The sequence below is a fragment of the Emticicia soli genome (genome assembly GCF_037860775.1).
Classification (GTDB): domain Bacteria; phylum Bacteroidota; class Bacteroidia; order Cytophagales; family Spirosomataceae; genus Emticicia; species Emticicia soli.
Genome location: NZ_JBBEWC010000009.1, coordinates 115344 through 315430, shown reverse-complemented (window position 1 = coordinate 315430; position 200087 = coordinate 115344). Strand labels below are relative to the sequence as shown.

General features: G+C 38.7%; 152 protein-coding genes, 4 tRNA genes and 1 pseudogene. 73 read left to right on the top strand and 84 right to left on the bottom strand.

Features of this window, described 5'->3' with window-relative positions; translation table 11 throughout:
• Nucleotides 1-236: 236 nt before the first annotated feature.
• Nucleotides 237-752 carry a low affinity iron permease family protein gene (locus tag WAE64_RS16675; protein WP_340238511.1) on the top strand — a complete coding sequence of 172 codons (516 nt, stop codon included), beginning with the start codon at nt 237-239 and terminating at the stop codon, nt 750-752.
• Between the two features lie 27 nt (nt 753-779).
• Here the strand turns inward: WAE64_RS16675 and WAE64_RS16670 are convergent, their stop codons facing one another.
• From WAE64_RS16670 to WAE64_RS16660, 3 genes are all read right to left on the bottom strand, one after another.
• A complete protein-coding gene (locus WAE64_RS16670; RefSeq protein WP_340238509.1) occupies nt 780-1505 on the bottom strand; it encodes a hypothetical protein in 726 nt (241 codons plus the stop codon).
• 73 nt (nt 1506-1578) lie between these two features.
• Nucleotides 1579-3141, bottom strand: a complete 1563-nt coding sequence (locus WAE64_RS16665) for an ADP-ribosylglycohydrolase family protein (protein WP_340238507.1) — start codon at nt 3139-3141, stop codon at nt 1579-1581.
• Between the two features lie 44 nt (nt 3142-3185).
• Nucleotides 3186-4421, bottom strand: a complete 1236-nt coding sequence (locus WAE64_RS16660) for an NAD(P)/FAD-dependent oxidoreductase (RefSeq protein WP_340238505.1) — start codon at nt 4419-4421, stop codon at nt 3186-3188.
• 159 nt (nt 4422-4580) lie between these two features.
• On the opposite strand from WAE64_RS16660, the gene WAE64_RS16655 reads away from it, so the two are divergent.
• Both WAE64_RS16655 and WAE64_RS16650 read left to right on the top strand, forming a co-directional pair.
• Nucleotides 4581-5354 (top strand): alpha/beta fold hydrolase, encoded by a 774-nt coding sequence (locus tag WAE64_RS16655; protein WP_340238503.1) that lies wholly within the window; start codon nt 4581-4583, stop codon nt 5352-5354.
• 60 nt (nt 5355-5414) lie between these two features.
• Nucleotides 5415-6080, top strand: a complete 666-nt coding sequence (locus WAE64_RS16650) for a CBS domain-containing protein (RefSeq protein WP_340238500.1) — start codon at nt 5415-5417, stop codon at nt 6078-6080.
• Here WAE64_RS16650 and WAE64_RS16645 read toward each other — a convergent pair.
• The 12 genes from WAE64_RS16645 to WAE64_RS16590 form a co-directional block, all read right to left on the bottom strand.
• Nucleotides 6058-7314 (bottom strand): TCR/Tet family MFS transporter, encoded by a 1257-nt coding sequence (locus WAE64_RS16645; protein WP_340238498.1) that lies wholly within the window; start codon nt 7312-7314, stop codon nt 6058-6060. The two genes, WAE64_RS16650 and WAE64_RS16645, sit on opposite strands and share 23 nt — an antisense overlap.
• A 149-nt stretch (nt 7315-7463) precedes the next feature.
• Nucleotides 7464-9920, bottom strand: coding sequence for a YfhO family protein (locus WAE64_RS16640; RefSeq protein ID WP_340238495.1), 2457 nt, complete (start codon nt 9918-9920; stop codon nt 7464-7466).
• 211 nt (nt 9921-10131) lie between these two features.
• On the bottom strand, nt 10132-10797 hold the full coding sequence (locus WAE64_RS16635) for a hypothetical protein (RefSeq protein WP_340238493.1): 666 nt from the start codon (nt 10795-10797) through the stop codon (nt 10132-10134).
• A gap of 1 nt (nt 10798) precedes the next feature.
• Nucleotides 10799-11791: an alpha/beta fold hydrolase gene (locus WAE64_RS16630; protein WP_340238491.1), complete on the bottom strand. Its 993-nt coding sequence runs from the start codon at nt 11789-11791 to the stop codon at nt 10799-10801.
• 78 nt (nt 11792-11869) lie between these two features.
• Nucleotides 11870-13027, bottom strand: a complete 1158-nt coding sequence (locus WAE64_RS16625; RefSeq protein WP_340238488.1) for a helix-turn-helix domain-containing protein — start codon at nt 13025-13027, stop codon at nt 11870-11872.
• Between the two features lie 141 nt (nt 13028-13168).
• Nucleotides 13169-14356 (bottom strand): elongation factor Tu, encoded by a 1188-nt coding sequence (gene tuf, locus WAE64_RS16620; protein WP_340238485.1) that lies wholly within the window; start codon nt 14354-14356, stop codon nt 13169-13171.
• A 252-nt stretch (nt 14357-14608) separates the two neighbouring features.
• Nucleotides 14609-14680: transfer RNA gene (locus WAE64_RS16615), tRNA-Thr, on the bottom strand.
• A 72-nt stretch (nt 14681-14752) separates the two neighbouring features.
• A tRNA-Gly gene (locus WAE64_RS16610) sits at nt 14753-14825 on the bottom strand.
• Nucleotides 14826-14841: 16 nt separating this feature from the next.
• Nucleotides 14842-14924: transfer RNA gene (locus WAE64_RS16605), tRNA-Tyr, on the bottom strand.
• Nucleotides 14925-15127: 203 nt separating this feature from the next.
• The gene (locus tag WAE64_RS16600; protein WP_340238483.1) at nt 15128-16177 is read right to left on the bottom strand and encodes a porin family protein; all 1050 of its coding nucleotides are present in this window, start codon (nt 16175-16177) and stop codon (nt 15128-15130) included.
• A gap of 61 nt (nt 16178-16238) precedes the next feature.
• On the bottom strand, nt 16239-17129 hold the full coding sequence (locus tag WAE64_RS16595) for a hypothetical protein (RefSeq protein WP_340238481.1): 891 nt from the start codon (nt 17127-17129) through the stop codon (nt 16239-16241).
• 62 nt (nt 17130-17191) lie between these two features.
• On the bottom strand, nt 17192-17746 hold the full coding sequence (locus tag WAE64_RS16590; protein WP_340238479.1) for an RNA polymerase sigma factor: 555 nt from the start codon (nt 17744-17746) through the stop codon (nt 17192-17194).
• Nucleotides 17747-18067: 321 nt separating this feature from the next.
• Between WAE64_RS16590 and WAE64_RS16585 the strand changes: the two genes are divergently transcribed.
• A tRNA-Cys gene (locus WAE64_RS16585) sits at nt 18068-18138 on the top strand.
• 206 nt (nt 18139-18344) lie between these two features.
• Nucleotides 18345-19331: a PDDEXK nuclease domain-containing protein gene (locus WAE64_RS16580; protein ID WP_340238478.1), complete on the top strand. Its 987-nt coding sequence runs from the start codon at nt 18345-18347 to the stop codon at nt 19329-19331.
• Between the two features lie 58 nt (nt 19332-19389).
• Here the strand turns inward: WAE64_RS16580 and WAE64_RS16575 are convergent, their stop codons facing one another.
• Nucleotides 19390-20349: a hypothetical protein gene (locus WAE64_RS16575; RefSeq protein WP_340238477.1), complete on the bottom strand. Its 960-nt coding sequence runs from the start codon at nt 20347-20349 to the stop codon at nt 19390-19392.
• 277 nt (nt 20350-20626) lie between these two features.
• Here WAE64_RS16575 and WAE64_RS16570 point away from each other — a divergent pair, with 277 nt between their 5' ends.
• Nucleotides 20627-21811, top strand: a complete 1185-nt coding sequence (locus tag WAE64_RS16570) for an MFS transporter (protein WP_340238476.1) — start codon at nt 20627-20629, stop codon at nt 21809-21811.
• Here WAE64_RS16570 and WAE64_RS16565 read toward each other — a convergent pair.
• The 5 genes from WAE64_RS16565 to WAE64_RS16545 all read right to left on the bottom strand — a co-directional run bounded on the left by WAE64_RS16565 (nt 21808) and on the right by WAE64_RS16545 (nt 27533).
• Nucleotides 21808-22245 (bottom strand): NUDIX domain-containing protein, encoded by a 438-nt coding sequence (locus tag WAE64_RS16565; protein WP_340238474.1) that lies wholly within the window; start codon nt 22243-22245, stop codon nt 21808-21810. The genes WAE64_RS16570 and WAE64_RS16565 overlap by 4 nt on opposite strands.
• 107 nt (nt 22246-22352) lie before the next feature.
• Nucleotides 22353-23450 (bottom strand): ISAs1 family transposase, encoded by a 1098-nt coding sequence (locus WAE64_RS16560; RefSeq protein ID WP_340238472.1) that lies wholly within the window; start codon nt 23448-23450, stop codon nt 22353-22355.
• Between the two features lie 103 nt (nt 23451-23553).
• On the bottom strand, nt 23554-25071 hold the full coding sequence (locus WAE64_RS16555; protein ID WP_340238470.1) for a S10 family peptidase: 1518 nt from the start codon (nt 25069-25071) through the stop codon (nt 23554-23556).
• 163 nt (nt 25072-25234) lie between these two features.
• Entirely contained in the window at nt 25235-25993 is a 759-nt protein-coding gene (locus WAE64_RS16550; protein ID WP_340238467.1) for a carboxypeptidase-like regulatory domain-containing protein, read from the bottom strand.
• A 52-nt stretch (nt 25994-26045) separates the two neighbouring features.
• On the bottom strand, nt 26046-27533 hold the full coding sequence (locus WAE64_RS16545) for a PKD domain-containing protein (RefSeq protein ID WP_340238465.1): 1488 nt from the start codon (nt 27531-27533) through the stop codon (nt 26046-26048).
• A gap of 458 nt (nt 27534-27991) precedes the next feature.
• Here WAE64_RS16545 and WAE64_RS16540 point away from each other — a divergent pair, with 458 nt between their 5' ends.
• The 5 genes from WAE64_RS16540 to WAE64_RS16520 all read left to right on the top strand — a co-directional run bounded on the left by WAE64_RS16540 (nt 27992) and on the right by WAE64_RS16520 (nt 33275).
• Nucleotides 27992-28426, top strand: coding sequence for a hypothetical protein (locus tag WAE64_RS16540; protein ID WP_340238464.1), 435 nt, complete (start codon nt 27992-27994; stop codon nt 28424-28426).
• A 186-nt stretch (nt 28427-28612) separates the two neighbouring features.
• Nucleotides 28613-29668, top strand: a complete 1056-nt coding sequence (locus tag WAE64_RS16535) for a sensor histidine kinase (protein ID WP_340238463.1) — start codon at nt 28613-28615, stop codon at nt 29666-29668.
• A gap of 119 nt (nt 29669-29787) precedes the next feature.
• A complete protein-coding gene (locus WAE64_RS16530) occupies nt 29788-30918 on the top strand; it encodes a sensor histidine kinase (protein WP_340238461.1) in 1131 nt (376 codons plus the stop codon).
• 40 nt (nt 30919-30958) lie between these two features.
• Entirely contained in the window at nt 30959-31750 is a 792-nt protein-coding gene (locus tag WAE64_RS16525) for a LytR/AlgR family response regulator transcription factor (protein ID WP_340238459.1), read from the top strand.
• 208 nt (nt 31751-31958) lie between these two features.
• The gene (locus tag WAE64_RS16520; protein WP_340238458.1) at nt 31959-33275 is read left to right on the top strand and encodes a hypothetical protein; all 1317 of its coding nucleotides are present in this window, start codon (nt 31959-31961) and stop codon (nt 33273-33275) included.
• Nucleotides 33276-33341: 66 nt separating this feature from the next.
• Here the strand turns inward: WAE64_RS16520 and fmt are convergent, their stop codons facing one another.
• A complete protein-coding gene (fmt, locus tag WAE64_RS16515; protein ID WP_340238456.1) occupies nt 33342-34253 on the bottom strand; it encodes a methionyl-tRNA formyltransferase in 912 nt (303 codons plus the stop codon).
• Between the two features lie 236 nt (nt 34254-34489).
• Here fmt and greA point away from each other — a divergent pair, with 236 nt between their 5' ends.
• The gene (gene greA, locus WAE64_RS16510; protein WP_340238454.1) at nt 34490-34963 is read left to right on the top strand and encodes a transcription elongation factor GreA; all 474 of its coding nucleotides are present in this window, start codon (nt 34490-34492) and stop codon (nt 34961-34963) included.
• 101 nt (nt 34964-35064) lie between these two features.
• On the opposite strand, the gene WAE64_RS16505 is transcribed toward greA, so the two are convergent.
• Nucleotides 35065-36321, bottom strand: coding sequence for an MFS transporter (locus WAE64_RS16505; protein WP_340238452.1), 1257 nt, complete (start codon nt 36319-36321; stop codon nt 35065-35067).
• Nucleotides 36322-36477: 156 nt separating this feature from the next.
• Between WAE64_RS16505 and WAE64_RS16500 the strand changes: the two genes are divergently transcribed.
• Nucleotides 36478-38124 (top strand): M1 family metallopeptidase, encoded by a 1647-nt coding sequence (locus WAE64_RS16500; protein ID WP_340238450.1) that lies wholly within the window; start codon nt 36478-36480, stop codon nt 38122-38124.
• A gap of 1 nt (nt 38125) precedes the next feature.
• Here the strand turns inward: WAE64_RS16500 and WAE64_RS16495 are convergent, their stop codons facing one another.
• From WAE64_RS16495 to WAE64_RS16480, 4 genes are all read right to left on the bottom strand, one after another.
• The gene (locus WAE64_RS16495; RefSeq protein ID WP_340238448.1) at nt 38126-39832 is read right to left on the bottom strand and encodes a PorZ beta-propeller-like domain-containing protein; all 1707 of its coding nucleotides are present in this window, start codon (nt 39830-39832) and stop codon (nt 38126-38128) included.
• Between the two features lie 84 nt (nt 39833-39916).
• The gene (locus tag WAE64_RS16490; RefSeq protein ID WP_340238445.1) at nt 39917-41059 is read right to left on the bottom strand and encodes a hypothetical protein; all 1143 of its coding nucleotides are present in this window, start codon (nt 41057-41059) and stop codon (nt 39917-39919) included.
• Between the two features lie 110 nt (nt 41060-41169).
• Entirely contained in the window at nt 41170-43701 is a 2532-nt protein-coding gene (gene ccsA, locus WAE64_RS16485; protein WP_340238443.1) for a cytochrome c biogenesis protein CcsA, read from the bottom strand.
• Between the two features lie 78 nt (nt 43702-43779).
• Complete coding sequence (locus tag WAE64_RS16480) at nt 43780-44226, bottom strand: hypothetical protein (protein WP_340238441.1); 447 nt, start codon at nt 44224-44226, stop codon at nt 43780-43782.
• A 114-nt stretch (nt 44227-44340) separates the two neighbouring features.
• Between WAE64_RS16480 and WAE64_RS16475 the strand changes: the two genes are divergently transcribed.
• The 6 genes from WAE64_RS16475 (at nt 44341) to hemB (ending at nt 50744) form a co-directional block, all read left to right on the top strand.
• Nucleotides 44341-45075, top strand: coding sequence for a hypothetical protein (locus WAE64_RS16475; protein ID WP_340238440.1), 735 nt, complete (start codon nt 44341-44343; stop codon nt 45073-45075).
• 89 nt (nt 45076-45164) lie between these two features.
• Nucleotides 45165-46463, top strand: coding sequence for a phosphoribosylamine--glycine ligase (purD, locus tag WAE64_RS16470; protein ID WP_340238438.1), 1299 nt, complete (start codon nt 45165-45167; stop codon nt 46461-46463).
• 261 nt (nt 46464-46724) lie between these two features.
• The gene (locus WAE64_RS16465; RefSeq protein ID WP_340238436.1) at nt 46725-48548 is read left to right on the top strand and encodes a PSP1 domain-containing protein; all 1824 of its coding nucleotides are present in this window, start codon (nt 46725-46727) and stop codon (nt 48546-48548) included.
• 30 nt (nt 48549-48578) lie between these two features.
• Entirely contained in the window at nt 48579-49058 is a 480-nt protein-coding gene (locus tag WAE64_RS16460; protein WP_340238435.1) for a gliding motility lipoprotein GldH, read from the top strand.
• Between the two features lie 54 nt (nt 49059-49112).
• A complete protein-coding gene (locus WAE64_RS16455) occupies nt 49113-49742 on the top strand; it encodes an LON peptidase substrate-binding domain-containing protein (protein WP_340238433.1) in 630 nt (209 codons plus the stop codon).
• 30 nt (nt 49743-49772) lie between these two features.
• A complete protein-coding gene (gene hemB, locus WAE64_RS16450; protein ID WP_340238431.1) occupies nt 49773-50744 on the top strand; it encodes a porphobilinogen synthase in 972 nt (323 codons plus the stop codon).
• Between the two features lie 40 nt (nt 50745-50784).
• Here hemB and WAE64_RS16445 read toward each other — a convergent pair whose 3' ends face one another.
• A complete protein-coding gene (locus tag WAE64_RS16445) occupies nt 50785-51279 on the bottom strand; it encodes a dihydrofolate reductase (protein ID WP_340238430.1) in 495 nt (164 codons plus the stop codon).
• 303 nt (nt 51280-51582) lie between these two features.
• On the opposite strand from WAE64_RS16445, the gene WAE64_RS16440 reads away from it, so the two are divergent.
• On the top strand, nt 51583-52290 hold the full coding sequence (locus WAE64_RS16440) for a 2-phosphosulfolactate phosphatase (protein ID WP_340238429.1): 708 nt from the start codon (nt 51583-51585) through the stop codon (nt 52288-52290).
• A gap of 270 nt (nt 52291-52560) precedes the next feature.
• Complete coding sequence (locus tag WAE64_RS16435; RefSeq protein WP_340238428.1) at nt 52561-53568, top strand: dipeptide epimerase; 1008 nt, start codon at nt 52561-52563, stop codon at nt 53566-53568.
• 82 nt (nt 53569-53650) lie between these two features.
• Here WAE64_RS16435 and WAE64_RS16430 read toward each other — a convergent pair whose 3' ends face one another.
• Complete coding sequence (locus WAE64_RS16430) at nt 53651-54682, bottom strand: DUF6807 domain-containing protein (RefSeq protein WP_340238426.1); 1032 nt, start codon at nt 54680-54682, stop codon at nt 53651-53653.
• A gap of 150 nt (nt 54683-54832) precedes the next feature.
• Entirely contained in the window at nt 54833-55543 is a 711-nt protein-coding gene (locus WAE64_RS16425) for a helix-turn-helix transcriptional regulator (RefSeq protein ID WP_340238424.1), read from the bottom strand.
• Between the two features lie 103 nt (nt 55544-55646).
• Between WAE64_RS16425 and WAE64_RS16420 the strand changes: the two genes are divergently transcribed.
• The 3 genes from WAE64_RS16420 (at nt 55647) to WAE64_RS16410 (ending at nt 57472) form a co-directional block, all read left to right on the top strand.
• Nucleotides 55647-56270, top strand: coding sequence for a superoxide dismutase (locus WAE64_RS16420; protein WP_340238422.1), 624 nt, complete (start codon nt 55647-55649; stop codon nt 56268-56270).
• Nucleotides 56271-56391: 121 nt separating this feature from the next.
• Entirely contained in the window at nt 56392-56901 is a 510-nt protein-coding gene (locus WAE64_RS16415) for a DUF2480 family protein (protein WP_340238419.1), read from the top strand.
• Nucleotides 56902-56908: 7 nt separating this feature from the next.
• Nucleotides 56909-57472, top strand: coding sequence for an NADPH-dependent FMN reductase (locus WAE64_RS16410; RefSeq protein ID WP_340238417.1), 564 nt, complete (start codon nt 56909-56911; stop codon nt 57470-57472).
• Nucleotides 57473-57572: 100 nt separating this feature from the next.
• Here the strand turns inward: WAE64_RS16410 and WAE64_RS16405 are convergent, their stop codons facing one another.
• The 3 genes from WAE64_RS16405 to WAE64_RS16395 all read right to left on the bottom strand — a co-directional run bounded on the left by WAE64_RS16405 (nt 57573) and on the right by WAE64_RS16395 (nt 59253).
• Nucleotides 57573-58064, bottom strand: a complete 492-nt coding sequence (locus WAE64_RS16405) for a DUF6691 family protein (RefSeq protein WP_340238415.1) — start codon at nt 58062-58064, stop codon at nt 57573-57575.
• 10 nt (nt 58065-58074) lie between these two features.
• The gene (locus tag WAE64_RS16400) at nt 58075-58629 is read right to left on the bottom strand and encodes a YeeE/YedE family protein (RefSeq protein WP_340238414.1); all 555 of its coding nucleotides are present in this window, start codon (nt 58627-58629) and stop codon (nt 58075-58077) included.
• Nucleotides 58630-58743: 114 nt separating this feature from the next.
• A complete protein-coding gene (locus WAE64_RS16395; RefSeq protein WP_340238412.1) occupies nt 58744-59253 on the bottom strand; it encodes an HNH endonuclease in 510 nt (169 codons plus the stop codon).
• A 212-nt stretch (nt 59254-59465) separates the two neighbouring features.
• Between WAE64_RS16395 and WAE64_RS16390 the strand changes: the two genes are divergently transcribed.
• Complete coding sequence (locus WAE64_RS16390) at nt 59466-60011, top strand: YqgE/AlgH family protein (protein WP_340238410.1); 546 nt, start codon at nt 59466-59468, stop codon at nt 60009-60011.
• A 92-nt stretch (nt 60012-60103) separates the two neighbouring features.
• Here WAE64_RS16390 and WAE64_RS16385 read toward each other — a convergent pair whose 3' ends face one another.
• From WAE64_RS16385 to WAE64_RS16360, 6 genes are all read right to left on the bottom strand, one after another.
• Entirely contained in the window at nt 60104-60601 is a 498-nt protein-coding gene (locus WAE64_RS16385) for a DUF6691 family protein (protein WP_340238409.1), read from the bottom strand.
• A 19-nt stretch (nt 60602-60620) separates the two neighbouring features.
• Complete coding sequence (locus WAE64_RS16380; protein ID WP_340238407.1) at nt 60621-61196, bottom strand: YeeE/YedE family protein; 576 nt, start codon at nt 61194-61196, stop codon at nt 60621-60623.
• Nucleotides 61197-61208: 12 nt separating this feature from the next.
• Nucleotides 61209-62609, bottom strand: a complete 1401-nt coding sequence (locus tag WAE64_RS16375; protein ID WP_340238405.1) for a hypothetical protein — start codon at nt 62607-62609, stop codon at nt 61209-61211.
• A gap of 171 nt (nt 62610-62780) precedes the next feature.
• Nucleotides 62781-63755, bottom strand: a complete 975-nt coding sequence (locus WAE64_RS16370; RefSeq protein ID WP_340238403.1) for a c-type cytochrome — start codon at nt 63753-63755, stop codon at nt 62781-62783.
• 228 nt (nt 63756-63983) lie between these two features.
• Nucleotides 63984-65399 (bottom strand): rhodanese-like domain-containing protein, encoded by a 1416-nt coding sequence (locus WAE64_RS16365; protein WP_340238401.1) that lies wholly within the window; start codon nt 65397-65399, stop codon nt 63984-63986.
• A 77-nt stretch (nt 65400-65476) separates the two neighbouring features.
• Nucleotides 65477-66283, bottom strand: coding sequence for a sulfite exporter TauE/SafE family protein (locus WAE64_RS16360; RefSeq protein WP_340238399.1), 807 nt, complete (start codon nt 66281-66283; stop codon nt 65477-65479).
• Between the two features lie 532 nt (nt 66284-66815).
• Between WAE64_RS16360 and WAE64_RS16355 the strand changes: the two genes are divergently transcribed.
• Complete coding sequence (locus WAE64_RS16355; RefSeq protein WP_340238397.1) at nt 66816-68690, top strand: beta-N-acetylhexosaminidase; 1875 nt, start codon at nt 66816-66818, stop codon at nt 68688-68690.
• 79 nt (nt 68691-68769) lie between these two features.
• Nucleotides 68770-70725 (top strand): hypothetical protein, encoded by a 1956-nt coding sequence (locus WAE64_RS16350; protein WP_340238395.1) that lies wholly within the window; start codon nt 68770-68772, stop codon nt 70723-70725.
• Here WAE64_RS16350 and WAE64_RS16345 read toward each other — a convergent pair.
• Both WAE64_RS16345 and WAE64_RS16340 read right to left on the bottom strand, forming a co-directional pair.
• Entirely contained in the window at nt 70722-71903 is a 1182-nt protein-coding gene (locus tag WAE64_RS16345; protein ID WP_340238393.1) for a TolB family protein, read from the bottom strand. The genes WAE64_RS16350 and WAE64_RS16345 overlap by 4 nt on opposite strands.
• Nucleotides 71904-72061: 158 nt before the next feature.
• On the bottom strand, nt 72062-73261 hold the full coding sequence (locus WAE64_RS16340) for a TolB family protein (protein WP_340238389.1): 1200 nt from the start codon (nt 73259-73261) through the stop codon (nt 72062-72064).
• Nucleotides 73262-73411: 150 nt separating this feature from the next.
• On the opposite strand from WAE64_RS16340, the gene WAE64_RS16335 reads away from it, so the two are divergent.
• The 5 genes and pseudogenes from WAE64_RS16335 to WAE64_RS16315 all read left to right on the top strand — a co-directional run bounded on the left by WAE64_RS16335 (nt 73412) and on the right by WAE64_RS16315 (nt 80494).
• A complete protein-coding gene (locus WAE64_RS16335) occupies nt 73412-74767 on the top strand; it encodes a DEAD/DEAH box helicase (RefSeq protein WP_340238384.1) in 1356 nt (451 codons plus the stop codon).
• A 91-nt stretch (nt 74768-74858) separates the two neighbouring features.
• A complete protein-coding gene (locus WAE64_RS16330; RefSeq protein ID WP_340238379.1) occupies nt 74859-75896 on the top strand; it encodes a 6-bladed beta-propeller in 1038 nt (345 codons plus the stop codon).
• A 642-nt stretch (nt 75897-76538) separates the two neighbouring features.
• Nucleotides 76539-76817 (top strand): annotated as a pseudogene (locus WAE64_RS16325) (phage tail protein); the annotation flags it as partial.
• A 23-nt stretch (nt 76818-76840) separates the two neighbouring features.
• The gene (locus tag WAE64_RS16320) at nt 76841-78526 is read left to right on the top strand and encodes a S8 family serine peptidase (protein WP_340238515.1); all 1686 of its coding nucleotides are present in this window, start codon (nt 76841-76843) and stop codon (nt 78524-78526) included.
• 66 nt (nt 78527-78592) lie between these two features.
• Nucleotides 78593-80494, top strand: a complete 1902-nt coding sequence (locus WAE64_RS16315; RefSeq protein ID WP_340238376.1) for an AAA domain-containing protein — start codon at nt 78593-78595, stop codon at nt 80492-80494.
• A gap of 11 nt (nt 80495-80505) precedes the next feature.
• Here the strand turns inward: WAE64_RS16315 and WAE64_RS16310 are convergent, their stop codons facing one another.
• On the bottom strand, nt 80506-81444 hold the full coding sequence (locus WAE64_RS16310; protein WP_340238373.1) for a LysR substrate-binding domain-containing protein: 939 nt from the start codon (nt 81442-81444) through the stop codon (nt 80506-80508).
• Between the two features lie 233 nt (nt 81445-81677).
• Between WAE64_RS16310 and WAE64_RS16305 the strand changes: the two genes are divergently transcribed.
• Both WAE64_RS16305 and WAE64_RS16300 read left to right on the top strand, forming a co-directional pair.
• Nucleotides 81678-84035 (top strand): ABC transporter permease, encoded by a 2358-nt coding sequence (locus WAE64_RS16305; protein ID WP_340238371.1) that lies wholly within the window; start codon nt 81678-81680, stop codon nt 84033-84035.
• Nucleotides 84036-84115: 80 nt separating this feature from the next.
• A complete protein-coding gene (locus WAE64_RS16300; protein ID WP_340238369.1) occupies nt 84116-84412 on the top strand; it encodes a hypothetical protein in 297 nt (98 codons plus the stop codon).
• A gap of 90 nt (nt 84413-84502) precedes the next feature.
• Here WAE64_RS16300 and WAE64_RS16295 read toward each other — a convergent pair whose 3' ends face one another.
• Nucleotides 84503-85579, bottom strand: coding sequence for an AI-2E family transporter (locus WAE64_RS16295; protein WP_340238366.1), 1077 nt, complete (start codon nt 85577-85579; stop codon nt 84503-84505).
• Between the two features lie 162 nt (nt 85580-85741).
• Between WAE64_RS16295 and WAE64_RS16290 the strand changes: the two genes are divergently transcribed.
• Nucleotides 85742-86545, top strand: a complete 804-nt coding sequence (locus WAE64_RS16290) for a hypothetical protein (protein ID WP_340238362.1) — start codon at nt 85742-85744, stop codon at nt 86543-86545.
• A gap of 8 nt (nt 86546-86553) precedes the next feature.
• Here the strand turns inward: WAE64_RS16290 and WAE64_RS16285 are convergent, their stop codons facing one another.
• Complete coding sequence (locus WAE64_RS16285) at nt 86554-87210, bottom strand: DUF1361 domain-containing protein (protein ID WP_340238359.1); 657 nt, start codon at nt 87208-87210, stop codon at nt 86554-86556.
• Nucleotides 87211-87357: 147 nt separating this feature from the next.
• Between WAE64_RS16285 and WAE64_RS16280 the strand changes: the two genes are divergently transcribed.
• Nucleotides 87358-88650, top strand: a complete 1293-nt coding sequence (locus tag WAE64_RS16280; protein ID WP_340238356.1) for a sterol desaturase family protein — start codon at nt 87358-87360, stop codon at nt 88648-88650.
• Between the two features lie 75 nt (nt 88651-88725).
• Here WAE64_RS16280 and WAE64_RS16275 read toward each other — a convergent pair whose 3' ends face one another.
• Entirely contained in the window at nt 88726-89646 is a 921-nt protein-coding gene (locus WAE64_RS16275) for a patatin-like phospholipase family protein (protein ID WP_340238353.1), read from the bottom strand.
• Between the two features lie 306 nt (nt 89647-89952).
• Here WAE64_RS16275 and WAE64_RS16270 point away from each other — a divergent pair, with 306 nt between their 5' ends.
• Both WAE64_RS16270 and WAE64_RS16265 read left to right on the top strand, forming a co-directional pair.
• Entirely contained in the window at nt 89953-90927 is a 975-nt protein-coding gene (locus tag WAE64_RS16270) for a polyprenyl synthetase family protein (protein ID WP_340238351.1), read from the top strand.
• A gap of 172 nt (nt 90928-91099) precedes the next feature.
• Nucleotides 91100-91954: a serine hydrolase gene (locus tag WAE64_RS16265; RefSeq protein WP_340238349.1), complete on the top strand. Its 855-nt coding sequence runs from the start codon at nt 91100-91102 to the stop codon at nt 91952-91954.
• Nucleotides 91955-91956: 2 nt separating this feature from the next.
• On the opposite strand, the gene WAE64_RS16260 is transcribed toward WAE64_RS16265, so the two are convergent.
• A complete protein-coding gene (locus tag WAE64_RS16260; protein WP_340238348.1) occupies nt 91957-92412 on the bottom strand; it encodes a sterol desaturase family protein in 456 nt (151 codons plus the stop codon).
• Between the two features lie 164 nt (nt 92413-92576).
• Between WAE64_RS16260 and pafA the strand changes: the two genes are divergently transcribed.
• Both pafA and WAE64_RS16250 read left to right on the top strand, forming a co-directional pair.
• Nucleotides 92577-94208 (top strand): alkaline phosphatase PafA, encoded by a 1632-nt coding sequence (gene pafA / locus WAE64_RS16255; protein WP_340238345.1) that lies wholly within the window; start codon nt 92577-92579, stop codon nt 94206-94208.
• Nucleotides 94209-94359: 151 nt separating this feature from the next.
• Complete coding sequence (locus WAE64_RS16250; protein ID WP_340238343.1) at nt 94360-95661, top strand: amidohydrolase family protein; 1302 nt, start codon at nt 94360-94362, stop codon at nt 95659-95661.
• 405 nt (nt 95662-96066) lie between these two features.
• On the opposite strand, the gene WAE64_RS16245 is transcribed toward WAE64_RS16250, so the two are convergent.
• Nucleotides 96067-97188 carry a hypothetical protein gene (locus WAE64_RS16245; RefSeq protein WP_340238339.1) on the bottom strand — a complete coding sequence of 374 codons (1122 nt, stop codon included), beginning with the start codon at nt 97186-97188 and terminating at the stop codon, nt 96067-96069.
• A gap of 452 nt (nt 97189-97640) precedes the next feature.
• Here WAE64_RS16245 and WAE64_RS16240 point away from each other — a divergent pair, with 452 nt between their 5' ends.
• From WAE64_RS16240 to WAE64_RS16220, 5 genes are all read left to right on the top strand, one after another.
• On the top strand, nt 97641-97865 hold the full coding sequence (locus WAE64_RS16240; RefSeq protein WP_340238337.1) for a hypothetical protein: 225 nt from the start codon (nt 97641-97643) through the stop codon (nt 97863-97865).
• Between the two features lie 50 nt (nt 97866-97915).
• A complete protein-coding gene (recA, locus tag WAE64_RS16235; protein ID WP_340238336.1) occupies nt 97916-98983 on the top strand; it encodes a recombinase RecA in 1068 nt (355 codons plus the stop codon).
• Nucleotides 98984-99252: 269 nt separating this feature from the next.
• Nucleotides 99253-100062 (top strand): PspA/IM30 family protein, encoded by an 810-nt coding sequence (locus tag WAE64_RS16230; RefSeq protein ID WP_340238334.1) that lies wholly within the window; start codon nt 99253-99255, stop codon nt 100060-100062.
• A 13-nt stretch (nt 100063-100075) separates the two neighbouring features.
• A complete protein-coding gene (locus WAE64_RS16225; RefSeq protein ID WP_340238331.1) occupies nt 100076-100633 on the top strand; it encodes a TerD family protein in 558 nt (185 codons plus the stop codon).
• A 14-nt stretch (nt 100634-100647) separates the two neighbouring features.
• Nucleotides 100648-101256 carry a TerD family protein gene (locus tag WAE64_RS16220; protein WP_340238329.1) on the top strand — a complete coding sequence of 203 codons (609 nt, stop codon included), beginning with the start codon at nt 100648-100650 and terminating at the stop codon, nt 101254-101256.
• Nucleotides 101257-101291: 35 nt separating this feature from the next.
• On the opposite strand, the gene WAE64_RS16215 is transcribed toward WAE64_RS16220, so the two are convergent.
• Both WAE64_RS16215 and WAE64_RS16210 read right to left on the bottom strand, forming a co-directional pair.
• The gene (locus WAE64_RS16215; RefSeq protein WP_340238327.1) at nt 101292-101969 is read right to left on the bottom strand and encodes a pseudouridine synthase; all 678 of its coding nucleotides are present in this window, start codon (nt 101967-101969) and stop codon (nt 101292-101294) included.
• A 5-nt stretch (nt 101970-101974) separates the two neighbouring features.
• A complete protein-coding gene (locus tag WAE64_RS16210; RefSeq protein WP_340238324.1) occupies nt 101975-103453 on the bottom strand; it encodes an NFACT RNA binding domain-containing protein in 1479 nt (492 codons plus the stop codon).
• Nucleotides 103454-103701: 248 nt separating this feature from the next.
• On the opposite strand from WAE64_RS16210, the gene WAE64_RS16205 reads away from it, so the two are divergent.
• From WAE64_RS16205 to tatC, 5 genes are all read left to right on the top strand, one after another.
• The gene (locus WAE64_RS16205; protein ID WP_340238322.1) at nt 103702-105207 is read left to right on the top strand and encodes a xylulokinase; all 1506 of its coding nucleotides are present in this window, start codon (nt 103702-103704) and stop codon (nt 105205-105207) included.
• 267 nt (nt 105208-105474) lie between these two features.
• A complete protein-coding gene (locus tag WAE64_RS16200; protein WP_340238320.1) occupies nt 105475-107937 on the top strand; it encodes a penicillin acylase family protein in 2463 nt (820 codons plus the stop codon).
• A 25-nt stretch (nt 107938-107962) separates the two neighbouring features.
• A complete protein-coding gene (locus WAE64_RS16195) occupies nt 107963-108319 on the top strand; it encodes a hypothetical protein (RefSeq protein WP_340238318.1) in 357 nt (118 codons plus the stop codon).
• Nucleotides 108320-108443: 124 nt separating this feature from the next.
• The gene (locus tag WAE64_RS16190; RefSeq protein WP_340238315.1) at nt 108444-109052 is read left to right on the top strand and encodes an OmpH/Skp family outer membrane protein; all 609 of its coding nucleotides are present in this window, start codon (nt 108444-108446) and stop codon (nt 109050-109052) included.
• Between the two features lie 44 nt (nt 109053-109096).
• A complete protein-coding gene (gene tatC, locus WAE64_RS16185; protein WP_340238312.1) occupies nt 109097-109975 on the top strand; it encodes a twin-arginine translocase subunit TatC in 879 nt (292 codons plus the stop codon).
• 69 nt (nt 109976-110044) lie between these two features.
• Here the strand turns inward: tatC and WAE64_RS16180 are convergent, their stop codons facing one another.
• The gene (locus WAE64_RS16180; RefSeq protein WP_340238310.1) at nt 110045-110482 is read right to left on the bottom strand and encodes a (4Fe-4S)-binding protein; all 438 of its coding nucleotides are present in this window, start codon (nt 110480-110482) and stop codon (nt 110045-110047) included.
• A gap of 183 nt (nt 110483-110665) precedes the next feature.
• On the opposite strand from WAE64_RS16180, the gene WAE64_RS16175 reads away from it, so the two are divergent.
• The 8 genes from WAE64_RS16175 to WAE64_RS16140 all read left to right on the top strand — a co-directional run bounded on the left by WAE64_RS16175 (nt 110666) and on the right by WAE64_RS16140 (nt 120593).
• Complete coding sequence (locus WAE64_RS16175) at nt 110666-111892, top strand: carboxypeptidase-like regulatory domain-containing protein (protein ID WP_340238308.1); 1227 nt, start codon at nt 110666-110668, stop codon at nt 111890-111892.
• A 294-nt stretch (nt 111893-112186) separates the two neighbouring features.
• Nucleotides 112187-113305, top strand: coding sequence for a Re/Si-specific NAD(P)(+) transhydrogenase subunit alpha (locus WAE64_RS16170; protein WP_340238306.1), 1119 nt, complete (start codon nt 112187-112189; stop codon nt 113303-113305).
• 55 nt (nt 113306-113360) lie between these two features.
• Complete coding sequence (locus WAE64_RS16165; protein ID WP_379976450.1) at nt 113361-113669, top strand: NAD(P) transhydrogenase subunit alpha part 2; 309 nt, start codon at nt 113361-113363, stop codon at nt 113667-113669.
• Nucleotides 113670-113702: 33 nt separating this feature from the next.
• Complete coding sequence (locus tag WAE64_RS16160) at nt 113703-115103, top strand: NAD(P)(+) transhydrogenase (Re/Si-specific) subunit beta (RefSeq protein ID WP_340238303.1); 1401 nt, start codon at nt 113703-113705, stop codon at nt 115101-115103.
• 126 nt (nt 115104-115229) lie between these two features.
• A complete protein-coding gene (locus WAE64_RS16155; protein WP_340238301.1) occupies nt 115230-117029 on the top strand; it encodes an FAD-dependent oxidoreductase in 1800 nt (599 codons plus the stop codon).
• Nucleotides 117030-117108: 79 nt separating this feature from the next.
• The gene (locus WAE64_RS16150; protein ID WP_340238299.1) at nt 117109-118911 is read left to right on the top strand and encodes a 2-oxoacid:acceptor oxidoreductase subunit alpha; all 1803 of its coding nucleotides are present in this window, start codon (nt 117109-117111) and stop codon (nt 118909-118911) included.
• Nucleotides 118912-118915: 4 nt separating this feature from the next.
• On the top strand, nt 118916-119968 hold the full coding sequence (locus WAE64_RS16145) for a 2-oxoacid:ferredoxin oxidoreductase subunit beta (RefSeq protein WP_340238298.1): 1053 nt from the start codon (nt 118916-118918) through the stop codon (nt 119966-119968).
• A 118-nt stretch (nt 119969-120086) separates the two neighbouring features.
• Nucleotides 120087-120593, top strand: a complete 507-nt coding sequence (locus WAE64_RS16140) for a DUF6265 family protein (RefSeq protein WP_340238296.1) — start codon at nt 120087-120089, stop codon at nt 120591-120593.
• An 89-nt stretch (nt 120594-120682) separates the two neighbouring features.
• Here the strand turns inward: WAE64_RS16140 and WAE64_RS16135 are convergent, their stop codons facing one another.
• Nucleotides 120683-122782, bottom strand: a complete 2100-nt coding sequence (locus WAE64_RS16135) for a BatA domain-containing protein (protein WP_340238293.1) — start codon at nt 122780-122782, stop codon at nt 120683-120685.
• A gap of 256 nt (nt 122783-123038) precedes the next feature.
• On the opposite strand from WAE64_RS16135, the gene WAE64_RS16130 reads away from it, so the two are divergent.
• The gene (locus WAE64_RS16130; protein ID WP_340238290.1) at nt 123039-125390 is read left to right on the top strand and encodes a S9 family peptidase; all 2352 of its coding nucleotides are present in this window, start codon (nt 123039-123041) and stop codon (nt 125388-125390) included.
• A gap of 40 nt (nt 125391-125430) precedes the next feature.
• Here the strand turns inward: WAE64_RS16130 and pnuC are convergent, their stop codons facing one another.
• The 3 genes from pnuC to WAE64_RS16115 form a co-directional block, all read right to left on the bottom strand.
• Nucleotides 125431-126084: a nicotinamide riboside transporter PnuC gene (gene pnuC / locus WAE64_RS16125; RefSeq protein WP_340238289.1), complete on the bottom strand. Its 654-nt coding sequence runs from the start codon at nt 126082-126084 to the stop codon at nt 125431-125433.
• 128 nt (nt 126085-126212) lie between these two features.
• Nucleotides 126213-129932, bottom strand: a complete 3720-nt coding sequence (locus tag WAE64_RS16120; protein ID WP_340238288.1) for a sensor histidine kinase — start codon at nt 129930-129932, stop codon at nt 126213-126215.
• Between the two features lie 53 nt (nt 129933-129985).
• Entirely contained in the window at nt 129986-130264 is a 279-nt protein-coding gene (locus tag WAE64_RS16115) for a HesB/IscA family protein (protein ID WP_340238287.1), read from the bottom strand.
• 277 nt (nt 130265-130541) lie between these two features.
• On the opposite strand from WAE64_RS16115, the gene WAE64_RS16110 reads away from it, so the two are divergent.
• Entirely contained in the window at nt 130542-131066 is a 525-nt protein-coding gene (locus WAE64_RS16110) for a DUF7935 family protein (protein ID WP_340238286.1), read from the top strand.
• On the opposite strand, the gene WAE64_RS16105 is transcribed toward WAE64_RS16110, so the two are convergent.
• Nucleotides 131059-131574 (bottom strand): DUF421 domain-containing protein, encoded by a 516-nt coding sequence (locus tag WAE64_RS16105; protein ID WP_340238284.1) that lies wholly within the window; start codon nt 131572-131574, stop codon nt 131059-131061. The genes WAE64_RS16110 and WAE64_RS16105 overlap by 8 nt on opposite strands.
• A gap of 207 nt (nt 131575-131781) precedes the next feature.
• On the opposite strand from WAE64_RS16105, the gene WAE64_RS16100 reads away from it, so the two are divergent.
• Genes WAE64_RS16100 through WAE64_RS16090 form a run of 3 tightly spaced genes read left to right on the top strand, consistent with a single transcriptional unit; the run spans nt 131782 to nt 134575 of the window.
• The gene (locus WAE64_RS16100) at nt 131782-132351 is read left to right on the top strand and encodes an RNA polymerase sigma factor (RefSeq protein ID WP_340238283.1); all 570 of its coding nucleotides are present in this window, start codon (nt 131782-131784) and stop codon (nt 132349-132351) included.
• A gap of 31 nt (nt 132352-132382) precedes the next feature.
• On the top strand, nt 132383-133978 hold the full coding sequence (locus WAE64_RS16095; RefSeq protein WP_340238281.1) for a hypothetical protein: 1596 nt from the start codon (nt 132383-132385) through the stop codon (nt 133976-133978).
• A 48-nt stretch (nt 133979-134026) separates the two neighbouring features.
• Nucleotides 134027-134575, top strand: coding sequence for a thioredoxin family protein (locus WAE64_RS16090; RefSeq protein ID WP_340238279.1), 549 nt, complete (start codon nt 134027-134029; stop codon nt 134573-134575).
• A 338-nt stretch (nt 134576-134913) separates the two neighbouring features.
• Here the strand turns inward: WAE64_RS16090 and WAE64_RS16085 are convergent, their stop codons facing one another.
• Both WAE64_RS16085 and WAE64_RS16080 read right to left on the bottom strand, forming a co-directional pair.
• Entirely contained in the window at nt 134914-136173 is a 1260-nt protein-coding gene (locus WAE64_RS16085) for an MFS transporter (protein ID WP_340238278.1), read from the bottom strand.
• Nucleotides 136174-136265: 92 nt separating this feature from the next.
• Nucleotides 136266-136874, bottom strand: a complete 609-nt coding sequence (locus tag WAE64_RS16080; protein WP_340238276.1) for a 3-keto-disaccharide hydrolase — start codon at nt 136872-136874, stop codon at nt 136266-136268.
• A 77-nt stretch (nt 136875-136951) separates the two neighbouring features.
• Here WAE64_RS16080 and WAE64_RS16075 point away from each other — a divergent pair, with 77 nt between their 5' ends.
• Nucleotides 136952-137695, top strand: a complete 744-nt coding sequence (locus tag WAE64_RS16075; protein ID WP_340238274.1) for a hypothetical protein — start codon at nt 136952-136954, stop codon at nt 137693-137695.
• Here WAE64_RS16075 and WAE64_RS16070 read toward each other — a convergent pair.
• Both WAE64_RS16070 and WAE64_RS16065 read right to left on the bottom strand, forming a co-directional pair.
• The gene (locus WAE64_RS16070) at nt 137692-138123 is read right to left on the bottom strand and encodes a hypothetical protein (protein WP_340238271.1); all 432 of its coding nucleotides are present in this window, start codon (nt 138121-138123) and stop codon (nt 137692-137694) included. The genes WAE64_RS16075 and WAE64_RS16070 overlap by 4 nt on opposite strands.
• Before the next feature lie 5 nt (nt 138124-138128).
• Nucleotides 138129-138374 carry a hypothetical protein gene (locus WAE64_RS16065; protein WP_340238268.1) on the bottom strand — a complete coding sequence of 82 codons (246 nt, stop codon included), beginning with the start codon at nt 138372-138374 and terminating at the stop codon, nt 138129-138131.
• 131 nt (nt 138375-138505) lie between these two features.
• Here WAE64_RS16065 and WAE64_RS16060 point away from each other — a divergent pair, with 131 nt between their 5' ends.
• Together WAE64_RS16060 and WAE64_RS16055 are read left to right on the top strand one after the other, a co-directional pair.
• Nucleotides 138506-138961 carry a nuclear transport factor 2 family protein gene (locus WAE64_RS16060; protein WP_340238263.1) on the top strand — a complete coding sequence of 152 codons (456 nt, stop codon included), beginning with the start codon at nt 138506-138508 and terminating at the stop codon, nt 138959-138961.
• 41 nt (nt 138962-139002) lie between these two features.
• A complete protein-coding gene (locus WAE64_RS16055; protein ID WP_340238260.1) occupies nt 139003-139902 on the top strand; it encodes an SMP-30/gluconolactonase/LRE family protein in 900 nt (299 codons plus the stop codon).
• A 7-nt stretch (nt 139903-139909) separates the two neighbouring features.
• On the opposite strand, the gene WAE64_RS16050 is transcribed toward WAE64_RS16055, so the two are convergent.
• On the bottom strand, nt 139910-140593 hold the full coding sequence (locus tag WAE64_RS16050) for an acetoacetate decarboxylase family protein (protein WP_340238257.1): 684 nt from the start codon (nt 140591-140593) through the stop codon (nt 139910-139912).
• Nucleotides 140594-140595: 2 nt separating this feature from the next.
• Nucleotides 140596-141120, bottom strand: a complete 525-nt coding sequence (locus WAE64_RS16045) for an NADPH-dependent FMN reductase (protein ID WP_340238255.1) — start codon at nt 141118-141120, stop codon at nt 140596-140598.
• 101 nt (nt 141121-141221) lie between these two features.
• Between WAE64_RS16045 and WAE64_RS16040 the strand changes: the two genes are divergently transcribed.
• Nucleotides 141222-141935 (top strand): DNA alkylation repair protein, encoded by a 714-nt coding sequence (locus tag WAE64_RS16040; RefSeq protein ID WP_340238253.1) that lies wholly within the window; start codon nt 141222-141224, stop codon nt 141933-141935.
• Nucleotides 141936-141961: 26 nt separating this feature from the next.
• Nucleotides 141962-143224 carry an aminotransferase class V-fold PLP-dependent enzyme gene (locus WAE64_RS16035; RefSeq protein WP_340238251.1) on the top strand — a complete coding sequence of 421 codons (1263 nt, stop codon included), beginning with the start codon at nt 141962-141964 and terminating at the stop codon, nt 143222-143224.
• A 61-nt stretch (nt 143225-143285) separates the two neighbouring features.
• Here WAE64_RS16035 and WAE64_RS16030 read toward each other — a convergent pair whose 3' ends face one another.
• Nucleotides 143286-144536: a DUF937 domain-containing protein gene (locus WAE64_RS16030; protein WP_340238249.1), complete on the bottom strand. Its 1251-nt coding sequence runs from the start codon at nt 144534-144536 to the stop codon at nt 143286-143288.
• A 338-nt stretch (nt 144537-144874) separates the two neighbouring features.
• On the opposite strand from WAE64_RS16030, the gene WAE64_RS16025 reads away from it, so the two are divergent.
• On the top strand, nt 144875-145180 hold the full coding sequence (locus WAE64_RS16025; RefSeq protein WP_340238246.1) for an isoamylase early set domain-containing protein: 306 nt from the start codon (nt 144875-144877) through the stop codon (nt 145178-145180).
• A 55-nt stretch (nt 145181-145235) separates the two neighbouring features.
• Here the strand turns inward: WAE64_RS16025 and WAE64_RS16020 are convergent, their stop codons facing one another.
• Nucleotides 145236-145529: a Dabb family protein gene (locus WAE64_RS16020; RefSeq protein WP_340238243.1), complete on the bottom strand. Its 294-nt coding sequence runs from the start codon at nt 145527-145529 to the stop codon at nt 145236-145238.
• A 13-nt stretch (nt 145530-145542) separates the two neighbouring features.
• Complete coding sequence (locus tag WAE64_RS16015) at nt 145543-148980, bottom strand: ThuA domain-containing protein (protein WP_340238240.1); 3438 nt, start codon at nt 148978-148980, stop codon at nt 145543-145545.
• A gap of 245 nt (nt 148981-149225) precedes the next feature.
• On the opposite strand from WAE64_RS16015, the gene WAE64_RS16010 reads away from it, so the two are divergent.
• Genes WAE64_RS16010 through WAE64_RS16000 form a run of 3 tightly spaced genes read left to right on the top strand, consistent with a single transcriptional unit; the run spans nt 149226 to nt 150832 of the window.
• Nucleotides 149226-149954, top strand: coding sequence for a helix-turn-helix transcriptional regulator (locus tag WAE64_RS16010; protein ID WP_340238225.1), 729 nt, complete (start codon nt 149226-149228; stop codon nt 149952-149954).
• A gap of 42 nt (nt 149955-149996) precedes the next feature.
• Nucleotides 149997-150455 (top strand): GyrI-like domain-containing protein, encoded by a 459-nt coding sequence (locus WAE64_RS16005; RefSeq protein WP_340238221.1) that lies wholly within the window; start codon nt 149997-149999, stop codon nt 150453-150455.
• 2 nt (nt 150456-150457) lie between these two features.
• Nucleotides 150458-150832, top strand: coding sequence for a DUF1801 domain-containing protein (locus WAE64_RS16000; RefSeq protein ID WP_340238216.1), 375 nt, complete (start codon nt 150458-150460; stop codon nt 150830-150832).
• A gap of 31 nt (nt 150833-150863) precedes the next feature.
• On the opposite strand, the gene WAE64_RS15995 is transcribed toward WAE64_RS16000, so the two are convergent.
• The 9 genes from WAE64_RS15995 to WAE64_RS15955 all read right to left on the bottom strand — a co-directional run bounded on the left by WAE64_RS15995 (nt 150864) and on the right by WAE64_RS15955 (nt 173278).
• Nucleotides 150864-153287 carry an ABC transporter permease gene (locus WAE64_RS15995; protein WP_340238211.1) on the bottom strand — a complete coding sequence of 808 codons (2424 nt, stop codon included), beginning with the start codon at nt 153285-153287 and terminating at the stop codon, nt 150864-150866.
• A 76-nt stretch (nt 153288-153363) separates the two neighbouring features.
• On the bottom strand, nt 153364-155811 hold the full coding sequence (locus WAE64_RS15990) for an ABC transporter permease (protein WP_340238205.1): 2448 nt from the start codon (nt 155809-155811) through the stop codon (nt 153364-153366).
• 72 nt (nt 155812-155883) lie between these two features.
• A complete protein-coding gene (locus WAE64_RS15985; protein WP_340238199.1) occupies nt 155884-158298 on the bottom strand; it encodes an ABC transporter permease in 2415 nt (804 codons plus the stop codon).
• A 69-nt stretch (nt 158299-158367) separates the two neighbouring features.
• Nucleotides 158368-160758 (bottom strand): ABC transporter permease, encoded by a 2391-nt coding sequence (locus WAE64_RS15980; protein WP_340238194.1) that lies wholly within the window; start codon nt 160756-160758, stop codon nt 158368-158370.
• Nucleotides 160759-160903: 145 nt separating this feature from the next.
• Nucleotides 160904-163324, bottom strand: coding sequence for an ABC transporter permease (locus tag WAE64_RS15975; protein ID WP_340238188.1), 2421 nt, complete (start codon nt 163322-163324; stop codon nt 160904-160906).
• Nucleotides 163325-163398: 74 nt separating this feature from the next.
• Nucleotides 163399-165810 (bottom strand): ABC transporter permease, encoded by a 2412-nt coding sequence (locus tag WAE64_RS15970; protein ID WP_340238183.1) that lies wholly within the window; start codon nt 165808-165810, stop codon nt 163399-163401.
• A 74-nt stretch (nt 165811-165884) separates the two neighbouring features.
• Nucleotides 165885-168314: an ABC transporter permease gene (locus WAE64_RS15965; RefSeq protein WP_340238177.1), complete on the bottom strand. Its 2430-nt coding sequence runs from the start codon at nt 168312-168314 to the stop codon at nt 165885-165887.
• A gap of 104 nt (nt 168315-168418) precedes the next feature.
• The gene (locus WAE64_RS15960; protein WP_340238173.1) at nt 168419-170815 is read right to left on the bottom strand and encodes an ABC transporter permease; all 2397 of its coding nucleotides are present in this window, start codon (nt 170813-170815) and stop codon (nt 168419-168421) included.
• Nucleotides 170816-170884: 69 nt separating this feature from the next.
• Nucleotides 170885-173278, bottom strand: a complete 2394-nt coding sequence (locus WAE64_RS15955) for an ABC transporter permease (RefSeq protein WP_340238169.1) — start codon at nt 173276-173278, stop codon at nt 170885-170887.
• Nucleotides 173279-173640: 362 nt separating this feature from the next.
• Between WAE64_RS15955 and WAE64_RS15950 the strand changes: the two genes are divergently transcribed.
• Entirely contained in the window at nt 173641-174159 is a 519-nt protein-coding gene (locus WAE64_RS15950; protein ID WP_340238164.1) for an META domain-containing protein, read from the top strand.
• A 72-nt stretch (nt 174160-174231) separates the two neighbouring features.
• Here WAE64_RS15950 and WAE64_RS15945 read toward each other — a convergent pair whose 3' ends face one another.
• The 11 genes from WAE64_RS15945 to WAE64_RS15895 form a co-directional block, all read right to left on the bottom strand.
• Nucleotides 174232-176628, bottom strand: a complete 2397-nt coding sequence (locus WAE64_RS15945) for an ABC transporter permease (RefSeq protein ID WP_340238160.1) — start codon at nt 176626-176628, stop codon at nt 174232-174234.
• Nucleotides 176629-176772: 144 nt separating this feature from the next.
• The gene (locus WAE64_RS15940) at nt 176773-179139 is read right to left on the bottom strand and encodes an FtsX-like permease family protein (RefSeq protein ID WP_340238155.1); all 2367 of its coding nucleotides are present in this window, start codon (nt 179137-179139) and stop codon (nt 176773-176775) included.
• 76 nt (nt 179140-179215) lie between these two features.
• Nucleotides 179216-181615 carry an ABC transporter permease gene (locus tag WAE64_RS15935; RefSeq protein WP_340238150.1) on the bottom strand — a complete coding sequence of 800 codons (2400 nt, stop codon included), beginning with the start codon at nt 181613-181615 and terminating at the stop codon, nt 179216-179218.
• A gap of 144 nt (nt 181616-181759) precedes the next feature.
• Nucleotides 181760-184183, bottom strand: a complete 2424-nt coding sequence (locus WAE64_RS15930; protein WP_340238146.1) for an ABC transporter permease — start codon at nt 184181-184183, stop codon at nt 181760-181762.
• A 94-nt stretch (nt 184184-184277) separates the two neighbouring features.
• Nucleotides 184278-186692, bottom strand: a complete 2415-nt coding sequence (locus tag WAE64_RS15925; RefSeq protein WP_340238139.1) for an ABC transporter permease — start codon at nt 186690-186692, stop codon at nt 184278-184280.
• 84 nt (nt 186693-186776) lie between these two features.
• Complete coding sequence (locus WAE64_RS15920) at nt 186777-189143, bottom strand: ABC transporter permease (protein WP_340238135.1); 2367 nt, start codon at nt 189141-189143, stop codon at nt 186777-186779.
• Nucleotides 189144-189237: 94 nt separating this feature from the next.
• A complete protein-coding gene (locus WAE64_RS15915) occupies nt 189238-191625 on the bottom strand; it encodes an ABC transporter permease (RefSeq protein ID WP_340238130.1) in 2388 nt (795 codons plus the stop codon).
• Between the two features lie 100 nt (nt 191626-191725).
• Nucleotides 191726-194107 (bottom strand): ABC transporter permease, encoded by a 2382-nt coding sequence (locus WAE64_RS15910; protein ID WP_340238127.1) that lies wholly within the window; start codon nt 194105-194107, stop codon nt 191726-191728.
• Nucleotides 194108-194234: 127 nt separating this feature from the next.
• Nucleotides 194235-196679, bottom strand: coding sequence for an ABC transporter permease (locus WAE64_RS15905; protein WP_340238122.1), 2445 nt, complete (start codon nt 196677-196679; stop codon nt 194235-194237).
• A gap of 142 nt (nt 196680-196821) precedes the next feature.
• On the bottom strand, nt 196822-199245 hold the full coding sequence (locus WAE64_RS15900) for an ABC transporter permease (RefSeq protein ID WP_340238118.1): 2424 nt from the start codon (nt 199243-199245) through the stop codon (nt 196822-196824).
• Between the two features lie 154 nt (nt 199246-199399).
• Complete coding sequence (locus tag WAE64_RS15895; RefSeq protein WP_130018924.1) at nt 199400-200077, bottom strand: ABC transporter ATP-binding protein; 678 nt, start codon at nt 200075-200077, stop codon at nt 199400-199402.
• Nucleotides 200078-200087: the final 10 nt, after the last annotated feature.

The window sequence follows — 200087 nt, the reverse complement described above, 5'->3', positions numbered from 1 at the left end:
ATTACTTTACTTACTATTAAGGTTTTACAGTTTTAGCATTACTAAAGATTTATATAAGTTCTTATTATTATCATATTGTTAAGCTTCAATCTGTATTGGTTTTACTATGCTTATGATTCTATTATAAGCTATAATCACTCCTTGAAAATACCCACATTAACGTGGAACAGTTTTTTAGGGTAACTATTATGTATCTAAAGTGCATCAAACAATTAGACAATTACAATCCATAGACAATGAAAAGAACAAAACAAGGAATTCTGGGCATTTTTGACAGATTTTCAAAAAAAGTAACTAAAGCCGCCGGCAGCCCCTATGCTTTTGTGAGTGCTTTTATAATTATTATAATATGGGCCTTATCGGGGCCGCTGTTTAATTTTTCGGATACCTGGCAGCTTGTAATTAATACAGGTACTACTATTATTACGTTTCTGATGGTTTTTATTATTCAACAATCGCAGAACAAAGATACCATTGCCTTACAGATTAAACTCAATGAACTGATAGCTTCAAGCGATAAAGCTAGTAATCGCCTGATTGATATTGAAGATTTAACGGAAGAAGAGCTAGAAAAAGCAAAACAGTTTTATATAAAACTCGCCGACCTGGCTGAAAAAGAAGATGATGCTTTTATTTCTCATTCAATTGAAGAAGCAAACCAAATACACAAAGAAAAATCGCAAAAGCAAGATTTAAAGAAAAACAACAAAAAAACTGCAGCAGTTAAAAAACAACAGAGCCCGACTCTATAGAATCGAGCTCCGTTGTTTTTCATTCCCTTAACGGGCAAATGCCGAAGCAGATATGTTATCGTTAAAGACGATATTAGTTGTTACTTTTACTGTTCGCTTATCGGCAGTACTGGTGTATGTTGATGCCGAAGGGTATTTAATACCATAGGGAGATGTGGCATAAGCTGTGTAATCTTCTGTTATTACCTCACCACTTGGCAAAGCCAACTTTCTTCTTTCAAGTAACCCTGTAGCTTCATCAAAATACAAATTGTATCTTATACCTTTACCACTTAGTTCTACTTGTGTTACTTTCTTGCCGTTGAGCGTTTCTGAACCAACCAAAGTAGCTACATATCCTTTCTTTTCATAATCCCAGAAAGGCAAAACTACTTCTCTCAACTCTCTACGCATATTATCTTGTTCTTTCTGATTCAAATCTTTAGTTTCGTATTGTGTAGCTTTATCACCGCTTCCAAGTGGCACTTTTAGCCAGCCTTCATTACCTTTTACACCATATATAAAGGTTCTTTTCAAGATAGTTTTCGATTTAGACATTGAAGCATCAGGAAACGAAGCCTTAATATCTACATCATAGTCAGTAGCAGCTCCGCTTTTATAACTTTGTTTCATTGTGTAGTTATTCACTTTATCCCAAAGTGGTTTACCGCCCGTAACATCCATATATTTATTAAAAACATCTTGTGCTGTCTGAGCAAATGCAACGCTTGTCGAAATTGCAAATGCTATGATACTGATAATTGATTTTTTCATGAGTTGTTTGATTATTGTGTTTCTTAATAACGTTCATTTCGGTCTTTACTTATGCTTAGACCCGATTTATATTTTAAGGTTTAATTTGCTTGGGTTGTCCAAATCTATATATTTTCTGGTTTCCCTCTGTATTGGGTTGGTCGTTATAAACAATTATATCGTTTATGCGTAAATCATGCTGAGCTGATGGATTAAGTAACTTCACTATTACTTGATGTTTACCTTTTGGTAGCTCATAATTCCAGAAAAGTTCGTGTCGGCGGGTTCTGAATTCTGTAGGCATTTCTATTTTTTCAAGCAATTTGCCATCTATATATATTTCTGTATTCAAAACAATATCGGGGCTATCTTTGTCTTTCTTTTCGGCTACTCCTTTTATTACTACCCCTGTGCCTTCAAAATCAAAACTATATTCGTCTTTTAAAGTTTTATAAACAAATATTTTATCGACAGGATATACTTTCTCAAAACTTTGCTCAAATCTAACCACCTCTGGCTTTTGTACCAAAATACTAACTTTATCCCCTGATACTTTTCCGCCATTTCGCTCAATATTCTGCAAAGCGTGTTTCAAGCCTATGCCATATACATCATTCAACGATATTGTGGTGTACTTGAAATCTATATCTTCAGCTTCGGCCAGCCCTATCTTCCAATAAGCAGGTATTTTTGAATAACCAAGCATTGTACCTAAAATGCCACAGGCTGATGATGGATTACAGTCTGCATCTTGCCCACAACGGGTAGTTATCTCTATGGTTTTAGTGAAATCGCCCTTACCATACAATAAACCCAACACCACATAAGCCGAGTTCAGTTTAGCATCAATATTAAAAGGTGTGAATACGCCATCAGGGCAACCTATGTCGTCAGACCATCTTTCCTGTAAAGCAAACCATGTTTTCTTCCAATCGTTCGGATACAGCTTATAGTACTTAATTACATCGGCTATACATTTATAATACTCACTTTGCTTCGGAATTGTTTTCAAAGCTTCATTAATAATGTATTCTATATTATTAGATGTAAAAGCTAATGTATAACAGGCTCCTAGAAAAACACCGCCATACCAGCCATCTCCGTAGTTCATGATATGCCCTATTTTATCCGAAATCTGAGAGGCTGTATTAGGCATTCCGGGTGACATGAGCCCGGCGAAATCGCACTCAATCTGATAATCGATACAATCGGCATGCGGATTATGCAACCAATGCCCTGATTGCGGTGGCATTATGTTATGCAATATATTATAGCGACCAGCCTGATTAGCATGCCAAAGTGCATAGCCTGCATTGGCATAGGCTTTGGCATGAGATTCAACCGGTGCATCGAGCCCTTCTTTTTCTATAATATCTACAAAGGTTAGGTCCATGTAGAGGTCGTCGTATAAACCGGGGTTTTCAATCATGGTTTTCTTTAGGTAGCCATCATACCACGGAATCGGCTGGTATTCATTAATAATAGTACCATTGTACCGAAACTCCATTGGACCGCCGAAGGTTACGCCGATTGTCTGGCCTGCCCAGCCTCCTTTTATTTTATCGTGCAATGCTTCTTTCGAAAGTGTAAGGTATTTTTGTTGCGCCTGCGCCACAAAAGCCAAGCACACCAGTAGTGAGAAATAGATTTTTTTCATAAATATAAACTAGGTTTTGAATAGATACTTTGCTCATTATTATTTCAAATCTCACTAATCATTTCGGCTACTTCACGGCCTGTTTGCATAGCTGCATTCAGAGAAGGATATGCCAGATAATCGCCACAACGGTAAAGGTTTTCGTCAAGTTTTAAGGCTTGCTTTTGTGTACCTGCCGGAAACTTAACCAGAGCTTCGGGCAGATGATAGGTTCTTAGATGTTTCCAGACATTCACCTGAGCACCAAACCAATCGTATAGCTCACGTTTGATACGGCCTATATGGTTGCGCTCATCTATTTTATCCAGCCCTTGGGTACTTACCGAAATCAGAGCTTTGCCTGCTGCGCCATAAGTAGGCGTAATATCGGTAGGCACGCACAGGTTATGCACCACGCTTTTTCTATCAGGATTTAAAGTTAAAAATTTCTGACCTTTTAAAGGAGAATATTCGGCCGAAAAATACGTACATGTATTAATCTGATATTCGTATGCCTTATCTTCTCCCAAAAGACTCGATGCAGTATGGGGGTCAGAAGCAATTACAATTCTGTCGGCTGTCAGAATTTCGCCACTATCTAAAAAAACCTGGTTATCTTCTATATGTTTTACAAAAGCGTTTAACCTGATTTGCTCTTTCGGAATCATAGCAGAGATTTGTTCAGGTATGCTCTGTATACCTTCGCTCGGCAAAGCTATATCTCCCTTAAAAAACTGCTTAAATACAAAATGAAAAAGATTACTTGATGTGCTTAAGTCGTTCTCAAGAAAAACACCACCGAAAAATGGTTTAAAAAACTGATTGATGATTTGCTTACTCCATCCATAGTCTTTCAGAAACCTCAAGGTGTCGGTATCGGGCATCTCAAAAAGCTTTTCATCGGGTATATCAGCTACGTATTTAGCAAATTTATTAATTTTTAATTTATCACTAAAGGAGCCTACCGGCGAGAAAGCCATTGAAAAATATGCTCTTCTATTTTTGAAAGGATTTTCGAGTTTCATAAACCCCTTTCTGGTTCTTATTAATGCGCCAGAGGCAAAGTTCCGCAGGTCTAAATCATTGTAATTAAGTATTTTACGTGCTTCGGCGTAGTTACTTAAAAGTACCTGAAACCCTCTGTCGAGCCTGAAACCCTCTACTATATCAGTGCGGACTCTCCCCCCTAAAGCATCTGAACCTTCCAGAATCACAAAACTCATACCTCGCTCATTCAAATACTTTGCACAGGTTAATCCAGAAATTCCACCTCCTATAATCACCGTCGAAAAGTCATTCATAAACTTTTAATGCGTGTTTTTCGTTTTTAAGATAAAAGTTTTGAAAATTCAATTTTAAACCACTATTTTGTCATTAGAAAGCACAAATATAGACGGATTTCTTTATTACACCTTTGTCAAAACACACTAAATATTCAATAGAATTTCTAAAAAATAGTAATGAATTATCAAGTACAACAAGAGAGCGAGTTTAAATATATTGATGAAGGTAGCGGCGATACCCTACTCATCTTGCATGGCTTATTTGGCGCATTAAGTAATTTCGATGATGTAATTGAAGGTTTCAGGCATCGTTGCAGGGTTGTGATTCCTGTAATGCCTATTTATGATATGCCCATGCGCGAAGCAAGTTTAGAGGGTTTACAAGCATTTATAGAAAGATTTATTGCTTTTAAAGGACTTAAAGATATTATCTTATTGGGTAATTCGTTGGGTGGCCATGTGGGTTTATTATACACATTGGCGCATCAGGATACCGTAAAAGCTTTGATATTAACAGGTAGCTCTGGCTTATTTGAAAATACAATGGGTGGGTCGTTCCCGAAAAGAGGCAGTTATGAATATATTCGTGAGCGAGTTGCCTACACTTTTTATGACCCAAAAACAGCCACTAAAGAGTTGATTGATGAATGCTTTGAGATTACATCGAGCATACCAAAATGTATGAATATCGTACAGATTGCAAAATCAGCACAGCGCCATAACATGGCTAAGGAGATTCCAAACATAAAAGTAACTACATGCTTGATTTGGGGCCTTAACGATACTATCACTCCGCCTCATGTAGGGTTTGAATTTAATCGATTGTTAGAGAATTCGGAGCTATATTTTATTGACAAATGTTGCCATGCCCCTATGATGGAGCGCCCCGTAGAATTTAACCACTATCTTGCCAAGTTCCTCGACAAAGTTCAGGAAGAGGTATTGGCATAATTTTTTATGGATATTTCTGCGGATAGCTTTAGAAATATATTATAAAAATTTACAAACAGAATGACGGCTGCTCAAATTATCAACCACGAATTACCCATTTTGAAGCTAAGCGATACCGTTGGCGATGCTTTAAATTGGATGGAAGAGAATCGTATCGGACAATTGGTGGTTGTCGATAATGAAAAATACGTAGGTATTATAAGCGAAGACATATTGTTGAATTATGATGAAGACCTAGTGATTTCTGAGATAATGCCTCAATATTCGGGCGTTTACATTTTCGATTACCAACATTTATACGAAGCTCTCGGGCTCATTTCGAAATACCAATTGCAAATATTGGCAGTGGTAGACGACGAACAGATTTTTGTTGGCAATATTACTGCCGGCGAAATTTACAATAAATTTGGAGAGCTCCTGGGCACACAAGAGCCAGGAGCCGTGCTAGTAATTGCTATTAAAAACAGAGATTATTCATTAGCAGAAATCAGCCGATTGGTGGAATCTGATAATGCAAAGATTTTGAGTAGCTATTTCTCAGGAAACTATTATACAGGGGAAGAGTCATCAAAACTTACCTTAAAAATTAATCGCCAGAATATTACTTCAATAGTAGCCACGCTTGAGCGCTTCGGCTATATTGTAGAAGGTGCGTATGCACATGAGCCTGTGGATAGTATAGAACAAGAGCGCTACGATATGCTTATGAAATACCTGAGTGTTTAATTGCTTCTGCCTGCTCTACTTTAGTAGTATGCTTGTTTAAAGTTCTGACAATCAATAAAAGACTTATTGTAGTTAAAATTACCGATGCCAGAAACGGAACTCCCGGAAAATAGATGGGAGCACCTTTGGCGGTAAATTTTGCAAACAGACTTGACATCAGAACAGGCCCTATTATAGCCGAAACACTGTTAAGGCTGGTTAATGACCCTTGCAATTCGCCTTGCTCGTTGGCTGGTATCTGCCCCGAAATAAGCCCTTGCATGGCTGGCCCTGCCAAACCACCTAAAGAAAAAGGAACCATAATGGCATATACCATCCAGCCCTCGTTGGCAAAGCAATAAGCCAGAGAGCCTAAAATTGAGAATATAAATCCTATATAAATAGATTTTCTGGTTCCTAATTTCGGAACGAGAATCCGTGTCAGAAAGCCCTGCACCAAGGCAATCATTACGCCTATAAAAGTTAAAGACAAGCCTACTTCCCGCTCCGACCAGCCAAATTTTTCTTTGGTATAATAAGCCCAAGTACCTTGTGTAGAAAAACTTGAAATGTAAACCAAAAACAATGCAGTTACGAGCCCTACTATCATCGGAAATCGTCGGAGATTTGTTAGTGCGCCAATCGGATTGGCACGTTTCCAGTTAAATTTTCTACGATTTTCCATACTCAACGACTCTGGTAATACAAAATAGCCATACAACCAGTTTAGAATAGTTAAGCCTCCGGCCACCATAAAAGGAGCACGTGTGCCAAGCTCACTTACAAAACCGCCAATAATTGGCCCTACAATAAAACCTAAACCAAACGCTGCACCTATCATACCAAAGTTCTGTGCTCTTTTTTCAGGTGTGCTTATATCGGCCATATAGGCAGCGGCTGTTGTAAAACTAGCTCCCATAATACCTGCAATGATTCGCCCTACAAACAGCCAACCGATAGAAGAGGCAAACACCAATAACAAATAATCTAAGGCAAAACCGAAAAGCGAAGCTAACAGTACAGGTCGACGGCCATATTGGTCGCTAAGGCCCCCCATAATTGGCGAAAAGATAAACTGCATAACAGAATACGCCGCAAAGAGCCAACCTCCATAACGAGCAGCACCGCTGGTATCTACATGAGCTAATTCTGAAATTAGTCTGGGTATAACAGGAATGATTACGCCGAAGCCAATAGAATCAATAAGAACAGTGATAAGTACAAACGAGGTAGCAGCACTTTTTTTGACAGACATTGATTTGGTAAGTTTTACGCAAATTAACCATATTTTTGCCATTTTCTCTTAAATAAGGGTTAAATTTAGGTTAAAGTCTCATCAATTATTATAATAAGAGCCACTTGGAATTAGATTTCAAGTGGCTCTTATTTATATTTTTTTTTGTATCAGCTTAGCGTTTCTTCTGGTTTTCTTTTAAACAATACTGTCATGCATACCAAACCCACATAGACCAAAATGCCTGAAATTGAAGCCCACATACCTGCTTTTTCATATGGAGGGATATATCGCATCACGATAGAATGCTTGCCTTTTTCTAATAGTACACCTGTCATTCCGTAAGTTACTTTTTTGGTAGGCATTGCTTTTCCGTTTACTTCAACTTTCCAACCTTCGTCATAAGGTATTGATAAGTAGAGTAATTTAGGGCTACTTAGTTCTATATCGCCTTCAATCAGATTATTAGAAAACGATTTTATGTTTAGTTTTTCTTTCTTGCGTTCGTCAGAAAGCAGTATTACTTGTTCAATGGTTAAGACAGTAGAAGAATCCTTAGTCTCTCTCAGTTTACTAAAATCAGCTTTTTCTTTGTCATCAATAACAAAAGCGTGTAATAAGGTAAGGTCTTTTTGGAGTAAAGATAAATCCTTAAAATTGGTATCGGTTATGTAGGCATCGTAAGTAAAACCTAATGGCAGATAATTAGGATTCTGGAAAATTGTTACATCATTGATAGTAGTAAGAGAATCGTAGCCAAAATTCTTGAAAGGGATAACCCCTTTAGAAAGAACATATTTGGTAGCTACATGCCCCAGCACAAAAGGACGATTTCGTAAAGTTGTCAACCAACGGGTTTCAAATTCATTCTTGGGGTTAATCATACCCAGACCTGCCATAAAACTAACCTGGTTTTTATGGTTAAATGCTGTATAAACAGTTGTTCCGTTATAGCCTTGCACCATAGGGTCGTTGGTACTTACGTGAATAGCCGTGCCTGATGAATAATCTTTTTCTATTCGATAGAACGATGGATCAAGTTTTTTCAGGTATTGCACTGCTTCATTAGAGTAGTCATTAAAGCCTGCTCTATCTTTCCATTCCGATTTCAGAATAATATCTCTTTTATTAAGCGTTGTGTAAGCTACTCCGGTTGCTTCAAAAAAAGTAATTACAATAATTAAGTACTTCAGCAAGCTGCTTGGCCAGAAATTATAGATAGCCAACACGATGGCTAAAACAGTAAGTACCAATAAAGATTTTACTTTTTCTGAATTTACCATTATGCTCGACCACTCATCGGTATAGCCAATCAGTAACAATATGAGCCATAAAGCGTAAGTGCCGCCTAAAAGTGGTAGATTAAGTTTTTCTCCCTTTTCAACTTTTGTTATCACCCACAGCCCTGAAATCAGAAAAGCGATGCCTATAAATAGTGATAATATACGGTAATAATCACCGGTAAAGCCCCAAAAAGCGTGTCTAAAAAATGGGAATAATAAAATTAGTGCTATGATACCTCCGAGAATTGCAGCAGTTTTTCTACGAGTACCTTTCAGAAAAATAAAAATCTGTGGAAATAATAATAAGCCTAATAAACCTAAATAGAATGTTGGCCCTTCCATGTAGTTCATCCAGCCTTTATAATTGTTTCCAACGCCTAAAAGGTTATTTCCAAAAAACCTTGACACTATGGTTCCGGCTTGTAGGGCGTCTACCGGCTGTAAAATAGGTTGGCTTGTAAGGGTGCTATAATAAGAAGAACCGCCCGATACACGAGGGCTGTTAATCATAGTAAAAATATTTGCCCCAAACATAATTCCACCAATACATAAACCTAATACTCCACAAACAGTAGCTCTTGCTACTCTTATTAAATAGGTTTCCAGATTTACGTTTTCTTGTAAAAAATACCAGGCAACTACATAAATAATAGAAAACTCACCTATAAGAAACAAGTTAAACGGCTGGTCCATTGCCACAAGAGCTATTGCAATTGGCATATAATACCAGGTTTTGCCTCTCAACAAAAGTTCTAAAGCAAGTAACCAGAAACTTAACTCAACCGACCAACCTGTAAAGAAATTGAACCAGCCTGAGCTAACGCTCAAAAAACCTGATAAACCATATACAAGACCACCAATTATACAAGCCAATGCACTTAAAGAGAGTTGTCTGAGATATGCATAGAAGAATAAGCCAGATAAAACAAACTTCAGGAACTCAACCAAGCCTATTGAATATGGCAGATTATCGGCACCCATCAGGTAAACCAGCCAATGAAATGGATTACCTAAATTGAAAGGAGCTACATATTGCCCTAGTCCTTGTTGGAACGACCACTTCGGCATACCATCTTTGGCTATGGTATCAATTATCATTTTAGCAAAAGCATAAATCTGATTGAGAGTATCGCTGCCGATGTCTTTAAAAAGAAATACTTTTTTGCCTAATAGAAAGTCTTTGAACACCCAGAAATTGGCTAGTACCAACAGCACTAGTAATATGTAAAATGAGCTTTTAAACGACAAAAAATCAGGAAGAGGTGAAGGCTTAATTACAGCTTGAGTATCAAGAATTTCTTTCGCTGGTTTATCTACCTTCTGAACGTATTTCTTCTTAGCCATACAAGATTGGGTATAAATAGGTTTGTTTTTACAAAAATAGCAAAACCCACGCCTAATTTAACAGAATGAAGAAAAAAACAAATTATTAACAAACGGTGCCATAAGTTCACAATTTCTCCTTGGGTGTGTTCAAACTTTGCTTCTCGGTCGATTTACACAGTTTAAACACACTCCTCTTTACGCCTCTCCCCTATTTTATTAATTCCTGAGCTTATTTCATTTTTAGTGTATAGCCAATTTGTACATAAAAAGGCAGCAATGGCTCTGTTCTGAAATCCTGGTTGATTACTTTCCCGACTTTTAGTATAATATCATGGCTTTGCCAGCTAAACCCAGTCTGTAAACCATAATAAAAGTTACCTCCGGTGGCAGGCATATACCACCCATTTTTAGCCGTAAAGTTGTCGCTCATTAAGTCAGAGTGTTTAAAATGAGTTACAATGGCTTTATCAAAACCGGCTTCACCTGCCAGAAACCATTTGGGCTTGTAATACCCTAAGGTGCCCGAAACATCAGTACCAAAATTGGTCAAGGTTACATAATTACTGTCGAACCTTCTGAAAACACCTTGTATTCGGGTACTAAAATTAAAATCACTAAACCTAAACCATCTTATCTGCCCGCCTAGTTTAGTTTTAAAATCATCGCCAATCTTTTTACCAGAAGGCATCGAATATTCTAATCCGATTGCCATAGGTAAAGCTGTTTTTAGGTGATAACTATAGACTATTCCTGCGGTTACGCCATAATCTAGCCCTATATTTAAATTAGCAAGGTGCCGCTGTTCTTTTTTCAGACTTGCCCAGTTTAGCGTTTGAGCAGAACTGTTATAGATGCTTAAAAGACTTAAAGTTAAAATTAGTTTTAGAATTCTCATGTTAAAGGTGTTTTAGATAGTTTAATGCAATAGGATAAAAATTACTCCAGCCCGTAGGGAAGCTGAGCATATCGTGCCCAGCACCATTTATTTTCACCAAGTCAACATTCGGATAAGCGGAAGATACCTTTTGTGCATGAGCCAAGCCATAAGATTTGTTACGCTCGCTGTAGATGAAGAGCACTTTTGTGGTGTAAGTTTTCAGATTGGTTGTCCAATCAGGCTTTTCTCTATCACCTGCTTCAAACAAGGCTTCCTGAATGAGCGCACCACTTCGCCAGAATGGTAAAGGGCCATCGTTACCTAAAGAGCTTTCTGACGACTCGTCAGCCGATGCCATCAATGTGAATTTGTAATCCAGAATAGCTTGTTCGTCTTGCTTACCTGTAATAAATTGGTCGAGGTAAGTAGCATCGTTGAGCGTTTCGGAAAGGAGTTTGAAACTACGAGAACGCCCAACATAATCTATCACATCTTGCCAGATAAAGCCCCCAGGTTCAGCCAATATAGCTCCATCAACACTTTGCGGATAAGTATTAATATAGGCCGTTGCCAGCATTGCGCCCCACGAATGCCCAAGAAAATAGACCTTTTGTGATGGCGATGTGCGGTAATGAGTAATTACTGCACTCAGGTCGTCGAGCATGATTTGAATAGTGTAGATATCTTTAGCGTGGCGCTTAGATAAACCTGAGCCTCTTTGGTCGTAGAATACCACATAATAGCCCTCGCTGGCAAATGCCTTACAATTAAGTAAGTAACGGTAATCACTGCCGGGCCCACCATGCAGAATCACAAGCATTGGGTTAGCAGGATTACCAAAAGTCTCTGCATGAAGTTGGGTATTATTAACTGTAATAGAAGGCAGAGACGAGTCTTGTTCTACTGTTTTAGGCACCAGATATCCTGCTTCATTGATACTCAGTTCTTGCTCGCAGCCTATAAAAAAGAACGCCAGTAACATGGCTGAAATAATACTAAATGTTCGATTCATTGTTTTGCTTTATTTTTTCAGCAAAATTGAATCACTAAAAGGTGCCAATCGCCCCAATTTGTAAGGTGGTACCTAATTTTATGCCGCCTGGGGTAATGATATTTGGGCCAGATACTCTTTTGGCGACATACCAACAGTTTTCTTGAAAGTTCGGTTGAAAGTTGTCTTTGAATTAAAACCGCACTCAAAAGCCAGCCAAAGAATTGTATATTTTCGGCTATCTGCCGTAAGCACAATTTCTTTGAATGCTTCAATGCGCAAATGGTTGATGTAATCGTAAAAAGGCTTTTGCTCAAAAGAATTAATAACCTGCGATAATGTATTCTGATGCACATCAAGCTTTTGAGCCAGTTCTCCTAAAGTAAGCTCTGGCATTTTGAATAATTTCTCTTCCTGCATCAATTGCTGCAATCTCGCATGAATCAGTAAAGCATCTTCTTCTTTTAATGCCGATTTCTGGTATTTAACTTTCTCGGGCATTTCTTTAGGCTTAAATGTTATATGCTTAGCATACTCATAGTTCTGTTCAAAACTAAAAGTATCAGAAGTTGCAGCAATTTGATAAGATAAGTTATAGTTACTGAATACATTGCCTTGTTTAATACCCAGATAACCGATTAGTGTTACAAATACTGTCACAGACCCAAACGTGAGGGTATCATTACCAACAATAACTACAATCCATATTGCAGCAATTCCATATAACAGAAACCATATCCATTTTAGGTCTATTTTGTTGGCCATTTGTAATGAATCTTGCATACGTTTTTTATGATTAGCCACTAAGTGCCAACAAAGCACTACGTAAATAACCCCTGATAAAACAATAGCAATAAAAATAAGTGATGTTAACGACTCAAAACCAGCACCTTCGTGTTGATAAACAAGTATTTTTTGCTCACCTGATAAAATGAAAAAAGGTATCAACAAGGCATAGGCTACAAGAGACGGTAACAAATGGATAAACCATTTAGGTTTACTCTGTGAAAACTGTGGATGAGAATGAATGTAGAGATACAAAAATGGGCCGTGAAGTAATGGCATCGGGATTTCGAGCCCTAGTAGATAAGAGAAATGGACATATTGCCCACTAAAATGCAAGTAGAATAATTGTAAGTGTATGCCAATAAGCACAAACCAAGCACCCAAAATTTTATCAGCACATGATTTACTTTTTTTGCTTATAAGCACAATTGCCAGAAAAAATGTAATGATAATTCCGATAAGATAGAGCATTATTTAAGTATGATTTGCTTCTATGACAATGCAAACAATACAAACCCCTATGCGTTTATCTTTTATTACAATAGGCTATAAAAACAAAAAGCACTTCCTTACGGAAGTGCTTTTCTTTATGATGCTTCTTAATTCTAAGAATTAAGCAAGGATTTCAGTTACCTGACCAGCACCTACGGTACGGCCACCTTCACGAATCGCGAAACGAAGACCTTTATCCATAGCGATGGCGTTGATTAATTTCACTTCGATAGTGATGTTATCACCAGGCATAACCATTTCCACACCTGCTGGAAGAGAGATCTCACCAGTTACGTCAGTTGTACGGAAATAGAATTGAGGACGGTATTTGTTAAAGAATGGAGTGTGACGACCACCTTCTTCTTTGCTCAATACGTAAACCTCTGCTTTGAAGTGAGCGTGTGGTTTAACTGAACCTGGTTTACAGATTACCATACCACGTTTGATATCTGATTTCTCAATACCACGAAGTAATAGACCTACGTTATCACCAGCTTCTCCACGGTCAAGGATTTTACGGAACATCTCAACACCAGTTACAACTGATTTCAAGTTTTCTGCACCCATACCTAGGATCTCAACTGGCTCACCAGAGTTGATTACACCTGTTTCGATACGACCTGTTGCTACAGTACCACGACCTGTGATTGAGAACACGTCTTCAACTGGCATCAAGAATGGTTTGTCAGTTGCACGCGCTGGAAGTGGAATAAATGTATCAACCGCGTTCATTAATTGCTCGATAGTTTCAACCCATTTCGCTTCGCCGTTCAAGCCACCAAGAGCTGAACCTTGAATAACTGGGATATTGTCACCATCGTATTTGTAGAATGATAATAAGTCACGGATCTCCATTTCAACAAGTTCCAATAACTCAGGATCATCAACCATATCCACTTTGTTCATGAATACTACTAACTGAGGTACACCTACCTGACGAGCAAGAAGGATGTGCTCACGAGTTTGTGGCATTGGCCCGTCAGTTGCAGCTACTACAAGGATAGCACCGTCCATCTGAGCAGCACCAGTTACCATGTTTTTCACGTAGTCAGCGTGACCAGGACAGTCAACGTGAGCATAGTGACGGTTTTCTGTTTGATACTCTACGTGTGCAGTATTGATAGTGATACCACGTTCTTTTTCTTCAGGGGCATTATCAATTGATGAGAAATCTCTTTTATCTGCCAATCCTTTCTCTGAAAGTACCTTTGTGATGGCAGCCGTCAAAGTTGTCTTACCGTGGTCAACGTGACCAATAGTACCAATGTTTACGTGAGGTTTACTACGGTCAAAATTCTCTTTTGCCATGATTATTGAAGTCTAAATATTAGATTTATTACAAAATAATTAATTATTCACTTTGATGAGCCTTTCTTGCAGAACTGTTAGATTGAACTTGTCAAGTTTCCCGGTTACGAAAGAAAACTCCAAAATTAATTTTACTGTCACTCAGAATCAGATACTAAAAAAACATTTCGGTCACGCTATCTGATTTCTTCTCTTGTCAAAGAAGTCTCTTCTTCTGAGTTTCCTTATCAAGATTGCCCTTTTCAAAGCTAGAGCCTTCAAGCAGGATTGAACTGCCGACCTCTTCCTTACCAAGGAAGTGCTCTACCACTGAGCTACGAAGGCATTTTCTAAAATAACAAAAGACGAACACCGAATCAGTCACGACTGAACCGTCGCACGTCTATCATTTTTGCGAGCGGGAGACGGGTCTCGAACCCGCCACCTATAGCTTGGAAGGCTATCGCTCTACCAAATGAGCTACTCCCGCTAATAAGTATTAATTGTGGGGGCGGATGGATTCGAACCACCGTAAGCGTAAGCTAGCAGATTTACAGTCTGCCCCATTTGGCCACTCTGGTACACCCCCTTGTTTATTTTATTGCGCCCCTCGGAAACTTTAACAAAGAACATTCATTCCGAATGGGAGTGCAAAAGTACATTCTTTTTTTTAATTGTCAAACATTCACTCAAAAAAAAATCAATTCTTTTTTATTTTTTTTTTCGCTCTCTGTTTCAGACACAAAAAACGGCAAAAAATCTTAATTTTTGCCGTTTTCATGTTAAATATTTTTACAATCTTATTCCTATTGTCCAGGCCTGAAGCCCTGCTGCATTTTTCTGTCCAGATTTAAATAAATCTCCCATGTCGTATCTTCCGAAAAACGAAATCCCTCTTCTTCTGCCAATTTCAACGGTAAGGCCATAACGAAAATCATTCAAGCCAAAGTTATCTCTGTTAATCTCTTTCCTTCTGCTATCGCTGTATTTCAATTTACGGTAGCTTCCTACTCTATAACCTACATAGCCTCCAATACCTATTTTTAGTTTAGCCTCTTCAAAACCAAAATTAAACATAACAGGCAAGTTGAGACTTGTTTCTACTAGTTTGCTTTTATTGAGGTCTTTAGTAGCTACCAAAAACTCCACCTGCTCTGTACTACGGTCTATATAGTCGTTGCCTTCAAACATAAAGTTGTTCCACGATATTTCAGGACCATAGCTTAGAGCCAAATCCATTTGCTTACCATTAATAAGAGTAGCATTTCTACGGAACGACAAAGCTATAAAACGAGAACCCCATGTTTGCAAAGATGGCACCGTCGACGCTCCATTGGCCCAGTTGTTGAGCCCCAGATAAAAGCCGAAGTCAGACTTTGAGAAAAATCTACCGCCACTATTCTTCTTTTTGGGCTTAACATAGGTTGTAGTGTCATCATCGTCCTCGTCGTCGTCATTATTCCTGCCTGAGCGGCTCCAATGGTCACTATCGTTTCGCAGGGTGTCTCTCCTGCTTAGCTGGTCTCGTGCATCTTTGGCTACAATTTTAACAGTGCGGCCGTCATTAGCAAGTAGCAATATGGTATCTTGCTTAGCACCATTTTGCTCTATTAAAACCAATGCTTTTTTTCTTTCAGAAGAATCTACCCCCATACTTCTTAAAACATTCTCCAGATTAAGGTTACGGGGTAATTCAAAATCTTTTTTGCTTGAGGTATAAACCGTTACACGTTTCTTTACACCTCGGTCAGTAAACTCTACAATGGTCGTATCTTGCTTATAAGATGCTTTTACCGAAAATCCTCCAATTAGCAGCAAGAGGATGAGTCCTAGTCTTTTCATTATTCTGTTAGCAATTAAATTTTTCTATGATGTCTCCCGTAATGGTACGGCTAATATATTTCTACTCTCTTTTTTGCATTCTGCTTATTCTACGCTGTACAAAGTCTCTTACATCGTCACGTTCTTCTTTCAACAAACCTTCATCAACCCTTGCAACAACGTCTTTTACACCCAGGCGTTTCAAATCTACTTTTTCTCCATATTTAAAATGTTTGTATTCGCCATAAAGCTTTGCCAGAAAAGACCTCTCTTTCTCCTCGTTTTCTGCTATTGATTTCTCTGTTTTAGCTATACTCTGCGATGCTCCCTTCTCCACCTCTAAAGGTGTTATTACCAATACAACCTCACCAACATTATGTTTGGTAGCCAAAGCAGTGTTTTCTTTAGAGAATGTTTCTATCGTACTAGCGTTTTTGCCTGTCAGCACCTCTATTGGCGAAGTACTGACTGCTTCGGGCTGATTCAAAGCAATGGCATCTAAAGGTGCCTGCTGTATAGGTGTTATTGTTTCTTTTGTTACCGGAGCTTTTGTGGCGTCCATTTCAACCTTTTTGGTTGAGGCTATGATATTATTTACCGATTTAGGTTGTGTTCTTTCTGTTAAGCTATTTACTTTCTCTCCGTCAGTTTTAGCTAACAAAGCTGGTTTATCCTTATTAATAGCAGAATCAATTTGATTTTGTGTTTCAACTTTAGGTTTGCTGCTATCTGCAACAAACTGCGTATCGTTGGTATTACGTTGTGATAAAATTCCTACTGTAAGCACGGCTACTACCCCTGCTGCAGCTGCATAATAGCTCCAGTTACGGCTGATAGCAAAAACTCCACCACGACGTTTAGTTTCTTTTTCTTGCAAACGGGCCTGAAATTTCTCAAAAGCCTTTTGAGAAGGTTCTTGGCGGTGTTCTGCTAATTTATTAGCAAAAAGTTCGTCAATTGGATGTTTCTTCATTTTTATAATTGATATTTTCATATCCCCTGCCGAATCGTCGGCACGCCCATAAAGGGGAATTATTAAATTACGTTCTTTTCTAATTTCATTAATTTACTCTGCAACATGGCTCTCGCCCTACTCAGTTGAGATTTAGAAGTACCTTCCGAAATGCCCAACAACTCGCCTATTTCCTGATGATTATAGCCCTCAATGGCATACAGGTTAAAAACCATGCGATAACCCTCGGGTAATTGCTCAATCAGTTTCATTAAATCTTCTGCTTCTAAACCTGTACTAAAGGCCGAATCGTTAGGCTCTTCAATGGCATATTCCAAATCAACAGCTATTACTTTTTTGCTTCGTACATACATCAACGCCTCGTTTATCATGATTCTTCTGACCCACCCCTCAAAACTTCCCTGAAAAGTAAACTGGTCTATTTTGTCAAAAATCTTCATGAATCCCTCAATCATCACATCTTCTGCCTCCATTTTATCTCCTACATAACGATTACACACTGCAAGCATCTTAGAAGCAAATTTCTCGTATAGGCGAGTCTGTGCTTTTGAGTCTTGCCGCTGTACTGCCCTTGCCAGGTCGTACTCGTTAGTGAATAAGGATAAAATTCGTGTCATAAAATCATACGTTCATAAGCAAGATGCAAAAAACTATTGAAAGGGTTGCGTCAGTAATAAAAAAATATTCATAAGCATAAAATATTTTTTCTGAATGCCTGTTAATGGTCCCTGACAAGTATTAAACAATCGGTGAGTTTCTGTAAAACAGTTTTATAGGTGGTTTTAGTGTGGGCCTATAAAACCTAGCCAATAAATGATAAATGGCTGATATTGACACAACTTACAAAAACTTATTGGGCGGCAGAAAATAAGTTTTAGAAATTTTTTCACTTTTTTTTTGGAGTTTGGTACAATGCTCGTACTTTTGCACTCCCAAATGGTCCTGTGGCCGAGTGGCTAGGCAGAGCTCTGCAAAAGCTTCTACAGCGGTTCGAATCCGCTCGGGACCTCAAAATATTAAGGTAACTATTTAAAAATCAATGATTTGCGAATAGTTACCTTTTTTGTTGTAACTTATCTTTAACTATGTTATCTACTTTTGCGCGATTAAGCTTCATTTTGTTTTTAAAGAATTATAATTCACCAGTTTTATCTTTCGCTTACAGTTAAATTTTACGATAATTGTATTTGAGATATTTAGAGTTAGAATAAAATAATGGAGAAACTTCAACAATTCAATACTATATCTACCCTTATTAAAGAAGCGAAACAAAAAGCTTATCATGCTGTTAATAAAGAATTGGTTACTTTGTATTGGCAAGTAGGTGAATACATTAGCCAACAGGTAGAAAAGAAGGCGTGGGGAAAATCAGTCGTCAAAGAATTGTCAGAGTTTATTAATCATACAGAGCCCAATATAGTTGGTTTTTCACCTCAGAATATCTGGAGGATGAAACAGTTTTACGAAACATACAAAGATTCTCCAAAACTCTCGGCAATGCTGAGAGAAATATCTTGGACAAGTAATACAATTATTTTTTCAAGATGTAAAAACTTTGAAGAACGAACGTTTTATTTAAAATTAGTACTCAAAGAAAGATGGTCTTCACGAGAACTTGAAAGACAAATAGATTCTTCATATTTTGAAAGAGTAATGATTGGTAACAGTAAAATTTCTAATTTACCTAAACAATTACCTCAAGACATAACAGACTCTTTCAAAGATACATATGTGGTAGAACTGTTAAATCTGCCAGAACAACACTCAGAAAAAGATTTAAAAAAAAGTATTGCTCAAAACATTAGCAAGTTTCTATTAGAGTTCGGAAGAGACTTTGCTTTTATGGGAGAAGAATACGCTCTACAAGTAGGAAATCAAGACTTTGCGATTGACCTTGTATTCTATAATCGTAGTTTGAATTGCATGGTTGCTATTGAATTAAAAATTGAGAAGTTTAAGCCCGAACATTTAGGTCAATTAAATTTTTATCTTGAAGCCCTTGATAGAGATATACGCAAACCACATGAAAACCCTAGTATAGGTATACTCCTATGTAAAGGGAAAGACGATACAGTTGTAGAATATGCCCTTAGCCGTAGCCTCTCGCCAACTTTAGTAGCAGATTATCAAACAAAGCTTCCTGATAAAAAACTCTTACAAGCTAAATGGGAAGAAATCCTGAATAATTTACAGTCTCTTTAAAACAAAAAAAAGTGTTGCCAAAAACAGGCAACACTTTCCGACATATTTAAACGTATTACTAACCTTTTTTTCTTTTCTCTGGTTTTGTCTTTTCTTTCTCCTCTGTCACTCCGTTGACGGTAACTGTGTATTTCAAATCACAGGTACCATCGCCATAATCGACAATTTTTGTATCGCCCGTAAAAGGCTTGATTTCTATTGTACCACTCACCGGAAAACCCTTTGCATCGCTACAAGAGCGTTTTACAATCAATGTTTTAGTGATATTAGCCGTAAACTCTGTACCATCACTTGCTTTGGCACTGGTAGTACCTGTGGTTTGTGACTCGTCGTCGTCTTTATCGCTTGTACCTTTGTTATCTACTATGCGTTTTTTAGTACTTGTATATGTAATTACTCTATTTGTGTTTGTATTAGTAATTGTAACATTAGCTAGTTTTTCGCTGGCTGTGGCTTTGCCATCAGCAACAGTTGTTGTAATGGTATGTGTGCCATTAATTACAAGTGTATCTCTTTTCAGATTCTCATACGTTACCGTACGGGTCAATGTTCCCGAAAACCCTGAGTCAGGCTTTACAGGCATCGAAATAGTCATTTTGCCACCTACTGCTTTGTCGTTACATACGCCATCTGTTACGCCTGTGTAGTCATAAACAATCGTAATCACGTTATCGGCTACTGTTTTGCTTACATCGGCACAATTATCAAACTTACCTTTCCAGGGTTTATCCCAACCTATACCAAGGTTCGGGAAATGCCCGCCATGTTTACCTTTACCGCCGCCGCCATCACCTCCGGCTTCACGGAAGTTGCGCCCACCAAAGGGTAAAAAAGTTACATCATCTACTAAGCCATACACATCTTCTGATTCATCCTGAATAATCTGGTTGTCGGCTACTGCTGCTGCCGACTGGGCATCTGGTGTTAAAGAACTCGTAACAGGGTCTTTGGTACACGCTGTTACTGCCAACCCCAGAACAATACACAGCGACGCAATTTTTAACAAATTGGTTTTCATCGGTTTTAATTAGATTTAAAATAGTGAACAAATAAGAAATTTGTGTACACTTTTTATCATAGATCAGCGAAACGGTTTGGTAGAGATTAGCGAAACTATATACAGAGACGCACCCAGCCAAGAAAAGGGTTGCACAACTGCCAGTAAAATGTTTGAAAAGCCTGATAACAAGCCGTTTTAATTAAAATTTAAGCAAAAATTGCACTTTACCATTGAATGATATTTTGAAACAAAGGCTGGTATTGCAAATACCCTAGGCTATGCTTTATTTTTGCAGATGGAACAACAATCTAACAGTATATTCTCTCTTCAATATTGGCTTCTCTGCATAAGTTCACTGGTTTTCTTTGCAAGTTTCAATATGCTCATACCTGAGCTACCTGATTATTTATCTAAATTAGGAGGAGCCGAGTCTAAGGGTCTTATCATCAGTTTATTTACGCTTACGGCCGGGTTTTCTCGACCTTTCAGCGGACGCCTCACCGACCGCATCGGTCGTGTACCTGTAATGGCCTTTGGGTCTCTGGTTTGTTTTGTGTGTGGGTTCTTCTACCCCTTGGTAACAAGTGTTTTCCCGTTTCTATTTTTAAGGTTAGTTCATGGCTTCTCGACAGGCTTTAAACCTACCGGAACAGCCGCTTATATTGCCGACATTGTACCTGCCAACCGAAGAGGCGAGGCTATGGGTATGCACGGCCTAATGAGTAGTTTTGGAATGGCCTTTGGCCCTGCTTTGGGTAGTTGGATTGCCGATACTTTTTCGATGAATGTATTGTTTCATGTTTCGTCGCTGTTTGCACTTATTTCAATTGCAATTTTGTATAACATGAAAGAAACGTTGCCGAAAGAACAGCGAGAAAAATTTAGTGCTAATTCGTTGAAGGTTACCCAGAGTGATATTTTTGACCCTATGGTTTTACCTGCGGCTATTGTTATGTTCCTGACAGCATTTAGTTTTGGCGCAATAGCCACGCTATCGCCCGATTTAAGTAAAAGCATAGGTTTACACAACAAAGGTTTATATTTTCTGATTTATACGCTGGCCTCATTGTTTATCAGGATAGTAGCCGGAAAGGTATCTGATAAAAACGGACGGATTCCGGTCTTGCGCTGGGGTTGTTTTGCGCTTGTTATTGCTATGGGCTTCACGGCTATGGCACATAATGTATATCTGTTTGTAATAGCCGCTATTTTCTTTGGTATTGCGCAAGGGGTACTTTCGCCCATTGTACAGGCATGGACTATCGATTTATGCGACGAGCATAATCGTGGCAGAGCCCTGGCAACCATGTATATCTGTATGGAAGCAGGTATTGGCTTAGGCGCTTACTTATCGGCCGAAATTTACCAGAACAAAGTTAGCCAGATGCCTTATGCATTTATGATTATGGCTGGGCTGGCAACATTGGCTTTTGCATATTTGTTTACGGGCAAAGTGCGCCGCATGAAAGCGGCTTTCTAAAACCAGTTCTGGTCAAGTTTGCCGACATATTTGTCGCTTAGATTTCCCGACAGATATTCTTTTAGCTTTTTGCTGATGTTAGGATACAAATTAACAGTAGCCAACTCTTCTATACGTAGCCACCTGATGGCTAATGCAGAAGTGTGCGCAGGATTAAGCGTAGGGGTACCTTCAAGAACTTTGCCTTCAAAAATAAAATGAATGGTTTGTTTTTGAGGTTCTGTAAAATGCACCTCTCCTACCATCATTAATTCGCCGACATCGACTTTAATACCCAGTTCTTCTTCTAATTCACGAGAAAGCGCAAGGGTTAACAATTCGCCGAATTCAAGATTACCTCCTGGCAAATTATATACATCCTGTCCACCGTATTTATAATGCATGGTCAGGATTTTTTTGTTTTCTATAATGGCAACAGCCGGCCTTATCTTCATAGCTACTCAAGTGGATTTTTAATTATAATAGGCATGTATGTTCGTGGAAGCGACTTGGGCATAAGTCACTTCCACGCTTAATCAAGGTCTAAACAGGTTAAACGCATTTAAATATTGTTGCTTACCTTCAAGAGATATTGGTCACTCCAGCCAGCAATCTTTCTTCTGTTCTTTATACTTTCTTTATCCTGCACTCGATTAAGCATTTGTAAAGCTAGTTTGCGAACAATTGCAAGGTTTTCCGGTGCATTTATCGATTTAGTTCTTTGCAAATCTTCTAGGAAAACAACATCTAATTTCCAATGAAGTTTATTTTCGATACTCCAGTGATTCCTGATAACAGTATTGAAATCTTTTGGGCTTAGGGTTAAGTTACTTAGATAATAACGGGTTTCAATACTAACTATTCCCTTAACTTCTCTTTTGGATTCTATTAAAACAATACTTTTCAGATGAGTCCAATCGGCTAAGTCATCGTAGAGAGTTAGATTGTTTTCAACATAACAAGTCCTTGTTTCAATACGACCACTCCCAAAGTCAATATCTTGATAATTAGCTAATTGCGAGTAATTTTGTTTCATTCTTTCGCTAACTTGTTGATAAATGTGCTTGTTGTTGTTTTTCAGAGCCAATACATAATGACCTTTTTTAGCAGTGATTAAGTCAGCATTTTTACACTCACAAGCAATAGCATCGATGGTGACGATACTATTCTCTAAATCAAGGCTATCCAATAACTCTGGAATTGCTGTTTTTTCATTAGATTTACCATCAACTCTTTGTTGACCTAAAACTAATTCATGTTCCGAAACCCAAGCACTAATAAGGCAAATGCCGGATTTCTTTGACCCCGATTTGGCAGTAGCTCTAAGAACTTTTCCATCAATATTGATTTGTGTGTAACCCTCATTGATAGTCGATAAAAGCTCTTTTGACCAACGATAAAGACACTCAGAAAAAGTCTTTTTATCTAAAAACTTAAAAACACGATAAAATGTATCATGTGAAGGAATGCCGTTGGACAATTCCAAAAAAGTATGTAAAAAATCTTTCTTTTGATTGCCATACATAGCGATTTCTTCAAAATCGTTTGCTCCGCAAACAACGGCACAAACCGAAATCGCCAAAATGTCTATCAATCGGTGTTTTTTACGTCGATTAATCCGAAAATCAGGTACATCCTTAAAAAATATTTCCCATTGCATCTAGCAAAGGTCTTTATTCAAATTTCACTTTTCAAATTTTAATGCGTTTAACCTGAGGTCTAAACAAAAACTTAACTATGTTTCAATTAATAATTAAATACGCTTATTTCAAAGCTGTTTCATAAAATTTATCTGCGTCTTTTTTCAATTTTATTAACGATTCTTTGTGGATATACATCATGTGGCCAGACTCAAAATAAGTAAAATTTACGTTTTTCTTTTGTTCGGGGCGCAACATCATGTGGTTAAAAGTATATTCAGCCGCAAAATAAGGTGTAGCCAAATCGTAATAAGCTGCCGCTACCCAAACTTTTAAATAAGGGTTTTTCGACATAGCTTGTCGCAAAGTTTCGCTCACGTTCAGGTATTTGTTTTGTACATTGTTATAGTTCCAAGGCTGTACTCTGCCTGTAAGAATCAAATATGGCAAATCGTTTTCATACTTCAATTCCTGACGTAAGTACTGATTGATAGTACCCGAATAAGGCCCTGAAATAGTAGCATCAAGACTAGGGTCAAACTCATAACGCTCTCCGGCGTTGTCATAGTCTGTACCTGTAAAACGGCCATCTAATCGCCCTACAGTTTTGCCTTCTTCACGCAATAATTCTTTCACGAAGCGGAAGATTTCAATACGATTGTTGGCACGTCTGATAAATTCTTTCGATAAACCCGTAAACTTGCTTAGTTTATCGGTAACCATTTCTTTTTCAGCCTCGCTTGCCAAATCACCTTTCATCAAAATGGTAGCGTATTCGTTTAATACAAACTTTTCAACTTCACGTAAAGTCTTTTGCAAATCAGCCTGATATTCGGGTGCTATTTTTTTATGATACCATGCCATAGCGGTATAAGTTGGCAAAAACAGCTCGAAAGGCAAATCATTTCCTTTGTCAAAAAGCGCAGTCTGGAAATTCAGGATAGAAGAAATCAAGGCAACACCATTGATATACATATTGTATTTATCTTGCAGATACCCCGATAGTCCTGCTGCTCTGGTGGTGCCATAGCTCTCCCCAGCCAAAAACTTAGGTGAGCCCCAACGTCCATATTTAGTAGCATGTAGGCGAATAAACTCCCCTACCGACTCGATGTCTTCGTTATAGCCTAAAAACTGACGTTCGTTTTCACCTTGCACAGCACGGCTGTAGCCAGTATTAACGGGGTCAATGAAAACCAAATCGGTTTTATCGAGCCAGCTATATTCGTTGTTAACATAAGAATACGGCGGCGCAAGCGATTCTCCCTTATCACTCATCGGAATACGTTTTGGCCCTATACAGCCCATGTGCAACCAAACCGAAGCCGAACCCGGGCCACCGTTAAAAGTATAAGTAATCGGGCGTTTGGCTACATCGCTCACGCCATCTCTGGTGTAAGCAATAAAAAAGATATTGGCTTTAGGCTTACCGCTTTCATCTTTTAGTACCATATAACCAGTGCGGGTAGTATAGTTAATTGTTTGCCCACCAATAGTAACCTGCCCTTTGGTTTCGACAGGTGCCGGAACAGGCTGAAGTGAAACAGGTTTTTCATCAGGCTTTTTGTCTGAGTTCTGGGCAAAAGCCGAAAAACTGAAACAAATAAGATAAAACAGGATAGTTTGTTGAATTTTTTTCATGTGTTCAGGTAATTGTGAGAAAGCAAAAATAGAAAAATTTGTGGGTACGCAAGAAAATATCATATATAAAAAAAGTATTCTCCAAAAAGAAGAATACTTTAGAAATTCAATGAATATAGTTGTGTGGGAAACCTGTTTAGTACTACTGAGCTACAAGATTTTGTTACTTAACTAACAATGTCATTTCATAATGTTCGGCTAGTTCGTAAGGTGGTAGAAAAACGCCGGTAGTTGATTCGCTGTAATCTTTCTCATCATATCTTATTTTCACCTTTAGTTTTTTGCCATTGCTTACGTCTTTTGCCGTAATCTTATATTTACCTATGGGAATATCATATATTCTGTAATCATCGGCGGCAAAACGGCGCACAAGTGTTTGTCCGGTGCTACCGTCAACCAATGTACCATCAGGTATTAATGTGAGTTCTATGTTTTCTTTCTCTATTGTGTCAAAGTCATGGTGCATTTCAAGTGTACCACCATAAAAACCATCATCGCCAAAATTCCCTGTGCGTTTGCCTGTAATTTTCAATCTAAGGTTTTTAATAGCACCATCATAAGGCGAAAACTGTCCGTCGTTTTCTGTAAAAAGAGCCAGAAAATACTCTTGTCCGTTAAACTTCATTTTCACGCTTCCTCTTACATAAAAAGAACCCGAGGCTATACCAGTCGGCAGTTTTATTCTATAGTTACCTTTGTTATCAGAGTAGCTAATTATGGCATCTTCGTAATCAAGGCTGTTGGCAACAATTTTGGCATTGGCAATAGGTTTGTTCTGGCTATCAACAACTTTTCCTTTTACAAAACCCTTCTCTATTTTGTTAATATCATGCTCTTCAATTGGGCCGGGTTCTATCAGAATGCTGCGCTCGCAGGCTATTGTAAGTAAGCTTGCTAATAAAAAATATATAGTCAATTTCATAATTTATATCAGTAATAGCAGGTAGATGGGAGCATCCACCTGCTTATGTTTCTTACAATTTATATAGATTTGAATCAGCGTTGCTTGCAAATGTATTTGTTGCAGCTGCATCGCCGTTAATTTCGGCATCTGAAGTGTACATGATTCCGTAGCCGCCACTATTGCTGATACGAGTGCTTTTGATTGTCAGTCTTGCACCTTTGCCATAGGCTGTTACAGCGGCTCTTTTACCCGATACGATAGTTGCGCTACCACCCCCGCTTATTTCAGCATTTTCTATTACATTCTGGTTACTTACCGAGTAAACGATGATTCCTCTCCAATGAGCAGTATTGCGTGACGAACCCGTAATTACTACTTTTTTATCCGTAGTACCTTTAGCAGATAGGTAACCATTACGGTTAATGCTAATCATAGCGTCACGTGCTACTTCTACTGTTACCCCCGGTTTTAGTGTCCAGCCTGTTTCGATAGCCATGTTGCCCATCAGACGATACGGTGTTTTATCAGCAAAAGCAGGCCAGCTTACGTTTTGTCCGTTTTTAATGTCTGACGAACTGATTTCTACTACATCACGGCCGTTTTCACCTGTAAACTTTGAATCGGCATCTAAAATGGTAGCATTATAAGCATCAATCAAAATGCCTGCCTCTGTTTGTTTCTTAAATGTATTGCGTTGGAAAGCACGTAGTGTAGAACCAATTTGCACGTATAAACCATAGCCATCGTTGCTCGTAAAATTACAGTCTGACAGACTGATTTGTGCCTTGTTGTTTCCAAACATAGCCAAACCTGCTTTGGTATTAGTAAAAGCAATGCGGCTTCCTCCAAATTCTACGTCAACAAAAGCAAAGGCATTGGCTGTGCTTGGCGAATAAAGTTTTATACCCGCCCAATAGCTTTTCTGTGCTTGTATGCCCGTGAATCTGATGCGTTGTTCTTTTACACCTAATGCACTCACAGTACCTTTTTCTTCAATACTCAGACTTTTATCACGGTCAAATGCCATCGTAATTCCTTGGTCAATTGTCAACTCTGCACTTACCGGAATATCTTTTGTTACCAGATAATCATGCTTGGCTGGGTCTATAAAACGATCAAAAAGACGGGTTTTAGTAGTAATCGGTTTATCAAGCGTAATGGGCTCTGTATATTCAGCCTTAATTCTTACTCTATCCTGACTTTTTTCGGTGCCACTTGTTACTGTTAGTTCAAATTCGTAGTACCCTACAATGTCAGGCGTAAAAGTCGGCTTTACAGTTGTTGGTTGTGAAAGAGTCAAAGTGCTGTTGCTTGGTTTGCTTATGATAGCCCAGGCATAAGTTTTGTCTTCCTTACCTGTTGAAGCAGAACCATCTAAGGTGGCTACTTTTGTGGGCAATACGTCCTGATCGGCTCCGGCGTTAGCCTTTACGTTTACAATGGGGTCTGGCTTAGGTGCTTCTTCGTTTTCTTTACAAGAAAAGAGTACAGCACTCAATAATGCCAAAGTAAGAGAGGTAATAATAGTTTTGCGTTTCATTTTGTTTAACTTTTTCATAATTGATAAATTTTTAAAAAGGCAGATTAACAAGCCTGCTTATTAATCTTCATAATTTTGGTTGGCTACTGTTTGTGTTGCAAAACTATGTACAAGGTGTAGGGGCATACCACAAGCTTGTGGTTCAAGTGCTGATTTTATACCATTAATTGTAATAATGCCGCTATGAATTGCATAATGGTTTTATTAGGCAATATGTAGGTTTTCATGGGTTTCTTCTTCATTTCGTGGCTCAAATGGCTATTTAACTCCTATTTTATTACAATACAGCACAGCATACATCAGATACAATCTATGTATTAAAACACGCAATTCATCAATAAGAGTAAGCATTTCAAGCAGGGTAGTTTTTAAGAATTGATGTATAGCAGCACATCTTTGCAGAAACAAACGGGAAACATGCACAGCAGAAAACTGGTTTGTTGTACCAATTAATTAAAATAAAAATACTTACAATTATGAAAGCATTACATTACTCATTAAAATCTATTATGGTTGGTTTTATCGCACTAGCCTTACTTGTTAGCTCTTGTAAAGAAAAAGAAAAAATCAACCCAGACCTCGCCGCACAAGTTGCAGGTAATTACTCGTTTACAGAAATAGAATTTCAGGGAGAGACTATTCCGGCACTTGAAACAAGCGTGAAAGGTTCGGTTAAAGTGATTCGTGCTGACGAATTTACTGTTGATGTAGACCTGAATATGCGCCAGAAAACTACTAACGATGAGTTTATGGTAGAACTAGTAAAAGGCGTAATACTATCGCCGGGCAATGGTACAACAGATTTGATGTACAATGGCAAAAAAGTAGGACAAATAAAGGGAGACAGATTGTTTATTAGTAGTGTAGACGGCGACAACGAGCCATTTACGTTGGTATGTACCAAGCAATAATACTCTGGGCCTAAGTGGGTTGTAATAGCTCACTTTGGTTTCATATCCACACACTTATCTTACAAATCATACAGCTTTTTTCGCAATTCATACATAAAAATAACGAAATAGAACATTAGGCATAATAAGGTAGTAAAAGAATTAACTATTTTTGAAGATTAGCTGATATACGTTGCAGTAAAATTCATGAGGCCCAGATTCTTTTCAAAATATGAATGGTGGTATCATCTGGCTATGATGCCCATCTTTTTTGTCGCAGGTAACTATTACTTTATTGGTGATAGTTACTTTTCTGACTTAAAAACATTCTTGCTTGCAACAGCCCTTGTTTTTGCTTTATATTGGTTTTCTATTGTAATGCTTACCTTGGCAATAAGGTGGGCTATAGTTCAATTTCCGCATTTTCATCAAACTACAATACGCCTGCTTGTAATGCTCGTATTGGTTGGTAACATCACCATGTTGCTGGCCGCATTTGATGTATGGGCTTATAGCATTATTCCTTACCTTAAGGTAGATTTTGTATGGGATAAAATATGGCCTATCATGATTCTGGGTATCTTCTTCGATGTTTTTCTATGCTCGGCATTAGGCTTATTTTATGCCTTTGAAAAATGGAAACAAAACCAGACCGAAAGCGAAAAGCTGGAGCGTGTTGCCCTACAACAACAGTTCGATGCCCTTAAAGGGCAGGTAAATCCGCATTTTTTGTTCAATAGCCTTAACACTTTATCGTCTTTAATCAGTGAAGATAAAGACCAAGCTGAAATATTTGTAGAAGACCTATCCAGAATTTATCGCTACATGCTACAAGCTGCCAAAGTTGAATATGCTTGCTTAAGTACCGAGCTCGAATTTCTGGAAACATATGCAAGACTTTTAAAAGTACGCTATGGCGAAGGGCTACAATTTAACTTTCCGTCTGCTACACAATATTCAGGTATTATTCTGTCGCCTTTAAGCCTTCAGAATCTGGTTGACAATGCCATTAAACACAACATGATGTCGGTTAGTAAGCCTTTGATTATTACTATAGACGTTTTACCCAACCGAAGCATACAGGTACAAAACAATCTGCAAAGAAAAATCAGATCTTTAGATACACAAGAAGCACTACTCTCAAACCTTATAGCCAAGTACAGTTTTTTATGTGATGAACCTGTAGAGGTGATTGAGAAAAATGGCTCTTTTAAGGTTATTCTACCTCTAATAAAAGAACGAGAGTTGAGCAATTTGTCTTGATAAATTCTCAATTCATACATTTTTTATGTAGGTTGATACAAGACAATGAGTATAATAGCGCTCTGATTTGGTTATTTTTGTTAAAAATGAAAGAAAATATGTTTTGAGAATAGTACCCTATGAAGAATCGTTTTTTAAATAGTCTTACCGCAAAACCTGAAGCCAAAACAAAGTGGTCGTACGCCCTGACTATGCCTGTGTTTCTGGTGTTTTTCAGCTATTTGTTGGTAGGCTCGGGGTATTTTTCAGATATTAAGACTTTTATAGGAGCTACTTTGCTCAATAGTGTCATTCTTACCTCTACTTTTCTTATTCAAAACCGTGTTAACACCATTCTGGCACAGCGGTATTCAGGCCTTAATCAGACCATTCAGCGGGTAGCTGTTTCAGTAGTAACACACGCTGTTTTATCGGGTATATTCCTTACCTTAGTTGCTATACTATATGTTAAATTCAAGCTTTTTGGGTCTACACTTAGTTATAAAACCTTGCTCATTATTTATGTTGTAAATATGATGGCTATTGTATTAACAATGGTTATACAAGAAACTTTTCATTCGCTAGGGCATTGGAAACACCATGAATTTAATAAAGAAAAACTACTAAAAGAAACCATACAAGGCCAGTTGCAAAGCCTGAAAGCACAGATAAGCCCACATTTTTTATTCAATAGCCTCAACTCACTTTCTACCCTGATTGCCGAAGACGCCGAAAAAGCAGAAGAATTTGTAGACCAAATGGCACGTGTGTATAGGTATTTACTACAAACCAATCAGTCGACGATTGATGAAGACAATATAAATCATCTTACTTCGCTCAATAACGAACTTGGCTTTATTGAATCGTATTACCATTTATTAAAAACCCGCTATGGCAATGGTATATCTCTTAACATTATGGTCGATGAAAAATATCGGGCATATCTTCTGCCTCCGCTTACTTTACAGTTATTGGTCGAAAATGCCGTTAAGCATAATGTAATCAGGTCGAGCCGTCCATTAATAGTAGAAATTAGCAGCACAGCCGACGGACTTTTGCAAGTCAAAAACAATCTTCAAAAAAAGAATGTATCAGGCTTAGAAAATCTGGAATCGACACGCATAGGTTTGGCTAATATTCAGGCTAAATATCATTTACTGGCACAGAATCAACCCAATATAGCCGAGCCTTTAATTGAAAACGGCCCTAGTTATTTTACGGTTACTTTACCTCTGATTCCAAAATCTTATACATTAAGTCCCGCTCATTGAAAAGGAATAATCAAAAACTAAATTAAGAAAACTGTTGAACATGAATGCATTGATTGTTGAGGACGAAGCACTATCAGTCCGACGTTTGAAGAAAATTATTAATGAGATTACATCTGAAATAAATGTGATTGGTGTAACTGATAGTATAGAAGATACAGTTGAATGGCTGGAATCAAACAGAGCCAACCTAAACCCCGACCCTGACCTTATATTTTTAGATATTGAATTATCTGACGGGCAGAGCTTTGAGATTTTTAACCGCACCGAGGTAAAAAGCACAGTTATATTTACTACTTCTTATGATGAATATGCTTTACAGGCATTTAAGGTAAACAGTATTGATTATTTATTGAAACCTGTTCATAAAGACGATTTACAAAGGAGTCTTAACAAATACGATGCTCTGAAAGCAAAGCCAGCACAACCCGCCCAGGACTCGTTGAGTGGAATAAAAAAACTATTGGAAGAATTAAAAATACACGCAACGCCAGAATACCGTGAACGTTTTTTGGTAAAACAAAACCAGAAACTACTATCGGTAGAAGTAGGCGAAATTGCCTATTTCTTCACCGACGAACGTTACAGTTTCTTCACTACTCATAGCAACCAGAAGTTTCTGGTCGATTATACTTTAGACGAAATTGCAGAAACACTTGACCCTGCACGCTTTTTCAGAATTAACAGAGGCATGATACTCACGCACAAAACTGTAGAAAAAATGGAGCCTTATTTCGGCAATCGATTGGCACTTTCTTTACGCCCTATACATGGCAAACAAGCCTTGGTAAGCCGAGAAAAAGTGAGTGACTTTAAAAACTGGATGGGTAAGTAAAACATAAGCATTTTTAATTAGGGAGAGCGCTGCTCTCCTTTTTTGTTGAATAATAGCTTAATCGTCTTCCAATTCATAACACTAATCATACATTTCTACCAGCCAATTATACAATTCATGTAATAGCATATTTATATAGCCCCTACCCTTTTTTAAGTTTGTAGTATGTTTTTGACATCATTTAAAATTATTTGAAAAGCTATTACTTATGAAAACTTTACAAGCTATTGCTATTATTTTACTCGCATTCTTCGGAATGCTGTCATGTGAGATTGATAATGGTAATATTAATCCTGACAAACCCTCTGACAAAGGAACACCTACTGAAATAGGTAAACCACTTGGAGCCACTACCTCAAAAACGATTGGTGCACAAGGCGGCTCTATCTCTACCGCTGATGGTAAACTTACACTAACCTTTCCGGCTGGTGCATTAAGCAAAGAAACCAACATTACCATAAGGCCAGTAGAAAACAAAGCATGGGGCGGTGTGGGTATAGGGTACGAATTTGGACCCGACGGCAGCGAATTTGCTAAACCTGTTACTTTTACTTACCACTACGACAACAAAGAAATAAGCGGTGCTTCGCTGGATAATATGGCACTGGCTTTTCAGGACGAGGCCAAAGTATGGCAAATGACAGCCCCCTTAACCGTAAATAAAACCCAGAAAACACTTACTGGTGCTATCAAACACTTTAGTTGGTGGTCGATGATTACCCACTATCGCCTTACTCCCGAATATGATACAGTATTAGTAAAACAAACAAAAGAACTACAAGTAGAATATTTAGATACTGAATGGCCCTGGACAGACAAACCTAACAGCATAGATGGCTTACTTGTTCCGCTTAATTCTCCTGTAATAGCTGACCGTACAGTTATTTCGAAAATATATCTGAATGGAGTAGACTGTACTACTGATTTGCCAAAAGACCAGACATCTGGTTTATTAGGTTTTGCTAATAAAGGGAATAAAGCTGTTATCATGTACACAGCCCCACACAAAAAGCCTAACAATGCTTATAACCCTGTGGCTTTGAGTATTGAACTATCTCATGCTGGTACAGCTAAATTATTATTGGTTAGTAATCTTTATGTTGAGACCGATAATAAATTTAGTGTAGGCGGTTCAGAATCTAATAACATTGCTATCAATGCTACGTATGGCGCAGGAGCATTATTGTTAATGTTTGAAGATGACCACTCAAACACATTACGCTTATACACCGAAAATTTTGCACCCGGGCAATACGCTTTCAATACTACTAATACATTTGCAAGTGCTTACAATCCTTCGCAGGAGAAAGGAAGAATCTCACAGTATACCCACTGCAGAACTGAGAGAACCGAAAAAGGAACGATAATTATTGATAAAATTTATCAAGCTGATGGGCGAACTGTGGTAAAAGGCTCAGTTACAGGTTCTGTTTGTACCGAACACATCTCTGACGATAAATGTGGCGTGATTTCTCATAAAATCATGTTTATCTCTGCCAAATTTACAGTTCCAGTTATGATGTAATATTAAAATAGAAAAGCCTTGCTCTATCTTTCAGAAAGCAAGGCTTTTGTGTTATGTTATACAATTTTATAACCTGAATCCTCTCAGAAAATCTTCAGTACCCATTTTCTTTTTCCCCTCAATTTGTACTTCTTTTATTTTAAGCAATTTATCAGCGCACTTAAATGCCAGAAAAGTCTTTCCGTCAGTCTTAACTTCCCCTGTTGGTATTTCTTCTGCTTCTATATCAGTCAACTCAGACAGATAGATTTTACACATTTTACCCGATAGGGTTGTCCAGGCAGCCGGATAAGGCGAAAGCCCACGGATAAAATTATGCACTTTTTCGGCAGGTTGATTCCAGTCAATCTCGCAGGTTTCTTTAAAAATCTTCGGTGCAGGGCGTAGCTCAATATCTGTTGCCTGCGGTAACTGCGGATAACTACCAGACTCGATAGCCTTTACAGTTTTCAATACCAGATTGGCGCCTCGCTCCATCAATCTATCATGCACCGTACCTGCATTATCGTGCAGGTGGATAGGCTCTTTATCTACAAATATGATATTGCCTGTATCAATTTCTTGTTTGATAAAAAAAGTTGTTACACCTGTTTCGGTATCGCCATTAATTACAGCCCAGTTGATAGGTGCTGCACCACGGTATTGTGGCAAAAGCGACCCATGCAGGTTAAAAGTACCTTTTGCTGGCATCTTCCATACTACTTCTGGCAGCATTCTGAATGCCACAACTACCTGTAAATCAGCCTTATAAGCACTTAACTGTTCCAAAAAATCAGGATTCTTCAGCTTCTCCGGCTGTAATACCGGAATCCCCTGCGAAACCGCATATTGCTTTACGGGCGTTTGGTGCACATTTAGCCCCCTACCCGAAGGTTTATCAGGCGCTGTTACCACTGCAACTACCTCACAACCATTTTCTACCAATTTACGCAAGCTTGCAACTGCAAACTCTGGCGTCCCCATAAAAACTATTTTCATCTTTTATTCGTTATATAATTATGTGGTACCAAAAACACTTGATTTAAAAAAATCTTCGTACCTTTGTTAAGTAAATTGTACAAATGAAACAAAATCGAGCAAATAAAGTATTTTTTCGACTAAAATTCAGGTAGTTTCTGAGATAAAATTTAAAACTTTGTCAGGAACGGTCGAATTTTCGCCGTTCTTTTTTTGTCCACCCCTCATTGAAAGGGGTTTTTAAATTTCTAAGAGATATGTCAAAACTTCAGTATTACACAGAGGAAGGTTACAATAACCTGAAAAATAAACTTCAAGACCTCAAAGGTAAAGGTAGAGCTGATATTGCCCGCCAGATTGCCGAAGCGCGCGATAAAGGCGACTTATCGGAGAATGCCGAATATGATGCTGCTAAAGATGCGCAAGGATTAATGGAAATGGAAATTTCTAAATTAGAAGAATTGGTAGCAAATGCCCGTATTTTAGATGAATCTACAATTGATACATCTAAAGTTTCTCTGTTATCTAAAGTAAAGATAAAAAACAAGAAAAACGGTGCCATGATGGCATACACATTGGTTTCGGAAGAAGAAGCAGACCTGAAACTAGGTAAAATATCGGTAAACTCTCCGTTTGGAAAAGGTTTATTCGGTAAAAAAGTGGGCGAAACTGCGCAAATTCAGGCTCCTGCCGGGCTGGTAGAGGTTGTAGTATTGGAAATAAGCAGATAAAATATTTATATAGCACACAACTATAGAAACAATATTATTATACCGACATCTCAATCATATATAAATAAAGGTCATTCAATATTGAATGACCTTTATTTATATCAGTCTTTTGTAGTTTTTTCTAACCTGAAAGCAAAGAGTTCTTTCGATCGTACAAAGAGCGTTCCGGCTATTGCAAGCGTCATCGCCCCTCCAAAAATAACCGTAGGAATTGGCCCGAATAGTTTTGTTAACAAGCCTGATTCAAACGCCCCAAGTTCGTTAGAACAACTCACAAAAATACCACTTACCGAGTTTACTCTGCCTCGCATATCATCGGGCGGTAATACCTGCAATATTGTTTGTCTTATCACCACGCTTACACTATCAAAAGCGCCTGTCAGAAACAACGCCCCTACCGATAGCCAGAAATAAGTAGAAAATGCAAATACCAGCGTGGCTAAACCAAAACCTGTTACGGCAATAAGCATATTGCGCCAAGCCTGACGTGTGGGTGGAAAATACGCCGTACCCAACATAGTCAGCACTGCACCCAAGCCTGGTGCGGCTCGCATTACGCCTAATCCCTCGGCGCCTACATGTAAAATATCTTTGGCAAAAACGGGCAGAATAGCCACTACTCCACCAAACAATACCGAAAACATATCGAGCAGAATAGCATAGAACAATATTCTATTGCTGGTTACAAACCTAATGCCCTCTTTCAGACTACCGAATACATTAGCTTGCTTTTCAATATGCTGAATACCCTTCTTCGAAATTTGTGAAACAAAAACAAAAGCAACCAGAAACAAGATGATTACTAATATGAGAGTATTGGTAAGCCCTAACCAGCTATACAAAAATCCGGCAGAAGCCGGCCCTAAAATAGAGCCTGTTTGCCAAAACTGACTACTCCACGAGGCCGAATTAGAATAATGTTCGGCAGGAACTAAAAAAGGTTTTAACGACGACCACGCCGGCCCATAAAACCCACGGGCAACTCCTAAGAAAAAAACAGTAAGATAAATAAAATTCTTCTGCTGCAAAATACTGAATCCATGCTCGGTTGAGGGGTGAGTTACCCATAATAAAAGTAATGAACACATCATAATAATGGCATAGCACATTTGAATAATGGTTCGTTTTTCTTTACGGTCGGCAAAGTATCCTCCAAACAAGGCCAGCGAAATGTATGGGATTGCTTCAAAAAGCCCGATTAAACCTAAAGAAAGTGGGTCGTGTGTGATTTCGTAGAGGTAAAAGCTAACCACAACCTCTTGTATCAGAATAGCTACTGTAAATAGAAACTGAGCAGTAACAAAATACCGAAACTCAGGAAAACGAAGGGCTGCATAAGGGTCTTTGACCTGTTTCATTGCTTGTTATTTTAGAAAACCCATAAGGGCTCTTATAAGGTGTAGTCTTTTATTTCAAACAGATAAAATCTTATTTGATAGTACAATTTTTACAGAAAAACAGTTTTCAAAATATAAATTAAATTAACTTTGACTTAACAAATAATCTGTTAAAACATGAAATTGCTTAAAGCATCATTACTCTTTATCAACACCTTTATACTATTCACTGCTTGCGGACAAGTTAAAACCAAAGAATTTACGCGAGAAGATACATTGCGAGGAAGTATTACCCCTGAAAGAAGCTGGTGGGACCTGAAATACTACGAACTCCGCACAAAAGTAAATCCACCCGAAAAATACCTTTCAGGAAGTAACACGGTTTTTTATGAAGTTCTGAAACCCCATCAGGTTATTCAGATAGACCTACAACCACCGCTTAAAGTAGACAAAGTAACACAAGACGGGCAAGAGCTGTCCTTTAAGCGTGAAGGTGAAAATGCCTACATGATTAACCTCAAGAAAAAACAGGAAACAGGCAAAAACGAATCAATAGTTGTCTATTATTCGGGAAAACCGATTGTAGCGAAACGCCCACCCTGGGACGGTGGTGTGCAATGGGTGAAAGATGCGGCAGGTAATGATTTTGTAGCAACATCATGCCAAGGGCTGGGCGCTAGTGCCTGGTGGCCTTGCAAAGACCACATGTACGACGAGTGCGACAGTATGTTGGTGAGCATAACCGTACCAGAAAAACTAAAAGATATTTCGAACGGACGTTTGCGCAAAGTGATTGACAACAATGATGGTACCAAAACATTCGAATGGTTTGTGAGCAATCCTATCAACAACTATGGGATTAATATGAATATCGGTAATTATGAGCATTTCGGAGAGGTATTTGACGGAGAAAAAGGCAAACTAACGCTTGATTATTATGTATTGCCCGAGAACCTGGAAAAAGCCAAAGAACAGTTCAAACAGGTGCCAATGATGCTAAAAGCATTCGAACACTGGTTTGGGCCTTATCCATTCTACGAAGATGGCTATAAACTGGTAGATGTACCTTATTTAGGTATGGAACACCAAAGCTCGGTTACTTATGGAAACAAATATCAGAATGGGTATTTAGGCCGTGACCTCTCAGGTACAGGTTGGGGACTAAAATGGGATTTTATCATCATTCATGAATCAGGACATGAGTGGTTTGCTAACAATATCACATATAAAGATATTGCTGATATGTGGATACATGAGAGCTTTACGAACTATTCTGAGAACCTGTTTACTGAATACTATTTCGGAAAAGAAGCCGGAGCAGCTTATGTAATTGGTTGCAGAAAGAATATCATGAATAAAGAGCCAATTATTGGCAAATATGGTGTTAATAATAGTGGCTCAGGCGATATGTATTACAAAGGTGGTAATATGCTACACACCATGCGCCAGATTGTAAACGATGACGAGCGTTGGAGACAGGTTTTAAGAGGACTCAACAAAACGTTTTATCACCAGACTGTAACCAGCAAGCAAATAGAAGATTATGTTTCAAGCAGTAGTGGTAAAGATTTCAGCAAAGTTTTCGACCAGTATTTAAGAAATATTCAGATTCCGGTTCTGGAATATAAAGTTTCAAAAGGTAAAGTATCGTACCGTTGGGCTAATTGTATCAATGGGTTTGATATGCCTGTGAAAGTAGCACTTAATGTTGGCGAAAAGAATTTTATCTATCCTACCACGAGTTGGAAAACGCTTAATGATAAAGATGTAAGTAACGTAACGCTAGATGAAAATTTTTATGTGAGTCTGAAAAAAGTAAATTAAGTTATTTGATTACAGCAACCTTGCCGACAAAGCTTTCGGAGCCATCTTCGGCAATACAAAAAATCATATAAATACCCGATACCGAACGGCTTTCTGTTGAATTTTGAAGATTCCAGGAAGCCGTTCCTCCATTAGAGCGTGTTTCATAAATCAATCTTCCTGAGGCATCTGTTATTTTGACAGTACTATTATTGCTTAAACCCGAAATAGTCATTACTCCCTGATACTCGGGCCTTATTGGGTTCGGAAATATTTTTATATCGCTTAAATTTTCTTTAGGCTCTGAGGCATCAGCCTGATAAGAAAGTAATCCTTTTGGTGTTAAAACAAAAACCTCTCCACTCACCTTATCGATACTCAAATCTGTTATTTCATTTACGGGCAAGGGGCTATTACTTTGGGTGTAATTAGTGACTAATTCATCTACTGTCGGCACAAATAAGTTCAGGCCATTAGTTGTACCAATCCATTTACGATTACCGCCATCTACTACAATTTTTCTTACTGATTCTTGCAAAAGTATTCTTCTACCCTGGCTATTAAAAGGTGTGTAGGCATCTATTGTTCGGGTAAAAATATCTCTTGCAGGTACTACTGCTGCTATACCATCATTTGTTCCTATCCAGAGAGTTCCTTCTTGGTCTAATGCAATTGTATTTACTGAAGTACTCGGCAAATTACCTGAGCCTCTTCCAATGGTATAAAGGCGTGTTTGCTTGCTTATATCGTCAGTTAATCTTACCCCATTCGATACAATCTGCCAGCGAAAACCGTAATTATCTATCACATCTTTTGAATAGGTCGGAATCAGGTTTAAAGGCACTACCTGCCATTCATTATTTTCAAACACGTTCCCAACAGTACCCTTGGCATATATTTTTGAGTCGAGATATAGCAGTTCATTGATTATCCCTTTGGTACCATTAGGCGAATACGCCTTAAATGTGCCTTCCCAGTTGCTAATCAATCCGTTTTCGCCATCAGCAATCCAGAGTTTTCCTTCGGCATCAGTTTCTATTTCTTGTGGCGCAACAATCAAGGGGTTTTGCGGATACTGTACAGGCTTGAATAACTGGTTGTCTATAATTGGGTGCCAGTTGCCAAAATATTGCAGATTAATGGTAGCATCAAACTTTGCACCTAAGATACCCTCAGGCGTGTTCACAAAAATACTATCTCTGGCAAACGCAATCTGTTGTAGGCTGATAGCCCTACCCCCACTGCCTATATTCTGATAGGTTTCTTTAATTTCTGATTTTTTAACATCTAAAACCACCAAGCCAAAATCACTTGCCAGATACGCAAACCCATCCTGAAATTCAATGGCATTAATACGCTTGCTAGTGGTAATAGTACCGGTGTTCTTAATGAAGTCAATATTATGAATATCGCCTGGTAGTCCGTCGGAATCAATCTCTACTAAATCCAGACTGCCGGTATCATAAGCTATCAGCAATGTTTTTAGGCTTGGGTTGTAGCGAATCTGCGTAAGGTTCGTTTCTGTGAGTCCGTCAGTTTTTGAGAGTTTAACTGCTTGCTTATTGGTTTTATCAAAGTAGAAAAAGCCGTTATCCGAAAAAGCATATAACTTTTTTTCTACTACTTCAACACCTTTCAGGTTGACATAGTTATTGTGTGTCCGCCATGTATCAGTAGGGATTTGTGCAAATGCCTGACATGTGAAAAAGCATAGAAGAATCCTGAGCATTATCTGAGTTCAAAAATTATTCGATGTTTGTTACGGAATAACATTCCGTAGAACGCTACGTATCAAGGAATGTTATTCCGTGTGTTACATCAAGAAATACCCCACCCCTCTTGTTTTGGTAGCAAGCGGGTGTAAAAAGCACAACAAGGCAACAATGGCCAGTAATATTCTAAGTTGGCGGTCAGTAAGTTTTGTACGCACAACCATAAACCCTAAAAAAAACATCGGAAACACATAAGAAGCACTTCGGGTAGAATCGTAGGTGGTCATACCCAGAAAAACCATTACTAAAGTGCCTCCGGCTACCGCCAGTAATTTCAGATAATCTTTGCTGCTATACAATACCAAAAAGGCTGTAAACATCAAAAGCCAGAAGCCCTCTATCACCCACACAAACTTAAAACCATACGAAGGCCAACTATCGAGTATCATTTGTGTAAACTCGCCTTCTTTGTAGGTAGCTTTCATCCCTGCATATTTCATCAGGTATAAACGCAAAGCTCCATAAGCAACAACGCCCAAAGCAGTGGCTATCATCTGCCAGCTAGGTATAAAACTTAGTTTTTTATCATTTTTAAGCGTTGGCGAAACCCACCACCACAAAAACACAAGTCCGCTGGCTACAGCAGCCCGTTCATCGCACCAGGTGGCAGCAAATATAGAAGCAAAAATTATGAACGGATTTCGGAAATACATTCCTAAGAACAGAAAAAAGAACGCATAGAAATCTCCATAGCCACAGTTTTCAATAAAAAACGACGTACCAAAATAAATACAGGCCAGTGCTATACTTGCCATAAAGACCGCAATTTTATCTTTCAGTAAATCAAATAAAAACTTGGTAAGCATGAAATAAAACAAAACACCAAGTAATAGTTGCAATCCATAAATGAAGATACTCACGTGCCTAATGCGCAAAACCTTAACTATTACAGGCAGTGTAAGACGAAAAACACGGTTGTTTGAGGCGGGTTCTTCATACACATGGTGTCCGGTCAAATCCGCCGCACGCTCTTTAGTTATTCTGTATAAGAAAAACTCATCTTTTTTTTCAATCACCTCCTGATAATAAAACTTGAAATCTTCAAGCGGAGTAATATTATTAAAAAACGATAATAGCATTAATCCTATTGAAACCATCACCACTCGCCACCGCCAATTGCCTGCGTTTAAGAAAAGGGTAATTTTCGATTCAAAACTCTGGTAGATGTTTTCTAAATAGGTCATAAAATTTAAAATACTATTGTACTAAAATATCTACAAAAGTAGATGTCTAAAGAAAAAAACGTATGCGCTTCTCTTTAGACATCTTCTTATGCTATCTATATAAATAATTACTATTCTGCCCCAACTATCATAAACCTCCTGACAGCCGAAAGCGTAATACCAATAATAACCAGCAAGAAACCAAACCAAACTAAATTTATATGAGGTTTCTCCAGGGCTTTTAAGACGATAAACTCCCGCTGCCCTCTACTTACCGAAAAACTGAATCTACCCGTGGCAGGGTCTATTTTTGTGAGTTGCATACGCAGCCCCATTTCGGTATTTACCTCAGGCTTACTCCATATTTCATGGTTTCTGATAGCAAATACAGGTCGCATGGTTACGGCTACGTTACGGTCTAGTACTTTTACAATGGCTCTTGCCGCAGCATCGCCTTGGTTAAGTTTCATACCGTCTACTTCCGATACCCCTTCTACATTTTGCAGAATGGCTACGTAATCGTTCACAAAAAATGTATCACCAACAGCAACCGTAAATTCTTCAGGCACACTCCATTCTCTGTCTTCGTCAAGGGTTACAAATCGGACGTGCGTGTAAATATCCTTGTTCCAGAATTTTTTAATATCCGGCGAAGCCACATTTCCCATTTTCTCATTTATCTGGAAACGTGGATACAAATTAAACTTCTTGCCATCTTTATTCGCATATTCTACCTGATAATAGGTATTTTCTACTTCATATTCCAGCGTATCGCCACGTTTATAGAAAATCTTATCACCATCCATTACATCAGCACGGGCAATACCTTTGTAATTACTACCAGGTACAGGCAGAATGTATTTTTTCTCGATATAGCCCGGCACATTTCTAATATCTACAAACTGACCTTTGTAGGTAAACGAGAAATCACTGAATTCTGTCGGACGATTCAACCAAAGCAAGGCATTCTCTTTATTTTCTTTGTCGTTCCCTTGGAATATCTCTGCACCAGAGAAATTTAAAGAAACGATTTTCTCATAAGCCGACGAAAACATAACACCTATCAGCATTAAAGCTACACCGATGTGCGTAATAGCACCACCGGCAACTTTAAACTTCCCTTTTATAATATCGGTCAGGATACTTCCATTGGCTACAATACTGAAAAGTGCAGCTGTAAGTACGATAATGTACTGCCAATTGTTTACTTTGGCAAATGTGATGATAAGCGCCGAAAGCAATAATGTGATAATAAGCGGATTCAATAATTTAGAAAGGCTTTCTTTTTTCACACGTTTCCACCAGAAAAACTGAGCGATACCTGTCAGAATTGTAATCACTACAAAAAACCACATCTGAAAACGGGTATAGTGCTCAACCTGATTTGTTGGTAAGGCCATATTAAGTTTTGCGCCAAATACCTCTCCTATTTTATTATAAACCGGAATAGACGTTGTAACAATTACCTGAAAAGCCGCCAAAGAGAGCATCAATACACCCATAAAAATCCAGAACTCACGTGAAAACGTAGAGATTTCCTGTTCATCTTTAGGCAAATGTTTCCAGCGGATAACAGATAAAACTACTGCCGCAATAATAAAAGTAAACAGATACAGGAGCAATTGACCCGACAGACCTAAATCTGTAAATGAGTGTACCGAAGCATTGCCAAGTACCCCACTTCTTGCCAAAAACGTAGAATAAAGAATCAGTATATATTGCGCAATAACCAGAATAATGGTGTATTTAAGCGCCGAGCTGTTTTTTCGAGCCAGTAGCATTGTATGAAAACTTGCTACCAACACTAACCAAGGCACATAAACGGCATTCTCAACAGGGTCCCAGTTCCAGTATCCTTCAAAGTTTAGGGTTTCGTAAGCCCAGATTCCGCCCATCATGATACCCGTACCCAAAACTACAGCAGCCACGAGTGTCCACGGTAAAGCAGGTTTTACCCATTCGGTATATTGTTTGCGCCATAAACCAGCCATACAAAAAGCAAATGGCACTAGCGTTAAGGCAAAACCACAAAAAAGCGTAGGTGGGTGAATTACCATCCAATAATTTTGGAGTAACGGATTCAAACCATTACCATCTTTCGGAACAAAATTTGGGTTTGTTTTCCAGATAGGAATATCAGGCATCGATTCTCTCAGTGTCAGGAATGGTGAACTACCAATCTTGAAATCTCCGAAAATAACCACACCTAATATCATAGACGCCAAAAAGGTCTGCACCAATGTAAAAATAGTAAGCGTTGGTGCTTCTAGCGCTTTGTTTTTTCGCAACGACGAATTAATCAATATTACTCCCACAACTACGTTCCAGAACATCCAAAGCAAGAAACTCCCTTCCTGGTCTTGCCAGAAACATGAAATGGCATAATCGACCGATAAACTCAACGATGCGTTATCCCATGCATAATGGTATTCAAAGTAGTGGTTTAAAATAATACTAACCAACGACACACACACTGTAACAACTGCTACGGCATGCACATAAAAAGCCCGACGGGCAAACTTAAGCCAATCGGTAACAACATCTTTCAACACCTGGGTAGTTGGCCGACTAGCCTGCCAATAGGCATACGTAGAAACTAAGGCAGCAACAAACGCGACAATAATGGACAAATGCCCTATATTTCCTAAATATGGTCTTAACATAATTAATTTGATAAACTTTATTTGGTCATCGACTGGATATAAATATCCTACTCACTTAATAACAGATTTCATTTGTTATTACTCACCTAATCCAATCCAAGCACTCCATGGAATACGGCTCAAAATCAAGACTAAAGCTAAACCAAAGAAAATCATGGTTTGCTTGTATTTCTTTCCATTACCTACAGCACGTTTCACACGTGCATTACCAATAGTTACTAAAACAACAGCTATAAGGTTTACGGTAGGATGCTCAACAGCATATTTGCGCAAAGTGGCATCTTTCATTGTAGCTTTCATATCTCCGAAAGCCGTTTGAGTGATAGGTGAAATAAATAACAAGATGATTCCTAACAGGAACATAGTATGTGTAGCTATCAGGGCAAATTTATTGATTCTGAGGTCTTTTTCTTCAAAAGCTTTCTGGCTACTATTGCCCATTATACCATTAATTGTAGCAAAAGCCAACAAAAATAAAGTAAGATATGCAAGGTATGAGTGAATCGGTTGGATAATCGGGTACATATATTTTAAGTCGTTATGTTAGTAAAAATTTTTGTCAAAATTACGTTATAATCTTTTAATAACATAAATGTTATGAAGCGAACTTTCAATTCGTGATAAGATGTTAGAAGAATAATGAAATTTCTCAAACCTATAATCATCATTCTTTTTTTTGTTTTTCTGCTTTTTATCTCGGTTTTTCCGCAGGTATTGCGTTGTTCTTTGGTGCAGTACGACACTTTTGTAAGTATACAACCCAATGTATATGCTGCTACAACTTCTACTTTACAACAGCAAGACTCACTAAAAAATTATATTAAAATAGCTAAAAAACGCATAGAAAGTTTTTGGGGTACACAACAAGGCGAAGCTACAATTATTTTTTGTGATGATTTAGAAAAATACAGGCAATATTGCCGCAGTTCAGAAGGTGCCGGTTGCACCATTGGTACTCCTATTGGCTCATGGATTGTTTTAAATAAAGATGGGCTGAATGCCGATGTAATTGCCCACGAGATGTCGCACGATGAACTAATGAGCCGATTGGGCTGGTGGAAAACTAAAACAAAAATACCAACCTGGTTTGACGAAGGCTTGGCCCTAATGCTCGACTACCGCTTTGTTGCAACACAAGACAGCGCCCAACGTTACAGAGCTTACAGCAGCGAATTATTCTTTTTCTCAAAAAAACCGCTCCCACTCGAAAGCCTCAAAACCGAAAAAGAGTTTTTCGGTCAGGGCGAGCTTCATACCAAATTAGCTTATTTTACTTCGGCCTCGGTTATTTCAAAAAAAATTGCATTCAGAGGCAAGCAAGCTGTTTTGCATACAATTGAGAGAGTAAAACAAGACAATGTTTTCGAATTTTAGCCTTTAATGCAAGCATTTTCTGTATGCACTCTTTTCTTTTCCAAAAAACTTCCGACCTTTGCGTCTTTGAAACTCAAATTTTAGACTAAATGAACATTTTGATTATTGGCTCTGGTGGTCGTGAGCACACATTTGCCTGGAAAATTTCTCAATCTAAAAACTGCACGCAATTATTTGTTGCGCCTGGCAATGCTGGTACTGCTGCCATAGCTACCAATTTGCCAATTGCAGTAAACGATTTTACAGGAATTGCGCAGGCTGTGAAAGAGCACAATATAGAAATGATCATTGTTGGTCCTGAAGACCCACTTGTAAATGGTATTGTAGATTTCTTCAGGAAAGACAAAAGCCTCAAGAAAATCAAAATTGTTGGCCCCGATGCCGCTGGTGCTCAACTAGAGGGCAGTAAAGATTTCTCGAAGTCTTTCATGCAGAAATACGGAATTCCGACGGCAGCCTCTGAAACATTTACAAAAGATACCCTTGCCGAAGGATTGGCCTATTTGGAAAAACAATCTTTACCAATTGTACTAAAAGCCGATGGCCTGGCCGCAGGTAAAGGCGTAATTATTGCCGAAACACTTAAAGAAGCACAACAAAGCCTGCACGAAATGCTGGCAGAAGCCAAATTTGGCGATGCAAGTAGCAAAGTACTGATAGAACAATACCTTAGCGGAATTGAATTATCTGTATTTGTGCTTTCTGATGGCAAAAACTATAAAATTTTACCCGAAGCCAAAGATTACAAACGCATAGGCGAGGGCGATAAAGGTTTAAACACAGGCGGTATGGGTGCGGTGTCTCCGGTGCCATTTGCCGATGCAGCCTTTTTGCAAAAAGTAGAAGAAAGAGTAGTAAAACCTACTTTGGCCGGCTTACAGGCCGAGGGAATCAAATATGTAGGCTTTATTTTCGTTGGACTAATGAATATGCAAGGCGAACCTTATGTGATTGAATACAATGCACGTATGGGAGACCCAGAAACAGAAGTAGTTTTACCAAGAATAAAGACCGACATGGTGAAGCTCATGAAAGCAACTGCCGAAGGCAAGTTGGATAAAATCAAGCTTTCGGTGAATCCGAAGGCAGCAATTGCTACTGTAGCTGTAGCAAAGGGCTACCCTGAAGACTACCGAAAAGGTGATTTAATGCAAATACCGGAAGCCGAAAAAGACACAATTATTTTTCATGCCGGTACAAAACTGACCGACAATAATACAGTAATTACCAATGGTGGACGTGTGATTGTTTCTGTAGCAATGGCCCGCACTTTAAATTCTGCCCGTCAGAAATCACAACGATTAGCAAAAAATATTATATTTGACGGCAAATATTACAGAAAAGATATAGGCAAAGACCTTTTAAAGTATTTGAAAGAAGAAAAATAAGCTATTTTAGATATTTATCTATAGCCTTGATTATACAAAAGCATAGCCTGATAACAAAAAATAGATTCTTTTGATACCTTAAGAATATAACAATTTTCACTTTTTGCCTGTATCTGTATAAATACATAATGATGTTTGAAAACACTGATTTGAATTAGTACTACAAGATTTATTCACCGCACAGCGGCTGTTTAATCGCTAAATCACTCATTTATTTTCGCCTCATTCTTTAACCAACTATAAACTATATATACAGAGGATATGGGCTGTGGACAATGTTCATCGGGTGGCTGTGGAGCAGTAAAAGCCTTAGACAGAACCGAAAAATCGAATCATAAAACTGTGGCAGGTTGCTCTTCGGGCGGCTGCTCAACAGGTGGATGTAATAAAATGAATGCGTACGATTGGCTTTCGAACATGGAAGTACCAATGAGTATGCGTTATAATATGGTAGAAGTAAAGTTTAAAGGAGGTAGAAAAGAGTATTTCAGAAATACCAATAACCTTGAACTTTACACAGGCGACTTTGTACTTTGCGAAATGCAAACGGGTTTTCATATTGGTAGTGTTTCGTTGCAAGGTGAACTAGTTCGTTTACAGATGATAAAAAAGGGAATTCAGGACGACGACACTATCAAGAAAGTAATACGTGTAGCACAAGAAAAAGACCTTGAAAAACACCAACAAGCTATTACCCGTGACCTACCAACCATGTATCGGGTACGTGAAATTGCCAAAGAACTGAAACTACAAATGAAAGTTTCTGATGTAGAGTTTCAGTCAGATAACACTAAGGCTACTTTTTACTACTCGGCCGACGACCGTGTCGATTTTCGTGAACTAATTAAATTGCTGGCTGCCGAATTTAAAATTCGGGTAGAAATGAAGCAAATCAGCTTACGCCAAGAGGCTGCCCGTGTGGGTGGTATTGGGTCTTGCGGCCGTGAATTATGCTGCTCTACATGGTTGACAGATTTCAGAGCCATTCCAACTTCTGCGGCTCGTTACCAGAATCTTTCGCTGAATCCGGCTAAACTTTCAGGCCAATGCGGGCGTTTGAAATGCTGCCTTAACTACGAATTAGAAACGTATCTGGATGCCCTGAGCGATATTCCGACCGTAGAAAAACCACTTAAAACCGAAAAAGGTATTGCAGTTTTACAAAAAACTGACATCTTCCGCCGTATCATGTGGTTTAGCTACAACAACGATATCAACTGGCATTCGCTACCGATTCATAAGGTAGTAGAAATCATGAAGATGAACGAAAGAGGCATTACGCCTAATTCGCTTGATGATTTGAATCTGGCTGATACGCTTGTAACAGATAAAGCCTCACCGAGAAATTCAGACCTTGACCGTCTGGACAAAAAATATACTGATAAAGGTAAAAAGCCGCAACAATCGTCTCATAAAGACCAGAAATCAGAGGCTAAAGCGCAAAACAATAACCAAAAACCTGCTAATCCTAACCAGAACAACCAAAATTCTGGACAAAAACAGGGAAATCAGGGGCAGAATAAAAACAATCAGGGGCAAAATCCGCAACAAGCTAAGCAAGGAGGTAATCCGAACCAAGGCGGAAACCCTAACAAGCAGCAGAACAACAACCCGAATAATCAGGGGAACAAACCTCAACAAAACAATCAGGGAGGAAACCCTAACAAACAGCAACAGAATAACCCTAATAACCAAGGGCCAAAACCGCAGAATAATCAGGGAGGAAACCAGAACAAACCGCAGAATAACCCTAATAACCAAGGCGGAAACCCTAACAAGCAACAACAAGGCAACCCGAATAAACAGCAGAATAACCCTAATAACCAAGGGCCAAAACCGCAGAATAATCAGGGAGGAAACCCTAATAACCAAGGCGGAAACTCAAATAATCAAAAGGGGAATCCGAACAACCAAGGGGCTAATCAGAACAAGCCGCAGAATAATCAGGGAGGCAACCAGAACAATCAGGGCAATAAGCCTAATAAACAAAATAATCAGGGAGGAAATAAAGGGACTCAGGGAAACCAGCCTAAAAATAATCCTCAACCTAATAATAAAAACAACAATCCGAATCAGCCAAGCTGATAGGATTGAATTTGAAAATTTAATTGATTAATGAAAAACCTTATTATAGGCTTCTTACTTTGTTTCACCGTTCTTGCCTGCGACAGCAACGCTATCTATAAACATTTTATAGATTTTAAAGATACGAACTGGTATATAAAAGATGTTCCGTCGTTTACCTTTGAGGTGGCCGACGAAACCATCCCTTATGATATTTATGTTTTGGTAAGAAACGCCTCGCAGTACCCTTACAATAACCTGTACATGACCCGTTTTATTTATGGGCCAGATAACAAGCTTATCAACAAGCGTCTTGAACAGGTTATTTTGTTTGAGCCTAAAACGGGCAAACCAAAGGGTAAAGGTTTAGGTGATATTTATGACAGCAAAGTTATTTCGAGCCGGGCTTATAGATTCCCCAAAAAAGGAAAATACACTATCAAGTTTCAGCAATATATGCGCCAAGACCCTTTGCCGTTTGTTATGTCAATTGGGTTGAGTGTTGAAAAACCTCTCCCACCGAAACAATAATCCCAAAATTTGGGTTATCATTTTATATCCTGATATACCAAAACTGGGCTTTATATGAGTTTTTTGCCTCTTTTTCCGTTAAACCTGGTAGTCTTTCCTCACGAAGACCTGAATCTCCATATCTTTGAGCCCCGTTACAAAGAACTGATTAACGAATGCCTCGAAAATCAGACAACTTTTGGTATTCCTACCTTTGTGAATAACAAACTAGCCGGCTATGGCACAGAGGTACACATTACTCAGCTTTCGAAACGCTATGGCGATGGAAGAATGGATATTAAGACGAAAGGACTTAGAATTTTCAGGATTACCGATTTTCAGAATCCTATAGAAAATAAACTTTATGCAGGTGGTGAGGTAGAATTTCTGGAGAGCGAAGATTTAAGCGAAACAGTGAATCCGTTCTTATTGAGTTTGGTAGATAGGCTCTATACCCTGCTAAAAATAAAAGTAGACTACAATAAGCCCGAGTATCAGCCATTCAGCTATAGAATAGTGCATAAGATTGGACTTTCGGTTAATGAAGAATATGAATTATTGACAGTTGCCTCTGAAGCCCAACGACAAATAATATTGATTAAGCACCTCGAAAGAATTTTACCGATTGTTTCGGAAGTAGAACGAACCAAAGACCGTATCGCAATGAACGGCCATTTTAAGGAATTTGATGCCTTAAATTTTTAATTTTTTACAAGAATATACCATATATACAAAATGCTTATTCACCGCCCACGAAGAAACCGCAAAAGCGCAGCTATCAGAGATTTGGTACAGGAAACTACGCTTTCGGTCAACGACTTTATATTTCCGATGTTTGTGATGGAAGGTAGCAACATCAAGAGTGAAATTAAATCGATGCCTAATATTTACCGATTCTCTTTAGATACACTTTTAGAAGAACTAAAAGAGGTAACTGATTTAGGTATAAAATCAATCTGCTTGTTTCCGAATTATCCTGAATCAAAAAAGGATAAATATGCAACTGAAAGCTACAATGCCGATACGCTTTATTTGAAGGCACTAAGTGAAATAAAAAATAAATTTCCTGATTTAGCTCTTATGACCGACATCGCTCTTGACCCATATAGCAGCGACGGTCACGATGGTATTGTAGAAAATGGCCAGATTCTGAACGATGAAACCCTTGAAGTATTAGGAAAAATGGCACTAGCTCAAGCCCGTGCCGGAGCCGATATTCTAGGGCCATCAGATATGATGGATGGCCGTGTGGGGTATATCCGTGAGTTGCTTGATGGCGAAGGCTTTACCAACATAAGCATTATGTCTTATTCGGCTAAGTATGCAAGTGCGTTTTATGGACCTTTCCGTGATGCATTAGATTCGGCACCAAAATTTGGTGATAAAAAAACGTATCAGATGAATCCGGCCAATGTGCGTGAGGCAATTATAGAAGGACAATTGGATATGGATGAAGGAGCTGATTTTCTGATGGTGAAACCTGCTTTCTCTTACCTTGATGTTATTAAAACCTTGTCAGAGAATTTTCCATTACCAATAGCAGCCTATAACGTATCGGGTGAATATGCCATGATAAAAGCCGCTTCACAAAACGGCTGGATTGATGGACAAAAAGCAATGTACGAGATGCTTATAAGTATGAAGCGTGCAGGGGCAAATATTATACTCACTTATTTTGCCAAAGAATTTGCGCAATTAAAGGCATAGAAAGAATAAAGCCTGACTCTCGAGGTCAGGCTTTATTCTTTTATTTTCTTATGAGTTCAACCACATCAAAATCATACTCATTCTTCTCGTTTTTCTGATACGGCTTGCGGCTTATCTCTTCCCATTCATCCTTACTCAAAGCCGGAAAATACGTATCTCCATCAATTGTAGTTTTTACTTCTGTCAGATAAACTTTATCTGTTATCGGCAACGATTGTTCATAGATATTTCCGCCACCGATAATAAAAATCTCGTCGTTTCCTTTTTGTTCTTTAGCCATTTCAATAGCTCTTTCAATCGAATCGGCCACTAATACTGTTGTGTCATCCGAAACCTTACTTTGTCTTGTAATCACAATATTGGTTCTATTGGGCAAAGGTTTACCAATAGAATCAAATGTTTTTCTACCCATTATTACGGCGTGGCCGCTCGTAAGAGCCTTAAATTGCTTTAAATCATCCGAAAGTCTCCAGAGTAATTGATTGTCTTTTCCTATAACACCATTTTCGGCTACTGCCACTATTATCGAAATCATTCTACTGTTTTTTATGGTCGCAATTTAGTGTTTTTAATAGGGTTTTACAGCATTTTTTGGCATATTTGTAGCAAAATTTAGTCACAAAGTAGAAGCTATCTCAAAAGTCTTTTGTATCAAATAGTATTTCATAAAACCCCATCCCCAACCCTTCCCCAACAGTGGGGAAGGGGGTAAAAGTCCCTCTCCCTACTGTTGGGGAGCGGCCGCCGCTGCGGAGGGATTTAGGGTGTGGGGTGATTATATTGATAAACAAAATTTGGATGATTTTTTTTGATATAGCCTCTTTTCTTAATCATTTTAATGAAAAATATTGACGTTTGCCTCACTCCCGATTTATTACATCTCCATAGTATCGACAATTCAATAGTAATTATAGCAGATATTTTCCGTGCTACTTCGTGTATGGTAACAGGCTTTGCTTATGGCGTAAAAAGCATTATTCCTGTTGAAACCGTAGAAGAATGCAAAAAACTACAGGAAATGGGCTATATTGCTGCTGCAGAAAGAAATGCAAAAAAAGTAGATGGTTTTGAATTAGACAATTCGCCGTTTAGCTATATGAGTGAAAGGTTGATTGGCGAAAAAATTGCCATGACAACCACCAATGGCACTTATTCTATTACCAAAGCCAAGGCATCGGCTGTAAAAGTATTAGCCGGAGCGTTTTTGAACCTAAATGCCATAGTTAATTACCTGAAAACACAACCTTACGATGTGGTTGTACTATGCGCAGGTTGGAAAGGCCGTGTAAATATTGAAGACACTTTATTTGCAGGTGCTTTGATTGATGCCTTGCAAGACGAATATTTTGTGGCCGAAGACAGCGCCATTATGTCTTTACGTTTATACCAACAAGCAAAAGACGATTTAATTGGTTATCTGGCCAATTCATCACATATCCGCCGTTTGCAAAATCTGGGCATTCATAAAGACATTGCTTATTGTCTGCAAAAAGACCTTTACGATGTTGTGCCTATTTTGCGTGGTAATGAACTTGTAAATTTGTAGATTTGATTAATGAATGTTTAGAGCATGTTTAAAATTTATAAATCGACCTCCGAAGTAATCTTTTTTAACTATACTGCGTTGCATTTTTTCGATGTAGCTGCTGGCTACATCGAAAAAATGGCGCCTTGTAGAGTCAAAAAATCTTTACTTCTCGGTCAGATTGACAAAATTTAAACATACTCTTAGTAGGTAAGCCCTAATCGCCATGCAGTAAATGCTTATTCACTAAATTATACATTCGCACAATCACTCAATAAATATCCCTCATCAATGAAACTTAAATTCCATATTCTTAAGCTGCAAATGCGGCATACATTTACCATTGCACACGGCTCGCGCGATGATATTGATGCCTTTATTGTAGAATTACAAGACGGCGAGCATAGCGGCTATGGCGAAGCCACACCTATTCCCTATTATGGTGTAACAGCCGAGGGCATGAGAGATAAATTAGCCGAGTATCAATCATTGATTGAAAACTATGACCTGCAAAACCCTGAAGATTTCTGGGCATTGATGTACCCATATCTGAAAGAAAATCCTTTTGCGCATTGTGCTTTAGATATGGCTGCGTGGGATTTGTGGGGTAAAAAACAGGGCCAACCACTCTATAAATTGTGGGGACTTACGCTCGATAATATTCCATATTCTAATTATACAATCGGCATTGATACTATCGAAAAAATGGTATCAAAAATGCAGGAATTTGATTTCCCGATTTATAAAATCAAATTGGGTACCGACCATGATGTGGAAATTGTAAAAGAGTTGCGCAAGCATACCGATGCGGTTTTCAGGGTTGATGCCAACTGTGCGTGGGGTGTTGAAGAAACCATCAAAAACGCCCTTGAATTTAGCAAACTAAATGTTGAATTTATTGAGCAACCGATGGAAAAAGGTGCTTATGCTGCAATGGAAGAAGTAATGAAACACTCGGTATTGCCTTTAATTGCCGATGAAAGTTGCATTATTGAAGAAGATGTAAAAAAATGCCACGGACGATTCCACGGCGTAAACGTAAAACTGGCTAAGTGCGGCGGTATTACGCCTGCCCGCCGAATGATTGCCGAAGCCAGAAGCCTGGGCATGAAAGTAATGTGTGGTTGCATGACCGAAACCAGCATTGGTATTTCAGCCATTGGGCAATTGCTGCCATTGCTAGACTACGTAGATATGGATGGCTCTATTCTTATCTCTAACGACCCTGCAACAGGCGTTTATCTTGATAAAGGCAAGCCTATCTTCCCGAATGTAAATGGTACTGGGGCTTTGTTGTAGTATTTTATATTCTTGTATAAATAAAAACGGTACTCTTAGCTTATCTGAGAGTACCGTTTTTATTTATATCTGTCTGATTTGATTATTTTGACTTACCAAAATCAGCAGTCAATTTATTCATTTCAGCATCTGAAACTTCACCTGATGTTACTACTACACGGTAACGGAAAGTAGTTGATTGCTTAGGTGCTAGCGTAAGGTTTAAGGTTTCTTTACCATTAGAAAATACTTTTTGGCCTAATGGGTTCACCGAGAACAAACCATAACCACGTGAGTGCCAGTATGCAGGATACCCCGGGTTTTTAGGATGGTCAATAATCGCTACCGAGATTTTCTCGTCACCCATTTGGCCTCTTAGGTTAATCCAGTCAGAGCGTTTTGCCCAAGTGTCTTCTCCTTCAATACCTTCTTTGTTACGATAGCTACCTGTGATACCCGTATTATCTAAACTAGGTACTTTAGTAGCAACACCACTTGCATCGGTAAATATCTCAGCTTTGGTTGAAGGGTGCTCTAGTTGGCGAGCCAGACGAATAGCAAATAAGCCATCTTTTACATCCTTAAATACCACTTCTTTATCTGCGGCTTTAAGGGTAGTGGTTCTGTCTACAATACTTTGGTTGGCAGTTCCCTGAAACGTGTATGTTGTTTCTTCAGTCAGCATCAATTTGCCTTCTTTATCAAGCCAATCGGCTGTTACTACAAGTGTGCCTTTGTTTTTACCCGATTTTATTGATTTAATACCTGTATGCACAATAGTACCGTAAGTTCCTTTAGCACTTGGCGGCGTGTTTGAGTTATTCCAGAAATCGTGTCCGTTTACATCTTCATAATTTAACCAGATACCTACATGGTGCGGGTGGTCAACTCTTTCGCCCGGACGTGGGTCTATTGGCCATCCACGCGTGATAATCGTTCCTTTAGGCGTTTGCACAGGGTATAAAACCGCTTTTTTTAATACATCTGGGCCAGGGTAAAAATAAGAAGTAAAAGGTTTGCCATCTATCAGCACGTTTACCTTTTTATTGGCATCGTCTCGTACCAACTTAACCTCTTTGGTTTGTGCGAAAAGTATCGCAGGACTCAACAATAATAACAGAAATAATTTTTTCATGAGTATGTTCTCTATTCGGATTGAAAATGATTAAGCAAATTAAAGCATCATTTCAATACCTCTCTACCGATATATTAGCTTTTTATTATATTTTTTTGACTTTAAACCTGATTAAGAGGTCTTTTTTGTATCAACTACATACCGACAGATTTAATTTTTGGCCGAAACCTCCTTTATCTGGTATACACAACGCTGCCCATCTGTTATGATATGTTGCACTCTTTCTACTTCATATTTTTCGCCAATCAACTGTCGGAAATTCTTGAGTTCGGCTCTACAAAACCCTTGGCATTCTGTGGCTGCGGCACAAATCGGACAATGGTTTTCTATCAGCAGATACGTTCCGTTTTCGGCTTTCCATTCTGCCATATACCCCTCTTCCGACCGAACTTTGCTGATTGTTTCCAGCCTTTCTTCAATTTTGTTTTTGCCTTCTAGCGCATCAGCATAACGTTGATATGTCTGCTTTTCTCTATCATGAATCAATAAGTCGAGGGCATTTTCGCCAAGCAAATTTTTTATTGATTTAAGTAATTGCACCGTAACATCGGCGTGCGTATCCGGAAACTTAGCAAGCCCTTGTTCACTTAAAGCATAATAAGCCGTAGGCCGCCCTACTCCTTCGCTTTTAGAAACGCTTATTACTAAACCCTGCTCCAAGAGTTTCAATAAATGTAAACGTGCACCCTCTTTTGTAATTGATAATTCGTGTGCCACAAGAGAAGCAGTTGCTTCGCCTCTCATTTTAAGAAAAATCAATATTCTATCTATAACCGACTTGCCCATTAGACAAAACTTACTTGTTTTATTATTTATGCAAATATAATATTTCTTTATAAATAACTCGTAAAAGCTATTCATTTGCTTATTTCTCGTTTTATTCAACAAACAATAAAACAAGTTTTTACTTGTTTTATTGTTCAACCTATTTTACATTTGCACAGAACTAAAAAATAGACATACTATGAATTATACATTACCGGCTTTACCGTATGCAGTAGATGCATTGGAGCCACATTTCGACAAAGAGACAATGACAATTCACCACACACGCCACCACCAAGCTTATGTGGATAATCTTAACAAAGCACTTGCAGGCACAGAAGCAGAGAACAAAGAACTGGAAAGTATCTTGCAAGAAATAAGCAAACACGCACCAGCCGTGCGCAACAATGGCGGTGGACATTACAATCACTCATTGTTTTGGGAAACCTTGTCTCCAAATCCTAAAACAGCACCGGAAGGACCACTAGCCGAGGCAATCAATACAGCTTTTGGTAGCCTTGAAAACCTGAAAGCTGAAATCAAGAAATTGGGTTTAGGGCAGTTTGGCTCTGGCTGGGCTTGGTTATTTGTAAAATATAATGGTAGCATCGGTGTTGCTTCTACGGCTAATCAGGATAACCCACTAATGGATACTAATCTGACAAACCGTGGCTATCCGATTCTTGGGGTTGACGTATGGGAACACGCCTATTACCTTAAATACCAAAACAAAAGAGCCGATTACCTTGATGCTTTCTGGTCGGTGCTCGATTGGAATGCAGTAGAAGAAAAATATAGCGAAGTGCTCAAGAAAATTGCTTAACGCAAGTAAAAACAGCAAGCATATTTCAATAAATGTGCTTGCTGTTAAGTAAAACATGAATACTACTCTACTTGTAATTTATTTCCTTCTTTATTTATTAGTGTTTACTTTAAACAAAAAAATGAAAGATACAGATTTTGTAAACAAGGTTGAAAAATCGGGAATAGTTACGGTTGATTTAATGGATTTTGCTCCTAAACAGGAAGTTATGTTTTTCGACATCAAAAATCACCTCTATATGGAGATGATTATAAAAGAGGTTGAGTTCAGAAAATCAATTGAATCGGTAGATTGGGATTCTTTCCGAAATAAGCTAGTGGCAATTGGCTGTAGTATAGATGCTATTATTCCAACCTGGGTTTATATGCTTATTGCTGATAAACTGCATGGCATTGCTCATTTTGCAGACTATAGCAGTGAAAACGAGCTAAAACTTCAAATCTGGAAAAGAAATATTATAAATGCCGACTTTAGCCATCTTATCGACCAGAAGGTTGTAGTAAGGGCAAGCAGTACGCACGACCCTTCATTATATATGCTTGTTACAGATAAACTCAAGCCTATTGTGAAAACATTGATGTACGGCGAAGCAGGAATGCCTAAAGTGATATATAAAAGAAATAAGTCATAACAGTTCTATGAAAGTTCTGATTTTTAACGGTGCATTAGAACGTAGACCTCATTCTACGTCAGGATTAGTGTCTGCTTATTTTACAGATAAACTCAATCAGATTGGTATTGAAAATAGGGTGTTTAATCTGGCAGATTCAGGAATCCCTTTGTTTGATGTTACGCTTACCAAAACACCCAATGCAGTAGAGCTAATGAACCATCTGTTTACAGAAGCAGATGCGCACATCTGGCTGGCTCCGCTGTATCATGGAAGTATTCCGGGTGTGATGAAAAACTGTCTCGATTGGTTGGAGATAAGCGCACGAAACTCAAGACCTTACCTTACAGATAAAACAATAGGCATGGTATGCTGGGCCGATGGTGTGCAAGCCATGCAGGGCATCAATGCTATGGATTCAATCGCTAAGGCTCTAAGAGCCTGGACTGTGCCGTATAGCGTGCCGATTGTGAGAGGTGAACTGTATGATAAGCATGAGCCGAGCCAGATAGATTCGGCGTATCAGAGTAAACTCAATTTATTGATACAATTAATTGTAAAAAAGAAAATTGAAACGATAACAATTGAGTGATTGGTGATTGACTGATTTAGTGATTAACATTAAGTGCCCAATAATTTAATTTATTGGTCACTTACTATATATAAACTATTCATCATCTACTTTTGTGATATCAATGAGGGAGTTTTTCTCTTATCAGGCCATAGAACCATGTTCCGGCCAGGGCGCTCAATAAAGTTACTATAAACACTGTAACGCCCGTACCAATTTGTGCATAAATGGGTCCCGGACAAGCACCGGTAAGTGCCCAGCCAAAGCCAAATGCTAAACCACCGAATATCTGACCTTTGCTGAAAGGCTTCGGTTCTAGCTTAATGGTTTCACCACTCAGGCTTTTTACTTTAAAGCGTTTAATAATTTGTACTGAAATGGCTCCTACAACTACGGCAGTACCAATAACCCCGTACATATGAAATGATTCTAAACGAAACATTTCCTGAATACGAAACCACGAGATTACCTCGGCTTTTACTAATACAATACCAAAGCCTATCCCTAAAATCAGGTATTTTAAGAGGCTACCAAAAGTTCTTTTTTCTACCGGAGCATCTGCCAGACTTTGGGTTTCAAAATCAAGCGTATCAATATCTTTTATTTCTTTCATGACTCTTGAATTATAAATAAGGAATAACTAACCATGTAACAATAAAACCACCAAGCATAAAACAAATGGTAGCAATAAGCGAAGGCAACTGTAGGTTTGATAAACCCATAATAGAATGACCCGACGTACAGCCTCCGGCATAACGTGTACCGAAGCCTACCAGAAAGCCCCCTACTACAATAAAAATAAAGCCACGAAGCGTAAAAAGATTATCCCAGTTGAATAAGTCGGTAGGTACAAGAGCACCATACTCCTGAATACCGATAGATTGCAAATAAGTTTTTGTATTATCGGCTATTTTGACTGGCTCAGGGTTGGTCAACAGATGTGCGGCTATCCAGCCACCTATAATTACACCTGCTACAAAAACCAGATTCCAGCTTTCTTTTTTCCAATCGTATTTAAAATAAGAAATTTTTGCAGGCAAAATAGCTGCACAGATGTGCCTCATCGACGACGAGATACCGAAGGCCTTATTACCTAAAATTAATAAAGTAGGGACAAAGAGTCCGATAATGACACCGGCTATTGACCAATGCCAAGGCTGTTTGATGAATTCGAGCATGTTGTTAAGCATTTATATGCAAACCTATGAAATAATCTACTAAACTTATAGACTACCTAACACAAGTTTGAGCAAATAAATTCCTTGCCTGCTCAGGGCTATTTGCGTAACCTCTTATACTTTCTCTTTTATACCCAGAAACGGCACCCAGTTCTCTTCTATAGAGCCTGCAAAATCGCGGAGAAACATGATAAAAGAGGGTTTGTAAGGTCTACGAGAGAGAGAGAGTTTTGCTTCTTCGGGGGAGAGGTCGCCTTTTTTTGAGTTGCAGCGGCGACAAGCGGTTACGAGGTTATCCCAGTTTGTTTTGCCTCCCTTCGATTTGGGTGTGAGGTGGTCGAGGGTGAGGTCTTCGTGGCTTCCGCAATAAACACATTTGTTTCCGTCCCGCCTAAATACATTCTGCCTACTGAGCATCACACCTTTAAAGGGCAAACTTACATATCGATGGAGGCGTATTACTGAGGGGAGCGGGTAAGTTGTGTCTATCGTCCGGAGGTAGCCTTTCTGGGAGTCAGATACCAACTCAGCCTTGTCGAGATACACCAATGCAAAAGCCTTCGGAACGGTACAAATACTTAATGCACTATAATCGGCATTTAAAACTAAAACTTTCCTGCCCATACAACATTTAAGATTAGCGGTTTACATATTTGCAAGGCAATATAGCTGAAAATTTTTAAATTTCCAAGTTAAGTTTTTTAAGAAATTGTTTTTTCATTATTCCGAAAACCTCTATTTTGTAAGGTCATTTCAGATGACACTCCGAGTACTCCTAAAACAACACAACCCAAGAGAAATAAAGGAGCTATAAATTTTAAAAATACTTGAGAAATATGTCAGTGGGAAAAGGGAAATTATTAATTGCGGAGCCTTTTTTAGGTGACTCCAATTTTGAAAGAAGTGTTGTTCTTTTATGTGAGCATAATACACAAGGCTCATTTGGTTTAGTGTTGAATCAGACCACTAATTTGCATCTGGACGATGTCATAGAGAATGTCTACGGCGAACTTCCTTTATATATCGGCGGGCCTGTCGAACAGAACACATTACACTTTATTCATCGCTTAGGGCACGAAATTGATGATTCGGTTGATATTGGCAATGGCATCTATTGGTCAGGCGATTTTGAGAGTGTAAAAACACTTATCAATATCGGTAAAATTTCAGAAAAAGACATTCGCTTATTTATTGGTTACTCTGGTTGGTCAGCAGGGCAATTAGACGGTGAAATGAACCGTAACTCATGGATTGTTTCGGAAACCGATGCCCATTTTATATTTGACACACCTGCCGACCAGTTCTGGCGTGCTATTTTAAAAAGTATGGGTGGCGAGTACAAGGTTTTATCTAATTACCCAACTGACCCACGTTTGAACTAGTTATTTATCTTAAAAGTGCCTCGCCTTAGGTACGACGAGGCACTGCTTCAATATGCCAATGCTATTTTATTGAACGTAAAACTTCCGACTTCTCAATTAGGCAGATAGTCTTTAAAATAGCCATACACCCATGTACCTGCCACGGCACTTAAAAGTGTAACAATCACTACCAGAAATCCACTGCCAATTTGGGCAAAAAGTGGCCCTGGGCAAGCACCAGTAAGCGCCCAACCTAAACCAAACAATAAACCTCCGTAGATTTGCCCTTTCTGAAATTTTTTAGGATGCAAATCCACTTTCTCGCCATTGATAGTTTTTATATTTAATTTTTTAATCAGAAAAACCGAAATCATGCCTACCACAATAGCACTACCTATTACGCCATACATATGAAAACTCTGAAAACGAAACATTTCCTGTATCCTGAACCACGAAATAATTTCAGCCTTTACGAATACAATACCAAATAGCGTTCCTACAACAAGGTATTTCAGGTTTTCTATTGGCCCCTCGTTTTTTTTCATATTGTTTGGTGCTTCACATACAAACACCTCTTGTTTATCAATATCTTTCTGTTTTGTATTTTTCATTGTAGTTTATAGCAATCGTTTAAACTAATTTAAAAATATAGGGTAAAATAAGGTGTGTCATAATTAACCCGCCTACCATAAAACAACAAGTAGCTATTAAAGACGGCAATTGTAGATTCGATAAACCCATAATAGCATGACCCGATGTACACCCACCAGCATAGCGTGTACCAAAACCAACCAAAAAACCTCCGATTATAAAAAACACAAATCCTTTTAAAGAAAATAGTGCATCAATAGAAAACAAATCAGCAGGCATTAAGCCCGAGAAATCTGTTATGCCGAGCATTTTCAAATCAGCTATTGTTGCTTCTGAAAGCGTAAATGAGCCCGGATTCTCCAGAAATCTAGTTGCAATAATACCACCCAAAAACACGCCTGCAACAAACACAAGATTCCATATTTCTTTTTTCCAATCATATTTAAAAAAAGTAATACCGGCAGGCATACAGGCTGCACAAATATGGCGCAACGAAGATGAAATGCCGAACGACTTATTGCCAATCAATAATAATGTAGGTACAGTAAGCCCAATTAGCGGGCCGGCAACATACCAGGGCCAGGGTTGTAAAATAAATTCAAACATTTTGTTCATAAGGTTCTGTTTTTAATATTGATAATTCATAACCAGGTTTAAGTGCGTCATATTTACTTTATTGAATATAAAGCGAGGGTTTTGGTAAGTGTTACCTGTGGGGTCTTTACGCATTGCCAACAATAGTAAATCCAGCCCCTTCAGGTATTTTTTAAACTGATAGTTTAGACTCATATTTATGTGTGTATAAGCAGGCATTGCATATTTATTGAGCTGAAAGTCTTTAACATCAGGCAGCCGAAAGTATCCTGCATTCATTTCTAATTTCAGGTTTGTGGCAGGTTTGTAAATAAGATTCATAGTAAAAGCCGACAAGTTGCCAAAGCCCTCGTTTCTTTCGCGGGGAATAAATGTATAAAACGGTTCTTTTCCCCACTCTCTAGGCATCAGATACCGCCCTTCATTACCGATTCGGGTGGCATTCAGAAACCATGTAAATTTTGGGGTTTGTTTTCCGAAACGTGCTGAAACAATGTTTGCACTGTTATTTTTTGGGGCATAGGCTTTAGCTGGGTCTTGATTTCCGCCATTGCCTATTGTCTGTTGCCGAAGCAGTTGTATGCCTAAAAGCCAGTTATTTTGTGTTAAATAATTCGACCTCCATTCAATTTTAAGTAAGCCAGTATTAGTTAGGTTATCGACATAATTATCCCATAGCTGAATATTCCAGGCCTTATAGCGGTAGTTAATACCTAGCACACCTACCCCAGCCGAAAAAGTATTGTTTTTATACAATGAAGGTTCTCCATTTACTCCTACACCAACCGGATACAAACCAATACTTTGGCCAACACTATACCATTTCATGGTAGACCTTGGGGCAATTTCCCAGATATATTCAGCATGTAGACTAAGGTTTTTCCATTCTGGCAAATCAAGCACAGCAGCCTCTATAAGTGTAGGTCTCATACGGCCGTCTTGTATATTTATAAAAGGCGATTGAGGTATTTGCCTACCAAGAACAATTTTTGATTTCTTACCTAAGTGAGCTTTTATGAATAGCTCTTCTAAACGATTCAGGTCTTGGTGCTTTTCAGGTTGCTCAATATCAAATAGCCCTATTTCATAACGGTTTACCTGATTTGTTAGGGGATCGGCCTTTGTTAAATCAGACGAAGCCAGATTAAAGACTGAAAAACTGCTAATACCCAACTGAAAATGCTTTAAAAGTTTGGGAGTTTCGTAACCAACTCCGGCTCCTATACCCCAGGCATAATAGTCTGTCAGTTCACCTTTATTAAAGGTTGAGGAAAAATAAGAACGAGCCTGAAAATAAAACCGACCACCATTTTTTAGCTTGTATCCAAGGTTATTAGTATCTTTTGTAATAGCTGTATTAAGGTTTTGCGCCTCTACCAACGAAACTGAAATAAAAAATGACCCTAACAGATAATACATATTGATTTGCCTCATATTTTTTAGCAATTATGCTACAAAAGTATGTTGCACAGCTATGAGCCACCGTGATAAATGTTACATTGAAAATATTATTTAGTGATGGTGCATAAAACAAAATACTGTATTCGGGCATCTATATATGCACAAATACAGTATTTATAATCAATTACTTTAGTGTTATAGAGACTATTTTCTATGCGCTTCTTTCCATTCTTTTATTGGCTTATAAGGGCCGTACTTATGTTGTTTCTCCGAAAAAGGGTCAGCATAAGGCCCGAAGGGGTGATCAAATGGCTTGGCTGCTATATCAGGCCAGTCGTTACTCAAATCTTTTGCTGGGCGAGGCATTGAATTAACAAAAGCTGCTATATCCCAGGCTTCTTCATCAGTAAGCTGAGGGCGTTCATAGGTAACACCCAAAGGCATATTTAGCTTTACATATCCTGCAAAATTTGAGATACGATACAGGCCTGCACCTGTATTATAACTATTTTTACCCCACAATGGCGGGTACAAGTAGCTTTTGCCATCGTTTGCTATTACCCCTTCGCCATTAGCCTGATGGCAACTCTGGCATTTCTGCGCATATATCAAATGCCCCTTTTCTGGGTCAGTAGCTCTGGCAAGACCTTTAATTTTAAATATTCCTGTACCTTTTGGGGTTTTCTTTTTGGGTACATCTGTTCCGACCCATTTAATATAAGCCAGCATGGCCTGCATTTCTTTACTTGCTGAATCAAGTGCTTTACCATTGAGGCTTCGCTCAAAGCAATCGTTTATACGTTTCACTTGATTCTCAACGGTTCCCGAACGTGCTCTGAATTTTGGATAATTGGCTTCAACTGCAAAATAATTGTTTCCCCAAGGCTGGGTTCCTGCATTTAAATGACAATTCTGGCAGTTCATACCATTGCTTGTAGCAGCAACGCTACCTTTAGGGCCAAGGTATTGAGAAGTATGCGCAATAAGTTCTCTTCCATATTTTATTTGCTGCTGTTCTTTGGGGCTCAAACGCATTAAACGCCAATCGGAAGGTGCGGTCCAGAGACTAGTAAAATTGCTATCTATCTTTACAAATGCCTTGGGAGCATTATTGCTTTTGGTAGAATGTACAGCAAAATTCTGAAGAAATATGTTTCCTGCTAAACTTAGAACTGCCAAAAAAAGTAATATTACCAAAGCTTTTAAAAAAAAGAATAGTCGTTTTATTTTCTTCTCATTAATCTTACCGTTCATTCTTATTAAATTTATTAATAGTTAACCGCCGATTATTTTATAATTAACCATGTGTGCGTAGTTGGCAATTTACTTTACTTTATGAAAAAACACTAAATTTAACGAAAAACCCTCACCAAAATTAATTGATGAGGGTGTCGAGTTAACCAACTATCAGCAACATTCACCAATCATATCTCCTACTACCACGTCGTTTCCTTTACTTATCCATTCACTCATACCTGCAGAATAGTTTTTTACAGCTTTAAAGTCGTTTTTCTTCAATATCGAATACCCTATTGTAGCTCTGTCGCCTGCCTGACAATAGATAACTACCTGTTTATTTTTGTCTATCTTATCTAAGTTCTGAGGCAATGTTCCAACAAAAACATTTTCAGCACCTCTTACGTGCCCGTTTTTAAATTCAGAAGCACTTCTTAAATCAATCACCTGCACATTGTCATCTTCTATCAGCGTGTTGAACTCATCAATCGAGATATTATCACTTTTTTGTAGTTCTATTCCTAACAAGTTCACATCATCAATATAACCTAAAACATTATCTAAGCCTATTCTCATTAATTTGCGAGTCAGGTCTTCTATTTGGTTTTCAGATGCTACTAGCATAAAAGGTTCATCATAATTAATAAACCAACCCATCCAGGTAGCAAAAGAATTATTACCTTGTATATTAATGCTATCGGCTATAAACCCGGCTGCAAATTCAGCCTTATTTCGGGTATCAATCAGTTTAACACCTAATGCCAGTCCCTCTTTTACTTGTTCGGCCGTAAGCTTATTTTGTTCAGGAACCTCTGTCAGCAGAGGTCTATCAATTTTATTGAGCTTTTTCATCATAGCAAAATACTTGGGCGGCTCTGGTTGGTCAGCCAACAGATAGTCAATAAAACCCTCCTGATTAGTATCGTACTGAAAAGCCCAGTTTCTGATTTTCTCATAGCCCACTGTTGTGCTTGGCACTGCTCCTAAAGCTTTTCCACAGGCAGAGCCAGCACCATGCCCTGGCCAAACCTGTATAAAGTCTGGCAGTTTATTGAATCTTTCCAACGACTTATACATTTGCTTTGCCCCTGTTTGTTGTGTGCCTTTTATGCCCGCAGCTTTTTCTAGTAAATCAGGGCGACCAATATCTCCAACAAACACAAAATCTCCGGTAAATAACATTACAGGCTCAGGACTTGCGGGGGTATCTGTCAATAAAAAACTGATACTTTCGGGAGTGTGTCCGGGGGTATGTAATACCTCAAATTTCAGGTTTCCAACTTTAATCACATCTCCATCTTTCAATCCTACATGGGCAAATTCATACTGCCAGTCTGCCCCTCCTTCATCTGACAAATACATATCAGCTCCGGTAAGTGCAGCCAGTTCTCTTGAACCTGAAAGAAAATCGGCATGAATATGGGTTTCTGCCACATGAGTAATCTTCATGTTATTTTGTTTGGCTATATCTAAGTATGTATCTACATCTCTTTTGGCATCAATTATCATGGCTACTCCGGCTTTCTGACAACCGATAAAATAGCTCCCTTGTGCCAGGGATTTGTCGTATATATGCTGAAAAAACATTTTAATAAAGGTTTATATTTTAATACAAAGTTATTGTCTCGTCACCTCTTAATCTGTGACATTTATTACAATCGTATTTATTTCAATACCAATTCTTTAATTATTATGAAAGCTCCCATTACTAAAACAAACCAGCCGAATACACGTTTTAGTTTTTCGCCAGATATAAATCTTGACAAATAAGAGCCAACAAAAATACCAAGTATTGAGAGCCCGGTAAACTCCAGTAAAAAAGGCCAGTCTACATCGAGATTTGACAAATCGCCTAAAAAACCAATCAATGATTTTGCGGCAATAATGAGTAATGAAGTACCAACAGCCGATTTCATTGGAAGTTTAGCGAATAGAACCAAAGCCGGAATAATCAAAAAACCTCCGCCGGCACCCACTACACCAGTAAGTAAACCTACTACGCTGCCCTCCAGAGCTATCATCGGATAATTAAATTCTAATTCTTGCTCTTGGTTTGTAGTACTCTTTTTTTTGTTTTTTATCATTGAATACGAAGCCGCAAGCATAATAAAGGCAAACAGCACCATTATGCCCACATTTTTTGAAACCGGAAAACCGCTAAATGTAAAAATTGGGTCGGGTATGGCCGGTACAAGGTATTTACGTGTCAGAAAAACTGTAATAAAAGAAGGAATAGCAAACACAAGTGCAGCCTGATAATTGACCAGTTTCTGCTTCATATAATTGGCAGAACCAATTAAAGAAGTAGTACCAACAACAAAAAGAGAATAAGCTGTTGACAATATCGGGTTAACATTTAGCAAATAGACTAATACAGGTAAAGTAAGAATACTACCTCCTCCACCTATCAACCCTAAACTAATACCAATCAATATCGACGAAGCAAAACCAATAATTTCAATCACGTTCATTTTTATAGTGTTTTCTGTTAATTGCTTGCAAAAATAGATTTTGCACAAAGCCATGTCCGTGATAATTGTTACGTAAGGGGTTTAATTCTCAGAATTATTAAAAAAGCATATCGTTTTAGGTTGTCGTAAAGCACATTAAGCATCTGGCTAACCGTACGCTTATCTGTTTATGAGATATTTTATTATATTTGGTAAGCAAAATAAGACCTAGACGTGATTATGAAGAAAATACACTGTCTTAAACGTAAATACTTGGCTTCAAAGATAACGAAGGGTATTACCAACGATTAACTAAAAGGTAGAGCCATTTACCACTGGATTACAGATAATATCTCTTATGATGTTAGCCTATCGACAGGTGTAAAACCAGAACGGTAGAATATTTTATTGAGCAAAATCGTGACAATCTGGCTCAATACTCTAATGCGCATCAATAACGTGCATTCCTGACCTCTAAAATATTTCATTAAGTCCTACCGCTTTTTTCTTTACTTTTGAAGCCATTTTGACTCAAAAACCTAAATATTCGCTCATGAAAAAACATATCTTTTTGCTTCTCTTAAGCATTCTGACAATTGATGTTCTTGCACAAAATATTATTCCGAAACCAGTTGAAATTAAATCTACGGCAGGCAACTTTGCTATTACTGCTGCCACCACCATTGGTGCTAATAATACCGAAAGCCGGAAGATAGCCCAAATGTTTACTGACAAACTTAAACAAGCTGCCGGATTCAACCCCAAAGTTCAGAAGACAGGAGCTATTCAGTTTACTATTAATGCCACACCAAACACTACCATTGGCGACGAAGGTTATACATTAGAGTCAAGTGCTGCAGGTGTAAAAGTTGCCGCCAATAAACCGGCAGGTTTGTTTTATGGTTTACAGTCTTTGCTACAATTATTGCCTAAAGAAATTGAAAGCAAAGCAGCAGTAAAAGGCGTAAAATGGAGCGTACCGGGCGTAAAAGTATTGGATTACCCTCGTTTTGGCTGGCGAGGTCTCATGCTTGATGTTAGCCGCCATTTCTTCTCAAAGGATGATGTAAAACGCTATATTGATAACATGGTGCGTTATAAATTCAATACCCTACATTGGCATTTGACCGACGATAACGGCTGGAGAATTGAAATAAAATCTTTGCCTAAATTAACCGAAGTTGGTGCATGGCGTGTTGCAAGAGACGGAAGATTTGGTGATAGAAAAGAGCCACAAGAGGGAGAACCTACGCCTTACGGTGGTTTTTATACACAAGAAGATATAAAAGAGATAGTTAAATATGCCGACGAGCGTGGTGTAACCATTGTGCCGGAAGTCGATATTCCAGGGCATAGTATGGCTGCCATAGCGGCATACCCCGAATTATCTTGTACTAAAGACCCAAAAACAAAGGTAAATCCGGGCACTAACTTTGCCGAATGGTTTGGCGATGGTAAGTTTAAAATGTTTATTGATAATACACTTAACCCATCAGACGAAAAAGTTTATGAGTTTCTGGATAAAGTATTTACCGAAATAGCAGTTCTTTTCCCGAACAAATATATTCATGCCGGTGGTGATGAGTGTTACAAAGGTTTCTGGGAAAACGACCCGGGTTGTCAGGTTTTAATGAAGAAAATGGGGATGAAACACGTAGAAGAACTACAAGGCTATTTCATGAAACGTGTAGAAAGTATTCTGGCAGCAAAAGGTAAAAAGCTATTGGGCTGGGACGAAATTCTGGAAGGTGGTATTTCCCCTACTGCTACTGTAATGAGCTGGAGAGGTGTAAAAGGTGGAATTGAAGCAGCCAAAATGAAACATGATGTGGTAATGACCCCAAGCACATTTGCATACCTTGACTACAACCAAGGTGAGGCAACTATTGACCCTCCTATTTATGCAAGCCTGCGCCTAAGCAAAACTTATAGCTTTGAGCCTGTGCCTGATGAAGTTGATGCTAAATATATTTTGGGCGGACAAGGCAATTTATGGACAGAGCAAATACCGACTATTCGTTATGCCGAATACATGACCTACCCTAGGGCATGGGCTTTATCTGATATTTACTGGTCGCCGAAAGGAAGTAAAGACTGGAATAATTTCACGAAACGTATGGAAGACCACTTTGATAGAGCCGATGTAGCAGAAATGGGCTACTCAAAAGCGGTGTATGATGCTATTGTGAAAGCTAGTATGAAAGATGGCAAATTAATGGCTGAATTAGCATCAGAACTGGCAGACATTGATATTTATTACACGATGGACGACACCATGCCAGATAATTTTTCTACCAAATATACCCAGCCTTTTGAAGTACCAGATGCTCAGATTACCCTTAGAATAGCCACTTACAGAAACGGCAAACCAATAGGGCATTTGATTACGCTTAAAAGAGAAGACCTAAAAAAACGAGCCGGACAGTAAAATTTTCGGCGTTGTATATCTGAAATAGCAGTCTTTTACTCTACTTTTGCAAATAGGGTAAAAGACTTTATTTTTTTCGATGCAGTCAACAAACACAGCAGTACATACAAAACAAAATCTCTTTCTTGTTTTTTTCAGTCTTGTTTTCTTCTCTTTATCATTACCTGCCGGCTATGCCGGAGCCGATATTGATGCTTCATGGCATGAAGCACTGGTAATGGCCATTGAGAAAAACTTTGTATTTGGCCGAGACTTTATTTTCAATTATGGGCCATTGGGTTATCTTAATACAGGGCTGCTGCCCAAAAGCGTTCCGCCGCTTTTGTTGGTTGCTGTTGAGCTTTTTACTTTGTTCAATTACCTCATTATTATACGCCTTGCTTTCAATAAAGCAGGTAAAAAATGGTGGGTGGTAGCTGTTTCGGCTTTGCTGATTTTTATGCCCTGGGGCTTTATTGCCGATACTTCTTTTACGCTTTTCTATTTCTTTTTATTCTGGCTATTGCACGCCCGCCAAACCCGAAATGCTATCGGCTTGCTATTAGCATTTGTGCTATCGGTATTGATATTTTACATAAAGGTTAACCTCAGTATTGTAGTTTATGTAATTTTCTTTGCTTCATTAGCCTATTTCTACCTTGCACGCTATTTTACGCTTCGCACAGTAATCATTCTTGCCGTCTTACAAATTGCACTTACTTACTCGCTGTCATTCTTACTCAATGTAGACATACCTGCGTACTTAGGCGCAAGTATGAAAATCATTGATTCGTATCAAGATGGTATGGCTGTGATGCTATTGAGTACAGGAGAATTATTACCACTCTTGCTATTTGAAGGCCTGATTTTACTAGCAGCGGGTGTATTCATCTTAGTAAGTTTCCAATGGCAGTCGCTTTATTTATATATATTAGTTGCACTTACATGGTTTCTTGGATTTAAGCAGGCACATACAGCCGTAGGACACTACAATGTTTTTGGGTTCTTTTTGTTTATGTCTCCCCTAGCCGTGCTCTTATATTTGTTTACAACAGATAAATACAAAATATGGGCTGGTAGAACCTTCGTTGTTATATTGGCCTTACAGCTATCGGCAACGCAAATTATCCGTTATTACATGGGTGAATATACCCTTAAAGGCTATGCCCTCACCTATCCGCCCGGTGCAGTAGCTCAGGCAATGAAAGACGGTTTTTCGCCAACGCAAGTGTTTGATATTGTAGCACAGAAAAACCCATATCATTTTCTAAAAAGGCTTTTTACTTATGATTACGAAGATAATTTCAAAAACATTCCGGTTAAACTCCCGCAAACCTTACTAGATAAAATAGGCAATGCCACGGTTGATATAGTGCCGCATCAGGTTACATATCTGTTTTTCAATAAACTCAACTATAATCCACGTCCTGTTATACAATCGTATCAGGCCAATAGCGATTGGCTGATGCAGAAAAACGGAGAAAAGTATCTTTCAGATACTGCACCAACATACGTGTTATATCATATAGAATCATTCCGTGAGCAAAACCCTTTCTGGGTAGAAACTGACCTGACGAAGGCACTTTTACAGAAGTATCAATTGACCGATACTACGCTTATTGAGAAAGACACTTTTTTTGTATTTCAGCATCAAAAGCTAAAAAAAGACCTTCAACAAACTACAAGCAAAGAGATTACTTTCAAGCTTGACGAAGACATCATTTTGCCAACAACAGATGCACCGCTGGTATTTTCGGCTGATATAAATTATAGTTTAAAAGGCAAACTCGCTCGTCTGTTCTTTCAACCACCGTACTTGTATTGTCAGGTTACGTATGAGAATGGCAATCAGGAAAATTTCAGAGTAATTGATAAGATTCTGAAAGGAGGCATATTTGTTAGCCCAAAAGTTACTACACAATCAGACGCCGCCACATTCTTTCTGAAAGGCGGCAAAGATAACCTGAAAGTAAGAAAGATACGCTTCTGGGCTAAATATGGTGGTGGCTTTGGAGATAATTTTAAAGGAAATTTCCAAGCGTATAAGTTACTCTAGGGCAATTTATACTTATAGGTTTTCCAGGTAGTTTCGTTTCCGGTTTTGTTGGCATTCACAAAAAATTCGGTTTCTGATAACCACCCAAAATTGCTTACATCAGATATTTGCCAGGTTTTTCCGGTTTTAAGCTCGTAAATCCATAAGTCAGCGTTGTTGGATACATAACTAGAAAATAGCACGAACTGCTCATCATGAGAAAAAGACATCCATTGAATAGCATCAGGCCACTCAAATAATCTTACTGGTGCTTGCTTGCCATTAGCTACATCCCATTTCACTATCTCACGGGCATCGAGGCTTCCGTTAGTTACATTTCTTATCTGATTAATGTATTTTCCATCAACCGCCCAATCATATTCAGAGAAAGTCTCTTCCGAATATAAGCGGCTTTGTTTCAAAACAACATCATAAATATACAAACCGGCCTTGTTATAATCGGTGTAAGCCATTTTGAAACCATCGGGCGAAAAAGCACAGTTCCATACTCTTGCACCATCGGGCATTGGTATTTCAGTAAATTTCTTCGTATAAAAATCGTAATAATCATAGGCACGTTCTCTATTTCTGGTTGTTTCGAGCACCAACAGCGTTCCTTGTGAGTAAATACCTTTTACCTGATAGCTTTTGCTGGCCGAGTTCTTAAATATAACCTGTTTGGTTTTATCTCTCCAGTTTTGCAGAATCACTTCTCCTGTATTAGCATCAACATAAGCCAGATAAGAACTATCTGCTGAGCTACTCATAAACCAGTTATTCTGCAATTCCAGAAGCGTTTCTGTAGGTTTCAGCGAACTGGTGGTAAACATAATTGCCTTAGAAAATTCTGTTTTAACACCATTTTTTATGCCTTTTACTGCTACATAATAAGTTTTATCAGCTTTCAGGGCCTCTAATTTCACTGTTGTGGCAGTAGTTGTATTAGCTAGTTTCATGTTCGAGTATCCCGCTGCTCCCTCCGAAACCCATACTTCGGCTTGTTCAAAAGTAACAGGTATAGGCATACCCGACTCTCCGAATGTTAAAGCGGTAATGTTTAGTATCACTGTGCCATCTACTTTTCTGGCAGATACACTCATAGAAGAAATTTCTCCAACTGGCGAAGGCTCTTTTTTTTCTTGACAACCCGTAGTTATAAAAACAATAAAACAGATAAGAATAAGCGTTAGCTTTTGCATAAATTTAAAATTAGGTATAGGGGTTAAATTTCGTAAAAAGCATTGAGAAAATATAATTTGACTTGTTTTTTAATTGAATCTCGCCGTTAAGCATAAGATCCTGTTATAAAGTTAAAACACTCTATAACAGGATAAAATCAATAATACTCAAAGCCAGATTAAGGCATTGTATATTTATAAGTTTTATAAGTAGTCCCGCTTTCTGATTCACCGGTAGTTACAAAAAACTCTTTATCAGATAACCATCCGAAATTAATAATACCCGAAATTTGCCAGAATTTCTTGGTTTTGAATTCAAAAATCCATAAATCAGGGCTATTAGATATATAACTTGCAAAAAGTATGTATTCTTCCTTTGGCGATAGCATTACCCATGCCATTGTTTCATCGCGCCACTCAAACAAAGGCGTTGGCTCTTGTGCTGCATTTGTAATATCATACTTTACAATTTCGGCAATAGGTGGCCCCATAAAGGCTTTATTTCGTATCAGATAAATGTTTTTTCCATCAGCCGACCACTCAAAACTATAAAAACTATCGCTCAAATACTTCTTGTCTTCTTTGGTTGTCATGTCATATATATACAAACCTTGTCGGCTGTAATCTGTATAAGCAAGTTTGCTGGCATCAGCCGAAAAAGCATAGTTCCATACTCTTGCACGGGCCGGTAATTCTACAGCTACAAATTTCTTAGTGGCTAGGTCGTAGTACTCAAAAGCTCTTTCAGAGTGATTATAAGGATTGCTGGTTTCTAAAAACAATCGGCTTCCTTCGGCATAAAATCCTCTTACCTGATATACTTTAGTATCAGTATTTTTAACAATTACTTTCTTAGATTTATCTTGCCAGTTTTGCAAAATCACCTCACCTGTAGTATTGTCTAAATAAGCAACATAAGGGCGGGTACTTGAGCTTTTTATATAATACACAGCAGAAGCAGGCATTTCAAAAAGAGTTGAAGTAGGCTTTAAAGAACGATTAACAAACATTATATACTTTGAAAACCCCGTTTTTTTGCCGTTTTTTATACCTTTTACAGCTACATAATAATCTTTGTCAGGTTTTAGGTTTTCAAGTTTCAGGCTTGTTTGAGTAGTTGTGTAGGCCAGCTCCATATTTGCATAACCTTTTACATCTTCGGCAATCCATATTTCAGCCGCATCAAAAGTCGTAGTTTTTGGGTTCACTTGACCGTTATCTGTATAAGCAACGATGTCTACTATCACATCGTCGTTCACTCTTTTTGCCGAAACTTCCATAGACGATATTTCGCCATTTGGCTCTGGGTCATGTTTTTTTAAACAGGCATTGGTTAATAAAGCAACAATAAAAACAATAAGTAAGGGAATCTTTTTCATTAGAATATGGTCTTTATTAACTATGACACAAAGTGTGTTGAAACAGTTGGGAAAAATTGCAGATTAGGCTAAGATTTATTATTTGACTAATTTTGCAACAAATTACTAATGAATGAAGTAGGTGTTTTTCTGCTCATTCAAAAAATACATATGGAAAATTCTTTCGAAAAATTTGAGCTTAATCGCCAGTTATTAAATGCCGTAGCAGATAGCGGATACACAGAACCGACTCCGATTCAGGACAAGGCTATTCCGCTTATTATGAAAGGGCACGATGTACTAGGTATTGCTCAGACAGGTACAGGCAAAACGGCAGCTTACCTATTGCCTATACTCATGAAAATAAAATATGCACAAGGCACTATGCCTCGTTGTATTATTTTTGCACCTACCCGCGAACTAGTGATGCAGATTGATAGTGCTATATCAGAACTTGCTAAATATACCGATTTACGCCATACTGCTATTTATGGAGGGCTAGGGCCTAAAACCCAGATTGAGACAATTCAGAAAGGTATTGATATTATTGTGGCTACACCAGGCCGATTTATGGACTTGTATTTACGGGAGACAATTCTGGTAAAAGACCTTAAAATCATGGTTTTAGATGAAGCCGATAAAATGATGGATATGGGTTTTATGCCACAGATACGTAAGATTCTGGAGGTGATTCCACGCAAAAGACAAAACCTTTTATTCTCGGCTACATTCCCTGATAAAGTAGAAAGGCTATCAGAAGAGTTCCTTGAATTTCCGACTCGTGTAGAGGTAACACCGCAAGCCACTACTGCCGAAACCGTGAAACAACGTATGTTTGAAGTACCTAATACTCAGACCAAAATTAATCTACTGAAATACCTCTTTTCTACTGAAGAAGTACAGAAAACAATAATTTTCACACGCTCTAAAGAGGTAGCTGACCATGTCTATAACTCAATGGTGCAACGCATTGTGCCATTCAACAAAATACGGGTGATTCATGCCAATAAGGGTCAAAATACACGTATCAACTCGATGGAGGCCTTTCGTGAAGGCGATGTAAGCGTGCTTGTGGCTACTGATGTAGCAGCCCGGGGAATTGATATTCAACAGGTATCGCACGTAATAAATTTTGATGTACCGCTTATTTATGAAGACTATGTACACCGTATTGGGCGTACCGGAAGAGCCAATAATGTTGGCGAAGCCATTACGTTTCTGACCATCGCAGAGGAATACCATATCAAGAAAATTGAGAAAATTATTCGCATGGAAATTCCGAGAGAAGAAATCCCGGCGGAGGTAGAAATAGAAAAAACACCTTTTGACGAACAGCAAAATCTTTTACGTGAAGTTGACGACCAACGTAAAAAAGAAGACCCTACGTTTAAAGGTGCATTCCACGAAAAGAAAAACAAAAGGCCAGAAGTCAGAAAGAGTAAATCGTCTTCAGGAACCAAGCCTTTCTCGCCAACAAAGAAAACGACTAAACCTGATAAAAAACGGGGTTTCTCAAAGCGTAAATAAACATGAGTGCTAAAGCATGATTTCTTGCAAATCATGCTTTTTTATTATAATTTGACACCAGATTTTACAAAAACCTATTCAACCTCGTACCATGAACCAATACCTGAACCGTCGTGATTTTGTTAAGCTCGGAGGCTTAGCCACTGCTGCCGCTCTCCTACCCGGGCTAAGCTTTGGCAAAAACGATGAAATAATTATAGGCCACAATACACACAAATACCGTGTAAAAACGGGTTGGGGTGTATTAGATGCTGCTAAAAACCCTGTAAACGACTGCCACGAAATGGTAGAAGACTCAAAAGGAAGGCTGATAATGCTAACCAATGAGACCAAAAACAATGTATTGGTATACGATAAATCGGGTAAATTACTTGAAACCTGGGGAAATTCTTATCCGGGTGGGCATGGTCTAACCATTGCCGGCCAAGGTAGCGACCAGTTTTTACTGATTTGTGACACAGACCGTCATCAGGTTATTAAAACCGACCTGAAAGGCAAAGAAATATTTAAGATAGATTATCCGAAAGAAACAGGCGTTTACGATTACCCAAACCAATTTAAGCCAACCGAAACGGCTGTAAACCCTGCCAACGGAGATATTTATGTGGTTGATGGCTATGGACTCAACTACGTAATGCAATACGATGCTAAAGGTAAGTTTATCCGCCATTGGGGAGGCAAAGATATGTTTAAATGCAACCACGGAGTAATTATTGATTCTCGTAACAAGAAAACCCCGACGCTATTAGTTACATCAAGGGTAGAAAACTGTTGGAAAAGATTCACTTTAGATGGTAAATACCTTTCAACCATTGCATTGCCGGGTACATTTATCTGTCGCCCTGTTATTAAAGGCGAAACACTTTTAGGTGCGGCCTATCGCTCTACCTCTGGCGACATTGCCAACTCAGGTTACATTACTATTCTGGATAAAAACGACCGTGTAATATCAACTCCGGGTGGAAGCGAACCTATCTATACCGATGGCAAACTGGGTGAGCAACGTAAACAAGACCCATTCAATGTTTTTATGCATCCGCATGATGTGTACATGGATGCCGATGATAACATTTATGTGCCGCAATGGAACTCTAAAAAAACATACCCTATCAAATTAGAACGTATATAGATTTATCTATACCAACAAACAGAAACGGTGCAGAGGTCTCTGCGCCGTTTCTGTTTATTAGGCTAACCCATTGATAATCAGCCTAAAATTTATTCAGGCGCTTGTTATGATATTTTATAAAAATTAAAGAACTTTGGTCTACTAATCTTAAATTTAGCCATGATAAAAACTTTACGACTCTTTTGCTTTAGTCTCACATTAAGCTTGTGTCTGTCTCAAGCAGCCAACGCACAATCTACAACTATTACCCCAGGTAATAACCAACCTAATCTGACGGCCACCTCAACTAATAATGGTGTGTTGGTTCCCAAAATTTCTCTTACAAGTAATCTTAACTCAGCTAGCCCGGTTACAAATCCTACAGCAGGCCTTTTAGTTTATAATGTCGGCGCAAATCAAATCAATGGCTTTTATTATTGGACGGGCTCTACATGGCAGTTACTAAGCGCTAGTAATCCGCTATCAGCTACAGCTCCTATTAGTATTGCCTCTAATAATGTGAGGCTCAATGCCGGCACAGCAGCAGCGCAATTATTAACCTGGAATGGTAATAACTGGGTGAATACAAACCCTAAGCCTAACACTACTATTGACAACCATCAACCTTATTTAGGGCTTAATTTCTGTATTGCATTACAAGGAGTGTTTCCGCCAAGAAACGGTCCGGAACCTTATGTAGCAGAAATTTCTATTTTTGGTTTTAATTTTGCCCCAAATGGCTGGGCTATGTGCAATGGCCAACTTTTACCTATTTCTCAAAACACAGCACTTTTTTCGTTACTTGGTATTACTTATGGCGGCAATGGACAAACTACCTTTGCATTGCCCGACCTGAGAGGAAGAGTTCCTGTTCATTTCGGACAAGGCCTAGGCTTAAACCCAATATATTTAGGTGAAGTAGGTGGAACTGAAACAGTAACTTTTGATAATAAATATTGAAAACGGTGTTAAAATATTCGTTACATAAAGCCTGTATTTGCTTACAGGCTTTTTTTGGGTTTTGTAACTTGGTTGCCGCTCAAACCAATAAAAACGACTGGGTTTGGGAGCAAATAGGCATCAAACCTGATGCGCCATTACTTGTGCCAAAAAAGGAAATACTGATTGCTATTATTGATGATGCCTTTGACCTCAATCATCCGTTTTTAAAAGCTTATTACTACAAAAACCCGAAGGAAATACCGGGTAATAATATTGATGATGACAACAATGGTAAAACCGATGATGCTATAGGCTGGGATTTTTCGGATAACGATGCAAACGTGAATCCGCCAATGAATGCAATAGAACGCTTCTCGCATGGCACTAAAGTGGCCGGAATTCTGGTGCAGACTTTACAGAAACTCTGCGAAAAGAACTCATCTTTTAAAATTCTTCCCATTAAAACCGCTTCTGATACACGAAAAAGTAATTATATAATTGATGGATATTCAGGCATAAACTACGCCTTAGTGCAAAAAGCAGATATAATTATAACTTGTTGGAGTGGCGGAGAATTTGATATTGAACGAGAAAATATTCTGAAAAAAGCGCAGAGTCAAGGCACCCTTCTCATTTGTTCAGCAGGTAATTTTTATGCTGATAAACCACTCATGCCCGCAGCCTTTCCGTGGGCAATTGCAGTAGCTGCCCTTGATAAAGCCAAGCATAAATATGTAGTTTCTAACTATGGCACTTTTATTGACATATCCGCTCCGTCTGACTCTATCGCTACTGTTTATCCCTTAGAAAAAGGCTTTAAGCACCAACTCTCTGCTACTTCGGCAGCTACCCCTATAGTTGGTGGCGTGGTAGCAGCTTTTATGGCAGCTTATCCTGAATTAGAAGCACAAGATTTTGACCGTTTGCTTAAAAATACCGCCCAGCCCATTGAAAAATACAATGCTTTGCACGCAGGGAAATTAGGTGCAGGTTTGGTAAATGTTGGTAATCTTAGAAATTATATAGAAACCAAACAGCTATCCAGTCGTTTTATTCAAACAAAGGCTTATCTGCCCTTATGGCAAGATAAGACTAAAGAACTGACATTTAATATAACTCCCATAGGAAAATATCCTACTTACAAACTTTTGTTATCTCAGCCATTAATCGGCAAGAATACGATTGATGTTTCTCTTTTTAATAATACCCAGAAAAAAGATACGACACTTACAAGCACGCAATTGTCTCAACCTTATGTTTTTCAGGCTGATTCGTTTCAGGTACATTTAGCAAGCAAGCCATTTAAAGGTAAAAATACTTATCTGTATTACGAAGCACAACCCATTGACTCGAGCATATTGTATTGCCATGATAAAATATTGATAAAGGGCGAAGAAGGCTATATTGAAGATGGAAGTGGCGATGAAGATTATGCCAATCGGTGTAGTTGTAAATGGCTGATTGAAGTGCCCAAGGGCAAAAAAATCAAAATAGATTTTGAAGCATTTGATACTGAAGCTAAAACAGACCAGGTTTATTTTTTTGCTGATGATGGTACCGAACACCCGATTTTAGCCATTTTCAGTGGCCCTGATATTCCGCCTGTTATTACGAGTTGGTACAATAAAATATTGGTGTGGTTTGTGAGCAACGAATCTAAAAGCCATAAGGGTTGGCGGCTACACTACCAAGCCATTGACGACAAATAGCGTTTTCTTGTACCCATGCAGCTTCTTTAATTCTACAAAGCGCATTTTTAGTCGTATCTTTGCGGTATGAATTACTTCAAAAAATTACTTGACTTACTCAGAATTGAGCGAGAAGAAGACCACAATCAGTATAAAAAACTAACCGAACAAAGCTCTGTTGCCGAGCGTAGAGCCAATGGCTTAAGCTGGTACCCAATTGCCATAAGAGGGATGGAAATGAGCCGGGGCGACTACTTAACAGTAGAAATTGAGCGCACTACACATCAGGATATTGCTCATCAACTAAGAACCGGAATGCCCGCTGTGCTTTTCAGCAACCATGATGCTAAAAACGACCGTGTTGAGGGTACTATCTCCCATCAGCATAACAATCGCTTAAAAATTACCCTACGCACCGACGAGCTACCGGAATGGAGCCGTGATGGCAAGCTAGGCATAGATGTACTATTTGATGATAATAGTTACGACGAAATGCAGGATGCGCTCAAACAAGCATCTGGCATTGCCGAAAAAAATGAATCGAAACTTGTAGATATATTGATTGGCGAAAAAACGCCTACTTTTCATACAGAAAAGCCTCAGTTTTTTGCCAAAAATCTGAATGATTCGCAACTGGGAGCAGTAGAAAAAATATTACAGGCCAACGAACTGGCTATTGTACATGGCCCGCCGGGTACGGGTAAAACCACTACCCTTGTGCAAGCCATTAAAGCACTCATTAAGCAAGACAATAAACAGATACTGGTAGTTGCACCAAGCAATACAGCCGTTGATTTATTGAGTGAGAAACTACACTTAGAAGGGCTGAATGTTGTACGTGTAGGAAACCCAGCCAAAGTAACTGAGCGATTAATGTCTTTGACGCTAGATAGTAAAATGACCGACCATCCACAAATGAAAGAGGCTAAAAGGCTCAAAAAGCAGGCGCAGGAATACAAAAACATGGCGCATAAGTATAAGCGTAATTTTGGAAAATCGGAGAGAGACCAACGCAAATTACTTTTTGACGAGGCACACAAAATAATGAAAGAGGTTGGGAATTCAGAGCAATACATTATAGATGATATAGTAACCAAAGCACAGGTAATTACGGCTACATTGGTAGGTTCAAATAACTATACGATACGAAACCTGAAGTTCCAGACCGTGATTATTGACGAAGCCGGACAAGCCCTTGAACCTGCCTGCTGGATACCAATTCTGAAAGCGCAAAAACTGGTTCTGGCCGGAGACCATTGCCAACTCCCCCCTACTATTAAATCAAACGAAGCAGCTAAACAAGGTCTTGCTACTACCCTACTCGAAAAACTTGTGGCTTTACACCCCGAATCGGTGGTTTTATTGGAAGAACAATACCGTATGAACGAGCAGATTATGGGCTTTTCATCTAAGGTATTTTATGAAAACCGTTTAAAGGCAAATGCGGCAGTAGCCAAGCATCTATTGTTTGATAATGATACTCCTATTGCGTTTGTAGATACTGCCGGGTGTAGTTTTGATGAAAAACTGGAAGGCACAAGTACCACTAACCCCGAAGAAGCTGTTTTTTTATTTAAGCATCTTCATCTGCTGGTTAGTGAACTTAAAAAGCACTACAAAAAGGACAACTTCCCTTCGATTGCCATTATTTCTCCTTATAAGCAGCAAATCAACTTGCTTCAAGAGCAACTAGTGCACTCGCCTGATTTGCAGGATTATCTATCTAAAATATCGGTAAATACAATTGACAGTTTTCAAGGGCAAGAGCGAGACATTGTGTATATAAGCATGACCCGTAGTAATACCGAAGGAAGCATTGGTTTTCTATCAGACATACGACGCATGAACGTAGCTATGACCCGTGCCAGAAAAAAACTTGTTATCATAGGTGATAGCGCCACTTTGGCATCATTCCCATTCTATGCCGATTTCATTGCATACGCCGAACAACTGAACACCTACCAAAGTGCCTGGGAATTTATGGAGTAAATTATGTTTCATTATATCTCAACCACAAATTGCTCGGCGGGCCGTTCAGGGATAAATTTAGTTACTGCTTCTTTTATTTCCTGCTTTAGTACCTCGAGCAATTTGGTTTTGATAAAATGCCTGTAAGTAACCAAACTAATTTCACGCACAGGCACAGGTGACATAAACTCCCGTATCTGGCTTTTCTTTTTTTCATCAAAATTATGAATAGCCAACTCAGGAATAACCGTAATCCCCTTATTGATTTCAACTATTTTCAGTAACGATTCAATACTACCTGCCTCATACTCCAGATTTCCTAAATCAGTATTTTTCTTACGCAATTCACATAAATTCATCATCTGTGAGCGTAAACAGTGCCCCTCTTCTAATAACCAAAGGCGATTAACATCAATATCTTCGGGCAAAATATATTTCTTATTAAGCGTCTCTTCATTGCCTGAAACAAATGCCACCAGTTTCTCATAAAACAATGGATGCTCTTTCATTCCATCGGCAGCTATTGGTGTAGCCATAATACCTACGTCTATCAAGTCATTACTTAATTGTTCAAGAATCTGGTTAGTATTCAACTCACTGATTCTGATTTTTACCTGCGGATATTTCTTCAATAAATCGTATAAAAACAAAGGCAACAGATAAGGTGCTAATGTAGGAATAATACCTATTCTGAGCTGCCCTTGCACTTCGTTTTTAATGCTCTTGGCAACTTCTTTTAATTGGCCTGTTTCTCTTAAAATCACCTGCGCCTGTGCTATTATTTTCTTGCCAATATCAGTAGGCACTACAGGTTGCTTGCTCCTATCGAAAATGATAATTTCCAGCTCTTCTTCCAGTTTTTTAATCATCATGCTCAATGTTGCCTGTGTTACAAAACAAGCATCAGCAGCTTTCAGAAAATGGCGATGTTTATCAACCGCCACTATGTATTCTAATTGTTGTAAATTCAAGACGTATAGATATTGTTTATACAAAGGTAAGAAGTATAAATTTAATTTAATATGTCATTTTACTATGCTTTACATAACAAAAACACTTGTCCATAATTGAACAAAAGATGTCCGATTTCGGACATTCCTAAGCCATCGACATATCTATAAGAATCTCATAATCAATAGTTTATGCTTTTTGGTATAAGGTTTGTAAATATTAATAAACAAAACCTGTTTCTTTATACAAAATTATGATAAGCAATTACTTAAAAATCGCATGGCGAAATTTGTGGAAAAACAAAACTTTCAGCCTTCTTAACATTCTGGGATTAGCTTTGGGTATGGCCTGTAGCCTTTTGATTATGCTTTGGCTACAAGACGAAATAAACAAAGACAAATTTCATAAAAATGGCAGCCGACTGTATCGGGTAATGGAAAACCAGTTTTATGCCGGAGAAACCGTTACTTACGCCTCAACACCGGGGATTTTATCAGAGCATATCACAAAAGATATTCCTGAAATAGAAATGGCAAGCCAAATGCTTTGGCAAGAAATGCCTCTATTTACAGTAGGCGACCGATTTGAAAAGGAAAAAGGACGCTACGTAAACGGCGATTTCCTGAATATGTTTACGTTTGAACTCGAAAAAGGCGATGCCCGCACAGCACTTAAGCGCCCTGATGGTATTGTTATTTCTAAAAAAGTAGCCGAAAAGTATTTCCCCAATCAAGACCCACTCGGCAAAACCATCAGAATAGATAACCGTGATGATGTGATGGTAACAGGTGTACTAAAAGACATTACAGACAAGTCGTCACTAAAGTTCGATTTTCTGATGAGCTTTGAGCGTTGGCTTAAAAACAACGAATGGGCAAAACAATGGGGTAACAACGGGCCACGTTGCTACGTAATGCTCAACAAAAATGCTTCTCTTGACAAAGTACAAGCCAAAATAAAAGGGTATATCAAGGAAAAAAATAAAGGCAGCAATGTAGAGTTGTTTTTGCAACCTTACGAAGACGCATATCTTTACTCAAACTACAAGGCCGGCGTACTAGATGGTGGTAGAATTGATTATGTAAAGATGTTTACAATCATCGCCATTTTTATTTTGGTAATTGCCTGTATCAACTTCATGAATCTGGCTACGGCCCGCTCTATTAAAAGAGCCAAAGAAGTAGGTGTACGCAAAGTAGTAGGCGCCGTGAAGTTTTCTTTAGTAGCTCAGTTTCTGGGTGAGTCGCTGATTATTGCTTTTCTGAGTTTGATTTTTGCGATTTTCATCGTTTTCCTGATGTTGCCTGCATTCAACACGCTCACAGAAAAACAATTGAGCCTTGATTTTACCGACCCTATTTTCTTGTTGATTCTACTTGGATTAACTATCGTAACAGGCTTGGTTGCGGGTAGTTATCCGGCATTGTTTATGTCGTCTTTAAGACCGGTAGTAGTTCTGAAAGGTGCTTTGAAATTCAAACCAAGTGCTACCTTATTCCGTAAAGGGCTGGTTGTTTTCCAGTTTGGGCTTTCTATACTGCTTATTATTGGTATGTTGGTGGTGTATCGCCAGATACAATATATACAAACAAAAAATCTGGGTTTTGACCGAGAAAACCTATTGTATTTTTCGCTTGAAGGTGATTTATCAAACAAGTTTATCACCTTTAAACAAGAGCTAAGCAATATGCCAGGTATTAAGTCGGTAACCTGTTCGCAGGCTGACCCACTTCAAGTTGGTAGCTCAACACAAGGGGTAACCTGGAGTGGGAAAGATACTACCAAGATAATCTTGTTTTCACAGAATCAGGTGTCTTACGATTATCTGACAACGATGGGTATTAAACTAAAAGATGGGCGTGATTTTTCTACCACTTATAGTACAGATACCTCAAACTATGTCATAAACGAAGAGGCCGCCAAGAAAATGGGCATGACAAACCCCGTGGGTAAAGAAATGACCATGTGGGGTCGCAAAGGCACAATTGTAGGCTTAGTGAAGAGCTTCCATATTAATTCTTTGCATGAGAGCATTCCGCCTTTGATTTTAAGCTTACAAAGAGGCAGCGAAAACTCTGGGCAAATAATTGTGCGCACGCAACCGGGCCAAACCCGTGAGGCTATTGCCAGCATGGAGAAAGCCTACAAAAAATTTAATCCACGTTTCCCGTTCCAGTATAATTTTACTGACCAGGAATTTGCCAATCAGTACAAAGGCGAAAACGTAGTAAGTAAACTGGCCAATTATTTTGCATTCTTAGCCATTTTTATCTCTTGTCTTGGTTTGTTTGGTTTAGCTATGTTTACAGCCGAACAACGCACAAAAGAGATTGGCGTGCGCAAAGTTCTTGGCGCAAGTGTAATAAATATTACGGCCATGTTATCGAAAGACTTTTTGAAATTAGTGCTTATTGCAGCATTAGTAGCATTTCCGCTAGCGTGGTATCTGATGAGTAATTGGTTGCAGAAATACGCTTATCGTATCGAAATCCAATGGTGGTTTTTCTTGGTGGCGGGTTTAATAGCTACTGTAATTGCCCTATTAACAGTTAGCTATCAATCAATAAAAGCAGCATTAATGAATCCTATAAAATCTCTTAAATCTGAATAGCAAAGGGCACAGGGCAGAGCGCATGGGGTAGCTTCCTCTATGCACTTCGCCCTTATTTCTTTGCCCAAAACCAACGAAGCATGGCACATATAGCTATCCCGATTCCCTCGCTTCCAGGCAAGCAGGAAATCGAAATCGAAGTTACCATTAATGGCCTAAAGCAACAATTGCATTACCGTGTTGAGTTATTCTATTGGGACGAATGTGAGTTCCCGACAGTTGACCGAGCCGAATGTATCAGAAACTTGTTGTCGAGGTATGACCAGGACTGGACACTCTATTACATCGGTTCACCAACCGAAGAGTTTGTACCAATTACTTTTGTAAAAAGAGCAGATTTACCGCTTCAAAGAAAACTAGTAGGCGTAGAATTATGAAATAATTTTACAAATCAGATTAACCTTTATTAAACGCAACAGCTATTAAAAGCATCCTTCCATGATAAAATATGAAAGGATGCTCTATTCTTATTTTCTCTTCTTATACACATCAATATGATCGGCATCGCCAATCAGAAAGCCATAAGGTCTTAATCCTTCTATCGAATCAAAAATAACCTTGATAATAGCCGTAATCGGTAAAGCCAATACTAAACCAGATAGCCCCCACAGATTACCGAAGACAATTAAAGCTATAATTGCCGACATTGAGTTGATGCTCACCTTTGAGCCCACCACATAAGGCGTAATGAAATTGCCTTCTAAAAATTGTACCCCGCCAAACAAAGCACCTACCCCAACTGCATACCAGGCCGAATCTTTTGTGATAAGCGCAAATAAAATTGGCAACAAAGAGCCTATTGCTATACCAATGTATGGCACAAGTACAAGAATGGCAGCAAAAAAACCAAAGAAAAAGGCATGGTCGATGCCTAAAATAAATAGGCCCAGCGTATTAAGAATGCCTATGATACCAATTACAATAATAAGCCCTACTACATAGTTTATTACAACATCTTTTACTTTCTTCAGCACCACATCTACTCTGTGGTTACTTACAGGTTTCAAAGCCTTATAGAAAAACACCCGTATGAAATCACGATACAACAACAATAAAAACACATATAGCGGAATCAGGGTCAGGTTACCTAATAATCCTGTGGTGGTAGAAAGCGTATTTGTAATTAAGTCACTGTTATTTTTCAAAAATTCGGTCAGGTACTTTTGCCCTTCAATACGTTGTTTAGTACGGCTGATATGAAAAGTATCCCGAATCATGAATTGCAAATTCCGATACCATTTCTCGGCTTTCTCTGTTAATTGAGGCCATACTTCTTCAAGGTCCATTATCTGTACATAAACCACATAAAAAAACAAACTTACAAAGGCTAATGTAAGTAAAATAGCCAAGGTAATAGAGAGCCAACGTGGGCAGCCGTATTTCTCCAGAAAATGACAAACCGGTACTAACAATAAAGCGATTATCCCCGAAAAAGTAAGCGGGATGAGCAAATCTCTTAAAATATACATTCCGTAAATAATTATTACCACGGAAATAAGCACATGCGCAAGGCGTGTAAAAAAGGGCTGTGGGCGGACTTGCATAAGAATAGGTTAGAAATTATTTGGAGACTATTTATAAGTACCTGTTTTCAAACAATCCAAAATTAGCTAACTTGTTGACCAAATTCAAAATTTTAGAAAACGTTTTAAAATTCTTCCTGCAAATTCATGCTTCTCTATAAATTTTACATGCTTCTGTTTTCGATGAAAATCGCTCTTTGTAATTGTCATTCCGAAATAAATAAGAGTGGGTTTCATACGGCTAAAAGGCAATATACTATTACTAAAACAGGGCGTTTGCCTAAATGTATCAACGAAAACTCAGGTCTTACGCAAGCATGGCAAGCAGACTATTATTGGACTCATAACGATAGCGGCGGCAGTAATGAATTATATATGATTGACAAAAGAGGCTACATTTTTGATACATTGTTTGTAAACGATTCGAAGAATATAGATTGGGAAGAATTGACCAAAGACGACCAAGGGAATATCTACATCGGCGATTTTGGCAATAATAGTCAGGCTCGTAAAGACCTGACCATCTATAAGCACAAAAATAATACAACCGAAAAAATTACTTTCCGTTATGCTGACCAAACTGATTTTCCGGCCAAGCAACGTATTTTTGATTGCGAGGCTTTTTTCTGGTTTAAGGGCAACTTGTATCTGTTCTCAAAAGACTGGTCAAATAAGCACCTAAGCAAAATATACGTAATACCAGACAAAGCCGGAGATTATAGTGTAAGCCCTAAAGATAGTGTATTTCTGAAAAGCCCTGTTACAGCCGCCGACGTAAGTCCTGATGGAAAAGAATTTGCTTTACTTTCTTATGGCAAAATATTCACCTTCGAGATTGTGAATAACGAAATAAATTTCTCAAAACCGAAAGGCTGTATTAAAGTAGGCCGTAATCAGTTAGAAGCCCTTAATTATACCAGCAACTCTGACTTTATTATGACCAACGAACAACGTAAGATTTATACGGTGGTTAAGAAAAGTAAATAGTCCTCCTACTACAAATGTTTCACTTCTGCATTTTGAATAGGCCCAAAATTACGGTAAGCAACATAGAAGCCTAAAATAACGAAAGCATAAGTAAATGTTAGTTTAAATGCCATCGGATTTTTGAATTGATGCATTACCCTTCCAACAAACCACGTTGGCTCGCTGAATAAATCCCAGCTATTGAGGCGGCAGTATCTACCTAAGTAAATTCCGAAGCCTAATAAAACAAGGCTACCTACTATCATTCCCCAAGATTGGATTTTACCAAAACCTATTTCAAGGCTTTGGTGAACCGTGTTTAAAGAAACCAAACCAATTAATAAACCAGTGATAGCGAATGTAAAAATCAGCAAGCTATCAAACCAAAGGATATTCTGAGAATAGTCTTTCAAATGCAGTAAATCGGTGATGATATACGGAGCATTAGGAAAAAACAATAGCCATAATATAAGACATGAATAAGCCAATGGTAATTGTCTTTGCACCATAGCTCTATGACTCAACTGAGCCAACAAAAGAGGAATCCAGGCTAAGAAAAGATTCCATAGCAAAAAGCTATATTTTAAATCATCTTTTAATATAATACGAGCCGTAATAAATATACTGCATAAGACAGTTAAAAAGATTAAGCCTTTTGTTGTGCGGCTGATACTTATAGTAGACATAGCAATAGTTCTTCAAAATTGTTACCTGATGACATAAGACCTCTAATCTAACACTAAAATTTGATAACAATTCGTTTCTCTAAAAAACTTTAAATTTTCTCAGAATATTGCTATCTTGCATAATAAATATTATGCAAGCATACTATAATGGAAACCTACGGCAAAATACTTAACATTGCTATGCCTATATTTTTGGGCTTGGTTTTGTTAGAAAAACTTTACGGCTGGTTCACAAAAAAAGAATCATTCAAAACAATGGATATGCTCTCGAGCATGACCTCAGGCTATACCAATATCATCAAAGATGTGTTAGGTTTAAGTATCTCTTTACTTACCTACGAGTACATGGTGAAGCATTGGGCTATTTATAAAGTAGAATCAACCATTTGGGTATATATCATTGCATTTATAGCCTTAGATTTTTCAGGTTATTGGGTGCACCGCCTGAGTCACCAAATCAATTTCTTCTGGAACAAACACGCTATTCACCATAGCAGCGAAGAGTTTAATCTGGCCTGTGCCCTGCGCCAGAGTATCTCAACGTTTGTAAATCTTTTTACGGTGTTCTTATTGCCTGCCGCCCTTTTAGGCGTAGATGGTAAAGTAATAGCTATAGTAGCACCTCTGCATTTGTTTGCACAGTTCTGGTACCATACGGTTTATATTGGCAACATGGGTTTTCTTGAAAAAATCATTGTTACGCCTGCACACCACAGAGTACACCACGCCATTAATCCTGAATATCTGGATAAAAATCACTCGCAGATATTCATCATCTGGGATAAACTCTTTGGCACTTTTCAGGAAGAATTACCCAACGTGCCACCAGTATATGGCATTACCCGCCCTGTTAGCACCTGGAATCCGATTAAGATTAATTTTCAGCATTTGTGGCTATTAATGCAAGATGCTTATAGAACTGATAGCTGGCGAGATAAATTCCGCATCTGGTTTATGCCAACAGGCTGGCGCCCTGCCGATGTGATTGAAAAATATCCGATAGCTAAAATTGAAGACCCTTATAATTTTGAGAAATACGCGCCAAAATCATCGTTGCTTATGCAAACCTGGATTTGGGTACAGTTTCTCTTTACGTTTGCATTGGTTAGCTATTTCTTCGCTAATCTTGCTACAATTGGCAGCCCTAATATATTTATCTATGGTGGCTTTTTGTTCCTGATTGTATTCAGTTATACCGAACTGATGGACAGAAACCCTTATGCTTTGCTTTATGAAACAATAAAGAATATCGTAGGCTTTTTGATTATCTATCAGATGGGCGATTGGTTTGGTATCAATGCGAAGTTGCCTTGGGCTACGGTTGCTATTGCCTCTTACTTTATCGTTTCTAACTTAGTAACAGCCTATTTTGTATGGTTTGATATTCGGAAAGATAGCACCATAAAAGAAGTAGTTTTCTCAGAAATAGCGCAATCTTAATATGCATTCTATAAAAGCAACAGAGCCGCAGATAATCAATCTTGCGGCTCTGTTGCTTTTATGTATGTCCGGATACTATTTTGCCTTTTCAAATAGCTTTTTGTAACCATGTTCGTAGCCCTGCTTGATTACTTCTTTTATATCAGCCGAATTAAAATCGGTCAATTCAAGGTTAATTGGGTCGTCTGGGCGTATAATAGTCAGGTTTATTTTTCTTGCCAATTTAAATGAGCCGATGCTCATATAATTTTCGGCATAGTTTTCGGCCCATTCCAGATCACTATTCTCAAACTGATTTACTGTAATATCTTTTACACGCTCTATCAGGCTTAAAAAACTTCTGTAATTAAAATGCTCTAAAGGTTTATGTTTTGGGTGCGTAGCAATGCAATATATTTCGGTGGCGCCATCTTCAATTGCTTTTTTTACAGGCACAACTTCTCTAAGCCCTCCGTCCATGTACACTTCACGGTGGTCTCCTCCTATTTGTATGGCCGGCATAATAAAAGGCAAAGAACTACTAGCCCGAAGATAATCCAGAAAATGCTGCTCTAGTGGGTCGGCATAGTGCATTTGCCCTGTATTTATATTTACCGCCCCTACTTTAAGATAAACAGGGCTGCGGCGAAGCATATTAGAATTAAGGTATTTTTTTAGTTTATCGTGCAGTGGGTTGGTATCAATCAAACCATCAAAACGGCTCATGAGGGTATCAATGCCGAGCGAGAATCTTGATTTCAGGATACCTATATCAGAGGGCTTAGTAATGTTTTCAAGCCAGAATCTTAAAAGTTTTTTATTAACTAAATCCCAGTTGATTTCGCCTTTTTCAACATATTGTATTCCTGCTTCGTTTACCATAAAACTTGCATTGAGTGCACCTGCAGAAATACCATAAATCATTTCGGGCTTAAAACCTGTTTCTAAAACTGCCTGAATTGCCCCTACTTGCCATGCTCCTTTGAGCGAGCCACCGCCTAAAACTAATGCCTTCATGAATAGTGGTTAAAATTGAATAAGCGAGTTAGTTAATAATTCATAAAGATTCAAATATACCGTACAAAATTAAATTTGGCTATCATTTATAACAGTTTTATATTTGAAACAAATTTCAAAGTTACAAATCACTTCGGCTCGAATATTTTTATTTATTGATGTTGAATTTTTAAAATTAAGATAATTACCAGTTTTTTTTGGATAAAACCGCTAATATTATTACAATTTATATAATTCTGCATTAAAAATCAGATTTCGGTCGTAACATTGTATTATTAGGGTAAGCTATTACTTACTCATGTCTTCATGTCTTTAAATATAAAGCAAATACAGGCTCCTATCGAGCAAGAGTTAAAGGTTTTTGAGAAGAAATTCCGTCAGTCAATGAAAACGGATGTGATGCTTCTTGACCAGATAATGAGCTATATCGTACACCGGAAAGGTAAGCAAGTACGGCCAATGTTCGTTTTTCTGATGGCCGGTACTGTGGGTACTATCAGTGAGTCAACACATAGAGGTGCGGCCATGATAGAACTATTGCATACTGCCACGCTGGTGCATGATGATGTAGTTGATGATTCTAACTATCGCCGTGGATTCTTCTCGATTAATGCCCTCTGGAAAAACAAGATAGCTGTATTAGTAGGCGACTACCTGTTATCTCAGGGCTTGCTGCTTAGTGTCAAAAATCAAGAATTCTATTTGCTCGAAATTATGTCGACGGCTGTTAAAGAAATGAGTGAGGGCGAGCTCTTACAAATGGAAAAGGCACGTAAACTTGATATAACAGAAGAGTTATACTACGAGGTTATTCGTCAGAAAACAGCTTCTCTTATTGCCTCTTGTTGTGCCGCAGGTGCTGCCTCGGTAGGTGCCGACGAAGAAACCATTGCCAAATGCAAATTGTTGGGTGAAAAAATAGGTATGGCGTTTCAGATAAAAGATGATTTGTTTGATTATGGCGATGCCGAAATAGGCAAACCAACGGGCATTGATATTAAAGAGAAAAAAATGACGCTACCGCTTATCTATGCTTTAAATCATGCGTCGTGGTCTGAAAAAAGAAAAATTATTAATCTTATAAAAAATCACTCCGAAAACCCTAAAAAAGTGGAAGAAGTGATTAATTTTGTAAAAAGTTCGGGAGGTATTCAATATACAACCGAAGTTATGAAAAGATATGTAGACGAAGCCAAAGAGATTCTGTTTACATTCTCTGATTCTACATTCCGCCAATCTTTACACGATTTAATTCAATTTACAATTGAACGAACTAAATAAATAGAATATTTGATATATACTATTTATTTCATTTTTACAAACCTTACAATACGTGCAATTCATACAGAAAAACCAATTCAGAGCATACATTTTGTATATTCAGGAAATTCCATTTTTCTTATAAAATCAAAAAAAACTAAAAATACAATATATTTTAAATTTTCAAAATAAAATGAAAATATATTTTTACTTCTTCTCTCTCCTCAGTTATTGCTCTCTTTCATTCGCTCAAAATTCACCTTCTCAGAAGATAGACGCCAATAGAATCACCGATTATTTATCCCGATTACCTGCATCTTTCAAAGTTACAATGGCCGTTGAGAGCATCTCAGGCGAAAAACTCTATACTTTTCGCCCGGAAGTAACCGTTCCCTCAGCAAGTGTGATAAAAATACCGATTCTGATGGAATTGATGGAGAAGGTGAAATTAAACCAGATTAATTTAGATAAAATACATACCATTAAAGCATCAGATAAAGCAGGCGACCCAAGTATAATTGGCAATATGCCTGATGGCACCAAAATTAGTATCCGAGAGTTGGCGTGGGAAATGATACATTCGAGCGATAATACAGCTACCAATATTCTGATTAAAGAAGTAGGCATGGAGGCCGTTAATCAAAATTTAATGCGTTTAGGTAGTACAAAAACAAGGTTGAATCGTATAATGCTTGATACACTGGCAGTAAAACAGGGGCGCCAGAATTACGTAAATGTGCTGGAGGTTAACGATTTGTTACGAAAAATTTACGAGAAAAAAGTAGCAACTCCGGCCTTATGCGATGAGATGATAGCAATACTAAAGAATTGTCGGGACAGGAGTACTATTCCAAGAAATTTACCTAAAGATTTACCTATTGCACATAAAACAGGAGAGCTGACCTACGTACGTGGCGATGCCGCTATTGTCTATACAAAGCAACCTTTTATTATCTCAGTTTTTGTAGAAGGCTTCAAGGAAGTTTCTCAAGCCGAGCAGATTATAGGCGACTTAGCCCAAATCTGCTGGGAGAATTTAAAAAAATAGTTCTACTCTCGTTTTTTAGGTTCGTATTTTCGGGGAGCATATAAAAAGCCAAATGCCTCTGCACCGTTTTTGGTATGTACACGATGATGCACATAGTGCGCATTGATGATTCTCTTGAGATATTTGTTTTTGGCCACAAACTTTATTTTTATTCTACGATGCACGATAATGTCATGGAATAAAAAATAAGCTATGCCATAACAGGTAACACCAGTACCAATCCAGGTAAGGTACCAGAACTCAGGATTGATGTTACCATAAATTATACTCGAAGCCGCAACTACACTAAATACCAAAGCATAGTAATCGTTTTTCTCGAAAAAGCCTTTGTGATGCTGATGATGATCCTGGTGCCAGTTCCAGCCAAACCCATGCATGATGTATTTGTGTGCAAACCAAGCCATAAACTCCATGAAACCGAATGTACCCACTACAATTAATGCTTTTATTAATAACATTTTAATGCTTTTGTTTAAGGTTAAAATCTATGAAATAGTCCAATTTGTCTTTTTAACACAAAATTAGCATCGAATGTTTGATTTTGCTTCAATAAGATTTCTAATTTTGAAATCTATTTCACCCGTAACACCAATAATATTCTATAAACAACAAATTTTTCACAATGAAACGTCTCACATACCTACTACTCTTACTCAGCCTACCCATTTTTGCTCAGAAAACGCAAAAGGCTGCCGCACCTACCAAACCTAAACTGGTTTTAGGAATCATGGTTGACCAGATGCGCTACGACTACCTATACCGCTTCTATGACAAATACAGCGAGGGTGGTTTCAAAAGACTCATGAACAAAGGCTTCAACTGCCGAAACAACCACTACCACTACGCCAGCACCATAACAGGCCCGGGCCACGCTGCTGTTTATACGGGGTCTGTTCCGGGAGTAAATGGTATCATAGGTAACGATTGGTATGACCGTTTTCTGGGCCGAACAGTATATGTGGCAGAAGATACAACGGTAACAGCCGTAGGAACCGACATAGCAGGTACAGAAGGCAAACGCTCGCCTGTAAACATGAAAACAACTACCATTACTGACCAATTGAGATTGGCTACGCAATTTCAGTCTAAAGTAATTGGTATTGCAGCCAAAGACCGTGGTGGTATTTTACCAGCAGGGCACTCAGCCAATGCGGCTTATTGGTTTGATGGTAAGTCGGGTAATTGGATTACGAGTACTTATTACATGAAGGAATTACCGCAGTGGATGAAAGATTTTAATGCTCGTAAACTGCCTGATTTCTATAAATCACAAAAATGGGAAACTTTGCTTCCTATTGCGCAATATACCGAAAGCGATGAAGATAACCAGGAATATGAAAACGTAATGCCAGGCGAAAAACTTCCGGTATTCCCGCACGCAATCAATAGCAATACTGCTATTCTTACTTCACCTTTTGGTAACAACATGACCAAAGAGATGGCTCTGGCTGCATTGAAAAATGAAAAAATGGGACAAGGAGCTTTCACTGATTTTCTATGTGTGAGCTTCTCATCGCCTGATTACGTAGGCCACGCAACCGGAACACACTCTATTGAAGTAGAAGACACTTACCTGCGCCTTGACCGTGACATTGAGGAGATTCTGAACCACCTTGATGCTACTTTGGGTAAAGGAAATTATACCGTTTTCTTAACTGCTGACCACGCTGCGGCCGATATTCCTGCTTTCCTGAATAAAAACAAACTACCGGGTGGTGTTTGGTTAGGAGCCAAAGAAGTAAACTACCTGAACGGACAAATGGTAGAGAAATTTGGTGCAGGTAAATGGATATTATCTACCGATAACTACCAGATTACTTTGAACCGTGAGTTAATGAAACAAAACAAAGTTGGGTACGACGAATTATTCAAATTGTTTACTGACGAACTTATCTCACTGGGTTCTCCGGTTTATCAGGTTGTAAACTTCCATAACATGGCTAATACCGTTATACCTCCATTCTACAAAACATTGGTTGAAAACGTGTATAACCCAAAACGTAGCGGTGACTTTATGGTATTGCTAGAGCCGGGTTGGTTCCATAGCGGAAGCAAAAAAGGTACAACGCATGGCACAATGTGGCAGTATGACCGCCACGTACCGCTATTGTGGTATGGCTGGGGGATTCCAGTTGGTGAAACCACTGAGCAAACTTACATTGCTGATATTGCTTCTACTTTGGCCGCTCTGCTTAAAATACAAGAGCCAAGTGGTTGTGTCGGGCACCCTATCCAACCGATATTGAAAAAATAATCAATAGGCCTGCCTTTGTAATTAAACCATCATAAAACGTTCTTTTAGATGAAGAAAGATTTTTCTTTCAATCTAAAAGAACGTTTTTTATTTATATTTGAGCAACCCCAAACTATATTATTTGCATCTATTACCAAACAACCATAATTCTATGAGACTAATATTAAGCACAGCTTTTCTTTTGTTTTCGCTTTCTACTTTCGGGCAATCAAGCAAACGCCTGATTATTGAGGTCGGTAAGCTATACGATTCAGAGCAAAAGAAATTTCTTACCAATCAAAAGATTCTGATTGAAAATGGCCGTATAAAAGACATTGGCTCACATATAGGAAAAAAAACTAATATTGAATACCTTGATTTAAGCCAATGCACCGCTACCCCCGGCCTGATAGATATGCATACCCATTTACTACTCCACCAGAAACAAACTGGCGATGGAATGGTAATAGCCTCTAAAGTACCTGCCGACGAACGCATAAAACAAGGCTTAGGGTTTGCCCGTGAAAACTTAGCATCTGGCCTTACTACCGTTCGTGACTTAGGAAATTCTGGTCAATACCTTGATATTGCCTTAAAAAAGCAACTGGCAAAAAGTAAAACGCCTACCCCTACCATGTATGTATCTGGGCCTATTATAAGCCCACCAGGTGGACAGTTCAGTAAAATGGCTCCTGCCGACAGTTTTGTAATTAAACAAGAATACCGGGTTGTAAAAGGAGCACAAGATGCCCGTGAGGCAGTACTTGAACACATAAAACAAGGCGTTGATGTGATTAAGGTATGTATGAATACCGATAATAGGGTATTAGCGCCTGACGAAATTGCCACTATTGTAAAAACTGCTCATGAAAAAGGCATTCCGGTAACGGCTCATGCCACTTTTGATGAGTCGGCACGAGATGCTGTAAAAGCAGGTGTAGATGGCATTGAGCATGGCTATATTCTATCAGATAGCACGCTGATGCTCATGGCTCAAAAAGGCACATATCTTGTACCAACAGACGTAACCAGAGAACAGGCCAGAATTCTGGTAGAAGGTATTGGCATGAAAGGCAAAGAAGGCGAAGATTATGCAAAGAGCTTTCTGGATGGTGTTCACGACCGCTTAAAGCGTGCAGTTAGCAAAGGTGTAACAATTATTGCCGGTTCCGATTATTACAATGATATTCCGGCTATGCCACGTGGTAAAGGTGCTGTTGGTGTGATACTATCGTATCATGAAGCAGGAATCCCTGTGAATGAAGTATTACAATATGCAACCTACAATGCAGCTAAAGCACTAGGAGCTTCTGAAAGCATAGGTAATCTGAAAAAAGGTATGAAGGCCGATATAGTATTCTTTAACGGAGATTTAGAAAATGATTTCGGCCATGTGTTATTCGATGTAAAGATGGTGATGAAAGATGGCGTTAGTACGTATCCGAAAGGGAAAGCTAATGCTTCTAAAAAGTAGGAATTATTCATAAAGCGAATTTAAAAGAACAATAAAATGGGCGAATGGCTTCTTAGCTATCCGCCCATTTCGGCTTTATAAACTCGCCTTTATCATTAAATGATGTAAGTCTTGATGATGTTTTCTTGAGCCTTGTTTGCCTTTCCACATAAACAAGCCTTGTTGTAGCTTAGAACGCCCTGTATCATTTCTTGACACAACAACCAATCTGTTTTTACGGTCAACAATCATAAACTGGCCTCCCCAGCCAGATACGCCATATCTAATAAAACTACTATATTAAAAATCTGAAAGCTAATGACTTGTTTTGGTTAATGTATAAAGGTAAGTTTTCTAAGGTATCTATAAAAATGAAGCGCTGAAGAATTTATCTCCTCAGCGCTTGAGTTTCGAATTTTAATTTTCTTAATGCAATTGATATTTTACATATAAGCCTTCTGAATGCTCAAACTTGCCGTTTTGTACATCGTAGTGCGGCTCAACACGCAGCGATACATTCAAGCCATCTATCACTTTCCAGTCTTTTACCAAGCGCAGAATCAAGATACTTCTGTATGGCTCATAGTATTCATCATATTTGAATTTACGAGAATAAGACTGAAACAAATCGTTGCCCATAGGCGAGCTAAAATAATGCCCGAACCAATAACTTACCCCTACCTGAAACTTAGGGTGTTGCCAATAGCCATTCAAGTAGTAGGCACTGCCACGAAGCGGAGATTCAAAATAATTTACGACATAATTATCGGCCACAAGGCTTTGGTTGGTAAGAAAATCTTTCTGTACCCTTACGCCTACAGCCGTATTGATAAGTGTGCGCACAGGTTGTAGGCTCTGTATATTCTGCCCGCCCATGTGGTACACACTACTTTGCGCCAATGCTTTTAGTTTAAAACCTGCTACTTCTACTGCAGGGCTATAAAACGACATTCCCTGCCAGAAATACTCCTGATTTGTTTGGCCAGGGCTTGTGCTTCTTTGCCAGTCAAGCCAGGCATCAAAATACGTTTCGTCGTCAGTATTGGTCTTTTTCAATCTTGAAATTTTCTGGTATTTCACCTGCACGCCATGCTCTAGCGGATTACTCACCAATCGCTCAAAGCTCATCATAGGTTCTATCATTCGGTGGTTGATATTCCCTTCAATATTGCCAAATAAAAATCGCCAGTTGTTTTGTTTTATCTGTAGTGTAAAAGTGGGCTGTAATTCTTTAAAGCCCTTGGTACCAAACTCTTTCCGGGCAAAAGCGCCTAATTCAAGTGATACTTTCTCATGAGGTTGATAACTCACTTTAGGGTTAAGATAATACCCAAAAAGCGTGTAACCATCGGCTATATTATTGAAATACTCATTGTTTCTGACGAAAGTCAAGGCAGAAAACCTAAATTGAACTTTTCCAAGTTTAGAAGCATTATAAGAAAAGGTATCTTCTAGTGTACTTGTATTGGTCTGCGCTTGTGTTTTTTGTAAAACTGTCAGCAAAAATGCCGTACAAAAAAAAATCCAATTAAAAAATCCGTTCATCATTAAAAAAAACCGTTTATCATTTTTTAAGTGCATAATATTCTAAATTTATATACCTTTGTAAGGTCTTAAAGGTCGAGAGTTAATAAAAATGTTTTAGAAATCCTTTCATTTAAAAGGCAAAAAAAGACTCAGAAATTTTAAAACATCAATTGTATTATTTCCATAAACAACCTAAACACTATTTTCTACTTCTGATGCGTTTTTTTTGAAGTAGGAAAGTAAAGAAAAAAAATGAAAAATAAGTATTGAGGATTATTTTAAAATTATTTAAAGGTAAAAAGATAAACAGCGTGGACTCAACCCACACAAAAGTAAAGTGGGGTTTTCAAACAAAATAATGCACCTAATCACATCAGCTAATAGGTTTTACAACTTCTTACTATTGAAATCGGGCAATATTTTGTAGCAGGTTTAAAAATTTGAAAAGCTTACTCGAAAAATAATTTAAAAAAATGGCTGGACTCAAAACAAAAACCAAGGTCAAAAGTGTTAAAGAATTTCTGAACACTTCGACAAGCAAAAAAAAACGTTTAGCTTGCTTTGATTTATTAAATATAGCGAAGCAACAGCAGGAAGCAGATAAAAAAATGCAAGATGTATTGATAGTGTCGAATCTATTGGTAAACTTTCAGCGATTAATTCATGAAAATTTCATTTCGACCACTAAAGCTAAATAATTATTCACTTCTTATATTAATAAAGTAAACAAATCTCAATAAATATAAAAATGGCAGCAGAAAAAGATAACAACAACGACAAATTGAAGATTCTCCAAACCACAATGGAGAAATTAGATAAAACTTTTGGAAAGGGTACTGTAATGAGATTGAGCGATACCAAAGTTTTAGAAATTCCTGCTATTTCTACTGGTTCACTCGGGCTAGACCTTGCATTAGGTGTAAATGGGTTTCCAAAAGGACGTATTATTGAAATATATGGACCTGAATCTTCGGGTAAAACAACATTGGCTATGCAAGCAATTGCAGAAGCACAAAAAAGTGGTGGAATAGCCGCATTTATTGATGCAGAGCATGCTTTTGACCGTGTATATGCCCAAAAATTAGGTATCGATACCAAAAATCTTCTTATTTCTCAACCTGATTATGGTGAACAAGCACTCGAAATTGCTGAACATCTGATTAGCTCTGGCGCAGTAGATATATGTGTGATTGACTCCGTAGCTGCCTTGGTACCTAAAGCCGAGCTTGAAGGTGACATGGGTGACAGTAAAATGGGTCTTCAGGCACGTATGATGTCGCAAGCTATGCGTAAACTTACAGGTACTATCAACAAAACCGGCTGTTGCTGTATTTTCATCAACCAGTTGCGTGATAAAATCGGTGTAATGTTTGGTAACCCTGAAACAACAACCGGTGGTAACGCCTTGAAATTCTACGCCTCTGTCAGAATAGATATCCGTCGTATCGGCGCTATCAAAGATGGTGAAGCTATATTAGGAAACCGCACCCGTGTGAAAGTAGTAAAAAATAAAGTGGCGCCTCCGTTTAAAGTAGTAGAATTTGATATTCTTTACGGACAAGGTGTATCTAAAGCAGGTGAAGTGCTTGACCTTGCAGTAGACCTTGAAATTGTGAAAAAAGCTGGCTCGTGGTTCTCTTATGGTGGCAGCAAATTAGGCCAGGGACGTGATGGTGTGAGAGATATGTTGAAAGATAACCCTGAATTATTGGCTGAACTGGAGAATAAAATTAAAGCCGCAGTAGCTGTAGATGCCGATGCCTTAATGGATACCAAACCTGGTGACCAAGATGGCGTGGTTGATAAAGAAGAGTAAAATAGATACATTAGGATATAAGTTTGGATTCAAAAAGGCCGCCCATTGGGTGGTCTTTTTCTTTATAGACTACTCTCTCATATTTTCGAACATTTCTATTAAAATCTTACCTGAGTTTAAAAGAATCTCTTCTCTCATTTTTAAAGGATAGCCAAAAACTCATCAAATTTTCAAACGTCGCCGTCCTTATTTCTATCCAATCATCAAAAGAATCTTGAGGGCTGTCTGCTAATTCTATTGGTTTGTACCCGAAAACAACGCAAAAATATATGTGGACAAACTTACTTAAACGCATACTTAATATCAGTAAAGCTAAGGCTCACGATACCCTCGACAATATAGAAGACCCCGTGCAAATGATGAAGCTAGCGGTAGCAGAATTAGAACAAAGTATCAGCAAAGTTACTAAAGCACTGGCCATTGCTATGGCAAACCAACTAAGGCTTGAAAAAGACCATGAACAGTTCAAGTTAGAAGGAATTTCGTGGTACCAGAAAGCAGCCATTGCCGTGCAAAATGGTAATGAAGAACTAGCTAAAAAGGCACTTTCGCAAAAAGCACTGGCCGAAAAGAAAGAAACCGAATATGGTGCACTAGCAGCAAATTCACGCCAGATGGTGCAGCAACTCAACGAGCAACTCGACGAGTTTAAGCTCAAACTTGAAGAGGCTAAAACCAAACAGCGAATCTATGCAGCTAAGGCCGAGAGCGCAAAGGCGCAGAAACAAATATCGGAGTCGCTGGGTGGGTTGAATGCAAGTGCTTTGGCTAATATGAGCAAGTATGAAGACAAGATTAATCAGTTAGCTGCTGAGGCGGAAAGCCTTACAGCCTTGAACTCAATAACGACTGGGCTTAACAAGGAATTCCGTGAATTAGAAACCAATATGAGCGTGCAAAATGACCTTGAACAATTGAAGCAAAAACTGGTGCTTGATGCGGAAAAACAAAAAGAAGAACGGATGCAAGATATACAGCAGAAGTTCAACGAAATGAATCAACCGGATAAGCAGTTGCCTCAACAGAGCAATGCAAAACCGGATATAGACAAATTATTAAACGAATTTTTTAAACCATAAAAATAAGAAAACAATGTCGATTAATTTAAAAAAAGGTGGTTCGATAAACCTTACAAAACAAATGACCAAACTAAACAAGGTAATGATTGGCTTAGGTTGGGAACAAACAGGCAGAGCAGTAGACTTAGATGCCTCAGTGTTTATTCTGGGTGCGAATGGCCGATTATTGGCCGATGAATACTTTGTGTTCTACAATAATCTAAAGTCGCCGGATAGAGCTGTTGAACACATGGGTGATAACAGAACCGGCTCGGCTGATGACGATGACGAGATAATATTGGCCAACCTTGAAAGCATTACGCCTGATGCGCAAGAATTAGCTATCTGTGTGTCGATTCACGATGCCGTTAACAGAGGTCATAACTTTGGTTTGTTGAAAGATGCTTACATCAGGATACTTGATGTAGAAACCAAAAAAGAAATTACCAGATACGACCTCGATGCATCGCACTTTACCGAAAATGCCATAGTATTTGCAAGGGTTAGAAAATCGGGCAATGAGTGGTATTTTTATGCTGCCTCGCAGGGCTCAATGGCCGAATTGCAAGGTTTAGTAGATATGTTTATTTAATCCCTGATAAGCACATGATAAACCTTTCTAAAAACTCAAGGATTTCGCTAGAAAAAAACGGAATCGACTTAAAAGAAATCACAGTCGGTTTAGACTGGGGCAGTATTAAACGCAAAACATTCTTCGGCTTAAGCAGTATCGACGAAGCTGTTGATTTAGATGGCTCGGTGACACTTTTTGACAAAAACAAAAATGAAATTGAAACAATTTACTACAACAACCTGAAATCGAAAAACGGGGCTATCAAGCACAGCGGAGACGACAGGGTTGGCGATAGTGGTGCCGACAACAAAGATAATGAGGTAATAAGTATCAATCTGGAGAGAATTGATGCCTCGGTAGATACCATATTTTTCTACCTGAACTCTTATAAACAGCAAGACTTTGCCAGTATTCCTTATTCAAAAATCAGGATTATAGAAGGCAAACATCACAACCCAAAAAATATATTTGCCAATTTCAATTTATCGGCCGATACCGCCTTTAGCGGGCATGTATCAATGCTGATGGCAAAACTGAAACGCACACAAGGCTCACGTTGGGAGTTTACGGCACTAGGCCAACCCATTGCCGCCAAAGATATAGCTGCGACTATAAAGTTGATCAAAACCGAATATCTGTAAGGGTATTTGCGGGTACTACAACAGTAGTGCCCTTTTCACTTTGTGGGCGTTTGGAGAATCCGATACTCCCCCGCTACTAAATCCTCTAATTCAATACTACCCATTCTCACACGAATGAGCCTTTCTACTTCATAATGCAATTTATAACACATGCGCCGAATCTGGCGGTTTAAGCCTTGTATCAGAATGATTCTGAAGGTATAATCGTCTATCTTTTCTAGCTGGCAAGGCAAAGTGGTTTTGCCCATAATTGTGATGCCATTTGCCATAGCCGTCAGAAAATCATCATCAATCGCTTTATCAACTGTTACAATATATTCCTTCTCAGTCTTATTTTCATTGCGAAGCATTTTATCGTAGAGTGTTCCATCGTTAGTGAGAAACAACAAGCCCTCTGAGGCTTTGTCAAGCCGACCCACCGGAAAAAGTTCGTCTTCAAACGGGAGAATATCTTTCAGATTATCAGCTATTGCTGTGTTAAGTGTAGTTTCTATGCCTCGTGGTTTATAAAAGGCTACATAAATCAGTTTTTTAGCCTCTTTAAGTACTTGATTATGATAGCGCACTTCGTCGGTCTGGCCTAATTCAACATTAGTCAGAACAGGCTCATTATTAACATAAACCTCGCCCGATAAAATTATCTCTAAAGCTCTCCGATTAGAAACTTGTAGCTTTTTTACCAATAAATATTGTAACCGGGTACGAAAAGTCATTTGTATTAAGGCAATTTTGGTTCTACCATTACTACCTCTTCTTTCTCAACAATTACTTGTCCCTCGGCAAGGTCTTTTGTTTTTCTTACAAATTTCTTTTGGGTAAGTATAACCGGTGCCAGCGTTTCGTTTCGTCGTTTAGAATAATAAGCAGCCAGAGAAGCCGCCGATTCTTTTACCGAATTTGGTATTTTCTTACCTGCCTTATACTTTACCACCACGTGCGACCCCTGCGCATCACGGGCGTGCAGCCAAAGGTCTTCTTTGTAGGCATATTGTTGTGTAAGTAGGTCGTTGTTTTTGGCGTTACGCCCTACCAATATCTCAAAGCCTTCTACTTCAAATCTCTTGAAAAGCTCTTTATAGCTAAGCACCTGCGAGGCATTTTTTACCAATTTATTGGCTTTCAGATAATTGCGTAGTGCTTTCAGATGCTCGGCTTTTTCTATGTTTTCTATGTGCAGATTCAGACTTCTGAGTAATTCCTCACGGCTCTCGATGTTCTCCATTACTTTCTCAATCTCTATCTTTTCGTTTTTGGCTTTACGATAGAAATTCTCAGCGTTTTTCTGAGGCGAAAGTTCCGGTTTAAGCTTAATAACAATGTTATGGTCTCTATAAAAGTCAAATAACTCTACTTTTTCGGCTCGCTCTGGAATCTGATGTAGATTTGCCATCAGAATATGCCCAATTTCCTCATTCTTTACCGTAGAGTCAATAGCTTCTAAACGTTGATAAGCATCTTTCAGATAAAGTTCGGTTTGCTTCTTTTCTTTGGTCAGCTTGCGTAAAATCTCTACTTTTTCTCTATCTAACGAGCTAACCTTATTATAACTAACATAAAAAGCATTAATGGCTTCTATGGGTTCCTGAAATTCCTGTACAATTTCGCCAAAAGGCAAGAGCGATAAATGTAGCTGATGCTCCCACCGAATAATATAGTAGCATGGGTTATCTAATGTATAGACAACTTCCTGTATGCTCTGCCAAGTAACTGGTGCTTCTTCCAGATAGGCATTAACTACCTTGCCAAAGGTTGGAAACAGCTTGCGGTAGTCTTGGTTCTGCGCCAGAAATGCCTCGTGCGATTGGTCAATCGGGCGGTCTAAGGTGCTAATACGTAGGTTTTTATCGGCTACAATTCTGCTATTAAATAAGTCTATTACTTCGTCGTGCTGAAACAAAATAATATTGGCACGATTCCCGTACATTTTAAAGACCAGCGAATACCCCTGCTCAAAATTAATAGCAAAGCACCGTTCGTTCAGAAACTGCCTTACGCCTACCACCTCAAAATCCATCAGTTGATCAAATAAATCAACACTATTTTTCTTGGCTCGCTCAAACTGGTCGGTAAAATACAAACACGAGAAGTCGGGAAACACCACAGCTTTTATGAAAAACTCTTTATAGTTTTTCTTTTTTCCACGGGCAGCAGCAAAGCCCAAAACCAATTCGTCTTTTTCCTGACTGAAACATTCCATCAGTTTTAGTCCGACTATTTTCGTCTCTATTTGCTTGGTAAGCTGCCTTAAGAAATAATAATTATTTTGCACGATTCAATAGTAATAAGTCTGCAAAGGTAACTTAAATTAGATAAATAAACGAAAAACACATTTTTGCTAAGGGCATATAGCGTTTGTATTCCATCCCCTTAGTCCAATTCTCTATTTGATTTTGTTTTCGTTTGTTAAAAGTGTAACTTTGACAATTAAAATTCAACCTCTGAAATATGTTATTGCTCGGAATCGATATTGGTACCTCTTCTATTAAGGCATCTGTGGTAGATGCCGATACTCAACAAGTTATTGCTTCTGCCCAATACCCTGATGTAGAAGCCCCTATTTCTTCGCCATTTGCAGGCTGGGCAGAGCAAAACCCCGAAATGTGGTGGAACAATACCATTGAAGCCATTAAACGTGTAAACACCTTAGGTAAGCAAGAAGCAACAAAATTTAACCCTCACGATATTGGCGCTATTGGTATAGCCTACCAGATGCACGGCTTGGTGATGGTTGATAAAAATAAAAAAGTATTACGCCCTTCAATTATCTGGTGCGACAGTAGAGCCGTACAGATTGGCGATAAGGCTTTCAGTGACATGGGTGAAGAGCTTTGTCTGAACCACTTACTTAACTCTCCTGGCAATTTTACGGCTTCAAAGCTGGCTTGGGTTAAGGCTAACGAACCACATATATTTGAGCAATGTGATAAAATCATGCTGCCGGGCGATTATATCGCCATGATGCTGACTGATGAAATCACTACTTCTAATTCTGGGCTTTCAGAAGGTATTTTCTGGGATTTCCAGACCAATAGCGTTTCGAAAGATTTGCTTAATTATTATGGTTTTGATGAAAGCGTTATTCCTGAAATCAGACCTGTATTTAGTGAACACGGAAAAGTACAACAGCAGATTGCTGATACTTTAGGAATTAAAGTAGGCATACCTGTAACCTACAAAGCCGGAGACCAACCTAATAATGCACTATCGCTCGATGTGCTGAATCCAGGTGAAATCGCCGCAACTGCAGGTACATCAGGTGTTGTTTATGCCGTAAGCGACCAGATTTCTTACGACCCACAGTCTCGTATTAACTCTTTTGCACACGTAAATCACCAGATTGGTGGCGAAAACCGAGTTGGTATTCTGTTATGTATCAATGGCACCGGAATATTGAACCGCTGGGTAAAAGATAATTTTGGTAAAGACCTTACTTACCCTGAAATGAACAAGCAAGCCGGGCAAGCAGCTATTGGCAGTAATAGCCTTTTAGTAATGCCTTTTGGCAATGGTGCTGAGCGTATGCTTAACAACAGAATTTTAGGTTCATCGTTCCACAATCTTGATTTCAATATTCACTCGCAAGCGCATATTTTCAGAGCATCGCAAGAAGGTATTGCGTTCTCGCTAAACTACGGCTTTGGCATTATGCAAGCCAATGGTGTTGAGCCAAAGGTAATCAGAGCCGGAAAAGCTAATATGTTTTTGAGCGATATTTTTAGCAATGCTTTAGTGAACGTAACCAACACACCTATTGAATTGTATGATACCGATGGAGCCAAAGGTGCAGCCTTAGGTGCAGGTTATGGTGTAAAATATTACAGCACGCCTAAAGAAGCCATGAGCAAACTGATAAAGCTAAAAGTAATAGAGCCAGTAGCGGCAGACGTAGCGGCTTATCAGGAAGTATATGAAAACTGGAAAGCAGTACTTGAGAAATTGATGCAAAACTAAGTAAGTTAATAGTCTTATAGATAGGCTCAATCAGTAATAGAACTGGTTGAGCTTTTTTATTATAGATAAGCCTTAAGGACTTATTAAAAAAATCCTAAAAATTAAGCAAATAACAAAATCTTCAATTCTTTTTCGTTACATTCGCAACATAAAAACTAGCAGTTTACGAAGTAGAAACGTAGCTATAATGACTTATAATTGCTACTTTGATAACTGTTTTCAACAAAGATTAACCATAACTCCGCCTTTTTTAATACTGAATCACTTATGAAATTTATTAAGTTTTTTGTAAGTTTATTGCTAGCTGCTGGCTTAACTTACATTTTTAATCGACCCTTAGGAGCCCTGCCAGCTCTTGGGAAACTCTTTAGCCCATTTGAAGGTTTCTGGCAAAATGGTGGCTCTACTTCTTCACCCGACGAACTCAAGCTAGAAGGTATAAAAGAAGAAGTAAGTGTTACTTTTGACGATAACCGTGTGCCGCATGTTTTTGCACAGAACGAAGACGACCTTTATTTTACACAAGGCTATCTGGTAGCACAAGACCGCTTATGGCAAATGGAGTTTTATACATTAGCGGCATCAGGCCGATTATCAGAAGTTGTAGGCGAAAGAGCCATTGAACTCGACCGTTATAACCGACGCATGGGCATGGCTGAAACTGCAAAGAAAATTGCTGCCAGCTATAAGCAAGATGATATTGCGTTTAAGATTCTTACGGCTTATTCTGCCGGAGTAAATGCCTATATTAATCAGTTATCATATAAAAAACTACCGGTAGAATATAAAATTATTGGTTATAGACCCGAAGAATGGTCGCCTTATAAAACGATTCTGATGTTGATGAATATGCGCAACGTACTGAATGGCGGTAGCGAAGATTTCAGAATGAGCAATGCGCTAGCCAAGTATGGTGCCGATGTTGTAAAAGATTTATTTCCTGATTATCCGGTTATCGAATCTCCGATTATTCCGGTAGGCACCAAGTGGGACTTCACTCCAGTGCCAGTTCCGTCAGTTCCTGCCGAGATTGCAGCCAACCCTGCGGCAAAAGAAGGTGCATTGGCTTATAACATAGCGGCTCCGGCGCCTGAAATCGGAAGTAATAACTGGGCTGTAGGTGGCGGTAAATCGGCAACTGGCTTGCCTATTTTAGCAAACGACCCTCACCTGCAACTAACCTTGCCTTCTATCTGGTATCAGATGCAGTTATCAACCCCAACTATGAATGTTTATGGTGCCTGCTTACCGGGTACACCGGGGGTGACTATTGGTTTCAATAAAGACGTAGCATGGGGTGTAACCAACGTAGGCTCTGATGTAATGGATTTTTATCAGATAAAATTTAAAGACAAAACTCAGAAAGAGTATTGGTACAATGGAGCATGGAAGCCAACTACTATGCTTATTGAAGAATTTAAGATAAAAGGCAAATCAAAACCATTGCAAGATACTGTGTATTATACGCATCATGGGCCTGTATTATATAACCATGCGAGTGAAAACAATTTTGCTAAAAACGTACCTATTGGCCATGCCATGAAATGGGTAGGGCATGAATTAGACAATACTGATTTATTGGGTTTTTATTACCTGAATCATGCCAAAAACTATGACGATTATCGTAAGGCGCTTACTTATTACAAAGCTCCTGCGCAGAATTTCGTTTTTGCCGATAATAACAATGATATTGCCATTACGCCAAATGGTAAGTTGCCGCTAAAATGGAAAGAGCAAGGCAAGTTTATTCTTGATGGCTCAAACCCTGCGCATGACTGGCAAGGTTGGATTCCTGCTGACCAAAATCCAACAGTAAAAAATCCTCCTCGTGGCTTTGTGAGTTCGGCCAATCAGTTTTCTACCGACCCAACCTATCCTTATTATTTAGGCTGGCGTTTTGCCCCTGCCGAAAGAGGCTTACGTATTAATGAGCGCCTTGAAGCAATGCAACAAGCAACACATGATAGCTTACGCTCGGTACAGAATGATAACTTTAACCTCGAAGCCCGCCGACTATTGCCGGAAGTGATAAAAATATTAGCCGCTGACCCACGCAATAAAGGCAATGCTGCTTATGAGACATTGGTTAAATGGAACATGAAAAATGACCCTTACGAAGTAGGCCCTACGATTTTTGAAAGATGGGTAAAAGAACTAAGGTACTGGGTTTGGGAAGATGAATTTGCGAGCCAAAGCACAACACAGCCAATGACATACCCTACCAAAGACCGTACATGGGACATGATAAAGAATCAGCCAACAGCTAAATGGTTTGATAATGTAAACACCACAGATAAAGTAGAAACCGTACAAGACATAGTACAAAATAGTTTTAAAGCTACCGTAGATTCTTTAACCGCCAAACTTGGCCCATTGAATGCCGACACTTGGGCATGGACCAAAGTAAAAAGCACTGATATTAATCACTTAGGGCGTTTAGAAGGTTTTGGCAGACAGGATATTCCGAACGGTGGCGGCCCCGGTATAGTTAATGCTACATCCGAAACACACGGCCCGTCGTGGCGTATGGTGGTTGAGCTTGATAAAAACTGGCCTAAAGCCTATGGCCTTTATCCGGGCGGTCAATCAGGAAATCCGGGAAGCCCTTACTATGATAATATGGTAGATAAATGGGCTAAAGGCGAACTAAACGAGTTACTTTTCATGAAAACAAAAGATGAAAAAAGCAGCCGTATAGTATCAACTACCAAAGTAATCGGGAAGAAATAAACTTAATCTAAAACGAAATCATCAAATGCCATATATTCTTATTTTTGTTGCCAGTGCTATCGCACAAATGTTTTTGCCCTGGTGGGTCATCGCCCCTATTGCTTTTGCAGTAGGCTTGGTGGCTTCTAAATCTGCTTCCGGTGCATTTTTTGCCGGAGCCGGAGCCATTGCTACACTTTGGATAGCCTATGCCCTATACCTGAACGTTTCGGCTGACGGCCTTATGCTCGACCGCATCGGCAATCTGTTTGCCGAAAACCTCAAGTTCTTGAAAGATATGCCTTTCACCGTTTCCTTTTTTGCTATTATGGCACTTATAGGCGGTTTAGTTGGTGGGTTTTCGGCACTGGCAGGTTATCAGCTTAAACGCTTAATCAAATAAAACATATACAATCCCTCTTTTTTTGAGGGATTTTTCTATCTTTGCAGGCTTTATTTGCAAAAAAACATTAATCAAATACTTTACTCAGTACATACCTTTGTACTTATTCAAATTTAATTTTCGCATGAAAAAACTTTCAGTTTTCGTTCTATTAGTTTCTGTTATTGCCTGGGGTTGTGATAAATCAGCTTCTACTTCAACAACAGGTGGCAAACAAGTAGCAGGCCGTATTGTATATGTCAACACTGATACCCTATTAAACAAATACGATTATTACAAAGACATCATCAAAGCTTCAGAAAATAAAAGATTCCGTTTAGAAAACGACCTTGCTAATAAAGCACGTACATTCCAGAACAAAGTAGCGTTTTTCCAACAAAGAGCTCAACAAGGCCACATGACTCAAGAGCAAGCGCAAACAACACAAATGCAATTGCAACAAGAAGAGCAAAACCTGATGGCTTACCGTGATAAAAATGCACAGGAACTAGCACAAGAAGAAGGCAAGAAAACTGAAGATATTCTAAACAAAATTCATGAGTATCTGAAAGAGTTCAACGGCGGAGATAAATATGATATGGTAATAGGTTACTCTAAAGGTGGTGGCGTATTGTATGCTAAAGAAGACCTTGATATTACGAAACAAGTATTAGAAGGCTTAAATAAAAAATATGCCGAAGATAAAAAAAGCGGCAAAGTAACTGTTGAAAAAGACAGCACTGCTAAGAAGTAATAAGCGTACTTCTGACATATAATTAAAAGAAAATTATTGAAAAAATGCCATTAGATCAAACCCCGTATTACGATTACGATGACGAACAGAAAGAAGAAGGCAACGAGATGTCGTTTTTAGACCATCTCGAAGAGCTTCGTTGGCACTTAATCCGTGCTGCTGCCGCTATTGTGTTCTTCATGGTTTTCGCTTTTATCTATATTGAAGACATTTATGATAATATTATCTTAGGGCCTTCTAAAGTAGATTTCTGGACATATCGCATGATGTGTAAACTCGGGACAGCCGTTGGTGCCGAAGGGCTTTGTGTTGATAAACTACAGTTCAGCCTAATGAGCCGTGAGGTATCGGGACAGTTTATTACAGCCTTTACTTCGGCGGCAATCATTGGTTTGGTGTTTGCCTTTCCGTATGTATTCTGGGAAATATGGCGTTTCGTAAAGCCCGGCCTGAAAATGTCGGAAAGGAAATCGGCCAGAGGAGCAGTTTTTTATGTTACACTCTTGTTCTTTTCGGGAGTTTTGTTTGGCTATTACATTGTTTCACCTTTAGCTATCAATTTCCTTGTTAATTTCAAGATTAGCCAAAGTATCGAAAACCAGTTTGATATAGGCTCTTACATTTCATTGTTAGCAACATTGACATTGGCCTGTGGGGTAGCCTTCCAATTACCAATCGCTATTTTTGTATTGACAAAAATTGGCGTGATAGGTCCTCAATTTATGAGAACGTACCGCAAACACGCAGTAGTCGTGATTTTGATTGTAGCTGCTGTTATTACACCATCGCCTGATGTTACCAGCCAGTTGTTAGTAGCGTTCCCACTATATCTATTGTATGAAGTAAGTATTATTATTTCGGCAAGAGAAGAAAAAAGACGCTTGGCAGAACTAGCAGCAGAAGGAAACGAAACAAAAGATTAACCATCTTTTTATTATAGTAAAGAGGCTACCTTAGTAATATACAGGTAGCCTCTTTTTTATTACCTATGGTTATGCTATAAAACCAATTTTGGTATGCGTACCATCGCAAAAAGGTTTGTTTTCAGAAGAACCGCAGCGACACAAGGCTGTTACTTTGTGTTTCTTGGTAATATTTCCCTCCGAATCTTTCAGAGAAATATTACCATATATCAGCAAAGGCCCATTTTTAGTAGTTTCCACTATGGTTTCGTTATCTATTTGTTTTTCCTCCTGCCCCACTTCATTTTTAAAATAAGATAATGCTCCCGACGGGCATTTATCAATTTGCTCCATTATTCTATCACCATTTTCGTGCTCGGGCGTAACCCACGGACGCTTGCGAGGGTCGAATACATTTGGTAAACCCCGAAAGCAGATAGCTGAGTGAATACACATATGCGGCTGCCACACAACCGTCACTTCGTCGTTAGCATAATGCTTGGTTATTTTCTTTTGTTCTTCTTCCATAGGATTATAAATTTTACTCAATAATAAAGAAACTTAAGCTTATATCAAATTCATATTACCGCTAACTCAAATAGCCTTCGTAAAGTTTCTATTGAAGATTTTAACATTTATCCTATATTAACTAAGCAATTAGTTATACATTTGTGGTATTATACATAGAAATACTTATCCTATATATTGTTCATGTCTAAAAAAGCTATTACATTTTTACTTATATTCTGTTTTTCGTTGCCTGCTTTATGCCAGATAAGTATAGAAGGCCGTGTAGTTGATGCCAACGATAAAAAGCCCTTACTATTTGCCAATGTATTTATCAGTAATACTACCAAAGGCCAGCAAACCGACGAGAAAGGTCGTTTTAAACTCACCAATGTTCCATCAGGCACAATTGATTTAGTAATAAGCTATGTGGGCTACAAAACGTTTTCGCTACAATTAAAAGCTGATACATTGAAGAAACCACTACTGATTATGCTCAACGCCGATGCTATTGAGTTGCAAGGCGTAACAGTTAAGCGTGTGAAAGATGGGTTTAAAAAATACTTCTACTTATTTGAAGAGGGTTTTATGGGTAAAACTGAATTTTCGAAAGATTGTAAACTAAAAAACCCCAAAGCTTTAAATTTCAGTATGGATAACAATGACTCTGAGCTAGTTATCAGAGCCGACGAGCCGTTAATAATTGAAAACAAGGCGCTGGGCTATGTGGTCAAATACCAGTTGGAAGAGTTTAGGTATAGTTTCAAAGAACGCTATATGTCTTACTGGGGCTACCCTTTCTTTGAAGAAATGAAAACCAAAAGTGACCGCAGACAAAAACAATGGGTTGAAAATAGAAATAAAGCCTATTACGGCTCGGCTACACATTTCTTCAAAGCTCTTACTGAACAAAAACTCAATGAAGAAGGCTATGCTGTATTTAAACTCATCAGGGAAAAGAAAAAGATGTATTCTGTGCCTTTAGTCGCTGAAAAACGAGACAGCACAGGGAATCTTATTTCAGAAGCCTCAAAAGAAAAAATGATGGTAGATTCTACAGATATTAAATTGAAAGTTAATCAATCGCTAAAGAAATTAGCTACCAATATTTTCTCGGGTTATGTTCAATACCTGGTACGCACTCCACTGAAAGAAACAGAGCTAATAAACAAGCACGAAGATATATTTGCATTAGATTTTACAGATTATCTATACATAGTTTATAACAAAGAATTTGAAGAGCCTCAGTTTTTAGATGCAGGGCAAAAAAACATACCACAGACCTCAATTATGGCAATGCTCGAGTCTCCGGCACTTGTTGAAAAAAACGGACACCTCATTAATCCTCTAGCAGTTGTTTTTGAAGGCAGGTGGGGCTATGAAAAAATTGGCGAGTTACTTCCACTCGATTATTTACCCAACTTACCTTAATCTATCTTCTGGATTTCTTTTTTCGGCTTCAGTATAATTATTTTATGAAACATCGTGGGCTTATAGTAATACACACAGCTAATTTTAAGCCCTTATTTTCAGGCTTTTAGAGGTTTATTCGTCTATATTTTATGTAATTATTTACTCCTTAAGTCGAAAAAATAGCATGAAATGTAGGCGAAAAAGTATCTATTAGCCGAAAGATTTTCTACACACAATTTAATCTATAAATATATTGATAAATATTTGACTTATTTCTATATTAGTGGCAACATCAACTAAGTTTAAGCCCCTGTGAAAATAGCAATAATCAAAGAAACCAAACCATTTGAAAAACGTGTTGCCCTAAGCCCTGAAGTCTGCAAACAACTGATTCAAGCCGGATTTGAATGTACCATTGAGCACGAAGCAGGAATTTCCTCCTTTTTTGAAGATGCTGCCTATAAAGCCATTGGTGCAAAAGTTGATACCAACAAGTCTTCTCTGCTTTCAGGTGCCGATATAGTTTTGAAAGTAAATCCACTGACTCCCGAAGAAGTCAGCCACATGAAAAAGGGAGCCGTTTCTATCTCCTTTATGTATGCCGCCACAAATCCCGAATTAATTGAGGCAAGTACCAAGCAAGGTATTTCAGCCTTTTCGGTCGATGCCATTCCTCGTATTTCCAGAGCCCAGAAAATGGACGCCCTAAGCTCACAAGCCAATCTTGGGGGTTATAAGTCTGTTATTATTGGTGCTTATCATCTAGGTAAAATCTTTCCGTTGCTCATGACTGCCGCTGGCACTATTAAGCCTGCTAAAGTAGTAATAATGGGTGCAGGTGTGGCGGGCTTACAAGCCATTGCTACGGCTAAACGCCTGGGAGCAATTGTTGAGGTAAGCGATATTCGCCCCGAAACCAAAGAGCAGGTGCAATCATTAGGTGGCAAATTCATTGAAGTAAAAGGCGATGAATCTGTCAAGATTGAAGGCGGCTATGTAAAAGGCGTTTCAGAAGATTTCCTCAAAAAACAACAGGAAGTAATAGCCAAACACATCAGCGAAGCCGATTTGGTGATTACCACAGCCCTTATACCAGGCAAAAAAGCACCAATGCTAGTGCCAGAAGAAGTAGTAAAAAGCATGAAACTAGGCTCAGTAATAGTTGATATGGCCGTAGAACAAGGCGGTAACTGCGCTTGCAGCGAATACGGACAAACCGTAATAAAACATGGCGTAACCATTGTAGGCGAACCTAATATTCCCTCACTTCTACCTTTGAATGCCAGTGAGCTATATGCAAAAAACATTTCAACGTTCTTACTACATCTGGCAACTAAAGACGGGTTTAAGTGGGAACTGGACGAAGAAATAACCAAAGGCTCTTTGATTGTACACGAGGGTAAAGTGGTACATCCATCGGTAGCTAGTTAATATACAGCTTTATAAAAAGATTGATTCATCATATACTAAATAACCTCATTCAAACATGATTAACGATATAGTCAGTTTTCTTGGTCAAAATATTGAGATGATATACATTCTTATATTGTCTGTCTTTGTAGGTGTAGAAGTAATCGGCAAAGTACCTGCTGTATTACACACGCCCTTAATGAGTGGAGCAAATGCGATTCATGGTGTTGTGATTGTTGGAGCCATAATAGTAATGCTTAATACGCCTGTCGATAATATTCTGGCATTGGCATTGGGTTTTGTGGCAGTGGTGTTAGGCACACTCAATGTAATTGGTGGCTTTGCCGTGACAGACAGAATGCTGGAAATGTTTAAGAAAAAATAATGCCTCACACAACCCTGATAAAGAACAGAAACAATGGAGATAAAATATATTCTTGATATTGTCTATCTGATAGGCTCTGTCACTTTTGTAATAGGCTTAAAAATGCTAAGCCATCCTGATACTGCCCGCAAAGGGAATTTATACGCTGCTTTTGGTATGACACTAGCCATAGCTGGCACTATTTTATGGTATAACCACCCCGGCGGCTATACTTCAAGAGAACCCCTGAAAATTATCCTGATTCTGGCAGCTATTGGTATTGGTACATTTGCAGGCTGGTTAACGGCAAACAAAGTACAAATGACCAAAATGCCCGAACTGGTTTCACTCTTTAATGGTATGGGTGGTGCCTGTGCAGCACTGATAGGTATTATGGAGTATGAGCACAATATAGGAAATACAGGTGCTTTAGCAACCATTATTGCGGGACTAATTATTGGCTCAGTTTCTTTCAGCGGTAGCATTATTGCTTTTCTGAAACTTAACGAAACCATGAAAAAGCCTATCAGGCTTCCGTCTTATAATATTCTGAATACAGCCGTAATGATAGCTCTTGTTGCCTTTGGCGCATACATTGTCTATGCGCAGCCTGAGCATATGCTATTACCGATATTACTTTTGGCGGCAGCTTTGGTTTATGGAGTTTTGTTTGTGATTCCTATCGGTGGTGCCGATATGCCTGTGGTTATTTCTTTACTCAACTCATTTACAGGTTTAGCAGCCGCATTCGGAGGTTTCTTATATCAGAATCAGGTAATGCTTACCGGAGGTATTCTGGTAGGTTCGGCAGGTACAATTCTTACACTGGCTATGTGTAAGGCCATGAATCGACCGTTGAGCAATGTTATTTTTGGTGCATTTGGCGCAGGTAATGCAAGCGGAACGGCAAACGAGGTACAGGGAAGTATAAAAGATATTTCGATTTCAGATACTGCTATTCTGATGAATTACGCTAAAAAAGTAGTAGTAGTACCGGGTTATGGCCTTGCTGTAGCGCAAGCACAGCACGTGATTCATGAACTGGAAACATTGCTTCAAGAGCGAGGAGTTGATGTTGAATACGCCATTCATCCCGTGGCGGGCCGTATGCCCGGGCACATGAATGTACTATTGGCCGAAAGTAATGTATCTTATGATAAACTGGTGGAAATGGAAGATATTAACCCCGAATTTGCCAAAACAGATGTGGTGCTGGTAGTAGGAGCAAATGATGTGGTAAATCCGGCGGCTAAGACCGATCCCTCGTCGCCGATTTTTGGAATGCCAATCTTAGATGTAGAAAATGCACGTAATGTAATAGTCAATAAAAGAAGTATGAATGCGGGTTATGCGGGTATAGATAATCTACTATTTTACCAGCCTAAAACAAGTATGCTTTTCGGAGATGCAAAGGGAGTACTAACCAAACTGGTTAACGAGCTAAAGCAGATGTAAAATTTGTACTTTATTGACATAATATCATATAATCATTGCCAGTTTCACCAAATACAAAATATTATTTGGTTTTAAATTTTAAAATTGAGTAGTTTTACTTACGACTTAAATATAAAATTTTCACCCTTGGAACCTACAAATGTCAATGACCCCGAATACTACCATAAGGTAGTAGATTGCCAGTACGCCTGCCCTGCTCACACGCCTGTGCCAGAGTACATCAGATTGATTGCTGCCGAGCGTTATACCGAAGCCTACATGATTAACTGGGAATCGAACGTATTTCCAGGGGTATTAGGGCGCACTTGCGACAGGCCATGCGAACCAGCCTGCCGCCGAGGACGAGTAGAAGAAGAACCCGTGGCTATATGCCGTTTAAAAAGAGTAGCCGCCGATAATAAAGGCGATATCAAAAGCCTTATTCCTAAAGCGCCCAAAATAGGAAATGGCAAAAAAGTGGCACTCATTGGTGCAGGGCCTGCTTCGCTTACTGTAGCCCGTGACCTGGCTCCTCTAGGTTACGAAATCCATGTTTTTGATGAGCAGATTAAAGGCGGCGGTATGATGCGCAGCCAGATTCCTTCTTTTCGCTTGCCCGAAGCTGTATTAGACGAAGAAGTCAACAATATTCTTGAAATGGGTATTCATTCCCACTTCAAAACCTATGTATCGAGCCTGAAAGAAGTTTTAGACAAAAACTATGATGCTGTTTTTATAGGTACTGGTGCGCCTAAAGGCCGGGATTTGTCAGACCTTCCTGGTCGTGAAGAAGCCGCTGCCAATATACATATCGGGATTCAATGGCTGGCAAGCGTAGCGTTTGAGCATAGAAACACAATAGGCAAAAATGTGATTGTTTTAGGCGGAGGAAATACCGCTATGGACTGCTGCCGTACCTCACGCCGTTTAGGCGGCGAAAACGTAAAGGTAGTAGTACGTAGCCCGTTCTCTGAAATGAAGGCTTCGCCTTGGGAAAAAGAAGATGCCATGCACGAAGACATTCCGATTTTAGATAACCATGTACCAAAATCTTTTATGGTAGAAAATGGAAAACTAAAAGGTATGACGTTCGAAAAAGTACATGCGGTCTATGACGATAAAGGCAAACGTTCGCTGGTACCAACAGGCGAGCCTCATGTATTTGTTGAAGCCGACGACGTATTGGTGGCTATCGGTCAAGAAAACAGTTTCCCTTGGATAGAACGTGACCTAGGCATTGAATTTGATAAATGGGAGATGCCGAAAGTAGACCCTGTTACTTTCCAGTCTACAAATCCTAAGGTCTTTTTCGGCGGCGATGCTGCACTAGGGCCTAAAAACGTAATTACTGCCGTGGCACAAGGGCATCAGGGTGCTATTTCAATAGATTTATTCTGCCAAGGCCAATCTTTAACAAAACGCCCCAATCCGTTTACCAATCTGGTTTCACAAAAAATGGGTATCCATGAGTGGAGTTATGATAGTATGGTAGCTACCGACCACCGTTTTGCAGTACCGCAGGCAGATAAAACGCTTACCCTCAAAGACCGTAAAAAAGAAGTAGAATTAGGCTTTGATAAGCTGGTAGGTTTTAAAGAAGCACAACGCTGCCTTAATTGTGATGTGCAGACGGTATTTACCGATAACCGTTGTATAGAATGCGATGCCTGTATGGACATCTGCCCTACTTCCTGTATTACATTTACCGACAATGGCACAGAAGAAGACCTGCGCACACGCCTGATGGCTCCGGCTTTGAATCTTGAACAAGATTTGCTGGTATCAGGCACCTTGGCTACAGGTAGGGTAATGGTAAAAGACGAAGACGTGTGCCTGCATTGTGGTTTGTGCGCCGAAAGATGCCCGACCTCAGCCTGGGATATGCAGAAGTTCTTCTATAATGTTACAAAAGCGCATCATGGTTGCCAAACCGCAAGCGCCTCATAAAACTAATACTATTATTTAATCACGATAAACTCCTTGGGATGCACTATCCGACAGGGACGGCCCGACGAATCGGCTTCAAATGTCTGAACTTATTAATGATTTCGTAATACGCTTTGCCAATGTAAACGGTACAGGTTCGGCCAGTGCCAATAGTATGTTTGCCAAAGCAATTTTCCGCATGGGGATTCCCGTTACACCAAAAAATATCTTTCCTTCTAATATTCAAGGCTTACCTACATGGTACGAAGTACGCATCAGCGAAAAAGGCTATTTGGGGCGCCGTGAGGGCATTGACATGATGGTGTCGGTAAACCCACAAAGTATGCTCAAAGACGTGCAGAGCGTGCGTCCGGGAGGGTATTTTATGTATGATAGCACCAAACCTCTTCATAAAGAATACATCAGAGAAGATATTACCTATCTGGGCATTCCGCTCATGGGTATTTGTCTAGAACAGTACGCCGACCCTCGCCAACGGCAATTATTTAAAAATATCATTTATGTAGGTGCGCTTTCGGCACTATTAGATATTGAGTTTGGCGTACTTGAACAACTATTAGCCGAGCAGTTTAAAGGCAAAGAAAAGCTGATTCCTGCCAACGTTCAGGCTTTACAACTGGGCGTAAACTATGTACATGAAAACTTTAATTACCCTTTAGATATCCGGGTAGAGCGCCGAGACAAAGTAGGTAACAAAATCATGATTGATGGCAATGGCGCTTGTGGACTAGGTGCGGTGTTTGCAGGAGCAACTGTAGCCGCATGGTATCCGATTACGCCATCGACATCAGTAGTCGAAAAGTTTGAAAAATATGCCAAGAAATTCAGAGTAGATAAAGTTACAGGTAAAAAGAATTTCGCCATTGTGCAGGCAGAAGACGAACTGGCAGCCATAGGCATGGTAATTGGCGCCAATTGGAATGGCGCAAGGTCTTTTACTGCCACTAGCGGGCCGGGTGTATCTTTAATGAACGAGTTTTTGGGACTCGGTTACTTTGCCGAAGTACCCGCCGTTTTGATTGATGTACAACGTACAGGGCCATCAACAGGAATGCCCACCCGTACGCAACAATCTGATATTACCATTGCAGCCTATGCTTCGCATGGCGATACAAAGCACGTGGTATTGTTTCCGAGTAATCCGAAAGAGTGCTTTGAATTAACTGCTGATGCCTTTGATTTAGCCGAACGCCTTCAAACACCAATCATTGTTTTGACAGACCTTGACTTAGGCATGAACGACCACATGAGCGAACCTTTTGAGTGGAATAAAGAACGCCAATATGATAGAGGCAAAGTGCTCACTGCTGAAGACTTAGAAGGTATGGGGCGTTTCGGCCGTTACCTTGATGTAGATGGCGACGGGATTCCTTACAGAACGTATCCGGGTACACACCCAACCAAAGGTTCATATTTTACCCGTGGTACTTCACGAGACGAATATGCGGTATATACAGAAGATAGTGCTGTTTATATCAGAAACATGGAACGCTTGGTAAAAAAATGGGAAACAGCCAAAACATTAGTACCGAAGCCTTATTTCTACCAGCAGAAAAACATGAGCCCAATAGGCGTTATTTTCTTTGGTACTTCTACCTATTCGTCAGAAGAGGCAATTGATATACTGCGTGCGCAAGAAGTAGTAATGGATGCCATGCAAATAAAGGCGTTTCCGTTCAACGAAGAAGTAGCACAGTTTATAGAAGACCACGATGTAGTATATGTAATTGAGCAAAACCGTGATGCGCAGATGCGCTCGCTCCTGATTAATGAATTGGAGATAAATCCGAAAAAACTGATTCGTGTGCTAAACTACGATGGTATGCCAATCACGGCTGATAAAATTGTAAAAGAAATCAATAAAACGCTTGTAATTTCCTGAAATCATGACCTACATTCGTCCAAAGTTTCGGCATCCTAATTTGCCGAAAAACAAAATAAACTACACTAAGCAAGATTATGAGGGAGCGCTTTCAACCCTTTGTGCGGGCTGTGGTCATGACTCCATCAGTGGAGCTATCATTCAGGCTTGCTACGAGTTGGCTATTGAGCCGCACCGATTAGCTAAATTATCGGGCATTGGTTGTTCGTCTAAAACACCTGCTTATTTCCTGGGCAATTCGCACGGGTTCAATTCTGTACACGGGCGTATGCCATCAGTGGCAACAGGGGCATATTTAGCCAATCGTGATTTGATTTACTTCGGTGTATCAGGCGATGGAGACTCTGCGTCTATTGGCATGGGGCAGTTTGTGCACGCCATTCGCCGAAATCTGAATATGGTATATATCGTGATGAATAACGGCTGCTATGGTTTAACTAAGGGGCAAGACTCAGCCACGGCTGATGCAGGCTCTATTAGTAAAGCAGGTTCAACCAATATGTTTAATGCTATTGATTTAGTGGGTTTGGGTCTGGAGCTAGGCGCTACTTTTGTAGCCCGTAGTTTCTCAGGCGATAAAGCACAGTTGATTCCGCTAATAAAAGCAGCCATGTCGCACCCCGGCTTTGCATTGATTGATGTAATTTCGCCTTGTGTTACCTTCAATAATAACAGTGGCTCAACCAAATCTTATGATTACGTGCGTGCACATATAGAGGCTACGTCAACCTTAGATTTTGTACCTACGATGGAAGAAATCACAACCTCGTATGCAGAAGGGGCCAGCAAAGAGGTAACACTGCACGATGGTTCAATATTGAACCTACAAAAACTAAATCAGGAGTGGAATCCGGAAGACAAACTATCGGCGATGCTGGCCTTACAAAATGCCAAAAGCAAAGGAGAGATTCTGACTGGATTGATTTACATTGAGCCCAATACCCAGAGTTTACACGAAGTTTTAGGAACTACCGAAAAACCACTAAACGAACTGAAAGAAGATGTTCTTTGCCCTGGTGTAGATGCACTTGAAGCATTGAATCAGAGTTTACGATAAAAAATAAATTTATACACAGGGCTTATGCATGAGCATACAAGTTTCATGTATAAGCCCTATTTTTGTACACTATTTATACCTTAATCAATTATCAATCTTTACCTATTCTATCATTTCTATGAAAAAATCAACACGTACTATTCTCCTTTTTGCATTATTATTAAGTTGTTTCACATTCGTCAACAAAGCTTTGGCACAATCGAAGGGCAACCTAAACGATGTAGCCTTTATGCACGGGCATTGGCAAGGCACATTCAATGGCGGCCCTATTGAAGCATTCTGGGCAAAACCTGCCGGCGATAACCTGACCGGATTTATACGCATGATGAAAGATGACAAAGTAACGATGTACGAAATGCTCATTTTTGAACAAACCGAAAAAGGGCCAGTTGTATTAGTAAAACACTTTAAACCAGGTTTAATTAGCGTAGAAGAAAAAGAAGTTTCAGACCGATACAGCTTTATAGAAGCTAAAAAAGAGTGGGCATTGTTCGAAAAACAAGATGGCTCTATTCGTATCATTTACGAAAAACGTGGTGCCGACCAACTAGTGCTTCAACGTGGTAAACAAGAAAACGGCAAATGGGTATTTGCTGACTTATTTGTGTTTAACAGAGTAAAATAAATAGCTGTTTCAGCAGAGTGCTATATAAAAAGGAAGCCTTTTGAAATTCATCTCAAAAGGCTTCCTTTTTATATTATGAATGAAGAGATTTACCCTTTCATAAATCTGATTAATAAAATCTCGGCCAACAAAAAGGCTAAGGCAAATATGATACAATATTTCCACAGAGGTGTACCGATGTTGTTTTCCTGAAAGGTTTTCACAAAATCGCCATCTAGTAAATTATCGAAAATTGTTACGTTTTTCTGCCCTGCAAAAAAGCTTTTTAGTTCGGTAGGTGTATAAAATTCCATTTTCGATTCGTCGTTATCATGGTTCAGAGCTAGCAATTTCTCTGTTTTGCCATCTAGCTGTAATTCATAATAGCCCGACTCTAATATCTGGTTATCGCTCAATTGTGTAGCCTTAGGCAACTCTAAAGTCAGTTGATTACCGCTGATTCGTTGAATCGGAATAATCTCTATATTGTTGGTATTAGCCTCTGTTACAACACTTTTTAGCTTGTAAGTAGCGTTTTTCTTCACATTTGGAATATCAACAGTAATGCTTCCTTCGCTGAAATTATAGGCCGCTCTTTCTTGACGCACACTCATTGAAGCTATTTTAAACATAGTCGGTACAAAGAAGGCGTGTTCAGCAAAATTACCATAGGTACGCTCTAAAGGCGAAGCTGATATATAGATTTTACCTTTTGAGGTATTAGTTGCCGTAATAAAGTTTTGCTGGTTCTTAAAAGTAAGTATCTTCTCCCCTACGCCCGACCAGTTCCATACAGGTTGCATGAGCGGTGTATTGGCTACGCCTTGCAGCGTTGTGCGCTCAAATACATCGGCATAAAAAGGATTCTGGCGATTAGGCTCAGCAATTGGCAACTGACTTTGCGGCAATGCAGGCTGATTATTTACTGATATACCCTGAATCCCGAATCCGCCCAGAAACTGGCTATAATCTTCGGCATCAGGTCTTGCTGGCGGAAAAACCAATAAACTTCCACCCTGGCGTATAAATTCTTCAAGGCTTGTTCTGAAAGTACCACTTACTTGTTCAACACCTTCTAATACAATCAGATTCGCATTTTTGAACTGCCCTACATCTACATTGCTGGCACTGTACGAATGGTAAGCAAAAAGACTGTCATTGTCAAACACTTTACCTATGTAGTCGGCGGCACTGCGTTGTTGGTATAAATGCAAAACCTGAATCACAGGCGATGCATCTAGCACGAAATAATAATCGTTATCAAAAGTAATCGGTTGGTCGTCGAACGAAACTTTACCTTTATGAAACCCCTTGTCTTTTACCGTGAAATTAAACGTTGCTGTAGCAGAGCTGTTAGGCGCAATATCAACCGAAGCAGTAGAAGCCTGTGCATTATCAATAAATAGTTTCACAGGTAGTTTTTCTACATCGTTATCGCCTGAGTTAAATACCTTCACATACAGCACATTGTTCTGCATTTCTCTGATAAAAGGTGAAGCCAACCAAACCGAATCAACATACACATTCTGTGAGGTTTTGCCCTGCACAGGCACTAAAAACAGTTTATCTAATGAATCTATTTTCAATTGCTTCATATCTCCGGCAGTACTTTTCTGAAAATCAGAAAACCAGAAAAACTGATTATTGGCACTTGCATTATGTTTCTGAGCCAAGCTCCGTTGGCGTTTATATACATTTTCAAATGTGCGTGGGTTCGGCGATAATCCTATTGAAGTGAGTCTGTCTTTTACTTTAGTAGTATTTGTTACTGCCTGGTCTTCGCCCGAAAAATCGTTGGTTACCAATTGCACATTAGGCGACTGGCTGAATAAAGTTAGCAATTCATCAATTTTTGTAACGGCTAAATCCAGATAGCGTTTGTTTTCTGTGGTATTCTGCATACTCAGCGAGTTGTCCAGATAAAGACTACTCACGCCCAAACCCGACAAACGATTAGGCCCCGCGTTTTTGGCAGGCAAAAAAGGTTGTGCAAAAGCCAAGGCCAGAAAAATCAGAAAAAGCACCCTTGCTGCCAGAATAAGCCATTGCTTGATACGCCTGAACGAGCTTGTCTCAGTTTCGACCGCTTTCAGAAAGGCAACGTTCGTAAAAAATACCTTTTTGGTACGACGAAAGTTAAATAAATGAATAATGATTGGCACCGAAATGGCCAATAAACCCCACAGAAAAGACGGAAAGAGAAACTGCATATAGTCTTGAGCCCCTAAAGGTATATCATTTGAATTTTTATAATTAAACGTAAAAGTCTGAAATTCCTTTCAATGTTTTGTTGATATTTTACTTTTACCATGCACATAAGCCAATTATTATGCCAAAGGTCTACAATATACAACATTGCACTTCGATTGAGTTTTTTTCAATAATAGCGAATCAATCAAATTATTCAGATTAGCAAACTTAATAAAATACAGTAATTTTGTCAAAACTAATTACACCCTGAAATACATGAAAAAACACTTCATTCTACTAGCAGTTTTACTGTACGCTTCCGCAACCCAAGCCCAGCTGACTGTCGAGAAAATTATGCAGGAACCCTACAAATGGATAGGGACATCGCCGAGCAACGTTTTCTGGTCAGAAGACTCAAAAACTATTTACTTTTCGTGGAATCCTGATAAAAATAAGGCTGATTCACTTTATAAAATCGTGCTTCCAAGCAAAACACCTGTTAAAGTATCACCTAAAGAAAGACGTGCACTTCCGTCACAATCAGGTACTTACAACCGTGATTATTCATTGAAAGTCTACGAAAAACAAGGCGAATTATACCTTTTATATTGTAATACGCTTAAAATCAAACAGCTAACCAATACCATCGAAAGAGAAGCAAACCCTTATTTTAGTGGAGACGAAACAAAGATTATCTTTATGAAAGGTGGTAATGTATTCAGCCTTAATCTGGCAGATGGCCTTATTTCTCAGCTTTCAAACTTTGTGGTAGGTAACAAAAAAGCCGAAGCAAAAACGAGTGAAGAAGAAAAATGGGTAAAAGCCGACCAATTGGCTCTGTTTGATATTCTGAAAGAACGCAAAGAGAAAAAAGACGCTACCGAAAAAAATACCAAAGCCGAGCAAGCTAAACGCCCAAAAGAAATTTATCTGGAAGGTAAAAATCTTGAGCAACCTGTTGTAAGCCCAGATATGCGCTACATTACTTATCGCCTTTCTACGCCTGCCGCTGGTGCAAAAAATACCATTGTACCAAGCTACGTAACCGAATCGGGCTTTACCGAAGATTTACCTGCACGCACCAAAGTTGGCAGCCCTATGAGCAGCTACGAAAGTTTTGTGTATGATACCAAACGAGATACCGTTTACCAGATTAGCACTAAAGACTTAGCAGGTCTAACGCAACAACCTGAGTTTCTGAAAGATTATGCAAAAAAAGATACTACTCAAAAGAAAGCTGCCAGCCGCAAGATAATTATCACTGCACCCAATTGGTCAGACAACGGCTCTTATGCAGTAGTAGCCATACGTGCTTTTGATAACAAAGACCGCTGGCTTATGCTACTTGACCCTGCCACGGGTAAACTTAAAATGCTTGACCGCCAGCACGACGAAGCATGGATAGGCGGGCCGGGCATGGGCTTTACCTTAAGCCCAGGTAATATTGGTTGGATTGACGAGCAAACGCTTTATTTCCAGTCGGAAGCCGATGGTTATTCTCATCTTTATACAGTTAATGTACTTACAGGTGAGAAAAAACAGTTGACATCTGGCAAGTTTGAAATTCAACAAGCGCAATTATCGAAAGACAAACAATGGTTTTATCTGAGTACAAATGAGGTACATCCGGGTGAAACACATTTTTATAAAATGTCGGTTAATGGCGGCGAAAGAACAAAAATCACCAGCATGGTAGGTGGAAACGATGTGACGCTATCGCCAGATGAAAGTACAATTGCCTTGCGCTATTCATACATGACTAAGCCTTGGGAATTATTTGTGCAAGACAATATTCCTGCTGCAAAAGCCGAGCAAATTACCAGCTCGCTAACAGATGAATTTAAAGCCTACGCCTGGAAAGAGCCACAGATTATTACATTCAAAGCCCGTGATGGCGTAGATATTTATGCCCGTGTCTATGAACCAGCCAAAAAGTTAAAAAACAAAAAGGCGGTTATTTTTGTGCATGGTGCAGGTTACTTACAGAATGCACACAAATGGTGGAGCCAGTACTTCCGTGAGTATATGTTCCATAATTTGTTAGTTGATAAAGGCTATACCGTTTTAGATATTGATTACCGCGCAAGTGCTGGCTACGGCCGTGATGTACGTACAGGGATTTATCGTTTTATGGGCGGAAAAGACCTGACAGATAATGTTGATGGTGCAAAATTATTGGTAGATAAATACGGCATTGACCCTAAGAAAATCGGTATCTATGGTGGTTCGTATGGTGGGTTCATTACCCTAATGGCAATGTTTACTACGCCTGATGTATTTGCAGCGGGTGCAGCCTTAAGACCAGTAACCGACTGGGCAGCTTATAACCACGGTTATACTGCCAACATTCTGAATGAGCCACAAACCGATAGCCTGGCTTATCGTAAAAGTTCACCGATTTATCATGCAGCAGGTTTGAAAGGGCATCTGTTGATTTGCCACGGTATGGTTGATGTAAACGTACATATACAAGACTCTTACCGATTAGCACAACGCCTGATAGAACTCAAAAAAGAGAACTGGGAGATGGCCAGCTACCCGATGGAAGACCACGGTTTTGTAGAGCCTACATCATGGATGGATGAATACAAGAGAGTCCTGAAACTGTTTGAAGAACGATTGAAATAATGAAATAATACACAAATGGGGCCGACAGCGGCCCCATTTTTTATAATGCTTTTTTGTATTCTTTCGTCCAGTTTATGGCTCCAAATAGTGCTATTATACAAAATACTGCATAAAGCAACGAATAGAGTTTTACCTCTTTTACATAATACATGTAAGTACTGATAATATCTACACCCAGCCATACCCACCAGGCTTCTACTTTTTTACGAATAAGCAGAAACGTAGCAAAAATACTCATCACGGTTGTGAAAGAATCCATATAAGGAAAAGCACTTGGTTGGCTGAAAACCAATGGCACCCACTCGTGCAGATTTTTGGCAAAAGTACCTAGTAATACCGTACCTGTTAAGCCTATCAAACTAAGTAAGCCAAATTGCTGTAGAGATAACTGGCTTATTTTTAATTCATTTTTCTGATTGGCCTCTTGTTGTTTTGGATATTTCCATTGCCAGAAACCAATCAGGTTTGTAATGAAAAAGAATATCTGCAAAAACATATCAGGGTACAACTGAATCTGATAAAACATAATAAAGGCCAGTATCACATTAGACAAGCCCACAATCCAACTCCACACATTTTCCTGAGCCGACAGAATCACCGCTACTAAGCCCGTGAGAGTAGCATAAAACTCCAGATGACTCATTTTTACGCCCCATAACTCAAAAAAAATGTTGTTAATGTCAAAAAAATCCATGCTCTATTCTTTTTCTGCCAAGATAAGTATTGTAATCGTTACTTTAGTGTCTACTGGCTTTTTTTCTGTATCATTAGCTGGCGGGTAAAAATTATCTACTTTGCAAATTGATAGAAGAGATAAAAAGCTTATCGTGGTGTCGCCAAAGGCAAATCAATAAAAAATGTTGTTCCACGCCCGTCTTCTGTTTCAAACCAGATATTCCCTCCGGCGTGTTCAACACCTCGGCGAGCCATTGCCAGCCCCAAGCCCGAGCCTCCTATCTTGGTTGTAAAGTTAGGCAAGAATACTTTCTGGCGATGGTTTTCCAGAATACCAGAGCCGTTGTCCTGAATTTCAATAATTGCTTTATCGTCGTCGCTTCTATAAAGACGTAGGTTAATAATAGGTCTTTTTCCGACAGGAACCGACTGAATACCATTAATAATCAGGTTAGTAACAACCCGGCTCATAAACTGGCGGTCGCCTACTACCCACACTTCTTTTTCTTTGATGTAAGCATTGAGCGAAATCTTTTCATCTTCTGCATATAAATCGGCAGATTTTTGAATCAATGGCACTAAGTCAAAAGTTTCATTGCGAGGCACAGGCATTTTGGCAAATTCTGAAAACGAATTGGCAATTTCGCTGATATTATCAATCTGCTCAGTCAATGAATTTAAAGCCCGGCCAATGCGTTCTTTGGCTTTCGGATTATCTACTGCTAATGTACGTTGTAATTGCTGAATTGATAATTTCATCGGTGTCAACGGGTTTTTAATTTCGTGTGCCACCTGCTTAGCCATTTCACGCCATGCTGTTTGTTTTTCACTCAATGAAAGCGCTACTTTGCTCTCTTCCAACTTTTTCAGCATCTTATTATATTCTCTCATCAAGAGCCCGATTTCATCATCAGAGTTCCACTCTAATCGTTCATGAAGTTTATCCAGATTTGTCTTTTTTAGTTTTTGTGCCACAATCTTTAAAGGATTTGTAAGCACATGTGAAGCGAAATAAGAGATAATCAATAAACTAAGGAACAACCATGTAAAGATATTGAGTATAGAAGCCACAACTTCGGTTACCTGACGGTCGAGCACCGGCTTTGCATCAAAAAACGGGATTCCGATTACGCCCAAAGGCTTGCTGTCTTGACCCTTTATAATCATGTAAGCAGTTTTATAAGTCAAGCTACCTAAGGTTTCTGTTAGTAAAGCCTCATTTTCTTTTTCTTCAATAATACGACGGTAAGCTATCGGATTAATAAAGGTCGAAATCAAACCATATTCATACACCAGCGGTCGGGTGGTAAGATTCAGCCTTCCATCAAGATTATAAAGATTTATATCTAGCTTGGTATCATGCGCCAAATCGTTTATTTCCTGCTCCAGAAAAGCCCTGCTCATGCGTTTCTGAATAAAATTCTCTAATTGAAGCTGTACTGTAGAAGTAATATTCTTGGTGTTGTCCAGGTACGCTTTCTCTTGATTACTTACAAAAGTTGAATTAATAATACTAAGCGTAATAATTACTACCAAAACCAACGGGACAAGAAAAGCAGCATTGAGATACAACTGAATTTTGGTAGAAAAATTCACATTCATATTCCTGAAACTGTACTTTAGTGTATAAAGCAGCATCACAAATACAATACAAAGTACCGAAAGCAAAAACAAAAAAGAGAAATTAGGGAATACACTTTTCCAAACCTGATACTTTGATGAAATAACAATTTTACGGCCATTCTGCCCGATTTTCCCTACATGGTTATAATTATAAAGTTCTACGCCTTTTTCGTATAAGTCTTTGTCGTTCAGGAGGCCAACAGGCAGTTTACGCATATAATTGTAATTGCCCGAATTAAACACCAGTTGGTTTTTCTCATTAAAAATAGCGTAGCTGTAGTTTTTGGTTTCGGGGGTTTGCACAAATTTTTTATCCATCAGCAATTCTGGATACACACTTTCGGCAAACTCGTCTCTCATTTTTAACTCTAGCACTACATTCCCTACCAGGTTATTGTTTCTGCTTACAGGTATAAAAACTACATATTGTTTAATGAAGTTGTTGCCGATATCATCAATAAAAAATATATTTGGGTTTGATGTTTTGTAATTGGTTTTGCCATAATTCTCTTCATAATAAAGCAAGTCTTTTGCTCCCTCTGACTGGTCAAGCGATTTGCCATTTTTATCAAAAGCTAATACATCAGTATCGTATCGGTCAAAATATAAGTCCAGGTGCTTACTTTTTACAATCTGTTGCGTTTGTTCTCTTGCCAGAGTTACTCTTTCCAAGGCAGTTCCAATGGCCGTATCTTTCTGAACTGTTTGTACTACCCTTGTAAGAAGCCCCTCACCAAGCACATCGTTTTCGGCCAGATATTTCTGTCCGAATTTTTGTTTATCAAAAAAGTCTTTTCTCTGTTCTTCATGAAAGATTACGAACATGGCAATAAAAGCAAATACAAAAGCCCCTGTAAAAAAGTAGATGGTAGTTTTGTATTTGAAATTATAGAAGAATCGAGGAAACTTATTGGCATATATTATCAGAAAATAAATGCCCACAATGAGGTAAACCCATCTGAACTCGTCGATAACACTTATTACTAACACTCCTATTAAAACCCCGCCTAGCCATCTGATTACTGCCATTTTAAAATCCTTATTGAATCTTAAAAAAAGACTTCCTAACAAATGGTTTACCAGAAAGAAAATAACCGATAGCGTAACATAAAATAAGAGTGTAGCAATTTTAAGCGAAGAAAAAGAAATACTTAGCGATAGGTCGAGTGTAAATTGCGACTTCTCATAAATACTACTCAGGTTTCTGAAAAATATGTTTGTACTCAGAACAGAAATTACCACTAATGAAACAGAAATAATATTCTGAACTATTTTGGAGGTCTTAAAGAGTTTATAGTATGTATTAGAACGATAGAAATAACTAACCAGATACCCAACCAATATAACTACAACTATGGCATTGAGCAACATATCGCCAAGCGATGGTGCAAGAGCATTGATAGTAAGAAACTTTGGATTAAAGAGATTCGACTCATAAACAATAAACGGAATGCTATTAGATAGCATCATGAGGCGAATAAAAATCAGATACGCTGCCAATAAAGCAAACGCCCGCCCAAACTGATGTGCTTTTATAAGACCTAAAATCCACAAAGCTATATATATACCCAGCAAAATAATACTGATAGCAAGTAAGAAAAGAGTGTCGCTCGGGATATTAGAAGTAGTAAGTTTTTCGACCTGTGGCGGAACAACCGAAAAAAGAAAATTGCCTTTATCGTCGGTAATGTTTAAAAAAGTTTCTTTAACAGGTTGACTCAGTAAGTTCTTCGGCTCGGTTGAAAATATTTTGTGGTTATAACCATTGTGCAGGTAATCGTTTTCGTTATGAAATTTACGATAAAGGTTAATCAACGAAAAAACCTCTATCTTGCCGCCTTTATCGCCAAATCTAATGGCATTGACAATATATTTACTGTTATTGGTGCTTAAAAGCCTGGTTTCGGCATTACTGGCTAGCTCCTGATAGGTAGGTACAAAGCGGTGGTCGGACCAATAGAGTAATTGCCCGTTACGAAAAATATAGTATGGGTAAACGCTTACTGCCTCAAAGTTCAAAAAAGTGCTTTCGGGGGCTTTCTGATACTTTGTGCCTATTTTAAAAAGTTCATCCTTCGAACGTACGATTTCTATTCTTATTCGTTCTCTAATTGTATTTACATAGTGCTCTTTCGATGCTCTGGGAGCATTTTTCTCGAAAATAAAGAAATTAAGAGCAGCAGTGATTGTAAATATGATAGAAAGAATAAGGAAGAGATGTTTCTTTAGTAACTTCAAATCCATTTTCACTTATTTATTCTCGCGGAATAATTAATCGAAAACCATGCCAAAAGCAATCAGGCTTTCAGAATTACAAAACCCATACCTTCTTCGGTTTGAGTATAATCTATTTTAACGCCTATAAGGTACATCAGGTGTTTGCGGTCAATTACTACATTTACGCCGTCTACCTCGTAGGTTTCATCCTGCTCGGTTGCTTTGTCTAAACCCAAAAGATAGTTTGCCGAACAAGCACCACCCTTTATACCAATCCGCAGAGCATATCCGGGCGGTATTTGTGGCGAATTAAGTGTTTTGCTTATTTCTTCTTTTGCTATTTCTGTAAATACTATCATTTGTTTCGGCACGTTATTCATCAAGTCGTGAAGTTATTTAGGATTGTTTCTTATCTTTAAAAATGTGTTATTTTGGCTGCGCCTTCATCAAATGATTTCAACCATAGCTCTGCTATGCTCTTATCATTTGATTTGGCTCGCTCAAAACAACCCGATTTTTAAATAATAATTAAAATCCTAAACAACTTCATCAACAAAAATAATCATACAATCATTACATTCGCTAAAAGAGTAATTTATAATTTTGTATAACAAAAACCTGTAAGAAACAATCATAATGGCCTTAGTGACCGAATTACTGAAAATACTTATTCCCGCAGCAGCAGTTTTATATGGTATGTACCTGACTGTACAAACCTTTCTACAAAAACAATTTGAACAAAAACAGCTCGAAATCAAGCAAAAAAACACAGAGCTTGTTACTCCGCTCCGCTTGCAGGCTTATGAGCGCATGACACTTTTTCTGGAGCGTATTACCCCAAACAACCTCTTGGTAAGGCTTGGTAATAATGGCATGCAGGTGCTTGATTTTCAACAATTATTGTTGAGAGAAATCAGAGAAGAGTTTAACCACAATCTTGCCCAACAGGTGTATCTTTCGCATGAAGCATGGGAGAAAATCCGTCAGGCTATGAACGATGTAGTAACACTTGTGAATACCTCGGCCGGAGATTTAGCTACTGATGCCCCTGCCATCGATTTATCGAAGAGAGTTTTTGAACGTGTAATTACCGAAAACAAACAACCTACTACTGATGCGTTGAGATTTCTGAAAGAAGAAATCCAGACAATGTTTATGTAGTAGCATTGGGGCTTTGCAATGTTTTATGCACACGCTTACGGCGAGATTTTGTCTTGAAATCGTCGCTTAGTACACTTATGTTGCCATCTACTTCAAGCATGGCTAAATCAATATTTTCTATTCGTTCAATACCGTGTTCTCTTATAGCGGCCTCAAGCTCGGCATGGGTAAAGCCTGCCGATAATAAGTTTTTTTCTTGTACCACCCCTCTGTAAATCAGCATAATTGGCTCACCTTGTATCAGTTTTCCGATAGAGTCGTAGCGCCCTATCAGTTTCTTCAACCCAAAATTAACTACAAACAAAGCACCTGCAGCTACAAGCCCACCTACCAGAGAAGTATCGGGGCCAACCATCGCATTTTGTACAGCATTGCTAATGAGTAATATAAAAACCAGGTCTATGACCGATAGCTGCGCCAGCTCTTTTTTGCCAAAAAGCCTGATAGCAAAAATTATAAACAGATAAACCGATACTGCTCTTAATACTAAGTCTATATAGGGTGCCATACACTCATTTTTTTCAGATACGATAACATATACTTAGAATCAAATTTAGTGAAACTTTTGAGTTTCAGAAAACTATTGTCATCAACATTAAAAATTGCTGTGTTGTCGCTCATAAATTGTTTTTTGTCGCATTTTTTGTTAATGTTGAGCATTATTTATGAGTAGAGGCGCAACCATAGCTCGCTTCTTTACGTATTCAAATCAGTTATGGTAAATCATTTGCCTGATAGTCCGGAAGAATTACTTATTGCAAGTGTGAAGGGTGACCGAAAAAGCCAGGAAAAGCTTTACAGGCACTACTATGGCTTTGCTATGGGTGTATGTTTGCGCTATAGCCAGAATCGTGACGAAGCACTAGAAATTGTGAATGACAGCTTTCTGAAAGTATTTACAAAAGGCGAGCAGTATAATGCTAATTATCCTTTCAAGGCATGGTTTAGAAGAATTATCGTCAATACAGCCTTAGATTATTATCGGAGTCAACAAAAACATTATTTCCACGAAAATCTTGACGAAGCATACGAGGTTTCTTCAACTGATGGCAATGCTTTAAGCCAACTTAATCATGACGAATTACTGGCACTTGTGCAGCGCTTACCCACTGGCTATAAAATGGTATTTAATCTTTTTGTGATTGATGGGTATTCGCACGAAGAAATTGCACAACAATTACAGATTTCGGTAGGAACATCGAAATCAAATTTATCACGTGCAAGAGAAACACTCCGAAAAATGATTATAAAAATTGATAGTACACTCACAAACAATATAAATTAACAGGTTTCTATACAGAAACCGTTTAAGAAAAATGAGCAAAAACTTACATGATTTATCAGATGATGAGTTTGATGACCTTTTCAGAGAATCGGCTGAAAAGGCAGACATCGGCTTTGACCCTGATGCATGGAAAAAGATGAGCCAAAAACTTGATGCAGCCAACGATCCTCCATCAAGCTCAGGAAAATCGGGTAATACCCTATTAAAATGGGGTTTACCTCTAGTAGTTCTATTGTTATTGCTGATTACCGGAAGTTATTTCTTTATAAGAAAATCTTCGGAAGCCATAACAACACCAAAAGTAAAAACTAAAGAATCTACATTGAAACCAACAGATAGTGCAGCACAAAAATATGTATCAACAGACAAAGTAACTACACAGAATCAGGACAATACAGTAGATAATACCTTACCAGAGAATACAACAAAAACAGACAACGCAGTCATAGTTAATACGACCAAAAACAGAGTAGAATCTAGGGAAATCAATAAAACTCAAGCGGCTAATAAAGCAATTTTAAGAAAAGACTTACAATCAACATCGGCGGAAGATGCAGTGCAAACAGACAGGAAAGATGATTCAAAAAGTACTTTATTGAAACAAAAAAGTAATGAAATTGCCGACGCTAACAATACCAAGGAAACGAGAGAGTCAACCGATTTGAGAAACACAACTAGGGTAAAAAATACTTCAATTATCAAAGACAAAAAAACAAATGAGTCAAAATCAGAAAACTTGCCAGATAAGACCTCTAAACGAGCTGATTATACAGAACAAAAGCTGAGTGAAAAAACCAAAACCAACTTACTTTCAAACAACACACCTACTGATGTTGATGGTATTATACCTAATAATTTAAGTTCGGTTAATACCTCTGCTGTTGATTCTGCCAACACTATTCAGCCAATGCAATGGGTATCAGTAGCTGTTCTATCCCCTATCAAGCCTTTGTTTAATAGCAATTTAAAACTACCCGTTGTTAGCTTTGAATCATCTTTTGAACAGCCTATTGCAAAACCAAGAGAAAATACTGCATTCAGCCGAGGGCTTAATATACGCTTGGCTTTATCGCCAGATTTTAGCTTTATTCCGTCAAACGAGATATTTAAAATTGGTAACAACTGGGCAGCTATTGTCGAATATCGCTTTAGTAATCGTTTGAGTATACAAACGGGTGTTATTCGTTCTTTGAAATTATACAATGCTTTGCCAAACCAGTATGAGTGGACAGGCTACTACAATCCTTCATCGCCGATAATAGATATTGATGCCACTTGTAAAATGCTGGATATTCCGCTTAATATCCGTTACGACCTCTCCCAAAAACCTAATAGCCGTTGGTTTGTATCAACAGGATTTACCTCTTATATAATGTTGAAAGAAGAATATCGTTATAACTACGAAAATCCAAGTGACCCCAGCATCAAGCGCACAGGTTGGGTAGGTAAAACGGGGACTTATCCGTTTGGTGTTTTAAATTTATCGGTAGGCTACGAACGTCAGATTTTCAGACGTTTGACACTTCAGGTAGAACCATTCTTTAAAACACCATTAGGGAAAGTAGGTTACGGAAAAGTTCGCCTAGCTACTGCCGGCGTTTTCTTCTCTGCAAAATATCCTTTTTAGCATACAGCTTGGTACATAAATTGCTATTTTTGAATAAAAAAAACATTCATGAAAAATATATTCTTATTCATAGCTTTAATAACAAGCACTTTTGCTTCGCTTGCCCAGCAAACAAAGGAGCCTAAAAAAGAAGTTGAGTGGATAAGCCTACAAGAGGCTTATAACCGCACTCAAAAGGAACCACGTAAAACTATCGTTGATGTTTATACGGCGTGGTGTGGCTGGTGCAAAGTAATGGACCGTGAAACTTACACCAACCCTGACGTAATTGATTACCTCAATAAGAATTTTTATATGGTAAAGTTGGACGCCGAGACGCGTCAGGAAATAGTAGTGGGTGGTGTAAAATACAAGTTTGACGAGAGTAGTAACACTAATCAGGCAGCAATAGCTCTATTACAAGGCAAACTGAGTTATCCAACCACAGTTTTTCTTGACGACCAATATAATATGATTCAGCCATTACCGGGCTATCTTGATGCCAAAGCCTTTCATCAGATTATCACCTTTTTTGGAGGCGACAGCTATAAGAAAGAGTCTTTTGAGCAATACAAAGAAGGCACCTATAAGGCAACCTATAAAGGTACTAAATTATAGAGCACGAGTTATTTTGGGCTCAAACGGTGGTCAGCTTCTTTGCGAGTAGTTGACTTTTTCGTTTCATAAGTATGGTTATCTTTGTTGCAAAACTAAAGTAAATACCCTTGCGCTCATAGAGTAAAACTACTGAATTCATTAGGGGTTTTTACGCATATATACGTAACCCGGAATGATATTCCGGAGCCATTAGCAAGTATAATAGGGCAGTTTATTAAATATTTAACGTATTTGTAAAACTGTAAAACAACAGGCAAGTAACACTTAGGCAATAAAACAAAATCCCGATGGCAAGCTTTTTACTTACCATCGGGATTTTTTCTATTCTCTTAAAAATGTTACTCTTCTATAAAATCCAGATCCTTACCGTGTGTTTCTGGTATAGTTAAAGTTGAGTAAAACCCAACGGCAAAGCAAAGCGCACCTACAATGGCTCCGGCTATAATTACGCCTTGGTCGGGTTTAAAAAACTTGTAGAGTATTGTCATGATTACTACTGTGCCACGCACCATATTTGGTACTGTTGTGGCAGCAGTGGCTCTCAGGTTTGTACCAAATTGCTCGGCCCCCACGGTTACAAACATGGCCCAGTAACCTGTACCTAAACCTAACCAGCAAGATACGGCATAGAGCATTTCAGGGCTTTTGATACCGCCCGAAAACAAGAAAAATAATACACCAACCAGCGCAAAGGCCATCATAGCAGCAATAGCTTTTTTACGAGAATTAAACAAATGGCTGATAAATCCACTCATAAAATCACCTACTGATATACCCACATAAGCCCACATAATAGCCAAGCCCGGGTCAACTTTTTCGGTAATGCCCATAGCCTCGCCAAACTCATTGCTGAAATATGTAAGAATACCAATACAAAACCATGTTGGAAGCCCGATACCTATACATTTCATGTATTTTACGAAACGATCCCAATTAGTAAAAAACGCAAAGAAATTCCCTTTCGTTACGTGTTTATTCTTCTCAATATCTTTATAAATACCCGATTCTATAACTCCTACACGAAGCAACAATAGGGCAACCCCTAAACCACCACCTATCAGATAAGCAATGGCCCAATCGCCCGAAAGTTTAACAGTAAAAGTTGCTACTACGGCTCCACACAAACCAATACCTGCCACTAAAGAGGTGCCAATAGCACGTAAGTGTTTAGGCAACACTTCAGATACCAATGTAATACCTGCGCCTAATTCGCCGGCCAAACCGATTCCGGCAATAAAACGTAGCCATTTGTAAGCCTCTACTTTATCAACAAAATTCATGTGTGGAATAAGCCCACAAGCAATATTAGCCAACGAGTAGGTAATAATTGAGCCAAAAAGTACCGAAAGACGCCCTTTTTTATCGCCTAATACTCCCCAGAGAATCCCTCCGAGTAATAAGCCAATCATCTGAAAATTAATGATTGTTGTACCTACCGACGATATTTCTTCTTTGGTAGAAAGCCCGAGGCTCTCAAGGCTTTGTACTCGCACAATGCCAAACAATTGCAAATCGTAAATATCAACGAAATAACCAAGTGCAGCAACAATTACAGGCAGACTAAACAAGTGCTGTAATGTGGTTTTCTCTTGTTTCATAGTGTTTAGGTTTTGATAAATCTTTGGTTTGGGTTGGGTCTCATAAAAATAGGTCGGATAATGCTACCCGACCTATTTTTATGAAGTCTTTTTTATAATTCTCTTACTACAATGTTTTTCCATTTCACTTTTATACCGCCTCCGCTATGAATCTGAAGCGCAATGCTACCATCTCTTTCGCCGATTTTAGGATCATCAAGCTTAATCATTTCTGTACCATTCAAGATAGTTGTTACTACGTTATCAACTACTCTTACAGTCATTGTATTCCATTCTCCCATTTTCAGGGCTTTATCTTTTTCAGCTTCTGGTTTAATCAACCAACCACGGCCATGAGACTCATAAATACCCCCTGTGTTATGCCCTGGAGGCGCAACTTCTGCCTGCCAGCCTGTTACAGTTGTACCCTTTACTGATGAGTGAAAAAACACACCGCTATTGCCATTTGCTTCTTGTTTAAAATCAAGTGTCAACTCAAAGTTTTTGTATTTTTTTTCAGTACCCAAGTAGCCATATTCTTTGTCTGGGCCACTTTCACATACCAAAAGGCCATCTTCTACATACCATTTTTCGGTACCATATACTACCCATCCGGTTAGGTCTTTACCATTGAAGATTTTTTTTCCTTTGCTTTTTTGTGCAAAACTTAATGCAGAAATTAATAAAAAAGTAATAGTTAGGAAACTAAGTTTTGTTTTCATTTTGAATAGAGTTTATTTACTGTTACAAAGAAAAGATAAATTTCTTATCTTGCATCACCAAAGCAAAAACTATTTCTATGATAAACCGAATATTCAGCGTTTTTCTTTTGTCATTTTCTCTTTTCAGCTCTTTTTCTTTTGCACAAAACTCATTGTCCAAAGAAACTTTCGACGGTCTAATTAACAACAGAATCCCTATTTTAATGACCCTTACCTTCGACGATAACCTTATCTACGGAACATTGGTCTATAAAAAAGTGGGACAAGCCATAAAAGTAGTAGGCTCTCTTGAAAATGGCAATGTATTGCTGCACGAATTTGATTCTAAAACCGAAGTTACGGGTATTTATTACGGTACAAGAAAAGGCGACGAGATTACGGGCTTCTGGTCGAAACCGAATAGTGATAAAGAAATGAGTTTTAGTTTAAAAAAGACTTCTAATATAAAAATCGAATCTGAACCTATCAATGTTACCGGTACTTACGCTTATAGCTTTGGCAAAGAAGCCGGCACAGGTAGCTTATATGTAAATCAAGCCGGAAAAGACAAAATCATTGTAGAAATGCAGGCCATCAGAGGTGCTCCCAGCTATAATCAGGCCGTTATAGAAAAAACTACGCTTAAGCTCAACGGTAATCAGGCTTTGTATGAAAACAACGAGTTTGGCAAATGCAAACTTAAAATAATTTTCTTCGAGGGCGGAGCTACCATTGTTTATCAGGATGAAGCTTTTGAGTGTGGCTTTGGTAACGCAGCCACAGTAGCCGGCAATTACCTGAAATACGACAGCAAAGTGCCTAAGTTTGAGAAACAAGATTAAACTGGCAGTTCCTGCGTTTCGGTTATGCTTATTTTCTCTTGCTCATCGGCAACAATATTATCAGTAATAATAAACGGGCAAACAGCACAAGCTTTGTCGCCGCTCTGATGATACCAGCGGCAATTGGAGCGGATACTGCAAGTCGGAAGACCCATGAAACCATCAAAAGTTTCATTCATTTGTAGTACTCTGTCAATAACTGTGCAACGAGAACCATTCCATTGACGACACCCACCTTCCACACATTTATTAGTAAATCTGAAACGTTTTTCGGGAGTAGTGCCCTGATGGGCAATTGCGGCAAACTCATCGGTTACATCAATTTTCTGAGGCAACAAACTTACAAACCCCTCTTGATTAACCACACCGATGACCGCCGCCCCAGTCTCGCAAGTAGCACTGGGGCAAGCTTTGTCAAGCGATTTCATCAGCCCTAACGATTGATTATATCATAGGTTTTAGACAACTCAATGGCACGGTAATCTTTGAAACGACGAAGCCAGATTCCCAACCATTCAGGATTAATTTTTACCATATCCTTTTTCCCGATGGCGGCCGAGTGGTCAATAGTAGCAACGTGTTTGGCAACAATTGCATTGATGTCTTTTTGTAAAGCTGATTTTTGTTCTTTCGATAACTCAATGTTTTCGAGAACAACATTAAATTTTGTAGAAGGCATGGCTATAAAGTTTAAAATTAGTCTTCAAAGGTAAGCATGATTATTTTTCAGTTTTAGCGTAAAAAGTCTCTAATCATAGCGTATAAATACTGAATTTGTTATATTTCACTCATTAAAAACCAATAAATCAAATGAAAAAACTATTTACAATCTTATTTCTAGGCATCGCTACTGCCTCTTTTGCTCAAAGCAACGAAGAGCAAATAAAAGCCAGCATCAACCAGGTTTTTGATGGTATGCGCAAAAACGATACTACGCTTATCCGCCAGGTATTGTACCCCTCTTGTTTCCTGAAATCAGTTGTTAAAACTAAAACCGGAGAAGTAAAGCTACAAGAAGACCAAATAATTGACTGGCTTAAATCGGTTGGTACGAAGAGGGAAGGTGTAATGCTTGATGAAAGACTTACTTCTTATGACATAAAAATTGATGGAGATATGGCCGTTGCCTGGACACCCTACGAATTTTATGTAAACGATAAATTTAACCATTGCGGCGTAAATGTGTTTACAATGATGAAAACCGATAAGGGCTGGAAAATAATTGGCATTGTAGATACACGCCGTAAAGACGATTGTAAGAAATAGAGATACACAAGCGTTAGTGTTTGTAAACATCAAAACCTGCCATGAAAAAGACGATTCTCATTATATTGGCATTACTGAATGCCTCTTATCTTTTTGCACAAAAAAACATTTTTATCGCCTCTGATTTAAGCAAAGAAGGCGAATTTACCAGTAATTGTGAAGGCCCAGCAGTAGATAAAAAGGGGAATATCTATGCCGTAAATATTAAACAAGATGGCACTATTGCCCAGATTACGCCTGATGGCAAAACATCTGTTTTTCTGACCTTACCCGAAGGTAGTGTAGGCAATGGTATTCGTTTTGGCTCGGCAAATACTTTTTTTGTGGCCGATTATATGCAGCACAATGTGCTAAAAGTTGATTTGCAAACCCAAAAGGTGAGCGTATTAGCTCATGTTCCGGCTATGAATCAGCCTAACGATTTGGCTATTATGAGCAATGGCACTATCTTTTGCAGCGACCCTAACTGGACAGCAAGTTCAGGGCAAATATGGAAAGTAACACAAGATGGCAAAGCAGAACTTTTAGTAAAAGACATGGGCACTACAAATGGCATTGAAGTGAGTCCCGACGAAAAAATATTGTACGTAAACGAGTCGGTTCAGAAAAACGTGTGGGCTTTTGATATTAGTCCGCTGGGAACATTGAGTAATAAACGCCTGCTGATAAAATTTGACGATGGCGGCATGGATGGTATGCGTTGCGACGATAAAGGGAACCTCTATATAACCCGCCACGGGCTTGGTATTATAGACATTGTATCACCACAAGGCAAAATCATCCAGACTGTAAAGATGAAAGGTAAACTAACTTCTAATATTTCGTTTGGCGGTAAAGATGGTAAGACTTGTTATGTAACTCTACAAGACCGCAAATGTATTGAGACATTCAGAAGCAATAATGCAGGCCGAGAATGGAAAATGATGAAGAAATTCAAATAGGTTCTCCCTAGCTCTTTATAAAGTAATCGTTCAGAATTTTAGGTATCGGAAAGGTCATCTTAAAATCTTTCACGGCCAGAATAGCCAGTAGTTTTGCCTTTGAAACATCGGGAAAATACTGGCTATTTATTTGTAAATCTAAAAGCTTGGCAAATGAAGCTCTGCCTTTTGCCATAGAATTGGTAATGATTAAATCGCCACGAAGTTTTTGTGCTAATCTCAAGGGGAAAAATCTGGTTGAAATCGGGAAAGTAAACTTACGCTTTTTCAGATGAACCCTAAAAAACACTTCATCTCCTATTTTTACTTCTATTATTTCTTCTGACTTATTGATTGTATGAGTCTCAAAATTGGCTAATTCTTTAGGTATTCCCCAGTTTTCTCTTCCGTTCCAGACACTATCGTACGAAGAAACATATATCTTCGAAACGCCCCATGTAAAGTTTGGTACTTTTTTAAAGTTAAATTTGCCGGGCACAAACAGTAGCTCTTTGTATGGCCCCACAGCAGAGGTGCTATAATCTACCAGCATTACAGTACCTACTAAGCCACTTTTGAAAGTATCGTACTGATAAGCGTCTAAAAAACCTTGTCCCTCAACAAATGCTTTCGGAAAATGAAACAGAAAAATGTATCCATTTCCTTCTAAATTCCACGGTGGTGGTGCCATTTGTGTCGGAGTCTGGCTCATGGTCAAAATTCTATTAGTTGCTTGGCTTGTCTGGTCAGGAAATTCCGATAAACTTCAAACGTAAATTCTTCTCCATCAAAGTGGCTTCTGATACTCCCCAACTTCATACGTAAACCCAACACATCAGTCCCCATATAACTCAAAATATCGTTCAGATGCCCCAAGCCAACAGCATTGCCTTGCATTCCTGACGAAATACCTACCAAAGCTGCCTTTTTATAATTAAAACTATCAGGATACCGCAGCCCGTCCAGAAAAGTTTTCAATACACCCGGAAACGAACCATTATATTCTGGCACAATAAAAACAAACTTCTGCGTTGCATCAACTATGGTTTGAAACTTGTTAAAAGCCTCATTCTTACCTGAATTATGATAAAGCGCCGAAAATGCAAAATCTTCGGGCAATTCGGCTAAATCAATAATCTGGCTTTCTGCGCCTAACGATTGTAAAAGTTTCTGATAATATAAACCGACTTTTCGGGAAAGTGAATTGTTACGATTAGTGCCAATGATTACTCCTATCATTTAAAGAAATTTATTAATATAAGTTGCAGAATTAATATTTCCCTCAACTCACAACTATCTTATTTTATTATCTTTAACAAAAAAAACGCTAAATCGTTTCAATGAACGAACTCATTTCAGAATTACAGGCAATTGCTACTCCCGAACGGGCTAAAGCATCGGCATTGTTCTTTAAAACAGGTAAAGGCCAATACGGAGAAGGTGATATTTTTATTGGAATTTCTAATCCTGATTTACGCGCTATTTGTAAAAAATACAATTCACTATCATTTGATGACCTACAAACTTTACTCAATGATCCAATCCATGAGTACCGCATGGCGGCTTTGATGATTCTGGTAAACCAGATGAAAAAAGCCAAAGCAGAAACCCAAAAAAATATCTATGATTTTTATCTGAAAAATACGCAACAAATCAATAACTGGGATTTGGTAGATACTTCGGCTCATGCTATTGTAGGTTATTACTTATTTGATAAAGACCGCCAGATATTATACGATATGGCTCGTACCGACCATCTCTGGACACAACGCATTGCTATTATTGCAAGTTGGTATTTTATTAACAAAAAACAGTATGAAGATACCTTCAGAATTGCAGAAATATTACTACCTCATAAGCATGATTTAATACACAAAGCCATAGGCTGGATGCTTCGAGAGATATGGAAACGTGAAGTAAAAAACAATAAGGAAGCCAAACAAGTAGAGCAATTTCTGGAGAAAAACATCAGCCTAATACCCCGAACAGCCCTAAGATATGCTATTGAGAAAATGACAGAAGAACGGCGGAAGTATTTTATGCAACTAAAGTAAAACACATTTAATAACCTTTCACTTCCATGAACAAACGCCAGTTTATTAAAACACTTGCCGCTACAAGCGTGGCTGCTCCAGCATTGGGTAAGCATTTCGATAAAGCTTTAAGTAAAGTAGAAGCTCAGACACCTTTAGAGGCAGCACAAAACGAAGAATTCTGGACTGAAGTTAGACGTGGCTATAAAGTCAAGCCTGACTATATTAATCTTGAAAACGGCTATTATTGCTTTACGCCACAAGAAACCTTACAGAATTTTATCGGCCACGTGCAAGAAATTAACTTTCAGGGGTCTTATTATATGCGCACAAGGCAATTTGACGATAAAGCTGAAATCAGAAAAAAACTGGCTGCAATAGCAGGTTGTTCGCATGAAGAATTGATAGTTACCCGAAATACAACGGAGTCGCTAGATACCGTAATTGCAGGCATTGACTGGAAAGCAGGCGACGAGGCCGTGATGGCTGAGCAAGATTACGGTGCCATGCTCGATATGTTTAAACTACAAGCACGCCGCTATGGTATTGTAAACAAAGTGGTGTCGATACCAAATAACCCAAGCTCAGACGAAGAAATTGTGTCTATTTACGAAAAAGCCATTACGCCTAAAACACGCCTTCTGATGGTTTGCCACATGATAAATATTACAGGGCATATTCTACCCATCAAGAAAATATGCGATATGGCCCACCAGAAAGGTGTAGAAGTAATGGTTGATGGTGCGCATGCTTTTGCGCATATCAACTATAAAATCAGTGACTTAGGTTGTGATTACTATGGCAGTAGTTTGCATAAATGGTTGAGTGTACCCCTAGGTTGCGGACTTTTGTATGTAAAGAAAGACAAAATTGCTAAACTCTGGCAGCTATTTGGTGATATGGGCTATAAAGACGATGACATCAGAAAATTGAATCATACAGGCACTAACCCTGTACACACCGATTTAACCATTGGCGATGCCATTAATTTCTACGAAAAAATTGGCAGAGACCGCAAAGAAGCACGCCTGAGATATTTGCAGGAATATTGGACCAAGCAAGTAAGAAACCTACCCAATATAGTGCTCAATACACCTTCCGAAAGCCACCGGGCTTGTGGAATAGCCAATGTGGGCATCGCTACCATGAAGCCTGCCGACCTTGCTAAAACGCTATTAACAAAATATAAAATCTGGACGGTAGCTATTGACTCACCAAGCGTAAAAGGTTGTAGAATTACCCCTAATGTTTATACAACAACTGCCGAATTGGATACATTCGTAAAAGCCCTAAAAGAACTATCGGCATAAAATAAAAAAAGCCCACGAGTTAATCGTGGGCATATACCTAATAGCAATCATCAGCATTACTCTATTTTTTCACTTTCACTGTTATTTTTGCATCAATGTCGCTTACTGTTTTACTCTGTATGTCAATCTGGCTTTCGCGTACACCTCTTTCCAACAAAACCTCACGTAGGGCATAAGCTCTATCTTCACCCAATGTACCGCCACTACTTTGCGAGCCACCCGCAATTGTAATACGTGCTTTTGAATTATTTTTCAAAAATTTCACCAAATCGTTTACATCGCCCTTATTACTGATTTCGGCGCTACCGCTTCTGAAATTAAGATTTGTCAGGGCAATCCACGATGCATTGTTTTGTAATGCATCGCTAAGTACTACATTGTTAGCACTTGTTGTTGTACTTGTGTTGGTAGTAGGCTTTTCTACTACTTTAAGTAAATCGGCCTTTTTCTCTTCTACTTTTGTTTCAACAGGCTTAGGCTCTGGAGTTTCTACGGGAGTAGTAATAGACACTGAATCGGTTGGAGTTGCGGTAAAAGTTGTATCTGGTAAGCCTATTGCGGTCGAATCAACTGCTGGCAAATTTGCTTGCTGTGCATCCTGCTCTTTTTTATACTTAAATACATAAAACAAAATAGCTATCAGCACCAAAGCCAATAAAATCCACGGAATCCAGACTGCGGCTCCACCGCCAGTATTGGGGTTCGGATTCGCATCTTTTTCTTTCTCCTTTTTCTTTTCTTTTGCTTGTTCTTTCGCCGTTTTTTTGCTTACAGGCTCTTCTTTCGTAACCAGTTTATTAATTACTGCAGGTGGCAATGCCGCAAGTACGGTATCTCGTTGTTCGTTCAGTAGCTTCATCAGTCCTGAAACACCCATGCCTTCTTTTGTGATTACTTTACCTAATGCACCTAAAACCAAAGGTGTAGCCAAACCAACTAGAGAAGATGCAGAAGTTTTACGGATATTGCTTAATGACGAAATCGTTTCGACAAGCCCATTGCTTTTATTACCTAAAAAATGATTAAAGATGTTTGTACCAATGGTAATCAATAATTGTGTTTTGTCGAAATTACTTAACAATTGTGGTAAATCGTCAAGAATTTCGCCTGTATGCCCCCCATCTTTTAATACGTCCATCACCTTACCTGCACTCTCTTCTGTAGTGGTATTCTGAATAATACCCCCAAGCACTGTGGGAATAGCTTTATCTAGAGCAAGGCTGATATTTTCGGGGTGTTCGCCCAGGAAATTGCTAACTTTTTCAATAACTGAATCAGTCAGTTTGTCTTTTATCAGTCCGAGTATTTTCATACAAATTTTTATCTCGTGGTAGCAAATATTAAAGTTTGGGATGATTTCGTAACCAAGATATGATTTTACAAAAACTATGCCCAAAATATAATGATTTATAAAAAACTTATCTGTTTACTAATAAAACGAAAAACAAGAAGCACTATTTTCTCTTTTCCATTGTTTCTATGAGGCTATACGTATTTATTGCCAAAGTAGTATTTACGAAAGGCCAAAATATTACCATTCGAAAACTTCATATAACTTTTTAAAGAATTTTACAATATAATAACCTGATAATCATTTATTTATAATTTTTATAATATAATTTTGTTGTGAAAATCAAACTTATGCACAAAATGGCACTTGTAAAACAATTTTCTAAAACCAAATCAGTTTGTAAAGTTACGTTCACGCTACCTTCAGATGTTGTAAACAATGCAAAGAAAGTAGCTCTTGTTGGTGAGTTCAACGACTGGAACTCAACAGCTACTTTGTTGAAGAAACAGAAAGATGGTCAATATAAAGCTTCAGTAGAACTTCCGGTAGGTTCTGAATTCCAATTCCGCTATTTGCTTGATGGCGAAAACTGGATTAATGATGAAGCTGCTGACAAATATGTGGCTAATGGATTTACTACTGACAACTGTGTAGTTGTGTTGTAATCTCAAAAAAAGAAATTGAAAAGCCCAAACAATGCTGTTTGGGCTTTTTTATGGGCTAAGACAGAGGCTCGTAGTCTAATTCTAAAAATCCCTCAACATTGGCTAGCCAGTATTGCTCTACAAATGCTACATGTTCGGGGTGCTTATTATAGTTTTCGTAAAGCTGCTTATCGGCAAAATCCATAAACAAACCATAATCAAACGAATTATGCGTACTTGTTTGTCTGTAACATACAAAATTCTGCACACCTTCAATTGATTGTAATTTATTTACGGCATCAAAAAACAATTTTTCTTCTGCCGACCCAATCGGGTGTTTTAATTTAAAAACTACTGAGTGTCTTATCATATTTTATCAATTATTAGTCAAATTTAAGGGTTTTAAACTTAATAAGGTTATCGCTTGGTTTATCTGGTTTCACTGCCACAATATATAAATCACGGAAACCTTCTACTGGCTTATCTAATTTGCTTTCTACCCATTTCATTTTACCCCAGCCTTCGGTTGGTGTAAAGGTAGTTCTGGCAATAATTGGCCCGGCTACCGAGTTTTCCCGTACTTCTATCACACCCGATTTATCCATTGATGCATACTCAAAACTAATGGTTTTAATATTAGTTAAATCTATATTTTTAAATACCAGATACGCTTTTGATGCTCCTTGGCGTAGTTCGCCCCAATCGAACGTAAAGCCTGGGTGGCGGTCAGCGTCCATTGCTCTTAATTGATGATACCGCAAACGAGTAATGTCCTCTCCTTTTTCAGATTTAGCACTTGCTACCGGATTATCTACATAGCTTGCTTTAATTGTATAATAACCTGTTGTTTTGTTTTCCAGGTGTTCTTTCAACGGAATACTACCCTTTACGGCAATTGGTTTAAAGTTTTTGTTAGGGTCATTAATAGCCAGAATATACTTCACCATTTCGTCGGCATCTTGTGGAGATAATTGCGGGTGGGCACTCATTACATGAACATTGCCCCAGCTACCACCACCGCCATCAATTATTTTCTTCGATAGAGTTTTGATAGTTTTATTATCACCGCTGCCATACTTTTTAGAAATAGCTAAGAACGACGGCCCTACCGAGGTTTTATCAACGGTATGGCAAGCTTTACAATCGCTGGCATCTACCAATGTTTTACCTAACGAACCTACCTCAACCTTAGAATCTGATTTAGCTCCTGAAACAGGTTGGTATGGATTCGGATAGTAATTATACTCTATTTTACGCTTTTTAGCATTAATTACTTTGTCTTCTGCATCATTTACCGATACGCTATATTCAAAAGGCTCATTATCCCAATAGAAAGTCTTGTTTTTCTTGGCATTGATAGCCACAACCGGAACAGCATTGCCTACTCTTACTTTCAGGGTATCGGTGCCTGTTTTTCCTGCTGCATCTCGGGTTAAGAATACAACTTTATAATTACCGTTTTTGGTGAAAGTATGCGTGTACATTGGTTTATCGGCCTCTTGTTTTGTACCATTGATATACCACTCATAAGTTAGTTTATCATCAAAATCTAAATCTACTCCCCTACCCGAAAAACGCAATTTTAAAGGTGCTTTGCCTGCCCATTCTTTATACTGCGGCATATCTCTCGTTTCAGACGTAATAAAAGATTCTCTTTGCTTTTTAACAGCCATTACGGTATCTACAATGCTTGCTATGGCCTGTGGTGCTCTGTTATCGTAGTTATACTCAATTTTTACCAAACGAGCATCGGTGTTATCGGCACCGTATACCGAGCCATATTCAAGTACATACATGATACCGTCTTTGCTGAAAGCCAAATCAATCGGGCGTCTGAAATCGCCTTTGGTTGGCATAAAAGGCTCGGTTTTTACATAGTTTTCGTTTTTATCAAATCTTGTTGCCAGCATCCAGTTGCGCATCCAGTCGAAGATAAACAAAGCCCCGTCATAATATTTTGGAATTTTGTTTTTGGTAGTAGAGGCTTCGTTATAGGTATAAAACTCACCAGCCATAGCACTACGCCCACCCGTACCTAACTCTGGGAAATCTGGCGATAAGGCATAAGGATACCATAACATAGGCGGAGTAGCCGCAGGCAATTCTTTTAGACCCGTATTGTTTGGCGAATTATTTATCGGCTTTTTAGGGTCATAGTTCGGCCCGGGCTTTCCTGTTTCAAAGTCCCATTCAGAATAAGCGTAGTTATTACCTACAAAATACGGCCAGCCGAAATTACCTGGCTTTTTGGCCTGATTAAATTCATCGTATCCTCTTGGGCCTCTTGGGCTGTCTTCTCCTGCATCAGGGCCAATTTCTCCCCAATAAATAGTACCTGTTTCTGGATTAATAGCAATTCGGTAAGGATTGCGGCAACCCATAGCAAAGATTTCGGGCAGGGTTTTGTCCTGCCCAATTGCAAACATATTGCCTTTTGGAATTGTATAAGTACCATCTGGTTGTGGATGAATCCGCAAGATTTTACCTTTAAAATCATTGGTATTAGCAGCCGACCGCTGGGCATCCATCGGATAATATTCTGCACCGCTACGCTCGTCAATTGGTGCATAACCATTAGACGGGAATGGTGTTGTACCATCACCTGTAGATAAAACCAGATTACGGTCTTTATCAAAAGCCAGTGAGCCGCCATGATGTGAGCCACTATTGATTTGCACAGGCACTCTTAATAGAATTTTTTCAGAAGCTAAATCAATTTCATCTTTTGCTGAAAGCGTAAATCTTGACAAATTAAAATAGATTGGCTCTCCTTCAATCGGTGGCGAATAATACAGGTAAAACCAACGGTTAGTATCAAAATCAGGGTCAAGGGTAATGCCTATTACTCCGGTTCCGCCTTTCATCACCACCGGAAAACGATGAATTAACTTGAACTTATTGGTTTTAGTATCAAAAACCGACAAGTTTCCTGCTAGCTCTGTGAAATACACCTTTCCGTTATTCGACACCGCCAACTCCATAGGGTTATTCAGATCATTCACCAATACAGTTTTTTCAAACCTGTTTTCTTCCGGCATTGTTACCGAGTAAGCCTTTGAATAATCTAATGCCTTGCCGCTGCCCATTGCATAATTAATACCGCCTAACAGATGTTTTAAAAACAAAGGCTCAGAAAAACTCTCGTCAGCATGCCCACCGCCCGTAAAAAACGAACGCCCGCCATCAAATTCATGGTACCAAGCAATTGGGTGATTGCCACCGTTAGTGCCGCCGTCGTAAGTACTTTCGTCAAGATAAGCTAATGGTTTTATGTTTCTGTAGATAGATTTATAGTTATACCATTCGTCAGTTCGCTCCCATGAGTCAGGCAAATGGCTTGTTGAGATATGCGTTTTATCTGTTACAAGTACCGTTGCTTTTCTTACGTTTGAGTTATTGGGGTGGCTCTCAAAATACGCTCCTACCAATTGTCCGTACCAAGGCCATTCGTATTCGGTATCGGCAGCAGCATGTATCCCCACAAAGCCGCCCCCGGCCTGAATATATCTTTCAAAAGCGGCCTGTTGTTCGTTATTAAGCACATTGCCTGTGGTAGAATTGAAAATAACTGCGCTGTACTGTTTAAGGTTTTGGTCGTTGAAATCATCAGAGTTTTCTGATATATCAACACCAAAATTGTTTTCTTGACCAAGTTTCTTAATGGCTTCTTTGCCGAAAGGAATGCTCGAATGTCGCCAGCCTTTTGTTTTAGAGAAAACCAGCACTTTCTTTTGCTGGGCAGAAACGTCGTGATAAATAATCGCAAATAGGGTACAGAGTACCCATATGCTGAAAGAGAATCTTTTAGCAGGTTGTTTCATAATTATGAGGTTAAATAGATTGAACTCAAATATAAGTATTTAAGACCGCAATTGCAGTATTTTAAGATAATTCAGAATAATTTAGCGATGAAAAAGCATAAACACCCCATAAAAAACTACTGAGTGTAAATTTTACTTATATTTTCTTTTACTATTAGTTCATTTATTAAGCACAAAGGCCGAAAGATTTCGGAACCGGAAAATACTTTTTGAGTATTTTTGATGTATCAACACAAGATAGAAATATGACAGATAACGAAACGCCGAGGCTTTCGAGGCTTACTGCCATCATTACTTTTCTGCAAACCAAAAGACTGGTTACCTCCACCGAATTGGCTAAGAAATTTGGCGTAAGCATACGAACAATTTATAGAGACATCAGGGCATTGGAGTTATCGGGTATTCCTATCTGTACCGAAGAAGGCAAAGGCTATTCGCTGGTTGAAGGCTTTGCTCTTGCACCCGTTATGTTTACCGAAACAGAAGCCAACGCGCTGATTACTGCCGAACAACTGGTGTTAAAGAATAGCGACACTTCTTTCATTAAAAACTATCAGGATGCGCTCATCAAAGTAAAGGCGGTGTTACGCTCAAACACCAAAGAAAAAGCCCGTATACTGGCCGAAAGAATTGTGTATAGAAACAATGCCAGCCAAAACTCAAGCAGTCATTATTTATCTATTATTCAGTTGGCAATTACTAATTTTACTGCTGTACGTATTGCTTATGTATCGCAAGAAGATATTAATTCTGAAAGGGTAATTGAACCTTTTGCACTATATAATACCCAAGAAAACTGGGTATTGATTGCCTATTGCCGCCTAAGAAAAGAAAACCGTTCGTTTCGCCTCGACCGTATACAGAGTTTAGAAACACTCTCAGAAACTTTTGAACCGCAGAACATGACACTATTAGAGTTTTTTGAATCGATGAGAAAAAAATACTTTGGCACCCCTGACATACCGCTGTCTTAGCAGCTACCTATTTTTGCTTATCAAACATCAAAAGCAGAAATTATGATACTTATTCAGAATCCTCCTTTTGCCTTTATAGGCTTAAGCATCAGAACAACTAACGAAAACCAACAAGCCATGCAAGATATTTCGGCATTATGGACAAGATTTTTTACAGAAAACGTACTGGCCTCAATTCCAAATAAAGTAGATAATTCTATTTATTGCATTTATACCGACTACGAAAAAGACTATACTAAACCTTACACTACCTTGCTAGGTTGCAAAGTAAGCAGCCTTGAAAATATCCCTGATGCACTGGTAGGCAGAACAATCGATGGTGCTACTTATACCACTTTTACCGTAAAAGGCAACATTAATGAGGGTATTGTAGGCCAAAAATGGGGAGAAATATGGAGCACTGATTTAGATAGAGCTTATACAGCCGATATTGAAGTCTATGGTGAAAAAGCCCAAGACCCTGCCAATGCAGAAATAGACATATTAATCGCCATTAAATAGCAATGTTAAGCCCGATAGATACTTATTTTGAACAACAGGAAGAACCCATAAAAAGTTGTCTGCTTTTTTTGAGAACTTATATTCTGAAACAATCTCCGGCTATTACTGAAGCTTGGAAATACAAAATGCCTGTTTACTACTACAAAGGCAAAATGTTTTGTTATTTGTGGAGACATAAGAAATACACTATCAACGGCATTCATCAGCCTTATATTGGTATTGTAGACGGTAATAAGATTAATGATGTTGAGTTGATAGCAGAAAATAGAACAAGAATGAAGATTTTACTGATTGACCCAACAACTGATATTCCGATTGAAACTCTTGAACGGCTTTTTAAGACAATGATACAATTTAGGGGCCGAAACAGCCCCTAATTCTACTCAATTCTATTAATTTATTTATTTTCTACTCTGACTTTAATGACTTTACTGGATTCATCAAGGCTGATTTAATAGCCTGATAACTTACTGTGAGTATGGCAATAGCAATAGCTATAAAACCTGCCAGTACAAATATCCACCACTCTATTTCGATTCGATACGTGAAATCAGATAGCCACATATTCATTAATAAATAAGCTATCGGGCTGGCAATTACTAAAGCCAACACCACCAGTTTTATAAAATCTTTGGTTAAAAGCGTAGTAATGCTGAATACCGATGCGCCTAGTACTTTTCTGATGCCTACTTCCTTGGTGCGTTGCTCGGCCATGTATGTTACCAAGCCAAATAAGCCCAAACAAGCAATGATTATAGTCAGAATAGCAAAAGTGATGGCTACTTTACCAACTCTCTGTTCGGCCCGATACATTTCATCGAATCTTTCATCCAAAAAGCTATAGCTAAAAGGCATTTCAGGCGCAATTGCTTTCCATTTTTGCTCTACTTTCTTTACTAATCTCGGCATATCATCAGTATTTACCTTGAAAGCCTGTGCCCAATTGCTTGTCCCTAATCGCATGGCTAATGGCGCAACTGTCTGACGTAAAGATTCGTAATGGAAATTCTTTACTACGCCTACAATTTCATAAGAGCCTCTGTCATCTAGTGTAGAATAAATTCTCTTACCGATTGGGTCGTCATACCCTAAAACTTTGGCGGCCATTTCGTTAATGATAATACCATTAGAATCTGTACCAAAGGCTTTAGAGAAGTTTCGGCCTTTCAGCAACTCCATCCCTAGAGTTGGTATATAGTCATAATCAACATTCCATATCTGCATGCTAAAGCCGCTTTTGGCTGTTATAGTAGCTTCTCTAGAAAAAGTGTGGTCGGTACGTGACGAATTAGAAACAGGCAGAAAGCCTGCAGAAGCGCCACTTTTTACACCTGCCAACTTTAATATTTCGTTTTTAAAGACTTCGTTGTTGTTTCTTAGTGCTCCGGTTCCGTTAATAACCAAAACCTGGTCTTTCTTAAAGCCTACATTTTTGGTCTGGATATAATTTAGTTGTCGATAAACAATAATGGTACTGATAACCAAAAAAATAGAAGCAAAAAACTGAAACGTAACTAATACATTACGGAAGCTACTGCGCTGCTTACCGGCGTTCATTTTGCTTTTAAGCACTACAATTGGCTTAAATGAAGAAAGGAAAAATGCCGGATAATAGCCCGCCAACACACCTACCACAATAGGCAATAGCACAAGAAAAGGAAGTGCCTGCGGTGTCAGTAGAGAACCAAACGAAAAAGATTTAGCGGCTACTTCGTTAAAATAGGGCAGAATAAGCCAAGTTAACAACAAAGCAAAAAAGAAAGATAGATAGCTCACCAGAGAAGATTCAGCAATAAACTGACTCATTAGCGTGCCTTTTCCTGTACCTAATACTTTGCGAATACCTACCTCTTTGGCTCTATTAGCTGAACGGGCAGTTGATAGATTCATGAAGTTGATACAAGCCAGCAACAATACAAAGAGCGCAACCGCCGAGAATATATACACATATTGAATATTGCTATTAGTACCCAATTCAGACATCTTATCTGACTTAAGATGAATATCGGTCAGTGGCATTAAAAAGTAATCCAGTTTATTACCAGACTTTCTGAACTCCTCCATGCTTTCTACATTCAAAAACTCCTTTGCTTGTGGTAGTACATATTTTACTACCATGCTCTCTAGTTTCTTTTCAAAGGCTTTATAATCGGTACCTTCTTTCAGCACAATGTAAGTATTGAAATTATGGCTCAGGAAATTCCCGAATTCATACTTCACATTATCCATCGAAAACAGCATATCAAAATGAAAATGTGCGTTTTCGGGCATATCTTTAATTACAGCTGTAACATTATATTGTGTTTTATCTTCAATACCTACTTCTAGGCTTTTACCTAAAGCATCGGTAGTACCAAAATATTTTCTGGCAGCCGACTCGCTTATTACTACTGTATTTGGTTTGTCTAATGCCGTTTTAGGATTGCCCGCAATAACCGGCAAGGTAAATACATCAAACAATGTAGAATCGGCATATATTACGTTACTTTCTCTGATATACTCACTGCCTTTTTTAACAAATTTAGGCCCTTCGCTACCATAGAATCTTACATATTGCTCTACTTCTGGATAGTCTTTTTTCAATACTGCACCTGTAGGGTCGGCAGCTGATGCTAATTTCAAATCAGTTCCTCCGAATCTGATGTCAGCATCAAGACGATAAATTCTATCAGCTTTTTCATTGAATCGATCATAGCTGAGCTCGTCTAACACATATAAGCCAATAAGCATAAAGCCGCAAAAGCCTATAGCCAAGCCAAAGATATTGATAAATGAAAAAGTTTTGTTTTTTAGCAAATTTCGCCAAGCGATTTTTAAATAATTGCGTATCATAATTAATTAGCTTTTGGCAGAGGGCTAAGGGCATGGGGAAGGAATAGAATCTCTGCCCCATGCTCTATTCCCTCTGCTATTCTGATTTTAAACTCTTCACCGGATTCATTAATGCGGCTTTGATTGATTGAAAACTTATGGTAACAAGAGCAACTATGAGTGCCGAAACACCTGCCACTAAAAATACCCACCAATGTATATTTATGCGACTTGCAAAATCTTGCAGCCATTGGTTCATTACTGCCCATGCAATCGGGAAAGCAATCAATGAGGCAATTATTACAAGTTTCAAAAAATCTTTTGACAGTAATACTACAATGCTTGAAATACTAGCCCCTAGTACTTTACGAACACCTATTTCTTTGGTACGTTGTAAAACATTGTAAGAGGATAAACCCAACAGCCCTAGACAAGCCACAAAAATGGCTAACATAGCAAAGAACCCGAATACTTTACCAAACAATACGTCTGATTTATACTGGCGGTCAAAATGTTTATCGAGAAAAAAATATTTGAAAGGGTCATTCGGAAAAGCCTTATTCCATAGCATCTGAACATCAGCCAGTGTTTGGCTTACATCATCCGTTTTAAGTTTGATAGAATGAAAAGATGCTCCATGTATTTCTAGCTTGGCTACCATCGGATTAACAGCTCTTTTAAGGCTTTCCTGATGAAAATCAGCCATTACGCCTATTATATTAAAGGTATCTCTTCCCATGACTATTTTCTCACTAATTGCTTTCTGAGTGCTTTCTATACCTAGTGCTTTCACCGCCGACTCGTTAAGCAGCACATTTTTGCGATGCTGGTCTTCGCCAAATTTTTCAGAGAATGCCCTACCTGATACCATCTTCATATCATAAGCCGGAACAAAGTCATAGTCCATAGACATAATGTACATGGTTGTGCTGCTTTCTTTAGGTTTGCGCATCCATCTTGCACTATTGGTCCAATAAACTTCTTCGCCCGGTATTGTTGACGACAAACTTATATTTTCTGCGCCTTTTAGCTTCAGAATATCATTTTTAAAGGGCTTAAACGAAGACTGAAATTCAGTTTCCTGAATAGATGTTGTACCTTCAAGTACCAATGTCTGGGCAATATCAAGACCGAGTTTCTGGCTTCGCATATAGTTTATTTGCTGATACACCACTATGGTGCCTATGATTAAAGCAATAGAAGCCGAAAACTGCGAAACTATAAGTACTCTGCGCATAGAGATACCGCCTGATAGTTTAGGCATAATACCTTTTAATACTATAATTGGTTTTATTCCCGACATCACAAATGCAGGGTACATACCCGATAAGAAAGTGCCCAATACAAAAACCAATAACATAATTAGCCAGAAACTCATATTATCGGCAAATGTGAAGGTGATTTGTTGCTCCAGAAAATTGCTAAAATAAGGCATAGCAAAATAGGCTGCCATTAATGATATTAGTAAAGCTGAAAGATTGAGTATCAAACTCTCCATCAGAAACTGGCCTACTAGCTGTTCTCTCAGCGCTCCCATTACCTTACGAACGCCTACCTCTTTGGCACGTTCTAATGAACGTGCAGTTGCCAGATTAATATAGTTTGTCCACGCAATGGCAAGAATAAAGAATGCTATCAGAAACAACCATGAAACTGCCTGTCCGCTGCCATTTACCTCTGCTTCCTGGTTAAAGTTAGCATACAGATGTATATCTGTCATTGGCATTAGATATGCCTCAGTTTTACGATTACTCTTCGGGTCTCTTTTAGAATTAATGTATTGGTCACAAAAAGCAGGCATTTTCTCCTGTACCTGTTCTATAGTAGCATCCGGCCGTAACTTAAAGTAAGTATAGAAATCGTACCAACCCCAAGCTGTTTCTGTTGAATTATCTGTATCGCCAGATTCTTTCATAAACTTACCTAGTGTACTGTAAGAAATAAGGTAATCAATTATTAGATGAGAGTTTTTAGGATAATCCTTAAAAACACCCGTTACCTCACACATACGAGGATTCCCAAAACCACTCATTTTTAGAACCTTACCTATTGGGTTTTCGTCGGCAAAATATTTTTTGGCATAGCTTTCCGACAAAATTATTTTTTCAGGAGCATTAAGCATCGTCGCTGGGTTCCCCTTTACTATAGGAATAGTAAGAATTTTCAGCATTGAAGGGTCGGCAAAATATCCTTTTTGCTCATTAAATTTGATATTGCGCGCCTCATTCGTCAACAATGCATTGGCATCCATCAAACGCCCGGCCTCTTCTATCTCTGGAAAATCTTTTTTCATAGTTGGTGCAAAAGCCGGAAAAACCGTTGCCGATTTCCAGAGCAATTTACCTTCGCTGTAATTATCTATACGCAGGCGTACAATCCTGTCGGCATCTTCATGAAATTTGTCGAAGCCTCGCTCGTAATTCACATATTGTAGAATCAGTAAGCAACAGGTCATACCAATAGCTAAGCCGAAGATATTCAGCAGCGTAAATCCTTTTCTTTTAAAGAGATTTCGTAAAGCGATTTTTAAGTAATTGCGTATCATAAAATTGTAAGGGTTAGGGCATAGGGCTAAGAGCATGGGGCAAAACCTCTGCCCTATGCCCCCTGCTCTCTGCTATTCAGATTTCAAAGATTTTATCGGATTTGTTAATGCTGCTTTAGCGGCCTGATAACTTACTGTAAGGAATGCAATTAATAAGGTAGTTAATCCGGCAATAAGGTATATCCACCAGTGCAGTTCTATCTGATAAGCAAAGTTTTTCAACCATTGGCGCATCAACCAGTAGCCAGCCGGAAATGCAATTGCGCAAGCAATAATTACCAGTTTCATAAAATCTTTAGAAAAAAGCCCTATTATTTGCCCAACTGTGGCACCTAATACTTTTCTGACACCTATTTCTTTAGTGCGCTGCTCGGCACTAAATGCGGCCAAGCCAAACAGACCCAAACAAGCAATAAAAATGGTGATTAACATAAAATAGGTAATAGTGCCAGATGTTTTCTCTTCTTTCTGATAGTTTTTCTGGAAATCCTGGTCGAGGAAATAATATTCAAATGGTGAAGCAGGATTAATCTTTTTCCATATTTGTTCAATATCAGCAATGGTAGATTCAAAATCACCTTTTTGAACATGAGCAATAAAAAAATTATGTTGATTGTCTACCAGTTTTACCATTCCATAAGGGCCAATAGCTTCATGCAGACTATGGAAATTGAAGTCTTTTACAACACCTACTATTTCTTTGCGTAAAATCTGTCCTCGTTCTTCATAATTGATTTTCTTACCCACGGCGTTTTCAGCAGTATAGCCTAATTGCTTTACTGCCGATTCATTTAATATGATTGCATTAGAGTCAGCCTTTGGGTTCTTTGAAAAAGACCGCCCGTACAATACTTTATAGCCCAGCGTTTCGATGTAATCGTCGTTTACCCTTGCAAAATTAATATCTACTTTTTCTTCAAGACTCTTGCCTTCGGCGTAGAAAAACTGATCTTCTATAAGCTGAATACCTGGATAACTTGTACCTGCCGTTGCCGAAATTACATTGTTTTTTTTCAATACTTCATTTTTCAATGCAGTATAGTTGTTGGCAGTGGCGGCGCTTCTGAAAGGAATAATCAATTGGTGGTCTTTATTAAAACCTAAATCCTGATTTCTGATTAAGCTCATTTGGCGCCAGATAACCATTGTTACCAAAATAAGCGTAACAGAAATAGTAAACTGAAAAACCACTAGCCCCTTACGGATAAAAGTAGCCGAAATACTATTGATTAAGCGCCCTTTTAGTACTGCAATTGGTTTAAATGATGACAAGTAAAATGATGGGTATAACCCTGCTAATACGGCTGTTACTATAGTAAGCCCACTTATCCAGATAAAAATGCTAGGTGTTTTAAAAATATCAATACTCTTTTGTGTGAAACTATTAAAAGCAGGCAGGCTTATTTGTACCAATAAAAGGGCAATAAACAATGCAATAAACGACATGATAAGAGACTCTCCCAAAAACTGTTTTACTAAGGCATTTTTATTCGCTCCCATTACCTTTCTTACGCCTACTTCTTTAGCACGTTTTTCTGAACGAGCCGTAGAAAGGTTCATGAAATTGATACAGGCTATCAATAAAAGAAAAGCCGCTATTGAACTGAATATGTAGACGTAGGTCATGCTACCATTGGCCGAAATTTCATTACCAATAGCCGATTTCAGGTATATATCATGCAATGGTTGTAAGAATAATGTTTTTGTTACATTAATCGCCCTCATATCTGTCCCTCCATTTCTTTCCCAGAAAGATGGCAGTTTTCTCTCAAACGAAGCCACGTTTGTACCTGGCTTCAGTTTTATATAAGTATGAAACAGGCTATTAACCGCCCAGTTAGTCTGGCTATTTACCCACTGACCAATATCACCATTTTGCATAGAAAGCAATAAATGGGCATCAATATGAGATTTTTGTTGTTTGTCTCTGAAAACTCCTTTTATGGTATAATTAAGCTTGCCATAAGGTATTTCTACATTAATAACTTTATCGACCGGATTTTCATTACCAAATATTTTATTGGCAACTGTCTCCGAAATCACAATCGTGTTAGGCTGATTTAGCGCTGTTTGCCCGTTGCCGTATTTAAAATCATACGTAAAAATATTGAAGAACGTGTTGTCTACATAATACGCATTGGTTTCATAAAACTGCTTGTCGGCCTTTTCATTGGTTAATAGCACTTTATCAATATTCGGGAAGTTCAGCAAACGAGTTGTCTCTTCTACTTCTGCAAAATCTTTTTTGATTCCTTGAGCTACCGGAGCTGCCATCGATGACCACCGCTCATCTCCTGTTTGTAGCGCTACCCTAAAAATCTGTGCGCCATCTTTATGGTGTTTGTCATAACTTAATTCGTCTATGACATAGAGCATAATGAGCAAACAGGTAGCCAGCCCTACCGACAAACCAAAGATATTTATGAAAGAAAAGGTTTTACTTCTCAGTAAATTCCGAAAGGCGATTTTTAAATAATTGCGTATCATTTGAGAGGGCTTTGGGCAAAGAGGTAAGCGCATAGGGCAAAACCTCTGCCCTATGCCCCATTCTCTCTGCTATTCAGTTTTTAATGATTTAACCGGATTAGCCAATGCGGCTTTAATAGCCTGATAACTTACTGTGAGCAATGTAATGAGCATAGACATTACAAGCACTAGCAAGAATACACCTACACCAATACTTATCTTATATTTATAATCGCTGAGCCATTCGGTCATGGCATACCACGCAATTGGCGATGCTATGGCACATGAGATAATAATAAGAATTAAAAAGTCTTTTGAAAGCAATCCCCATAGATTGGCCACACTAGCACCGAGTACTTTTCTGACCCCTATCTCTTTTTTACGTTGTTCGGCCATAAATGACGCTAAACCAAACAAACCTAAACATGAAATAAAAATGGCTAACCCTGAAATAATAGCAACCAGATTACCTATGAGTTCTTCATAATTAAACTTGCTGGCATACTCAACATCTGCAAATTTGTAATCGAACGGATAACCAGGATTATATTTATCGAATATTGGTTTAATGGCTTTAATAGCTTCAGACGACGATGCAGTAGGGGTAAATCTGACATTAAGAAAGTTTGTCCAGTCTTTCTCGAATACAATGGTAAGTGGCGCAACATCTCTGTAAGGCGAGTCCATCAGAACATCAGGTATTACACCAACTACTCTTCGCTCCTGCTCATTCCATTTTACTATTTCGCCTACCGGATTTTTTAATCCCATGCGTTTTACAGCCGCTTCATTCAAAATCACGCCTACTGAGTCGGTCGAATATTCTTTTGAAAAATCTCTACCTTCTTTTAATTTAATACCTATGGTTTTAATGTAATCGTAGTTGGTAGCAATCGTGTTAAATAGCGCCGATTTATCGTCAGGAGTTGAGCCTTTCCACTCCCAACCACTATTGTTACTCCAGATTTGTGTAGGAGGCGAATTTGATTTACAAATCGATGATACCATACCCGTAGCAATCAGTTCATTTTTCAAGGCATCATAATTTCTCATCAGATCGCCCGAGCTTCCTACCGAAATCAGAGCTTTGTTATCGAATCCAATCGGACGATTTTTAGCATATTGTATTTGTTGATAGATAATAACAGTACCTATCATTAATACAATTGAGAACGTAAATTGCACTACTACCAGTATTTTACGTGGTAAAGAAGCATTTTTGCCTACATGTACGCCGCCTTTAAGAATTTTAACCGGATTGAACGAAGATAAATAAAGTGCAGGATAGCTGCCGGCCAATAGGCCTGTAATAAGTGTAAAGCCTATCATAATCAACCAGAATACAGGATTAGTAAACTCAATTACCATCTGTTTTTCAGTGAGTTTATTAAAATAAGGCAACGAAATAGCTACAAGTAAAAATGCTACAGCCAGAGATATAAAAGCAATGAGTATTGACTCACTTAAAAACTGACTGATTAACTGTTGACGTGCCGAACCTACCGCTTTACGAACCCCAACTTCTTTGGCACGTTTTTCAGAACGAGCAGTGCTCAGGTTCATAAAATTAATACACGCAATTACTAAAACGAAAATACCAAATATACCAAATAGCCTTACATACTTAATGAACCCTCCGGTATTTTTACCTTCTGTGAAATCAGAATATAAACGCCATTTAGCCATCGGATGTACAAATACTTCCGGCTTAATGCTCTTTTGCATCAACTGGTTTTCTTTAAAGTGGTCTAATACCACATTTTTGATTCTGGCGTTAGTTTTTTCAGGGTCAACACCATCTTTTAATTGCACAAAAGCCTGCCATGAGTTATTACCCCAGTTGGTTTTATGAAATTTGGCTATCCAGTCATATATTTTTTCCTGCAATTGCCAAGGTATCAGGTAGTCAAATTGCAGATTGGCATTTTTAGGTTGTTTTTGTACTACCCCTGTTACTTTTAAATCTACTGTGTTATCAACTCTTAATATCTGGCCAACAGGGTTTTTATCTCCAAAAATTGTTTTAGCTGTTTCGTCAGTTAATACAATAGAATAAGGTTCTTTTAAGGGATTCTTATCTCCATTGAGTACTTTCAACGAAAACATATCAATGGCATCTTCACCAATGAAATGCCCATATTTAAGAAACTTCTGATTGCCTGTTACTAAAGAGCGATTGCCCCCCCAGTCACACATAACAGTAGCTTTAAAGTCGGGAAACTTAGCTCTTAACTCATCTCCCATCGGAAAAGGTATTGCATCTTGTGTTCCACGGCGCCCATCAAAAGTCTGGTGCATTTTGATCTGGTAAATACTATTATAATTGGCATGGTGCTTATTGGCCGACATCTCGTCATTTATCCAGAGGCCAATCAACATAGCAACGGCCATGCCAACGGCAAGACCAAAAACATTAATAAACGAGTAAACCTTGCTCTTAGCAAGATTTCTCCAGGCGATTTTCAAGTAATTACGTATCATAAGACCCCTAGCCCCTAAAGGGGGACTTTTTAAAAGTTTATATATTCTATTCCCCAAATCTCCCTTTAAGTAGTGCAACTCCAGATCTTCAATCTGGCGTAAGCAACACCCCTTTAGGGACGGTCCGCCGCTGCGGCTGGGGGCTTTATTCGGATTTTAAACTCTTTATCGGATTCATCAATGCTGCTTTTATGGCTTGGTAGCTTACTGTCAGTAAAGTAATACCTAAAGCACCAGCACCAGTTACTACAAAAATCCACCACGATATTTCGGTATGATAATTATACTTTACAAGCCATTGGTTCATAAAATAATAAGCTATCGGTGCAGCAAGCATACAAGAGATAATTACCAATATCACAAAGTCTTTAGACAACATACCCCATAAGCTGCTTATACTAGCACCCAACACTTTGCGGATACCTATTTCTTTGGTACGTTGCTCGGCTACAAAAGAAGCCAATCCAAAAAGACCAAGACAAGAGATAAGGATGGCAAGCAAAGCAAAGAAAGTAGCTAATTTACCTATGTGTTCTTCCTGACTGAATTTAAAACCGTATTCGGCATCGATAAATTTATAATCAAATAAGGCTGATGGTACTATTTCTTTAAAAACTGCCTCTATTTTAGGCAAGGCTTCGCTGGCACTAGCACTAGGTTTTATTTTAATAATCATCTGGCTCACATCGTTGTATTTCGGGTCCAGAAAATAGAAAGAACGTTTCACAGGGTCATACGGCGACTCCATCACTAAATCTTTTACCACACCAATAATCTGCCAGCTTTTTTTGCCGTCGTCATCTTCATTAGTAATAAATTCGCCCACAGGATTCTTTAAGCCTAAGTACTTGGCTGCTGTTTCGTTGATAATAATAGCGCTCGAATCTGTAGCATATATTCTCGAGAAATCACGTCCTTCTTTTATTTTCCAGTCTATTAGTTTACCAAAATCATGAGTTACGTTAATAACGCCAAAATCAGATGCTAATTCAGGGTCTTTGCCTTTCCAGGTAAAACCTCCGGCATTACTCCATATTTCGGTCAGTGGGCTTGAAGAAAGTGCCATATTTTCAACCATGCCTGTATTAAGCAATTTTGCTTTTATTACATCTTGCTTACCCTCATAATTAGGGTCATTGAGTGCTACTTTAATCAGCCCTTCTCTGTTATAGCCCACGGGTCTGTTACGTGCATGGTTAATTTGCTGATAAACCACAATAGTACCAACTATCAACACGACTGAAACCGTAAACTGCACAACCACCAACACCTTGCGAGGCAATGAGGAGAATCGACCTAATTTGAAAGTACCTTTCAGTACTTTTACAGGCTGAAATGATGATAAATAGAATGCAGGATACGTACCCGCCACAGAAGCAGTAAAGATGATAAAGCCGATACTGATTAACCAGAAAAGCGCATCAGTAAATGGTATCGACATACCTTTGTCGGCCAGATTATTAAACCAAGGCAAGGCTACTATCACAAAACCAAGAGCTAGTGCAAAGGCAAATAAAACAACCAGAAAAGACTCGCTCAGAAACTGTTGAACCAATTGTATTCTGACAGAGCCAATGGCTTTGCGGATACCTACTTCTTTGGCACGTTTTTCTGAACGGGCAGTGCTCAAATTCATAAAATTGATACATGCCAATAGCAATACAAAAATACCTACTATACCAAACAGCCATACGAAAGTAATGCGGCCGCCTGATACTTTACCGTCTTTAAAATCGGAGTATAACCGCCATTGTTCCATCGGATACAAGAATATTGCCGGGCTATATTTTCTCCAATCGTCGGCTATTTGTTTAGGTGTGTTTTTATCATAAAAACCCTTTAGAGCTGTGCTCGCCTGCTCAATTGATACGTTGGGTTGCAGTTGTACAAAAACATTAAACGAGCTATTGTTCCACTCGTTTTCGCATTGTTTCACCCAGTCGTTTGATGATACCCACAAAGCCCACGGCGAAAAAAACTGTATTTCGCTGAAACGATTATTTTTGGGCATATCCTCAAATACTCCTGTAACCACTACATCCATGCGGTTGTCGATTTTCAGGTTTTTGTTCACAGGGTTCTCATCGCCAAAAATAGCCTTAGCCGTAGATGCAGACAAAATGATAGAATGCGGGTCTTTTAACGATTCTGCTGAACCTTTTAACATTTTAAGCGAAAGCATATCTATCACTTCACCTTCAATAAACTCACCTCTTTTCGGGAACTTGTTATTATCTGCCGAAAGTGTGTAGTCGCCTACCCAAAAAGCCATCAATACGTGTCTAAAATAATGCTTATAATTATTTTTAAGAGCTGTACCAAGCGGAAACTGTAAGGCAGGGCCGTTTCTGGTAATTCCTGTGTTGGGGTCTGTACTTTCAGTGCGCACTTGTGCAATAGATTCATAGTTCTTATGATATTTATTGTAAGCCAGTTCGTCGTAAATCCAGAGGCCAATCAATATCGCTACCGACATACCCACGGCAAGTCCACCAATATTGATGAATGAATAAACCTTGTTCTTACCAAGATTTCTGAATGCGATTTTGAAATAGTTAAGTATCATAATTTTGTGCTTAGGGCAGAGGGGAAAGAGCTACGGGCTGAAATAAAATCTATGCAACTGCCCTTTACTATCTGCTATTCTGTTTTTAATGATTTAACCGGATTCACTAATGCTGCTTTCACAGCCTGATAACTTACCGTTAATAATGTGAGCGATAATGCGCCTAAGGCTGATGCAGCAAATATCCACCACGAAAGTTCGGTATGATAGGTATATTTCTGCAACCAGTTGTTCATGAAATAATAGGCTATTGGTGCTGCTATAACACAAGAGATTATAACGAGTACTACAAAGTCTTTAGAGAGCATTTGCCATAGATTGCTTACACTGGCACCGAGTACTTTGCGGATACCGATTTCTTTGGTGCGTTGTTCGGCTACAAAAGAGGCTAATCCAAAAAGCCCGAGACAAGAAATGAAAATAGCCAGAATAGCAAATACTGTAGATAATCTACCAATATGCTGCTCTTGAGCGAATTTTTTATTATAGTCTTCATCTACAAATTTATAGTCAAAAGATGCTGAGGGCACAAGTTTATGGAATACAGCTTCTATCTTTGGCAAGGCTTCAGTCGGGCTCACAGTTGGTTTAATGCGCATAGTCATTTGTCTTGAGCTCTTGCTAAAATCTAAAAAGTAAAATGAACCATTAATATCATCGTAGGGTGACTGAATAATCATATCCTTGGTTACGCCTATAATCTGCCAGACAAATTTTCCGTCTTCGGTTTTGATATATTCCCCTATAGGATTTTTCAAGCCTATGTATTTGGCAGCAGCTTCATTCAAAATTACGCCTGCTGAATCAGTTTTATAATCACTCGAAAAGTCACGGCCGGCTATTATTTTCCAATCTAGCATTTTGCCAAAATCGGCCGTTACCCTGAATTTATTAAAACCCGAAGGTGTTTCTGGTGATTTACCTTTCCAGATAAAGCCACTCGACCTGTTAGAAATCGAAGTTAAAGTACTGTTAGAAAGTGCTACTTCTGATACTACACCTGAATTTAATAATTCGCTTTTGAACAAATCATATTTACCCTCATAATTTGGATCATTTAAACTAATAGTTACTAAGCCCTCTTGGCTATACCCAACCGGGCGATTTTTGGCGTGCTGAATTTGTTGGTAAACTACAATGGTTCCTATAATCATTACCACCGAAATAGTGAACTGAAAAACTACCAATACCTTGCGGGGAGTTTCTGCAAAACGACCTGTTTTAAAAGTACCTTTAAGTACCTTAATAGGCTGAAAAGAAGATAAATATAAAGCAGGATAAAGACCCGTAAGCACACCCGTTAGAGCGATAAAAGCAGCACTTGCTAACCAGAAATACAGATTGGTAAATGGCAAGGCAATATCTTTATCTGCCAATTCATTAAACCCACGTAATGATAAGAATATAAGCAGGCACGATAAAACAAACGATACTAATACAACTAAGAACGATTCGCTGAAAAACTGACTAATCAACTGGCTACGAACCGAACCGATAGCTTTGCGGATACCTACTTCTTTGGCACGTTTCTCTGAACGGGCAGTACTTAAATTCATAAAATTGATTGAAGCCAGTAAGAGCACAAAAATGCCAATAATACCAAATAGCCACACAAACGTAATGCGCCCGCCTGCTGGTCGACCATCGGTAAAATCAGAATATAAATGCCATTGTTTCATCGGAAAAACAAATATTTCCGGCTTATAGCTCTCCAACAGTTTATAATAGTCTCTGGGTGCATTTTTGGCAAAAAAATCTTTTAGTCCGGCCTGTGCTGTCTCAAGCCTAACATTTGGTTGTAGTTCTACATAAATACCAAAAGAAGTATTATCCCAATTATTCACATTTCCTTTCACCCATTCATTCGATGCCACAAATAAGTCCCACGGCGTAAAAAACTCTACCTCACCAAAGCGTGAGTTTTTAGGTAAGTCTTCGTAAATTCCCGTTACTGTTACATCAATTTTATTATCGATTTTCAGGCTTTGATTAATTGGGTCAGCACTGCCAAACATAGCTTCGGCAGTAGATTTTGATAAAACAATCGAGTGAAGGTCTTTCAAACCATCGTAAGAGCCTTTTATCATTTTCAGAGAAAGCATTTCAAGAATACCAGGCTCAACAAAATGGCCTCTTCGGTTGAGTTTTTTTTCTCCCAGCTTTAAAGTATAATCACTCACTGCCCATGAAGTAAGCACCTTATTGAATAAATGCTTATAATTTGCTTTCAATGCGGTACTCATAGGAATCTGCATGTGCGGGCTACCTTCGCTAACGCCGGTAGTTGGCTCGGTAGAAATAGAGCGTATCTGCCCTATTTTCTCATAATTCTTATGGTACTTATTAGCGTTTATTTCATCAAAAATCCATAGCCCAATCAACATAGCTACCGACATACCAACAGCCAGCCCACCAATATTGATGAATGAATAAACCTTGTTCTTACCAAGATTTCTGAATGCGATTTTGAAATAGTTAAGTATCATAATTTTGTGCTTAAGGCAGAGAGGAAAGAGCTAAGGGTTGAAATAAAATCTATGCCACTGCCCTTTAGTCTCTGCTATTCTGTTTTTAATGATTTCACCGGATTCACTAATGCTGCTCTTATAGCCTGATACCCGACTGTTACTACGGCTACCAGCATTGCCCCTAAACCGGAAGCAATAAAAATCCACCACGATATTTCTACTTTATATTCAAAATTTTCAAGCCATTTGTGCATCAGATAATAGGCAATCGGGCTGGCAATGAGTATAGATATGATTACTAGTTTCAGAAAATCTTTGCTTAGTAATGCCGTAATACCCAATACACCAGCTCCAAGTACTTTTCTGATACCAACCTCTTTTGTACGGCTCTCGGTAGTAAAAGTGGCTAATCCGAAGAGCCCCAAACAAGCAATTACAATAGCCCAGATTGATGACGTAGTGAATATTTTACTATATTGTTGCTCGGTAGCGTACTGTTTATTAAAATTCTCATCGACAAAGAAATACTCATACGGATTCCCCGGAAAATTGGTTTTATACAGCTTTTCAAGGCTTGCAATTTTATCTTGTATTTTGTCAGGTGTTACTCTAACTGTGTAATAAGCCGATGAATTTTGCGGATAAAAAATAATAGGATCAATGGCTGTCTGCACACCTCTGTGATGGTAGTTTTTCACAACTCCTATAATTTCTAAAGGCCGCTCGTCCCACTGTATACGTTTATTAACTGCTTCTTCGGCCGAAGCAAAACCTAATGATTGTACTGCTCTTTCATTAAGTAATATTTTGCTGTTATCATTCCAGTCAACATTACACTCGGCAGCAGTAAAATTCCTGCCTGCTTTTAATTTTATTTCGTAGGTATTCAAGAATCGCTCACCAATAATGGCAAAAGAATACGTTTTGAGTTCATCGCCGGGTTTAGACTTTGGCTGTGTAAAACCAGAGGTCATAAAATTATACCACCCGCTTGGAACACTGCCTGACGCACAGTAATCTTTCACAAAACTTTGTTGCGATAGTCCATCAACAAAAGCCGTCTTACGTGCACCATAAGTACTATCTTTGCTTACTTCCGGGCCTTTTACAACCAATAACTGATGTGTATTGATGCCCAAATCTTTATTTTGCATGAAGTGCAACTGGCGATAAATTAAGACTGTACCTAGAATAAGCATAATAGAAATACTAAACTGCGACACCACCAATGCTTTACGTAAAAATATACCTTTTGATTGCTTACCTAATTTACCTTTCAGCGTTTCGATAGGATTAAAGTTTGACAACACTAAAGCAGTTAAAGCACCCGAAAGAATAGACCCCAATAACAACAAGCCCAAACCTACCATAGAAACAGACGAAAACTGTATGGTTTTAAATGAAAGTTCTTTACCAATCAGGTCGTTAAAAAACGGTTGAAAGGCATAAACAAAAAATGCAGACAAGATAAAACCTAACATATTTACCAAGATAGCTTCACCCAAAAACTGGCCAATCAAATGCCACTGAGTAGCGCCAATTACTTTTCTTACACCTACTTCATTTGCTCTTTTTAAAGAATTAGCCGTTGAGAGATTAATGTAATTGAACCAAGCAATCAGAATTATAAGAAAGGCTATACCTCCTAACATATAGACGTATTTCAGATTACCGGTTGTCTGATAGGTATCACTCAGCGATGCTGCCAGATGCATATTGGCAAAGGGTTGTAAGCGAAAACGTACACCATCTTTTTCGTTCCCTAGTTTAGCTCGCATATCTGATAATTTCTTCTCAAATGCCTTTGGGTCTACCCCTTTATTAAGCAGAAAAAAGGTATTGATATATTGCGAATCAAGGTTTGTAAGCGTAGCCCAGTTATTACCATTTAGATTAGCAGGGTTTTTCAGTGTTTCTAATGAAAACACCATATCATATCTGATATCCGAATTATCGAGCATATCGGCAAAAATACCCTCTATGGTATAGCTTGCTGTACCAAACTGATTATCTAGCGTGAGTAACTGTCCGATGGGGTTTTCGGTGCCAAAATATTTCTTTGCTGTGGTTTCAGACAAAAAAACAGTATTTGGTTTTTCTAAAGCCTTAGTATTGCCTGCCACTAAAGGGAAACTGAAAAAATCAAAAAAATTTCTTTCGGCAAAACCAATGTTTGCCTCACGGAATGGTTCACTGTTTACACTTGATTTTCTGACTACACCTTTGGTAATTCCTTGTTCAAAACGACAGAAATCTTTGATTTCCGGAAAAGTTTCTTTGGCTTTTAATGCCCAGCCTGGTTCGATTTCAGCCCATGAATTACCACGTATATCTTCATTTAACAAACGATAGGTGTCTGATAAGTTTTTATGGAAATTATTTACGCTTTTTTCGAGACTGATGTATTCAAGAATGAATAAAAAAGCGGTTACACCCATTGCCAAACCAACAATGTTGATAAAGCTATATATCTTGTTACGAACAAGGTTTCTAAATGCGATTTTGAAATAGTTCTGTAGCATACCCCTAGCCCCTAAAGGGGGACTTTTTTAAGTTAGATAATTCTTTTCTTACTCCCCCTCTACTTCAATTAGGCGTAACCACCACCCCTTTGGGAGCGGTGGTATTACTCTGACTTCAATGATTTAACCGGATTCACCAACGCAGCTCTTATAGCCTGATAGCTTACTGTTAATAATGCAATGAGTAAAGAAATAAAAGCCGAGCCAATAAATACCCACCAATGAATTTCGACTTTATAGGCAAAGTTTTGCAGCCAGCTATTCATCAAAAATATGGCTAACGGAATAGCTACTACTGCGGCTATTACTACCAATTTCATAAAATCTTTATTCAACAAAAGGAATATAGAAGTTACACTCGCACCTAAAACTTTTCTTACACCTATTTCTTTTACTCTTTGTTGGGCAGTAAAGGCAGCCAAACCAAACAAACCAAGACAAGCCAATAAAACAGAAATGATAGCAAAGTTTAATGAAAGAACGCCTTGTTTTTTCTCTGCCTCGTATTGACGGGCAAAATTCTGATTCAAAAAAGTGATTTCAATAGGATTTATTTTATCAAACTGGCGATACGTTTTTTCAACGTAAGCTAATGCTTCTTCGGTTTTCGACGTATTGATTTTTACATACAAATTATCTTCCTGGCTTGCTTGTGGTGGCATAATAAGTACCACAGGTGCTACTTTATGTTGTAGCGAGTATGTATGAAAATCTTTAAAAACGCCTATTATTTTTCGTTCACCTATCGTTTCTCCATTATAATTTTTTACCTGAACTCTTTTACCTATCGGATTCGAATATCCTAGCTGTTTGGCTAAGGTTTCATTGATAAGTGCGGCCTCGGTAACATCGCTAAGCTTATTTTCCGAGAAATTTTCGCCCTGCTTCATTTTAATATCCATCGTTGGTACAAACGAGGCATTTACCATTAGTTCTTGTACTACTGTAGAATTAGTAGAAATAGACTCATCTGTTTTCTCGAAGAAATAAGGCATTTGTCCGAGATTATTGTTACCAATCGGGTTACCGGCAGTTGCCACATTTTCTATCAACGGATTTTTCATTAATTGCTCTCTTAAAGCAGCTACTTTCGAGCGTAGGTTTCTATCGTCAATATGTATCGTTACTACTTGTTTTCTGTTAAAACCAAGGTCAGTGTTCTCTGAAAACTGTAATTGCTGATAAATAATCCAGGCGCCGGCAATCAAAACTATGGTTGCTACAAACTGGAACACTACTAATGATTTTCGGAAAATAATGCTTTGATTCAAATTCCCTGACAGCCCTTTTAATGCTAAAACAATTTTGAATCGGGAAATGAAAAACGCAGGGTAAGAGCCACTAAGGAAGCCAACAACCAAACTAAACAGAGCAAAAATGGCTATTGAAAAACCACTACCAAATCTGTTGATTTCTAAAGATTTGTCAGCTAATTGATTGAAAAATGGCAACAGAGCACTTATTAAAAATGCTGAAACAACCGAAGCAATAATACTGAGTGTAAGGGCTTCAACAATAAATAAGCCCATTAAATCGGTTTGGGTAGAACCAATAGCTTTGCGCACACCTACCTCACGGGTACGTAAACCTGCTCTGGCTGTTGCCAGATTCATATAGTTTATGATAGCAATAAGCAAAATCAAACCTGCTAATGCCACAAACAGATAAACGCGATTGATAGAACTATTGGCGCTTATTTCGAATTGCAGATTAGAATGCAAATGAATATCACGTATAGGCTGTAATTCCATTTTGTAAGACACTACTGGCATCTCTTTCAAAATGGTTTTTTGTGCAAAAGCCGGAAATTTTGCTTCTAACTTATTTTTATCAACGCCATCGCCTAATAGCAAATAGGTATATAGGTTAGAGTCTTGCCAACCCGCCGTAAAATTGGCAGGTAAAGAACGTAAGCCCTCAAATTGTAAATGTGAATTGCTCGGAATATCCTGCATTACGCCTGTAACCTTATTGGCTACTGTTTTATCAAACACAATAGTCTGATTTAATGCATTTTTGGCATTTCCAAATATCTTATTGGCCAATGTTTCTGTAATAACAATTGTATTTGGCTCTGAGAGGGCAGTTTTAGGATTACCTGCTACGAACGGAAAAGTGAATACATCAAATATATTTTTATCGGTGAAAAGAATATTACCAGCTTTTACGGTTTTATCTTGAAAACTGATAACACCGCCGCCTTCTGGTAATATTCTGACGGCCTCTTTTACTTCTGGAAATTCTGCTTTAAGTGCTGGTGCAAAGGCTGCTGAGGTAACAGCATGGTGGGCTTCGCCTCCCTCCCATTCGGCATGATGCACCAATCTTACAATATTATCTCCCTTGTCATGAAAATTATCAAAACTTAGTTCATCGGCTACATATAATGCAATCAGACAGAATACCGTAAAACCTACGGCTAATCCACCGATATTGATGAAAGAGTAAACCTTGTTTTTTACAAGATTTCTGAATGCGATTTTGAAATAGTTTTGTAGCATGTTTATAAGGCTTAGGGCAGGGGGCTAAGGGTAATGGGCAAAACTCTGCCCTTAGCCCTATGTCCTCTGCTATTCAGATTTCAATGATTTTATCGGATTCATCAACGCCGCTTTTACTACCTGATACCCTACCGTAAGAGTGGCAACAACAAACGTTGAGACAATAGCTAAGATAAATACTTCAACTTTAATATTGATATGAAATTTAAAATCTTGCAGCCAGCTATTCATTACCCACCAGCCAAGCGGCGCGGCAAAAATGAAGGCAAGTACAATAAGACGAGAAAACTCTTTTCCGAAAATCCAGATAATGTTGGCAATGCTGCCACCTAACACTTTTCTGATACCGATTTCTTTGGTTTTTTGTGATACCATAAACGAAACCAGCCCATATAAGCCTAAACAGCCAATAAATATTGCAATACCCGAAAAGGTCTGAATGAGTTTCAGCATGATGTTTTCTGTTTCATAAAACTCTGCAATGCTGGCATCCAGAAACTTGTATTCGTATATCTGGTCTGGGTGTTGTTGCGACCACGTTTTTTCTATGGCATCAAGCGTTCTTTTGGCATTAGCCATATTTATTTTTACGCCATAGTAAGAATAATTTTCTGCCAATGTAGTGATACAAATTGGTGTAATATCTTCATGAAACGATTGGTCGTGGAAATCTTTTACTACCCCTACAATTGTACCTTTGAATTTACCTGCATTGAGTGTAAGTGGCTTACCTATCACTTCGTCGGGAGATTTCAGATTAAGCTTTTTTACAAATGTTTCATTCACCAGACACTCTCTCATGGTATCAGACGGGAACACATTTCTTCCGGTTACTAATTCTAATCCAAAAGTAGACAGATAATCTTCATCGGCTGATTTTACACTTACCCTGAAAACTTCTTCTTCCGGATTATTATTATATCTTGGTGAATTGTTCCAACTGGCTTTATCTGCCGGAGCGCCATAAAATGTCGATACTTTTTCTACACCATTGATACCCGCAATTTTGCTTTTTAGCGTCTTTATGCTGCTCAGATTAGTTTCTGAAGCAATAGGTACTAAAATGGTGGCATCTTTATTAAAACCTAAGTCTGATTTTTGCGCATATTTCATCTGATTTGCAATAACTATCATTCCGATAATAAGCACTTGTGAAATAGCAAATTGCGTAACGATAAGGGTGCGTCGTGTGTTAAAACCACCTATATTTTGTTGAGATAGTTTTCCTTTAAGCGCGAGAACAGGCTGGAATCCGGCAAGAATAAGGCCCGGATAAGAACCCGAAAGAAACGTAACCAGTACAGTTAGTGCGGCAATAAAAGCAGTCAACTGCCAGTCGTTCAATAAATTAATGCTTACCTGAGTGCTAAACCATGTGTTTACAAAAGGTAATCCTAAAAAGGCCAGAAGCATAGCAAGTGTGGCTCCTAAAACGGTTATCATACCTGTTTCAGCGATAAACTGCCAGAAAAGCTGTGTTCTTAAACTACCCAATACTTTTCTTACGCCCACTTCTTTCGAGCGTTTTAGTGCCTGCGCAGTTGCCAGATTAATGAAATTAACACAAGCCGTAACAATCAGGAATAAACCTATGAAAGACAATACCCAAAGATTTTTCTTATCCATAGGGCCATTGTAGCGCCCATCGAAATGCATTTGGTTGATAGGCTGGAGCTTGTAATGATGAACATTTTTAGACGTTGGACGATATTTTTTTACGTAGGCAGGCATTACATTTTCTACTTGCGCCGGCGATATACCCGGGCGTAGCAGCACAAAACACTGCATTGCACTGGCAATACCACCCCACGAATCGTCGCTACCCAACCATTCATTAAAAGTCTTCAAGGTAGGGTACGAAGCATATATATCTGTTTTACGGTCGGTATTACCAGGCAGGTCTTTTAAAATACCTGTAACCTTCAACTCAATACGGTTATCAAGTTTAAATGTTTTGTTGATAGGGTTTTCGTTACCAAAATATTTTTTAGCAGCTTTCTCTGTAAGAATTGCAGTATTAGGTTCAGCTAATACTGTTTTTTTATCTCCTTGTAATAATGGATAATTAAAAATATCGAAGAATTCTGGTTCAGTAAACGCTACACCTTCTGCCTCTTTGAACTTCTTGATTTCGTTGCCTTGTTTTACGCTAATCAATAAATCGTCGAATGTGCAGATACGGGCTACTTTTTCGCCAAAAGTATAATCGTTTCTAAAGGCTTTGCCTAAGGGTGCAGGCACACTAAAAGAATAGCTGATGTTATCGCGGTGTTGTTCGGTAACGATGCGATAAATACGATCAGAGTTTTGGTGGAAGTTATCAAAACTCAGGTGGTGCTTCACTAAAGCAAAAATAAGGATTCCGCAACTCATGCTCAACGCCAGCCCCATGACATTGATTAAGGCATATACCTTATTTCGTTGCAGATTCCTTATTGCTATTTTTAAATAGTTTTTTAACATAGCTTTTTCATAATTTCATAATTCTATATTATAATTAACCAAAGCCATGCCAAAAACACAAACCACTAATAATCAATAAATTAACACAAAACACTTAAAAAAAACTGTCCGATTTCGGACGGGTTTCGTACGTTGACGGACAAGATTTTTGTGTTATTCGGTTTCTTATAGTCAGTGCTTTTTACAGGCATTGTGTACTACTAAAAGAGATAAAACTCTTAGAAATTGAGATAAACCAAAAATACAATGAAATTTATCTGACAATCTGATTACTAATATTTTAGCATCAAAATTTTTATCTGGATTCCAACCATTTTTCATACAAGCGTATCTTAGTAGTATTACCTTAATTCTGATTTTATATGAAAAAACTAATGCTATTATTGAGTTTCATGACTATTATGATGGCTTGCGAAAAAAATGCAGATGATATGTCGGCCAATGCAGATGATCTACCTGCTAATGCTAGCTCAAAAGATGTAGATAATCCGAACGCACCTGTTTCAAGCAAAGACCCAAATACCAACACAAAGCCAACGGAGTATTACTTTGCGGGGTATCAGAACAGTAAAATTGCCGGCTCTGAAAAACTTGGAATGGATATAAAAACAGCACCTGATAACTCTACTACTATTCATCTAGGTGGATACAGTTATGTAAATATGTATGGTGCTGTTTATACCTACAACAAAGCTGATGGCACTATTAAAAACACTGAATTAATCACTACCGAAATGGCTGGCCCTATTGAGGCGATGAATGCAGAAGATGAATTCTATAAGAACCTGGGTAAGGCTACCAAGATTGTTTTTGAAGAGAAACAAGTAAAATTATTTGTGGGTAATCCGGTAAGTGAGGTTTTGACTTTTAAGAAAAGATAGGCTTAGGCTTGTCAATAAAAAAGGCAGTAGAGATATTGTCTATTGCCTTTTTTATTGGTTTTACTAGCTGATTTATTCAGACTTCAAGGATTTCACAGGATTCACCAAAGCCGCCCGAATTGCCTGCCCGCCTACGGTCAGTAAAGCTATAACAATAGTTACAACAGCCGTAAGCGCAAATATTGATACCCCAATAGATATGCGATAAGGGTAGTTTTTGAGCCACTCTTGTGCTGCATAAAACGCCAACGGGAAAGCAAATACAAACGACAATCCTACGAGTTTTAGAAAATCAACAGAGAGTAATTTCACAAGGCTGCTAACCGATGCACCAAGCACTTTGCGGATACCGATTTCTTTGGTACGTTTTTCGGCCGATAAGGTAGCCAGACCAAATAAGCCTATACAAGAGATAAAGATTGTCAACACTGCTCCAAACAGCATGATTTGCTTCCATTTGGCTTCTGCTTCGTATTTTTTCAGGTTTTCGGTTTCCAGGAACTTATAGTCGTATGAATTAATCGGGAAAATTTTTCTGAAAGTCTTTTCGATGTGTTTCAAACTTGCAACCTCTGTATTAGGTTTGATTTTAATATACATTCTCCCGTAATCATTACTTGGCTTCATGGTAAATACCTGAGAACCAATTTCTTGATTCAAGGCATTAAAATGATGGTCTTTTACTACACCTATTACCTTATATTTTGGGTTTTTATCGTACCAGAAATTTATTTCTTGTCCGATTGGGTTTTTCCAACCTGCTTTTTTTACAAAAGTTTCGTTTACCAGCACTGACTGAGTTGAGTCTGACGGAAAATCAGGAGAGAAATTACGACCTTGCAGAATGGGTATTTTCAGCATTGGCAAAAAAGCCGGATTAACCGTTTCATAAGCAAAATCTATTTGTGTTTCTCCGTTAACTCTTGCCACTGTTCCCCAAGAACCACCATTTTTTGGAGCAACAGTAATAATGTTCGGATTTTTTAAAAGTTCATCCGAAAAAAGCTTCGCTTGCGCATGGCTCATTCGCCATTTATCAACCATTATCAGATTTTTATCATCATAGCCCAGTTGTTTCGTAGTCAGGTAATTAAACTGCGAATAAATGGTAAGTGTAGCAATAATCAGAAAAGAAGCCAAACCAAATTGTACTACTACAAGGCTTCTTTGCAAGTAGTTTTTACCTGTCAGGTTAAAGCGGCTGTATAAAGTTTTAATTGGGTCGTAGCCTGATAAAACCAAAGCAGGATAAAATCCGGCAAGTAAACTTGTGATAATAAATAGAATAATGTAGGCAACTATCAATTTGAAATCAAACAAATAAGAGAAAGCTAGTACTTTGTTTGATAATTGATTGAAAGTAGGTAAAACTATTTGCACAAGCCCAATAGCGAGTAAAAATGCTATTAGACATAGTACCGACGATTCGCCCAGGAACTGCATAATCAATTGTTTTCTATCACCGCCTACTACTTTTCTTACACCAATTTCTTTGGCTCGTTTCAACGAACGTGCCACTGTAAGGTTAATAAAATTGATACAGGCTATCAACAAAATAAAGATAGCAATGCTCGACAAGATATAAGAGAAAGTAGGATTACTAGCATCGGTTAAGCCATTGCTCGCTGCAAATTTTGTACTCAGGTGCATATCGGTAATAGGCTGCAAGGCATATCGGGCATTTTCTTTTATATCAAAATCTTTGGCCATTTTCTTAATAGTTTCCTGAGCGTCAGCTTCATACACACGTTGCATATTAGCCTCTGCGCTTGCTTGAGTTGCATTGGGAGACAATACAACAAAAGTATTCAGAAAGAAATTAAACCAGTTTTCTTTGTCTTGATACGCCTCATTTTTAACTATCATAGGTAATAAGAAATCAAACTTCACCGACGAGTTTTGAGGGGCTTTTTTGGCAACACCTGTAATCAGATAAGGCTCTAGTTTTTCTTCTTCTACAAACTCAATAGTTTTACCCAATACATCAGTACTCTTGAAAAGTTTTTCAGCCATTTCGTCTGAAATAACAATAGATTTTGGCTTTTGGAGCGCCGTGGCAGGGTTTCCGCTAATCAGTGGAAAACTAAATACTGAAAAGAAATTAGAATCAGTTTCTAACATCTCATATCCTTTAATTTCTGTCCCTTGACGTATATTTCTAAAATCGCTTCTTACCCTTAAGTAAGATTGAATTTCCCCTACACCGTCTTTAAACTTTGGTCCTTGAAAATATCCGGTAGTACCATCACCTTGTTTTACACTACCATCTGGATTAATCCACTCGGTAGTAATACGATAGATATTGGCACCATTGGCATGAAAACGGTCGTAGCTTACTTCATCTTTGGTATAAAGCATAATAAGCATAGCGGCAGCCAAACCAATACTAAGCCCGGCAATGTTGATAAAACTGTAAACCTTATGCCGAAAAAGGTTTCTCAGTGCGATTTTTAAGTAATTGCGTATCATAATTTTACCCCTAACCCCTAAAGGAGGACTTGTTTAGTTTATAAATATCTACTGTTTTCTTACTCAATTTCCCTTTTTATAAGTATATGCGTAAGCAACACCCCTTCAGGGACGGTCCGCCGCTGCGGCCGGGGGTGGTTTATTTTATTCCGACTTCAAAGACTTAACCGGATTCACCAAAGCCGCCTTGATAGCCTGAAAACTGATGGTTAATAAAGCTATCAGTATTAACGCAATGCCGGTAGCCGCAAATACCCACCATTCGATAGAAACCCGATAAGCAAAACCCTGCAACCACTCTGCCATAAAATAATATGCAATCGGAACAGCCACCACAATAGCAACCGCAACCAGTTTCAGAAAGTCTAAAGATAAAAGTGTAGTAATACTTACAACCGAAGCCCCAAGCACTTTGCGGATACCGATTTCTTTGGTGCGTTGCTTAATTGAAAAAGTAGCCAGACCAAACAAGCCTAAACATGAGATAAAGACCGATAAAGCCGCAAAGGTTTTCGTAAGATTACTTATCAGTTCTTCACGCTCATAGAAACGAGCAATATCTTCTTTAAAAAACGAATACTCAAAAACATTATCAGGGTATAGTTTCTCCCATATTCCGGCTATATTCTGAATAGTAGCAGCATTATAGGTTTTCAGCTTAATAGCCGCCTGGCGGTAATGCGCCTGCGACGAGAAAATTATTGTAGGCTCAATACCCGAATAAAGGTCAGTATTATTAAAATCAGCAACTACGCCTACAATGACACCTATTTTGCTGAAATCTCCTACCAAGAGTCGTTTATTAAGAGCTTCTTCAGGCGATTTAAGTCCTAAGTCTTTTACCATTTTTTCGTTAACCAACAGTTCCCTTAAAGTATCAGAAGCTATGGGTTTACGGCCACTTACCAGCTTTATACCATAGGTATCAATGTAGGCAGCATCTGCTGTTTTAGACCTCCCTATAAATTTCTCCCAGTCTCTGTTTTCAAATTTAATACTACCGCCATTACCTGATTGTGAAGTAGGTGCAGTACGGAAAAACGAAACGTTTTCAATATCAGCCTGTTGCAATAGCTGATTCTTGAAAGCATTCATACTATTGCTTTCAGTATTAGGTATATTCACATGAAGAATCAGGTCTTTGTTTAAACCTAAATCCTTGTTTTTGAGATAATCTAATTGTAAAACAACTATTATTGAAACTGCAATAAGAATACAGGCTATGCTGAATTGCGTTACTACAAGGCTTTTTCGGAGAGTAAATTTCCCCGGGACTTCGGCAATGTTTTTTAAAGCTTTTAATGGGTTAAAACTCGCAATTACAGTTGCTGGATAAAACCCTGCAATAAATATAATGGCTATGAGCAAGAGCACAATAAAGCCTACTAATTTCAAATCATTAAAAACATTAACATTTATAGGAGTTTTCAACCATTGACCTAATAACGGGCCAGCAAAAAAAGCTATTTGCACAGCCAAAACTACCGATAAAGTAGCCACAATAGCTGTTTCGCTGATAAATTGCCAGAAGATTTGCCATTTTGAACTTCCCAGCGTTTTTCTTACACCAACTTCTTTGTAACGCTTGAATGAAAGAGCCGTAGACAAATTGATGAAGTTAATGCAAGCTATTACTACCATAAGTACCCCGATGATGAGCAATAGATTTATGGTTGATTTCTTTATCTTGCCTCCGTAATCGATATTGAAATGTATATCTGATAAATCTTGTAGATGGTATCTGAATATTTCACTATCAGCTCCGTGATACCTTTTTGAAAAGGCAGGCATTTGCTTATTGAAGTCGTTTTTCAAGTCTGCCGAGCGTAGCATCACAAATGTTTCTCTACTGGTTTCAATCCATCCCCAATCTTCGTAGCCATAATTAGGCACAAGCGTTTTGATTGTTGGCAGAGAAACAAAAACATCAGTCTTTAAATCTGTGTTATCAGGATAATTGCCCACTATACCCGCAATAACTACTTCTTGTTTATTCTCTAGCTTAATGCTTTTGCCAATAGGGTTTTCGGTACCAAAATACTTTTTTGCATAACGTTCTGTAAGCACCACGTTATTGGGATTATCTAATACTTCGGGTTTGCCAACTTTCCAATCGTAGTCAAAAATCCTGAAATAATCGGCATTCGTAAAAGCTGCCGACTCTTTCTCTAAATATTTATTAACCTTGTTTTTTGCGGCTACGGCAATAGTCAAAGGCCGATGAGCCAGATAAGCGGCATGCTCAACTGCTGAAAACTCTTTTTTTAGGGTATTATGTAGTATGAAGGAGCTTCCTCTTTCATGTTCTATACTGCCATCGCCCAGATGCAAATCAACAACAGCCCGATAAATCCTTTCAGCATTTTTATGATAGGTATCAACGCTCAAATGGTATTTTACCAACTGAAACACAATTATTCCGCCTGCCATACCCAAAGCAAGGCCGAAGATATTCAGAAAAGTAAAAAGCTTATTTCTGCTTAATACCCGCAATGTAAATTTGAGTTTCATAGTTTATGGGCAGAGGGGCAAGGGCAAAGGGCATGGGTGGTTTTTGTTCCCTATGCCCTCTGCCCCACGCCCTCTGCTATTCTGTTTTTAATGATTTTACCGGATTCACCAAAGCGGCTCTGATAGCTTGATAACTTACTGTTAACAAAGCCACAAAAACAGCTACAAGCCCAGTTATAACAAATACCCACCATTCGATAGTAACCTGATAGGCAAAGTCTTTTAGCCATTGGTTCATAAAATAATAGGCAATCGGGCTGGCAACAAGCACGGCGATGATAATCAATTTCAGGAAGTCTTTTGATAGCAAAGTAGTAATACCTGCCACTGAAGCTCCCAAAACCTTGCGAATACCAATCTCTTTGGTACGTTGCTCAGCTGTGTAAGCAGCTAAACCAAATAAACCCAAGCAGGCTATCAGAATAGCTAAACCCGAAAACAATAGTACAACGTTAGCGGTTTGATTTTCGGCTCTATAAAGTGTATTCAAGAACTGGTCAAGGAACAGGTATTCGAAAGCCGAAGAAGGAATGCTCTTTTTAAAGGCAGCTTCCAATTGTTTCATTGTCTGTTCCAAATCGCTGGTATTTACTTTCACCAATAAATAAGGCCTACCTTCTGTAGGGCTATTATGAAAAGCATAGGCACCTATGGGCTGATGAAAGGATTCATAATGAAAGTCTTTTACCACACCAACAATTTCAGATTTCTGATTCCAGAATAAATCGGGAGCTATTTTCCCGACGGCCTCTTGTGGATTTTTATAACCCAATAGCTTAGTAGTTGTTTCATTGACTACTATCTGCACGGTAGTGTCTTTTTCGGCTTTTATCAATGGTAAAGTTTTACCTGCCACAAATTTCAGGTCTAATACTTTTGCAAAGTCTCCACTTACACGATTGGTACGAACAAAAAACGACTCTTTCGGATTGTTAGGTTTAGACATTGAGCGGCCACTTCCGCCAACACCCGGATAGGCCTGTGCACGCACAGTTTCTATAACCGAACTTAGACCCTTGTAATTATTTATAAGCCCATCAATTTGCTCTTTGCTTTCTGCGCCTGCTGTCATTACGGCTACAACTTGCTCAGGGCTATAGCCTAGTTTTTTATTCTGAATAAACCTTAATTGCTGAAAGAATATAAAAGTGCAGATAATAAGAATAATCGATGCTGAAAACTGCACAACCACTAAAGACTGACGGAAAAACCCCGCACCTGTTTTTTTATTGATAGAGGTCTGTAGTAGATTTTTTGGTGCAAAAGAAGAAAGATAAAACGCCGGATATGAACCCGAAACAAATGTTACAATCGCAAAAATAAGTAATAAGCCAATGCTTACTTCGGGTGTAAAAACATCTTTTATCAATAAGTTTTTATCGGCTATTTGGTTAAAAAATGGCAGGGCTAATATTAAAAATACTAGGCCCAATGCCAATGCCAATACAATAGTAAGAGCGGTTTCGGTATAAAAGCGACCAATTAACTGCCAATTAGTAGCACCAATGGTTTTGTTGATGCCAACTTCTTTGAAACGCTTCTGAGAGCGAGCCGTTGCCAGATTCATATAATTGATACAGGCAATCACTAATACCACTACTGCAAGAATCAATAATATTTTTACCTGCTTGGCATCGCCGATGCGTGTGATATTGGCATAAACAATATCGCCCGAACCTAAATGCACGTCAGTAAGTGGTTGTAACCATAGCGAAAACCAGCGGTCTTCTTTATTCGGAAGATTTTTCTCTAGAATAGCCGCCATTTGTTTTTCAACCTTTTGCTGATTGGCATTTGGAGTCAACCAAAGATAGGTTTCAAAACTCGAATTACTCCATACCAGGTTTTTAGAAGCCCACTCTAAAGTGTTGAATGAACCCATTAAATCGGCATCTAATGAGAAATTATGTGGTAAGTCTTCATAAACACCCGTTACTTCTAAGGTTTGTTTGCTACCTACTTTCAACACTTTACCTATCGGATTATTGTTGCCGAAATATCTTTGGGCTGCTGATTGGCTCAGCACCACTTTATTAGGGTCTTTCAGGGCTACTTGTGGATTTCCTTGTACAAGTTTTATGTCAAAAATCTCAAAAATAGTACCATCTACCCAATAGAGTTTTTTCTCTGCAAACTTCCGCTCACCTGAGTTTACAAAGGCCGTTTGCCCAAAATCATTGAGTAAAATGCGGGTTTGTTGTTTTACTTCCGCAATCTCATTTTTCATGCTTGGCCCTACTACATTAGGTGCATTGGCCCATTTCTGACTTTTACCATCGAAAGTAGCCGTTACCCCAACACGATAAATATCTTTAACTTTTGAATGATATTTATCAAACGAAAGTTCGTCTTTCACATAAAGCATCAACAATAGCGACACCGTTAACCCCAAGGCCAAGCCTAAAAGATTAAGAGCTGTAAAGAGTTTGCTTTTCAATAAGCTTCTCCAAGCGATTTTTAAATAGTTTTTTATCATAACCCCTAGCCCCTAAAGGGGGACTTTTTTAAAAATTAGACAATACTTTTACTAACCCCATTAGCCAATGCTTGTCTAATTAACACAAGCTGGCGTAAGCAACACCCCTTTAGGGACGGTCCACCGCTGCGGCTGGGGGCGTCTTTACTCCGACTTCAAACTCTTTACCGGATTTACCAAAGCAGCTGAAATAGCCTGATAACTTACAGTTAACACTGCTATCAAAACAGCTATGAGCCCGGCCACAGGGAAAATCCACCATTGAATATTGATGCGGTAAGCAAAATCGGCCAACCAGCTACTCATGGCATACCATGCAATAGGCGAGGCAATAACAATAGATATAAGCACCAGTTTGATAAAGTCTTTTGAGAGTAAAGTTGTAATGCTAGATACCGATGCCCCTAACACTTTACGAACACCAATTTCTTTGCGGCGTTGCTCTGCCATAAAGGCTGCTAATGCAAATAAGCCAAGGCATGAAATAAAGATAGAAATACCTGCAAACAACATAAACAGAGAACGTTGTTTTTGCTCGGCCTCATACTGTTTATTAAAACGCTCATCTAAAAACTGATAGCTGAATGGCGTATTTGGCATATAGGTTTTCCATGTTTTTTCAACGCTTGCTATGCTATTCTGAAAGTTTCCGGCAGAGATGCTTATTGAAAGCCAGTTGCGCCAGCCATTGTTAATAAGCATCACCATCGGTACTATTTTCTGGTGTAACGACTCAAAATGGAAATCTTTTACTACACCTATTACTTTCCCTTTATTACCTCCGTATTCAAATAGTTCGTCAATAGCATCAGCATTATTTTTCCAGCCGATTGATCTCACAGCGGCTTCGTTCAAGATATAAGCCGTTGAGTCGTCAGACTTGAAAGCTCTTGAAAAATCTCTACCCGCAACCAGAGGTATTTCGTATGTTGATAAGAAATCATGGTCAACTGATAATGCTTTTATTTCTGTGCTGGTAGGCGCTATTGAATCGCCCTTAGCTACTTTTGCACCTTGTGAGTCAAGCAAACGTCCTGTTGGTGTTCTTGACGAATGGGTTACATTTTTTACACCTGCCTGGCGTTTCAGTTCCTGTTTAAAACTCTCAAAGTCAACTGAATTATCATTACCAGACCGCATCACAATCACTTGGTCTTTTTTGTAGCCCGCGTTCTGATTCATCATAAAACTTAATTGCTGGTAAATAACCCCTGTACTGATAATAAGTATACAGGCAATTGAAAACTGCATAACTACTAATACCTGACGTAAACGTCCGTTTTTCATGGCATTTTTGATTTTTCCTTTCAAAACCTCAACAGGCTGAAAAGCTGTGAGGAAAAATGCAGGATAACTTCCAGCCAATACTCCCGTAAAGAAAATAATACCTAAAATAAGCAGAATAAAACCCCCATCGAACAAGCCGGAGAAGGTTAATGCCTTATTAGCAAAATCATTAAGCACCGGAATGAGCAATACTGTAGCAACAAGCGCAATGATTAATGAGAGAATAGTCAATAAAAGCGATTCGCTCAAAAACTGCCCGATAAGCTGTGAGCGTACAGCCCCCACTACTTTACGAAGCCCTACTTCTTTTGCTCTACCTGCCGACCTAGCCGTTGCCAGGTTCATGTAGTTAATACAAGCAATCAAAAGAATAAAAAAGGCTATTGCCGAAAAAGTATATACGTATTTAATATCACCATTTGCTTCATGTTCCGAATCCAGATGCGAATGTAAGTGAATATCTGTTAGTCTCTGAAATACTAAATCAGAATACTGAGAACCTTTTCTACCTTCATAAACAGGTAAATTTTTATCAAGAAATGGTTTGATTCTACTTTCTAGCCTCGCTATATCATAACCTTTTGGCATCAAGAAATAAGTAGCAAAATTGTTTCCGCCCCAATCTTGTTTCATATTTTCTTTGCCATAAATACGATCATCGTTCAATGTACTCATTGACATCAGGGCATCGGCATGGAAATGTGATTGCGAGGGTAATGGCTCATAAACACCCGATACAGTGAAATCATACTTGTTATCTAACCTTAGTAGTTTACCAATTGGGTCTTGCGTACCAAAATACTTCTCTGCTGTTGTCTTTGAAATAGCAATCGTAAAAGGATTTACCAAAACTTTATCAGCATTACCCGAAAGCATTTTGATAGAAAACACCTTTAATAGATTTGCCTCGGCAAAATACATTTTTGACTCCTGATATTTCTTTTCCAGATTCTCAGGTCGATTCATCACTGCATTGGCACCAAAAAGGCGAGTAATTTGCTCTGCTTCCGAAAAATCATTTTCGAAATACTGCATAAAAGCAGGCGCTACGTGCCCCAGATGCAAACTTACCGTACCATCGTTCGATTTGAATACACGGGTAACGCGATAAGTACGATCGGCGTTTTCATTGAATCGGTCGTAACTCAATTCATCTTTTACATACAGTGCAATTAACAAAAAACAGGTTAGCCCGATAGACAAGCCTGCAATGTTAATAAAAGTGAAACCTTTGTGTTTGGTAAGGTTTCTAAAAGCGATTTTTAAGTAATTGCGTATCATAATTTTGTTTATGGTTAAAGGAGAAAGAAACAAGGAGAAAGTAGTTTAATAAAATGTTATTCCATTCTACTTGCTACTTTTTCCTTTCTCCAATTTACTCTATTTTCAAACTCTTAACCGGATTCATCCTTGCTGCTTTCAGGGTCTGAAAACCTACAAGTAATGCAACCATCAGCACAAAAACAAGGCCGACCGAAGCAAAGGTTATCCAGCTTAATTCAATGCGGTAAGCATAATTTTGTAGCCAGTTATTCATACTCATAATAGCTAGCGGAAATGCAATGAGAATGGCTATTGCCAGCACAATCAGGAATTCTCTTAAGAACAGAAAAACAATACTTATACCCGATGCCCCTAAAACTTTACGAATACCTACCTCTTTGGTTCTTCTGGTAATATTCAACGACACCATGCCCAGAATACCCAATAAGACAATAATAATAGCTAGTATTGTAGCCACCTTAGCGGCCTGCTGCAATTGCACTTCTGACTGATATAGTTTCTGAACCGTTTCGTCCATGAAAGTATATTCAAAAGGTGCATCAGGTAGCAAGGTTCTCCACTTGGCTTCAATGCTTCTCATGGCTTCTGCCAGATTTGACGGATTGAGCCTGAATGATAGGTAACGGTAATAATTATTGTCTTTTACCTGCATAAAAGCCGTTGGTTTAATAGCTGCATGCATAGACTCAAAATGAAAATCTTTAATTACGCCAACAACTGTAAAAGGCTTTGGATAATAATGTAACCTTACCTGCTGCCCAATAGCATCTTGTGGAGTTTTATAGCCTAGCGTCTTAATAGCGGCTTCGTTCAAAACCACTCTTTCAGGTTGATAAGTACCTTGTGCTGCATGGAAATATTGCCCTGCTGCCATTGGTATTCCGTAGGTTTGGGCAAATCTTTCGTCGGTTACTAAAGTTGGTGCATAAAAGGCTTTGGTTGAATCTTGCCCAGGTTTGTAAATAGCACTATTGAAGCCTGCATTGCCATCGGGTATCTCCCACGATAAACTACCTTGTCTAACGTCCTTCAATTGCGCTATCTCGTTTCTGGTAGTCTCCATTTTTTCGACGCCCTTGGCTGACCAGTCCCGAGGCACTCTGATTGAAAAAACGGCTTCTTTGTTATAGCCTAAATCTTTATTAAAAAAGTAGTTTACCTGTTGTGAAATAACCGCTGCACCTCCAAAAACAAACAAGGCGACAGTAAACTGAGACGCCAGTAATAAGCGTCTGAAAAAGATATTTTCTTTTACCGATTTCAACTTGCCTTTCATTGAGTCGACCGATGGCAAATTAGCCAGCACTAATGAAGGATAAAGTCCACTCAGCAAACCAATAAACAGGCTTAATGCAACAGCAACTACATAGAAATAAGGTGATGCGCTGAATAATGAAATAATATCCTTTTGGAGTATTTCAGAGAAATAAGGTCTGAAAAGTTGATACAATAACAAAGAAACTACCAGGCTAAATAAGCTGATAAGAACCGATTCGGTTAAAAACTGGCGTAAAATCTGGCCTTTCATGCTTCCTAGTACTTTTCTTACGCCTATTTCTTTTAGACGAGCAGAAGAATTGCCAACAGATATATTCACAAAATTCACAACCGCCATCAGCAAAATAAACAAAGCGATTATACTCAATGTGAGAGTAGTCTTTTTTACGAGACCATCGTTGCCATCAGCATATACTTCTTTTAATGGTTTCAGATAAGCGTGTAGATGCTCACTGATTGCTTTTGGTGTATTTGCCTTAATCAATTGCGCTAATGGCTTTGTTAAATCTTCTTTTTTAACGCCTTTCTTTAGTTCGATGTAATTAACAATATATGCGTTGCTCCAGGAATCATATTGATTGCGGCCTAAGAACTCGGCATTGCTAAATGAGATTAAAATCGGAAGTTTGTTAAGCATAGTTACAAGATTCGTAACCGAGTTAAGCGGAACATTGCCTAAAACTCCGGTAATCATAAAATCTCGCTTTTCACCTAAAAAAGACTCTATTCTCAGGCTCTCCCCTACTACGTCGGTTCTACCGAAATACTTGACAGCTTGGTCTGTCGAAATCACCATTGTATTAGGCTCATTCAAGGCTGTTTTAGGATTACCTTGTAGAAGCGGGAAGCCATACATATTTAGTATGGTAGAATCGGCTAGTTGTATATCTTCTCTGAAAACCTTATCACCTTTTGAAATAATGGTAGTTACCGCATCAAAACGATAATAATTTTCTACCAGACTCGGGTAATTTTCTTTCAATACTTTTGCTAATGGCCCTAAGGACGTAAACTCAACACCCATGTTTTCCTTGTCCCATTTGCTCTGAATCATGTATTGGTTATCAAGGTTTCTCAGCTCACTATTTACACTCATTTCGCCCCATACATAGCTACCAATAAGCAAAGCAAAGGTGATTCCGACCGATAAGCCGAAAATCGTAACCGAAGTATAAAACTTACGTTTCATGAGGTTACGCCAAGAGATTTTCAGATAGTTTTTTAACATAATTTTGAAATTTTGAAGATTAGAATTTGAAGATACACCCTCATCTAATCACTCTCATTTCATTTAAGTTATTTTAACACTCTATTACTCCGTTTTCAAAGTTTTTACAGGATTCATTAAGGAAGCCTGATAGGTTTTGAAACCTATGGTAAATAAGGCAATCAGAAATATGGTACCGAAACTCGCCAAAAGTAAAACCACGTTTAGCCCCGGATTAAAAGCAAAGAAATTAAGCACAAACCAACTGCCACCATAAGCTAGTGGAAAAGCTATTAATGCTGAAATGAATAATAACTTTAGGAAACTCCATGACAATAAGCGCACTACTTCTGTAGCCGATGCACCTAATACTTTACGAATACCAATCTCCTTTGTTCTTTTTTCGGTGCTATAAGTAACCATGCCCAACAAGCCCATAATGGCTATTATAAAACCGACGACTGTAGTTAAACCAGCAAAATGCATATCTTCTCCCGGAAAATAGCGTTCGTAAAGTTCTTGTTGATACCACGAATACACTATGGCATCGTAAGGATGGTAACGTTTCCAGATTTTGTCAATAGCTGCCACAAGCGATGCCTCGTTAACAGAAGCATTTGTTTTGATTGTTAAGATATTGAAATGCTCCGGATTATACTGAAGCACAAGCGGCTTCACTTTAAACTGGTAATTATCAAAGCAAAAATCTTTTACTACACCACTTACCAATGCTTGGGTTACGTTATTCAGAAAGACCATTTTACCAATTGCTTCCTGTGGACTACCTAAATGAAGTAGAGTAACAGCTTTTTCGTTGAGCAAAACAAAATTACCAGAAGAGTCTACGGTAGCATCAGGCAGGTTTTTACCTGCTACAAAGCTGAGTTGCATATTATCAACAAAGCGATTATCTACCGAAAAATAATTCGTCGCCAGGTTTTCGTCAGTACGTTTTGCTTTAATGGCATATTGGCTGGCCCCATTACCGAAAACATTTGAAGTAACACCAATGCTTTCAACACCTGATAAGCGGGAGATTTCGTTTCTTAATAATTTATAGTCGCTATCGGCAAGCGTAATGTTGAGTATATTTTTACGGTTGAAGTTCTGGTTTTCGGTGGCCATGTATTCAAACTGGCTATACATACTTACATTGAGCGCCATATACACAAGCGTAACCACAAACTGAATTACTATCAGGCTTTTGCGTAGACTGATTTTGCCGAATGAGCTTGGTCCTAGTTCTCCTTTTAAAACTTGCGCAGGCTGAAAACCAGATAAGATACGTGCCGGAAATACCCCTGCTATAATACCTGTTATTAAGGCAAAGCCTGCAAAAATTGCCCACATCAGCATTTTATTTTCTACCTCCCACACCATCCACGAAACATGCACATATTGCTTGATTAAAGTAAAACTTGTGTAGGCTATTAACAAGGCAAAAAAGGCTAATACAACAGCCTCAATTAAAAACTGCCCAACTAATTGTTTACGCACAGCACCCGACACTTTTCTTACACCCACTTCTTTGCCACGACTTAATGAACGAGCTAGTGTAAGATTAGTATAATTAAAGCCTGCAAGCACTATAATAACCAATGCCATAATAAAATTGACCGACAAATCGGCAACGCTTTCTACATAGGCATTTTTCTCTAAGTGCTCAAAAGCAGGCGAAATGTCTTTTAGCGCCTGTCGGCGATACTCATGGCTTGTTTTGCCAAAACCTGTGTCTTTTTTGTTTTGAGTAGCAATTGTTGCCAGTGCCCTGTCGAGTGTAGCAGGCTCAGTATTTTTATTGAGCAATACAAAGGTATAAGTATCGTATTTTGTCCAGTTTTTAAGGTCTTGCTTGTCTTTATTAAGGTTCGTAAAAGTAGCCATCGAAACCATCAGGTCGCTTCTGAAATGCGTACCTCGGTACTTATAAGGCTTTAGTACACCTGTAATCGTAAAAACGCCGTAATCGTTGTGTGTAATGGTTTTGCCAACGGGGTCGGTAGTACCAAAAAACTTTTCGGCAGTTTCATGATTCAATACAACAGTGTTAGGCGCAACAGGATAAGTGCCTTTTTCGAGAGGGAAAGCGAAAATATCAAAGAATGTAGGGTCAACGTAAATACCGTTCATTCGGATTGTCTTCATTCGGTTGTTCATTTCACCCGAAAAAAAACGAATTACCCGAGCTGATTTTTCTACAAACCCATAATCGTCTTTGAGTTTATCGGCCAGTAAAAACGGTGACGAAGCATAAGCAGTTTCTCTGCCATTTTCATCTTTAAAATCTGTCAGAATCCGATAAGTTCTTTCAGGATAAGGGTGAAAATTATCATACTCAAAAACATTTTGTACCTGTAGGAGCGCTATCAAACCGAAGGTCATAGCCAGCCCCAGACCAACAATGTTGATAAACGAGAAAAGCTTGTTTTTCCACAAACCTCTTAGCGCTATTTTGAAATAGTTTTGTAGCATACCCCTAGCCCCTAAAGGGGGACTTTTTTAAAGATTATATATTTTGTTCCCTCAACTCCTCTTTAGGGACGGTCCGCCGCTGCGGTCGGGCGTGTTATTCACTTTTCAATGACTTCACCGGATTCATCAATGCTGCTTTTACAGCCTGATAGCTCACTGTTATTAATGCTAATGTGATTACTGCCAAGCCACCGGCTGCGAATATCCACCATGATACTTCTATGCGGTAAGCGAAATCCTGCAGCCATTTATCCATAGCATAGTAAGCAATAGGCGTAGCTATCACGATGGCTATTAATACCAGTTTCAAAAAACCTTTCGACAGCAGCGAAGCGATGTTTATAACTGATGCGCCAAGCACTTTTCTGATACCAATTTCTTTCGTTTTTTGCTCGGCCATAAACGTTATCAACCCAAACAGCCCCAGGCATGCAATAAAGATTGCGATTCCGGTAAATGCCCCGAATATACTTGCTATGCGCTCTTCGGCCTTGAATAGTCTATCGAATGATTCATCGGCGAAATAATACGTAAAGGCATCTTCTACTTTATAGCGGTTATAAGCTTTTTCTATTTGTGCTACTGTAGCCACCACATCGGCGGTTTTGCTTATTTTAATGTTCAGAAAATCCATTTCTCGTGTATCAGTAATGAATTTGAACATCAGCGGTCTTACTTCATTTTTTACATTGAAATAGTTAAAATCCTTTACAACTCCTACCACTTCAATCATATCGTTATTGCCCATATCCAGATTTTTGATAGTGGCTACATTCTCACCAAGCGCTTTAACAGCCGCCTCATTGAGCACCACTTTCTTTTTTAAATCACTCGGCAATCTATTAGGTTTAACCTTCCACTGAATATCAAATAAATTAACATAAGCTGAATCTACCTCAAAAACGATAGTCCCCACCATTGACCCCATATTGTTGTCTTTAGTACCTGTTTTCTTCAAGCCAGTCATGTTGTAGCCTTCAAAGAAAATTCTGTGTTTAGAGCCCGATATATTCTCTACGCCATCAACCTGCCTGATGTCGTTCAACAATGCCTGATTTTTGGAGCGAGCCTGTGCATCAAGGTTAATGGTTATTATCTCATCTTTATTCAAGCCCAGATTTTTATTCCGCATTTTTTTGACTTGCCCGAAAATGATAATCGAGCAGAAGATTAATACAGAAGAAACCACCAACTGGAAAACAGTTAATGATTGGCGAATACTTGTGTTTCCTTTCCCCTGAAACTTACCTTTTAATACTTCAATAGGATTGAATCTTGATAACACAAAAGCCGGATAACTACCTGCCAATAATATGCTTACCAGAAGAACCGAGCCCAGAGAAAGTAAAAAATACGGGCTGGCCAAGAAAACTGTGTCGATTTTTAGCTCGAGCATTGCATATAAAACCGGACGAAGTATCTGGAATAAAATTATAGCCACTACGGCAGCTATAAAGATGGTGAGCGTAGACTCTACATAAAACTGTGTAGTCAGACTCAATCTATTGGCTCCAATAGATTTTCTGACACCTACCTCTTTGGCACGAGTAGTGGCTCTTGCCGTAGTAAGGTTCATGAAGTTAACCAAAGCCAGAAGCAATATTAAAAATGCTACCACTGCCGAAATATAAACATACATAGCCCGGCTGCCTACTTCCACATTGCCTGTTCCTAAATGGTCGGCAAAATAAGCAAGCGAAAACGTAACATCTTTGTTATAGGCTTCTTGTGAGCTTATTTTCTGTAGTATGTTTGTTGCATTTTTCTGGTTCTCAGCGTTATCGAGCAACACAAAAGTTTCGTAGTCTCCTGTCGAGATTCTATTCAGTTTTTCATCGGTGTAATGCTCAGGATAATTCTTTTTATTTTCAGCCAGATGCGTAGCAAGCGAGACCAAGAAATTGTATTCAATACTTGAATTTGAAGGATTCTTCTCTACAATTCCGGCAACTTCTAAATCTGCTGTTTTATTAAATTTCAGCGTTTTACCAATAGGGTTTTCCTTACCGAAATACTTGATTGCCATTTCGGGTGTCAGAAAAACAGTATAAGGTTTTGAAATAGCTGACACATTTCCTTCTAAGACCTTGAAATCAAACACCTGAAAGAAGCCTGCGTCAACAAATAATACTCCATCTTCATTAAAACGGTGTTTTGGGGCTGTCTCAAATGTTGCTTTCCATTCAGCCGCTTTGCGGCCAATGGCTTTCACAAAAGCTGCATTTTCTTTAAGAGCATCGCCTAACCTTGCCGACATATTCATAAACATAAACTCTTGCTCCCCCATTTTCACCGAACCTCTTACCTTAAAAATACGCTGGTAATTTGCATGAAACTTATCATAGCTCATTTCGTGTGAAACAAACAACAAAATAAGTGTCGACACGGCAAGCCCAAGGGCTAAACCCGTAATATTGATAAAGCTGAAAACCTTATTACGAAAAAGGTTTCGGATGGCAATTTTGAGATAGTTTCGAATCATAATATACCCCTAGCCCCTAAAGGGGGACTTTTAAAAAGTTTAACAATATTTTCCCTCAACTCCCCTTTAGGGACGGTTCGCCGCTGCGGTCGGGGGCGCTTTATTCTGACTTCAAAGACTTAACCGGATTCATCAATGCTGCTTTGATAGCCTGAAAACTTACTGTTAATAAAGTTATGGCCAAAGCACCTGCTGCTGATACTGCAAATATCCACCACGAAATACCAGTGCGATACTCATACTTCTGCAACCAGTCGTTTAAGAAATAGTAGGCAAGAGGTATAGCAATCAGACAGGAAATAATTACGAGCACTACAAAATCTCTTGATAGCAATGTCCATAAGTTAGTCACCGAAGCACCCAGTACTTTGCGGATACCAATTTCTTTGGTGCGTTGTTCGGCTACGAAAGACGCCAGACCAAATAAACCCAGACAAGAAATGAAAATAGCTAATACTGCAAAGAATGAAGCTAATTTGCCGATGCGTTCTTCGGCCGCAAACTTTTGCCCGAACTCGTGGTCTACAAATTTATAATTGAATGGGCTACCCGGATTGTGTTTCTTAAATACAGTTTCTACTTTACTTAGTGCTTCACTTGCACTCACCGATGGCTTAAGTTTTACCGAAATAACGTTGGCCCAGTTATAGTCCATTAAAAAGACGGTAGGCATCATAGGCTCATAAGGAGACTGCATCACCATATCTTTTATAATGCCAACAACCTGAAATTTACGATCTCCCCATTTGATATATTTACCAACAACGCCCTTAGAAGCCACCATCTTAGCGGCCGATTCATTCAGAATCATAGCGGCGGTATCGGTCTTGAATTCTTTTGAGAAATCACGGCCTTCTTTAAACTGAAAACCCACTGTTTTGCCGAAATCGGGCGTACAAGCAATGGTTCCAAAAAGTGGTTGTGCACTTGGGTCCATGCCTTCCCACGAAAAGCCCACATTGCTCGACCAAATACCAGTAGTAGGGCTCGACGACTCAGCCATGTTTTCTACTGCTCCGGTATTTAATAAATCGTTACGCAAAACATCATATTTTCCATATAAGTCAGGGGTTGTCATGTCTATATAAATTAGCCCGCTGCGGTCGTAGCCAATTGGTCTGTCTTTGGCATACTGTATCTGGCGATACACGATTATAGTGCCTATAATAAGCGTTATAGAAACCGTAAATTGCACTACTACCAACATCTTGCGAGGCAGAGAAGCAAAACGCCCTACCCTAAAAGTACCCTTTAATACCCTGACAGGTTCGAACGAAGAAAGGTAAAGCGCAGGATAACTGCCTGACAACAAACCAGTGATAAACACAAATACCAAGCTGACAAGCCAGAATACAGGGCTTGTCCAGAGCATAGTCATTTTTTTGCTAGCCAGGTCGTTAAACCAAGGTAAAGATATGCCAACTAATGCAATTGCCACTAGAAAAGCCACAAATACCACCAACATCGACTCACTCAGAAATTGGTTTACCAATTGCGCACGAACAGAGCCTATGGCTTTGCGCACGCCAACTTCTTTGGCACGTTTTTCGGAACGGGCGGTGCTCAGGTTCATGAAATTGATACAAGCCAATAGCAACACAAAAATACCTATAACGCCAAATAGCCATACAAACTGAATACGGCCACCAACATTTACTCCTTCTTTAAACTCAGAGTAAAGATGCCATTTGCTCATTGGGTGTATAAATAATTCAGGTTTAGGCCTTCTCCCTTCCTTATCGCTTTTATTCAAAACAAGGTTTTTAATTTTTGCCGAAACCGACTCAAACTCTGCTTTATCATTTAATTGAGTAAAACATTGAAAAGAGTTATTGCCCCACTCGTCGGCAGCTCTTTTTACCCATGCTTCATCGGCTAGATAATATGCCCACGGTGTAAGCAAATGTACTTCAGCCATTTCGGTATTATTCGGAAAATCCTGAAATACACCTGTTACCTTCATGTTAGCTTTCGCATCATACTTTATTATTTTACCAATTGGGTCTTCGTTGCCAAAAAGTATTTTTGCCAGCGATTCGTTGAGCATAATAGAGTTTACTTCCTGTAAACCGTCTTGGCTGCCTTTCAGCATTTTCAGCGAAAACATGCTGGTAAACGCCGGCTCAACGTGCATACCGCTTTTTGTAAATTTTACATCTTTATAAGCCAGAATATGCTCGTAGTTCCACGAGCTCATCACTACATCTTTAAAATCAGGATACTTCTCACGCAGTTCTTTTGCTAAAGGATGCGGCATTGCTGTTTGCGAGCCTATATGACCATTAAAAGTCTGATTCATGTAAGCCTGCCCCAACTTATTATAGTTATCGAACGACTTATTGAAGCTCAATTCATCATTAATCCAGAGCCCAATTAGCATGGCAACACCCATGCCTATGGCAAGCCCCATAATATTGATAAAAGAGTAAACCTTGTTTTTGACAAGATTTCTAAATGCGATTTTTAAATAGTTACGTATCATAATACACCCCTAGCCCCTAAAGGGGGATTTTTAGTTTCTAAATATTTGTAGTTTGTCTCCTCAACTCCCTATTAAGTATTGCTAAACTCATGCGTAAGCAACACCCCTTCAGGGGCTGGGGGCGTCTTTAGTCTGATTTCAAAGATTTTACCGGATTCATTAATGCGGCTCTAATAGATTGATAACTGACTGTCAGCAAAGCAATAATAACCAGAAGTACACCTGCCAACGCAAAAATCCACCATTGTAAATCGGTGCGATAGGCAAAATCCTGTATCCATTTGTGCATTACATAGTAGGCTATTGGCGTGGCTATTACAAAGGCTACGGCCACCATTTTCAGAAAATCGATTGAAATAAGGTTTACAATACTTGTAATGCTGGCACCCAATACTTTGCGTACGCCTATCTCTTTGGTACGTTGTTCTATTATCATTAAGGCTACTGCAAATAAGCCCATACATGAGAGCATAATGGCAATACTTGCTGCAAGGCTAAAGATTTGTGAAAGACGCTCTTCTCTATTATACCAACGATCAACGTTTTCGTTGATAAACGAGCCCTTAAACTCATCGTTAGGTACGAGTTTTTTCCAGGTAGTTTTCACTAAATCCATTGCTTCGGCCAGATTCTGGCTTTGTGTTCTTATTAACACATAATTAACTCGGCCTTGAGGTGCCATTTCAAGGGTTATCGAGCGGCTTTCTCTGCGTAAAGAATAAAGATAAAAATCAGGTATAACGCCAATAATTTTTTGCTTACCCACTGCCGAATCCGGCATTAAAAACTTATCTACAGCATGTTTTTCTCCCATTTGTTTTACCAGGCTTTCGGTAACTATTAAAGCCGTAGAGTCTGTACCAAATGATGGGCTGAAATCTCGGCCCTCAATGGTTTTAATACCTAGTGTTTTTAAAAAATCATAATCAACACGTACCCAATCGGTCAGAATAGACTTCATGTTTTGGGTATCGCTCTCGTTCGGATAATAATCAAATCCATAAGTGCTTCTTGACGAACTACCATCTAAACCACTACCAAAATTTACACCCGACCCTGTTACAGATGCAATAGTCGGATATTTTGATAACTCATTACGAAACTGCTGTACCGCAGTTTTGCGGTTTAATGTATTACCGACAGGTACGCTTATAATTTGCTCTTTGTCATAACCCATTGGTTTGTTTTTCAGGTACTTTAATTGTTCAAAAATTACCAGCGTACAGCTAATAAGCAAGCAAGAAATAGAGAACTGAACAATGAGCAGAGAATTACGCAATACGCCAGGTTTTTTCTTGGTAAGTTTTCCTTTTAGTACCTGTACGATATTGAAACGAGAAGAAACAAATGCAGGATAACCACCAGCAATGAAGGTAATGATAAGAAAACCTATAATTGCAACTATTAAGTTGGTAGGTACTAAGAAGTTTTGTATAGAAAGATTTGATTCAAACAGGCGATTGAATTGCGGTAAAAAGGCATAAGCCATACCTAAACCTATAATTAATGCTACCAAACAAACCAGAAACGACTCGCCCCAGCCTTGTAAAAACAATTGCCCTTTATTTGCACCCAACGATTTACGCACCCCTACCTCTTTAGCCTGTGTAAAAGATTTAGCAATAGTAAGGTTAATAAAATTGATAGAGGCTATTAACACAATTAATAAGGCGATGGTCAAGAGTGTATAGATATAATTTTTGCTCACGCCACTTCCCCAATTGGTAATGGTGTCAAAATGAACATCTGCAAAAGGCATTAATAATAAACTCACATATTGGCCTCTTGCATTTTTCATACGGCCCGACTTCTTCGCATCTTCCTCCGTAGTCTTCATGTATTTATTTATAAAAGGCTCAAAACGTTTTTCGGCAGTAGCTTGCGAGGTGTTGGCAGCCAGCTTAATATAAACCTCATGGTTTTGGTTTGTCCATGAGCTTTTCAAGGCTTCATAGCTGCTATGGTTTTCGCTGAGCATTAATACATCATACTCAATAGTAGAATTTTTAGGCGCATTGTCCAGAACACCGCCTACAATAAATGGTTCTTTTCTACCTCCTAAATCAATCGATATTTGCTTACCAACTGGGTCTGTTTTGCCAAATATATTCTCTGCCGTAGTTTTGCTTATCACAATACTACTTTTGCCGGCTAAAGCTGTATTGGCATTACCTTTCAACAACGGAAAAGAAAATACTTTTAAGAAACCAGCATCAACTGCCCTGATATTCTTCTCGAATTTTTTCCCTTGGTATTCTATTACTCCACCAAGCCACATAAGACGAGTAGCAGCTTCTACTTCCGGAAACTCAGCTTTTAAAGCTGGCGTGAGCGGATAAGACATTGCGGCGCTATACTCTTGTTTGCCGCTTTTATCAACCGTATTAAAATAAAGACGATACACTCGGTCGGCATCTTTATGAAAGGTGTCGTAAGAAAATTCATAAGATGCCGTGAGGTATAACAATATACTGCTACCAAAAGCTACGGCTAAGCCAATGATATTAATGGCTGTATGCGCTTTGTTTTTTAAAAGTTTACGAAACGCTATTTTTAAATAATTTCTTATCATAATACCCCTAGCCCCTAAAGGGGGACTTTTTAAAAGTTACAATATATCTTATCTCACCTCCCTTATTTAATGCTTATCCATTTGTGCTATCTGGCGTAAGCAACACCCCTTTAGAGACGGTCCGCCGCTGCGGCTGGGGGTGTTATTCGCTTTTTAGTGATTTCACCGGATTCATCAAAGCTGCTCTTATAGACTGATAACTTACTGTAAACAATGCTATCAATAAAGCTGCTACGCCTGCCAGACCAAATACCCACCAGCTTATATCGGTACGGTATGCAAAATCCTGAATCCATTTATCCATCAGGTAATAGGCTAATGGAGAGGCAATCAGAATTGCTATTAAGACTAATACTACAAATTCTCTCGAAAGTAAAGCTACCAGACTAGGCACACTTGCCCCTAATACTTTGCGGATACCAATCTCTTTGGTACGTTGAGCCATCATCATTAGAGCAATGGCAAACAGCCCCATACATGAAAGCATAATGGTAAGCACTGCCGCACTCATCACAATCTGCGACATGCGCTCTTCTTTCTTATATTGATTATTTGTATTTTCATCAAGAAACGAAGGCATAAATTCAGACTTCGGTGCTATTTCTTTATAGGCTTTTTCGATAGTAGCAATAGTTGTCTTAGGCGTTTCGGGAGTAAGTTTTACGAAAATATAGCTGATACCAAATTCGCCTTGCAAAAGAAAAGTCATTGCCTCGATTTTGTTTTTCAAGGATTCGAAATGATAGTCTTTTACTACACCCACAATTGTTTTACCGATGCTATCGCCTAAAGCTATGTTTTTACCGATAGGGTCTTTATAGCCTAGTTGTTTTGCCATTGTTTCGTTAATTACGCAAGCACGGCTTTTATCTGACGGGAACTCACGAGAAAAATCTCTTCCGGCTACCAAAGTAAGACCCAGCGTTTTTACGTAATCATAATCTATGTTCAGGCCATTAGTGCGGTAGGTTTTGCCTTCCATCTCAAAACTGTAAACCGACTTATATCCTGAGCCATCTTTACCTCTGCCAATATTAATATCTGCGCCGGTAATGCTCACAATCTGCGACTCGTTAGCCAGTTTGTTACGCATAAAATCAAGCACCTTGTCCCCTTGTACCTCGTTCCCTACCGGAATACTTAGCACCTGTGTTTGATTAAAACCAAGCGGCTGGTCTCTTAAAAAGTTAATCTGTTTCCAGATAATAAGTGTGCAGCTAATCAATAAAATGGCAATGCTAAATTGTGCAACAATCAGCGTGCTTCTGATACCACCAGACCTTGAGCTTACCTTTACTTTACCTTTCAGTACTTCGATAGTATTGAACTTAGCTACTGCTAAAGCAGGATACCCCCCGGCTATGAGTGTAATCAACAGAAAACTGGTTAATAGCAAAATTCCCACAATAGGATTAAGCAGGTTATCGAAAGTAAGGCTGCTTCTGAACATCGTATTGTATTGTGGCATCAAGGTAATAGCAAGCACACAGCCAATGCCAAACGCTATGATACATATAATGAAAGCCTCGCCCCAAAACTGACCTACAATCTGTGATTTTAGTGCACCTAAAGCTTTTCTCATGCCTACTTCTTTGGCACGTGTCATTGAGCGGGCAATAGATAGATTGATGAAATTAATACAGGCTATCAAGAGTACTAAACAACTAATACCCAATAATATATAAGGATACGAAATATCAATAGAGCGGCCACCGCCTACTTGCTTATTAAAATGCATATCGGGCAAAGGCAAGAGGCGCAGGCTTTTTACTTCGCCTCTTTCGTCAGGTTTTGCACCATCTTTCTTTAGTTGCGCTATGTTGGCTTTATAATATTTTTCGGTAAATGTTTTAAGCTGTTTTTCAAAAGCCAACTGGTCAACTTTGTCAGCCAGTTGTACATAAACATCGTGGTAATCAGAATCCCACCTGTCTTTAGTCTGCTGGTATTCAGGGTTATTCTCAAAACGCATCAACATCTGGTTATCTATTGATGAGTTTTTAGGGGCTTTTTCCATTACTCCTGTTACCACAAAACTTTCAATGCGGCCACCAAAATTCAGGTTAATAGTTTTGCCTAGTGGGTCGGTCTTATCAAATATTTTCTGAGCTACCTCTTCGTTTAGCACCACACTACGCAAATCTTTTAATGCCACGTCAGCGTTTCCTTTCAACATTTTAAAAGAAAACATTTTCAGAAAATCGGCATCTACATAGCGCACATCTTCGTCAATAGTCTTTTCGCCTTGTATAATCTGCACACCACCATTTACAATACGTGTTGCATGTTTAATATCGGTTTTGAAGTCGGCAACCAATGCCGGGGTAAAAGGTGTAGAAAGGTTGGCTTGATAATCGATTTTCTCAGGACGGCTTATCTTGAAATAAGCTCTGTAAATCCGGTCTTTGTTTGCCTGAAAATCGTCGTAAGTAAATTCAAAATAAGCCGTCAGAAACAACAAAATAGCGCACCCGAATGCAACCGAGAGCCCTATGATGTTGATAGAAGTATATGATTTATTCTTCCAGAGATTACGAAGGGCGATTTTGAAATAATTTTTTAACATAGTTTTTTCATAATTAAAATTGACGAAGCAGCAAGACAGTATGCCAATAGCAAACGAAGCTTACTATGATTTACACCATAATAAGCCCATTTTACAGCAATAAACATTAATAACTCATCTTCTCCCCGACAGATAGCCGGGAAATATCTTTCAACTACACGTGGAAGTTCTCTGTTACTACCTTACCATCAAAAAGGTTGATGATTCGGTGTGAGAAACCCGCATCATAAGGTGAGTGGGTAACCATGATAATGGTAGTACCTTCGTTGTTTAGTTCCTGAAGCAATTTCATTACTTCTTCGCCATTGGTTGAGTCTAGGTTACCAGTAGGCTCATCGGCAAGAATCAACTTTGGTTTTGCTACTACCGCACGGGCAATTGCCACACGTTGCTGCTGACCACCTGATAGCTGTTGTGGGAAGTGATTGCGGCGGTGCATGATATTCATACGCTCTAATACTTCTTCTACCTTCTTTTTGCGCTCGGTAGCAGGTGTTTTTAAGTATAAAAGAGGAAGCTCTACGTTTTCAAATACGGTCAATTCGTCAATCAAATTAAAGCTTTGGAAAATGAAACCGATATTACCTTTGCGATGTGCGGCGCGTTCTCTCTCACTTAGTTTGGCTACTTCAACACCGTAGAAATCGTAGCTTCCTTCAGAGGGATTATCTAGCAAGCCCATGATATTGAGCAAGGTTGATTTACCACAACCTGACGGACCCATAATGGCTACAAATTCACCATCTTTGATATTCATATCAATACCATTTAGGGCGGTAGTTTCTACCTCTTCGGTAGTGAACACTTTTTGAAGATTAGATACTTTTATCATAATTTTTGTT

What these genes read in the sequence shown, in the direction of transcription:
- WAE64_RS16675 (WP_340238511.1), top strand. Translation starts at nt 237, where the DNA reads ATGAAAAGAACAAAACAAGGAATTCTGGGCATTTTTGACAGATTTTCA.
- WAE64_RS16670 (WP_340238509.1), bottom strand. Translation starts at nt 1,505, where the DNA reads ATGAAAAAATCAATTATCAGTATCATAGCATTTGCAATTTCGACAAGC.
- WAE64_RS16665 (WP_340238507.1), bottom strand. Translation starts at nt 3,141, where the DNA reads ATGAAAAAAATCTATTTCTCACTACTGGTGTGCTTGGCTTTTGTGGCG.
- WAE64_RS16660 (WP_340238505.1), bottom strand. Translation starts at nt 4,421, where the DNA reads ATGAATGACTTTTCGACGGTGATTATAGGAGGTGGAATTTCTGGATTA.
- WAE64_RS16655 (WP_340238503.1), top strand. Translation starts at nt 4,581, where the DNA reads ATGAATTATCAAGTACAACAAGAGAGCGAGTTTAAATATATTGATGAA.
- WAE64_RS16650 (WP_340238500.1), top strand. Translation starts at nt 5,415, where the DNA reads ATGACGGCTGCTCAAATTATCAACCACGAATTACCCATTTTGAAGCTA.
- WAE64_RS16645 (WP_340238498.1), bottom strand. Translation starts at nt 7,314, where the DNA reads ATGTCTGTCAAAAAAAGTGCTGCTACCTCGTTTGTACTTATCACTGTT.
- WAE64_RS16640 (WP_340238495.1), bottom strand. Translation starts at nt 9,920, where the DNA reads ATGGCTAAGAAGAAATACGTTCAGAAGGTAGATAAACCAGCGAAAGAA.
- WAE64_RS16635 (WP_340238493.1), bottom strand. Translation starts at nt 10,797, where the DNA reads ATGAGAATTCTAAAACTAATTTTAACTTTAAGTCTTTTAAGCATCTAT.
- WAE64_RS16630 (WP_340238491.1), bottom strand. Translation starts at nt 11,791, where the DNA reads ATGAATCGAACATTTAGTATTATTTCAGCCATGTTACTGGCGTTCTTT.
- WAE64_RS16625 (WP_340238488.1), bottom strand. Translation starts at nt 13,027, where the DNA reads ATGCTCTATCTTATCGGAATTATCATTACATTTTTTCTGGCAATTGTG.
- tuf (WP_340238485.1), bottom strand. Translation starts at nt 14,356, where the DNA reads ATGGCAAAAGAGAATTTTGACCGTAGTAAACCTCACGTAAACATTGGT.
- WAE64_RS16600 (WP_340238483.1), bottom strand. Translation starts at nt 16,177, where the DNA reads ATGAAAAGACTAGGACTCATCCTCTTGCTGCTAATTGGAGGATTTTCG.
- WAE64_RS16595 (WP_340238481.1), bottom strand. Translation starts at nt 17,129, where the DNA reads ATGAAGAAACATCCAATTGACGAACTTTTTGCTAATAAATTAGCAGAA.
- WAE64_RS16590 (WP_340238479.1), bottom strand. Translation starts at nt 17,746, where the DNA reads ATGACACGAATTTTATCCTTATTCACTAACGAGTACGACCTGGCAAGG.
- WAE64_RS16580 (WP_340238478.1), top strand. Translation starts at nt 18,345, where the DNA reads ATGGAGAAACTTCAACAATTCAATACTATATCTACCCTTATTAAAGAA.
- WAE64_RS16575 (WP_340238477.1), bottom strand. Translation starts at nt 20,349, where the DNA reads ATGAAAACCAATTTGTTAAAAATTGCGTCGCTGTGTATTGTTCTGGGG.
- WAE64_RS16570 (WP_340238476.1), top strand. Translation starts at nt 20,627, where the DNA reads ATGGAACAACAATCTAACAGTATATTCTCTCTTCAATATTGGCTTCTC.
- WAE64_RS16565 (WP_340238474.1), bottom strand. Translation starts at nt 22,245, where the DNA reads ATGAAGATAAGGCCGGCTGTTGCCATTATAGAAAACAAAAAAATCCTG.
- WAE64_RS16560 (WP_340238472.1), bottom strand. Translation starts at nt 23,450, where the DNA reads ATGCAATGGGAAATATTTTTTAAGGATGTACCTGATTTTCGGATTAAT.
- WAE64_RS16555 (WP_340238470.1), bottom strand. Translation starts at nt 25,071, where the DNA reads ATGAAAAAAATTCAACAAACTATCCTGTTTTATCTTATTTGTTTCAGT.
- WAE64_RS16550 (WP_340238467.1), bottom strand. Translation starts at nt 25,993, where the DNA reads ATGAAATTGACTATATATTTTTTATTAGCAAGCTTACTTACAATAGCC.
- WAE64_RS16545 (WP_340238465.1), bottom strand. Translation starts at nt 27,533, where the DNA reads ATGAAAAAGTTAAACAAAATGAAACGCAAAACTATTATTACCTCTCTT.
- WAE64_RS16540 (WP_340238464.1), top strand. Translation starts at nt 27,992, where the DNA reads ATGAAAGCATTACATTACTCATTAAAATCTATTATGGTTGGTTTTATC.
- WAE64_RS16535 (WP_340238463.1), top strand. Translation starts at nt 28,613, where the DNA reads ATGAGGCCCAGATTCTTTTCAAAATATGAATGGTGGTATCATCTGGCT.
- WAE64_RS16530 (WP_340238461.1), top strand. Translation starts at nt 29,788, where the DNA reads ATGAAGAATCGTTTTTTAAATAGTCTTACCGCAAAACCTGAAGCCAAA.
- WAE64_RS16525 (WP_340238459.1), top strand. Translation starts at nt 30,959, where the DNA reads ATGAATGCATTGATTGTTGAGGACGAAGCACTATCAGTCCGACGTTTG.
- WAE64_RS16520 (WP_340238458.1), top strand. Translation starts at nt 31,959, where the DNA reads ATGAAAACTTTACAAGCTATTGCTATTATTTTACTCGCATTCTTCGGA.
- fmt (WP_340238456.1), bottom strand. Translation starts at nt 34,253, where the DNA reads ATGAAAATAGTTTTTATGGGGACGCCAGAGTTTGCAGTTGCAAGCTTG.
- greA (WP_340238454.1), top strand. Translation starts at nt 34,490, where the DNA reads ATGTCAAAACTTCAGTATTACACAGAGGAAGGTTACAATAACCTGAAA.
- WAE64_RS16505 (WP_340238452.1), bottom strand. Translation starts at nt 36,321, where the DNA reads ATGAAACAGGTCAAAGACCCTTATGCAGCCCTTCGTTTTCCTGAGTTT.
- WAE64_RS16500 (WP_340238450.1), top strand. Translation starts at nt 36,478, where the DNA reads ATGAAATTGCTTAAAGCATCATTACTCTTTATCAACACCTTTATACTA.
- WAE64_RS16495 (WP_340238448.1), bottom strand. Translation starts at nt 39,832, where the DNA reads ATGCTCAGGATTCTTCTATGCTTTTTCACATGTCAGGCATTTGCACAA.
- WAE64_RS16490 (WP_340238445.1), bottom strand. Translation starts at nt 41,059, where the DNA reads ATGACCTATTTAGAAAACATCTACCAGAGTTTTGAATCGAAAATTACC.
- ccsA (WP_340238443.1), bottom strand. Translation starts at nt 43,701, where the DNA reads ATGTTAAGACCATATTTAGGAAATATAGGGCATTTGTCCATTATTGTC.
- WAE64_RS16480 (WP_340238441.1), bottom strand. Translation starts at nt 44,226, where the DNA reads ATGTACCCGATTATCCAACCGATTCACTCATACCTTGCATATCTTACT.
- WAE64_RS16475 (WP_340238440.1), top strand. Translation starts at nt 44,341, where the DNA reads ATGAAATTTCTCAAACCTATAATCATCATTCTTTTTTTTGTTTTTCTG.
- purD (WP_340238438.1), top strand. Translation starts at nt 45,165, where the DNA reads ATGAACATTTTGATTATTGGCTCTGGTGGTCGTGAGCACACATTTGCC.
- WAE64_RS16465 (WP_340238436.1), top strand. Translation starts at nt 46,725, where the DNA reads ATGGGCTGTGGACAATGTTCATCGGGTGGCTGTGGAGCAGTAAAAGCC.
- WAE64_RS16460 (WP_340238435.1), top strand. Translation starts at nt 48,579, where the DNA reads ATGAAAAACCTTATTATAGGCTTCTTACTTTGTTTCACCGTTCTTGCC.
- WAE64_RS16455 (WP_340238433.1), top strand. Translation starts at nt 49,113, where the DNA reads ATGAGTTTTTTGCCTCTTTTTCCGTTAAACCTGGTAGTCTTTCCTCAC.
- hemB (WP_340238431.1), top strand. Translation starts at nt 49,773, where the DNA reads ATGCTTATTCACCGCCCACGAAGAAACCGCAAAAGCGCAGCTATCAGA.
- WAE64_RS16445 (WP_340238430.1), bottom strand. Translation starts at nt 51,279, where the DNA reads ATGATTTCGATAATAGTGGCAGTAGCCGAAAATGGTGTTATAGGAAAA.
- WAE64_RS16440 (WP_340238429.1), top strand. Translation starts at nt 51,583, where the DNA reads ATGAAAAATATTGACGTTTGCCTCACTCCCGATTTATTACATCTCCAT.
- WAE64_RS16435 (WP_340238428.1), top strand. Translation starts at nt 52,561, where the DNA reads ATGAAACTTAAATTCCATATTCTTAAGCTGCAAATGCGGCATACATTT.
- WAE64_RS16430 (WP_340238426.1), bottom strand. Translation starts at nt 54,682, where the DNA reads ATGAAAAAATTATTTCTGTTATTATTGTTGAGTCCTGCGATACTTTTC.
- WAE64_RS16425 (WP_340238424.1), bottom strand. Translation starts at nt 55,543, where the DNA reads ATGAATAGCTTTTACGAGTTATTTATAAAGAAATATTATATTTGCATA.
- WAE64_RS16420 (WP_340238422.1), top strand. Translation starts at nt 55,647, where the DNA reads ATGAATTATACATTACCGGCTTTACCGTATGCAGTAGATGCATTGGAG.
- WAE64_RS16415 (WP_340238419.1), top strand. Translation starts at nt 56,392, where the DNA reads ATGAAAGATACAGATTTTGTAAACAAGGTTGAAAAATCGGGAATAGTT.
- WAE64_RS16410 (WP_340238417.1), top strand. Translation starts at nt 56,909, where the DNA reads ATGAAAGTTCTGATTTTTAACGGTGCATTAGAACGTAGACCTCATTCT.
- WAE64_RS16405 (WP_340238415.1), bottom strand. Translation starts at nt 58,064, where the DNA reads ATGAAAGAAATAAAAGATATTGATACGCTTGATTTTGAAACCCAAAGT.
- WAE64_RS16400 (WP_340238414.1), bottom strand. Translation starts at nt 58,629, where the DNA reads ATGCTCGAATTCATCAAACAGCCTTGGCATTGGTCAATAGCCGGTGTC.
- WAE64_RS16395 (WP_340238412.1), bottom strand. Translation starts at nt 59,253, where the DNA reads ATGGGCAGGAAAGTTTTAGTTTTAAATGCCGATTATAGTGCATTAAGT.
- WAE64_RS16390 (WP_340238410.1), top strand. Translation starts at nt 59,466, where the DNA reads ATGTCAGTGGGAAAAGGGAAATTATTAATTGCGGAGCCTTTTTTAGGT.
- WAE64_RS16385 (WP_340238409.1), bottom strand. Translation starts at nt 60,601, where the DNA reads ATGAAAAATACAAAACAGAAAGATATTGATAAACAAGAGGTGTTTGTA.
- WAE64_RS16380 (WP_340238407.1), bottom strand. Translation starts at nt 61,196, where the DNA reads ATGAACAAAATGTTTGAATTTATTTTACAACCCTGGCCCTGGTATGTT.
- WAE64_RS16375 (WP_340238405.1), bottom strand. Translation starts at nt 62,609, where the DNA reads ATGAGGCAAATCAATATGTATTATCTGTTAGGGTCATTTTTTATTTCA.
- WAE64_RS16365 (WP_340238401.1), bottom strand. Translation starts at nt 65,399, where the DNA reads ATGTTTTTTCAGCATATATACGACAAATCCCTGGCACAAGGGAGCTAT.
- WAE64_RS16360 (WP_340238399.1), bottom strand. Translation starts at nt 66,283, where the DNA reads ATGAACGTGATTGAAATTATTGGTTTTGCTTCGTCGATATTGATTGGT.
- WAE64_RS16355 (WP_340238397.1), top strand. Translation starts at nt 66,816, where the DNA reads ATGAAAAAACATATCTTTTTGCTTCTCTTAAGCATTCTGACAATTGAT.
- WAE64_RS16350 (WP_340238395.1), top strand. Translation starts at nt 68,770, where the DNA reads ATGCAGTCAACAAACACAGCAGTACATACAAAACAAAATCTCTTTCTT.
- WAE64_RS16345 (WP_340238393.1), bottom strand. Translation starts at nt 71,903, where the DNA reads ATGCAAAAGCTAACGCTTATTCTTATCTGTTTTATTGTTTTTATAACT.
- WAE64_RS16340 (WP_340238389.1), bottom strand. Translation starts at nt 73,261, where the DNA reads ATGAAAAAGATTCCCTTACTTATTGTTTTTATTGTTGCTTTATTAACC.
- WAE64_RS16335 (WP_340238384.1), top strand. Translation starts at nt 73,412, where the DNA reads ATGGAAAATTCTTTCGAAAAATTTGAGCTTAATCGCCAGTTATTAAAT.
- WAE64_RS16330 (WP_340238379.1), top strand. Translation starts at nt 74,859, where the DNA reads ATGAACCAATACCTGAACCGTCGTGATTTTGTTAAGCTCGGAGGCTTA.
- WAE64_RS16315 (WP_340238376.1), top strand. Translation starts at nt 78,593, where the DNA reads ATGAATTACTTCAAAAAATTACTTGACTTACTCAGAATTGAGCGAGAA.
- WAE64_RS16305 (WP_340238371.1), top strand. Translation starts at nt 81,678, where the DNA reads ATGATAAGCAATTACTTAAAAATCGCATGGCGAAATTTGTGGAAAAAC.
- WAE64_RS16300 (WP_340238369.1), top strand. Translation starts at nt 84,116, where the DNA reads ATGGCACATATAGCTATCCCGATTCCCTCGCTTCCAGGCAAGCAGGAA.
- WAE64_RS16295 (WP_340238366.1), bottom strand. Translation starts at nt 85,579, where the DNA reads ATGCAAGTCCGCCCACAGCCCTTTTTTACACGCCTTGCGCATGTGCTT.
- WAE64_RS16290 (WP_340238362.1), top strand. Translation starts at nt 85,742, where the DNA reads ATGAAAATCGCTCTTTGTAATTGTCATTCCGAAATAAATAAGAGTGGG.
- WAE64_RS16285 (WP_340238359.1), bottom strand. Translation starts at nt 87,210, where the DNA reads ATGTCTACTATAAGTATCAGCCGCACAACAAAAGGCTTAATCTTTTTA.
- WAE64_RS16280 (WP_340238356.1), top strand. Translation starts at nt 87,358, where the DNA reads ATGGAAACCTACGGCAAAATACTTAACATTGCTATGCCTATATTTTTG.
- WAE64_RS16275 (WP_340238353.1), bottom strand. Translation starts at nt 89,646, where the DNA reads ATGAAGGCATTAGTTTTAGGCGGTGGCTCGCTCAAAGGAGCATGGCAA.
- WAE64_RS16270 (WP_340238351.1), top strand. Translation starts at nt 89,953, where the DNA reads ATGTCTTTAAATATAAAGCAAATACAGGCTCCTATCGAGCAAGAGTTA.
- WAE64_RS16265 (WP_340238349.1), top strand. Translation starts at nt 91,100, where the DNA reads ATGAAAATATATTTTTACTTCTTCTCTCTCCTCAGTTATTGCTCTCTT.
- WAE64_RS16260 (WP_340238348.1), bottom strand. Translation starts at nt 92,412, where the DNA reads ATGTTATTAATAAAAGCATTAATTGTAGTGGGTACATTCGGTTTCATG.
- pafA (WP_340238345.1), top strand. Translation starts at nt 92,577, where the DNA reads ATGAAACGTCTCACATACCTACTACTCTTACTCAGCCTACCCATTTTT.
- WAE64_RS16250 (WP_340238343.1), top strand. Translation starts at nt 94,360, where the DNA reads ATGAGACTAATATTAAGCACAGCTTTTCTTTTGTTTTCGCTTTCTACT.
- WAE64_RS16245 (WP_340238339.1), bottom strand. Translation starts at nt 97,188, where the DNA reads ATGATGAACGGATTTTTTAATTGGATTTTTTTTTGTACGGCATTTTTG.
- WAE64_RS16240 (WP_340238337.1), top strand. Translation starts at nt 97,641, where the DNA reads ATGGCTGGACTCAAAACAAAAACCAAGGTCAAAAGTGTTAAAGAATTT.
- recA (WP_340238336.1), top strand. Translation starts at nt 97,916, where the DNA reads ATGGCAGCAGAAAAAGATAACAACAACGACAAATTGAAGATTCTCCAA.
- WAE64_RS16230 (WP_340238334.1), top strand. Translation starts at nt 99,253, where the DNA reads ATGTGGACAAACTTACTTAAACGCATACTTAATATCAGTAAAGCTAAG.
- WAE64_RS16225 (WP_340238331.1), top strand. Translation starts at nt 100,076, where the DNA reads ATGTCGATTAATTTAAAAAAAGGTGGTTCGATAAACCTTACAAAACAA.
- WAE64_RS16220 (WP_340238329.1), top strand. Translation starts at nt 100,648, where the DNA reads ATGATAAACCTTTCTAAAAACTCAAGGATTTCGCTAGAAAAAAACGGA.
- WAE64_RS16215 (WP_340238327.1), bottom strand. Translation starts at nt 101,969, where the DNA reads ATGACTTTTCGTACCCGGTTACAATATTTATTGGTAAAAAAGCTACAA.
- WAE64_RS16210 (WP_340238324.1), bottom strand. Translation starts at nt 103,453, where the DNA reads ATGGAATGTTTCAGTCAGGAAAAAGACGAATTGGTTTTGGGCTTTGCT.
- WAE64_RS16205 (WP_340238322.1), top strand. Translation starts at nt 103,702, where the DNA reads ATGTTATTGCTCGGAATCGATATTGGTACCTCTTCTATTAAGGCATCT.
- WAE64_RS16200 (WP_340238320.1), top strand. Translation starts at nt 105,475, where the DNA reads ATGAAATTTATTAAGTTTTTTGTAAGTTTATTGCTAGCTGCTGGCTTA.
- WAE64_RS16195 (WP_340238318.1), top strand. Translation starts at nt 107,963, where the DNA reads ATGCCATATATTCTTATTTTTGTTGCCAGTGCTATCGCACAAATGTTT.
- WAE64_RS16190 (WP_340238315.1), top strand. Translation starts at nt 108,444, where the DNA reads ATGAAAAAACTTTCAGTTTTCGTTCTATTAGTTTCTGTTATTGCCTGG.
- tatC (WP_340238312.1), top strand. Translation starts at nt 109,097, where the DNA reads ATGCCATTAGATCAAACCCCGTATTACGATTACGATGACGAACAGAAA.
- WAE64_RS16180 (WP_340238310.1), bottom strand. Translation starts at nt 110,482, where the DNA reads ATGGAAGAAGAACAAAAGAAAATAACCAAGCATTATGCTAACGACGAA.
- WAE64_RS16175 (WP_340238308.1), top strand. Translation starts at nt 110,666, where the DNA reads ATGTCTAAAAAAGCTATTACATTTTTACTTATATTCTGTTTTTCGTTG.
- WAE64_RS16165 (WP_379976450.1), top strand. Translation starts at nt 113,361, where the DNA reads ATGATTAACGATATAGTCAGTTTTCTTGGTCAAAATATTGAGATGATA.
- WAE64_RS16160 (WP_340238303.1), top strand. Translation starts at nt 113,703, where the DNA reads ATGGAGATAAAATATATTCTTGATATTGTCTATCTGATAGGCTCTGTC.
- WAE64_RS16150 (WP_340238299.1), top strand. Translation starts at nt 117,109, where the DNA reads ATGTCTGAACTTATTAATGATTTCGTAATACGCTTTGCCAATGTAAAC.
- WAE64_RS16145 (WP_340238298.1), top strand. Translation starts at nt 118,916, where the DNA reads ATGACCTACATTCGTCCAAAGTTTCGGCATCCTAATTTGCCGAAAAAC.
- WAE64_RS16140 (WP_340238296.1), top strand. Translation starts at nt 120,087, where the DNA reads ATGAAAAAATCAACACGTACTATTCTCCTTTTTGCATTATTATTAAGT.
- WAE64_RS16135 (WP_340238293.1), bottom strand. Translation starts at nt 122,782, where the DNA reads ATGCAGTTTCTCTTTCCGTCTTTTCTGTGGGGTTTATTGGCCATTTCG.
- WAE64_RS16130 (WP_340238290.1), top strand. Translation starts at nt 123,039, where the DNA reads ATGAAAAAACACTTCATTCTACTAGCAGTTTTACTGTACGCTTCCGCA.
- pnuC (WP_340238289.1), bottom strand. Translation starts at nt 126,084, where the DNA reads ATGGATTTTTTTGACATTAACAACATTTTTTTTGAGTTATGGGGCGTA.
- WAE64_RS16120 (WP_340238288.1), bottom strand. Translation starts at nt 129,932, where the DNA reads ATGGATTTGAAGTTACTAAAGAAACATCTCTTCCTTATTCTTTCTATC.
- WAE64_RS16115 (WP_340238287.1), bottom strand. Translation starts at nt 130,264, where the DNA reads ATGATAGTATTTACAGAAATAGCAAAAGAAGAAATAAGCAAAACACTT.
- WAE64_RS16110 (WP_340238286.1), top strand. Translation starts at nt 130,542, where the DNA reads ATGGCCTTAGTGACCGAATTACTGAAAATACTTATTCCCGCAGCAGCA.
- WAE64_RS16105 (WP_340238284.1), bottom strand. Translation starts at nt 131,574, where the DNA reads ATGGCACCCTATATAGACTTAGTATTAAGAGCAGTATCGGTTTATCTG.
- WAE64_RS16100 (WP_340238283.1), top strand. Translation starts at nt 131,782, where the DNA reads ATGGTAAATCATTTGCCTGATAGTCCGGAAGAATTACTTATTGCAAGT.
- WAE64_RS16095 (WP_340238281.1), top strand. Translation starts at nt 132,383, where the DNA reads ATGAGCAAAAACTTACATGATTTATCAGATGATGAGTTTGATGACCTT.
- WAE64_RS16090 (WP_340238279.1), top strand. Translation starts at nt 134,027, where the DNA reads ATGAAAAATATATTCTTATTCATAGCTTTAATAACAAGCACTTTTGCT.
- WAE64_RS16085 (WP_340238278.1), bottom strand. Translation starts at nt 136,173, where the DNA reads ATGAAACAAGAGAAAACCACATTACAGCACTTGTTTAGTCTGCCTGTA.
- WAE64_RS16080 (WP_340238276.1), bottom strand. Translation starts at nt 136,874, where the DNA reads ATGAAAACAAAACTTAGTTTCCTAACTATTACTTTTTTATTAATTTCT.
- WAE64_RS16075 (WP_340238274.1), top strand. Translation starts at nt 136,952, where the DNA reads ATGATAAACCGAATATTCAGCGTTTTTCTTTTGTCATTTTCTCTTTTC.
- WAE64_RS16070 (WP_340238271.1), bottom strand. Translation starts at nt 138,123, where the DNA reads ATGAAATCGCTTGACAAAGCTTGCCCCAGTGCTACTTGCGAGACTGGG.
- WAE64_RS16065 (WP_340238268.1), bottom strand. Translation starts at nt 138,374, where the DNA reads ATGCCTTCTACAAAATTTAATGTTGTTCTCGAAAACATTGAGTTATCG.
- WAE64_RS16060 (WP_340238263.1), top strand. Translation starts at nt 138,506, where the DNA reads ATGAAAAAACTATTTACAATCTTATTTCTAGGCATCGCTACTGCCTCT.
- WAE64_RS16055 (WP_340238260.1), top strand. Translation starts at nt 139,003, where the DNA reads ATGAAAAAGACGATTCTCATTATATTGGCATTACTGAATGCCTCTTAT.
- WAE64_RS16050 (WP_340238257.1), bottom strand. Translation starts at nt 140,593, where the DNA reads ATGAGCCAGACTCCGACACAAATGGCACCACCACCGTGGAATTTAGAA.
- WAE64_RS16045 (WP_340238255.1), bottom strand. Translation starts at nt 141,120, where the DNA reads ATGATAGGAGTAATCATTGGCACTAATCGTAACAATTCACTTTCCCGA.
- WAE64_RS16040 (WP_340238253.1), top strand. Translation starts at nt 141,222, where the DNA reads ATGAACGAACTCATTTCAGAATTACAGGCAATTGCTACTCCCGAACGG.
- WAE64_RS16035 (WP_340238251.1), top strand. Translation starts at nt 141,962, where the DNA reads ATGAACAAACGCCAGTTTATTAAAACACTTGCCGCTACAAGCGTGGCT.
- WAE64_RS16030 (WP_340238249.1), bottom strand. Translation starts at nt 144,536, where the DNA reads ATGAAAATACTCGGACTGATAAAAGACAAACTGACTGATTCAGTTATT.
- WAE64_RS16025 (WP_340238246.1), top strand. Translation starts at nt 144,875, where the DNA reads ATGGCACTTGTAAAACAATTTTCTAAAACCAAATCAGTTTGTAAAGTT.
- WAE64_RS16020 (WP_340238243.1), bottom strand. Translation starts at nt 145,529, where the DNA reads ATGATAAGACACTCAGTAGTTTTTAAATTAAAACACCCGATTGGGTCG.
- WAE64_RS16015 (WP_340238240.1), bottom strand. Translation starts at nt 148,980, where the DNA reads ATGAAACAACCTGCTAAAAGATTCTCTTTCAGCATATGGGTACTCTGT.
- WAE64_RS16010 (WP_340238225.1), top strand. Translation starts at nt 149,226, where the DNA reads ATGACAGATAACGAAACGCCGAGGCTTTCGAGGCTTACTGCCATCATT.
- WAE64_RS16005 (WP_340238221.1), top strand. Translation starts at nt 149,997, where the DNA reads ATGATACTTATTCAGAATCCTCCTTTTGCCTTTATAGGCTTAAGCATC.
- WAE64_RS16000 (WP_340238216.1), top strand. Translation starts at nt 150,458, where the DNA reads ATGTTAAGCCCGATAGATACTTATTTTGAACAACAGGAAGAACCCATA.
- WAE64_RS15995 (WP_340238211.1), bottom strand. Translation starts at nt 153,287, where the DNA reads ATGATACGCAATTATTTAAAAATCGCTTGGCGAAATTTGCTAAAAAAC.
- WAE64_RS15990 (WP_340238205.1), bottom strand. Translation starts at nt 155,811, where the DNA reads ATGATACGCAATTACTTAAAAATCGCTTTACGAAATCTCTTTAAAAGA.
- WAE64_RS15985 (WP_340238199.1), bottom strand. Translation starts at nt 158,298, where the DNA reads ATGATACGCAATTATTTAAAAATCGCCTTTCGGAATTTACTGAGAAGT.
- WAE64_RS15980 (WP_340238194.1), bottom strand. Translation starts at nt 160,758, where the DNA reads ATGATACGTAATTACTTGAAAATCGCCTGGAGAAATCTTGCTAAGAGC.
- WAE64_RS15975 (WP_340238188.1), bottom strand. Translation starts at nt 163,324, where the DNA reads ATGATACTTAACTATTTCAAAATCGCATTCAGAAATCTTGGTAAGAAC.
- WAE64_RS15970 (WP_340238183.1), bottom strand. Translation starts at nt 165,810, where the DNA reads ATGATACTTAACTATTTCAAAATCGCATTCAGAAATCTTGGTAAGAAC.
- WAE64_RS15965 (WP_340238177.1), bottom strand. Translation starts at nt 168,314, where the DNA reads ATGCTACAGAACTATTTCAAAATCGCATTTAGAAACCTTGTTCGTAAC.
- WAE64_RS15960 (WP_340238173.1), bottom strand. Translation starts at nt 170,815, where the DNA reads ATGCTACAAAACTATTTCAAAATCGCATTCAGAAATCTTGTAAAAAAC.
- WAE64_RS15955 (WP_340238169.1), bottom strand. Translation starts at nt 173,278, where the DNA reads ATGTTAAAAAACTATTTAAAAATAGCAATAAGGAATCTGCAACGAAAT.
- WAE64_RS15950 (WP_340238164.1), top strand. Translation starts at nt 173,641, where the DNA reads ATGAAAAAACTAATGCTATTATTGAGTTTCATGACTATTATGATGGCT.
- WAE64_RS15945 (WP_340238160.1), bottom strand. Translation starts at nt 176,628, where the DNA reads ATGATACGCAATTACTTAAAAATCGCACTGAGAAACCTTTTTCGGCAT.
- WAE64_RS15940 (WP_340238155.1), bottom strand. Translation starts at nt 179,139, where the DNA reads ATGAAACTCAAATTTACATTGCGGGTATTAAGCAGAAATAAGCTTTTT.
- WAE64_RS15935 (WP_340238150.1), bottom strand. Translation starts at nt 181,615, where the DNA reads ATGATAAAAAACTATTTAAAAATCGCTTGGAGAAGCTTATTGAAAAGC.
- WAE64_RS15930 (WP_340238146.1), bottom strand. Translation starts at nt 184,183, where the DNA reads ATGATACGCAATTACTTAAAAATCGCTTTTAGAAACCTTACCAAACAC.
- WAE64_RS15925 (WP_340238139.1), bottom strand. Translation starts at nt 186,692, where the DNA reads ATGTTAAAAAACTATCTGAAAATCTCTTGGCGTAACCTCATGAAACGT.
- WAE64_RS15920 (WP_340238135.1), bottom strand. Translation starts at nt 189,143, where the DNA reads ATGCTACAAAACTATTTCAAAATAGCGCTAAGAGGTTTGTGGAAAAAC.
- WAE64_RS15915 (WP_340238130.1), bottom strand. Translation starts at nt 191,625, where the DNA reads ATGATTCGAAACTATCTCAAAATTGCCATCCGAAACCTTTTTCGTAAT.
- WAE64_RS15910 (WP_340238127.1), bottom strand. Translation starts at nt 194,107, where the DNA reads ATGATACGTAACTATTTAAAAATCGCATTTAGAAATCTTGTCAAAAAC.
- WAE64_RS15905 (WP_340238122.1), bottom strand. Translation starts at nt 196,679, where the DNA reads ATGATAAGAAATTATTTAAAAATAGCGTTTCGTAAACTTTTAAAAAAC.
- WAE64_RS15900 (WP_340238118.1), bottom strand. Translation starts at nt 199,245, where the DNA reads ATGTTAAAAAATTATTTCAAAATCGCCCTTCGTAATCTCTGGAAGAAT.
- WAE64_RS15895 (WP_130018924.1), bottom strand. Translation starts at nt 200,077, where the DNA reads ATGATAAAAGTATCTAATCTTCAAAAAGTGTTCACTACCGAAGAGGTA.